Genomic DNA, 230686 nt, shown 5'->3' with positions numbered 1-230686 from the left:
TTCGTATTTAAAGACTGATGATGTGAGCCTCGTAGCCCAAATCTTTGACAAATTCTAATACATCGCATGTTTTCACAAAAATAGTTTCACTGTTGATATTGGGATGGAAGGTTAAAATAGCTTGGTCCATAATCTCTTTATCAAAATACACTTGAATATCCTTTTCAGGATTATTGAGCAAACCGAAAATTGACACTGTTCCAGCGGGTAAAGACATCTTCTCCATCAAGCTATCTGCCGATGCCATGCGAATGCGGTTAGCCCCTGAAATTTCTCGGAAAGCTTCCATATCCAACTGCTTTTGGTCATCCATAATTAACAAATAATAAGCAGTTTTCTTCTTGTTGGTTAAGAACATAGACTTGGTGCGTACACCTTCCAGTCCTTCAATATAAGAATCGGCCTCTTCTGTTGTCAATGCAGGTGGATGCTCCACAATCTCATAGAAAATTCCCATTTTATCCAAACAATCACGAACAGCTTGGCTCATATTTATTCACACTCCTTATTCTGTATTATTATACAATAGAAAACGTTTTCTTTCAAGAAAAAGCTGAATGGCTTCAGCTTCGATTCCTTATTTAAAAAATTGGTAATAATCTTCCAAACTCATAGCCTGCTTAACATCATGAGCGACATCTTGGACAATTTTTCCATCCTTCATGACAATCAAACGATTCCCATGTTTGAGCGCGTCTTCCATATGATGAGTGATCATCAGAGCGGTTAATTGATTTGTCGCAATCAATTCATCTGTCAAACTCATAAGGGATACGCTAGTCTTAGGATCAAGCGCTGCAGTATGCTCATCAAGAAGCAAAAGTTCCGGTCGTTTGATCGTTGACATAAGGAGACTGAGAGCTTGACGCTGTCCACCTGACAAAAGACCTGTAGGTGTTTCCACATGTTTTTCTAAACCATTTCCCACACGCGCCAAGAGTTTTCGAAAATCCTCTATGTGAGCTGCCAAATCTCTTGGTGCCATACCACGAAATTCTCCACGATGAATGGCAATCAATAGATTCTCCGCAACAGTCATCCGCGGTGCTGTTCCCATTTTGGGATCTTGGAAGACTCGAGATAAGTATTTAGCCCGTTTTTCAGCTGGCCAGTTGGTTACATTTTCTCCAAGAATATGGACTGAACCACTAGTTAGAAAAAGTGTCCCTGCGATGATATTGAAAAGAGTGGATTTACCCGCACCATTCCCCCCTAAAATAGTAATGAAATCATGCTCATAAATGGTTAGATTAACATTGTCCAAAATGACCTTATCTTCATCAAAACCATTGTTAACGACTTTTGTAGCATTTTTTAATTCAACAATTGCTTTCATCGTGTCAGCTTCACTCCTTTCAAAACTTTTTCTTTGAACTCAGGAATCATAAGGCAAGCTGCCAAAATAATGGCTGAGAAGATACGAAGATAGCTGGTATTGACGCCCATGAGAATAACTGCCAAAATCAGGAATTGATAGAGGATAGCTCCAACTGCAATAGCTATGAGACGCTCTAGCATAGTCGGATTTCCAAAGAGGACTTCGCCGATCACAAGACTAATCCGTCCTGCTGAGCGATCAATGCCCCAGCAAGTGCGATAATTCCATTTGACACCACCAGACCCATCAGTTCCATTTTGCTAGTATGGACACCAAAGCTACGCGCCATATCAGGATTGTCACCTGTTGCGATGTAAGCCTGTCCCAAACGAGTATGGAGGAAGAAATACATAAGACCGATGACGAGAACCACACTAATGAAGCCCAGTAGCAAGCTATTGATGGAATCAGAAAATGGCAACAAATCTTGAATCACTGAGCGATGGAGAAGACCCAAATTAGCCCGCCCCATAATCATGAGCATAATAGAATGGCAAGATGTCATCACCAAAATTCCTGCCAAAATGGTTGGAATCTTTCCTTTCGTATAAAGAAGTCCGGTTACCAAACCTGCAAGACAACCCGCTATCATCGCCACAAGTGTTGCTAAAATAGGATGGACACCATTTGTTAACAAAGTGACCGCAACGGCCCCACCTAATGGAAAAGAGCCCTCTGTCGTCATATCTGGAAATTTCAAAATCCGAAAGGTCATAAAGATTCCCAGACTCAAAACAGTCCAGAGTAGACCTTGAGAAATAGTTGATACAATCATCTTGTCTCCTTTTTGTTTCTTTATTCTACGACACGACTAGCCTTTTTCAATACGGCTTCTGGCAAAGTAATCCCTAGTTCTTCTGCCACTTTTTGGTTAACCACAATAGTCCCTTCATTGAAAATTTGGACTGGCGTATTCGCTGGTTTATCACCGTCTAAGACTTTAGCCGCCATTTTTCCAGTTGCCACACCAAGGTCAAATTGGCTAAGCGTCACTGAAGCAATCCCTCCACCTTCAACCATATCCTCTACACTGGTAAAGATTGGAGTTTTTGTTTTATTAGCTCCTGATACTACAGTTGAAAATGCGGACGCAATCGTGTTATCAATCGGTGTAAAGATGACATCTACTTTTGAAGTCATGACTTCAACTGTCGCCGCAATTTCATTGGTCGATGGCACTGCGAATTCTTCAACGACATAGCCAGCTTTTTCAGCCGCAGCTACAAATTCTTCTACTTGAATTTTTGAATTATCTTCATTTGACGAATACAAAACTCCGATTGTTTTGGCTTCTGGCGTGATTTCCTTCATCAATTTCACCTCATCTACGACCGGCGTTTGATCAGAAACCCCTGTGATATTGCCGTCAGGATGTTTTAAATCTGTGACCAAATTAGCTCCGATCGGATCGGTCACCGCTCCCATGATAATGGGAAAGTCAGTGGTCGCATTTGCCAGCCCTTGCGCTGCTGGCGTCGCAATTCCAATCAATAGCTCGTTGCCATTATTGACCAATTGATGACTCATCGTTTGCACTTGCGATTGATCTCCCTCAGCATTCATGAAATCAATTTCCAAATTGGTTTGTTCCTCGTAACCACCTTCTTTGAGACCTTCTTTAATACCATTGTAAATCTCATCTAAAGAGGCATGCGTGACAAATTGCAAGACACCTACTTTGACTGTTTTTTTCTCGTTTGTTTGTTCCATTTCATTCTCATTTGACGGTGCTAAGAAAATCTCAAGTCCCAATGCTATTAACATGGCTATTATAATTCCTATTAATTTTTTATTTTTCATATATTTCTTCTTTCATTTAAAATGTCCTCATTCACTAATCACTCTTTGCAAACTGCGCCATCGTTTCATAATTAAGATACCAAGTCCGATTAGCAAATGACTGAAAAATAGGAGACCGTCTGAAATCCTGATTTCAGTAACGGGCTATGATTTTCCGAATTTGCCGGACGGATTCAATTCCTTTCTCCACAAATAGTAAAAGCCCTCGCATAGATTAACTATGCGAGGGCGTCAATGACACGGTGCCACCTCACTTAGAAGGAATTGTCTAGAATTAGCCCTTCTATCTCATCTCCTCTAACAAGGAGTTGCACTGTAAGGTGTGCCTACCGAATGATCATTGTTTTTCATTCATTATATCCCATCAGCCCATTTCAACAAACTTCGCTACTGACTCGCAATATCCGTCAGCTCCCTGAAAACTTTGTTTGTTTACTTTTCTGATTAAGGAAAAGTATAACTTATGAGTAAAATTTTGTCAACACCTTTTTGGTATTTCTCCTATAAAATGTTATAATGGAGCAGCCTAGAAGAAAAAATACTTGTAAGAATGAGGTAACCATAGTGTCTTTTGACGGATTTTTTTTACATCATATGACAGCAGAATTGCGCGACCAGCTAATTGGCGGTCGTATTCAAAAAATCAATCAACCCTTTGATCAGGAACTGGTCTTGGGTATCCGCAGCAATCGTAAAAATAAAAAATTACTGCTTTCTGCTCACTCTGTCTTTGGACGTGTCCAGTTGACCGAGACGGAATTTGCAAATCCTAAGGTTCCCAATACCTTTACCATGATTCTTCGGAAATATTTACAAGGTGCGGTCATTGAAGATATCCAGCAACTGGAAAATGACCGAATTTTAGAATTTTCAGTGTCCAATAAGGATGAAATTGGTGACCATGTTCAGGCGACGCTGGTCGTCGAAATCATGGGGAAACATAGTAATATCATCCTGATAGACAAGAGTAAGCATCGCATTATCGAAGCCATTAAGCATGTCGGCTTTTCACAGAATTCCTATCGAACCATTTTGCCTGATTCCACCTATATTCATCCGCCGCAAACTGACTCTCTCAACCCTTTCACGGTTGGTGACGAAAAATTATTTGAGATTCTATCCACTCAGGATCTGACACCAAAAAATCTTCAAAAACTCTTTCAAGGATTAGGACGAGATACAGCAATTGTCTTATCTAACTTATTGACAAATGATAAGCTAAAAAATTTCCGCCACTTCTTCGACCAAGATAGCCAAGCTTCCCTCACCGATACTTCCTATAGCGCTGTGCCATTTCCCCAAAGCCATGGGAACTTCGACACACTATCTTTGCTCTTGGATTACTACTATCAGGACAAAGCAGAGCGGGACCGCGTCGCTCAACAAGCAAATGAACTAATCAAACGAGCAGCGAGCGAGCTTGATAAAAATCGCAAAAAACTCATCAAGCAAGAAGATGAGCTCCTAGCGACCGATCATGCCGAAGAGTTCCGCCAAAAAGGCGAGTTGCTGACTACCTATCTTCACCAAGTGCCAAATGATAAACCTAGCGTAACCTTGGACAATTACTATACCGGTCAACCGATCAATATCGAGCTAGATGTTGCCCTGACACCAAACCAAAATGCCCAACGCTATTTCAAAAAATACCAGAAGTTAAAAGAAGCGGTCAAACATTTGACCAACTTAATTGAGGAAACAAAGGATACCATTACTTATCTTGAAAGTGTAGAAACCATGCTGGGTCAAGCTAGCCTGTCAGAAATCGACGATATCAGACAAGAGTTAGTTGAGACGGGCTACCTCAAGGCACGCCATCGTGAAAAACAAGCCAAACGGAAGAAACCTGAACGTTACCTAGCAAGTGATGGAAAAACCATTATTCTAGTTGGAAAAAACAATCTCCAAAATGATGAATTGTCCTTTAAAATAGCCAAAAAAGGAGAATTGTGGTTCCATGCTAAGGATATCCCAAGTAGCCATGTCATCATCACAGATAATCTGGACCCAACCGACGAAGTCAAGACAGACGCCGCTGAATTGGCTGCCTATTTTTCAAAAGCTCGCCACTCCAATCTGGTTCAGGTCGATATGATTGAAGCCAAAAAGCTACACAAACCTAGTGGTGGTAAACTCGGTTTTGTGACCTACCGAGGCCAAAAGACCTTACGTGTCACTCCAGAAGAATCAAAAATCAAATCCATGAAACTATAATCATTCTTGAGCGCGGGACAAAAGCTGGTCATTTCGTAGAAATTCTTTTTTTCAATACTTTTTCATTTTCGGGTACTGACCTAAAATAGTCTACTAGACTGTTTTACTCCCGCCTCCGCACAGCTGAGTCATTAAAATGAAAGCAAAATAGAAAGCTGGGACTTTTGTCCTAGCTTTTTTACATTCCAAAGAGTATTGAGCAGTCAAAAAGGGACGTGGCGTCCCTTTATTTTTACAGAATCAATTCATCACTTGTCAACACTTGTCCGCTATTTTTGTGGAAGAGTTCCATTAAATCTTGCACAGTTAAATTAGCTTTTTCTTCACCTTTGACATCCACGACAATCTGACCTTGATGCAGCATGACCAAACGATTTCCGTATTGGATGGCATTTTCCATATTATGGGTAATCATGAGACTAGTCAATTGATGTGTCTCGACAATCTTCTTGGTCAATCCCATGACCATATCACTAGTTTTAGGATCCAAAGCGGCTGTATGCTCATCCAAAAGAAGAACTTTTGGTTTGACCAAAGAAGCCATAAGAAGCGTCAATGCTTGTCGCTGACCACCAGAGAGAAACTGGGTATCGACCTTTAGACGATTTTCCAAGCCAAGACCTAATTCTTTGAGCGCTTCCACAAAATAGCGCGTTCTGGCTCTTTCACACCCCAACTCAGATTACGTTTTTGCCCACGATGATAAGCAATGGCCATATTTTCTTCAATGGTCAACCGTGAAGCAGTCCCCATTTTTGGATCTTGGAAAACCCGGCTGATATCCTTAGAACGTTTGACAGCGGAGAGGTTCTTAATCGGTTTTCCCTCCAAAAGAATATCTCCTTGATCCACTGAAAGCGTTCCTGCCCATGATTTTCATTGATTGTACCAGCTTCAAAGGTCTTGTGAATTCCTTGAATAGATAAAATTGTTGCCATACTTCCTCCTACTTCCAATTCAACTGACGGATTTTCAATTTTTTCTGCATTTCTGGAATAAATAGTACAGCTGCTAAGAGAATCGCGGAGAATAATTTCACCAAATCCGCATCCATACCAGGAATTTCCAAGATTGCTAGGATAATCAAACGATACAAAATAGAGCCAAAGACTACAGATGCCAATCGCCAGCCAATCGTCAAATTACGAATGACGACTTCTGCAATAATGACAGATGCTAAACCAATAACAATCGTACCAGTCCCCGAATTGACATCTGCGTAGCCATTATTTTGTGTTAAAAGAGCACCGCTAAGTGCAATGAGACCATTGGATAACATATAGCCGTAAATTTTCATACGATCCACTTGGATACCATTAGCTTCACTCATAGGAATATTGTCACCTGTTGATCGCAGCGCCAAACCGACTTGCGTTTTTAACAATATGGTCAAGAATAAAACCACAACGACTACCGCAATCGCGCCGATCAACAAAATAGCATTCGTTTTTGATAATCCAGCATCTTGCAAAGCTGTCACCAAGGTTTCTTTTCGCAAGAGAGCAACATTGGCTTTCCCTAATACTTTTAAGTTAATGGAGTAAAGAGCTGTCAAGGTCACAATCCCTGTTAAAAGGGCTGGAATTTTCATCTTGGTATGAAGCAATCCTGATACCAAACCAGCTAACATGCCTCCAATAATAGCCAAAAGTGTTGCCAAAAATGGATTGAGTCCGCTAACGATTGCTATCGCACATATCGCAGCTCCAAGTGGATACGCTCCTTCTGCTGTCAAATCAGCGATGTCTAAAATACGATAGGTCAAATAAACCCCAATCGCCATAATGGACCACAAGAGTCCTTGCGATATACTTGATAATATGATGTCCACAGTCATTTTCCTTTCTGATTAGTTCTTATTTTGAAACAGAGAGTTTTGAAACATTGATTCCTAACTTGTCAGCTATTTCTTGGTTGACATGCAAATCAACTGTTTCTGGATATTCAACTGACAATGCAGCAGGATCTGCTCCCTCAAGTACTTTAACAGCCATTTTAGCAGTCTGGTGACCAAGTGCTTCGTAGTTGGTGCCATAAGTCAAGAGACCACCAGCATCCACCATATCAGTTGCCCCACCAATAACAGGCACCTTGTGCTCGATGGACAATTCACCAATCATGGTCATAGTAGAAGCAACTGTATTATCCGTCGGAACGAAGACTGCATCCACATCCTTCATCAAGCTAGTTGTAGCATCTTGCACATCATTTGTGGAAGTAATACCTTTCAACTCCACTTCGTAACCTGCATTTTTGAGTAGTTTCTCAGCTTGTTCTACCTGAGCTTCTGAATTCCGCTCGCTAGTGGTGTATAAAATACCAACTTTTTTCGCATCTGGAAGTGCCTGTCCCAAGAGTTCAATCTGCTTATCAATCGGCGCTTGGTCACTTGTCCCCGTCAATAGACCATCAGGTTTATCCATAGAATCCACCAATTCTGCTGAAACAGGGTCTGTTACTGCAGTAAAGAGGACGGGAACATCTGTTGATACAGTTGCCAAACTTTGTGCTGCTGGTGTTGCAATCGCTAAAATCACATCATTATCACCCACCAATTGTTCCGAAATAGTTTGCAAGTTGGCTTGATCCCCTTGGGCATTTTGATAATCTACTGTTATATTGTCACCTTCTTTGTACCCATTAGCTTTCAACTCAGCCATAAATCCCTCACGCGCTGCATCCAAGGATTCATGCTCCATATATTGTAAAATACCAACTTTTACTTCTTTTGTACCATTGCTATCAAATTTTTCTGTGCTACTATCGCTGCATGCAACCAAAGCAGACGCTGAAAGTCCCACAAGTGAAATGGCAAGTATTTTTTTATCCAAGTATAGTTCATAAGAATATCTCCAAGTCTATTTATTCAAATTTTTAATTGTTGCAGTATCAATACCAACAGCTTTCGCCATTTCCCCATTGACTGCAATAGCCGCTTTTTCAGGAGTTGCAACCGCTAAGTCCGCAGGATTCGCACCTTTTAAGATTTCCACTGCCAATTTACCAGCTTGAACACCAATAGCATGATAATCCACTCCGTAAGTAAAGAGGACGCCATCAATCACCGCTTCGTCACTTCCCATAGCTGGAACTTTTGCTTCCATAAGAATTTCTCCGATGGTTGTTGCTGTCGAAGCCACCGTATTATCTGTTGGAAAGTAAAGAGCATCAACTTGGTTAGCAAGGGAAGTCATGACCTGTTGCATATCATTGGTAGAGGTGACGGTCTTCACGACCACTTCAATTCCCTTATCTTCCAATGCTTTTTGTGCTTCTTTAGCTTTTTCGATGATTTGACCTCACTTGAATTATAGAAAATTCCAGCTTTCTTGACAGCTGATACGACCTTGACCAACATATCAATCTGACCACTCACATCTGTGGCATCAATAGATCCTGTCATGTTGCCGCCAGGTTTTTCTAGAGAATCCACTAATTCTGCACCTATAGGATCTGTTACTGCTGTAAAGACAGATGGTGTTTCAGTATCCACATTCAGCATAGCTTGTGCTGCTGGTGTTGCAATGGCAAAGTTAAGATCATGCTCTCTTGCTAACTGATCCACCATGGTCTGCAAATTAGCCTGATCTCCCTGAGCATTTTGAAAATCAACTGTCAAATTATTGCCTTCCTTGTAACCGGCATCCTCTAGTGCTTCTAAAAAGCCATCTTTTGACAAATCCAACGCCTCATGTTCAGCATATTGAATTATCCCAACTGATACTTTTTCAGAAGAAACATCCGAAGAATCGGCTCCACATGCCACTAGACCAAAAGTAGATAAAGCAGCAAAAGAAATCAGTGTAAATCGTTTAAAATTCATAAAAGTTCTCCTTTTTGAATAATTAGAAGGAAATTTGGAAGAAAAAAGTATAAAAATAAGGGACTGTTTAGATATAAAAATCTAAACAGTCCCTTATTTCTGTATGCAAAGAAACAGAAGAGTTACCAGCGCCCATTTAGATTTTCTTATCTAATGTGGACACACGTCGAATAACCAAAGCCACATAGATACAAACATAACGTTCAACGTGTTTGCATCCATGACTCGCATGTCTACAAACACTATCTAAAATAGCTGTAGTAATAACGATGACTCGTTGAAAGGCTTCGACTTACTTGTTTCATGTTCCGTTTCTCTCTTCTTATTTTTTATAGGTTAGTAAGATGATAAACCTTTTTTCTCATTTGTCAACAATTTTCTGAATATTTTTTCCTACTTTTTAAATGATACCCGCTTGCAAAGAAAAAAGACTTGTTAAATCAAGTCTTGTAACGGTTTGAAGATAATCTTCTCAATATCTGCAATATAGATAGACAATTGCTGTTGTTTACCAAAATACTCTGTCAGTAACGGATTTTCTTGAATTTTTTGACCTAGGTCCTGCATGTTTTTTTGGAAATCTTCAGAAGGCATTTGTCCTGTCTGCAAAACTTGTTGCAATTCAGTCTGATGAGAAATGTACTGATCCAACAACTCTTTTGCATCTTTGTCTGCCTCAATTTCCTTGCGTGAAGCTTGAACGGCTTCATATTCTGGTAAGTGACGAATGCTACGTTCTAATTCATTAGCAAGATCATAAATATTTTGTGTCATACGAATCCTCTTTTCTATTTCCTAATTTTCACTGTCCAATATTTCCAAAAACTTCTTGATATGACGAAGGGAAATCTGACCTGGTACACTCTCTTCGTCTAAGCTAGCAAAGGTCCAACAAGAACCTGTTAATTTTCCAGACAAGCGGGATAGCATGCCTAATTTCCCCATGGAAATCGTTGCATACATCTGACCCGTATTTAAAGTTTTAAAACCGCGCGTATAGTTCATCACATCCAAAACATCCTGCTCCGTTTGTGGCATGACGGCAATTTTAACAACAGCTGGTGAAAGGCTGGTCAACTCAGACATGATTTCCATGTAATTCTCAGGCGTTTCCTCAAAATTGTGATAAGAAAGTACCAAATTTGGAAATTCTAACATTTGGTCAAAGACATCTTTGTGTGAATAATACTCAAAATCAATAAAATCAGGCTGGTAGAGTGTTGCAACTTCCTTAATTAAGTCAACGTACTCTTGATCGGTCAAATCAATTTGTCCACCTTCATGTATTGTACGCAGTGTAAAAATAACTTCACGTCCAAGCAATTTTTCAAAAACAGCTGGCGCCACTCGTAAAATTTCCTCTTTAGGAAGATAGTCGGCACGCCATTCAATCAAGTCTGCGTCTGCTAGGCGTTCTATATCTAAGGCCTCTACCTCTTCCATACTTCTCGGCATAAATGGAACAACTATTTTCATTTTTCTACCTCTATTGTAAATACCTTGAGGTAATTACTACTTTCATCATTTTTATTGAAAACAAAATCGCTCGGCAATCCGTACTCTGTCAGATAACGGTAATTCTTTTGTCCCATTCCCTTTTCGACTTGCTGCTTAAACTTCGCTCGATTGACATTAGATGCATTGGTTGAAGCAATAATAATCCCATTCGGATTTAAAATATCCACTGCTTCAGTTATCAAGCGATGGTAATCTTTTGCTACCGAAAAAGTTGCTTTCTTATTACGGGCAAAGCTGGGCGGGTCTAAGACAATCACATCATAGGTTAATCCATGACGTTTGGCATATTTATAATAATCAAACACATCCATGACCACAAATTTATGGTTCTCTATCGGTAAGCCATTTGCCTCAAAATGTACTTGTGAGAGCTCGCGACTGCGCTTAGCTAAATCAACAGATGTCGTCTCTGGAGCTCCCCCCATTGCCGCTGCAACAGAAAATGCTGCTGTATAGGAAAACATATTGAGCAAGCTTTTGCCAGCTGCCAGACCATCCATCAAACTACCACGCACTTCATGCTGGTCCAAGAAAATTCCTGTCATCAAGCCATCATTGAGAAAGACTTGATAAGAAATACCATTTTCTTGAATCAGAAAAGTCTCTGGAGCTTCTTGACCATAAAGATGAGCACTTTCATAGTCTAATCCCTTAAATCGAATCTTTTCATTAGCACCCATAATCTGAGGATAAACAGCCTTAAAAGCAGCCACAATCATATCTTTCAAGGAATAAATAAAAGAATTGTACCATGAAAAGAGAGCATATTCATTGTAAAGATCAATGGTCAATCCACCAAAGCCATCACCGTCTTGATTGAAGACTCGGTAAGCAGTCGTCAGGTCTGAATTAGCAAAGGAATGGCGTTTTTGAAGAGCTTTTTCAAATAAAGCTTCAAAAAAAGTTTGATTAATTTTTTGAGGACGATCGCTAATCAGCCAGCCAATCCCTTTATTTTGTTGTGACAAATAAGCTTGCCCCAAAATCTCATTTTTTCCAGAGACAAGGGTAACAAAGGAATCTTCTAAGTCTAACCCTTCAAAGTCTCTTCCATCTAAAACACAAATGCCTTGCTTGATTTTTTTTTCCGCAAAGCGACTTACTTTCAATGTATGCATGTCTTTAATTATATCAAAAACGCCTTCATATCTCAAAAAAACTTTTACTTTTAGCTGATTTTCAAAAATATGATATAATAGACAAAGATTTATTTTAGAATATGTATGAGGTTTTCTTGTGAAACAATTGAAAAAATTAGTAAAAACAGGGTGGCAAACACGACTTGGATATGTGCTCACTCTTGTTTTACTTTATTGGATAAAAACGCTCTGGGCCTATACTATTGATTTTAATCTAGATACAAAGGGATTCTTCCAGAATTTTATTGCCTTTGTCAATCCTCTGCCCGTCGCCCTTTTATTGATTGGACTTGCACTCTACGTTAAAAATACACGTGTTTTCTATCATCTAGCCAACTTTTTCTATATACTACTTTTCATTTGGCTTTTTTCAAATATACTCTATTATCGCGAGTTTACGGATTATATCTCTATTTCTACGATTCTAGCAAGTAGCAAAGTTTCTTCTGGCCTCGGTGAATCCGCCATGAAACTCTTCCGAATTTGGGATGCCATATATTTCCTAGATTTTTTCTATGGTATTTACCTATTTACCAAGAAAAAATTGATTCCAGATCAACGTCCATTTAATAAACGAGCTTCTTTTGCCGTAACGGCACTCTCTATCATGCTTTTTTCAGCTAATCTCTTTTTAGCAGAAATCGACCGACCAGAATTGCTCTCACGTGGCTTCTCCAACACCTACGTGGTTCGGGGGTTAGGATTACCTGCATTCTTAGGTTACAACGCTTATCAAACTTATAATGCTCACATGGATCGTTCAGAAGCTACCGCGGACGATTTAATTCCCGTAGAAGACTATGTCAAAGAGCACTATGCTGCACCAAATCCAGATTATTTTGGTATTGCAAAAGGTCGTAACGTTATCTATTTACATCTGGAGAGCTTGCAACAGTTCATTATTAATTATAAATTAAATGTAGACGGAACAGAATATGAAGTAACACCATTTCTAAACTCCCTCTATCACTCCAAGGAAACCTTTGCCTTCTCTAACTTCTTTAACCAGGTGAAGGCTGGTAAGACATCAGATGCCGAAACCATGATTGAAACATCGCTTTTTGGCTTATCTCAAGGTTCCTTCATGGTTCAATACGGTGGAAGCAATACGCAACAGGCTGCACCTCATATTCTTTCTCAAGAAGGTGGCTATACTTCTGCTGTTTTCCATGGCAATTCAGCAAGTTTCTGGAATCGAAATAATACCTATAAACAATGGGGATATAATTACTTCTTTGACCAGTCCTATTTTTCAACACCTACAGAAGAAAATTCTTTCCAATACGGTCTAAATGATAAGGTCATGTTTGCGGATTCCATTCAATATCTGGAACATATGCAACAACCCTTTTACACAAAATTTATCACCGTTTCAAACCACTACCCTTATACAACAAGCCTTATTGGTGATGAAATTGGTTTCCCACTTGCGGATACTGATGATGAAACCATCAACGGCTACTTTGCTACCGCTAACTATCTCGATGCCTCTATCAAATCATTCTTTGATTATCTGAAGGCAACTGGATTATATGAAAATTCTGTCATCGTTCTCTATGGTGACCACTACGGAATTTCAAATTCTCGTAATCCTGACCTCGCTCCACTTCTTGGTAAAGATCCTGAAACTTGGTCCGATTACAATAATGCCATGCTCCAACGAGTACCGTATATGGTAGTCGTATCTGGAATGAATAAAGGTAAAATTGTCGACACATACGGCGGCGAAATTGATGCTCTTCCAACTCTCGAACACCTTTTGGGAATTGAAGCCAATCAATATATGCAAGTTGGTCAAGATCTCCTATCGGATCAACATGATCAACTAGTGGCTATGCGAACATCTGGTACCTTTATTAGCCCAACTTATACTAGCTATGGTGGAAAAACTTATTACACTGAAACTGGAGAAGAAATCACCATTCCAGATGAAACAACTCAGAAAGCCTTAGATGACCTAAAAACTGCAGCTGATAAACAACTAAACATGAGTGATGCTATCCAAACAGGAGATCTTCTTCGCTTCCTTGACAATGGACTTAAACCACTCGATGCTAGCAAGTTTAGCTACATTGATTCCTTAGAAACGGAAAAATCCATTGAAAAAGAATTGGGAGACCAATCAAGCAGTCTCTTTAGTAAAAATAAAGGCGTCTCAACTGTGGATCTCTTCCAATCTCCAAGTTATAAAGCCTTATATGGAGAAAAAGACGAAAGCAAGCCATCAAGTAGTTCAACAGGTACTTCTAGTTCAACGGAAAACATCCGGGCGGAAAATGGAAAAAACTTTTAATAATCTTATTCTTACTTATTTTTTCACTTTTATTTCTATTTTGCTTGACTATCAGCTGTTTAAACATTTATTTGACTTTCACAGGTGTTTTCAAATGGTGGATCGTTCTTCTTGTCCCCCTCATGTCTATCGGCCTATGGCGAATAGGTCTACTAGTCCGTGCCCTATTTTTTGAATTGAAACAAAAAAATAAAACTTGAGAAAACTCAAGTTTTATTTTTAGTTATTATTTACCAAGTTTTGCTTTAGCAGCGTCTGCAAGAGCTGTGAAACCAGCTGCATCGTTAACTGCCAAGTCAGCAAGCATTTTACGGTTTACTTCGATTTCAGCCAATTTCAAACCGTGCATCAATTGTGAGTATGACAAACCATTCATACGAGCAGCCGCATTGATACGTGTGATCCACAATTTACGGAAATCACGTTTCTTTTGACGACGGTCACGGTATGCATAATAGTAAGAGTTCATTACTTGTTCTTTTGCAGTACGGAACAAGAGATGTTTTGAACCATAGTAACCTTTAGCTAATTTTAAAATACGTTTACGACGTTTGCGTGAAACAACGCCACCTTTAACACGTGCCATTTAATTTTCCTCCGAATAATTCTCTAATTTCTAGTGTGCCTATGCTTAACGCATTTGTGAAAGCATAGATTTGATACGTTTGAAGTCACCAGCATGTACCATACCTGCTTTACGAAGGTGACGACGTTGTTTTTTAGTTTTACCGTGGAAACGGTGTGAAGTAAAGGCGCGGAAGCGTTTCAAGCCACCAGAACCTGTACGTTTGAAACGTTTAGCTGATGCGCGGTGTGTTTTTTGTTTTGGCATGTTTATTCTCCTTTAGCTTTCTAAGCTTATTTTTTGTCTGAAATTGGGGCAAGTTGCATGAACATTTGGCGACCATCCATCTTAGCACGTTGCTCGATGATGGCGATATCTTGTGTTGCTTCAGCAAACTCGGCAAGAACTTTCGCTCCAACTTCTTTGTGCGTAATCATCCGACCTTTAAATCGAATGGATACTTTGACCTTGTTTCCTTTTTCAAGGAATTTACGGCCGTTGCGAAGTTTCGTCTCGAAGTCACCCTTATCAATAACTGGGCTAAGACGTACTTCTTTAACAGTTACAACGCTTTGTTTTTTACGTTGTTCCTTTTGTTTTTTCTGGTACTCAAATTTGAACTTACCGTAGTCCATAATTTTCGCAACCGGTGGTTTAGCTTGCGGCTGGATCAATACCAAGTCAACATTAGCAGCGTCTGCTAGTGACTGAGCTTCATTGAGCGGTTTGATACCTAACTGTTCACCATCGAGACCGATTAGACGAACTTCCCGCACACGAATTTCATCATTGATGAACAAATCTTGCTTTGCTATGGCTTTCACCTCATTTTTTATTTTTTCGAGAAAAACGAAACGGACTTGCTTCACAAGTCCGTCTCTACAGTCTATATTTCCTAAGAAATCTTTTACACGTAGAGCCAGACAACGTTAGTCGCAAGGCGAGAAGCTCTCACTTCTGCTTTTCTCAATGTAATCAGTATACCATCCTAGTCATTACTTGTCAAGGATTTCTTTTGCTTTTTCTGAAATAAATGCGACAACACCGTCAATTGATACACCAGTCGTGTCAAAGACAATAGCATCTTCCGCCGCTTTCAAAGGAGAAACTTCCCGATGACTATCTTTGTAATCACGCGCAGCAATTTCTTCTTTCAAGATTTCTAAGTCTGTCGGAATGCCTTTCTCTTGGTTCTCTTTGAAACGACGAAGAGCACGTTCTTCAACAGATGCAATCAAGAAAATCTTCAACTCTGCATTTGGTAATACCACAGTTCCTATATCACGACCATCCATCACAATGCCTCCAGTTTCTGCAATTAGACGCTGTTGGCGAACGAGTTCCTCACGAATTTCTGGAATAGCTGAAACCCAAGAAACATTATTGGTGACATCATTTTGACGAATAGCTAGGCTCACATCTTCTTTACCAAGAAAAACCAGTTGACTACCATCTGCTGCTTTCTTAAAAGAGATAGGAGCTTGAGCTAATTTTTCTAAAATGGTTGGCACATCTGTCGCCGTCAAATTGTGTGTGCGAGCAATATAAGTAGCACAACGGTACATAGCACCCGTGTCTAAATAAGTATAGCCAAAATCTTTTGCAATGATTTTGGCTACTGTTGATTTCCCGCTTGAAGCAGGTCCGTCAATGGCAATTTGAATAGTTTTCATGATTCCTCTATTTAATACGTACTGTGTCCCCTGGGTGAGCAAGCCATGAACCAGTAGACATTTTATCTGGGTTTAATCGTTCCAAATCAGAAATAGAAATTCCTGCACGAGCTGCAATGGATGCTTCGCCTTCACCAGCATTAACAGTCAAAGTTGCTCCATCCACTGCTTGACTAGAACTTGGCGTTGTTGCTTCTATACTTGATTCTACTGTAGTGGAAGACGATTCTATTACACTACTTGAACTTGCACTTGAGCTACTACTTGAGCTTTCAACTGCACTAGATGCTGTCGAATTATAAAATTCCTTCGCCGAATCCGTGTCGCTACCCCCATGTGATAGATAAATCGCTAACATCGTAATGGCAGCTACAATAATCACAAAAATCACGGCTAAAACAGTAAACATCGTTGCACTTGCTTTTCCTTTGTCACGACGACTCCGTCTAGTGTTTTCGTTTGAATCGTAAATTTCTTCGTTCCATGGTTCTTGTGATTCTGACATAGTTGGTATACTCCTTGTATTTTTTATAAATTATCGTTAAAATAGAGATATGAATATTAAATTACTCCCTGAAAAATGCATTGCCTACGGTCTTTGTCAAACTTATTCTAAAGAATTCGACTACGATGATGATGATGATGGCATTGTAGTTTTTGCCAATCACGATGGGCTCGAAGCTAATTTTCCCGACGATGCAGATCTTCTTCTAGCTAGTAAATCTTGTCCTACGAAGGCTATTTTATCGGATTAGCTCTGCTATTTTGCGCATAATAAGTCTCGAAATAATCTTGCTGAATCAGATGGTCTGTCAGCTCCACTTCTCCTTGGAAATACGGGTTGATGGCTAGCGTATTGACAAAATACTTTTTCGGCCACTTGCGCATATAGTAAATTTTTCCTTCTGGCCACTCTTTGGTATAAAACGCAATCGACAGATAGGTAACTGCGATCTTTTCAATAGAGGAAATGGGAATCTTGCAATCCTTGAATGGGTTAGCATCCGCGATATAAAGCGTGTCCTCTTTAATCGAAAAATACCGATGGAGTCCAACAGCAATCATGATAAGAGAAAGACCTATCAAGGCCAAAATCAAGAGGGAAATTTTTAATTTTTCTAACAAGAGAATGAAGCCTGCTAAGGCAGGAATCAGAGCTAGAGACCAGTAAATAATCGACCATGACAACTCTGGTTGCCAGTGATACCTTATCTTTCCAAAAATTTTAATCATCTTTACTCTCCTTGAACTATTTTATCATAATTCAACTATTTTTCCTATGATGAGGATGAAGAATTTTTTAATTTATTGCAAAAATACCAAAAGCCAGACGTTACATTTGGCTTTTTTGTTTGCTTAAAAATGGCTAATCGGACTGTTTATATGCTGTCAGTGAGGGACTAAATTCTGATAGTTGCGATAATCAATAGACTCATTGCAAAAGATAGTTGATCCTTGTTACTAGTTAATTGATGATTATTTACTTACTTCTCTCTTTAACAATATAAACTGGTCGTTTTTTTGTTTCCAGAAAAATCTTCGAGATATATTTTCCGATGATTCCCAAAGCCAATAATTGAATGCCTCCAATAAACAAAATGATTGAAACTAAACTTGCCCAACCTGTGATACTTCCACCAACCGTCAATTTCCGAATAACCACAAAAAGGATACCCACATTTGATGCTAAGAAAGAGACAATTCCCGACCAAATCGCCAGATTCAACGGCGCTTCTGAGAAATTGATAAAACCTTCAATCGAGTACTTCAATAAGCTCCAAAAACTCCACGAAGTCTCTCCTGCTATGCGCTCACGATTTTCATACGGCAAATAGGTCACCTGATAGCCGACCCACGAAAAAATTCCTTTAGAGAATCGATTGACTTCATTAAGCTCTAAAATACTGTCCACTACCTGACGGGTCATAAGACGGAAATCACGTGCTCCGTCGACCATTTCTGTATCCGAAACAGCATTTATCATCTTGTAAAACAGCTTGGCAAAGAAGGAGCGAATCACTGGCTCCCCTTTACGGTCCGCGCGACGGGTACCTACTACATCATAACCTTCTTCTATCAGGTGATACATATCTACCAGCATCTCAGGTGGATCCTGCAAATCAGCATCCATGACGGTCACCAAGTCACCATCGGCAGCTTCTAGACCAGCTAGCAAACCGGCTTCCTTCCCAAAATTCCGTGAGAAAGATAAATAGTGAACATTGTCAAACTCATCGGCCACTTGACGAAGCACCGCTAAAGTATTATCTTTGGAACCATCATTGACAAAGATATAATCAAAGATGACATCACTAGCCATTTGTGCTTCTACTTTTTTTATCTCCATCAAAAATGGGCGAATTGTTTCTTCTTCATTGTAACAAGGAACAATGACCGAAAGTATCTTTTTGGACATTAAGAATCTCCTTTTTTATGCAGTGTCATTCTATCATGGACTGCCACCAACCCACAAGCACTGACTGTAATAATAGCTGGTAAAAACTGGATTAAATAACGAGTACGCCCGCCTTCAAAAATCATCAAGAACAGTAGGGCTCCAAAGACTGTAATTTGCATCCAAAGTGGATAAAATTTCTCTCTATAAAAGAAAGGATAAAATGCAATACCAAAGGAAATCAAAATCCAGACCATCTGAATAGCTCGTGCATAGTAATTGTAATTTTCACCTTCAACATACACATAAGTTCGAACTAATTTTGAAATCGTCCATTGTTGAAAATTCATCAACCACGCACTATCTAATGGGCTTGCTTCATTTAAGACGCGCTCTTGAAACCAGCCAAACATCCCTTCGTTGGTAATCCAATAATATTTATAAAACAGATGTCCAACAAAGTCCTTATAAGAGTAGGCAGCCATCCGTGATTTGATATCCTCAATCGCTTCTTCATTCCGGTCCTCACCCGTTGCTGATAAGACATCCGCTGGTAATTCCGCATGATTGTTTCCAACAAAGGTCAGCCCTAGATCAACAAAATAAAACAGAGTCCGACTTTTGCCTTCTTCATATTTTGCAAAATTTTGATGATGAAGAGAATAAGAGATAGCCTGATTCATTGCGAGAAAGACAAGGCAGAAAGCAAGAGCTCCAGTTACAATACGTTTCATGGAGTGGTAGATGTTCTTCTGAATAAGATGGTGAACAAAAACAATCAAGCCTGCGATGCCAAAAATCAAAACAGTAGGTCTCAATCCAAAGGCGATAGCATAGATGAATCCTGCACCAGCTAGGTATACTGGAGCGAGATTATTCTTTAAAGCCTTGATAAATAGGAATATGGTTAGACTAAGGAAGAAAAGGGCAATGGGATCCGAATAAGTATAGATATGTTGTGGTGAAAAACCAAGGATCAGTACTAACAAGAAAAAGCTCGTGTCGGCAATCTTTTTTGAAAGATAGTCTTTAGTTGCCATAAAAATAAATAAAATACTAGTATCTATAAAGAAGATATTCCAAAGTCCTAATGCTAAGACAGTATTATGATGAAATATCAAATAATTGATTTTATCCCAAATGATCAAGAGATAATTATTGGGATTGATAGAAAGATAGTCTGACTCCATTGCATAGGCAGAGTCTGTAGCCATGTAGAAAACACAGGAACCATCATGAGAAGCAATTCTTATACTTGTAAATACAAGGACCAATTGGAATCCGAGCATAAAGAGAAAAATCATCCATTTATGTTGATTTAAATACCTAACTAACCAATTGAACTTTTTCATCGTTGCTTCACGAAAATAGAATGCAACAATTAATAGTAAAAGACAGAATGGAAGAATTTTCGCCAAATCATCTTTCAAATTTTGAAAATTAAAATTTAAATATTCATATAAAAAATTGACAGAAAAGAATAACCAAACTAAGCCGAATGCTAAAAAAATGGCATTTCCTATTTTTAAGAGTTTTGACATTTTGTCTCCTTTATTGATAATAGTTTAGAAAATGTTTGCTATCTTCAACATGATTGTACAGTATGTTTGGGTAGTCTTGAAGCAAATCTGAATTTAGAGGCGAATCCATAAAGTTGTTTTGTGCATCGTAATATCCCCATGTCATTTGAATCGGTACTTCTTTATATAGCTGATACATGTAGTTGTAATAAGATGAAATTGGCACTTGATGATCTGTTTCTGATAGCATAGCCAATAAGTACGGCACAAGATAATTAACACTTAGTGAAACATCTGTTTGCTCAGGAATATCAAAATTACTCCAAATGATGAGTGGTGTTTGATATTTTGCACTCGGATCGGTTTTATCCATATAATTTCCAAAAAATTCACTACTTAATGTTGGATGATGATCACCATACATTACTAAGACAGTTGGTTCTTTATAAGATTTTAAGAAAGTTACCAAATCTTTAAGAGCCGCATCACTACTTTTCAAGCTAGTTAGATATTCTGTGGCAGGATCATTTTGTTCTGGAACATTTGTAACGGTAACGGTACGCTCATAGTCGGCTGGACTACTTGCGTAACTCCCATGTCCCTGCATTGTCACGACAAAATTAAATAGGGGTTGATTGGATGATTTTGTTTCTAATAACTTCTGAATCCCCTTATAAAGTGATTTGTCAGACATAAATCCACGCTCATACTCTACGTCTCCAATTAACTTCATGATAGATGGCTCTGAGTCTTTAAAATAACGGGAATCAAACCCAAGATAATCATAGACACGTTCGCGACGATAATTATTCTTCGTTTCTGGATGCATGGCGACTGTTTCATAACCATAGTTTGATAAAGTCCATGCCAAGCTATCAGATTTTCCATTGACTAATTGTTGAAATGGAAAAATATTGAGCGGTAGTCCTGCTAAAGCATTACTTGTCAGCATCTCATATTCGGTATTAGAGGTACCTCCACCAAATACAGAAACATAGGTTTCCCCTGAAATGGAATTTTCTGTCAAAGAATGTTGGAACTCCATGGGATCTACAGAAAATTCAAGGTTAGTCAGTTGAGTATAATCAGACTGTGATTCATTTTGAATGATAATAATATTTGGCATTTGGCTGGAGGTCGACTCAATTTTCTTATAATTAGAGAAAATTTCTTCAACAGTATCATTCCCATAATTCTCAGGTTTTTCCAACTGCGCACTTAGATAATAATGTGAAAACGCTAAATAGAATCCTTTCTTAGCGTAGGTTGATTGCATTCGCTGTGTATTTAACTCAAAATCGGCTTGCCAAGCATACCCTAATAGCATGTTTGGCAATAAAAATAGTCCAAAAAGGATAGCGAGGATAACAGATGCCAGTCTTGCAGACCACTTCCACTTCCTACTTAATTGTTTTTTTGCTACTAGGTAACTGAACCCATTTAGTTTCTCTGGATTCAATAATAGAATACCAGCACTTAAAAAAGTCAATAAAAAACTCTGCAATACACGGTTATTAAAGACATATGTTGTTTTACCTGCAACGCTGAGGCCAGTTGTCAACTGATAAAAGTGATGTGGCAAGAGTGGTTCACTACGCGTTCCAATCAAGATATTTGTCATCACTCCAAATATCAATGCCATTGTTAATAATAGAACGCCAGCTGGTTTAAAACTTCCAAATAGCCACGAAAACACCAGATAAATTGCTATGTAAGCAACTAGATTATATAAAACAAATGAGGATTCAACATTCAAATAAGATGAGTACCCATTTTCAATAATGTAAAAAGTAAGAAATGGAACACTAGCATAAGTGGCAGCTGTGATACATTTGTTGACTATTTTCGCAGCGTCCCCTGTTTGCGACCAATAATATAAGACTTTAAAACAAATAAGTAACAGTGCGAAAATAACTGGAAGTAAAATGAAAAGGGTGAGATCTCCAAATGTATTTTTCCAAAAATCAACATATCCTAAGGTGTGATGTTGAAAAGCCCAACTCATTACAAAGAATGAAAGAGCTGATAATATTATCCATACAACACCATCTTTGATGGTTAACTGTTCGTATAATCTCTTGTAAACAAAAACGATAGAAAATACGATTAGCACGATGGTCCCTAGATACCAAAGAACATTATCCTTAGTGACCCTTATTACGCCTGGAAATACATAGGTATGAGAATCAAGAGACTGCTCTGAAGCAAATGAATCTATTTCTGTATGGAGTTGATCATCTACATATACCTGTAAAATTCCACCTGTTGGCATATTTTGACTAATAAAGGACAAAGTAACTATTGGAGTATCCGCTTGAATCTCTATCACCTGTTCTTCACCGCTGGAATAGTAAGTTTGTTCCACTAAGTGAGTACTATCTTCGGTAATCCAATCATTCCTTTGAAAACCTGTCGTCTTAAAACCATTCACAACAATATCTTGAATATTTTCATCAGTGGCAATAGAAGACTCATTTTTTTCACTTGAAGCAACAATTTTTATATTTCCACTATTTATTCCTGTATAAAATTCATTTCGAAAAAGGAATAAAAAAACTGACATCAAAAGAATAATTAATAAACTAACAAATATTTGACCTCTTGAAAAGATATTTTTTTTAAATATGTTTTTCATTATAGTGTCTTTTTCAATCTCCTAACTAATTTTCATTTATCAAGACTTCATTTTATGCATCAATCGTTTCACAATATATTTCATAGCACGCGCTGGGCCAATAATAATATACTTTGCTGCTCCTTTGATGCCACCCAAATGGTCAAAATTAACATAGGTATGCGGAAGTGCATCTCCACGCTCGTTGAGCAATTTATTATCAATAAACGGCGTCAAGGCTACTGGATTTTGTGAAATTCTGAAATCGTATTGACGGTCCCAAGCAATATAAACCAAGAGACGCTCAATAGCATGTAAAACTGAATTCTGTGGCAAGGGCTCCGCTGGGACATCTTCTTCTTTTAAATCCAAATCAAACAGTGGCTTAAGAGCATCGTATTTGAACCAAACATAAGTTCCATAAGACATCACAAAAGTAGGAAAAGCTCCAAAATCAATAGACTTCTGCATGCCCATTTTTTGCCATAAATCTTTCATAGCTGGTGCAATTTGGTGCTCATTATAAGCGTCAACAATTTTATTGTAACGGAAGAAACTTGGAATATCAGCAATGACAAGACCAAGATCCTCGTGCTGCACAAAGTTAGACAGGATATGGTTAGCAGGGCGAACTAGCATGGAAATTAGTTCTTTACGCCATGATTCTCCTGCCCAAAAATCAGCTTCTTTCGATTTTTTGGTGTGGAAATGCCCAACGTAATCATATTGTTCCAACTGCTCTTTTAATTTAAGCATAGGAAGTACGTCACGACCAATATTTCCAGTAACAAAAATAGCTGCACTGGTCTGATTTTCCGCTAAAACAGCTTCAATCTCAGAGCGTTTTGCTTCAATGTCCGTCGTAATAAAGAGATCATAAGCAAAATCGAACGCTCTAAAAGCATCTAAAAATTCTTGCAACAAATCTACATAAAAAACATGAAGATGAACCGCCACTTTTTGTCCAGATAAATCAGCTTGTGCTGGTTGCAGATATTTACGCCCTAAAAGGTATTTGAAATCTGGATGGTTGATTTTAGACATGTGTGACACAATCAAATCAACAGGGTATTCAGACTCTAGCTCAATTTGATGCAGGATATAAGGAGTAATATGTTGATTTGCATCAATTGTTTTTACCTTAATAAAAGGAACTTTATGTTTCAGAATTGCCGTTGGATTGTAATAAGAAAAATCAGGATGCAACATACCAGTCGTATCCGCATCCACTGTATCAAAAACAGTTTTATACTTAAAACCGGCATCTGTCAGACTAGTCGTTACTTGCGTTTCATAATGGTCAATGACATCTTGGACAGCTGTGTAATTTTGTACATTGATCCAAAAGTGTTGAAATGCCTGTGATGAAACCACTTCTTTAGAAAAAGAGAGATAGTAACTTTGTATATGCTCTTGAAAAGCAGCTGTCTTACGGAAATTGGTCATTCCCCAAAAATCTATCTCTGGATCATTTTCAAATCGATGATAGATCGGTGTCATATCCCATAAAGGACCGAAGCAAGTATCATTCATCACAGTAATCGAGTCATAATCTGCTAGATTTTCAAAACCAATATGATTCATCCCGTCTCGCCAAGCAGCAAAATCAAATCCAATATTTTCCCGTTGCAAAAAATCATCTATCAAGTGATTACCTTGCAAGTACTCTTGGTCTTTTGCTGATATAGGGCTGTTACTAATAAAGACAAGACGCGAAAAAAGCGGACGCATCTTCTCTAACTGGTAGATGACATGCGAACTAAGCGATTGGTATTTATTAAAATGAACGTATAAAAGCAGGCGCTTCATTTTTTTCTCCTAAGGAAATTGATAATTTTGGTAGGGATAATCCAGCGACGGGAACCGATTGCACCGTGATACAATTGAGTAATCCGCTCCAGAGATTCTCGCTGTTCTTCAATTTTGGTTTCTAAATCTTTTTGTTGAGTTAACAGAACTATTTTTTCTTTTAACAGGACATGTTGTGCACCTTTCAAATCTGACAATTTCTGAGCCAAATTTTTTCCGATGTAATCTGGTGCGTAGACATCATTGATTTGACTGGTTTGATAAGTTAGCACAAAGTTTTGACCATACTGATTTTGCGGTAATTCAAAAATCATTTGCGGATCTGGATTTGGGAAAACAATGGCATTTCCTAAAGCAATTCCATTAGTATAAGCTGGTAAAATTTGCGTTCCTGTATCTCTAGCAATTAAGGCGACGCTATCGTAAAAACTAGGTTTTTCTGATAAATCAATACGGATACGATGACAATTTTCAGGTAAAGTTAACCCAATCTCATCCTTATTAGACAAGGAAAATTGTTGAATCCCTTCTTGGTTGAATCCCTGTCCATCTTGGTCGTAATAAATGGTTACACGTTCAAATCCAAGTTGTTCCAATCCCGCAGCTTGCCTTGTTAACTCTAGTTCATATCGGTTGTTCCGTTCTAACAGAATGTCTAACATTTTTCGATAATCACTATTAGGATACTTATCTAAGTATTTTTTTTGAGTGGCTAATAATTTATTAAATCGATTATGAATCTTCTCAAAGTCAGTTGGTCGAGAATCCGACCCTTGGTTCACACGATAAGCTACCGTTGATTGCGGCAAATAAGTGAGTTCTGTTTTTTCAAACAAATCGAGTTGGATATCGAATGTATCATCCGCAGTATCTAAATCAATTCCATGATTCACTTCTTGAATTAATTTAGTATCCACTAACCAAGTTGATGGAGCTAAAAAACCTCTCGTAGCTAACATCGTTTCAAAATCATGTACATAGGGCATTTGCTGACTTTCAAAAATAGAAGCCCCCATGATTTCACCAATTTCATTAACAAAATCTACATCTGTACTTGACCATTTTGATTTTGGGTTAGCTTTTAGAGTTTCCACTTGCTTCTGCAATTTCAACGAATCCGTCCAATAATCATCTCCATCGCACCGTGCAAGATACTGAGCAGATACTAGGTCACAAACTTTCAACCAAGTTCGTGCAATTCCCATATTCTCATCATTGAAAAATGCCTTAATTTGAAGAGGATATTTTTGAACATATTCTTGAATAATTGCTTTTGAACCATCCGTTGAACAATCGTCAATGAGAATGATATCAAAAGGAAAATCTGTTTCCTGCTTTAAAAAACTGTCAATTGTTTTCGAAAGCCAGGGCGCTTTACTGTATACCGTACAAACAATAGATACAAGAGGTTGCATTCTATTTCCTCCTATTTTTCAGTAATCCGCCAACTTCCATTTCTACGAATGAGTCCTGCAGCCGAATCCATTGCTGAAAAATCTTCTTTTTCAATATCTGACCGCGTCACCATGATGATAGGGGCATTTTCAGAATTAGCATATGCCAACATTTCTCTGTATTTACCCAAAATCGTCACTTGGAGCTTCAGCTTAATATCGTTGACCGCTGCAAGGCTACATGAGTAACGTAGAACCTTATGCCCTTTTGTCTTCGTTGGTGTATCATATGCATTATCATTGTAAATCCAAATATTTCGATCAATATCTGTCATCGAAAAGACTGGATGCGCTTCAATATCTTCCAAGACGTCGTAAGAGATTTCAAATTCTACTTGGTCGTTTTGCGTGACTTTAACAGGTGACAAGAGTTTTACTTTTAGATTATCAACGAGAAAGGTTGTCTTCTCCTGTGAAGCCTCGTCATTGGACTCCTCTGATTGGTCTGTATTTTCTTTATCAGTAGCTACTGATACCACTGTATTGTCCAAACTATACTGGTTAGCAACGTCGCTTGGATCACCATAGGCTTTCACCAAACCATTTTCAATCAACACTGCTCGATTACAGTATTTTTTAACGGCACCCATATCATGGGTTACGAGAATGGTTGTCTTCCCTGATTTTTTACGCTCCATGAAATAGTCGTTACATTTACGCTGAAAGGCCTCATCACCTACGGCTAAAACTTCATCCAAAATAAGAATATCACCTTGGGCTTTGATGGCAACAGAGAAAGCTAAACGAACCTGCATCCCACTAGAGTAATTTTTAAGTTTTTGGTTCATGAAATCTTTGAGTTCAGCAAACTCAACAATATCATCATACATGGCATCTACTTCTTCTGTAGTAAAGCCCAGCATGGCACCGTTCATGTAGACATTTTCACGTCCGGTCAATTCTGGATTGAAACCAACCCCCAGCTCGATGAATGAAACCAATTTCCCATCAATTTCAACAGTCCCTTTTTCAGGAACATAAATTTGCGAAATAATTTTCAATAAAGTGGATTTCCCAGAACCATTTCGTCCTACGATTCCAAAGAAATCTCCTTTTTCCACTTCAAAAGAAATATCACGTAAAACATGTTGTTCACGATATCCTTTAATGCCTTTGAAGCGATTGACCATAGCCGTTCTTAGACTATGGGTATGTTCTGTCGGCAAGCGAAAATACTTGCTGACATGTTCAATTTTTACTGCAATATTTTTTTCTGTCATTAAATAATCTCCGCAAAACGTTTAGCACTGCGATTGAAAACCGTCAAGCCAACCACAAAAACCACAACAGGAATTAAGTAAGGAATCATGATATACCACCAGTGATTGGACATTTGCCAAATAGTAACATTCGCTGTATCAATCAACAAATAACGTAAATCTTGGATAATTTGAGCCAATGGACTTAACATCATAATTTTTGCTGCAACCATACTTTTTTCAGTAATGATGGTAATCGGATAGATGATCGGTGTCGCATACATTCCAGCCTGCATAACCACTTCCCAGATTTGTCCTAAATCCCGGAATTTTACAAATAATGTAGACAAGAGCAAAGCTAAACCAAAAGCTAGTAAGAAGAGTTCCAAAAATAGAGGGATTGCCAAAATTGCATTCCACGAAATGGATACACCATTCAATATGGAAAAAATCAAGACAACAATCAAGTTGATTCCGAAGTTAATCATGGCACCACAGATGGCTGATAGAACGATAATATGCTTAGAAAAACTCAATTTACGGAGTAAATCCCCACGGCTAACAATAGACACCATACCCATATTGGCCGCTTCTGAAAAGAAAGACCAAACAACGTTCCCTAATAAAAGGGCCACTGCCCAGTGGGGCACATTGCCACCCAAGGGAAGGAAACGAACAAACACCACATACATAATCGCAAACATCATGAGCGGCTTCAAAATAGACCAGAGATAGCCGACAACGGAACCTTGGTAACGTAATTTAAAATCAGTTTTAATCAATTCTTTTAAGAGAATTCGATTTTTCTTGGAAAGAATATCCATTTTTACTCCTTATAGGCAAATTTTGTCACAATCAGACAGGTAAATACAAAGGTATGAAATGCCTTATTTTTTTGCAAACCATATTTTTTTAAAGTCTTAAATCGCTGCATCATCCCTTGATCCATAACGGTCACAAAAGATTCTATGACTTCTCTTTTTTCTTTGGACAATGGCAGAGCTAAAAGATGGCGGGCTTGCGTCTGGCTACGTTTGATTAAATCCCAATACATGGAAAATAACAATTGCGGGCGTAACCATTTATACATTCGTTTAGACCAAGTACGCGCTCCCAACACATTATTGTCATGTTGGCGATAGAGCTCCGTTGGCACATCAATATAAACCAGCTTCCCAAATGCGGTCGCTAGCAACGCCAAGTACCAGTCATGCATGAGAATGTCATCTGTCTCATTCCATAACTGTGCTAGAGCATAGTTGATCATCGCGACACCACCTGTTACGGTATTTTCGGTTAGCTCTTGCACCAATTCAGTATTGGCATGATCGGATTGTGTACGAATCATACTCTCGCTCAAGACTTGTAAGTCTTGGTCCACCACCTTTAAGTCTGTATAAATCATCAGTGGTTCTTCATCCAAATACAAATCTGCTTCATCCAAAGCTAGTTGAATTTTTTCAGACAACCAGATATCGTCTTGGTCACTGAAGAAATAAACATCTGCTTCCTCGTACTTTATCAAGGCATAGAAACTTTTGATTACACCAAGATTTTCCACTGTTTTTTCATTAATCCAGCGAATGCGATCATCTTCGTTTACAAATCGCCGAATGATTTCATGCGTTGCATCGGTTGAACCATCATCGCGAATCAATAGATTCCAGTCAGTAAAGGTTTGCTCTTGAATACTCTTGATTTGCTCTGCTAAAAATTGCTCACCATTATAGGTGGACAATACTATATTTACTTTCATGATAAAAATAAGTCCTCGTATTGGCGGACAATTTCCTCCCAAGTGTAGCGGCCTTGCATATGTGTCTTGGCTTTTTGACCCAAGTCTAGTCTTTCTTCTTGCTGATCAACTTTGTCAATCAGAGTCGATAAAGAGCCACTAGCCTTGTCCCAATAATGAACTGCATCCAAGGCAACTTTTTTATTGAAGTCAACTCCTAAAATCAAATTTTCATTGGTCTGAGCAAGAGCTTCTAAAAGACTTGGATTGGTCCCACCGACTTCATGACCATGCACGTAAGCACGCGTTTCCTGTCGAAGATATTTGAGCAAGTTCTGGTCATAAACCGTTCCAACAAATTTTATACGCTCATCCTTTTCAAAGCCAGTAGCTTCTTTCAACGTTTCAAAATAAGCAGAACCTTTATGATTGCAGACAATGACCAAATCACGCCGAGTCTGAGACCTCATAAACTCACGAATAATCGTTTCATAATTATTTTCAGGGACAAATCGACCAATAATCAGGTAATAACCTTTTTCTTTCAAATTCCATTTTGCAAAAAAGTCACGAACTTGAGGGCTTTCCTGATGTAAGTTAGTCGGTGATAAGTCTGTCCCATAAGCAATGAAAATTGTTTTTGACCAAGGATAGGCTTTTTGGATATAAGACTTAATCCCTTCATTATCTGCGATCACCAAATCTGCATACTGGGTCACCACTTTTTCAGAATGCTTGAGATAGGTTTGTACAGGTTTAGACCACTTAGCCCGCTTCCATTCTAAACCATCTGGATTGACAAAAAGTTTGCCACCCACTGCATGAATTTTCTTGGCAAATGGCGCAATAAAGGCGCCAATGGTATTCCCCAAAATATAAAAAATCGGCTGCGCAATGGCTTCTTTTTTTATCAATTCTAAGGCATAGGAAATGGCCATCATATCATATGCAATGACGCGGGCTGGTCCTAGTTTTGGAGGATTGATGGTGAAACAATCGGCTCCTTTATAAGTTGTATGTTGATGGTGGCTAGTATCTGAAAGACAAGCCACATGATAGCGAATGTGGTTAGAAACCTGATGCGAAACGAGCTGCTCTACAAAAGTCTCAAACCCGCCATATTGAGCAGGTAGGCCACGGCTACCAATAATAAATATATGTTTCATAAATGTTCATTCTAAAAAATGTAATCAGATTATTATACCATATTTCAACTTCAAATCATAGAAAAAACGGGCTTGCACCCGCTTTCCTCTCTATTTTTGTCCTTGCTTGTCAAATGCTTCCAAAGCTTCTTGCCAAGTTGGGATTTTAAATCCTGTTGCTTTTGCTTTTGCCAAACTCATGGTTGAGTTGAGTGGACGTTTTGCCTTAGCAGGAAATTGATCAGACGAGACAGGGTTGACTGTCACATCTTTATCTTTCAAGATTTCTTTAGCAAAATCATACCAAGAAATACCTTTGTCAGAGTCATTTGATAAATGGTAGTAACCAAATGCTTGCTTGCATTGACAACACCTAAAGTGTCACGTGTTTCTGTCAAATTCCGCATAGTAAAGACAAAGTTTTTACCGTAGTTACCAAATACCCAAGCGGTACGCACAGTGTAAAACTTATCAGCATATTTTTCAACTGCTTCTTCACCCAAACGTTTGGTACGACCATATTCTGTTTGTGGATTGGCTGGCTCATCTACTTCCAACTCTAATCCAACTGGTTTTTGACCTTCAAACACATAGTCCGTTGAAATATAAACCAAGGTTGCACCGTATTTTGCTGCCGCTTTGGCTACATTTTCAGTACCCGTGACATTGATTTTGTAGTTGAGCTCTTTACTTTCATCTTCTGCTGCATCCACCGCTGTATATGCCGCACAATGGTAGACGATGGTTGGTTTTACTTCCGCAAAGAAAGCATCCACTTTCTTGCTGTCTGTAATATCCATTTCTGCTACATCAGCTGCTACATACTCTACACCACGCTCATCCAAAAGATAACGCAACTCTGTACCTAACTGACCATTTGCACCTGTAATTAAAATCATAGTTGACTCCTTTTAGTCCTGTAATTCTATTTCATTATATCAAAAAATAGCCATTGAGGCTATTTTTGAGTTATTTAATAACATTCTGAGTTTTAGCGTAATTTGCTTCAACGGCTTCTTTCTCAGCTTTCCACCAATCTTGGTTTTCTGTGTACCAATTAATAGTTTCTTGCAAGCCTTCTGAGAAGTTAGTAAATTGTGGTTCCCAACCAAGTTCTTCACGAAGTTTGGTTGAATCGATTGCGTAACGCAAATCATGTCCAGCACGATCTGTGACATGGTCATAAGCATCTTTGGGTTGACCCATTTTTTCAAGGATTAACTCGAGAACTTCTTTGTTGTTTTTCTCGCCATCAGCACCGATAAGGTAGGCCAGTCACGGACATTTTTACCTTCGCCATAGAGCTTTGGTTTGATCCCTGCCAAAATGTTAGTGATTTGACGTGGAATAAATTTCTCAATATGTTGGTATGGTCCGTAGTTATTTGAACAGTTTGAAATGGTAGCTTTCACACCAAATGAACGCACCCATGCTTTTACAATCAAGTCAGATGCTGCTTTTGTTGATGAATAAGGCGATGATGGATTGTAGTTGGTTTCAGCAGTGAATTTTTCACCTGGTCCTTCACCATGTCCTGGCAAATCTTCACGCAAAGGAAGATCACCATAAACTTCATCCGTTGATACATGGTGGAAACGGATATCATATTTACGAGCAGCTTCCAAGAGGGTATAGGTTCCAATAAAGTTAGTGTGAATAAATGGCCTTGGATCGTTGAGTGAGTTGTCATTGTGACTCTCTGCCGCATAGTGAACAATAGCATCAGCTTTAGCAGTCAATTGGTCAACCAATACAGCATCCGCGATGTCACCAACAACCAATTCAACACGGTCGCCTAAAATAGATTCGATATTGGCTTTGTTGCCAGCATAAGTGAGCTTATCAAGGACTGTCACATGCACGTCTGGATGATTGTTATAAACATAATGCACGAAGTTTGAACCGATGAAACCAGCGCCACCGGTTACGATGATATTTTTATACATAAGATACAAAGGGACATTTCGCTTGCGAAAAATTCCGTTGAAAAATAGGAAATCTGATGAAGACGACCTACGTCTAGGAAGATTTCTCTTTTTCCTAGGATTTTAGTCCCGTGTTCAGTTCAAAAGATAAACTGAACATTCCTTTCTTTAATTTCTTTATAGTTTCCTTAGGTAGGGGAGGATGTCAGCAATTCATGACTAAATTTGGAGACCTTAGTCTCAAAACCTCTGCATGATTACCTACTAGTAATCATGCACTACGGCGGAAATTATCGCTCATGGGCTCGCTTTGCTCGCCTAGTTATCTAACAATTGTTTCAAATAATCTAGATTTTCAGGTATTGTTCAAGGGTTGGAAGATAGAATGACACGCCATCCTGCGCTTCCACTTGCAAATATGCCTGCGCACTCAGGGAGGGAATTGATGCCACCAAACTCAACCGAAAGGTCTTTTTTTGAAATGCATGTTCACGGCGATCAACTAGGTGATAACCATAACCTAAATCTTCCATGATTTGGTTAAGATCATCAAATTGGTAAATGCGACCTTCATCAGGTGCTTCCCAACCTCGAGGATCGCTAGGCACGTGGATATCAATATCCTGTGGATGAAAAGTCTCGCCCGTACGAATTTCTAACCCAAGACTCCCCATCAAAAGAGGTGTAATGCCGATTTGATTGAGCCGCTCTGCAATTTCCAAAAAGCTGCTAAACATGTTACAAATTTTCTTTCTTCAAAGGTTTCACATCTTTGAGAAGTGGGTGATTTTTATCTGCTTCTGACACTTCAGCTTCTGCCAATTTTTCCCATTTGATACCAAGCGTTTCGTCGGCATAGTTGACAAAGACATACTTAGGTTTGAGTTCAAGCGCCCAGTAGTCGTTGACAAGATAGCTATAAGAAACCTTGTCCGAAAGAACTTGGAAGCCATTAGCGACACCGCGTGGCACAAAGATACCTTTAGAGGCATCAATAACCGTTTGATAAACATTCCCAAAGGTTTCTCCCTCACGGAGGTCAACCCATGAACCTAAAACTTTCCCTTCATCAGCTACAGAAATGTACTTATCCCAAGGCTCTGCATGGAGACCACGAAGGACATTTTTGCGAGAAAATGACACGTTATTTTGCAATTTTCCTTCTGCAAAAAAGCTTTCTGGAAAACCTAGCGGCACCATTTTTTCTTTTTGGAAGTTTTCTTTAAACCAACCACGGTTGTCACCACGAACAGGAATATCGAATTCTAACAATCCTGGAATAGCATCAATCTTACGACAAGCTAATTCTTTATCAAAAAATTGTTGAGTCATTAGGCTTCTCCAATCAAACGTAGCAAGTACTGTCCGTACTCATTTTTCTTCAATGGTTGTGCCAATTCAAGGACTTGTTCTTTTGTGATGTAGCCCATGCGATAAGCAATTTCTTCTAAGTTGGCTACTTGTACGTTTTGCAGACGTTGTACTGTTTCAATGTATTGCGCAGCTTCAAGAAGAGATTCGTGAGTCCCTGTATCTAACCAAGCAAACCCACGTCCCATGAGTTCCACGGACAAATCACCGCGTTCAAGATAGGCCTTGTTGACGTCTGTAATTTCGAGTTCTCCACGAGGTGAAGGTTTGATACTTTTAGCGATTTCAACAACATCGTTATCATAGAAGTATAAACCAGTCACTGCAAAGTTTGATTTTGGCTCTTCTGGTTTCTCTTCAATAGAGATAGCATTCATATTGTCATCAAACTCAACCACACCAAAACGTTCTGGATCTTTTACTTGGTAACCAAATACAGTTGCACCAGATTCTTTTCTAGCTGCACGTTGAAGCATTTTCGTCAGACCATTTCCATGATAAATATTATCACCAAGGACAAGTGCAACACTGTCGTCACCGATAAACTCTTCACCGATAATAAAGGCTTGCGCAAGTCCATCTGGACTTGGTTGCTCTGCATATTCCAAAGAAATACCAAGCTCTGAACCATTTCCAAGCATATCTTTGAAGCGTGGCAAATCTTGAGAGGTAGAAATAATCAAAATTTCTTTAATTCCTGCCAACATCAGAGTTGATAGGGGATAATAAATCATGGGTTTATCATAGATGGGCATGAGTTGCTTTGATGCCGCACGCGTCAATGGGTAAAGACGAGTGCCTGAACCACCTGCTAAAATAATACCTTTCATGTCAAGGACTCCTTTTTAATAAATCACTTGATTATATCATACTTTGGAAGTGATGTCACGGACGAGAAAAAGCCTGAGCCAAATGTGACCCAGACCTTTCAAGAGGAGATTGAACAGAAATAGGTATCAAAAAAACAGTTTTCAAGTGCAACATCAATTTTTCAGATTACGCCCTAGACTCTTTAGTAGCTGACGTCTTTTGAAGCTTTTTCTTAACTTCTTTAAAAAGTTACAAATACACCAAATAACAAGCTGACCCCTGCCCAGACTAACGCAGGCAGGTTTTTAACACCCGTGTTTGGGAGTGCTCCTACTTTAGCACTTGGGCCATCAACCGAAACAGTTCTCGTCATATCACCAGCAGTAGATTTATTTTTTTGAGATTGGACTTTATCATTAGGAGTTGGTAGTTTTTTCTGCGAGTTGGTTTTAGTTGGCTTCGTTGCAGTAGCTGATAAAGATGAGGAGGGCAGTGTTTCGAATGATGTACTAATATCCGTCGGCGTTGGGGCAGTAAGTTTTGCTGGCTCCTGCGGTGCTACCGGTGGAATTTCTTCTTCCGTAACTACTGGTGCAAGAGGTAAAGCCAGCTCTTTCGGTGCTTCTTTTGGAATTTGCTCCTCCGTGGAAACAGGCGGCTGAACTGTCTGTTGACTTAAATCTACAGTGAGTTTTTCTGTAAAATCAAGACGATTATCATTTGGATTTCCTCCGCCTTGAACATACTGTTTAACAGTGTAATATCCACCGAAACCAAGCCTCAAATAGAGGTGATTTTTCGCCCCTTCTCCTGTTTTTACTTTGATTGTATAGGTCAATGGTCCATTATTTCCACGTCTATAATAAGCAGCAGAAACGTTTGAAACTTTATGGTCGCTTGTTACAGAATAGAAGCCATCATCCCCAAGAAACTCTCCCCCCCCCGAAGGGTACCACACCGTCAGTCGGAGTGATTGTTTCTACAGTGCTTGTCTTGTCCGTACCCACGCCAAGACCAATATATATATATATATATTATCTTTCGTAGGACCAAATTCAATATTAGCATACGGGTCAACCTTAACTGTATATATCAACGTTTTCGTCTCTGGACTATAGGTGTAGGTAACGCTTTGTAAAGAATGACGTTTAGCCGGCGAACTAGGAGCAAATCGCAAATCAACTTCCCCCGACACTCCTTTTTCCTGTTGCTGTGTCGTTACTTGACTTGGCTCCTCTGCATATGTTTTGGGATTTGTTGTTATAGTTGTTCCGCAGAGAAGCATCGTTAGCAAGAGAAATTTGTAGTAACGCTTCTTTGGTATTCGGTGTAAAATGGAAGGTCACTGTTTAAGCCGACTGTATTTCCACACCAATTGAGAGCGATTGAGATACTGTTTTTGAAACATAAATGTTCCTCCTTTTTACTGGACGCACCTATCAGTTTCTGGTCAAATAAATATGACACCGTCCTCTAGGCACTGTCTTTATCTATTCTTTTCCAAATATCTAACATTCTCAGTCTATCCTATTCTTTTTTAATTTTCAACAAAAAACAATCCATTTTGTTCCGCTGTAACAGTTTGTTTTATGGTCTCTAATCATTTGATTTTTTGTATTATTTTACCTATCTTATAATAAAGAAAATTGCTCTACACCAGCATTCAACAAAAAATGCTCACGTATTTGTGAACATTTTCTTATCCTAATGCAACATCCAAAATCATCATGATGACAAAACCAGCCATGAGCCCTAAGGTCGCTAAATCTGTATTGCCATTGGTCTGAGATTCGGGAATCAATTCTTCCACAACAACAAATATCATCGCACCTGCCGCAAAAGACAAAGCGTAAGGTAAAATCGGTGTCATCGCGATGACGGCGAATGCACCAATGACAGCTGCAATGGGCTCCACAACCGCTGACATAGCCCCCCAGAAGAATGCTTGCTTCCGAGATTTGCCATCTGTTCGAATCGGAATCGACAGAGCTGCACCCTCTGGGATATTTTGCAGGCCAATCCCTATAGCCAATCCAAGTGCACCGATGTAGGCGGCGGTCGTATAGTTGTTGGCAAAAAATAGCAAAGCAGTCTTGGACAAACGTTTCCTTTCCTTGGTACCTCCACCTTCAGCATCGGCTTTTTCCTTGTCCAAGTGCAAATGGGGTACCACTGCATCAATAAATCGCAGGAAATAACCACCCAAAAGAGAGCCAACCGCTGCTGGTATCCAAGAAAACTTACCATAAGCCGGCTCTGCATACTCAATGGAAGGCGCTAAAAGCGACCAAAAAGAGGTGGCAATCATGACGCCTGCCGCAAATCCCATCATGACATCCAGCAAACGACGACTGACCCTTTTAAAGAAAAACACAATTGCCGACCCTACAATCGTACAGGACCAAGTAAATAATCCAGCCAGCAAAGCTTGTAAAATAACAGATTGATGCTCAAACCAAGACATGAAAAACTCCTTTATGTACTTTCCAGCTTACCTTATTTCCATTTATATTTCAAGCAAAATAAAAATGCAACCTACGGTCGCATTTTCTCTATGATTAGATGTGTCTAAATGGATTAGTCGAAACGGTTGAGGCAAAGATATCAATATCCCAATGTTCTTCCCTTTTCCATTGCTCCAATTTTTCAGCGATTTTTTTAACAAATAAAACCTCGATATGGTGCCCTGGATCAATTGCTAACAGTCCCTGCGTTAGCATTTCCTGTCCCGTATGATAGTAGATATCGCCTGTAATATAGACATCAGCCTTTTTTTTGAGGGCATCTTTATAGGAGCTGTCCCCACTACCACCACAGATAGCCACTCGGTTCACATATTGCTGCGCTTGATGGCTGTAGGTTACTAAGCGTACCGTCTCTAAACCGAACGCTTCTTTGACTTTTAATCCCAATTCTTCCAAAGTCTGCTCTGCTATGTTCCCAACACGACCAATTCCTTGGCCTACAGCAGTTTCATGGAGAACTTCCACATGTTGGATGCCTAAAAGTTCACAAAACCAGTCGTTGAGTCCTCCCTCCACTACATCAATATCTGTATGACTAACATAGACAGCGATATTGTGCTGGATTAATGTTAAATAAATCTGGTTTTGCAAATCATCCGATATCAGATTTTTCAAGGGACGAAAAATAGGTGCATGCTTGACGATAATCAGATCAATTTTTTTCTCGACAGCTTCAGAAACTGTTGTTTCACGGATGTCGAGCGCCACCATAATACACTTAATTTCTTTATTCAGTGTTCCGATTTGGAGTCCAGACACATCACCTTCCATAGACAAAGTCGGTGGACAAAATGCTTGATAACGATCAATGACTTGACTAGCTAACATGAAAGTACCTCCTTTATATCTTGGATTTTTTGAGAAATAGCTGCGCGTTCCTTCTCGTGATGCTCTGGTACTTGAGAAAGGGCATAGCTTAATTTATCTGCTTCCTTAAGCCATTTTTTTCTGAAAACAGGCGACGCTTCCTGACGGAGGAATGGTCCAAAACGCAAGTCCGTCAGCGACAGCGACATCGGACCTGACTCTGCTACCAAGATTTCATAAAGCTTGTCATTTTCCTCTAAAATGTTCTCTGCGACGAGTTGATAGCCATTTTCTTGTAACCAAATCCGCACATCATCCTCACGGTTATTAGGTTGTAAAATCAACCGTTCAACACCGAGCAACTTATCCTTTCCAGTCGCCAAAATCTCCGCAATCAAACGACCACCCATACCGGCTATGGTTACGACAGTAATCCGATCCTCAACTTCAACAGCTGCAAGACCATTTGCCAAACGCACTTGAATCTTGTCTGATTGATCAGCCGCAGCGACATTTGCTTTAGCTGACTGGTAGGGAGCTTGCACCACTTCACCTGCAATAGCAAAATCCAGCCAATTTTTTTCTACCAAAAAAAGAGGGAGGTAAGCGTGATCACTCCCTACATCTACTAACCTCGCTCCCTTGGGAACAAAATTCGCGACAACTTCCAGTCGCTGTGACAATTTCGTTTTTTCCATCCTAGTCTTTCCAAAGATTCATGGCCGCCAGAAAATCATCAGACGGCTCCAAATTTTGTGATTGTTTCGCATCGCGTTCCGCATTTCGTGCTTCCACTTGTGCAGGAGTCGTGATGCCTTCTCGACGCCAATTACGTAAAATCGCTTGAATATAGCGCCAGTTGGTTTTATTGTTGAAGACTGCTTCACGCAAGGCTGTACGGACCAATTCCACTGATACATGATCTTCTGAAATAGTCTTTTGCAAGTCCTCAATTTCAAACGGTGACAAGAACCGACTTAATTCCCGTTCAAAATCACCGACCAAATCCTTGACAGAGTTAGTCTCAAATGGTTTTGGCTCTTGGTTTTGTTCTTCTAACTCATCCAGTAGACTCAAAGCTGGCAAGGCATCAAAAATGACTTCGATTTCGCCACCAAGGTTGATGGTCTTGTATTCCAATAGACCTTTTTCTTGTAACATTTCAATGGAGCGATTGACTTCTGCTACCGTTTTCCCCGTCGCTTGAGCAATCTCGCTGGGCGCAAGAGACTCCAATTGGCTGGTATTCTGTAAAAAGAAAAATTGCCAGATCAGATAGTCATCTGCCGACGGAAATAATTCTTGAAAATGAAACAATAAGGCACTTGGTAGAACCAAGTTACCAGATTGAAATTGTTTTGAATAGGTCATAATTCCTTTTACCTTATCCTGTCTCACCTTGTAAGCTAGCTGAAAATGCTTATTGAAACAACCCAATTATAAACCGTTTGTCGGTAAACTGCGTCGTTGATCTAACTACTGAAAAACTGCCTTCCTGACAAATTCCCATAAGAAAAAATCACAGCTGTACTTATTCTCTTTTTAACCTTAACCAAAAGACATCTAATTTTTAGAAACAAAAGGAGGAAATCCAGAAGGACTCCCCTTCTCCAACTTAAAACAGTGCCCTACACTGTTTGTTTAGGACAAAGCTACGGCTTTTCCTATCTCCAACCTAAAATAGCCTATCCGTAGACTGTTTTAGCCAGGGAAATTCATAAGGACCTTTGTATCGTAGTTGCCAATCATATCGCGTCCGTTGAGACCATCCAACTCAATGATGAAGGCACAGCCTGCGACAATTCCGCCAAGTTTTTCGATGAGCTCGATCGTTGCTTTGACCGTTCCTCCTGTTGCCAAGAGATCATCAACGATGAGGACACGTTGTCCTGGTTTGATGGCATCAGCATGCATGGTCAATGTATCCACACCATACTCTTTTTCATAATCAGCTGAAATCACTTCGCGTGGCAATTTACCTGATTTACGAACTGGAGCAAAACCGACACCCAATTCAACTGCGACGGGACATCCGATAATAAATCCGCGTGCCTCAGGTCCCACGATCATGTCAATTTCATGATCACAAGCGTATTGTGCAATCTCACGTACTGCATAGCTATAAGCTTTGCCATCTGCCATCAAAGGCGAAATGTCACGGAAGGTAATACCTTCTTTAGGATAGTTTTCAATTGTTGCAATGTATTTTGTTAAATCCATAATGTTTATCCCTAGAGCTATTTCTAGGAATATTCCTTTCATTTCTGACTCATGCAGTCAAAATAATATTACTCTTCATTATATCAAAAAAATGTGGGCAGGTCTAATGACGACTGCCCACATTTTTATTAGAGAAAAATTCCCTTTCCACACAGATTCTCCAAACATTCTTGGAGGTAGGCTTTGTCATGTTCAGGATATATCGGTTGGGTCAAGGGCAGAGCTTCCAAATCGCTATAAGCAACTTCTTTCTTCCCACGATAAGTTGCCTCTTTCCAAAGCTCATCAGGCTTGTACCCACATTTTTCCATCTCCTGCATGACCAAGAGATGGTAATGATAGAGCTTATATGGAGAATGTGCAAATACATAATCAACCGTCGCATGTGGACGTCCCCATCCCGCACCACGTAAAGCTGCACATTCACGGTGCTGACCGAGTAATTGTTGACGTGGTAAGCGTTGGATTAAATCTTGGTGCCAAAGTCGCATCCTTTACTCCTCATTTTTCCTTTATTAGTCATCCTTTTTCATCAACCACTCATAGATTTCCTGCGGTGTCGCAAGTGCCATGCGTTCTTGATAAATCACCGTTTGCTTGAGTTCTTGGTAAATTTGGCTCTCTGAAATTTCTCGTCTTTCCGCTTCCTTATTGACCGTCATGACGCCATCTGTAATGGTCACAAATCCTAACTCTGCAAAAATTTGAATCATTTTGATCAAAAGTGATTCTTTTATTTTTAGGAAATGACTGAGCTCTTTCAGCTTGTAACGGACATCGAACTGAGGAAATTGATAAATGGTTTTATAGAGTTTAGCAAATTGTTCTCGCGTGCCGTGGCCATCTAGATAATAAGGTGTCACAATCTCATTTTTAAAATAAATAGCTTCAAAGTCATGTTTTTGGAAAATCTGACGCAAATCAGCTGGATTTTCTGGAACTTTTGCGATGACCACAGATTTTTCTCCCGTTAAATCAGGTATATATTCCCCGTCAAGAATAGGGACACTGGCTGGGAGCGCAGCATTTTTCGCCCGAAGATTATATAGCTGAATTCCTGTCACACGCGCATCTTCCAGCATGAGCTGGAGCGTTGTTGCCCCATTCCAAGTGTTGACCGACAAGCTAACCGCAAGCTCTAGGCCTTTGACCTGAGAAAATTCTGTCGCTAGATGTCCTTTACCAAAAGCGACCACGTCGAAAGCGGCCTTGCCCTTCTTGATACGGAACTTGAGGTGGAGAGCGGTTTTGGATAATCCATACCATAGGGTCTGAGACGTTCAAACGCCTTCACCGTATCCAGAGTTAATTCCTCCAAGTCCAATTCTTCGTCCAACAGCAAGGTTCCTTTTTGTGGATTATCCAAGCCATTTTCCAAAATATAGGTTGACAAAGCATCCGATAACTGAGCCAATTTTTCCACTTCCAAGGTCATCCCAGCCGCACCAGCATGGCCCCCAAAAGCAATAAAAAGATCAGGATGTTCAGATAAGGCATCAAAAATATTGACAGACTCAATCGAACGAGCAGAACCTTTAGCACGTCCATCCTCAATGGACAAAACGATGACTGATTGATGCAATTCTTCCAAGAGGCGACCTGCAACAATACCTAAGACGCCGGAATTCCAGCCCTCATACGCTAAGACTTGTGCTGGTTTACTTGTATCAATCATAGCTTTGGCTTGATCATAAATCTCTTGCACCACAGTCTTGCGATCGGTATTTTTTTCATCAATCATGAGCGCGATAGCTTGAGCTTCTTCTTCGTCAAAGCCAGTCAGCAAATCTATGGCAGGATTGGGATCATCCAGACGACCAAGAGCATTAAGGCGTGGCGCGATTTGAAAAGCAACCACTTCTTCATCCAAACTATCCCGCTCAATTCCAGAAATCCGCATCAATTCTTGTAAGCCCACTCGCTCCGTATGCTTGAGCATATTCAATCCATACTTGACCATGATACGATTTTCGTCCGTCATGCTGACCATATCTGCGATAGTCCCAATAGCAACCAAGTCCAATAGTTCAACCTGAACTGTTTCCAACAAGGCACAGGCTAACTTAAAGGCCACTCCACAACCAGCCAAGTGCTTGAAGGGATACTCACTTTCAGGATGCTCTGGATGGATGATAGCGTAGGCTTCTGGCAAGATTTCTGGCAGGGAATGGTGGTCGGTCACAATGACGTCTACTCCTCGCTCCTCAGCATAACGAATAGCCTCGTGTCCCGCTACGCCATTGTCCACGGTAACAATCAATGATATACCCTGCTGCTCAATGAAATACTTATAAACTGACTGATTGGGCCCATAGCCATCTGTGAAGCGGTTGGGTAGATAGACCTGACACTCCGCGCCTAATTCTTCCAATGCCTCTTTCAAAATAGAGGCTGACGTCATCCCATCCGCGTCATAGTCTCCATAAATAAGAATTTGCTCATAATTTTCAATAGCACGACGAATTCGCTCGACTGCCTTGTCCATATCATGTAATAAATAGGGGTCATATAGATCCTCTAAAGAGGGATTCAGGAACGCCTGCAATTCCTCAATAGTCTCCACTCCACGCTCATAAATCAGCTGAGCTGCTAGCACGTCCAAGCCTTCTTTTTTGGCTGCTTTCAAAAAATTCGTATCGGCAACCTTGTCGTCCAATTGCCACTCATAAGATGATTGAATCACTCTCTTCTCCTTCGTTCAAACATTCCCATTATACCAAAATTCCACACAGAAATTCCATTTTATCGACCCCCTTCGCACAGTTGAGTGGGCATAAGAAGCGGACTTCTCACTATATTTCACGCTATCTAGCCACTGCATCTTATCTTTAAAATGGGATAAAAACAGGAAGCTAGGACTTTTGTCCCAGCTTATTATTCCTTTTCTTAAAATAGCGGAGCAAACATAGCAATAAGGGATCCTGCTAAGCGCTTGTGCCAAGGATAGTTGTTTCGAAAATCTTCCAGTGTAATCTGTTCTGAAACAGCAAAGGACGTCTCAAAATCCACCAAAATATCCCAGAGGACTTGCTTATGATTGTAAACATACAGTCCGCATTCAAAATTGAGATAAAAACTACGAAAATCCATATTGACCGTGCCCACAGTGGCTTTTTTGTCATCTACCAAGACGACCTTAGAGTGGACAAACCCTGGTGTGTATTCGTAAATTTCAATTCCACTTTCCAAGTAGGTCTCAAAATCCACACGAGCTGCCAAATATGCCGACTGCTTATCGTAGATATGAGGCAGGAGCAACTTGACCTGAACGCCACGCTTAGCAGCATAGGTCAAATTGTCAATCATCTCATCATCCAAAACCAAATAAGGCGTCATGATATAGATATAGTCCGTTGCAGATTGAATCATATCCAGATAAACTCGCTTCGCTACTTCATCCTTGTCGAAAGGATTCTCCCCATAGGCCAGAAAGAAACTATCCTTGTCAACAATTTCCTTTTCAGATTCTAAATGTTCCTTCAGATATTTAAGGTCATCATTTTCTGTTTTTTCATTGAAATTCCACATCTGCAAAAACATCAGCGTGAAATTGGCAACTGCCTCGCCTTTGACCATAATAGCTGCGTCTTTCCAGTGACCAAAGCGTTCTTTTTGATTGATGTATTCATCGGCTAGGTTAACCCCTCCTGTAAAGGCAACCCTGCCATCTATGACCGCAATTTTGCGATGGTCGCGGTTATTTTGAACTGTAGAAAGCGCCGGAATAATTTGAGAGAAGACCTTGGCTTTGATCCCAAATTCTCGCAAAGATTTATAGTAGTTATATGGCAGGAGCATGAGAGAATTGCTGCCATCATACATAAAGCGCGACGATGTAGTATTCCATGAAGATGTATTTTTCCGCCTTACGCAATTCTTCAACAAGAGCCTCAAACTTCGCTTCCCCTGATGGAAAATACGTAGCATCCGAATTTCCATGAAGAGCATAGCCCACATGCTGACTCATGTAATGTGCCAACTTGAGCTGATCCTTGTCTTCTTTTTCTAAAACACTTAGTAATTTTGACGAGGTATGACCGTACTGGCGCAACTTTTCTGCCTGCTTTTGAAAATTCTTACGATAGCGTCTAGTTTCGATATTGGACTGCAAAATAAAGTAAAAGAGGGCACCAAAAATGGGAACACCAATGATAAAAATAATCCAAGTTAACTTAAAACTGGCATTCATTGGGCGATTCACAATAGAAATTGCCACGATGATTGAGAAAATTTGCAGAGCTAACAAGACGGCAGGCATCAGTAAAGCGGCATAGGTCACTCCAAAAAAGATGGCTAAAACCGTGACCGCCAATAATAACAAAATAATAAAGGTTCGGCTATAAATCAAATGCCATATTTTTTCCATACATCTCATCCTTGTTGGGTATTTGGATTATTATAGCAAAAATCAACAGAAAAAGGGAGCCAAAATAGCTCCACAAAGGTATCTTATTTAAAATTGAACAACGTACGCGCTAGATAATCTGACATACCCGGAAATAATGTATAAAATTTGTGCGTCGCAGCTAATGCAAAAGGCATATTGAGCTCACGTTTCTTTGTTTTCATAGCTTTGACAATCCGTTTTGCAACTACATCTGGCTGCAGTACAAAGGCTTTGACACCTTTTAAATAGGTCCCATCTGGGTCCGCTTGGTCAAAAAATCCTGTCGCAATTGGACCTGGATTGACCGTAGTCACTGCCACACCATAAGAAGCTAATTCCAGACGGATAGTATTAGAAAAGCCGATAGCTGCAAACTTAGTCGCTGAATAGACAGATGATTTTGCTGACGCTACTAAGCCAGACATGCTGACAATATTGATGATATGGCCTTTTCGAGCAGCCTTCATTTCCTTACCGACCAGACGGCAAAAAGTCATAGTCGCAAAGGTATTGACCGCAAACATATCCTCAACTTGCGCCGCTGAGAAATTCTCAAAATCATCGTAGATAGCATAACCAGCATTGTTGACCAGAATATCGACGAAACCATATTCTTGGTAAATTTGCGTCAGCACTTGCTTGACCTGTGCCTCACCACGAATATCCAACTCAAAAATAGCTTTCTTGTCATGATGAGTATAAAGCATATGCAGCTTTTTAGCATCTCTGCCGATTAAAATCAAAACATCATCTGGCAAGAGTTTGACCATTTCCTGAGCGAGGCCACCTGAAGCTCCTGTGATTAAAATAGTTCTCACACTTCTGCCTCTTCCAAATCCTTGACTACATGCACTTCCTTAAAAATAGATGCTGCATCTTGACGTAATTGACTCACATCTCGTGATAAGAAACGAGGACTGATATGATTGAGAAGTAAGCGTTTTGCCCCTGCTTCACTGGCAACTTGTGCTGCTTCCATATTAGTAGAATGCCCATGTTTTCGCGCCATCCGTTCATCCCCACGACCATAAGTTGACTCGTGAACCAAGACATCCGTATTGACCGCCAAACGAACGCTAGCGTGGCATTTACGGGTATCCCCTAAAATAGTGATCACTTTCCCAGGACGAGGTGCAGACAGGAAATCTTTGGCAAAAATTTCTGTACCATCTTCCAAAACAATATCTTGTCCATTTTTTACTTTCCCAAAAAGTGGACCAAACGGAACACCTGCCGCCCGTAATTTATCTGCATCCAGCACACCATCCAAGTCCTTCTGGATGACGCGATAGCCTACACAAAAGACCGTGTGGTCTAACTTTTCTGCGTAGACCTTAAATTTGTCCGTTTCCAATAAGAGTCCCGAGTTTTTTTCATCAAATTCATGAAAATGAATGCGATAAGGCAAGCGCGAACCAGACACTTTCAAGCTCGTCAAAACGAAGCTTTTAATTCCGACAGGACCATAAATATCCAAATCAGTCTGCTCTTCATTGGCTTGAAAAGAACGACTAGATAAAAATCCTGGCAATCCAAAGATATGGTCGCCGTGCAAGTGAGTGATGAAAATTTTTGAAATCTTGCGCGGACGAATGGTCGTCTCTAAAATTCGATTTTGCGTCCCCTCGCCACAATCAAACAGCCAGATTTCATTGATTTCATCTAGCAACTTAAGCGCCAAACTCGAAACATTACGCGATTTTGACGGCTGACCAGCACACGTCCCTAAAAATTGAATAAACATATTTTTCTTTCTATTTTTTTCGGTAAATCATAGCAGTGCGACCCGACCAAACATAGTAAGCTTGACCAGCGTATTCTGCCGCTACTTGACTGACTTCTTCCTGATTGTATCCTGTAAAACGGAGATACTCCTGGCTTTCTGCCACATCCGTTAAGAGATAGCGACTTTGTACCACAGGAGTGAATGATAGCCCCTCCATCACCAGTGGTGTCATGTAGATACGATTTTCTTTGATATAAATCATATAACGCGGAAAAATCTGCGCCAGTTCAAAGAGCAATGCCTCCGTTACCACTTCTTCCTTTTCAGAAAAAACTTGCGCCACCTTATTACTAGATTCATAGGCAAAGCCGTAGGATTTTCCGCCAAGGTTGAGGCGAACAAAGGGCTTTTCTTCTTTAAAAGATGGTTCTTTCATCAGCAAGTGAAGTTGACAAGATAAATCAAAATAATAATCTGTTGCTGCCTGTGGCGATTGTTTTTGGTAGATTTCTGCAAAGTAAGCATTGATAACAGACGGCGGCGGCGTGATGAAAGCAAGCTTGTCCTCATCTGATAAGTGCGCCAATTTTTGCGTCAAATAAACCTTATCCAAAGAAGTAAATCCACCATAAGTTAGTGCCAAATCAAGATAATCCATCATAAAATCTCTCCTAGAAATTCTTCCAGTTTCCACTTATTACTCTTAGCAATCGAACCGCTGACAATCTCTACATCATCCACGTATTCACGTTTGTCAATTAAAGCTATCTTTGCTAAGTCATGCAATCGATAGGATTGTGCCAGTGGTATCTTAACTTCAAATGGTACAAACATGGTTTTGAGCTTTGCTAGTACCATCATTTGGATGTGTGCTTTGGCATTTTTGTCCTTAGCTGAAATCATGACATGAGGAAATTGGCTTGGCGTAAATTCATCGTCGGTCTTGTCCATTTTATTGTAAACGGCAAGCCGTGGAATATCTAGCATATCCAAATCTTTGAGAATATCCAGAACCACCTGCTCTTGCTCGGCATGATTGGGATCCGAACTGTCAATGACATGAAGCAAAAGATCCACATTCATGGACTCTTCCAAGGTAGACTTGAAGGCGGAAATCAACTCCGTTGGTAAATCTTGTATAAAGCCAACTGTGTCGGTCAAGGTCACTTGAAAAGTATCTGATAAAGCAATCTGCTTGGTCGTCGCGTCCAAGGTCGCAAAAAGCTCATCTGCCTCATATTGACACTTATCCGTCATAGCATTCATAATCGTTGATTTTCCCGCATTCGTATAGCCAATTAAGCCAATCTTGAAAATCCCTGATTGCAGACGGCGTTCTCGAACAGTCGAGCGATTCTTCTCCACAACTTTTAATTGTCGCTCAATATCATGAATCTGATGACGAATGCTCCGACGATCCAGCTCCAATTGACTTTCACCAGGGCCACGAGAACCAATCCCACCAGCCTGACGACTGAGCATAATCCCTTGCCCCACAAGACGTGGCAACATGTACTTAAGTTGGGCTAAATGAACCTGCAATTTTCCTTCGTGACTGCGCGCCCGCGCTCTTCCAAATTGGTATTTTGGCGCGGCGTCAGACGATTATTGACAATAACCGTATCAATCTCATCTGCCTCCACCATCTGGGCAATTTCATCCAATTTCCCAGAGCCGATAAAGGTCCTACTATCATATTTTTCCCGCTTTTGAGTATAAACGCCCGCCACCTCTGCACCTGCTGTCCGCGCCAGACTGGCCAACTCCTCCATGGACACGGCAAAATTTTCCGTCTGCTGCAACTCAACTCCGACTAAGAGGGCACGTTCCTGCTCTTTCTTGGTTTCAATCATTTAAAAATTCCCTCACACTTTCTTCAATTCGGACTTGGCTGGTTGGATCCGAGATTTCATAGAAGGTGACATCCATGCGGTTACGGAACCAGGTTAACTGTCGCTTGGCAAATCGGCGTGTCTGCTGTTTGAGCTTGTCCACTGTCACTTCCAAAGTCTCCTCTCCTCGGAAGTAGGGGAAAAATTCCTTGTAACCAATCCCACGACTGGCTTGCGAATCTGGATAGTTGTCATAGAGCCACTTGGCTTCATCCAATAATCCGGCCTCCATCATGACGTCCACACGCGCATTGATGCGGTCATAAACACGCTCTCGATCATCCGTCAGACCAATCAGCAGCGCTTCATAGGCTGGCTCTTGATTGACCAAATCTTGTCCAAATTTTTCCAGTTCCCAAACAAAACCTCATCTGATAAAGCATCCAATTCCTTGCGATAAGCCAAGAGCGCTGTCTGATCCAATTGACCACCCAAATGATAGCCTTCCAGCAGGCTCTGCAAATAAAGTCCTGTTCCACCCACCAGAATCGGCACATGCCCGCGGCCAGTGATTTCCTCAATCTTTTGACCAGCCTCCTGCACAAAGTCATAAGCAGAATAACTTTGGTTAACACTGCGCACATCAATTAAATAATGAGGAGCTTGAGCCTGCTCTTCTTGACTAGCTTTTGCTGTCCCGATAGATAGCTCCTCGTAGACCTGCTGGCTGTCGCCACTGATAATTTCTCCATTGAATTTCTGGGCTAATGCAATGCCCATGGCGGTTTTGCCCACAGCTGTTGGTCCCAAAACCACGATTATTTTTGTTTTCATCTTTTTTCCTTGAAAATTTCTCGTTTTTCCGTTAAGATTATTATAACATATCTAGTGGAAGTCGGCAGAGTGCCAAGGTCTTCTACAAACAGAAAGTCAAAAGGAGTATCATACCATGGCAAAAGGATTTGGAAAAGGTTTATTTACAGGTATCGTCGGCACACTTGCAGCACTTGCTGGAGCTGCTTATGCTGTTCAAAAAACAGTCATCGAACCTGAAGAAAAGAAAGAAGCTTTCATCGAAGAAAATCGCAAAAAAGCAGCGCGTCGTCGCGTAGCACGTTAAAAAACAAGCTGTGAGGCTTGTTTTTTTGTACTCTTTAATCAAGCGCTTCATGTGCGCTACTTCTCTTTTAACAGCTTGATAGAGAGAAACTTCTGCCTCTGCAAAGCTAGAAGATTTCCTACGATATTGTTTTTGACTGGGCGAGCGATAGCGAATGTCTGGAGATTGGTCTACTACTTTTAAAATATCTTTACGAAATGCAGGATCCCACTTCACTGTCGGATCAACATCTAACTGGCGGTGACGCTCGTCATTGCAACTAGCATAGTTGAAACTTGCCCCATTAACAATCCCAGCTCTACTCTGCCCCTGCGGATCCACTTCATTGAGAAATTGACCTTGACTTCCGATAATGAAAATCCAGTAGGACCTTGTAGTTAACACCTTGAATGTCCTGGCTCGTTTCTACTCGATTGGTCTTTTTATTGTGCAATTTTTTATTGTGCAATTTTTTATTGTGCAAGCGAGCAGATTCATGCAAATCATATCGAGCAACAGGAACTAGAGACCATCCTTTTTTTCTTTGGTCGCTAGATAAGCCGACAAAGCCTCCTCATCTGTCTGTCCTGTTTCCCGATAATGCCAACGGATCCATTTAGCTTGCTGGGCAGAAATGACATAACGAAATTGGTGCAGCTGTTTTTTCAAATCAGCCATTTCATGTTTATCCGAAAAACGATTGGCAGGTAAGGCGAAATCAACGAGAATTGAGAACTGACTCCAAAAGTCATGATGAGGCGGCAAATTCATCCAGATTCCTGCTTTTTTTAAGTTTTTTGTGCTTGGCTAACCGTTTGTATCTGTCTAACCTGCTGATTAAATAGGCTGAGAAAGATAGGATTACCAAAGATTTGTGCTTGATGAAAGACATCTTCTAGCATGTCCATTTCACAATCTTTCTCAAGAAGAGATAAATAGCCGTCCTTGATAGCTAGCAATGACCAGCCTACTTGATGCAATTCTTGGATGTGGGATCGCAGGAGACTCAACCACTGCCATCTTTCTTGCTCTAGAAGATAGGGGCCATTGTCAAAGAGCCATACAGCTGCTAAATCATAGAAATCTTGTCCTGACTGCTTTGCCATTTTCCCTCCAACCGTTCCATTAAATGAAAAATCTAAATAATCTTATCGCGTTTTTCAATGAATACAATACTAATCATCATGAGAATAGTCACAATCGCTAAACTAATAATAAAGGGAACCCAAGATGCAAATAGAGAATAACTATAGCCCAAAAGCATAGGGCCAACAGAAGCCAATAAGTAGCCCCCCGACTGCACCATGCCTGACAAACGAGCCGTATCCTGACTATTTGATGTCTTGAGGTTGAGACTAATCATCATATAAGGAAAGAGCGTGCTGACAGAGACCCCTAAAATAAGATGAATAAGGAGCCATATGGTAAAATTAGCAGGTGCAACCAACATAGCCGCTAACCCTATTAAAGTCAAAGCTGATATTCCAGTCATAATCCAAGCACGTTTTTCCTTAGATAATCGACTAACAATAGAAGGCACAATCATGGAGACTGGGATACTAATCAAACTGAAAATTCCTGATCTGTGTAAAAAAGTAGAGACTGCAATCCACCAAAAATCAAGAAGATAACAGCGTACTTGTTTTTCCAAAGTGGTGTTTCTTTTTTTGTACTCTTTTCGTTTTCAAACCGGTGATTGTAAGTCAAGTTCGGTAGCCAAATCAAAAGAGCTAAACCAATCAAAGCTGAAATCAATAGGAGGAAAAATTCCCAAGAGGTTGCACTAGTGATGGGAACCGCAACCATTGACGCAAGAGTCGTAGAAATCCCCATGGTGGTAATATACAAAGTCGTATAAAAACCAACTTTTAGAGGAAAATTAGCTGACACCAGACTAGGCAGAATGACATTGATAACTGCTACTGCTACCCCGATCAACATGGTCCCCACATAAAGCATAGGAAGATTGATCATGCGCAATAAAGAGCCAATCAGCATGATAGCCAATACTAGACCTAGCAATTTCTCAATACCTAACTTTGCTGCCCACCTTGGTGCCAGAGCAGAGAAGAAAGCAAACATTAAGAGCGGCAAAGAGGTTAAAATCCCTAAACTAGAGACAGAACCCCCTAATCCTGATGCAATGTCTGTCAAAATAGCTGGAATTGAGGTAAAGGGTACGCGCATAACCGCTCCCAACATAATCAAACCCCAAACCAAATAAGGTGAATGTTTACTTTTCATTTACTTATCCTCACATTTTTCTTAGTAAATTATAGCATATTTTCGGCATGTTTATCTGAAAGTTCTTTCAATAATAGAAAAAAGAGGAGAGAGAGACAAGGCATTCCAGAAAAACCATTTAACTGTTTTTTAGCCACATACTTCATCACCTATCCTTGGAGATTGCCCCTTTTCTCCACTATAAATAGAGGAGGTTCCTAGTTTCGTTCACTATATCTTTCATCAACCTATGCTATAATAGTCAAAAACAGAAACGGAGACAACTATGGCTTATGAATTTTGCTTAGAATACGGTGCTTTTCCTATCAAAGATGAAGACGATTTCTTTGCCAGTAAAGAAGATATTCCCTATTTTTTACAAGGAAATGATTCACTTATTGCAGAACTAAAAGACATGAACGAGCTCTTTCATGAACTTTTTCATACCGTTGAGGCTAACTACGAATATATAGGCGGACAATTCCCTGAAAAAATTAGCACTCTCCGTGAACGCTATCATCAGCTCAGCAAAAGAGTCCTGAAAACCTACCAGAACCAAGTGACTATTAAGATTGAGCCATTTTTGCTATAAACCATTCACTTTGACAATTCTAAATTGTCAAGAGCAGTATTACTCTACCATCCAAGCAACGCCTTCATATTTCCAGCCACGAGTAGACAAAATGTTTTTCTCGTTCTCGCTGGTGGTATAGAGGTGTTTTTTTGATACCATTATGATACAAGCGATAAACAGGAATATCTCCAGTTGAACGATAAGCAATGCCTTCTTGATGCCAACCACGCCCTGCTAATATTCTATACTCGTTAGCATCCTTGGTATACAAATGAACTTTCAAACCAGAATGATACAGGCGATAAACAGCATCCCCAGTAATGCTACGAGTGGACCAAGCTTTCCCTTCCAGTCTCCAGCCTCGTCTCATTAATTCATTGACCTCATTGAAATCAGTTGTATAAAGATGAGTTTTTAAAGCTGGATAATAGAGTCGATTCACTGGAATCAAGTTATTATTAGAAACAGTAACGGTAAATGTCTTTGGTGGATAGGCCACTGATGTTTCAATCGGAGAGCGATGAATCCCCAACTGATCCAATTCTGCTTCAAAGTTTGGAAAATCCCCTCCTAGATACGGTACATGAATGGTAACAGTAACCGTCCCTTCTTTTAAAGCTTGCCAGTTTCCCCGCTCATCAATAGTGAGAACGGAAGGATTAGAAACTTCATAAAGAAAGGCATACTGGGTATCCTTAATAAGACTATCTTGTTCTGGGCGAATTTGTCCAGTTGCTCCCGTAATGATTTGTCCATTAGGAACAGTTGTCTCATCTAAATAAGAAACACCATTATTATAGCAATAATATTGAACGTTTTCTGTGTTAGCGTAGATAACTATTTCATTATGGAATACGCTGAACGAAAGTAAAAATGCAAAAATAAATACCGATAGTTTTTTCATAACCAACCTCTTATCCACATGCAAGCAAAATAGCTACTAATTGTTGCGGACAATCTATTATTTTTTATTATCGGTAAAATTATACCATATGCTATGCGCTTTCATTTTACAATTATATGACTTTTCTATATATGATAATGATCTTTCACGCAAAAAGGAGTCACATGAACTCCTTTTCTTTTACACATTTATTTTTTCCAAGAATCTACCAAGTCACGGTTTTCTTCAATCCATGCTTTGGCTGCTTTTTCTGGGCTATCGCCTTCGTTGATGGCAAACATGACAGATTCCATATCTTCTTCGGTCCAATTGAAGTTGTCCAAGATAGCATTTACTTCTGCATTATCTTTATCAAATCCTTGACGAACCAAGGTATGAATGGATTCCTTTTCACCCATAGTTTTCTTCGAATCTTCTAGATATTTCAAGTCATATTTAGAGAACAACCAGTGTGGGGACCATCCTGTAATGACAATATCTTCCTTATTTTGGTAGGCACGTTCTAATTCGATATTCATGGCGCCTGTTGAAGCTGAAATCAATTCCCATCCTTTCAAGTTTGGATAGGCGTCAATCGCCGCCTGAGCAGTCGTCATAATACCCGCACCTGGCTCGATACCCGTAATTTTCTTACCAGCTTGATTGCTTAAATCTTCAATGGAATTCACATCCATGTACGCTGGAACAACCAAACCAGATTGAACTCCTTCAAGACTTGGTCCCAAGTCCACTAATTTATCCTTATACTGCTCGTAGAGAGCACCATGTGTCGTTGGCAACCAAGCAGATAAAGAGGCATCAACTTCTCCATTTGCGACAGATTGCCATAAAACAGCATTATCAAGCGGTGTCATTTTAACATCGTAGCCCATTTCACGTAAAACTTCAGCTGCAACGTTAGTAGACGCTACTTCAGAGTCCCATTGGACATATCCGAGATTAACCGTTTCCTTGGTCACGCCCATAGCAGAACTAATAAAGCGAGCTGCAAAGAGCAAAACAATACCAGCTAAGACTGCATAGGTCATGATTTTATGGCGTTTTTTCTCTTTAGCTGATTTCTTCACTTTAGCCGTTGTTGGCTGATTTAATTTCTGTGTGAAGCGGTCCATAATCATGGCCAAGATAACCAAGGCGATACCTGATACAAATCCTGCACCGATATCCGCATGCTGAAGGGCAGACAAGACACCGCGACCAAGACCAGGTGCACCGATCATAGAGGCCGTTACTACCATTGACAAGACCAACATGATAGTCTGGTTGATACCGGCAAAAATAGTTGGTTTAGCAAGTGGCAATTCCACTTTGAATAATTTTTGACGCGACGTACTACCAAATGAGTCAGACGCTTCTACCAATTCTTCTGGAATTTGACGAATGGCTAAATTTGTCATGCGGACCGTTGGTGGCAAAGCAAAAATCACTGAGGCAAAGACCCCTGGCACCATTCCGATTCCAAAGAATGCTACCGCTGGAATCAGGTAAACAAATGATGGCATGGTCTGCATGAAGTCCAAAATTGGATTGATAATAGCTGCTGCTTTTGAACTTTTTGCCATCCAGATACCAACTGGTACACCAATAATAATAGATACTAAACTTGATACAATGACCAAAGTCACAGTATTCATCAAATCATTCCACAAGCCTTGGTTCAAAATAAAGAGTAAACCAAGACCCGTAAAAACTGTCAATCCCCATTTTTTATTGGAAATAAAGAAGGCTGCAATCGTCATGAGAATGATCATCACAATCGGTGGAACAAACAGTAAGGTATCTGTCACACCGCCCATGAGGCTATTTCCGACTGACTGAATGAAGGCAAATAAACCTGAAAAAGTCTGAGTAAGCCAGTCCGTGAAGGCTTGCACCCACTCCGCAACTGGCAGTTGATAGTTAAACATGAAATCTCTCCTTTACAAAATCTCTACATATTAAGCATTGGCATTAGAGGATAACGCCGCAATGACACGACCACGGATGACAACGCCAACTAAACGGTCCTTATCATCAACTACCGCAAGTGGTGTCGGCGAATCGTAAATCAAATCAAAAATATCTGTGACTAATGTATCTGGTGTAACTTTTTGAACGTTTTTATCAATAACATCCACCAAGGCTTGACCATTTTGGCGCGCCTCACGCGCAGACTCCGCAGTTAAGCTCCCTTTGAGATGACGGCGACGATCCACAGCAAGTAGCATGGACACATCCTCTTTTTTCATGCGATTGAGAGCCACATTTGGACCATCAATTTCGATATTGGTCGTAAGCGCTGGCGTCATGATATTTTGTGCTGTTAAGACTTTTGAGCGGTCTACATCTTCGACGAACTCACGTACAAAATCATTGGCTGGATTTGTCAAAATTTCCTCTCCTGTACCAATTTGCATAATTTGACCATTGGCCATGATCGCAATACGATCACCAATACGAAGTGCCTCATTCAGGTCATGAGTGATAAAGATGATGGTCCGCTCTTGTTCAGCTTGTAATTCAATCAATTCATCCTGCATTTCGCGACGAATAAGGGGGTCCAACGCTGAGAAAGCCTCGTCCATGAGCAAAATGTCTGGATTATTGGCAAGAGCACGCGCCAAACCAACACGCTGTTGCATACCACCTGACAACTGATCTGGATATTGATCCTTAAAGTCGTAGAGTGATGAATTCCGAAGAGCTTGCTCTGCTAACTTTTCACGTTCTTCTTTAGGAACGCCACGCACTTCCAAGCCATATTCCGTATTTTCTAAAATAGTTCTATGTGGAAAAAGTCCAAAATTCTGGAAGACCATGTTGATCTTAGTCCGACGAACCTCACGCAACTCTTCTTCCGACATCTTGGAGATATCTTTTCCGTCTATATAGATTTCACCTGATGTTGGCTCAATCAAACGGTTGAGCATCCTTACTAAGGTTGATTTACCTGAACCAGACAGACCCATGATAACGAAGATCTCACCAGCTTTGACTTCCAAGTTGGCATCATAAACACCAACTGTTGCTCCTGTTTTTTGGAGAATTTCTTGCTTAGACTGACCCTGTTTGACCATTTCTAAAGCTTGCTTTTGTCTCTTACCGAAAATTTTGCTTAAACCTTTTACTTCTAACTTATTCACAAAAATCTTCCTTCCTTTCACATTTTAAAGTGACTCTATATCATTAATTAAATAGTGTCACTATAAATGACTATCTAATTATAACAACATATTGTCACTTTTGTCAAATTATCTTGCTTCATTTTTTAAATACAAAAAAGAGCTGATAAACCAACTCTTTAAACACTTTTTAGAACTATTTCTAACGAATTTCAGCGCCAAGATTTTCAAGAGCAGTTGAAATTTTTGCCATATAACCAGCAACTTCTTCGTCAGTTAGGTTGTCACTTGGATTTTGGAAAGTTAGACTGTATGCCATCGATTTCTTGCCAGATTCAATGTTGCTACCAGCATAAACATCAAAAAGTGTTACATTTGTCAGGCGTTTAACATTGGCAGAGGTAATGGCAGCCATGATTTCACTATGCTCTACTGTTTGATCCAATAGCAAAGCGATGTCGCGGCTAACGGCTGGGAATTTAGAAATTTCTTGGAAGGCTGGAGCTGGCTGGATAGCCGCTTCAATAGCATCCAAGTTTAACTCAGCCACATAGGTTTCAGGAATTCCATAGTTTTTAGATGTCTGCGGATGAACTTGTCCCACAAAACCAATTACTGCCTCTCCAAGAGAAATCACAGCTGTACGACCTGGATGAAGGGCAGCCACACTGTTGTTTGCTGTGAAGCTAGCTCTTAAGCCAAATTTGGCAAGAAGAGCTTCTACAATCCCTTTAGCATGATAGAAATCAACTGGTACTGCTGTTGTTTGGAAATCTTTTTCAACCACTAAACCTGTCAAGGCAAGAGAGAATTTAGAGATTTCTTGTGGCAAATCTTCTTTTGGATTACCCACTTGCTCAAAAACTTTTCCAATTTCATAGAAGGCGAGATTCTTTTGCTTACGAGCTACATTATAGGCAACTATCTCTAACATACCAGACACCATATTCTGGCGAAGGGCAGAGCGGTCCACTGTCATTGTCCACATCAGTTCTGTCACAGTTGTTGGTGCCACAGAGAATTCCACAGCTTTCTCAGGCGTTGTTAAAGCGTAAGAAATAATCTCTGTCAAACCAGCACCTTCTGCGACCGTGCGAACTTGGCGACGGAGTCGTTGACTAGGTGTCAATTCACCAGCTGTCCCATCTTCTTTTGGAAGGGGCGTAGGCAAGTTATTGTAGCCATAAATACGAGCGATTTCTTCCACCAAGTCAGCAGGACTAGTAATATCCCAGCGCCGACGTGGTACTTGAACGGTAAATTCTTCTACTTGATCCGTCAAAGCCATTTCCAAACGGTCCAAGAGTTTTGGTTTTTCACCGTCTCCTGGCGCGATTTCCATACCAAGACGATGGAAGATTGTTTCAATCTGGGCATATTGTAAGTCTGTTCCCAATGAACGATTGACATAATCAATCTTAGCTGTGACAGGAACTGGATTGGTATCCACTTGACCAGCTTTCACGACACCAGCCAAGACTTGTCCACCTGCCAGAGCCGCAATCATAGCAGCCGCAGTGTCCAAGGCCTCTGCCAAGTCTGCCACATTTATCCCTTTTTCAAATCGAGAAGAACTTTCAGAACGCAAATTGAGACGTCCTGATGTTTTACGGATAGATTTTCCGTTAAATAGCGCAGCTTCTAAGACAACGTTGGTTGAGCCATTGTCAATCTCTGTTGACGCACCTCCCATGACACCACCAAGCGCTACTGCTTGTCCGCCAACGGAAATAACGATATTATCTGCTACTAATTCACGTTCTACGTCGTCCAAAGTTACTAACGTTTCGCCATTATTGGCTTGACGAGCTGTGATTTTCTTATCCGTAAATTTATCCAAATCAAAGGCATGCATTGGCTGACCAAAGTAAAGCAAGATATAGTTGGTCACGTCCACCACATTATTGATAGGACGAATGCCTGCATTCATGAGAAGGTTTTGCAACCACTGTGGACTTGGAGCTACTTGCACATTTTCAATCACGCGCGCTTGGTAAGTCACGACTTGATCAGACTCAATGGCTACTTCGATGACATCGCTGGCTGCTTTATCCACTTCAACCAGCTCTGCTTTTTCAAAATGAACTTGGCTATCATAGATAGCCGCTACTTCATGAGCAACGCCTCTCATAGAGAGAGCATCTGCACGGTTTGGTGTGATGGAAAGTTCAATGATTTCATCATCTAAATCAAGATAAGAAAAGACAGATTGGCCTGACACTGCATTCTCTGGCAAAATTTGGATGCCATCTGAAAATTCTTTTGGAATCACGGAATCAGAAATGCCTAATTCTTGGAGGGAGCAAACCATGCCAAGGGACTCCATGCCACGAATTTTTCCTTTTTTAATCTTGTAATTATCCGCAATACGAGCACCCGGAAGTGCCACCATGACCTTAATACCAGCCTTGATATTTGGTGCACCGCAAACAACTTGGCGCAATTCTTCTTCACCTGTATTGATTTGGCAAAGGTGGAGGTGCGTTTCTGGCACATCTTCACAGGAAACGACTTCACCAACATTTTTTCAGAGAGGTCATGACTGGTCGCATCAAAATCAACCAACTGTTTTAACCATTTATAACTTACTAACATAAGATACTAAGGGCGTTAAACGGACACAGTGAAAATAGGAAACCCTCCGAAGACGCTTGCATCTAGGAAGTGTTTCTCTTTTTGACACAGTCCGTAGCCCGAGTTCAGTTTCGTGAACTCGTTACCCATTCCTTTCATTCTTCTATTTGATGAGATAAGCTCCCATCATTTTTTAGCGTATTTTTAACGTTTTCACATCTTATTTGAATTGCTTACTGAATCGCACATCACCTTGATAGAATCCGCGGATATCGTTAATTCCATAGCGGAGCATGGCAACACGCTCTTGTCCAAGACCAAAGGCGAAACCGGAATATTCAGTTGGATCAATACCAGACATTTCTAGAACGCGTGGGTGAACCATACCGGCACCTAAAATCTCAATCCAGCCTGTTTGCTTACATACGTTACAGCCTTTACCACCACATTTGAAACATGAAACATCGCTCTTCACCAAACATTTTCTTAATAATCATCTCAAGTGTTCCTTTAAGACCTCCCATGGAAACATTTTTACCCACGACCAAGCCTTCAATTTGATGGAATTGGTGCGAGTGAGTTGCATCATCGGTGTCCCGACGGAAAACACGTCCTGGAGAGATCATCTTGAGAGCTCCTTTTGAAAAATCGTGTTGATCCATTGTTCGAGCTTGGACAGGACTTGTGTGAGTTCGCATCAGAATTTCTTCTGTAATATAGAAAGTATCCTGCATATCACGCGCTGGATGATCTTTGGGCAAATTCATCCGCTCAAAGTTGTAAAAGTCCTTTTCAACTTCAAAACCGTCTACAATTTGGAAGCCCATCCCAAGGAAAATATCTTCAATTTCTTCAGATGTTTGAGTCAAGATATGTCGGTGCCCCATTTGAACTTGGCGACCAGGTAAGGTCACATCAATTGATTCAGAATCTAATTGGGCTTGAATTTTCGCTGCCTCTACGATTTGAGCTTGCTCTTCAAATGCAGCTGTCAAAATATCACGTACTTCATTCACTAATTTTCCTGCAATAGGTTTCTGATCATCGGGAAGATCTTTAAGCCCCTTCAACAGATTCGTCAAGGAACCTTTTTTACCTAAAACCGCAACCCGTAAATCCTGCAACTCCTTACTATGATTGCCTGTCATTTCTTTTAATTTTGCTTGAGTTGACTGTTTCAACTCCTCTAATTGTGCCTGTAGATCCATATTTAAGATACAAAGCCCGTAAAACAGCAAAGTAAAAGTAGGAAACTTGACGCTGATGCTAGCGTCTAAGAGACGTTTATCTTTTTTACACAGCTGTTAGGGCATGTTCAATTGCTATTAACCAGTAAAAACAACCGAACCTTCCTTTCATTTTTATTGGGATTCCTGAATAGCTAGCATAATACGAAAAAACGCATGCCAATTCCCCACATAGCGGAGCGTTGACACGCGGTACCATCCGTTTTCATCTGGTAAACCAGACCTTTTTTTATCAGTCTTTAACATGAGTGAATTCCATCAATTTTCACTGATTGAGCTTGCAGTCACGGCTCAATTCCCTGGACAGTTTCCTTTGATATACTAGTCTCATAGACCCCTATTCAATTAGCTTTATTTTAGCAAATTTCGGCCATTTTGGCAAGAATCATTATGGAAAATTCAAGCGATAGGAATATCCTTTTTCAGTCTGGGCTACTTTTTGAAAGCCACATGCCTCAAAGCATGCCTGTGAGGGAAGGTTGAAATCATAAATTTCACGGACTGCCAAATAGCCTCTCCCTGCTAAGCGCGCTTCTTCTATCAATCTTGACAGTACTGCTCTACCAATTCCTCGTCCACGATAAGCCATATCACCAATGACAATAGGTAAGTCATCCTCACAAAGCGTCACATCTCCAATCGCTTTCCAAGAACCATTTTCCAAATAATCAATCCAATAAAGCTGACCATAGTCATTTAAATAGGTGTACATGCGCTGAAGTTTTTCCATAGTGTAGGGCTCACGCACACCGTCAACCAAATAGACCATTTCCGGGTCCTGATACCAAATCAATGCATGAGCCACATCATCATTATTTCTAAATGGACGCAATCGCAACTGATCACTGATAAACTTGGTTCCAACCAGCAGGACGAAAGTGGGTTGTCCCATTTCCTGTCTGATTACTGTCTTTGTACTGTCGAGTTGTCTTGCTTAAAAGTGCATTGGCAACTGTTGGCACAATCTGTCCCTGAACAGTCTTTGTTTTCAAGTTAGCATACGGTGCGCTAGAGACGGATGCGTCTAAATCATGGTAACTGACTCTAGGAGGACAGAACGTGTTAAGTCTTCAGAAGGTGTTTCTCGGCCTAAGACAGAACTATTTTGAATATAGGTTACAGGACTACGCGCTTCGTGTAAAGTATCTGATGAGGAAGAAACGTTGAGCCAGTAACCAGCAAGCGCAATCAAAATGGTTGCGATCAAACTCAATAAACTAAGTGTCTGTTTGTTTACGTTTTTATTATTCATGAACCCTTTTATTGATTTGTTCGTAGGAAAAGCCTTGAAAATAGCATTCAAGACTTTTCTTTTTTATTTTCCAGTGAATTTTCCCATGATTTCTTGCCATTTTTCAGGTCGCAAGATAGCCCAGACGTTATCACCATCACCAACAACTGCATAACCAATCATCAGTCCCGCAGCAAAGATCATCAGGGCTAACAGCAGGACAATCAAAATCAACAAAAGCTGTCTGCCAACGTATGATAAACTTTCTTTGTCCATTCTATTCCTCACCATTTATTCGTTCAATATCTGCACCGAGCGCCGCTAATTTTTCATGGAATTGATAGTAACCACGGTCTAGATGCGTTAGTTTCCCAACAGTTGTCACACCTTCTGCCACTAAGCCACTCAAAATCAAAGCTGCACTAGCACGCAAATCTGATGACATCACTTCTGCCCCTTGCAGAGTGCCACCACCTGAAATAATAGCTGTATCACGCAAAATTTCAGAATGCAAATCCATACGACGCATTTCTTCCAAGTGTTGGAAGCGATTCTCAAAGACCGTTTCAATCATGGTCGATTCCCCCTTAGCAACCGCCATCAGAGCTGTAAACTGTGCCTGCATATCAGTCGGAAAACCTGGATGTGGCAAAGTTTTAACGGTAACAGGTTTGAGCATGTCCACTTGCGAACGCACGCGAATACCTTCAGGCTCTTCTGTCACCTGAACTCCCATTTCCATCATTTTAGAAATAAGCGGACGGTTGTGTTCCCAGATAGCGTCCTTTACCAGAACATCGCCACCTGTCATGGCAGCAGCAACCATAAATGTACCTGCTTCGATGCGGTCTTGCACCACTTGGTGCTCTGCTCCATGCATCTTTTCAACACCTTTGATCACCAAAGTTTCGGTACCTGCTCCCTTGACGTTAGCCCCCATTTTATTGAGTAAAATGGCTAAATCAACAATTTCTGGCTCACGCGCAGCATTTTCAATGGTAGTCACACCATCAGCCAAAGTAGCTGCCATCATGAGATTTTGTGTAGCTCCTACGCTAGGGAAATCCATGTAAATATGTGCACCTTTTAGCTTGTCAGCACGAGCCTCTATATTACCAGCTTTTTGGGTAATCTGGGCGCCCATTGCCTCCAAACCTTTGAGGTGAAGGTCAATCGGGCGACTACCAATAGTACAACCACCCGGCATAGAAACCTTCGCAAATCCATTCCGTGCCAAAATCGGTCCTAAAACCACGATAGAAGCACGCATTTGATTGACATATTTATAAGGAGCCTGACTACCTAATTCGCCACTAGCATCCACATGAATCTCTTTCTCACTCTGGTCAAATGTCACAGCCACATTGAGACCTCTCACCACATTATTCATGGTAAAGACATCCGACAAAATCGGTACATTGGACAAAGTAGTTTGTCCTTCGCTAGCCAAAACAGTAGCCGCTAATAGGGGCAAAACAGCATTTTTAGCGCCTTCAATGGTCACTTGACCTTCTAGGCGATTCTTCCCACCACGTACGATAATCGTATCCATTTTACATCCTCGTTCTATTTGAATTAACTAGCTGGTCAAACCAACGGCCAAAGTGCGACTGAGGGTCAGCAAATCCAAGAAAAAAGTGGAAACTAAATAGCCTAAAGCAATAGCCACAAATAAAAGAAATAACTGAATTTTTCCCTTGTTTTCGGCTGTACCTTTTAACCACTTGGACCAATCCACTACACTCACCAACAATTGATGTGCCATCACAATAAAGAAAAGATGGCTAATTAATGCTAAAATCGTTGCAATCATATTCCTATTATACCAAACAAAATCTTTCCCTTATTTATTTCCGACACGGATACGATTGAGCGCACGTTGCAAAGCAATGCTAGCCCGACGTTCCATATCAATATTTTTGGCATTCTGTGCTTCTTCCATCTCACGCTCAGCACGCAATTTCGCACGTTCAGCACGACTGATATCGATATCCCGCGCACGCTCAGCAGAGTCAGAAACGATGGTAATTAAGTTTTTATTAACCTCGATAATACCACCATTAACCGCAATCCAGTCCACGTGATTCTCATCATCAATACGACGAACCTTGATTTCATCAATTTCAAGTACTGCAATTAATTCCACGTGACCAGGATAAATCCCTAGCTCCCCTTCCTTGGTCTTTACCAAGACAAAAGCAGCATGGTGGTCATAGCGAATACCATCTGGTGTTACAATTTGTACTGTCATTTGAGCCATAAGCCACCTCTAGTACTTCATGCGGGATGCTTTCTCCACAACCTCTTCGATAGAACCAACATTACGGAAGGCGTCTTCAGGAAGACCATCATGTTTGCCATCAAGAATTTCTTTAAAACCACGAACGGCTTCTGCAACTGGTACGTATGATCCTGGTAAACCAGTAAATTGTTCCGCCACATTAAAGTTTTGTGAAAGGAAGAATTGGATACGACGCGCACGACCAACCAAGGTCTTCTCATCGTCTGATAATTCATCCATCCCAAGAATGGCAATGATATCTTGCAATTCTTGATAGCGTTGAAGAACACGCTTCACTTCCATAGCAACTGCATAGTGATCTTCCCCAACAATTTCAGGTGCTAAGGCACGTGAACTTGATGCCAACGGATCCACAGCTGGATAAATACCCAATTGTGTCAATTTACGTTCCAAGTTGGTGGTAGAATCCAAGTGGGCAAAGGCTGTTGCTGGTGCAGGGTCTGTATAGTCATCGGCAGGCACGTAGATAGCCTGAATAGATGTTACAGAACCTTTCTTAGTAGAAGTAATCCGCTCTTGCAATTGCCCCATTTCCGTAGCCAAAGTTGGTTGGTAACCAACGGCAGATGGCATACGACCAAGAAGGGCTGAAACCTCTGAACCAGCTTGAGTAAAGCGGAAGATATTATCAATGAAGAGGAGCACGTCCTGACCTTCCACATCACGGAAATATTCCGCAATAGTCAGACCAGTAAGAGCAACGCGCATCCGTGCTCCTGGTGGTTCATTCATCTGACCAAATACCATGGCGTTTTTTTCAATAACGCCTGAATCCTTCATTTCCCAGTAAAGGTCATTCCCCTCACGCGTACGCTCACCAACACCTGTAAAGACCGAAATCCCCCCATGTTCTTGAGCGATATTGTGAATCAATTCCTGAATCAGAACGGTTTTACCAACTCCGGCACCGCCGAAGAGACCAACCTTCCCACCTTTTAAATAAGGTGCTAACAGGTCAATAACCTTGATTCCTGTTTCAAGAATTTCTGTTGAAGTAGATAATTCATCAAAAGTTGGTGCTTTTTTATGGATTGGTTGACGCTCGGTATCTTCAGAAAATTTCTCTTCTAAGTCAATGGTTTCCCCAAGAACGTTGAAAACACGTCCCAAGGTTTCTTTACCAACTGGCACAGAAATCGGACGACCTGTATCCAATACTTCCATTCCGCGGGTTAAGCCATCTGTTGATTCCATAGCGATCGTGCGAACGACACCATCCCCAAGTTCCAAAGCAACTTCTAGCACAATTTTTTGTTTGGATGCATCATTTTTATAAACGACAAGTGCGTTGTTAATCTCAGGTAGTTTGTCTTCCGCCGCAAAAGCAACGTCCACGACTGGTCCAACAACCTGAGTAATTTTGCCTGAACTCATCTTTTCTCCTTCTATACAAGATATGAGGCGTTAAGCAAGCAAAGTGAAAATAAGAGAATGACCAAGAGTCCTACAGACTCTAGGAATTCTATCTTTTTTGCACAGCTCGTAGCCCGAATTCAATTATCAAGATACAAAAGCCGTAAAAACGCAAAGTGAAAATGGTGGTAAGTCAGAAATCTTTGATTTCGTCGACATACCTCCGTCAGGACGACTAGAGTTTTGAAAAAACTCAGACATCTACGACGTTTTTCTATACCCAAATCCATTCAGCGTTTAGGCTGTGTTCAATTATTAAGATATAAGACCGTTAATAAAACGAGAAGAAAATAGAAATCTTGACGAAGTGCCAGAGCACTAGAAAAAATTGTCTTTTTCTCGACGTTTTTAGGTCGAATTCAATTCATTAAATTAGATTTTTCTATTCCAATGCTGATGCTCCTGCAACAATTTCCGTAATTTCTTGGGTAATAGCTGCTTGACGAGCTCGATTGTATTGAATTGTTAAGTCTGTAATAACATTTTTTGCGTTATCTGTCGCTGTTTGCATGGCGGTCATACCCGCAGCATTTTCAGCTGTTTTTGCATCTAAAAGAGCCCCGTAAATCATTGACTCAGCATATTGCGGCAAGAGCTGATTCAAGATTGCTTCACGGCTTGGTTCCATCTCAAAAGTCGCTGTATAGCCATCTACCTCGTTATGGTCCAAATCCTCAATTGGCAACATCTGTTGTACACGCACCTGACTAGTCAAACTATTGACATGGTGATTGTAACAAACATAGAGTTCATCGAAAATTTCATTTTTGTACATTTCTACAGACTTAGAAATAATCTTTTGAACTTCTTCAAAGCTTGGGTCATCAGCAATCCCGCGCAACTCAAAGATGGGATTCATCTTGCGTGCACGGAAGAAATCAGCCCCCATGCTGCCGATAGCGATAATTTCGTACTCATCCTTACTATCATGGTCTTGTTCAATCATACCCATAACAGCTTTTAGAATAGTCGAATTGTAGGCACCTTTTAGCCCACTATCAGATGTAATGACAATATAACCAGTTTTTTTAACTTCGCGCCGAATGAGCATAGGATTGCTAATATCCCCACTCATTAGCTCCGTCCGCAAAATATCTGTCGTCACTTGACGAACCTTATTCGCATAAATTTGAAAGGATTTTGCAGATTGCTCTGACTTAGCTATTTTAGCAGCAGAAACCATCTGCATAGCACCTGTAATCTGACTGGTTTTCTTAGTTGATGCAATTTTTGTTTTGATTTCGTTTAGAGAACCTGCCATTCTTACACTCCCTCATTATTTAAAAATAGACTGGTCTTTAAACTCTTGAATGGCTTCATTCAATTCGTTTGTATCTGGCAAGTCTTTAGTTGTCCGAATGACTTCAAGAAGTGCATCATAATGTAAATCAAAATAAGAATATAATTCTTCTTCAAATGACAAGACATCATCAATCGGAACTGAATCAAGGAATCCATTGGTCAAAGCGTACAAGATTAAGACTTGCTTTTCGACTGGCAATGGTTTGTGTAATGGCTGCTTCAACACTTCAACGGTACGACGACCGCGGTTCAATTTGGCTTGTGTTGCTGCATCTAAATCTGAACCAAACTGCGTGAAGGCCTCTAGTTCACGATAAGAAGCAAGGTCGATACGCAGAGTACCAGCAACTTTTTTCATAGCCTTGATTTGAGCAGAACCCCCAACACGAGATACGGATGAACCCGCATCAATAGCTGGACGGATACCTGAGTTGAACAAATCGTCTTTCAAGAAAATTTGTCCATCTGTAATTGAAATCACGTTGGTCGCAATATAAGCTGAAATGTCCCCTGCTTGTGTTTCAATAAATGGCAGAGCTGTAATGGAACCACCACCTAATTCATCAGAAACCTTTGCAGAACGCTCCAAGAGACGTGAATGGAGGTAGAATACATCACCTGGATAAGCTTCACGACCTGGAGGACGACGAAGGAGCAAGGACAATTCACGATAAGCTACCGCTTGTTTTGACAAATCATCATAAACAATGAGAACATGCTTGCCTTCATACATAAATTCCTCTGCCATAGCAACCCCTGCATAAGGCGCAAGGAAGAGCAATGGAGACGGCTGTGAGGCAGAAGCTGTCACAACGATTGTATAATCAAGCGCACCATACTGACGAAGAGTTTCAACTTGTGAACGAACGGTTGATTCTTTTTGACCAATGGCTACATAGATACAAATCATATCTTGACCTTTTTGATTCAAAATCGCATCGATGGCAACAGATGTTTTCCCTGTTTGACGGTCACCGATAATCAACTCACGTTGCCCACGACCAATTGGTACTAAGGCATCAATGGCCTTGAGTCCTGTTTGCAAAGGTTCGCTAACGGATTTACGCTGCATAACACCCGGCGCAGGATACTCAATTGGACGAGTTTTGCTGGTACGAATTTCACCAAGTCCATCTACTGGCTGACCAAGAGGATTGATGACACGACCAATCAAGGCATTCCCGACAGGAACTTCCATGATTTTACCCGTACGACGCACAACTGAACCTTCACGGATATTAGAGAATTCTCCCAAGATAATAATCCCGACATCAGCCGTCTCTAAGTTTTGTGCCATACCGATTGTGCCATTTTCAAAGATTAACAGCTCACCACTCATGGCATTATCTAAACCTTGGGCACGAGCAATTCCATCACCAATATAGGTCACAACACCAGTTTCGGTATAGTCAAAATCGGGTTGATACTCTTCAATTTGTTGTTTTAGTAAAGCGCTAATTTCTTGTGTGTTTATTACCAAAAGAACACCACTTTCTATCTTAAAGCTTTTTTCTAATGTCTTTTAATTGCGTTCGGACACTAGCATCAATGACTCGATGGTTAACTGTAACAATAAATCCACCAAGTATTTCTCTATCAATTTGTTCCAACACATTGCGCACTTTGACATCAAAACGTGATTCTGCCAAAGCTGCCAATCGTTGTTTTTGTTCGTCTGATAAGGATTGAATAGACGTTATGACCATGTCAAATTCATTTTTACTTTTGCTGATTTTTAAGAGAACTTCTTCCAGAGTTGACAAGAGCAAGTCTGCGTTGCCCTCCTGAATAATAGCCTCTACTAAATCATTGACAAAACGATATTCTGAACGACGAAGGATCCGAATGAATTCTTCTTTATCCTTTGTCGAAACAGTTGAAGAAATCAAAATTCGATTCAATCGAGTATCACGAATAATATGGACAATGTGTTGAACTTCATCGTACACATGCCAAATATCTTCACGATCCCCATAGCGATCTACAAAGTTTTGAGCATATTTTTGCACGACGGCCGTTTCTTTTACACCCATTACTTGTCTCCTAATCTATCAATATACCGATCGATTAAGTCACTGTGAGCTTGTTGGTCCAAGTCTTCCAAAATGATTTTCCCTGCCAAATCAACAGCAAGATTAGCCACTTGGACGCGGAGGTTTTCTTGTGCTTCACGTTTGTCAGCAGTGATTTCCAATTCCGCCTTTTTCTTCATAGCATCTACTTCTACGCCAGCTTGTTCAAGAATGTGTTTTTTCTCAACTTTAGCGCGTTCAACAGCGTCCTGAATGATTTTTTTACTTTCGATACGACCGGCTACCAACTCATCCTGACGTTGTTGCACCAACTCTTCTGCTGCTTGTGTTTTTGCTGCAGCTTCATCTAAATCGCCGGCAATTTTAGCAGCACGTTTTTCAAAAATTCCCGTAATATTTTTCCATGCAAAGACACGAATCAAAATCAAGAGAATTAAGAAAGAAGCTGTTACCAGTACGAAATTTCCAAGTATTTCACTGTATCCAATCATTGTTGTTATCATGAATTTTCTCTTCCTTTCTTATTGTTTTTCACCTGAAATCTTTTTATCTAAATACATGGAAACTAACATCACGTATACGTAAGCTTGCAAACATGAGATAAAGACAGAAAAACCTGTCCAAATAACATTTAGCAAAAGCGCAATCGGATAAGTAAAGCCATTTGCCTGAGACATCTGAAGCAAAAGTGACACTAATACTTCCCCTGCGAAGATATTTCCGTAGAGACGTAAAGCCAAGGAAGCCAAATTAGTCACTTCTTCCAAAATATTCATCGGTGTCATCACAAGTGGCGTGATAAATGATTTCAAATAACCTTTCAATCCTCGACGACGAATGCCTTCTGCATGACAAAATACTGTTGCAATAATAGCAAGACCAAAGTCATAAGCCATATTCGCAGTTGGTGACGTCCAAAGATTATGCCCTTGAGCTGTTTCGATTTTTGTCATCAAACCCAAGTTATTGGCTAGGACAAGGAAAGTAAAAAGAACAAAGAAAAAAAGATTGTAGCGCTTGGCTTCTTCTTCTCCCAAGTTTCCCTTTGTAAAATTAATCGTCATGTCGTAGATATACTCTAAAACATTTTGCTTCCCTTTTGGCTTCAATTGCATCTTACGACTCGCCCAAAATACCAAGGCAAACACAATCAAAACCGTAATGGCTGATACCAGTACCATTGTCAAATCGAAGGTGATTGGACCAATCTGAAGGGTTGGATTCATACTCTCTTCCAAAGAAGGTTCCCCCTTTTCTATATTTTAACGATTCGGTTTAGCCACGGAACAAGAAAGTCATAGCCAAGGTAATAAAGAATGTACCTTCGATAAAGGCAACGCCGAGGAATACCCCTGTCAATAATTTACTTTGCAATTCTGGTTGACGTGCTGTAGAGTTCAAATAAGCTGAAACAAGCAAACCCTCACCGATACTAACACCTAAAGTAGCCATCCCCAATGCTAATGCAGACAAATCCATTTTAAAAGTCTCCTTTAAATTTTTATACTAAGTTAGCATACTCCTAAAAAATGCATTTGTCAAGGAAATACGCGGTATGGAAACATTTTATAAATAGGGAAAATAAAAAGAAAAAGCAGATTGACCACCTTTTCTTCCTATTATATAGTCTCTTCAAAATGCGTAATTTCGTCCATGAAATTTTGTGTCATTTCACTGAGTTTTGTATCAACGGTAATAGCTTCATTTGAAACTTTATCCGTATCAGCAAAAATTTCAATATGATTAGCTAAATTAGTGAGCTCAACAGGTGCATCACCACCATATTCACCATCCAAGTTTAACAAGAGTCGATTTTGACTAATCAGAGATTTGATTTTTAGACTGCGAGTTTTGATATATTCAATTTTGGGGCTATTGATGTGCTTTCCGCCATCCAGTACTTGACGGATTAAATGAAGGATTTCAAACAAATTCCCGGTCTTGACCATTAGCAAAGTAAACTGCCCATCATCAAGCTTTGCATCGGGAACAATCTGTTCAAACCCACCAATAGAATTGGTCAATGCTACGAAAATCATAGAGACCTTTCCTTCAAATACGCCCCCATCATGCTGTACGCGAACAGGTGTGAATTGGACGCGCGGCAAGAGCTCGGCACCTTTCACCACATAGGCTAGATAGCCAAACATCGTCTTAAGCTGGCTAGGGACACTATAAGTCAATTCCGTCAGCGTTCCTGCTGCCGCAATGTTGATAAAATAGGATTCGTGTGCTTGATCGTGCTTGATGGTTTTGGCATGACCAATGTCCATGAGGACGGTCTGATTTTTCCCAATCATTTTAGCGGCTTCAATCGGATTTCCACGTGGAACCTTGAGCGCACGTGCGTAATCATTGGTTGTCCCTGTAGGAATAATCGCCATCTTTGGTCGGTGTGGCAATGGTGCGATTCCATTCACCACCTCATTGATAGTGCCATCTCCACCCGCTGCAATGACCAAATCAAAGCCTGTCTTGGCGGCTCTTGTTGCTTCATTTTTAGCCGAATCTTTTTCAGGAGTTGTCCGAAAGGCGGAAGTTTCGTAGCCGAATCCCTCTAAAATATCTAAGACTTCTGCGACATTTTTCTTCATGATTTCTTGACCCGAGGTCGGGTTGTAAATCAGACGTGCACGTTTTCGTCTTTTCATTGCTCCTCCTTTACAAATTTTCTAGCCAAGCTTCATCTCGAATCTCAATTCCTAATTCTTGCGCTTTGGCTAATTTACTGCCAGCATACGCGCCAGCTACTACGATGCTTGTTTTTTTGGAAACAGAACCAGCAACATTGGCTCCTAAACTTTCTAATTTTGCTTTTGCCTCACTGCGTTTGAGTCGCTCTAATTTACCTGTCAAAACAACCGTCATGCCAGATAGCGCTGCTCCTTCTACCGCCACTTGACCGAGATAGACAAGATTGACACCTGTTTCTTCTAGTTCCTCCAAAAGCGTCTGAGCTCCTGGACTATTAAAATAGGTAGCAATGGATTGAGCAATCACCTGTCCAAGGCCATCAATGCTGGCAATCGCATCTATATCTGCATTCGCTAAGGACTGCAAATCGCCAAATTTTTCCATGAGCAACTTACTTGCCTTACTACCTACATGGCGAATTCCTAAGCCAAACAAGAGTCGCTCCGCTGAATTTTCTTTGGAAGCTTGAATAGCTTGGAAAAGCTTTTGCGCGGATTTTTCCTTGAATCCCTCAAGATTGAGAAAATCCTCTTCCGTGAGCTTGTAAATGTCTGCCACATCGTGAACCAACCCAGCAGTAAAGAGTTTTACTACATTCGAGGAACCAAGTCCCGCTATATTCATAGCATCTCGGCTAGCAAAATGCTCCAACCGATTCATGATTTGAGATGGACAAAGAGGATTGATACAGCGCAGAGCCACTTCGTCTTCAAAATGCTGCAACTCCTCTTGGCAACTCGGACAAAGACGAGGGATTGGCATAACTTCTTGATGGCTACGCTTCTCCATAACCACCCGTAAGACCGCTGGAATAATATCACCAGCCTTGTAGACGATAACGGTATCGCCAATACGAATGTCTTTTTCCGCGATGTAATCCACATTATGAAGGGTGGCACGACTGACAGTCGTGCCGGCCAGTTGGACAGGAGTCAAATTGGCAGTCGGTGTCACCACACCTGTACGCCCAACCGTCCAGTCTACAGATAAAATCTCTGCTTCTTTTTCTTCTGCTGGAAATTTGTAAGCAACTGCCCAGCGAGGTGCCTTTACAGTAAAACCAAGCTCATCTTGAATAGCTAAATCATTGACCTTGATGACGACACCGTCAATATCATAAGCCAAGTCCTGACGCTTCTGGGCAATATCTTGGATAAAGTCCCAAACCTGATTCATGCTGTCTGCCAGTATGTATTCATGATTGGTTACAAAGCCCATTCGGTCCAAATGTTGCAAAATATGACTTTGGCTGTCATCCTCAACCGGACTGGCTACTTGATAGAGGAAAGTAGCTAGTCCACGTTTGGCAACAACACCTGTATCCAGCTGACGCAGTGTACCTGCTGCAGCATTTCGTGGATTAGCAAACTCAGACTCTCCTTTTTCCTGACGTTCTTGATTGACACGATCAAAAGAGGCACGTGGCATATAACATTCACCACGGACAGTGATATTCACATTTTCAGGCAAGGTCAAAGGAATATCCTTCACTCGCTTGAGATTTTCAGTGATATTTTCGCCAACACGACCATCACCACGCGTGGCACCGACCACCAGACGACCGTTTTCATAAGTCAGGGAAATAGACAAACCGTCAATTTTCAATTCGCAGATGTAAGTTGCATGGGGAAACTCCTTACGAACACGCTGATCAAATGCGTCTAATTCTTGGCGTGAAAAAGCATCCTGTAAACTATACAAGGGATACTCATGTTGATATTTTTCAAAACCTGCCAGAATTTTTCCGCCGACACGATGAGTCGGACTATTTGGCAAGACAAAATCTGGATGAGCTGCTTCTAAATCCACCAGCTCACGGTACAATTTATCGTATTCTGCATCTGATACACTAGGATTGTCCAATTCATAGTAGTCTCGAGCGTACTGATTCAGCAGATTTGTCAATTCAATCATTCTGTTTTTCATAGTCCTATTATATCATGATTTATCGTATTTCTTTTAAAATCAAGTAGCCTTTTGCTCAGAAAATTCCAAAGAGTTATGATTAAATCCCAGAAATTTTTTCTCATAAAAGGTATAATGGAAACAATTATTATCTATCCTATTATTTTTCGGAGGTGCCTTATGGCTGTTACATTCAAACGACAAGACGATTTAGAAAAAATGCTAGAAGAATTCGCTTCTTTTGATCAGCTAGAATCCATTGATTTCCCAGATAAAGCAGCCGATAAAACACCAGCAAAACCTGCTGAAAAATCTGTCGAAAGTAAATAGACTATGAGCTTTTTTCAGAATTTACCAACCTCTGTCTTGCAAGCGGGCGCTATTTTTCTGTCCATCATGATTGAAGCCCTGCCATTTGTCTTGATTGGCTCCATCATATCGGGATTTATCGAGGTCTATATTACACCTGATATGGTGCACCAATTTTTACCCAAGAATAAACTCCTTCGCATCCTGTTTGGCTCCTTGATTGGATTTTTCTTTCCATCATGTGAATGCGGAATTGTCCCTATCGTTCACCGTTTTTTGGAGAAAAAAGTACCTACCTACACAGCTGTCCCCTTCTTAGCGACAGCTCCTGTTATCAATCCTATCGTACTCTTTGCGACCTATACTGCCTTTGGAAATTCTATGCGCTTTGCACTGACACGTGCTTTTGGCTCCATCTTGGTGGCCATCGTTTTGGGAATTTTTCTAGGCTTTGTCACCCAAGAATCCATTCTAAAGGCAAAAGTAGTGAGAACAGAAGAGCACCATCATCATCCAGAACATAGTTTAAAAGGTTTGGCAAAAGCGGGGCATGCCCTCATTCATTCTATTGATGAATTTTTTGATACCGGGCGCTATTTGGTCTTCGGCTGTCTCTTTGCCAGCTTGGTTCAGGTCTACATTCCAACTCGGATTTTAACGACTATTGGACATAGCCCTGTGACGGCTATCTTAGTCATGATGCTCTTAGCATTTCTTCTATCACTCTGCTCAGAAGCCGATGCTTTTATCGGGGCTTCTCTTCTATCCAGTTTTGGGTTTGCGCCCGTCATGGCATTCTTAGTCATTGGTCCCATGATTGATGTCAAAAATCTTCTGATGATGAAAAATTACTTTACCACACGCTTTATCCTACAATTCATGGTCTTGATTACTGTGGTTATTTTAGACTATTGCTTGGTGATTGGAGGTATATAGATGATTCGATTTTTGATTCTAGCAGGCTATTTTGAAACGACGATGTACCTCTATGTCTCAGGAAAATTAGACCAATACATCAATCTGCACTATTCCTATTTAGCTTTTTTGTCCATGATTCTATCCTTCATTCTGGCCATGGTCCAATTGGTGGTCTGGATGAAGCAAATCGAAACGCACAGCCATCTACACAAAAAATCTGCCAAGTTTGCCAGCATTGCTCTGCTCTTATTCCCTCTTGGAGTGGCCTGGCTCTTTCCAACTGTCAGTCTTGATTCCACAACCGTAGCCGCTAAGGGCTACCATTTCCCACTTGCCGACGGAGCGGATGCCCAGACTCAGGATCAAGAAGGGACCACAGTCCAATACTTAAAACCTGATACTTCGACTTACTTTACCAAATCAGCCTACCAAAAGAAAATGCGTAAAGTCGCAGATTCTTATCTGGAACAAAATACCATTCAGATTACCACTGAAAATTATATGGCTATCATGGAAGTGATTTATGACTATCCTGATGAATTTGTCGGCAAAAACATTGAATTGACCGGCTTCGTCTATAATGATCCTGACCATAATAACCAACAATTTATCTTTCGCTTTGGAATTATCCATTGTATTGCTGACTCGGGTGTCTACGGTCTTTTGACAACTGGAAACAGCCAAACATTTGCTGACAATACTTGGGTCAAAGCAAGCGGGACCTTGAAAATGAATTACCATGCGTCACTCAAGCAAACTTTGCCTACACTTGAATTAAAGAATTATCAAGAGATACAGGAACCCGACAATCCCTATGTCTATCGTGTTTTCTAGAGATAGAAAATATCAAAGTGAATTTTCTGAATGTTTATGCTATACTAGTTTCAGACTATTTTTAGAGCAAATAAAACATTAAAAAACGATAACAGAAAGATTGGAAACATAAATGGCAACACCCGTCTTATTTACCATTTTTGGAGCAAGTGGAGATCTTGCAAAACGCAAACTCTACCCATCTCTTTTTAGACTCTACAAGGCTGGACATATCGCTGAAAACTTTGCAGTGATCGGAACAGCGCGTCGCCCGTGGACCAAGGATTTTTTTGAGCAAACAGTCATCGAATCCTTAGGGGATTTACCAGACAACCCGCGCCAAGCACACGACTTTGCTAGCCATTTTTACTATCAAAGTCACGATGTCAACGATACAGAACATTATATTGCTTTACGTCAATTGCAGGAAAAATTGGGCAAAGAATACCAAACAGACCATAATAAAGTCTTCTTCCTTTCCATGGCACCTGAATTTTTCGGAACGATTGCCAAACACCTTAAATCGGAAGAAATCGTTGATGGAAAAGGTTTTGAACGCCTCATTATCGAAAAACCATTTGGGACCAGCTTAAAGACAGCTGAAATACTCAATGCCGAATTAGCTGAAACCTTCAAAGAAGATCAGATTTACCGTATCGACCATTATCTTGGAAAAGAAATGGTGCAAAATATCTTTGCAGTACGCTTTGCCAATATTATTTTTGAGCATGTTTGGAATCGTCACCACATTGACAATGTACAAATTAGCTTCGCTGAGTCCATCGGTGTCGAAGATCGTGGTGGATACTACGATAATTCCGGTGCTCTAAAGGACATGATTCAAAACCATGCTCTACAAGTTCTGTCTATTTTGGCTATGGACAAACCAAAGAGTTTTAACGAAGTGGATGTCCGAGCAGAAAAAATTAAGGTCTTCCAAAGCCTGAAAACGCAGACCGACGATGAAATTAAACGTCATTTCATTCGTGGACAGTACGCTGCTGGAAGCATTGATGGCAATGATTATGTCGGCTATTTAGATGAAGCAAACATTGCAGAAAATTCTCAAACCGAAACCTTTGCAAGCGGCGTCTTCTTTGTGGATACCGATCGATTCCTCGATGTTCCTTTCTTCTTCCGCACAGGGAAACGCTTGACAGAAAAAGGGACTCGTGTCACCATCGTCTTCAAAAAAGCAGAGGATATTTTCGGACAGCATGCAGAGCAAAATGTCTTGACCATCTATATCCAGCCAACAGAAGGCTTCTCGCTCTTTATCAATGGTAAAGAAGCAGGGGCAAACTTTGCCTTAATTCCTGCTAAACTCAGTTTCCGCCACAATGCTGCGGCGTTAGGCAATTCTCCAGAAGCCTATGAAAAACTCTTCTTCGATGTCTTAAATGGTGATTCCACCAACTTTAGTCACTGGGAAGAAGTTAAAGCCAGCTGGACCTTCATCGATCAAGTGGTCCGTATTTGGCAAGAAAACCAAGTCCCTCTTCACCTCTACTCAGCTGGTAGTATGGGACCACAGGCAGCATTTGATTTACTGAAAGAGTATAAGACTGAATGGCTCTGGACGCCAGATGTCTGGTATCGTGAACGTGGCTTACTCAAATAAAAACAAAAAAACGGTTAGAGAATTCTAGCCGTTTTCGTTTACTTTTATAGCAAGCCTTCTAGAAGGCCTTTCATGAATTCTTCAGACTTAAATGGTCCAATATCATCGATTTTTTCTCCAAAACCAATAAATTTAACCGGAATATCCAATTCTTCACGGATAGCAAGTACAACACCACCGCGTGCTGTCCCATCAATCTTGGTCAAGACCAAACCTGTCAGCGGTGTAATTTTTGAAAATTCCTTAGCTTGAACAAGAGCGTTCTGACCAGTTGATGCATCCACCGCTAATAGGGTTTCATGAGGTGCTTCTGGCACCACGCGTTTGATAATGCGACCAACTTTCTCTAGCTCCGCCATAAGATTATCTTTGTTTTGCAAACGTCCAGCCGTGTCAATCATGAGAATATCCACACCTTCTGCCACTGCTCGTTCCATACCATCAAAGACAACGCTAGCCGGATCTGATTTTTCAGGTCCCGTCACCACAGGAACATCTACACGTCGTCCCCATTCTACCAACTGAGCTACTGCGCCTGCACGGAAAGTATCTGCTGCAACCAACATGACTTTTTTACCAGCTCGCTTGTACTTGTAAGCCAATTTCCCGATAGAGGTCGTCTTCCCAACGCCATTGACTCCGACAAATAACATAACGGTCAAGCCGTTTTGCACCTTAACTTCTTCGTGGTATTGACCATCTTTATCATAGATAGAGACCAGCTTTTCAATAATTACACGTTTCAAGTCCGATGATGATTTAGCATTTTGCAATTTGGCCTCATAGCGTAAATCCTCCGTCAAGGTTGAAGCCACACGTACACCAACATCTGATAAAATCAGCATTTCTTCCAGCTCTTCAAAAAATTCTTCATCTACCGTGCGGAAGTTTGCGAAAAACTCATTCAGCATCGCTCCAAATCCAGTCCGAGTCTTTTTGAGGCTTCGGCTGTATTTTTCAGCTTCTGTTTCTTCAGAAGGACTTTCTTCAACTACTTGAACCTGACTGTCTTGCGCTGGATTCTCAGTCATTGAAACAGTGGCGTCACTAGCTGCTTCTTTGGCTGCATAATATTTGGCCACCAGGGCCGAGGTCTGCTCTGCTTCTAGGTCCGTTTTCTCCTCAACAGCTGAATCTACCGCCTCTTCTTCCACTGAATGTTGGATTTGTTCATCCGATTGTTCAGGTTCTTCTTCGGGAAATAGCGGAGCTTCTGTAAAAGGAACAAGCGCAGAGTTATCTTCGTCTGCTAACATACCTCCTTCTGGACGCTCTGCCATTGACTCCACACTCTTACCAAAAACAGGCCCCTCTTCGGAATCTTGATGCGCTTCCTCTTCTAAATCCACTTCCACCTCTACATCTTCAACGAGCGATTCTTCTAAGATTGGAAGTTCTTTTTCTTCTTCATGTTTTCTGCCAAATAGTCGATCAAATAATCCCATTTGTATCCTCGCTTACTACGTATTGTTCAATCGCCCAAGCGACTGCGTCTTCGTCGTTGGTCATAAGCGCTACGACATCAGCCACTGACTTGATGTGTTCTGAGGCATTTCCCATAGCAACACCAATCCCAGCCCACTGAATCATTGTCAAATCATTTTCTTCATCTCCACACGCCATGACTTCTGCCCTAGTTAGACCCAAATGCTCGATCAATTTTGCTAGACCACTTGCTTTATGGACACCTTTAGGGCTCCATTCTAGGAGCATAGAACGAGATTTAAAAATCTCAAACCGGTCGTAAAATGCCGCTGGGATGTTGGGGATTTGACTATCCAGATACTCTGCATCACATGCGGACACTGCCTTGTTGAAGATAGTATCCTGTGGCAAATCTTCATCAGGTGTAGGAATGTAAGTCAACAGCCCCAAAGTTGGATAGAGCGACTCATGTGCCGATGGCAATAAATACGCATTCCCACCATGAATAGCGTCAAGCGGCAATCCCAATTCCTTGGTTACTTGGCGAATATCCCGAATATCTTCTAGTGTAAAACCAATTTGATCCAGCACTTGACCAGCATTGTTTTGCACCAAACCGCCATTGAAGGCCAACGAATACTCTTTCTCATTATCAAGCTCTAATTCTTCTAAGATATTTTCGATAGCTGCCAGTGGACGACCTGTGGTGATGACAATCTTCACACCCATATCGTGTGCTTTTTTTAGAGCTGCCTTATTGCCAGCTGAAATTTTCTTTTCTTCATTTAATAACGTCCCATCTAAATCGAGGGCGATTAGTTTGATGGACATACAATTTCCTCCATATAACTCATAACTGAGCCAGTATCATGATGACCAATAATCTGATCAGCAAGCGATTGGATTTCGGGATGGGCATCCAGAAAAGTCCCATCCATATCTGTTGCCATCAATTTTATTGCCATTGTCTCGTCCCTTTCTACATTTTTCAACTAATTTCCAATCTATTATAACATAGATTACCTTTATTCTTATTTGTATGAAAGAAAAGTGATAACAAAAAATCTACCGAAAGAATTGTCTACTTATTTATAACCGTTTTTTAATAGTTTCTAGCTGCACACTTCAAGATGATCCCGCAGAAATCAAGTACTTGTGACTGCCGAAAATATACTGTCAATCCTAGCAATTATCTCCTAATAAAGTGAACAAATTATAAACTTTAAAAAAATACGATAAAATATTTAACAAAACTACTGCATTTGTCTATACCATTTGTTAGAACACTTCTGAACAATACGACTAATATTGTATAAAATAATATCCCAAGGAGAATTTTCACTATGAAAAAAGAAAAAACTATGAAATACTACCTGCGCAAGTCGGCATTCGGCTTGGTAGCTGTAGCTGCTGCATTTATCCTTAATAGCACTACAGGAAGCGTGGCACATGCTGGAGCTCTGACGCCTATCGATGGTCCTGGAACACATATAAAGAGCGGTTAAATAACCTTAAAAAATCGTTGAAAAGGAAGATCGAAACGCATTTACATTTGCATCTCCATATCAAGAGATACATGAGACGTATATCTACCTAAACAATAACTTAGAGCGTTTTGCTGAGAGGGCAGAACTAAAACCGGAATGGTTAGGAGCTTTCGATCAACTGATTAAAGGTGTTAACAAAGAATTTCCAACACTACGTGAAGAAGTTGAAAAACTGAAAGTCACAATACCTAGTTCCAGTGAAGAACATACAGCAGAACCTGCTGAATCTTCAACGAGTGTCGCAGGTAATGTTTTGAAAATCGGTCCTGAAAATGCGAAACACGAGTCAGATGCGCCAGAGGACACTTTGGTGGAGAAGACAGATGCACCAGAGGAAGGAGAACCATCAGTATCATCCCCTGCGCCAGCACCAGCCGAATCTGCAAATCAGGTAGACCAAGCTGCAGTACCAGCACCAGCTGAGAAAGCGCCCGTGGCTAAAAAAGGCTCTGAATTAGCTTCAATCATTGAATCTTTGGCTTCTGAAATAGATGATGTAGTAAAACATAATGACCTTAAAAAGACTATAGGTACAGAAAAATTTACTAAATTCACTAAAGTATTGGAAAAACTAAATCAAAGTAAGGATGACACTGTTTTACCTGAATTGGCTCAAGAAATATCAGAATTGACATCTCTCTTAGAAGCAGAACTTGAGAATGCAAAAATTTCATTACAAGAAGGTAAGAAAGTAGCCCCAGCCGCACCTACACCAGCTGAAAAATCACCATCAGTAGAGCAAAGTACTGACTCTCAAGCGGCTGCTCCATCTCAAGAAGAACAAAAAGAAACAGATTCTGATTCTTCAACTACTGGTTCTGCGCAAGCTACAACACCTGAAGTACAGGCAGGTAAGGAGACAGAGGCAAAAAATTTATTCACCACAACTACACTTCTGCAATATGCTTTTGGTCACTTAAAAGTAGCAAAGGCGATGAAAAAGGTTCACAAATGACAACACCTGCTGAGCTAGTTTCTGATGTAGAGGTCTTTATCGGAGGATTGAAGACAGTATCAAGCGACACAAAACTAGAAACTACAGTTCCTGATACTACACTTCCAGTTGATCCTCAACAAACACCGAGTCATTCAGATGATCAATCTGCTACTCCTTCAGAAAAACAAAAGCAAACTACACCAACAGTTGAAGAAAATGTTACCTACAAATTCGAATTGGTTGACGAAGGAGGTTATGTCCTTGAACATCATGAAATCAATGACAAAAACCTTACTGATGCTGAACGTGCCTTCAGAACTTATCTACACAAGAAGGAAGTAAATGCCACTTGGAAATACTTTGAGGACTCTCAAACATTTATGGCATTCGTAAAACCTAAAGTAGAAGAAACTGCAACTTACACTCTAAAGGTAGTCGGTGGGGAAAATGAAACCATTACTCTAGAAGATTCAACCGTATCAGAAGCAGAACGTTTCTTCAAAAACTACGCTTACGACAAGAAAATGGATGCTACTTGGAAATACGAAAACGGAGTATTCGAAGCAACTCTTACAGAAACACCAAAAGTGACAGTACCAGAAATCGCAATTGAAGGCGAGAAAAAAGTTGAGCCTAGCACACCTCAAGCTGAACCTAAAGCAACGGAAACATTCGACACTAATGTATCGCCCCCTGATACTCACAACACTAAACCAAAAGCATCTGACAGTGTAGAAACTTATATCAATGAAGTACATGATGATACAATGCTCTTAATGCACTATGGCTTAGAAAATTGGATGTTAGGAATCTTAAATTAATTAAAACAAAAACACTTAGAACATGGATTTCTAAGTGTTTTTCCCTTTCATGTATAGAAATGAATTCAATCTATTGGGAATAACAGCATTGGATATATATTTTTTTTTATTAGATACGCTCAATATATGTTGTAGATACTCTTTTAAGCCGAAGTTCCTTATTGTGAAAAAAGATTAAAAAGTTATCCCATCTTCTACTTAGTGAAACTTCTACAATTACTCTTGCAATTTTGGGCAACTTAGGATTTCCAAAAAAATTAGTTTTCAGCCAGCGTGAGATAATACCTTAAAAATATTTTAAAGTGTTTTCAACAAAAAAGCTGCAATTGTCTATATCATTTTTTAAAAAATTTCTGAACAATATCTAATATATTGTACAAACAATGTTATAAAGGAGAATTTTCACTATGAAAAAAGAAAAAACTATAAAGTACTGCCTACGCAAATCAAGTGTAGGTCTAGTTGCGGTCGCTGCTGCATTTCTATTAGCAACAACTGTTGGACAGAACACAGTACATGCTGATACAGCAGGAGAATTGTTAAAAAATTTGGATGCTGTATACAATACATTACAAGAAGCAGCTCTTGAAAATCCAGAAAATCAAGAGTATCAGTCTAAATTTACTTTAGCTCGACCAAAATATAATAACCTAAAAAATATACTCGAAAAAATTGGCCAAGGCAACAACTTCCCAGAAGAGGGTATGGTAGTAGATGGATTCGGAAGTGTCAAACCAGAGATGATTAGAGAGGCAAACAAACAGTGGCGTGACTGTTAAGTACATCTTGGACGGAAGTCCGAGCACATCATTGCGCGTAGAAAAGTATGATACCAGTGGGACTACAAATTTTTCCCGTATTATAGGGTACTTGCAAGGTACAAACTTTGATTTCACAAACATCGCAACAGACAATTGCTTTAAAACTTTTGAGAAGGATGGCATAACTTATAACTTTAAACAAATTGCTGACAATCCAATTTTACCCTTAGATGGTCAAGATAATGTATTGACTTTGGTGTATACTAAACAAGAAACCAAGCCTACTGCTGACGTGAACACAGCTTCCCAAGCAGGGAGTTTGGCTCCGGCCTCAACTCCTGCTGCATCATCCGAACTGCCTGAAAAACAATCGGATAGCGTTCAAAAAGCTCAAGAACTAATCACAAAACTTGAAGGTCTATTACAGAATATTAAATCAATTGATGAACAAGAAGCGACTAATTTTAACTACAACTTCTTTTCAACAATGGACGATCTCTCAAAAGTAGTAAAGAATCAATCAGAAGCTACATCTGAAAGAGTATTTGAGGAAGCTACCAAATCAGAAACCGAGTTAACTCAAAAGTATCAAGAATTACTAGCACATAAGAGCAGTCCTACTGATTCGGATGTTACACTACCACAAACAGAACAATCTGATACTAAAATTGATTCAATTACTAAAGATGCACCAACTGAAACTGCTGAAGAATTAGCCAAATCACTTAGCGACACGGTAAGAGCCATTGGAAATTTCAGCCCATTATCCTCCTCTTCACCTGATTTAAACAGCCGATATGAGGAGTTAATTAAAGTACTTGACGGAACTGATGGCCGTGCTAATGACCCAGATACACTTAAGAACGCTAAGGCTTTGTTGGAAGTTTTGACTGAAAGATTGGCCACTTTAAAATCAGAAAATGCAGAAAAGGATTCACAATCTGGAACTGCAGGGGTAGCCTTAGCAAAACTCACTGAGGCTTTCGAAGCAATGAAAGCAAGAGCTGCAGCTAGCCAACTAAGTCCAGAAGCTCAAATAAAACTTGAGTTGGATACGCAACAGTATAACGATTTGAAAGATGAGTTGCTCAAATTTAATCCTTCACATAACATTGATGAAAACCGTGATGCTAATCCAACTATTTCGACGGAAATAGTTAACCGAACAATTGAACAGTTTAACAAGGAGTTCCTTAACCCTGTTGTAACTGAAAAAGGTACAGCTGAAACAACACTTAAAGAATTGAAATCTAAATTAGAGGAACTCAAGCAAAAAGTGTCTGAAATCGAACCACATGCCTTTACAGCAAACATTCTTCAGTATGCTGCCCTGCTAAATGGATATAATGAATTAACTCAACAAGCAAAAGAAACTGCAGATAAATTTAAAATTTCTACTTCCGCTATACCTGATGCTCCAAAATCAGATATACAAACTGAGTCAACTGGTACTTCTTTAATGGACAAGCTTGAAGATTTAGCGCTTGATATCCAAGAAGCAGCAAGTACAGATTTTCTCAGAAGAAATCTACCAGAACTTGCTACTCTTCTACCACAAAAAACTTTCGCTCATCTCAATAACTTGTTACAAACGCTTAAAACAGCTAACAGCAACACTGTACAGGCCTCAACAGCTAGTGATGTAAACTCATTGGTAGAAGCATTAACTCAAATTCTTAACAAACTTAAAAGTGAAAAAAAGGCTCTGCTACTGATCAACCAAAAGCTGAGCCAAAAAACACTTACTTATTCGAATTAGTTGAGGCTGATGGTTCTCTAAAGGAAGCATACCAAGTGGAAAATCAGACACTATCAGATGCTGAACACCAATTTAAGAGCTATGTCACCAAAAAAGTTTAGAGGCGACTTGGTCATACAATGAATATACGCAAACATTTAAGGCCACTGTAAAACAAAAAGTTGAGCCAAAAGGCACTTACTCATTCAAATTGATGGATGCAGAAGGTTCTGTGCTAGATGCTGGCACATTAAATAATGTAACAGCTACTGATGCTGAACACCAATTCAAAAACCATGTGAACAAAAAAGGTAGAAGCTATCTGGTCATATGACGAAGGCAACCATGCCTTCAAGGCTATCATTAAAGAGTCTCCAAAAGTTGAAGCAAAGGATACTTATACACTTAAGGTAGTCGGTTCTGATAATGATATGATCACACTTGATGACGTGACAGCTCTTGAAGCTGAGCATACTTTTAAGACTTATGTAAACGAAAAAAATTGGATGCTACTTGGTCTTACAAAAAAGAAACAAAAACATTCACAGCAACAATCAACGAAGCATCAAAAACAATCAGCCCAGAAATCATCATTGAAGGGACTAAAAAAGCTGAGGAAGATACTGCTACACCTCATGTGAACGAAAATCCTGATACGAACGTTGATAAAAAAGCTGAAGAGGATGCCGCTAAACCTGATGTGAAAAACACTCCTCGCACGGATGTTGATAAAAAAGCTGAGGATAAAAAACAAGATCAAATCAGCGACCCTAAAATGTCGGATGATACTTCTAAGCACAACACTCAAGACATTAAAAATATGATAAAAGAAAAGCGCTTCGTTCTGAATCTGTGACAATTACCTTGCTTGGTCAAGATGCAACGAAAGCATCTCATGTCAAGGTAGTTGATTACACGAGTAAATTAAATAAAGCCCTTAAGGTTGTACCAAGCGAACTATCTACAGATAAAAATGTCATGCTTTATGACATCACGCCTGTAGATAAAGATAGTAACGAAATACACTTACTTGATAGTCCAGCAATGGTAGCTCTTGCTATTGATCCAAATAGAGTGGTAGATAAAGTTTATTACGTTTTACCAACAGGAGATAAGACAGCGGTTGAATCTTTGAAATTCACCGTAACACCTGATGGAACTTTTGTATCCTTTGAAGTATCTCACTTTAGTCTCTATGCAGTAGTCTACAAAGATGAAGCTAAGTCAACAGACAAACAAGGTGAGCAAGTCGCATCAAGAAAACAATCTGAAAAACAAGATACAGCATTGTTGGCATCAAAAGTTGAAGAAAATAAACCAGTCACTGAAGGAATTGCTAAAAAAGAGGAAGCTAAGAAAGCTGTCTTACCAGCTACTGGTGAAACAACGAGCACTGCTCTTGCTGCAACTGGTCTTGCAACAAAACGTAAAGAAGACTAATTCAATTTTAGATTGAAGAAAGTCATTCTGACAGAAGGTTTTTACCTTCTGTTTTTTTGGCTTTTGAAAACCACTAGCTATGCTAGTGGTTCCGTGTAGCTTCCAGCGTGGTATTAAAAAAACCTCCCTAAGTGATAAGATAGAAGTGGTTTCCCCGCCACTCATCAAATCACATAGGAGGTCCCTCATGAGAGAGGATAATGAAAGTTTATCACATACAAAGTGGAATTGTAAATATCATATTGTCTTTGCGCCTAAATATCGTAGACAAATCACATATGGTAAGTACAAGTCAAGTATTGGAAAAATAATTCGAGATTTGTGTGAACGCAAAGGTGTAACGATTTTATGGGATATTTAAAAGGCAAAAGCAGTCTCATGATTTTTGACAAGCATGCTAATTTGAAATATAAGTATGGCAACAGAAAATTTTGGTGTAGAGGTTATTATGTAGATACAGTAGGACGAAACCAAAAGTTCATTGCTGAGTATATTCAAAATCAATTGCAAGAAGACAGGGTAGCAGATCAACTAACCTTGTTTGAAACTGTCGATCCATTTACAGGCGAAGTAAATAGGAAGAAGTAGAGTAGGTGCTTTAGCACTGGCTCGGGAAAATGGTGCGCGAGGAAGCCATTTCAGTGGGCCTTTGGCCCTGGCCCTGGCCGGTAAGAGCGGCTTATAGCCACAGAACAAACCACCAGTTCACACTGGTGGTTTTGATTAGTATTTTTAGATGGAGTCCAGTCTTCCTTCGGAAAATAGTCAATATTTGACTTCTATACCTAATGATAGCTCATCAGCGTCCTCATTTACTTATTTCAATTCTAAATCAACTCAAAAGGCCCTATCCACTAAAAAAGATAGAGCCTTTTATAAATGAAACTTTTTTCTTTACTTTGTACCTTCAAGGTGGTCAATATCCTTCAATTTGACGGATACAATTTTAGAAACGCCTGATTCCTGCATAGTCACACCATAGATAACATCTGCTGCTGCCATCGTTCCTTTCCGGTGCGTCACCACTATGAATTGGCTAGATTTATCAAAACGATTGAGATAGTCTCCAAACCGCTTGACATTTGCTTCATCAAGCGCCGCTTCCACCTCATCCAAGATGACAAATGGAATGGTTTTGACACGAATAATGGAGAATAGCAGAGCGAGAGCCGATAAAGCCTTCTCTCCACCAGACATGAGATTTAGGGATTGAATTTTCTTTCCAGGGGGTTTGCTGAACCTCCACCAAACATTTGTTTAAAGGTTTGCTGGAATGATGTCCGAATGGCATCAAAGGTTACTTTAAAACGTTCCTTAACTTCATCATCCATTTCATGAATGGTCCCAAGTAGCAAATCACGCGCTGACAAGACATCCCCTCGTTGACTATTAAGGAAAATTAAACGTTCATGTACTTCATCGTACTGCTGAATAGCATCTAAATTAACTGGTCCTAAAGCACGAATAGCACGCTCCAAGTCCTTCAACTGACGCTCTGCTGCTGGTAAATCTTCCACTATTTCTGCCATTTGACTCGCTTCTTCAAAACTCATCTTGAAATGCTCTGTCAGATTTGCCATAAGTGTCCGCAAAATTTGACTCAATTGGTCACAATCTGCTTCCAATTTGGCCTGACGACGGATAAGATCATCATTTTTTAAGCGAGCCTGCTCGAGGCGACCTTCCAAATCTTCGAATTGTCCTTCAATATCTTCCAACTCAAACTTGAGGCGCACCAAAGATTGATTGGTTGTTTCTTTTCGGGTGATTGCTTCTGCTAGTTGTTGCTCCAAGACATCCCGGCTAGTATCGTCCAGGGCTTCCATCTTCTGATCGATGACATCTTTCAAAAGTCCTATTTCTTTTTCAGTCTGCAACGATTCGTCTCGAAGTCGCTTGATTTCTGTTTGAGAAAAGCGGAGCTCACTTCGTGTTTGGCTTTCTTGGACTTTTTGCTCAGATAGATTAGTTTGCAGGGCTTGCAATTGCTCTTGAATAGCATCTCGATTCGTTTTAACTTGCTCAATTTGTGCAGTCAATTCTGCTTTTTTAATCTCAAAATCAGCTAACTCTTGCCGGAGGGATGCAGCCAATTGCGACAAATCAGCCAGCTCAGTCTCACCATTCTCCTCTACATGCAACTCATACAAACGATTGACATCTGCTAAGCACTCTGCAATTTGTTCGTAATTGAGACGAACTTTTTGTTCAGCTAGACGTGCAGTTTCTCCGTCTGTCTTGATAGTGTCTAGCTCAGCACGTACTAATTCCAATTCCGCTTTTTTGCTAGCTACGAGTTCTTCCTGTTCTTTGAGTTCACGTGACAGCTCTGCGATTTCCTTCACTACTGCATCCAATTCAGGCTCGATAAAGGTGGTATTTTGATTGCGATTGGCACCACCTGCAAAGGAACCACCTGTACGAATTTCTGATCCATCCAATGTCACCATCCGGACTTGGTAACGTGTCGCTCTCGCAGCCTGATTGGCATGGTCTATGGTATCAAAAATCGCTGTCGCACCTAGCAGATTCTGGAAAACACTGCTCAAACGTGCATCGTAAGCAATCAATTCCTCTGCCGTTCCTAGATATCCTTTTGCCTTTTCCAAAGTCGCTTGGTATTGGCTAGCTAATTGACGTGGTTTAATAGTGGTCAAAGGCAAGAAAGTCGCCCGACCTTGTCTATTTTTCTTCAGAAATTGAATAGCAGCCTTAGCTGTTTCTTCATTTTCAACGATAATATGTTGACTAGCACCACCCAAAGCAATCTCAATAGCTGTCTGATACCGAGTATCAAAGGTTAAATGTTCACTAACCGCACCAATCACTCCACCAATCTCACGCGCTTTTTGCAAAACGGCTTTGACGCCCGCATAAAAATTAGAATGATTTTTTTGAATGGCTTCCAAGCTAGATTTCCGTGCCTCTTTAGCTTTAACCTGATCCAGCAAATCAAACATGCGCGATTGTTCAGCTTGGTAAAGGTTTTCCTGACTAGTCAATTGAGCCTGAGTCGACTGATAGCCAACAAGCAAATCTTTGAGTTGCTGTTCAGCTACCACCAAGGCTTCCTTGCTTTCGCTTTCTTGTTCTTCTAATTTCGCCTTGTCTTGAATAATTTTTTGTAATTCTTGAGATTTGCTTTCTCGAAGACGCAGCTGATTTTCCTGTTCCTGCTCCACCTTGGTCAATCGGTTAGAGGTCTCTGCCTCCGCTTGTAAACAGGATACATAATTTTCACGCAAGTGTTCAATAACTTGATCAGGATCTTCTGAGAAATGCGAAATTTCCTCTTCAGTCGTTGAAATAGAGTGTTCTATTTCTGTTAGACTAGCTTGTAAATCTGTAACTTGCGCTTCTTTTTCAGTCAAACTAAAGCTTAACTGCTGTCCTTTCTCTTGCAAAAGATTCAAGCGCTCTTGCGCGTCTGCTTTGCTCGATTCATTTTGGCTAGTTTCTAATTTGTGTAGGTCAATCTTACGCTCCACGTCACTAATAAGTCGCGTCAAATCAAGCAAAGTAGCTTGCTCCTTTTCCAATTGCTCAGATACTTGATATCTCTGAACTTTGAGCTGCTGATTTTCCTGCTCCAATTGCTCCCGCAGGGCATAATAACTAGTTAATTCTTGTTTTACTTCCTTTAGCAAGTCCTCTTTTTCTGTTAAATTAGCCCGACCTGATTGCAACTGAGCTACCAAGACATTCAGATAAAGAGCTTTTCTTTCCTCATCTAATTCCATAAACCGCTTGGCAGTTTGTGCTTGTTTTTCCAGAGACTTGACCTGATTATCCAGCTCGTAGATAATGTCTTCCAAACGATCCAAATTATCCTGTGTCTGCGCCAGCTTACTTTCCGTCTCCTTCTTGCGCGTCTTATATTTGAGAACTCCAGCTGCTTCTTCAAAAATGCTTCTTCGTTCTTCCGGTTTGGAATTAAAAATGGCCTCTACACGTCCCTGTGAGATGATGGAGAAGGAATCCCGTCCCAAACCTGTATCCATAAAGAGATCATGAATATCACGCAGACGTACTTTTTTACCATCAATCAGATAATCGCTATCACCAGAACGATAAATATGACGCTCTACTTTGATTTCCTTGGCTTTGTCCGCGATAAAACCATTGCTATTGTCCAGAGTCACAATAACTGAAGCATAATTGAGCGGTTTGCGATTAGCCGTTCCCGCAAAGATGACATCGGGCATCTTGCCACCACGTAAACTCTTGGCAGACGATTCCCCAAGCGCCCAGCGCAGGCTTTCGGTGATGTTGGATTTTCCAGAACCATTGGGGCCGACAACCGCGGTTACCCCCTGGTCAAAGACTACTTTAGTTTTGTCCGCAAAGGACTTAAATCCTTGCATTTCAATTGATTTGAGATACATCTATTTCATAGCCTCCACTGCATTTTTAGCAGCATCTTGCTCCGCTAATTTCTTGGAACGACCCTTACCGCGGCCGATGATGACTCCATCTGCCATCACTTCCACTTCAAACTGTTTTTCATGGGCTGGCCCAATTTCAGAAATCACTTGGTAAGAAATGGCGATTTCACCATTAACCTGTAAAAGCTCTTGCAAAGTCGTCTTATAGTCCGTCACACGCTCAAAATTCCCTTTTTCCAACTGAGGAATCATGACTCGATAGAGGAATTTCTCAACGGTTTCTTCTCCTTGGTCCAATAGCAGAGCTCCTAAAAAAGCCTCAAAGGCATCGCCCAAGATGGTATCCCGATTACGACCACCAGATTTTTCCTCACCCTTTCCTAAGAGTAAATATTCATCAAATCCGCAGACACGCGAAAAACCAGCTAAGCTCTCTTCCCGCACAAAACTAGAGCGCATTTTGGACATTTCTCCTTCAGGAAGCTGAGGATAGGTCTTATAAAGATATTTAGAAATGATTAATTGCAGAACAGCGTCTCCTAAAAATTCCAAGCGCTCATTGTGTGAAATTTTTAGAAGACGATGCTCATTAGCATAAGATGTATGCGTAAAAGCCGTTTCTAAAAGACTGAGATCTTGAAAATCAATCTGAAAATTTGTTTTTAAGGTTTCTTGTAAAGTTTTCATGACGTCTCCTTTGCAGTCTGTCCTTTTCATTATATCATAAATGCTTACAAGACGACCGACTTTACCTGTTTCTATCAATAAAATACGACCCTTTCAGGTCGTATTTCTTTAGACGTCAAAATCGGATTGTAATTTTGCGATTACCTGCTTAAGCAGCTCCACATTGGCATCGTACTTGATGTCTTTATCCTGCGTATTTTGCTGCAAGAGTTGAGCCGTCAAAAGCTTTTGTGTATGAAAAGAGACTGCTGCTCCTGTAATCCCTAGATCCTCTGCAATTTGGTTTCGTTTTGCATCAGGCTCTATCAAGCGTAAAATGGCTTGGTAGCGGCTAGGGTCACCCAATAATTTTAGGATTTCATAAAAGTGTCCTTCTTCTAAGCGAGATAAGTTTTGACCCCATTCATCCATTCCAAGTGACTGGATATAGAAAAATTCCTTCCCTATTCCTTTCAAAATGTAGCCACGCATGAACCAAGAACTAAGTACAAAAACAAAGACAGTTCCTGTCAAATGGTACTTTTCTTGGCTATCCTCTACCTCCATTTTTAAGTTTTCAGAGCTTGCATATTGCTGGCGCTTCTCCTTTTCTATTTCTAAAAAAGGCTGATAAAGAGTGACAAGTTCCCTAGATAAGTCTACTAGCTCTGCCATTTTTCCGAGAGGATGATGGTAAAAACTCCAATAATACCACTTAGTGTCTGCATTAAAGTCGGATTGCTCTAGCAGTTCAAAAAAATCTGTAGCTGTACTTTCCTCTGTCTGTAGCAACAAAAGCAAACATTCCTGAATTTCTTTTGCATTCAGTTGTAAACAGACTTGATGAAAATCTTCTATTGTCTTCAGATCTTGTCCTCTCTCCAAGCAACGGAAATAAACTTGATGCAGCAAATTGGAATAACCAAAATCAGACAAGACTAACTGCTGAATTTTTTCTTTATAAGGCAAGAGCAACTGTTGAATGGTATCATAAATAGTCAACGTCTCACTAAAATAAGCAGATTTTTTTAACAGCTGATCATCTTTTTCTCGCTCATGAACCAAACTGGAAACGAATAGTTGTTCTACAATTTGGCTACGATAGTTTTCTACAATCATCTTATTTTTCATCTAGTTTCCCAACCTCTTACTTTCAAATATAGTATATCCTAAAACAACCGCAGAAATCAAGATATAGACCAAAGAAATGGAGGTCGCTGATAGTACAATGACTAGTAGGGAAACCAAGGTTTGACTTAGGAACATTCCCAGATAAGCGATGGTATCTATTCCCGCACCCACAGTAGCTAGTTGATTTTCTGGAACCAGTTTGTAAAAGAGACCATTAACCTTGGGCTGGAAAATACCTTGCAAAAATGCACCGAGGAAAGAGCAGATCAGCACTCCAATACTAAAATGAAAGAAATAAGCAAGGTAGAGCAGAATCATGCAGGCATTCATCCATTTTAAAAGAGGAAAAACTGTTACATTCTTGAACAAATTAGTCGTCAAAAAGAACCCATTACCGAACCAACCAAGCTAGCAATCATGAAAAGTGAAAGCGTCATAGCTGCGCTTATAATCGTAAAGTTTTTATCTTCTTTTAGCATAAGAACCGTCAGAACAGGACCTATTGCAGTCATATTTCCAAGCGCAATCATCTTGGTGAAAAATCCTAGAGCAGGGATTTCTTGCATCGTTTTGTAAGTCTGCTGAAGACTGGCTAGGGTGTCTTTGACCAAGTGCTTTTCCTGTCTGTTTTCCGAAGGGTCTTCCTTTTCCTCTAATGGCAGAGCTGGAAGTATTTTAAGAAAGGCTGGACGCAAAGTACACATGATGAGAGCACTGACTAAAAAAGTCCCCGCATTTAAAAAGGCAAGTGATTGGTAAGTCATGATTCCAATCAACAAGGCACCGCTTGAGCGGAAGAAAATTTGTAAAATAGATCCAAAACCACGACGAACTGCCACCATAGCTTCCCTGTCTTCTTGCGGCACAATCCGCAAACTGAGTGGTAAATAGAGTAAACTTTCATATTGACCCGCTATATCGGCTATTACGTTGATACTACTTGCGACCAAAACAATCCACAAAGCTGGTGCAAATCCCATGGCTAGACCAATTACCAAATAAAGCAGGACACGAAAGAACTGCGTTGCGATAATGGTATCCACCTTATTTTTAGTCCAATCTGCCCAAACTCCAGCAAAAATTAGCGTAAAAATAGGAATAGTTTCTGATATGGTTACCATGGAAAGAGCTATCTTTGTATCCGCTAACTGAAGAATGTAGTTCATCAAGGCTAAATAATAGACCACATCCCCAAAATTAGATAACATAATAAATCATTACTAACCAAACAAAAAATCCTTGGCCGAGCCAAGGATATAGATTTCTTATAAATATTCTTTTTGAAGTTCAAGAACTTCTTCAGCAGTTGAGCATTCTGTCAAAGCACGGTTTGCGTACTCTTCCATCTTCGCTGTGTCAAGTGTTTTCATCAAACTACGTGTACGAAGTACAGATGTTGCTGACATAGAAAACTCATCAAGACCCATTCCGACAAGAAGTGGAACAGCTTGTTGGTCACCAGCCATCTCAGGATTGATGGATTGTAAGGTTGGTAGAGGTATGAAACTTGTTCGTTCATACGGTCTGCTGCCATTGTGTATTGGATGAGATCGTTTGTACCGATTGAGAAGAAGTCAACTTCTTTTGCGAATTGGTCTGCAAGCATAGCTGCCGCAGGAATCTCAATCATGATACCGACTTGGATATCATCCGCTACTGCTACACCTTCAGCAAGCAAGTTTGCTTTTTCTTCATCGAAGACTGCTTTGAGGCGCGAAGAAGGGCACGAATTTGTGTGCGGAACATAGCGTCACCAGTCTCTGAGATAGAGATACGAAGGGCACGGAAACCAAGGAATGGGTTCATTTCATGTGGAAGGTCGAAGTAAGGAAGTTCTTTATCCCCACCGATATCCATTGTACGAACCACAACAGGTTTGCCATCCATTCCTTCAAGAACTGCTTTATAAGCTTCGTATTGCTCATCTTCAGTTGGGAAATCTTGTGAATCCATGTAAAGGAATTCAGTACGATAGAGACCAACCGCTTCAGCACCGTTATCATTTACACCTTCAACGTCTTTTGGTGTACCGATATTGGCAGCTAATTCAAAGTGTTTGCCATCAGCAGTCACTGTTTGAGCATTCTTAAGGAGAGCCCATTCAGCTTTTTGTGTAGCATATGCTTTACCAGCTTCAATAAATTCAGCAATTTGTTCTTGAGTAGGATTGATGATGACATCACCAGTAATCCCGTTAACAGCCAAGATATCACCGTCTTTTACGATTTCAGTGATGTTATTTGTCCCAAGAACAGCAGCGATTTCAAGTGTACGAGCCATGATAGCTGAGTGACTTGTACGCCCGCCGATATTTGTAACAAAGGCTTTAACAAAGTTTTTATCCAACTGAGCTGTATCAGAAGGTGTCAAGTCATGCGCAATCACGATAGACTCTTCGTCAATCGTAGCTGGGTTAGGCAATTTTACACCAAGAAGATGTGCCAATACACGTTTAGCAACGTCACGGATATCCGCAGCGCGTTCTTGCATGTATGGATTATCTTCCATGCCTTCAAAGATTGTAATGAACATATCTGTCACTTCTTTGAGACCAGTTTCTGCATTTGTTTTCTTAGCGCGGATTGTTTCTTTAATCTGACCAATCATTTCTGGGTCAGAAAGTACCATCAAGTGAGCATCAAAAACAGCTGCCGCTTCTTCACCAAGGCTATTTACTGCATTCTCGCGAATAAGAGAAAGCTCGTCCTGTGACGCTGATAACGCAGCATCTAGACGAGCTTCTTCTGCATTTGTATCTTCCACTGAAACAGTTTCAAATGACAAGTCCGGTTGAACAAGCAAATACGCCTTAGCAATAGCAACACCATCAGATGCCGCAATTCCTTTAAGCATTTTTGTCATGTCTTATGCCAATCCTTCTTTATCCATTGTTTCTGAGATAGCTGCAATTGCATCGTCAGCATCAGCGCCTTCAGCAGTGATTGTAACATCTGCACCTTGACCAACACCAAGGCTCATAACGCCCATGATAGATTTCAAGTTAACTGATTTTTCTTTGTAGTTCAATGTAATATCTGATGCAAATTTGCTAGCAGTTTGAACAAGCAAAGTAGCTGGACGTGCGTGGATACCTGTTTCTGCCACGATGTGGAAATCTTTTGAAGCCATAATTTGGTTTCTCCTTTATTTTTTCAAAAATTGAAGGTTAATCTTATAACCCTTACTCTTCCCATTATATCATTTTTAAAGTGTGTTTTCAAGAGTTTTTATTGATTTTCCACGTTCTAGCCCTTTAAACAAGAATTTTTCCTCATGAAAATCCTTAGAAAATTCGCCTGAAAGCTTACCGCTAAAGGGATTGGCAACTTTTTTACACATTCCACAATATATTGTGCGTGTTTAAAATAACTAACACAATATTTAGTTCTCTCTAATTGACTTTTGCCATTTTTAAGTGTATTCTATAAAAGAATTTTATTTTAAGGAGTTTTCCATGATTACCGTTTATTCAAAAAATAATTGTATACAATGTAAGATGACCAAACGTTTTCTGGATGAGCACAATGTTGCTTTTACAGAAATCAACTTGGATGAGCAACCTGACTATATTGAACATGTAAAAGAACTTGGTTTCTCAGCTGCTCCAGTTATTGAAACTGAAAACGGAGCGTTTTCTGGCTTCAACCCAAGTAAATTAAAAGCATTACTTTAATCCAAACCCTGACTTTTTATAGAAAGGAAGCAAGAGAGAGCTGGTGCTCTTTCCATTTTATATTATGAGTTTGAAAGATTTAGGAGACGTATCATACTTCCGTCTCAACAATGAAATCAATCGTCCAATTAATGGACAAATTCCACTTCACAAGGACCAAGAAGCCCTCAAAGCGTTTTTCGCTGAAAATGTGATTCCAAATACCAAGCAATTTGCAAGTATGGCAGAAAAAGTGGAATATTTACTGGAAGAAAATTATTTGGAAGGCGAATTTTTAGCGCAATATAGCCCTGCTTTTATTGAAGAATTAGCTCAATTTTTGAAAGACCAGCAGTTCCAATTCAAGTCTTTCATGGCAGCCTATAAATTCTATAACCAGTATGCACTGAAAACAAACGATGGCAACTACTATCTAGAAAGTATGGAAGACCGCGTTCTCTTTAATGCTCTTTATTTTGCAGAAGGCAATGAACAATTAGCTCTTGATATCGCCAATGAAATGATTCATTTGCGCTACCAACCCGCTACTCCAAGTTTCTTGAACGCTGGGCGTGCCCGTCGCGGTGAATTAGTATCCTGTTTCCTCATCCAAGTGACAGATGATATGAATGCTATCGGACGCTCTATCAATTCAGCTCTGCAATTGTCCCGTATTGGAGGTGGGGTCGGAATCTCCCTCAGCAATCTTCGTGAAGCTGGTGCTCCAATCAAGGGCTACGAAGGAGCCGCATCTGGTGTCGTTCCTGTCATGAAGTTATTTGAAGATAGCTTCTCCTACTCAAACCAACTTGGGCAACGACAAGGGGCAGGGGTTGTTTATCTTGATGTTTTCCACCCGGATATTATCTCTTTCCTTTCTACTAAGAAAGAAAATGCGGATGAGAAAATTCGTGTTAAAACCTTATCACTTGGAATTACTGTGCCGGATAAATTCTACGAATTAGCACGCAAAAACGAAGATATGTACCTCTTTAGTCCATATTCTGTCGAGCGTGAATATGGTGTGCCATTTAACTACATTGATATCACTGAAAAATATGATGAAATGGTGGCCAATACCAATATCCGCAAGACCAAAATTAAAGCTCGTGATTTGGAAACAGAGATTTCTAAATTGCAACAAGAATCTGGCTATCCTTACATCATCAATATTGATACGGCTAACCGCCATAATCCTGTTGATGGTAAAATCATCATGTCCAACTTGTGTTCTGAGATTTTACAGGTACAAATACCAAGCGAAATCAACGATGCGCAGGAATTCCTCAAATTGGGAACAGATGTATCATGTAACTTAGGTTCAACCAACATCCTTAACCTCATGAAATCTCCTGATTTTGGACGTTCAGTTCGTACCATGACACGTGCTTTGACTTACGTTACAGACCATTCGAATATTGTTGCCGTTCCAACTGTTGCCAATGGTAATAAGTTAGCTCATTCAATTGGTCTTGGTGCTATGGGACTTCACTCCTTCTTGGCTCAGAATTTGATTGAGTACGGATCAGCAGATGCGGTGGATTTCACCAATATCTATTTCATGCTCCTCAACTACTGGACCTTGGTCGAGTCAAATAATATCGCTCGTGAACGCCAGCAAACCTTTGATAATTTTGCAGCGTCTAAATATGCCGATGGAACCTATTTTGATAAATATGTGACGGGTGACTACCAACCTCAATCTGAAAAAGTTGCGTCATTATTTGAAGGAATCTTTATTCCAAGTGGACAAGATTGGGCAGAGCTCCGTGAAGCAGTGATGAAAGATGGTCTTTACCACCAAAATCGCCTTGCAGTAGCCCCTAACGGTTCTATTTCTTACATCAATGACTGCTCTGCTTCTATTCATCCTATTACACAACGGATTGAAGAACGCCAAGAGAAGAAAATTGGTAAGATTTACTATCCAGCCAATGGTTTGTCAACTGAGACTATCCCTTATTATACTTCCGCCTATGATATGGATATGCGTAAAGTCATCGATGTCTATGCGGCAGCAACAGAGCATGTGGACCAAGGTTTGTCCCTCACACTCTTCTTACGCAGCGAATTGCCAAAAGAACTCTACGAATGGAAAACTGAAAATAAACAAACAACCCGCGACCTTTCTATCCTTCGTAACTATGCCTTCAACAAAGGGGTTAAATCCATCTACTACGTCCGCACCTTTACAGATGACGGCGAAGAAGTCGGCGCAAACCAATGTGAGTCTTGTGTGATTTAACTGAGTGAGCTTTGTGGGTTCCAGAGAACCTCACAAAGTTACAGCAGCCACTATATTGTGGTCTGCCTAACTCACCTTACTAACTTCAATTTAAGCTTGCTAGAGCAACTCATGACACTTAGGAACTGGCTATCTTGCCAATTCCTAAGTGCCTCACTACCTCGAACAATCGTTCATTGAATCAAAAGCGCCTTCGGGCGTTTTTTTGAAAGGGTCCTCCCTTTTGTGATATAATATAGGGAATTGAACGTATAATAGAAAGTGAAATTTATGGAAACTTACTACAAAGCCATTAACTGGAACGCTATTGAAGATGTTATCGACAAGTCAACTTGGGAAAAATTGACCGAGCAATTTTGGCTCGATACTCGTATTCCTTTATCTAATGACTTGGACGACTGGCGCAAACTATCTGCAGCAGAAAAAGACTTGGTTGGAAAAGTCTTTGGTGGATTGACACTTCTTGATACCATGCAGTCAGAAACTGGTGTCGAAGCTATCCGTGCGGATGTCCGCACACCGCATGAAGAAGCTGTCTTGAACAACATTCAATTCATGGAATCGGTCCATGCCAAATCTTATTCTTCTATCTTTTCAACACTCAATACAAAATCTGAAATTGATGAAATTTTTGAATGGACCAATACCAACGAATATTTGCAGAAAAAGGCGCAAATTATCAATGATATTTATCAAAATGGTACGCCACTGCAAAAGAAAGTCGCGTCGACTTTTCTTGAAACCTTCCTATTCTATTCTGGTTTCTTCACCCCGCTCTATTATCTTGGAAACAATAAATTGCCAAACGTGGCAGAAATCATCAAGTTGATTATCCGTGATGAATCCGTCCATGGTACTTATATTGGCTACAAATTCCAACTCGGTTTCAATGAATTGCCAGAAAATGAGCAAGAAGAAATGCGCGATTGGATGTATGACTTGGTCTACCGCCTCTATGAAAATGAAGAAGGCTACACAGAAAGTCTTTATGACGCAGTTGGTTGGACTGAAGAAGTGAAGACCTTCCTTCGCTACAATGCCAACAAAGCTCTTATGAATCTGGGGCAAGATCCACTCTTCCCAGACTCAGCAGATGATGTAAACCCAATCGTCATGAATGGTATTTCAACTGGTACTTCTAACCACGACTTCTTCTCACAAGTCGGAAACGGTTACCTGCTTGGTACCGTTGAAGCCATGCAGGATGACGACTACAATGTTGGTTTATAAGACAAAATCATTAAAAATGATAATAAATTATTAGCAGCATGCAGGGCAATGCTGTGACGGAGATCTCGTTTAATCATAAAGAGCCAAGCTAAACTGACACCCATTGTGAAATAAATCAAGAAATGACTGAGCTTAGTTGGTCCATGAACGAGTGAAAACAAGACGCCTGAAACCAACATGTAAAGAAATAACTGTCCATTTCCTTTAATATGTGGGAATAAATATTTAGCAAAAAAACCTCTAAATAGCCATTCCTCCATGATTGGTGCGACAATCAAGACTATAATGCCCGCAACTAGGGGATAGCTCTGGATCAGTTCAATCAGTAAATGTTGGTTACGACTATTTCCCACTGGAAAGAGAAATTGTACGACTAGTAAAACAATATAGATAAAAATAGGCCAGTAAAACTTCAGTACTTTTGCACTAACCTGTTCCACAACAAGCCTTTTATCCTTGTACAAAATAGAATAAAGATAAGCAATCATTCCCATTAGTACAAAGCCTGTCATACACATGATCCAGGCATTTACGGGATTCGTCAGCTTGGTCATTTGGCTAATGGACATAACCATGCCTGTTGACATATAATAAAGTACAAACAACAGGAAAAGCGTTCCAAATCCTTTTATATATTTCAACATCTTCTCTCCCCTTATTTAAAATAGCTACTCACCATACGAAATTGAGCCATATTGATATAAACATGAATAAAAGCCACAATTAGATAAGCCATGAATTGCTGCGTTTGTGTCACAGTGGAAATAACAAAAATGATAATGTAAAGCGCTGGTAAGATTCGTTGATTCAGATTGAAGACCGTTAAAAAGCTTTGTTCAAAATTAGCTTGTCGCTCCGCTTCGTCATAAGAATAGACAAAATACTTGATTTCATTGGCAGTTGGAAAGCTAGATAAACGATAATTACGGATCCGTGCGATTAGCTTTGCATAAATCACCTGACCAATAATGATTGGAATCAGCAAAAGAAAATCAAAGATTGGAAATACGGCCTCTGCTCCGTCATCTGAAAAACTGAACTTCATCCCCATCACGATCGTAAAGATAACGAAGCAGGACACAATATTATGAAAAATCGTACCGTATTCTAGATTTTTGAAGGTTAACTGATAATAGCGATCAACCTGCTCATCATCCTCATGATTGCTACTTTCATAACATTTCTGATAGCGATTGGCTTCATAGAAGTGGTATACCACCAACACCATCGTTAACATAGCGAGTACACGCGTTGCCATGAGAAAATGGTCTAGCGAAAGGGCCCTCTTCATCAGTATAACCATCATAAACTCCAGCTAGAAAGGCTAACAGCATTCCTCCTAGCAGGCCACCAATCAATGGTAGAACTGTAAAACGAGTCATTCTTTGTGCAGTTGATATATCGCGTTTTTTACTTTTTTTCATTCTTCATCTTCCACCTCCACAAGACTGAATACATTCTCGATGTTTTCTTTGAATACTTGGGCTATTTTCATAGCAATGACAATGGACGGTGCGTATTCGCCCCGCTCAATCAAGCTGATGGTCTGGCGTGAAACACCGGCCAACTTTGCCATTTCCGTCTGATTAATTCCATCTCTGGCTCGCAATTCCTTGAGACGATTTTTAAAAATATAGCCCATTTATCAACACCTCCTAGTACGGATGATACGGATACTAGTTTTACTCCCTTTATCGTTTTTTCAATTTTGAGCCAGTCCTCATCTACCTCAAGAATTTCATAAACCATGTTATCTCCTAAACCATTCATAATGATTTGACATTTTTGATGTTTTAGATTTTTTAATAATTGTGACATACGATTTTTCTCCTTTTTCAATCCTTCATAATGAAGCAACTGAACTACAAATAAATATAGTAGCAATCTCCAGTAAAAATCTCGCGTTGCAAAAAACTTGCCTAGATAGTATGCTAAGCCAAATAAGGAGGCGAGAACAACCAACTTCAAAGAACCTTTATAAGATTTTGTATTCATGACCGCCTCCTTTAATATTTGTTTTTTTCACTTGCATTGTAACACATCATTTTAATTTTGACAACAATCATTGTCAAAGAAGTTATGATTTTTATCAAAAAAGAATCTTTCGACTCTTCATTTATGATTTTATTCTTCCAAGAAATCAACTGATCGTTTCTCTCCAATACTTTTCTAACTTGCTTTTGCATATATTTATAAAGAACTGAACATCGTCCTGAGTATCCTTTCTTCCACAGCTTATCTCGTCTAGCAAAATGTAAACATACTGTGTTTTCAATCACCCATTCCAAGTCCCAAGTTCCCAGACTCTTAGTCTGATAAATCAAGCTATCCCACGCGTCATCGTTGTAAATCTCACCCGCTCCCCCATAAACCTATCAGCATAGAGAGCATTTAACACATCCTGATCTGGTAAAACTCATCAAATGAGTTAAGACACAAAATATCTGCATCCACGATAGCCTCAACTATGATGGAGACGTCTATGTCTATTTTTTGCTGTACTCTATTTTACAATTCATCTTATCACAAAATAATAATATATTCACTTTAACGTTCATTACTTCGTTAACTCGCTGTGCTGTATATCAATATTTCCTGCACCTGCTTTGCTAGTACAAAAATCACACGAAATAACTATACCATATTCTGCCTATGGATTCGCATACCTCTATGCATCTAATCGCGTGCTAATAAAACGATGGTAGACCTGCTGGCGTTGCATTGCAATAGCTTCACAAACGTGTTGTAAACGATACTCTTTGGTATAAACTGCTAAATCAAAGATAATATTATTATTTGGAGCACACATCTTTTTTAAAAGAGGAATGTATTTTTTATCAGCAATAATTACTGCATTTTCCATATTTTTTAACAGCTCTACATCTTCAGTATTAAAGTTAAAAGAAATAATCCTTGTAGACTTTTCAGATAAGTGTTGATGTAGCCAACTTTTAAACATGAGTAAATTAGCATCATTATTGGAACATAGTACCACTGATGCAGGGGCAAGTTGGTTTTTCAGTAATTGCCTAATTTGAACAGTTAACAAATTAAGATGTTTAGGACTAATTTCACCGACATAGCCCAATTCAGCCATCCATTTACTGAGAAGTTCTCTGTTTTTTATATAAAGCGGTGAGCACTCCTCATTGAGATACCTATCAATCAAACAATTCTCAGGGAGTAACTGCTGAAGATTATAGAGAAATTTTCGAAACAACTCAATCATACTAGTAATAAAAAATTCTGAAAATACTAGCGTAGAATCTAAAAATCGTTCAAATAATGGCAATAATGTTGCTATATCTGTTTCATTAATAACAATTTTTGCTAGTGCATTATTATGCTCTGGGGTCCACTTATCCCCAGCAAAGGGACTATTACGAGTACAATAAACTAAAAATAGATAATCATAATCAACTTTGTCAAATTTAATTTGAAGACGATGTTCAAAAACCTGTTCTGAATAATTATGAATCAGTTGATAAATAAACAATTTTTTCAGTGCATCAAACTGACGAGAAGCTGGTAAGAATAGTCTAAAGATATGTCGCTTCCATGTTAAAATCACTAAAAACTCAAAGAATAGAAGCTCTTCTTCCATCAATCCCAATAAATCTTGTGTCATGTGAGCATTTGACGCTGTCATAAAATCCCTAACTAACATACGATCTTCTTCTGTAATTTAGTAACAGATAATTCCAAAATGACATTGCAACAACGCAAGTAAATAACGAATTTTAAATTCCTCACCAACAATATAATTGTTTTCCACAGTAAGTTGGAGGGTCTCAAGGTAATGATGACAACGCTGTTTCAAACGGTATGCTGTTGGAACTGAGATATAGTGAGTTTTGATAAACTCATTATAGGGAAGTTGTTGCTGATTCATCACTAAAAAACGCAAACATTATAAAAAAGGGGAGTCCCTATAGATACGGTGTAAACAGTCTGTCTTCGTTGCATTCGACAACAAACAACAGTAAACCTGTTTAGAATTCATGCGAATTTGAAGTAAATCTTCAAATAGTGGCTGAAGTTCAATAATCAGTTCTCGAATTGTTTTTCTTACTGAATCTAGTAATCTGAACAAGTTCGGAAAACTCACTATATGTAAATTCCAAAAGAGTATTAATTAAAAAAATTTTATTCAGAATAGCAGGTTCAATATATTTAGCTAGCATAGATATCCTCCATCAAATATTATCATACAATGAAATAACCTGATTCTCATAGAATCAAGGTATCAGGCTATTTATTTGTTTTCATTAACTGTTTACAGTTAACAGCTCAGTTAAGCGAAAAATTCAACTGTAGAGCTACGATTTATATACAAGATATAGTATCGTTTTATGTCATACTCTGCTTGGTAGAGGGCCCTCATCCTTTTTTCATAGAACTGACTGTTTTAGTCTTTATAATGAATTATTGAGGACGTGCATTGATGCGATCAAATTGTATTGCGCTTCCTTATAAATTCATTCTGATACTACAATACTAATTCAGTTTAAATCATAAAGAAAGATTTTTCGAAAAATGAGAGTTGCAACAAAACTTTTCCAAAAATGTATAGATAAAAATAATCTATTATCTTGGTATTAATCTTCCAATTTGATTTGAATTTCTTCAGTAGTCATTTCAATAGTTGGTTTAATTACCGCATTTTCTTGAGTAGCAATTGAATGTCCTTGACTAGTTTCTTCTGTACTTTCTTGGGTATCAGAAACTTTTGAAATCGTAGTATCTTGTGAAATCTCTGCTTGTTGAGTGTGTTTTATTGTATGCATACTTTTTTCTCTTTCATTTATAGAAGGGGCTTCTCTACGACTAGTTGACTTTTCTATCTGTAGATGTTGTTGCTCACCCTTTTTTAGTGCAATAACAGACCATCCTACAGCTAATAAAAGGCAGATTAGAGTCGGTATACTGAGCCATTTTTTCATTATGTACCACCATTCCCTTCTAGATTTCTATTTTTTAACGACGATCATAGTCATATGCAGGAATGTCATTGTATAAATCTGCATAGGCTTGATCAATTGAATGGTCTCGTGATAGTGTATTACGTCCTACCAAGAAGTACGAATTACGATAGTTACCTGTCACATCATTCCATGTAGTATCTACATAGTATTTAACGCCATTGATTTCAACAATATTCCAAGCATGGTTTGCATCGCGACTTTGGTTCGTTGATCCTGTCACATACCAAGCGTTAAGACCAGCTTCGACTGCTAAATCTCGAAACATAACTGCATATGCTTGGCAAACTCCACGTTTATCTTTAAACAACGACTCTGGAGCATGAACACTGATGCCTTAAGCTATTTGTACTCAATTCACGATCTGCATACTCGTAGCTGTCAATGATGTATTGGTTAAGAATTTTTGCTTTTTCATAATCATCAGTAATATTTTTATCTGTGATTTGTTCTTTTACAACTTGTTTTATAAAATCTTTGTATTCTGCAACAAGTGCTTTTTGATGCCCCTCCAAAGTATAATCAATTTGAAGTGTAGTTTCAACTTCAATGTGTGAAACTGAGTTACCACGATAATAAGTACCCAATTGATTTGATGTTCTGATTCTTAAAATAGTACCTGCACTGTCAGCGTATTGATCTAACAATTTACTCAATTGAGCCGCATATGCATTTACCTGTTCACGAGAATTAAAGACAAGTTTATAGCGAATGGTACCAACTTTATTGTCGATCGCATGTGTCAAACCATTTGTCAATGCTGTGTAATCATCAATATTTCCTAAATTCAAAGCATCGTTTATAATATTATAATTTGCTGTCACAGATATTGCCGGCTTAGTATTATCTGGTGATGGTGTTGGCTTAGGAGCTACTGATGTTTCTTCCTCTTTAGCTGGTTCAAGAGTAACTGGTGTCTCTTCCTCTTCAACTGCTTGAGGGATTGATGGTGTGTTTTCTTCTTCCTTAACAGTAGCTGATTCATCTGTCAATTCAAAAAGAATACCACTTAATTTCCCAATTTCAGCTGATAAATCATCCGTTGTAAGAGAATTTGCCTTATCAATCAAAGCATTCAATTCAGACTGTACAACTAAGAGTCGATCCATGTACTGTTGCAAAGAACGAATCAAATTTTCACGTTCTGCATCTCTGTAAGAATAAATTCTACGAGAACTTGGATGACTTAAAATTGAAAAAATTTGATTAATTAATGTTGAGCGTTCTTGTGATAAACTGTAGTAACTTTCACGGATATACTCCAATTCCGCTTTATCAGATTCAATCAACTCAAAAATGTTTTGAAGCAATTCATCGCGTTTTTGAACGGCACTATAATATTGAGCATCAGTATTATTACCATAGTTTAATTGATGAACTAACTTATGATCTTCATGTTCATAGGAGAGAATTAATCGATTAACTTCCATGATTTTCTCACGGAGTGGGGTCACCACATCTCCAAGAGAGCTAATGTGTTTTTTTACATCTTCTATTATTGCTTGTTTTTGATTAAGAAAATGACTCGTTGCTTGATATCCTTCTACATTTGTATATGTATAATAACTTCCTTGAGCAAGATGATCGTCTGCATGTACTTGTGCTGCAGCGACTGAGGCCATAGCCATCGTACTAAACAATAAACCTTTTAAAATATGCTTTTTTTCATACATCCTCCAGTATTAAAAATAATTAAAAGTAGTTTACGTGATCGCATCTTTTAATTTCATACAAACATAGGCACCACCTCCTTTATAAAAAAGCGTTTTATATATCAGTTGAATAGATTACACTAATCTAGACAGGATTTATAAAGTGTTCTACACTAAAAGAAATCTAAAAGGAGTTACTATGGCTAGAAAAGTACGTCGCCAATTCTCAGATGAATTTACCCAACAAATTGTTGACCTTCTCAATGCTGGTATGAAACGAAGTGAGCTCATTAAAGAATATGAGTTAACACCATCTATCTTTGATAAATAAGTTAAACAAGCTAGACCCACAGGCTCATTTAAAACAGCAGATAATCTTACAGATGAGTAGCGTGAGCTGATTGCCCTCAGAAAGCGCACTAAAGAGCTTGAATGCAGGTCGATATCCTAAAGCAAGTGGCAGTGATTATGGCGTGAAAAGGGAAATAATCACTGCAAACAAGGATAAACACAGTATTTCAGCTATGTGGCGCTTACTTGGTATGCCTCGTTCTAGCTATTATTACAAGGCTGTGGAGCCTGTGTTTGAGACAGTGCTTGAGGAAGATATCAAAACCGTTTTTCTGGAAAATAAGTCCAGATAGGGTGTTAGAAAAATCAAGAAACTTCTGGAAATTGAGGGAAAACAGGTCTCCAGACATCGGATTCAGCGTATCATGATACAGTTCAATCTGGTGTCTGTTTATCAAGAAGCTAACTTCAAATCCCATTCTAAAGGGAAAAATGAGACACCTATTCCCAATCATTTGGAAGGGACTATGTCCACTGGTGGAATCACCGTCGCATCCATGGAAGGCTCAATTATCAGACACCTCTGACCTGAAGATTAATCACTTAACAAAAACAACTTATAAATTTTGTACAGAAAAGTGTTGCCTTTCCAATAGCAATCACCCCTTCGTCTCACAATTTAGACTAAGATAAAATGACGGAGATGAATTTTTCTTTTAGTCCTACCTCACCTAGTACTAAAAGAAAACGAAGCAACAATATTATTATTTTGTCAAAAAAAGAGCCAAACAGTAGTCTAGCTCTTTCGCGATGAAACAATTATCAGCTATCATTTACTTAACGACTATTTATTCAAATTTAAGAAAGCACGAATACGAATCGCAATTTTTTCAGACCATCCTTTATCGGAGGCATAGCGAGTATTAATTGCCGCAATACTCTTTCCATTGTAGTACATACCATCAGGTCTCAAATAGTGTTGACTCAAATAACGTGCAACATAGTCTATACATGCATCGAACGATTCAAAATACCCAGCACTTGAAAATGGGCTAGAATCATATGCCATAAAACCAAATAGATTATTTTTTACTTGTGCTATTTGACTTCTTCCATAATCTGATTCATGAATAGCCAATCCAGTTAAAAAGAGAGCATTTACGCCATAATTTTTTTCAGCATTTTTAAAGGCTTGACCTAGACCGGCCATATTTGTCCCTTCTAAACGACTGTTGATAAAATCAGCCGATACCGTTGAAGGAACCGTAACATCTTCTGAGAATAAAATAACGCCACTACCATTTGAACTAAAATTCTCTGAAATATAAATATCCGCAGGATCAATTTTCTCCTGATGATTTGCCATGATGCGCCGACCAAATAACAATCCGATAACAAGAGAGCTACCAATCAGACCTGTTGCCATCATGCGTAAGCCTCTTGTTTTTTTATTTAAAATACCCATTGAATATATAACTCCTTTATATAAGCTCCCCCAAAAATAGAATAAAACAGCCATAATACTCATAGCAGGACCAAAGGGGATCTCCTTTTTTGCGTCAAATTTCATTTTTTCAATTAAGGTTATGACTAGCAATAAAAGTCCAGCGATAAAAAACGAACCAATTGCGACCAGCGTAATATCAAGTGGACTAAACCAACTAGCAAGCGTAATCAAATAAGTAATGTCACCAGAACCAAATGCCTCTTGTTTATAATATAATTTTGCCAACCAATAAATTGTGTCATAGACCAATAAAGCTACCAGCATAGAATAAAAGGTTTCCAAATAAGATTCACCTGTCAGCCATATCAAACTCAACCGCCCAACTAAAAAAATAAGTAGGACGATATCAGATATAAAATGGGTATCAAAATCAATATAGCCCACAATAATACATAGAGATATCAATAGACAAGCTGAAATAACCATCCATATCCCTTGATTGACAAAGAGTAAATAGGCTCTCCACCACAAAGTACCTGTTAGAAATTCCACGATAAAATACCGTGGTGAAATAGGTACCTGACAGTGTTTGCATTTAAACCGTTGAATAACAATGGATAAAAGCGGAATCAACTCTAAACCACCTAGAACATGTGAACAGTTTGGGCAAGCTGAACGACCATTGATGATACTTTTTTCAAGCGGAACTCTATAAATGACAACATTATAAAAGCTACCAAATACAAGACCTAGGATAAATACTAATACCGCCATTCCATAATCCTCTTCTGTTTTAAGATCACATCTTCTCCTCAATTTTGTTTTATAGTTTCTGCCTTCGCTTTTAGTACTAGACAAATCAAGTTAACGACCAAATAAAAGATAAACCGAATGATTAGGTCGTAACTTTTTATTATTTGCTTGCTAATACAATTGTTAATTGCGAGCCTTCCTTTGATAGAGAAAGAACGACATCGTTCTGACTTGTATTTGTCACAGAAAGTTGAGTTAATTCCCTCCCTGAATCTCCAATGCTGAAAGCCTTGCCTTTGTAGGACTCTACTTTCATATGTTTAAAGGTAAGTGATTGAAGGGCATTCACAACTAACTCGACACCACTTCCATAAACCTCTGTCCCATCTATAACACTACTCAAGTAACCTGACTCCTTGCTCAACTTACCAATAACATCTGAAAAATTGAAACTTTGACCAGCTGCAATATAAACATTTTGCAATTTATGAAATACTAATTCTTGATTGTGTTTTTGAACAGCACCATCTGAAAGCGGTAATTCTACCTTATCAATAAATCGTGTATATTGAGATAAATTCCATGATTGAGCCTCAGCACCAATAAGATTTGCTTCTAAAGGAATCTGCTCAAATTGAGCTGTCTTACTGATATTCTGAGCAATAGCAATAAAGTTTTGAGCTTGAATTTCATAACCGTCTACAGGAGCTGATATCGTCTTCTGATTATCTGAGTTAACAATTAAATGATTCGTTTCAGGTTCTTGTTTCAATAAATCTGGAAAATTTTGAATCGATTTTTCTAAAGATTGCAACCAAAATAACCGTTTCGAATAAATAGATAATAGATAATAGTTGATTTTGTTTTGTTTCAAAAAACGGTAAAAACTTATCCCATAAATTAGTATTAGAAATTTTATCCAAACTTTGTAGTTCAGTTTTTGAAAAATAACTCAACCCCAACAATCGCATATCCATTGAGAAGGAATGCCCGATTGACAATGCAAAGCTCGCTTTGTATGGCAAGCTTTTGTATACTGCAACTTCTGCCTCACTTCTTGAATGGACATGCACAATCTTTTTATCATTGATACTCATTGGTAAGCTTGGTTTATAGATAGTCATAACATATATCAGCAAACTAAGCATGAAGATAAAAAACAAACCTAGGGGAATGAAAATCTGATACTTTGAAAATCTTCCTTTCATTCTGTCCTACACTCCCTGCCAAGCGAACTAACAAACGTCTGTCAATTCTACGCAACAAGTCAATCATTTCTTCTGTCACAACTTCACCTGCATAAAGAAGAACACTACCATCTGAATTAACTAAATCTTTTTGTAATTTTTTTCCAAGTAATAGTCGTTTTTGATTATCAACATAACTCTTCGTTTCACCATTTGGAGCTGGCATTGGTACCACTTGATGATGAATATCAGGCTCAGTAATGGTTTCATATTCTACCGGAATTTGAAACCCATCTCGTTTTCCTTGAACTTCTTTAGGAGTATCATTGTTTGAAAATGACGCAAAAATATCTTCTAATGATTGTTTATGATTTTCAACATTTTCAGTATTTTCTTCATCTTCTTTCAATTGTTTCAAAAATGTATTTTCAATCGCCACTGATTCAATCTCAGGCATTTTCTTTGCCATATTTTCTTCCGATGTAATAGAAGAATCTAGGTCTGAAAAATCTTCAGCAGTCTCTAGATTGGCTAACATAGTATCCAAATCAAAATTTTGATTATTTTCTATCTTAGCCTCCATTTTAGGTACCCATGGATTGATTTGTTTCTTTTTTAGGAGCTGGAGTCTCAATGAAAGTAGTCTCTGCTACGGGCTCTACTTTTTGAGATAAATCAATCTCGTTTTCATTATCAGCTCCTTCTAAAACTGGATGCGGCTTAACTGGAAAATCAATCATTGTTGATTGTGTACTTGTTCCCAAAGTATTGCATTCTTCATTTAAAATGATGTATTCTTTTCCAATCATTAAAATTTGTGATTTAGGAATTTGGAATACTTCTTCATCATTCTCAGGATCAACTAGCAAGAAGCCAATCTCATTTTCATTATCAATAAAATAGTCTGTTACGCGACCAATTTTATTTCCATCTACTGTAATGACAATTTCATCAATGATAACACCTTGCTTATCTACAAGAAGCTGTAATTCCTCTTGTGTAAAGGCCTGCAATGCATCCGAATTTTTCACAGTTGCCGCAAAATTACCAATACCATAAATATTATTACCAATCATTAAGGCATGTGATGGATCTTCATGTCTTGATTTGACAACAAAAGTTAACATAACACCCTTGTCCACTACAACTTGATGAATTTCTCTAAGTCCCACACCTTTTTCAATTTCAATTACTGCGGTTCCAATTACTGACTTGCAACTAATCATAATACTTTACGCTCCTCTAAAAACTTATATTTATTTCTTATGCTTTCACTGATGTGTGGATTGTAGAGTTCCACTCGAATTAACTCTAATAAGCAAAGGGCATTCCGACGAATTTCCTTATCATAAGAATCAATCAAAATTTCTTTCAAGTAGTCCACAGCTTCCTGATAAAAGCCCAAAACTAATAACTCACGAATTTCAAATAATAAGAATCGGAAATAGATTTCTTTATCAATTTGTTCCTCAGTATCAAAATATGGTTCTGCTATTTTCTGCGTTCTCCCCCAATCTGCTGCCTCACCAGACAATGGATCAATGGTCAAAATTACTTCGTCTTGTGTCTGTGTATTATGCAATGTAACTGGTGTTTCTAAATCCTTATGTTCAGAAAAAATTACTTCAATTTCTCGTAAAATCTCTTCCTCTTCATCTGTCACCACAACATCTACAGCCTTGTCTTCCGAAAAAATTCAGATGCACCGGAGTTTCTTTTTCAATAAATAAATTATTAGATTCTTCCTTATCCATATTTCCTGAAAAAAGATTATCCAGTTTAGATAAGGTTTGAGATACTATATCGTCCACTTCTTTTATTGAAGTTTGTTGAGGTTCAAATATTGAAGAATGATAGGAAATTGGCGTAACTTTATCAGTATGTTTCTTATCAACAGCTGAAAGCTCTTCCTCTAAATTTATACGATTTTCTTGATCATTTTGGTCATATAAAGTAGCTTGTTCCTCCTGTGAAGGCATACTTTTTTTCGCAAATTGTGATACATTTTTTGAAGGCATTTGTGTCACTTTATCGGTAGAGGATTTGGTGCCTCTCTTTTTATCCTTTTGTCTTGATTGCAAGCGTGATAGTTTTTTAGAATCGTCTTCCATTGCTTCCGTTTTCTCCATCAATAAACTGCTATATATTGGATTCTCCATGAAAGATTCCTGTACTTGTATCTCACTGACAAAGAATGGTTCTCTAGTTTCTCTGGTTTTTTTGATCTGTTTACGATGCTCTATAGCGTCTCGCATATTTTGTGAAAAAAGTGAGACTACATAGATACCAAAAATACCCGCACATAGACCGCCAAAATAGAGTGGAGTTGCTTGTAAATATTGATACATTTTAGGAAGGAAAAAGACAAACATTCCCATCCATATAGCTAGAAAAATTCGCTTTGCCATCGCCAACTTAGCTGCAAACGTAATACTAATCGTATGAATTATGATGAATGTTAAACCAAACATTTGTAAATACGCCATTATTTCCTCCTTCTTTTTTATTCCTTGTTCGTTCTTTCATCGTTTCATTACATACAGAGATGTGTTTCGAACTAAAACCATGACTCAATATGAACTAAAAGTTAGAAAATGACAAGCAAGCTACACTCATAGAGTTTGTCTGGATTTACTCTATGAGTCGCAATTTCACTGCTTAATTAGATATCAAACTTTGAATTGCAAAATTGTCCAATTTTAATGTTGTTCCACCGCTATTGGTGTTTGGTGTTTCGAAATAGAAACCTTTTACCTTCAATGGATAACTCAAACTCGCCACACTTGCAGGATCAAATCTAGCTTCACGCCACCCTTCCCACTGCAAGCCTTCTAATAAACCTACTTGAATTTCTTGACCATTTGCATTTTCAACAATCATTCCCAAGCTACCATCCCATTTTTGGGAACTATGGAAGTCAAAAATGATATAATCTGGTTTTTCATTCAATGTAATAAATGGATCTTGCAATCTCATTTCATAGATGACTTTTTCTTTACTTGCAGGAATTTGCACAACATTTGAACCAGCACCTTCAAGGAAGTCACCTGTATCTACCGTAACATCAGTCTCTGCATTATTCGCTTTGTTTTTCAATTTTAAGTTTGTTTCAAAGCGATAGAGCGTCGATGTATTGTAATAAGCTGAAATCCCACTCGCATTATTTGTTGAATTGGCTAATTGTTGAAGATAGGCTGGCCCAGGAGCCGATCCTAAACCAGGCCCCAAATCAGACGAATTGCTTGACGATGTTGAAGTAGCTTTTGAATCTGATTTTTTACCACCATCTTCAGAGATGGATAACCAAGATGCACGCTTAAATGGTGAGGCCACATGAGCGAATGGAATTGGCGTTTTATCAACATTGCTAGCTGGTTTACTTACATAGCGCTCTACATCTTCTACTTGATAAAATCTTAGTTTGATATGCCCTTTTTCAATAAGCGGATCAATTCTATCCACTTCTTGCTTAGCCTTAGGAGAACCCAAATCCAATTCACTTGATACAATTGTACGCTCATTTGCGTCAATCATTTTCAGTAATTCTAATACCTGAGAATAATTCCCTGAAAAACCAATATCTGCTGTCATTTGTGTGATATTGGTATTGGCATATTTATTTTCTGCTTCTTGATCTGTCTGTGTAGCTGGTGCCGAATTTTCTTGTGTTTCAGAAGAAGAACCAGAGTTTGTACTAGTTCAAGTAGAAGTGTCTGTACTTGAAGAACCTGTTGTTGATGAAGTTGCTTCATCCTTCTTATCTTTCTCTTGTGCTACCGCATCATTATCTGTCTTTTCAGGAAACTCTAGTTCTTTTGTTTCCGCAAATTCAACCCGCTGAAGAGTGATTCCACTTTTATTGATCAAGTGATCAATCAAATAGATAAACTCCCCCTGATTAGTATTGCCATAATAGTTAGAAGCAACTTTATTGGTATCACTGTTCAGCTTTTTCAATTCTTGAACCATGGCGCCTTTCCGAGCAATCTTTGCGCTTTTTTCGTTAAACTCCAACTGCAACCTGTCATACTCTTCCATTAGCTCACCATTTTTAGTTATTAAACCATTTAAGACATTGTAACAGCCGAATGCAACGAGACCAACAGCAACCGTACCAAGTAATGTTTTTTCTTTTTTATTTAGCTTTAGTCCGAGTTTCTTATCAGTTTTGTTTTCATTATTTTTTTCACTGAAGTCCACATCCTTTGTCTCAATTTCGATGGTAAATTTATATACATCTTAAATCACCTTCTAAATTTTTAAAGATCGTCTGATCATTTGTTACAGTCGCCTTGTCAACTTGAAGTTTTTCGATTTCTTCTAACTGTTGTACCATTTCAGATGCTTCTAGCAACATATGCAATTTATTGATTTCTGTCTCATAGTTACTGTTACTTGTGTAATAATAGAAAGCACCTAACAACACACCCGCTAATGCCGTAGGCTCCCCTCCCCGTAATAGCGACCAAGCGAACTGTGCTGGTCTTTGCAGGAGGGGTATGGTATGTCGCAAAAAAGTTTAAATCTCTCATCATCATTAGTTGGCCCTCCGAATTAACATTGCTACAGCTGGTATAATTTCAGGATCATTATCTGCATTCGGTCCCCAAACAATATTCTCTGAATCAGCGCTACCGACAGCCTCAATCTCACCGTCAAATTTTGTTTTAAATACCGAAATCAAATGCCAGCAAAGTGCACCTTCTCCGATAGAATAAAACTTATCAATCGTTTCACCTGTTGTTGAGCTGAAAAATCGCTCTGTATTGATAATGTGCATTTTTGTTTCATTTAGCCGCTCATCTAAGACGCGCTTGAGGGACAAATCCGTCATTTCACCAGAGACTATCTCATGAAAATGGCGCATGGTTAATTCAGAATTTACTAAGTCTTCAATCTCATGATAACCTCGATCCATATGGTTGCTTGTCACAGATCGACCACGCGCATACAGATAGACATCAATACTATGCTTACCTAGTTGGGCAATCCCAATATTGCCTTCTGTCAAATACATACCGCGATTGTTAATCGCTTCTACACGTTCCAGCCATTTTTCGTAGGTATTGGAGCGAAGGTCAAAGACATATGGTACAAGATGTAAAGCATCTGCCAAGTCGTAATGCTGCTCTACTGTCGCTTTGGTACAGCATAGGTAATCAAAGACTTGCTTCCCTCTTCAATCATACCGCCATCTGATTGCGGACTGAATTGATAATCAATGATATAAGAACTTGTATCGATGTCCAAGTACTGCTGCAACTCAAAGGAGATAAAGTTTTCGATGTCTTCTTCTGCAACGGCATCTGGTACCATAACTGGACGCGCAATGACACCTGTATTATTGACTGCAAAAAAGCATACTTGGCTACGATATCGTTTTCTTTCATCAAATGATCAATGAACTCTATCAATGCATCCATGTTGATGATTAAACCATCATGTACCAATCCTACTGGTAAAGAAGCTTTGACTGTCTTTACGATTTCTAATTCTTTGCGTTTTTGCTTCGCTACTACCAAGGTCAGATCATAGTCATCAAAATCAACAGCTAACAGATTTCCTTTGATAGGCTTTGAAAACATGGTGTAAGGCTGACCAGCATTTTTCCCGCCCTTCCCTTTTTTAGTTGAAAACAAACTAGTGATTGACTTGTTCTTAGTTGAAGCCACTTGTGAGGCTTGAAGCTCGCTGTCTAGCATATACTCCTCATCTGCCAACCCCTCTTTTTTCTTAAAAAGGGGTTGGTTCAACCGTGTTAGCAAGGAGCCTTCCCCGCTTCCGCTATCAGACATATGTCCTGTTTCTTCTTTTTTCTTAAAAGAGAACATTGATCTTCCCATTCTACTTTCTTTTTATTTTTATTCTTTTACTTTGTATTTAGTTTCGAAATATTCTCTCATGGACTTAATTTCATCTGAATTTAATACACGCTCAAATACGGCAATTTCATTAATATGGGTCTGTCCACCGAAGGTAACATGCGCATTAGATAATGCTTGTCTATTATAGCTTCTATCCTTTGCAATTAATGTATCTGTATGGACTTCTATTCCATTCAGAAATACTTCCACTTTCAGTTGAGAACCGTTAACTGGTCGGCTTACAATTTGAATAGAGTTATCTTTATCTTTCTCAATTATCCCAATTCCTTGAGAATTTTTTGAAATATTACTATTAGATGAAGCACCATATGATGCAGTCAAACTACCATCACTAGACTCAGTCAGATTCCATGAGAGACTAGTCCCAAATTGATACGATACTAGGGCACCTGACTGATTTTCTTTTGTGAGCAAGAAAGAATTGGTCAGACCATTTTACATCTTTAAATCTTTCAGGTTCAAGCTATTATTTTGCAAAGCCAACATCTGTCGAGCTTGATGTTTTTCCTTATCAAAAATGCTCTTTACAGCCACACTGTCTGTAATTTTTTGACCATCTCGATAGTTTAGAAGCTCAACCCCTTGATGCTCTGAACTATCAGTCGGAACTGCTGATATTGTACCATCTTCATTTTTTTCACAGCAAGATCGGCATCTGTATGGAATACCAAAGCTTTCGTAATTGGAATCCCCATTATCCAAATACGATGTTCAGCCTCTTGGTATTGGCCTACTCGACCAAAAGAGTTGATGGCGCGAGCTGCAAAGGTTAAATAGGAGCCACGCATTTTCTACTCAAATTTAAATCCCTTATTATCTTTACGAATTTGCTTAAAGTCGTCCATCATCTTTGGTTGCTTTACTTTAGAATCTGTCGAACCACTAGGTGCTATACTACCTACTACAACAATTGGTATTTTAGGATCTTGTTCGTTTTTGATAGAGAGATGGCTTTGGAACCAACCTTCCTCTGTATGAATTTTAGAACTAGTTGACTTTTCGGTCAACTCAACACGCCCATCTGGTGTTTGATCACCGACATAATAGTAAGCTTTCCCTTTTGGTTCAGTCTTTTCATCAAGAGTAACCTTTAAATCTTTAGGGATTTCCAAAGCACTCTCTTTATTATTAGCGACAAAGAGATGAATTTTTTTATGAACCTTATCATTTTGATAGGACAAATTTGTCCCTGTCACTGTTACCGTTCGTGGAGCGTCGCTTCCAATTTGATAGGTAAATTCCCGCTCATCTGTACCTGAGCCTCCATTTTTCTTGACATCTGCTAATCTACTTTCAAATTGCTCTTGGATAGCAAAATTAGTTTCATTTTGAGTGCGGAGCCCAAATACATTATTAAATGAGTCGGAGAAAAAGCTCATGGTTCCCACAACGATAACAGAAATAAGAATTAAGGAGATGATAACCTCTGCGAGGGTAATCCCTTTTCTTTTCTTAAAACTTTTCATACAGTACCCCACTACGGTCCAACTACAAACCAGAGATCTTGTTCGATTTGTTTCTTAATATCACTAAAGACCTTTGCCAACTCTTCTTGATTGGATGCATCATAGTAGTTTGCATCTACATTATCTGATAGATCAAATTCTGGTCCATCATAGTTAAAGACATCTATATAACGACTAGATTGCCATTTATCTCTATACTGTCCGACTGTATAGAGATTAGGAACTCCGTCTGTTAAGAGAACAACATACTTGAATTGAGCAGGATTTTTTTGAAGACTAACCATGGCGTGGCGAAGTCCGTCGCCAGGATTGGTCCCTCCATCTGGTTTCATATTTTGAATATTTTGTTTAATGGTCCCTGACCCTGATTTTAAATCAACAAATTCCTCTTGGATGTAGTCCCCCAGAGTAGAGAATTGTACTAGGTTGACACTAACGTTCCCCAAATCACTTAATTCATCAATCATATCCTTTGCTTTCTCTTTCAAAATATGCATTCTGATATTTGAAGGTTTGCCACGATTATTTTTTCCCCGTTGATATCCCAGCCCATCGACCCTGATGTATCAAAGACAAAACTGATAGCTGTATTCATCTGTCCTTCGATAGGGTCATTACGGTAAGCAATAGCGACCCCTTCCTTGCCTCTAGAAACGTGGGAGAAAACTTGTTTTGTATTGAGAGCGACTGAAGCCGAATCTAATGCAAATTTTTTATTAATATTGGTATACTGTCCCTTGACTTCGTAATTCACCAAGCGGTTATCTTGGTAATTTTCATCGCTTGAGAATTTGAGGTCCATCGTAATGTCGTAAAAATGGCGATTTCCTAGCTTAATTTCATCCCAAGTATTTTTTTCTTTATTCCAAGAAAAGTTGACTAGATTTTTTTAATCTTTTGTGAGACCGATATAACTCCAGCCAGATTTCAAACTTTTAGTATCACCATCATACTTTGAGTCATCTAAGACGAAGATGGCTGTAGAATTTTGAACATTTTTATCTACAGCCTGCATACTAGTTCGAACTTCTGCTTGTATAGTCGCTTCCTTGTCAACCAGATCCTTGCTCGCAAAGACTGTCTGAGAAATGACACCCAGCACAAGTGAAACCACTGCGATGAGTGAAATGGAGACGATGAGTTCAACGAGTGTAAATCCTCTTTTTGCCTGTTTCATTTATTTTTTCTTTCTATTTTGAATGTTGAATCCCACTTTTCTCTGTTCTCAAAGCTGGATTTTCCAAGTTAAAACGAACCGTGTGATGTGACAGTCACATAGTAATCATTCTTAGATTTACTATCTTTTGGACTAAACTCACCTGTCATGGTAATCTTTGCGGTACCATGTTCGAACTGGTGAGTAGCTGTTGCTTTTTCTTCTGAAGTTTTCTGTCTATTGGCTCGTTTAGAAAACTCTGTATAGAGGTCCGACGTTTTGCCATCTCCCTCGAAGAAAGCCCCGAGCGACAACTGACTACCCGATGTCGCGACATACTTGGCGTCTAGATAGTGGTAATTCCGCAGGGTCTGTCGGTTGGCTGTGCTTAGGACACCCGCCATCAGGGCAACTGTCGCTGTCACGATGACCATCATAACGACGACCATGGACAGGGTGCCCCCTTTTCTTTTTTTTCGGATATTTTCGTTCATGTTTTCCTCCTCTATGGTCTTACCAAAAGCCTGATGAGGGGTATCAGACCTTTGATAAGACCCGACGAAATGTCGGGGTAGAGTTTTTAGATTATTTTTTATTATTGATTTTTAGGACTAAAAGTATAGGTCCATGTTTCTGACTTAGGTTTATCAGTACCATTCGGATTAGTGTAAGTTGAAGTGAGTTTTCCACCATCAATTACGTGTGCAGCATTACCTTTATCTTTCTCAACAGATGAAATTACATCTGACCCTTTGATATTCATGTATTCTTTAAACTCATCAATACTACTAATATTTTCATATTCAGTCGTTGGATCTTCAGCTTGGGCAATGCGTGATTGGATAGCTGTTACCAACTGACGGTGTTCAGATTGGATACGTGATTTGCGAGCGCTTTCTTGGAAAGCTGCTATACGTGGAAGAGCTACAGCAGCGATGATAGCAATGATGATGATAACGACGACCAACTCGACAAGGGTAAACCCTTTTTTCTTAGCATTGCGACGGATGTTTTGTAATTTACTTAGCATGTTTATTTCCTTTTCTTTTTCAGAAATGTATAGGTCTGCCTGCTCGATATTTAGAGAGACTCTACAAACTCTCCGAGTAAGCGGGGCAGCCATAGGTAGTTGAGAGGAGCCATAGGTAATTGAGGGAAGGTTAGGATAGTTTGTTCCAGTCTCAACCTTCAATCAATGGCCTATGGTCATCTCCTGTGCCAGTTTTGTTTGTCCTGCCAGACCAAGCAACGGAAGCATGATAGAGGCTACGATACCACCGATAACAATCCCCATGATGATGATGAGGGCTGGCTCCATGAGAGAGCAACTGCTTAATGGCAGCTTCGAGTTCTTCCTCGTAGTAGGCAGAGGTCTTATGGAGCATAGACTCTAGCGACCCTGACTCCTCTCCAATCTTGACCATGGAGAGCATCATCGGAGGAAAGAGCTCCGTTTGGCCGATCATCTCCGTCAGATTTTCCCCTTTTTGGATTCCTTCACTAGCCTTATCAATCTTATCAACCACCACACTAGTGTTGGTCGTTGAAGCAGCTGCTTCCAAAACATCTACCAGTGGGATACCCGCACTAGTTAGCGTTGCTAAAGTACTTGAGAAACGAGCGGTTATGATTTTTTGGATAGAAGTCTTGATAATCGGAAGATTTAGCTTGAGTAGGTCAAGCTGAAGAGAATATACCAGTAGGATTGGACCCAGTTACTGAGGAAGAGGACAATCCGTGTCGGTAGTGGCAACTCCACTCCTCCACTCTCGAAGATATCCTTAAAGGACGGTACCACGACATAGAGAAGGACAAAGACCGCACCGATAACCAGCAAACTCAAGATTGCTGGATAAATCATAGCACCTGTAATCTGACGATTGATCTTGACTTCCTTGGTATAGTGAACGGACATTTTTTCCAAGACTTCATCGATTTTACCTGCCTTTTCACCCGCTTCAATCATACGGATGAGGAGATTAGGGAAGACCTTGCCTTGCGCTTTCATCGTTTGAGAGAGCTGATTTCCCTCTTTGAGTTGAGTACTCATTTTTTTCAGAGCAGCTTTTAAAGGCTTAGAAGTCGTTTGATGCTCCATGATATCCACAGCATTGTTGAGCGGGATACCAGCTTCTAACATAACCGACATTTGCTTACAGAAAAGGGAGATATCTGTTATTTTGACCTTTTTAGGTCCACCCAGCGTAATCTCGGTCGAACCAAGACCCTTTTCTTCAACACTGATGGGACGGACGCCCTTTTAGTCGGAGCTGGGCTAGAGCTTCGCCCTTAGAGTCTACATCCAGTTCTAAAACTTGAACTCGATTTTTTTCGTCAATATATTTACATACGAACCCTGCCATCGTTTTCTACCCCATCATGACTACTTTTTCGACTTGCTCACGGTCTACTGCGTAAGAGAGCAAGGTCTTGCGATCAATTAGATTGCGACGATAGAGGCCAAGCAGAGAGGTATCCATTGTGATCATTCCCTGACTAGCTCCCGTTTGGTTTGGTGTCAACAATTGGTGAGTTTTCCCTTCACGGATAAGATTTCGAACCGCAGGTGTCGCTAGCATAATTTCAAATGCTGCTACTCGCCCTTTACCGTTTGATGTACGCATCAATTGCTGAGATACAACACCTTCTACAACGGCAGGCAGAGAGTTGAACACGAATTTGTTCTTGCTGTTCGGCAGGAAAGACATCAATAATACGGTCCATTGTATTAACTGCTCCAACCGTATGGAGTGTAGAAAGGACTAAGTGACCTGTTTCTGCCGCACGGAGAGCAATCTCAATAGTTTCCTTATCCCGCATCTCCCCTACAAGGATGACATCCGGGTCCTGACGAAGGGCACCTCGGAGAGCATTTCCAAAGCTCTGTTTGTCCGCACCAAGCTCACGCTGATTGACCAAACACTGCTTATGTGTGTGCATGTACTCGATCGGATCTTCGATGGTGATGATGTGCTCATCACGTAGCTCATTCATATAGTTGATCATCGTGGCTAGGGTCGTCGATTTCCCTGAACCGGTTGGTCCTGTTATCAAGATTAGACCCCGACGTTTTTCAGCCAATTTTTTTATAACAGCTGGCAATCCGAGGGACTCCATGCTAGGAATTTGATTCGGAATGACTCGCAAGGCAATCCCTGAGTTGTTTCGTTGTTTAAAGATATTGACCCGCAAACGGAAACCGTTATCAACTTCGTAGGCACAATCCACTTCTCCCACTTCAAGCAGGTATTGAATTTGCTTTTCTGTTAGTATTTCTTTGGCAAATCGGACAGTGTCCGTATTTGTCATCTTTTCATCAGTGATGGGCGTTAGCTTTCCGTGCAAACGCATCGTTGGCTCAGCCCCCACTGTAAAATGAATATCCGACGCACCATGTTCAATGGCTTGTTTGATTAATTCATCTAAATTCATCTTAGGCTTCTCCCTCTAGACTAAAGGCAATCTTCATTGCTTGCTCCATTGTCGTTATCCCATTTTTAGCTGTTTCTATTGCTTCTTCTGCCAAGTCTCTCATCCCCTGTGAGCGAGCTTGATTGCGCAATTCAGCGGTTGTCGCACCTTTGTTGATCATAGCTTTTATTTCTTTGGTGACGGCCATGATTTCATGAATCGCAATACGACCATAGTAACCAGTTCCACCGCAATAGTTACAACCTTCACCTTTGTACAGCTTATCCCCATGGTGAATACCTAGATGCTGATAATGATTTCCTTCAACGGTATAGGCTGTCTTACACTTCGGACAGATGCGTTTAATCAAGCGCTGTGCGATAATCCCGACAGTGGCAGTTGAAACCAAGTAAGGTTTAATCCCCATATCCACTAGACGGTTGACTGTAGAGGCTGTATCATTGGTATGGATCGTAGATAGCACAACGTGACCTGTAATGGCGGCACGGACAGCGATACTGGCTGTCTCCTCATCCCGAATCTCCCCTAGTAGGACAATATCCGGGTCCTGACGCAAGATACTTCTCAAACCACCGGCAAATGTCAAACCTGCTTTGACATTCACCTGTACTTGGTTAACTCCGTCCAGTCTGTATTCTACAGGGTCTTCAACAGTGATGATATTTTTTCCAACATCGCTTAACTCGCGCAAGGCTGTATAAAGAGTGGTTGTTTTACCAGACCCCGTTGGCCCTGTCAGCAAAATAATTCCTTCAGGCGCTTTCAATATATCATCAAAGATTTTTTCATTGGCTGGTAAAAACCCAAGTTCTTCCTTACTCAAAAGAGTAGCATTTAGATTCAGAATCCGGATAACAATCTTCTCACCGAAAACAGTCGGAAGGACAGACACACGCATATCCACTTTACGTCCATCAATCGTAGTCTCGATCCGACCATCCTGTGGAATCCGACGTTCTGCAATATCCAAGCCACTCATAATCTTAATCCGTGTAGCAATAGCAGAATGTGTAGAGGCTTTTAATTGCATATTTTCAACGAGCGTCCCATCAACACGGAAACGAACTCGAACGACTTTCTCAAATGGCTCGATGTGAATATCTGATACCCGTGTTTTGATGGCTTGGCTGACAATCGAGTCAATCAAGCGAACTACGGGTGAATTTTTAATTGAGATGTCTTCTTCCACGACATCATCTTCAACACCGAATCCCTCAATTTCTGTCGCTGCTTGATGTGCTGCATCACCCTGTGAGTAATACTGGTCAATATATTTTTGAATATCATCACTCAAACCAATGTGTGCCTCAATCGGCATCTTCGATACAATTCGAACATCATCCAAGGCGATATAATTTTTAGGATTTGCCATCGCAACGATAAGTCTTGGCTCCATATCCTCTGTAAAGGCGATAGGAATCAAGCAGTGGCGACGTGCGATTTTTTCTGATACCTTAGCAACCGCTTCCTTATTAATCGAAAACTGAGAAAGGTTGACTTGAGGTGTTTTGTAATAGTAACTTAACACTTTTAACAAATCTTCTTCATTGACATACCCTTTTTTAAAAGGTATTTTCAAGAGAAGTATCCGTTGCTTTCATTTCATGTATGATATTTTGTCTATCACTTTCGCTGAATAGGCGCGAACGTACCATAATTTCTAAAATTTCTATACTTCTCACCACCTTTCTTTATTTTATGTTTTTCATACTTAGTATTTTTGCATTCGAACAATAACACAATTTTGCTAACAAAATTTTTTCTCACAATTTTAGTGAGAAATCGTGAGAAGGATTCCATGATGAATTTATCTGCTTCGTCCTACTGTATCTGCTATGAATTTATCGTACAGACTGTCTATGATAGTCCGTAATAAAGTCTGGTATCTCACTATATAGACGTTGCACAGATTGACTATCTGTCAGACTTCGTAGCTCCGCATCCGTCACTCCAACAAATTGAATAAACCGGACTTCTTCATTTGGTGTCTGAACTTTTTCTACCGTATCAGCCGGAACACAGATAAAGCCTGTCAATAGAGACTGTTGGTGTACGTCAACCCCCTCTGTCTGACCAGTATAAACATACTCGTATGGACCAAAAATCTCACCTTTTTCACGTGTCAAACTCGCTAAACTTTTCAATAAGTTTGCAGTACCTATAATGACTTCCTCTTCTTTGTCATCAGGGTGTTTTTTCAGCTTATAAGTAAATTCCATCCCAAAGCTAGTCGTATCTGTTCCTTGATCATACACATCTGATAAGCCATAGGTTACAAAATGCCAGTAATCTCCAGCATCATAGACATTAATCCCCTCTAAGCTATGCTTTCCACCTTCCAAGCGAGAAGGGCTGGCACTTAAGTGTCGTGTTTTATCTTGTCCTGGATAAGACAATAAAAAAGCATCTGTAATAGCTTGCCAACCAGCTGGAATCTTTTTCTGTAGTATTTCTTTTTCCTTCCGATTCCGATTTTGGCTTTTTCATTAAAAAGTTTAAAAATCCCATCTAGACTCCTTTCTATCTTTTACATCCATTTGAACTAGCTTACTTGATGTAAACAAATAGAAAACGCCTACACCAAACAACACTGATAGATTGTAACATATCAAATCCATCGTTTGACTTATATATTTTAGGCATTTTTCTCAAAATACGGAACGTTAATAATACACAAAATGAGAAAACTGTATGGAAGCATATAAAAATATTGATTATTTACCAAATATAAACTGAAGCCATTGTCTCAATTTTAAAAAAATAATTTTCACCGTGTTGTAAAATAAAGTGCAACAGAAAAAGACATGTTTATCCGCTACACTAAAAGTTACGACACCAAGTATAGAAAAATGATAAACATGTCTACTACTAATTATACAACAAAACATTATATATGCACCTCACATCTGGTCTGCGGAGAAAACTTGCTTTCTTAATAAAACAAAGGTGCTTCCAAGGCTGAAATTACTCATCAGATAGGTGTTCTTCCTTCCAACCATCCTCATTCGTGAAATCTAGCTTTAATTATGATGTTTTTCAAAAAAATCCACGTTTGAAAACATGGATTTATGAATAATTAAAATTGTGCCGGAACAGCTGCTAAAAGCTCTGCAATCTTAGATGCATCTGAGCCACCTGCCATGGCCATATCTAGTTTCCCACCACCACGACCAGCTACGATTGGCGCAAGAGCTTTGATGACATTTCCAGCATGTACATCTTTAGACTTGCTTGCTACCAAGACGTTCACCTTTTCGCCGATAGCTGCAACAAGAACCAACACATCTGAGTAATCTTTTTGTTTCCAGTTGTCTCCAAATGTACGAAGAGCTCCCGCGTCTGATACAGACACTTGGCTTGCAATGTAGCGCACGCCATTAGTCTCTTTGACATCTTTAAAGAGATCTCCAGCTTGAGCTGCCGCTGCTTTTTGTTTGAGCTCTGCATTTTCCTTCTGTAAATCGCGGACCTGCTCTGCAAGAGCCACCACTTTATTTGGAACTTCTTTTAATTGAGGAGCTTTGAGGGTCGCTGCTACTGCTTTAAGAGAATCCTCTTGCGAACGGTAAGTTTCAAAGGCTTGTTGTCCAGTCACAGCTAAAATACGACGGGTACCTGAACCGATACCTTCTTCTTTAACAATCTTGAAAATACCGATTTGGGAAGTATTAGACACGTGTGTACCACCACAAAGTTCAACAGAATAATCTCCCATTGTAACAACACGAACAACTTTACCGTACTTTTCACCAAATAGTGCCATAGCACCCCATTGACTTGAGTTTCAATCTGGCGCAGTTCATCAGCTGTTACTGCTTCAAAGTGTGTAAAGTCAAAACGAAGGAATCCTTCTTCATTGAGGGAACCTGCTTGGGTAGTGTGGTTACCAATGACATTGTGAAGTGCAGCGTGAAGCAAGTGGGTTGCTGAGTGATTTTTTTCAACTGAAAAGCGACGATTTTTATCGATTGCAAGCATGTGGTTTGTTCCAACTGACAAGCTAGCTAAGACGTCAACCGTATGAAGTGCCTGTCCATTTGGCGCTTTTTGAACATCCGTCACACGCGCGACGATATCGCCTTTTTCATTTTTGATGACACCATGGTCTGCAACCTGTCCACCCATTTCTGCGTAGAAAGGTGTTTGGTTAAAGACAAGAAGAGCTTGTCCTTCTGAAACCACTTCTGAACGTTCATTATCCACAACGATAACAGAAAGTTGTGATTCTAATGTATCAACATAGTAAACAAATTCTGACGGCTCAGTGATCCCTGCAAGGGTTTCGTTTTGCATTCCCATTGAGCCACCTTTGACAACAGCTGCACGCGCACGATCTTGTTGCTCTTTCATAGCAGCTTTGAAACCGTCGTGGTCAATCTTGTAACCAGCGTCTTCGGCTAATTCTTCTGTTAATTCTACTGGGAATCCGTAAGTGTCATAAAGCTTGAAGATATCCTTACCATCAAGTGTGTCTTTACCAGCAGCTTTTAAGTCTGCAAGCAAGTCTTCCAAATGACCAGTACCTGCATCAATGGTACGAGCAAAAGTTTCTTCCTCGCGTTTGACAATTTTCTCGATGAAATCGCGTTTTTCAAGGACTTCTGGATAGTAGCTTTCCATGATTTGACCAACTGTTGGAACGAGTTTATAGAGGAAAGCATCCGTAATCCCTAAGCGACGACCATGCATGACCGCACGACGAAGGAGACGACGAAGAACATAACCACGACCCTCGTTTCCTGGAAGAGCACCGTCACCAATAGCAAATGACAAGGCACGAATATGGTCTGCAATGACCTTAAAGCTCATATTATCGCCATCTTGGTCATAAGTTTTACCAGACAGTTTTTCCACTTCACGGATAATTGGCATGAAGAGGTCTGTCTCAAAGTTTGTTTTTGCTCCTTGGAAAATAGCAGCCAAACGCTCCAAACCAGCGCCCGTATCAATGTTTTTATTTGGCAATTCTTTGTATTCAGAACGTGGCACTTCTGGATCAGCATTGAATTGAGATAAAACGATGTTCCAGATTTCAATGTAACGGTCGTTTTCAAGATCTTCTTCCAAGAGACGAATACCGATATTTTCTGGGTCAAAAGCTTCCCCACGGTCAAAGAAAATTTCAGTATCTGGCCCAGAAGGTCCAGCACCAATTTCCCAGAAATTTTCCTCAAGTGGAATCAAGTGACTTGGATCCACACCCAGAGCAATCCAGCGATTGTAGGAATCTTTATCCTCTGGATAGTAAGTCATGTAGAGTTTTTCTTTAGGAAATGCAAACCACTCTGGACTTGTTAACAATTCAAAACCCCACTCAATGGCTTCATCACGGAAATAATCACCGATTGAGAAGTTCCCAAGCATTTCAAACATGGTATGGTGACGCGCCGTTTTCCCAACGTTTTCAATATCATTGGTACGGATGGATTTTTGCGCATTGGTAATACGTGGATTTTCAGGAATAACTGATCCATCGAAATATTTTTTGAGAGTGGCTACACCAGAGTTGATCCAAAGAAGCGTTGGGTCATTAATAGGAACCAAGTTAGCAGATGGTTCAACAGAGTGACCTTTTGATTTCCAGAAATCAAGCCACATTTGACGAATTTGAGCAGAAGATAGTTGTTTCATAATATAAGATATAGAGTCCGCCCGTGATTGGACAGAAAATTAGGAAGCTACCGCTGGATGCTTGCATCCAAGAAAGCTTATCTATTTTCCGACAATCACAGGACGAATTCAGTTCCTTTCGTTTGCTGTTGATTAGTAGTAAAGTAGTTAAAAAAATAGGAAACCTGACAAAGACGCTTGCGTCTAGGAAGTGTTTATCTTTTTGACAAAGTCCGTAGCCCGAGTTCAGTTTGAAGTAAACTCGGTACCCTTTCCTTTCAGTTTTTTGTTGGGGCGGATCCAATGAACTAACCCAAGTTTTTCTTTCATAGTTCTCTATAAAAATCTCAGCTGGGGTGATTTGTCACAAATCAAAAAACAACAAAACCACCAAACGAAGGGCGACATGCAACCGCGGTACCACCTTCATTCAATGACTTTGTCATTCTCATTTTTTATGTAATTGTATCCTTTGAGTAGCAAGATAAGAATTGTTCATGGCTCGCATCGACCGCCAATTTTCTGAGGAACAAGACCTTATCCATTCTCAGGATTATTCAGCTTTTGAAGATTCTTCAATCGTAGAAGCTTCTGTAGAAGAGGCATCAGTTGATGAAGCTACATCAGAGGAACTTGAAGAGTTTTCACTTGAGATGTATTGTGAAAGAATGCTTTGGAAGGCATCGTCTTTCACTTTCACATTCGCCTCTTTTAGCGCTTTTGATACAACTGATGAAATAAATGTAGAATCTTTTTCTTTTGAAGTCAAAATGGATTTTTTCAAAGTATCTTTGTAATCTTCCCATTTAGCTGATTTTTCAGTCTTAGACTCTAATTTCACAACATAATAAGCTGTTTGGTAAGTTGTCATGTCTACAACAGGTACAACTGTTGCACCCACTTGACCTGCATCCAAGGCAAAGATGGCTGTTTGTAATTCTTTAGCAACCTTTGTTGACGTAGAATCAAAGGTGATTTCGCCGCCTTTTTCAGCTGTATCTGCATCTTTTGAATTTTCTTTGGCAAGAGCTGCAAAATCTGCACCTTCTGCTTGAGCTTGAGCTAATACTTCTTTCGCTTTCGCTTCATCTTCTAATTTAATAATGCGTGCTTTTACTTCAGGAGTGTAAGCATCATAAGCAGCTTTGTAATTTTCATCCGTCAACTCTTTTTCAGCTGCTTTTCGAACAGCATATTCCACTAATTTGTTGTTGCGAATTTGAGCACGGTAAGTTTCTGTTGTCAAACCTGCTGATGTAAGAGCTGCATCAAATGAATTGCCATATTGCTTAGCCGTTTTATTGTAAGCATCGTCAACATCTTTATCAGTGACTTTGTCACCATATTTATCTTCAAATACTTCTGAAATGACCATTTCAAGCAAGACTTGTTGAGCTGAAGTATTGGTTTTGACACGATTGTAGAATTCTGACTCTGTAATCGTTGCACCTTTCATGGTGATGATGTCCTTGCTATTTGATGAACAAGCAGCAAGTGTAACAGCAGCAAGAAGCGTCACAGCTCCTGCAAGGATTTTTTTAGTTTTCATAGAATTTGAATGAACTCCTTTTTTAATTAACCCTATCATTATAACACACAATCTTAAACTTAGCTTAATTTTCTGCAATTTCTAGGGTAACATTTTCCACATTTTTACGGAGCATGAGTAATCCATCACTGAATGGCAGGAGGCTAGCGGTCAAATCTGGATTGTCCAAAGTTGCATCAAACAGACGCTGCAAACCACGATAAATCGTCCTCTGACCACGGCGCACGTCCATAATATCACGCGACACATCACCACCTTGGAAAATATCATCCAATACAATCACGCCTCCGACCTGTAATTTTTTGAGGATTTCAGGCAAGAAAACAATGTATTTAGACTTAGCAGAATCCATAAAGACAAAATCATAGGTATTGTCAGACAAAGTTGGTAAGAGATCAAGAGCATCACCTTCCAGAAGCTCAATTTGCTTGCGGCTATCATATTTTGCAAGATTTTCTCTGGCAAATGACAACATTTCCTCATTGCGGTCAATCGTCGTAATCTTCGAATGAGGGCTATTTTCTGCCATCAAGAGAGCTGAAAAGCCAATAGCAGTCCCAATTTCCAAGATATGATGAGGCTGCAAAGTCTGCAGGAGCAAGCGGAAATAAGCCACGACTTCATGCTGAATAATGGGAATATTTTCCTTACGTGCAAAGTCTTCTAACTCTTTCAAGAACCCTATATTTTGCGCCTGACGTGTCCGCATAAAATCCACAATCTCTTCCTTGACAACAGGACGGCGCATATTGTGGTTTGCGTTTTTGGAATATGATTCAACCATGCCTCCTATTATAGCGTGTTTAACTAGCTTTTTCAAAGTTTTTATTTTGAAATCTAGCGACGAAAATGTCCATTTATGGTATGATGGAAACAAAGACAAGGAGGTCCTATGAAAGCAATAGAACGACGCCAGCAGATTATTGAGTATTTAACAAAAGCAAGTCATCCGATGTCAGCGAGTTATTTGGCCAAGCAATTATCCGTGAGTCGGCAGATTATTGTAGGTGATATCGCTCTTTTACGAGCAGAAAATCATGAGATTCTCTCTACGCATAGGGGTTACCTTTTGTCTTCACCTCATCATGCACATGCATTTTTAGGAAAAATTGTCTGCTGTCATAAATCACAAGATACAGAAAAAGAGATGTTGCTCATCGTGAATCAAGGTGGCATCATTTTAGATGTTCAAGTAGAACATCCCATCTACGGAATGCTGACAGCTGCTCTCAATATTCAGACAAGTGAAGATGTCCATAACTTTATAAAACAAGTAAGAAATGCGAATGCTACTCTACTCTCTAGCTTGACTCAGGGAATTCATATTCACACGATTGCCTGTACTTCCAAAGATGAATTTGAACAAATCAAGAAAAGCCTTTCTGCTGCAAAACTGTTGTGGAGTGAAGACTGATCAAACTATTTCTCCAAAAACCTTACATGTGTCTTGACACATGTAAGGTTTTTCTTTACAATAGATTTCAGTAAAAGGAGAATCTACTACAATGAAAAAAAGACAAACAAAATCACTCGCTTTCGCCGCTATATTGGTTGCATTTGGTATTTTAATTCCAATGGTTATGCCACTTAAGATCATTATTGGACCAGCCTCTTTCACTTTAAGCAGTCATGTCCCGCTATTTATAGCCCTCTTTCTCTCCCTTCCCGTTGCGGTACTGGTAGCATTGGGAACAGCACTCGGTTTTTTCATGGCCGGTTTTCCCATGATTATTGTTCTGCGAGCACTTTCACACCTAGTCTTTGCAATCGTCGGTGCCTACGCCTTTCAAAAATATCCTAAACTATTAGAAAAACCTTCTTTAACGTTCCTGTCGGCTTTCCTCCTCAATCTTTTACATGGACTTTCTGAGTTTGCTGTAGTGTATGGTCTGACGATCTCTGAAAATCCAAATCCCAATTATGTTTGGTCTCTTTTGCTATTGGTTGGATTTGGTTCATTGGTCCATGGGATCATTGACTTTTACTTTGCCTACTATCTCTGGAAAATTCTCAAAAATAGAATTGGTATTGATTTTTCGTTCAAAAAATAGCATAAATCCAGCACCTTCATCGGATGCTGGATTTTCGTTTTTTATAAATGAGAAAAAATAGCTAATTTTGGTAGAGCAGACAAAGATTGGATGAAGAAATTATGAGGACCATCAGGCTGGCTGAGGCTGATACTTTGTACATGGCTGTTGATAGCAAAATCCATATCCAACTTGCGGTCACCAATATAGTAGGTATCTTGTAGATTCAGGTTGTATTTTTCCACCAAGTAGTCCATGGCTTCTGCATCGGGTTTTCTGGCAAACCCCGACTGACTATGGAGACTTTCTGTGAAATAGGCATCAATCCACAGCATCTTGAGGACACGCTCTGTATTGTCACCCTTATGAGTATAGATAAAGTTAGCAATGCCTTTTTCTTTGGTCCACTCTAAGAGGGCTAAGCTATCCTCAAATAGACCTAATTCCTGATCTCTGGTCTTTAAATCAGCTGAATAAAATTGCTTGATTTCTTGAAAATCCAACTGGTAACGCTCTGCCATTTCTCCTAATAATCGTCCAACAGAAGCATTCATAATATATTCATAAACGACTCTTGCATCATATTCCCAACCAAAAGTTTGATAAGTGAGTTCCAAGGAACGCAAAATGGCAGGGTAAGAATCAATCAGAGTGCCATCTAAGTCCCAGACAAAAGTTGGTCGGGTTTCTTGATGGATATCTATCCAATAGCGAGTCAATTGCATGCCGTCTTCTATGTCAATGATGTCCTGCAAAATGCCACCAACAGACTCAATGGTACGACGACTTGGAACATTGTCTGCTAGAGCGGTGATAAATAGGTACTCAATTCCGCGCTTACGATAGCGATCAAAAGCGAATGCTAATAGCTTTTTCATGATGCCTTTACGACGAAAATTTGGTGAAGTTACATAGCCAATATGCCCACCGATTTGAGATAAAGTTCCCTTTTCCAGCTCCCATCGCAGGAAATTTTTCCTGCAACTTGTCCATCAACGAAGGCATAATAAGAAGTTACCGTTGACCAATCAGGATTATTCGTCTTCGTTTCCAAGCCTTTGTTTTTTCATAAAAAGCTGGAAAATCTTGAATAGGTTCTGTCTCAATGAAAGAATTCCTTGTCTCTTTTTCAGCTACTAAGAGCTGATTCATAGCTAGTACTGCTTCTTGGTCTTCTAGGGTGATGGTCCGAATATCTATTTCCATAATATCTCCTGATGAAAAGAGTCTGGGACAAAAATACTTTCCAGACTCTCTTGATGTGTTCAGTTTGAAAGTCGCAGTGGTTGACTGGGCTCTAATAGGCTGATAAATCAGCCTATTAGAGCCCAGTCAACTGTGCGGGGGTCGGACAACAAAATCGGATTTTTTCAAGATCATCGATTTTTGTCCCACTCCCTTATTTATGTGCGCCTTTTGCGACTAATTCTTCCAACTCGCTCAAGCGTTTTTCAAAAACTTTGAAGGCATCGTTGAGATAGTCTTCTTGGGTCATATCCACACCTGCTTTTTTGATGACATTGAGTGGATAGTCTGAATTACCAGCTTTAAGATAGTTGAGGTAATTTTCCTTGTCTTCTGGTGTGCCATTAACAATCTTATCCGCCAAGGCAGAGGCTGCAGCAAAACCTGTTGCGTACTGATAAACGTAGAAATTATAGTAAAAATGAGGAATGCGTGCCCATTCGTATTGGATTTGTGGATTTTCTTCCGCAGATAAACCATAGTATTTCTCGTTGATTTCTGCATATAAGTTGCTCAAGAAATCAGCCGTCAATACTTGACCTCCTTGGTCAGCCTTATAGATGGCTTGTTCAAATTCAGCAAATTGTGTTTGACGGAAGACCGTTCCACGGAAGCCATCCAAGTAATGGTTGAGAATAGCAAAGCGTGTTTTGTCGTCTGTGACTTCTGACAAAAGTTTTTCCGTCAACAGATTTTCATTGGTTGTAGAAGCAATTTCCGCAAGGAAGATAGAATAATGTCCGTAAACATAAGGCTGATTTTGACGGGTGAACATGGAATGAAGCGAGTGTCCTGTCTCGTGAATCAAAGTGTAGAGATTATCCAAGGTATCTTGCCAGTTTAGGAGCATGAAAGCATGGGTATCATAAGCACCACCTGAGTAGGCACCTGAGCGCTTCCCTTCATTTTCATGGACATCAATCCAACGGTCTGCAAAGGCGCGCTCTACTTGATCAGAGTATTCCTTGCCGAAAATGGTCAAGGTTTCTGCTGCTTTTTTCAAGCCGTCTTCATAACTAAATTTGTAATCCGTGTCTGAAAGTGGTGTGTACATGTCGTACATTTTGAGATCATCAATGCCTAGCAATTCCTTACGAAGTTTGATGTAACGATGCAAGAGTGGCAAGTGCTTATTGACCGCAGCCACCAAGGTATCGTAAACAGATTCTGGAATGAAATTGCTAGAAAGAGCCGCTTGACGCGCACTTCCATATTTGCGTAAACGTGCTTTCAAGTTGTTGACTTTAACGTTTGATTGCAAGGTTTTTGCATAGGTATGCTGGAATTGCTCATAAGTACCATACATAGCTTCATAGGCTTCCTGACGAACATCACGATCACTTGATTCCATGAAAGAAATGTAGTTTCCATGGCTCAATGGCACCAAATGACCATCTTCGTCTGCTACTTCTGGGAAAGAAATGCTGGCATTATCAAGGACAGAGAAAGTTTCAGATGGTGCATCAAAAATCTCGCTAGTAGCAGCCAACACTTCTTCTACTTCTTGTGACAAGACGTGGTCTTTTTGTGACAAGAGTTTTTCTAATTGGTGTGCATATTGTTTGAGAGTTGGTTCTGCCTCATAAAATTCCGCCAATTTTTCTTCTGTAATAGCTAAAAATTCTGGCTCATAGAAAGAAAATACTTGTGAATAGGCTGAGTAAAGTCCCAAAGCCTTGGCTTGGAATTCCTGATATTTTCCTTCACGCGTATCTTGGTCGTTTTTCATGGATGCATAGACATACAATTTCTCCAAACGACGTGAAATAGCCAATTGTGCTTCGCTGGTCTCTAAGAAAGTTTTAGCAGAATCCAGCAAATGTCCCGCAAAACCTTTAGCTTTTTCTACTTCAGCATGAAGGGCAGCCAATTCTTCTTCCCATAATTCATCCGTCGCAAAAATCGTCGTTAAATCCCAATGGTATTTTTCATCAATTTCATAGCGTTGTTTCGTCATAGTAAATCCTCCGTTCTTATCTACTCATTTTAACATAAAGGTATCTGACTTTCTAGTGAAATCAGGCCTTTTATCCTATTTTAGAATGTTCTAAAAAGGCGCTTTCAGCTTCAGCCATAGCTTGATCAATCAAGATTTGTACCCATTTACTCCATCAATTCCGTGATCTGCCAGCACTTCTTCAACTAGCGCAGCCTCAGCAAGATTTTGGATAGATCCCTTAACTTCTGTTTTACGGTGACGAATGGTAAAGTCTCCGCTATTGTTCAAACGAAGATGGTATCCATCCTCAAAATCAACTTCCAAGCCACCATCGGACCAATATTTGACAGACTGACCCGCACCAGTTGGGTGCTGATTTCCTTGATCTTGGTAATCCACTTCATCTCGATCCTTACCATTCTCATTGTGTCCTAGCGTAATCGTATAGAGATTTTTCTGAGGAAGATATTTAATCGTCAGCCCCGAATTGTAGAAGAGCATAGTGTTTTTATCCTGCTTCATGAAAGTGGTACCGTCTTTATAAACCACTACAAATCCACCACTATCCGTGTCTTGACCAGATTTTATCACTTCTGAACTATGGTCGCGTGATAAAAGGGCGAATGTTCGCTCACGGATTTCTGGCGCCACTTCAAATTGGTTACTGATGATCGTTTGACTACTAAATGGTGCCTTTGATTCATTGGTCGCAGATTTCTGAGTCGGGCTACTTGAAGAGGCTAAGTCTTGCCGCTTAACCTGTCCACAAGCAGTCAATCAAACACTAACTAAGAAGATTGGAAATAATTTCTTCATCCCTTACTTCCTCCTTACGTACTTCTATTTTTTTATTGTACTCTTTTTAAAATAGCTTGTCCATAATAGGCTGGAGGATAGAGTTTTTGCACATGGCGGCCAGAAATCGTTTGATAGAAATCAAAAAAATAGCTATAATATAGACTTAAATCCTGCTCAATTTGAGCAAATCCCTCTTGCGATTGAATGGGACGAATTTGGGGATAAAAATCATCCACCGACTTAGTCAATAAATTCTCCCCCTGCTCATAGGCTTGCTCCTGAATTTTCATCCACTTGGGCACTTGATAGTCGAGCTGTTTTCTGATGAAATGGCAGAGCTGATTGTCCATTTTGACTTCAAAGCTTGATAACGACTGCTTGCCATAGGGTACCCGCAAAATCGTCAGCAAATTCCCCTGCCCAAAGAGAAAAGTTCTGGTCAGATAGTAGACTTTCCCGCGCCAATCCTCATGTATCATGTAACGCAAACGCAGTTCTTTCTTCTCATTATCCAATTCCCATAAAAAGAAGCCCACATTTTGACTAAAGGACAGAAATTGTTTTTGAAGAGCTGTCACATGATCTTTGAGCCAGAGCGATTTTCCCAAGAGCCAGAGAACTTGAAAACCAGCCTGACGATAGTCTTTTGTTCGCTCTTGCAAACGTGAAATGGATAGAGACGAGCATTGAACTTCCAGCGCCAACGTTTCCTCCACTAATATATCCACCACCTGCTCAATCTGAGGCTTAGATGCTGTCTGGATTCATTCTCCCACTGAAAATGGCAATCTTTCAAGGAGATGTGTGCAAAATGTGCTTGTTTGACCTTCCCCTCTTTTAAGCTCAAGGCGGATTGACAAGAAGGACATGAAAAATCTTGCCCCTTTTCGACTTCTCTGTCTAAAACGTTGACCAGCTGACCGTGTCGATTCTTCGCAACAAACATAGGCACCTCCTATCTTATTATTCGCAATTTATTACAGCCAAGTAGGTATGAGCAGGGCATTATTTTGAAAAGTCAAGAGGACAATACAATTCTATCTTTTACTACAAACTGAAAGTTAATCCCAAAAACAATGCCCAGCAATCAAAAATGATATAGAGAAAAAGACAAACGCAGCGTTTGTCTTTTTCTCTATATCAGATGGCTTAGATGCCAGCAGGCTACCCAATAATGGCACCATTCGGCACAGATGAATCCACTGTCAAGACAGTGAGTTTGCCTTCATGTTCAGCTGATAAAATCATCCCTTGGCTGACGTATTTTTTCATCATTTTGCGTGGTTTGAGGTTGGCCACGATTTGGAGTTTTTTACCCACCAATTCCTGCTCGTTAAGGTAGAATTTCGCAATGCCTGATAAGATTTGACGGTCTTCGCCATCACCTGCGTCCAAACGGAAACGCAACAATTTGTCAGAACCTTCTACCTTCGATACTTCTTTGACTTCAGCAACGCGGATTTCCACGGCATCAAAAGTTTCAAACTTAATTTCTTCTTTGGATGATGTGAGTTCGACCTCTTCTGGATTCCACTCTTTTTCAAGAGCAGGTTTGCCAGCAGCCATTTGCGCTTTGATGTAGGCAATTTCTTGGTCCATATCAAGGCGTGGGAATATTGGCGTTCCTTTGGCAACAACTGTTACACCACTTGGAAATCCTGAAAGTTTCAAGTTGACAAGATCAAAGCTAGCCCCCAAGCCAAGCTGTTCCATGATGGCATTTGACGTCTCCATCATAAATGGTTGAATGAGGTGAGCCACCACTCGCAAACTAGCGGCCAAGTGCGCCATGACTGCCGCTAATTTCTCCTTATAGCCATCTTCTTTGGCCAATACCCACGGTGCTGTTTCATCGATGTACTTGTTGGTACGAGAAATGATAGTCCAGACTGCTTCAAGAGCACGCGGATAATCCACAGCGTCCATCTGTTTATGGTAAGTCGTCATACTTTCTGCGACAAGAGCTGCCAAATCAGCGTCAAATGGCATCACATTTTCCTTATAGTCTGGAATTTGTCCACCGAAATATTTGTTAATCATAGCAACCGTACGGTTGAGGAGATTTCCAAGATCGTTGGCAAGTTCATAGTTGATACGGCCTACATAGTCTTCCGGGGTGAAGGTTCCATCTGAACCAACCGGTAGACTACGCATGAGGTAATAGCGAAGTGGATCAAGCCCGAAACGTTCTACCAACATTTCTGGGTAGACTACATTCCCTTTAGACTTAGATATTTTACCATCTTGCATGACAAACCAGCCGTGAGCGATTAAACGGTTTGGCAACGGGAGGTCAAGTGCCATCAAAATGATTGGCCAGTAAATGCTATGGAAACGCAAGATATCCTTTGCTACCATATGGTTAACTGATGATGCCACCGTGAAATCCCACGTTTTACCATTTTCGTCAGTCCATGACTTGATTTCAGTCTGACCAGACCAGAACTTGTCAAAGTTGGCATGCTCAGCTTGTCCATAGCCTAAAGCCGTCGCATAGTTGAGAAGGGCATCGATCCACACATAAACCACGTGTTTTGGATTAGACTTGATAGGAACACCCCATGTGAAGGTCGTACGTGATACTGCCAAATCTTCCAAACCAGGCTCAATGAAGTTTTTGAGCATTTCATTCATGCGGCTATTGGGACTGATGAAATCCGGATGTGCTTTAAAGAAAGCTTCCAGATGTTTTTGGTACTTGCTGAGTTTGAAGAAATAAGACTCTTCAGAAACCAATTCAACTTGGTGGCCCGACGGTGCAATACCACCAATGACATTTCCTTCTTCATCGCGGAAAATTTCTGCCAATTGACTTTCAGTGAAAAATTCCTCGTCTGAAACAGAATACCAACCTGAATACTCCCCTAAATAAATGTCGCCCTGCGCTAGCAATTTTTCAAAAACTTCTGATACAACTGTCTCATGATAATCGTCTGTCGTACGAATGAATTTGTCATAAGAAATATCGAGAAGTTTCCAAAGTTCTTTAACGCCAACCGCCATACCGTCAACGTATGCCTGCGGTGAAATACCAGCTTCTTCAGCCTTGTTTTGGATTTTTTGACCATGCTCATCGAGACCAGTCAAGTAAAAAACGTCCTTATTCATGAGGCGTTTGTAGCGAGCCAAAACGTCACAAGCAATAGTGGTTGTTGCATTACCGATGTGCAATTTCCCAGATGGATAATAAATCGGCGTTGTAATGTAAAAAGCATTCTGTTCAGTCATATGTTCTTCCTTTCCGTGCAAATGAAACACGTTTTTCTAACAGTTCATTATATCATATTTTCTGTAAAAAATAAGCAGAGCTTCTGTCTTAAATCAGCAAAAAAGCCCCGGAGGGCTTTCAAACGAGTCATATATCGATTTCCAAAATGTGACTACTGACAAAAAACGGTTTCTTTCCAGAAATGTTGATTCCACTGAGAGTCCCATGATAGCTATCATCTATTCAGTCTGTTTGGGAGTGATTTTCACTCGGTTAAGATATTGGTCTTTTGATAGTTGCCCTGTGAACTCGTCTCCAGCTTTTAAGAAGGGCAATTGATCCGGCGTGTCCTTACTTGCCTTAATTTTGTAGATAACACCATCTGATTCAATGTAATAAACGGTCGTCCCTGCAATCATTTGGGTCCCTAATTTGTCAACAATTCCTGTGATGACGGCAGCAGCATTGTCTGCTTTCCCAGATAAGGCAGCCCCAGATAAAGCAGAGGTATCCACATCGATAAATTGAGCAATCAAGGTTTCAATGTCATTATTGACCGTCACCTGCTGATAATCTTCAGCATCTACAGTCGCATACGATTTGACGAGACCAGCATCATCCTTCAACGACACAAGGTAGTAAGCTTTGTTATTGAGTTTCACTAAAGTTGGGGCAGTTGCTGCATAACCTTTTTCCTGCACTTCTCCTTCAGCAGATTCTTGAGCAGCAGTTTCGGTAGCAGAGGCTAATTTATAATTAGTGACTTCTCGGGTCCGCATATTGACCAAAATAAAACCTAGATTGGATGAATCTGCGGTAGCTGAAGTAATACCCGTATAGAGATAAATATCGGAACCAATTGAGATGTAGTTATAGCTATCCGTCGTTTTCTTAACACCTGTCTGACTAAAGACTGTATTCCAAAAACCATCTTGATAGGTATAATAATCATCAATTCTACTTAGGACATTTCTTGCAGAGAAAACCCGATCAATCCATTTTGGAATGGTTTCTAAGGAGTATTCTTTGGTTTCACCTGTGACTGCATCCAGAACAATCGCACCTGTCGGATCGTTAGAGGATAACATAAATTTTGGCTGATAAACCGTTGCAATATAGTAAGGATTTCCCTCATCGTCTACTTCGAAAGATGGATCTCCAAATATGGTCGTCGGATAGCGGAAACGTAAGTAACGCATGGTATCTCGGAAAGCATATTCAGAGTCTGAATATTTCATTGGTTGATTCAAGCGAGCTAGTTCCGCTTTCCCTGTCGTTTGATTGACCTTGACATAGTAACCAATTCCTTCTTTACGATTGGAAAGCCATTTCCAAAAATTTTTATATTCTAGTGGAGAAACACGGTAGGGTTGGTCACCAATCGCAATCTGTCTGTAATCGTCAGAGATACCAAACTGCGATACTTTGTCAATGGTTCCCAAATAGGTATCTCCAATCTTTTCAGCAGAGGCACGATCCAATAAAGCCAGTGTTGAAATATTTGTCTCTGGGAAATCTGCCGTAAAGTCTGCTTCTTTAACTGTAATAATGTTGGCATAGTCTTTAGCACGAAACATTCTGGAGTTCAAAAAAGAAAGAAGAAACAGGAAAAAAATAAGCACAATAGATACAATCCCTAGCCATTTCAAGGACTTAGGCATATGAGAATGACCATCTGTTGTAACGTCCTTGCGTCTACCTTTCCGGTGCACTACTTGATCCTGTGAGCAGTTCAAATACCATGCTAACATCAACAAAAAAGCTAGAATTATTGCAGTTAGTAGAAATAGCCAAAAATCCATGCTGAGTGGATTAAGAGCTGACAGGCAAAACCAGTAAGATAGCAACATAGTGAGCCACCAAGCACCAATCAAGGTATGTTTTATCACCCGTTTCATTCTTTTAAACCCCTTTCATTTATTGTTATTATATCACATTTTTCAACCTCACGAAAAAATGATTCAGTAGCTGAACAATCGCATAGCACTGATGATATAGATTGACTAACTGTCAAACAAAAAAAGCCCCGAAGGGCTTTATTTCTTAAAAGAGTCCGTAAACCAATACTGCCAATGCTGCTCCTAAAAGTGGACCAACTACTGGAATCCATGAGTAACCCCAGTCAGAATCGCCTTTGCCTTTTAATGGCAAGATTGCGTGCATTATACGTGGACCAAGGTCACGTGCTGGGTTGAGAGCATAACCTGTTGTACCACCTAGTGAGAGACCGAGTCCCCAGATGGTAAATGCAACAGCAAGGACACCTAAGCCTGCTGGCATTTCATAGAAACCAAAGCTCAAGATTGCCAAGACCAAAACAAACGTACCCAATACTTCACTCAATAAGTTTGAAGCGGTATTACGAATAGCTGGTCCAGTTGAAAAGCTTGCTAATACACTGCCTGGATCATATTCTGCTTCATCGTAGTGAGGTTTGTGCATCAGCCATACAAGTGTTGTACCGACCATAGCACCGAGGAATTGAACGATTGTATACATAAAGAATGCACCCCACGTGATGTCTCCTTTAAGGGCAAATGCCAAAGAAACCGCTGGATTCAAATGACCTGCTCCAAGAGCTCCTGCTACATAAGCACCAACCATTACGGCAAACGCCCAACCAGCTGTAATGACAATCCAGCCTGCGTTATTATTTTTGGTCTTGGGAAGGACAACGCCAGCTACGACGCCGTTACCTAATAATACCAATAAAAGTGTTCCTAAAAATTCTCCAAATACATCATTTGTCATGAGTGTTCTCCTTTTTATTTTATATCCTTTAAATCATTTTCTGCAAGAGTTTCTTGCAAATGGCTGCGCATACTTTCTTTTTCTTCCTCTGACCAGTCATAGTAGACTGCCATTTCATGCAAGACCGGCTCTACCATATCATCCAATTGTTCACGCTTAAAGAGCATGTAATTGGTCCGACGAAGGAAGAAATCAACAGGTGTTAATGCCATTTCATAACGCATAGCATAGTGTAGTGACAGCGTATCAGCTAGGCTAAGACCAGATGCTGCCTGCAATTCATCTGCCAAATTATAAACTGTAGGTACATTTGAACCGTAGAGATTCGCCAAATAGCGTGACTCTTCCAAGCTGAGTCCTTTGACCAAGCCAAGTTGGGCATATGCTTCGATTTCTTGGTCCACATTGGCAGAATTCAAATCACCACCTGAAACAGTATAGGTTTTTGAATGAATGAGTTTAAACTTGCGACCAAATTCATCTCGTAAAATTTGCAAAATCATGTCCATAGCACCTTCTGCCATCTTACGATAATCGGTAATTTTACCGCCAGAAAGGGTAATGAGACCATTTTCGTCGCGTTCTAGGCTAGATCCGCGTGAAACTGCCGATGGATCAAGTGTTTTCTCAGAAAGGGAACCTTCCAAATGTGTTGCCGCTTCTTCGACATCTTTGCGATCCTTGTCATGTTCCAGATAAGATTGAACCGTGCTGATAAGATGATTGAAACTATCATCGCTCATCTTGCCGCTATTGCCACCATTTGTTGGACGCATAGTGTGGAAATTCGCATCCTTCTCGAGATTGCAGACGGTATCACTCCAAGGACCTGTCGTATTGATAACCAGACGGGCTTTCATTTCCAAGACTTGATCCGTCGAGAGATCGCGTGCTGTCACACCGGTGACTTTTCCATTCTCATCATAAAGGAAACCTGCTGCCTTGACATGGCTGGCAATGAGGGCTCCATCCTGATTAGCGCGTTTGATATTTTCGATAACGAGACGGGCGTCATTATTGCGGAAATCGAGATAAACTCCGCCACCGACCAAGCCTTCTTCTTGCAAGTCTGGTAGGCGCTTGAGAATTTCTTCCTTACTCAAAACCTTGTTGGCAAAAGGGGTATTGGACACATTTGCCAAGAGGTCATAGAGATCCATAGCGACTTTGAGGCGGAACATGCTAAAGGTTGACCCCGGCTCATCGTAGACTGGCAAAATCATTGGATCCGGTTTTGGAATATGTGGTGCAATGCGCTGAACAACAGCACGCTCAGAAACTGTATCGGCTACCACTTCGACGTCAAATTGTTTGAGATAACGAAGACCACCATGAACCAATTTTGTCGAGCGACTACTAGTTCCTTCTGCAAAATCCTGCGTGTCAATCAAGCCAGTGTCTAAACCACTAGCTGCGGCTTGCAGTGCAACTCCAGCACCAGTAATTCCCCCGCCGATGATGAGCAAATCAAGGGTGCGTTCTTGCATTTTTTGCAAGGATAATCGTCTGGTTTTTGTTGAAAATTCCATAGAATCCCTTCTCTCTATTCGTCGACTGAAAAGGCTTGGGTTGCTTTCACGGCGCGTTTCCAACCTTTGTAAAGTTGTTCTTTGCGAGCATTGTTCATAGTTGGTGTGAAGAGCTCCCTTGTTTCATTGAGAGTCTTCAATTCTTCCAAATCTTTCCAGTATCCTACTGCAAGACCTGCTAAGAAGGCTGCACCAAGGGCTGTTGTTTCCAAATTTTTAGCACGAGCAATATCAATACCGAGAATGTCAGACTGGAATTGCATGAGATAGTTATTCATAGCAGCTCCGCCATCGACCTTGAGAACTTGAATATCAATACCCGAATCCATTTGCATGGTATCAATTACATCTCGTACTTGATAGGCAATGGATTGAAGGGTCGCTTTAACGAAGTCTTCTTTGCTGCTACCACGTGTTAGGCCAAAGACCGCTCCACGCGCTTCTGAATCCCAATATGGCGCTCCAAGACCTGTAAAGGCTGGAACCACATAAATTTCATCGTCATTTTTGGATGCTTTGGCTAAGCTTTCCGATTCTGGAGATTTTTCAACCATCTTTAATCCATCGCGTAGCCATTGAATGGCACTACCTGCGATGAAAATGGAACCTTCCAGAGCATAATGCACTTTTCCATTGATACCATAGCCGATGGTCGTCAAAAGCTTGTTATCTGAAATTTGTAGCTCTTCACCTGTATTCAAAATGATGAAAGAACCTGTACCGTAAGTATTTTTAATCATACCAGGTTCAAATGCTAACTGACCAAATAATGCCGCCTGCTGGTCACCTGCCATACCTGAAATGGGAATTTCGCCACCATAGAAATGGAAAGATGCTGTATGACCGTAAATTTCAGAGTTTGATTTCACTTCTGGCAACATAGCTTTTGGAATATTAAGGATTTCCAAAATCTCATCATCCCACTTGAGGTCTTTGATATTGTAGAGCATGGTCCGCGCCGCATTAGAATAATCGGTGACGTGAGATGCTCCATCGGTCAATCTCCAAACCAACCATGTATCAATGGTCCCAAAGAGCAACTCACCTTTCTCAGCACGCTCTTGTGCGTCAGGCACATGATCCAAAATCCAACGAACCTTAGTCGCCGAGAAATAAGCATCAATGACCAAACCCGTTTTCTGATGGAAGAGTTCCTCATAGCCTTCTTTTTTCAATTGTTCCGCTAACGGAGCTGTTTGACGCGACTGCCAAACAATGGCATTGTAAATTGGAACACCCGTTTCCTTATCCCATACAACAGTTGTTTCACGCTGATTGGTAATCCCGATAGCTTCAATCTGGTTTGGCTTGATGCCACTTTCGATGAAAGAACCAGCAATGACCGATTGGACAGAGTTCCAAATCTCATTGGCATTATGCTCTACCCAACCTGCTTGTGGGAAAATCTGCGTAAATTCTTTTTGACTGGAGCTAACTCTCTCACCCTTTTTATTAAAAATAATAGCACGCGAACTCGTTGTCCCCTGGTCAATGGCCATGACGTACTTTTCAGTAGCTGTCATCTATATTCTCCTTTTTGGATTCCTTGTTTGCGCTTACATTTTATCAGAAAAAAATATTTTTTTCTCAGAATTAGTTTGTGATTTTTTTCTTCAACTGGTTGAACTAGCTTATTTGCCAATATAAACTAGTTCAACTTTGTGAAGAATCTGGCTTATTTCTGAATCTCTAACGCTTTCAATTGCTCTTGAATAGCTCCCAAATCTGCCCCAGCTTGTAGGAGTGCAGCAGCTGTGTAGGCACCTTCTACTACAGGAACTTGTTGAATGAGAATTTCTTTTTCTGAGAAATCTGCTACCATTTCCAAATTCATACGAGCACTACCCAGGTCGAAAAAGGCTAAGAGTGTCTCACAAGGATTTTGATCCACAATTTCCTGCACTTGGTCAAAACTAGTCCCAATTTCCCCCTCTGGCGTTCCGCCAACATAGGTCAAGGATACATCTTTTGCCACTTCAGAAATCAAATCTACCACACCTTGCGCTAAATTTTTAGAATGGGAAACGAGGATAATACCTACTGAACTCATGCGACACCTCCTGCTGCAATCAAGGCTTTAAACAGTAAACCTGATGAGAATGAACCTGGATCGATATAGCCGATGAAGCGCTCACCAACGTAGGAGGCCCGACCTTTTGTCGCTTGAATCTCTTTTGTAGACAATACTAAATGATCAACGGTTTCTGCTGTCAATTCCCCAGCTTTCAAGGCATCAACAACACCTGACCAAACGTCCACCATGGTTTTTTCTCCGACTTCTGCCTTGCCACGTTTTTGAATCATTTCAAGACCAGCTGCTACTGTTTCAGCAATAGATTGGTCTGCTTGCTGTGCCTTCATCATTCCCATAAAAGCTAAGCCATAAAGGGGACCAGAAGCACCACCAACCTTACTCAATAGTTGCATAGAAACTACTTTTAAGACATCGCTACTAGAGGTCAAATCAGCTGCTTTTGCTTCCAATTCAGCCACCACTGCTGCCATACCACGCGCCATATTGCCACCATGATCTCCATCACCGATTGGCGTGTCGAGTTCACTTAAATAATCTTTATTTTCTTGGATACTTTGATGGAATAAATCCATCCATACCAAGGCTGTTTGTAAATCCATACGCTCCTCCCCCATTTACTGTATTTTCTGATTACCAAGCAGCGGTCACAACCGGGCTGTTCAATGCTTCAAGCCATGCTTGGTCCTCTAATTTAATCAAGGTCAATGACAAGTCTGCCATATCGATAGAAGTCATGTAATCGCCCAATTTTTTGTAAATCACTTCAATGCCTTTTTCTGCCAAGAGATGAGCTACATCATTGGCAAAAACGTATTGTTCCATCAGCGGTGTGCTGCCAAGACCATTGATCAAAACACCGTATTTTTCGCCTTCTTTAGCATCAAATGATTCTAACAATTTACCAACTAATTCTTCTGCTAAAATTTTTGAGCTCTGCAATTTTTCTTTGCGATAGCCTGGCTCACCGTGGATACCAACACCATATTCAATCTCATCATCTGCCAAAACAAAACCAGGTTTCCCCACTTCAGGTACTGTGGCGCCACTCAAAGCCACACCGATAGTATGAATATTGGCAACGACTTGATCAGCCAATTCTTTGATTTCAGCTAGAGATTTACCTTCGCGCACTGCATGTCCCAAGATTTTATGAACTAAAATCGTTCCTGCAACCCCACGTTTTCCTTGGGTATAGAGACTATCTTCTACCGCAATATCATCATCCACGACAACACTTGCGACTTCGATGCCTTCCATTTCTGCCATTTCTTGCGCCATTTCAAAGTTCATGATGTCGCCTGAATAGTTTTTAATAACCATGAAGACACCCGCACCTTCGTCAGATGCTTTGATAGCTTCCAAGACTTGGTCTGGTGTTGGAGATGTAAAGACTGCGCCACAGACAGCTGCAGACAACATACCTTCTCCTACAAAGCCAGCGTGAGACGGTCCGTGTCCACTTCCTCCACCAGAAATCAAGGCCACTTTGCCTGTTTTTGGAGCCTTGCGTGCAATAACTTCAAAGCCATCCAAACGTTCTACTAAATCACTGTGAACAAAGCAATTTCCTTGCAACATTTCATCCACTACAGCAGTTGGTTCATTGATCACTTTTTTCATGGTGATCCTCCTTTTTGTTTTGTTTTCTTTTTCTTTTGCAAATAGCAGAGCTGAAAAAGAAGTTTTTTGATATAATCAGTATAAAAGAAAGCGTTTTATTTGAAAAGGGACAGATTTTCAGATTTGTCCTTTGGAATGATATCAAGACAGTGCTAGACTAGTGCTAGTAGGATATGGATAAAGTAGAAAGGCCCTTATGCCCAAAACCATTATCACCAAAAAGAAAATTGCCAAGTCATTCAAACAAGTCTTGGAACAAAAAGAATTTGATAAGATTTCCGTGACCGATATCATGGAAGAAGCTGGCATGCGCCGACAAACCTTTTATAGTCATTTTATAGACAAATACGAGCTCTTAGAATGGATTTTCAAAACGGAGCTTCAAGAGCAAATTATTGATAATCTTAATTATATTTCAGGACTGGGTCTCTTGCATGAAGTCTTTTATTTCTTTGAGCAAAATCGTAGCTTCTACCGTCAACTATTTTTAGTGCATTCGCAAAATGATTTCCAGTCTTATTTTCAGGATTATTGTTTGCAATTGGTCGTGAAAATCGTAGCAGAGTATGGGCAGGAACATCCGCTTCGTATTCCACAAGAAGAGAAAAATTTCTTCTTTCACTATCACGCGGCAGCTTTGGCACAAACCATTAAAAATCAGCTCCAAGAAAAAGATGGTGATTTTTTTCTCCTCGCACAATATACCGAAACCCTGCTTCTTTCATTTTTAGAGCATTATTCCGAACAGAAAGAGTAACATTATGGACCACATCGTGACAAAGATTCAAGAACCCTTAGCTCAATCGTCTGATATCAGGCAACTGGGCACTAGTCGTTTCCTCTACAGCTATTCCCTTTCCTTAGATAAGAGTGTGCTTCCTATTCTCTCAGGTGGAGGCAGTGGTCATGAACCAGCCCATTTTGGCTACATAGGCCAAGGTATGCTTGCGGGAGCAATCGCTGGAGAGATTTTTATCCCTCCAACAGCGACGGAGATTTTAGAAGCCTTTCGTTTTCTGGATAAGGGCAAGGGCGTATTTGTTATTATTAAAAATTTCCAAGCTGATTTAGCTGTCTTTCAAGAAGCCATTGAGTCCGCTCGAAAAGAAGGAATTGCCGTGCGTTATGTTGTTTCCCACGATGATATTTCCGTCGAAGGAACGGCATTTAAACGCCGCCATCGCGGTGTTGCTGGTACGCTATTTCTTCATAAGATTCTAGGTCATGCAGCTCAAAACGGTGGTAGCCTCGAAGAAATTGAGCAGTTAGCCCTTGGTGTCGCTTCTCATATCGCAACTCTCGGCGTTGCCAGTAAAGCTGCTACTTCTCCCGTGACAAATAAGGCTATGTTTGACTTACAGGATGGATTTATTTCTTATGGTGTCGGCATTCATGGAGAAGCGGGCTACAAGACTGTTCCCCATATTTCAACAGAGAAATTAGCGATTGAACTCTGTAATAAGCTGAAAATGTTTTTCCGTTGGAAAAAAGGGCAACGCTTTGCTATTTTAGTCAACAATTTAGGAAATACTGCTCATGATGAAGAAGAACTTTTCTTATCTCACGTGCTGGATCTGATGGAATTGGAAGGACTCAATATTGATTTCGTGGCCAGTAGCAAACTGATGACCAGTCTAGATATGGAAGGATTGTCTCTATCTATGTTGGAATTGACAGATCCTAGTTGGATCCATGCTTTACAAGCTCCTACTGACGCGCCAGCTTGGCCTCTATAAATATAAATCTAAATGTCCTCGAAATGAGGACTTTTTTGATATAATGAGAAAATAAACTAGAAAGGGATTTTCTTCAAATGAAACTCATCTCATGGAATATCGACTCGCTGAATGCCGCTTTGACCAGTGAATCTGCACGCGCCCTTTTGTCCCGCGCCGTCATTGATACTTTGGTCGCTGAAAATGCCGATATCATCGCCATCCAGGAAACCAAATTATCAGCAGCAGGCTTAACAAAAAAACATGTTACCGCCTTAGAAAATTATTTCCCAGATTATACTCATGTATGGCGCTCGTCCGTTGAGCCTGCTCGAAAAGGCTATGCTGGAACCCTCTTCCTGTACAAAAAAGAATTGAATCCCATCGTAACCTTTCCTCAAATTGGTGCACCAACTACCATGGATCACGAGGGGCGCATCATCACTTTGGAATTTGATAATTTCTTTGTGACCCAAGTCTATACACCCAACGCAGGTGATGGTCTCCGCCGTCTAGAAGACCGTCAACTTTGGGATGTTAAATATGCAGACTACTTGGCGGGGCTCGACAGCCAAAAGCCCGTCCTTGCAACAGGCGACTACAATGTAGCGCATAAAGAAATTGACCTTGCTAATCCAAACTCAAACCGTCGCTCAGCTGGCTTTACCGATGAAGAACGTCAAGGATTTAGTAATCTACTGGAACGTGGTTTTACCGATACTTACCGCTATTTGCACGGGGATGTGCCAAATGTCTACACTTGGTGGGCTCAGCGCAGCCGCACCAGCAAAATCAACAATACGGGCTGGAGAATTGATTATTGGTTGACATCAAATCGCGTCGCAGACAAGGTTACAAAGTCAGATATGATTGACTCTGGTACTCGCCAAGACCACACACCGATTGTCATGGAGATTGATTTGTAAAAGATAGATAAGCCGATTTTTCGGTTTTTTCTTTTTACTTAACATGGACACTCTATCATTTATAAGGCATAGGGAAGATTGAAAACAGAAGCTTTTTGGTATAATATAATTGTTATCACTTGCAAAAGGAGTTGCTATGGATCAGAAAAAAGTTGAAAAACAGTCTCTCGTTGTGTCCGTCCTGATCAATTTCCTCATTGGTCTTTCAGGCTTATTTATCTATGTTATTACCGACCTCAATGCGCTCTTGCTGGATGGTATTTTCTCGTTCATTGGTTTTATTTCATCTGTTGCCGCTCTCTATATTTCCAAAAATAGTCATCGAAAGACAGAAAATTTTCCGAATGGACTTTACTTTCTAGAGCCTCTTTACGGTATTTTAAAATCCATTGCGACTCTAATGCTGCTCATCATTACACTGCTAGAAACTAGCGCAACCGCCTACGCCTATTTTGCTCATGGAGAAGGGCATCCTATGGTAACTGGTCCTGTCCTTCCATACACTATTTCCATGGTCATTCTTGGTTTTGGTCTCGGTATTTTTAATCTTCACCAAAACCAGAAAATCCAAAATATGAGCACCATGATTGAGGCAGAAAGTCGTGGAAATTTTATTGACGGTCTCATTTCAGCTGGAGTCGGTGCTGCTATTTTGCTGCTCAATGTCATTGACATCAATGGACAACTTGGTTTTCTTCACTACACGGGTGACTTTTTCATCACGGTTATTTTGGTCATTTTTTCCATCAAAGAGCCGCTCAGTATTTTGATTCATTCTTTTCGAGAATTTACCCGTTCTACCGTACAAAACCAAGAGATTGAGGATCAAGTTATGGCAATTCTCGAACATCATCTAATGGGACATATGGACGATTTAGATATTCACATTTTTAAGCAAGGCATACATATAAAAGTAAAAATCCAAATCCTGACAGTCCAAGACCCTGATTTTATCGAACAATTAGCATACAAAAAAGCAGAGCTTCTTAATCAGCTCCGCCAGGAATTTAATCATTTAACCTTAGAATTTAGCTTTTAAAGTTGACAGAACTATCAACTTTTTTTGTAAACAAATTTTTAAAAACGGAAAATCCCTTGATATAATTGAATGTAAAAGAGTTTTGATAGATAAATGTTTCGTGATTAAGTAAACTAAGATGGAAAGGAAGAGCATGGAAATCGGAAAACAAATACAATTTTATCGAAATCAATTCCAACTATCGCAAGAAGAACTGGCTGAGAAGATTTATGTCACTAGGCAGACCATCTCCAACCGGGAAAATAATAAAACCTATCCAGATGTCCAGAGTTTGCTACTTCTTAGCCATCTTTTTCAGATTCAGTTGGATAACTTCATTCAAGGAGATATTGAGGAAATGAAAACGATTATTCAACAAGAAGCACAACATCAACTCAATCGACATACTTATTTTATGCTTACTCTGATGATTTCATCATCTATTAGCGTCTTTCCTCTCTTTTACTTTTTGGATTGGTGGGGATTTCTTCTTTGGACCTTGCAACTGCTACCACTCTTTTTCTTTGCCCATCGTATTGAGGTCTTTAAGAAAAAATATGATGTGCAAACCTATAAAGAACTTGTGGCAATTTCAGAAGGTCGTGCCTTAGGTATGATTGAAAAGCGTGAGGAAAAAGCCAAATATCCTTACCAAAAACCCTTGATTGTCATCAGCTTTGCCATCGGAGCTGCTATATTAGCCATCATCAGTAGTATTTTGGTCCAATGGTTCTTTTCATAAATACAAAAAATGCTCTCAGCATTTAGCTGAAAGCATTTTTTAATGTTTTAAATATCTGAAAAATCGTACAACTGTGGATACTTATAGCACTCAGGATTTTTGGGATGACAGATGGCGCGTCCAAAATAAATCATGGCCTGATGGGCTGGTAACCAGCGATCAGGCGGTAAGATAGAGCAGACATAGTCCTCTACTTCACGCGGCGTGGCAGATTTTTTGACGATATCATGGTGCTTGCAGATACGCTCCACATGGGTATCTACAGCAAATGCTGGAATACCAAAACCCACACTCATAACCACATTGGCAGTCTTACGCCCCACTCCTGCCAGACTTTCCAGTTCTTTTCTGGTTTGTGGCACCTGACCGCCAAATTCTTCCACCAACTGCTGAGCATACTTTTTCATAAAACGCGCCTTATTGCGATAGAGACCCAAGGTTGAAATATACTTAGACAAAGCTGCTTCAGAAGCAGCTGCCATAGCCTCAGGGGTTGGATAGGCTGCAAAGAGGGCTGGGGTTGCTTTGTTAACCGCTGCATCCGTTGTCTGAGCCGATAAGAGAACGGCAATGACTAATTCGAAATGATTTTTAAAGTTGAGACTAGGCTCCGCGTCTGGAAAGAGCGCAATAATTTCCTCGATGACATGGCGGGCCCGTTTTTTTGATAATACCATGACATTATTATAGCACAAAAATCTTCCTATGAAGCTCTGCTATTCCCCTAAAAATCATATGGACAAATTTTTTGACAGAAAAATCAGGAAAAACTATAATAACTTATCACATTATTTTTTTACTAGAAAGTGGGCCTTTGGGCTCGTGGTTTTACACATGATTCAAGCATCGACAACTATGCTTTATTATGACAATAGCAAAGCTGCTATGGAATTTTGGACAGAAAAAATGGGCTTCATCGTGACTCAAATAAAAGAGTATGACACAGAAGATAATGGTAAAGTGACTTCTTACGAAATTGCCAACAATTCAGACCGCCAAGTAACGTTTGGGATCCATGACAAAGCTTGGGTAGCAAATAGTAATCCTGGTATGAACCTTGGTTTTCCTTCATTACTATTTGAATGGGTATTATTCACTTTGCCTTTCCTGACTGCGAAGGCAACTACATCGCGATTACAAAGAAATAAGGAGAAACCATGGCTGTTAAAGCACTTGAAATTTATTTGGTTACTGACGGAAACGGCGCTGAAGCTGTTGATTTTTACAAGAATGTCTTCCATGCAGAAGTGACAAGCTTTATGCTCTTTAAAGACGGTGTTCCTGATTGTCCTAAAGAGCACGAGCACCTCCTTATGAATGCACAGTTGGATATTAATGGCATTCGCCTTCAAATATCTGATGAAAATCCATCCTTTCCATATCAAGCTGGCGTCAATATGACCACTGCCATTATCGTAGATAATGTAGAAGAAGCAAAAACTATTTACGATAAATTAAAAGTGGATGCTGAAAATATCAATCTTGAATTGCAAGAAACATTCTGGAGCCCAGCTTATGCTAACTTAACAGATAAGTATGGCATGATGTGGCAAATCAATACGGAATTAGCAAACTAAAATAAATCAAAAAGCCCGTAAGGGCTTTTTAGGAGCTTTTATGACCATGACCACAGAAATATTTGAACATCTAAAAGGAGCATTTGAAGTCGCTGCGGAGCCAAAAACTGCTGAGGAGATGGCCGCTTACATGCGCCATCACTTCGCCTTCTTTGGAGTCCGCACACCGCAACGACGAAAACTCTATGCGTCTATCTTGCGAGATGCCAAGCGGAACAAAATCATTGATTGGGAATTGCTTGATCTGGCTTGAGCAAATCCTTATCGGGAACTGGATTATTTCGTTTGTGATTAACTCAAAACCATGCAAAAATTCTTGACCTACAATGATATTCCAAAATTGCTGAGCTACGCTTCTACCCATCAATGGTGGGATTCCATTGACCATCAGCTAGGTCGAAAAGACAATACCAAAACAGAATTACTGTCCACCATCACCCTCAATAACCTCGTATCCAGCGAACTTTTTATCAATAAGGCCATCGGGTGGAGCCTACGCGATTATTCCAAAACCAATCCCGATTGGGTGCGCAACTTCATCCAAAGACACAAAGAAAAACTAGCACCACTTTCTATTCGGGAAGCCAGTAAATATTTATAAGTGACCACTTTATGCAAATAAAATATAGTCACTTTTGATTTTTATCTTTTTTTCTGCTACAATAGGTATATACTTAGATTTAGGAGGAAAAATGAATCAGAAAGCAATTGAAAAACAGTCACTTTTTATATCCAGCATCGTTAACTTTTTTAGTGCCATCGCCGGTATGGCTATGTAGGTCGCCACAGATCTGAATGCTATTTTATTGGACGGCGTCTTTTCTATTATTGGTTTTATTTCATCGCTAGCAGCCATTTATATTGCCCGAAATAGTCATCGAAAAACGGATAGTTTCCCAAATGGGATGCACTTCTTGGAACCATTTTATGGCATTCTAAAGTCCATTGCAACGCTCATGCTGCTCTTTATGGCTCTGCTCCAAGGAAGCGCTACTGCTTTTGCCTACTTTGTCCACGGCGAAGGCGAGTCAATTATGACTGGCCCTGTGCTTCCCTATGCAATTGTGACAGGACTCGCTTGTTTTCTCCTTTATCATTACAATACCCAGCAAAACCAAAGAATTCATAACATGTCGACTATGATTCGGGCGGAAAGTAAGGCCAATCTAATTGACGGAACGATTTCGCTAGGAATTGCGGCAACAGTGCTTGGCTTAAGTCTGGTTGACATCAAGGGTTCATTTGGTTTCCTTCATTATACTGGTGACTTTTTAAGGAATTTGCACGTTCGACCATCCAAAATGATCGGATTAAGGAAGCGGTCCTTCAGGTCCTTAAGAAAAACCTGCATCCGCATAAAGAAGATTTGGATGTTTACATTTTCAAGCAAGGAACTCATATCATGATTCGAATCTATGTCGCTTCCGTCGAGGAAGCAGATTTCGTTGAATATCTAGCCCTGAGAAAAGCTTCAATCTTACGGCAGCTTCGCAAAAAATTCGACTATATTAGCTTGGAATTTAATTTTTAGCAAAAGAAAATCAATCTTGCATAACAAGATTGATTTTTATTTTGTATATTTTTCGATGACTTGTTGGACTGTTTTCCCCTTTGCTAGCCAATCAACCAGCTTATCCAAGCGACGGATTTCTTGCATAAGAGGATCTTCAATGCCTTCAATAAAAATTGACCATAAGTCAAGTCTGTTTGCTCCAAGTTCTTGATGGTTTCGATAGAATAGCCTGTCAGCCAAGACGTGATGGCATAAACTCTCTTACTATCATGACCTTTACGCTCTATCTTTTTGATCAAGGCTTGGAAAACACTGGCAAATGACATCTGGTACAAACGATGACTCATGATTACTCCTTAGCTCTCCAGCTGTAAATCCGCATACGACGTGCGGTATCCAATTTGTAAAACTTGTTGATCCTTAAGTAAAATCGGACGTTTGATGAGCATACCATCTTGCGACAACAATTCCAAAGCCTCATCTACCGTCAGGCTGTCAAATTTATCTTTCAGGCCAAGCTCGCGATAAGAATCTCCTGACGTATTGAAAAATTGCTTGAGATTAAGATCAGATCTTCCCATCCATTCTCGCAAAATTTCTACCTTTGGAGGATTAGTCTTGATATCAATCGCTTCAAATTCCAAACCTAAGTCTTGCAATTCCTTCTTTGCTTTCTTGCAGGTTGTGCATTTTGGATATTCATAAAAAGTGTACATGTGTTTTCTCCCATTCTAATAAAGCTTCTTTTCGTTCCAATCCGCCAGCATAGCCAGTTAATTGTCCCTTTACACCGACCACTCGGTGACAGGGAACCAAGATAGACAGAGGATTTTTGCCAATAGCAGAGCCGACAGCCTGTGCTGACTTGCAACCTAACCGCTCCGCTATTTGCCCATAGGTCCAAGTCTGCCCGTAAGGAATATGAGTTAGCAAATCACACACTTTCTCTTGAAAATCGGTACCTCGCACCGCTCTTGGACAAGCCAGTGACTGTGGCTCTTGACCTGCAAAATAAGATGTCAACCACTCTTTAGTGGCTTTCGTGATAGTCGTCTCTTGCTGAGTGATGCTTTCATTTTCATAGCCTCGCAGCTCATAGACCTGCCCGATAAAATAAATCCCGAGTAAGGCATGCTCATCCGCTAAAATCCACATCTGCCCTAATGGCGACGCCAGAAAATCTTCAACTAACATAAAACTAGCATAACGCAAAAAGCAAGGAAAATCAATTCCTTGCTTCAGATTGAAGATAAAATCTACTTTGTGATACTTCCTTAAGTGATGACAGACGGTAGCGACTTCTTTCAGAATTCCATACCTAAACTTTGAGCCTAGGTCTCAAAGTTTCCGCGTACTTGAAACACTGAAGTTTCAAGCACTTCCATCACGGCGGAATTATCGGTCTTTGCTCACAAACGCTCGCTCGGTAAGAAAATAAATTTTCTTGAATTTATTATGGGCAGAGCTATATAATTTTATTATAGGAAATCTAGTTTACCTTCGCTCTCAATCATTTTCCTACTTCTATGTTATTTTCTCAACTCGATCAAGCGCACGCGTACAATATTGTCACTCGCTTGAAAGGTTTCAACCAACTGATTAATTCGGTTCAGAATATTATCAATATTGATACCCAAATCCGACACAGCTGTTGAAATTTTTGCCACAATATTGGGCACATTTTTATTGATGAGCGTAATTCGGTAAGGTGTATCTTGCAACTGGTGCATGTTGGAAAAGTTGACTGAATTGGTAATTTCTCCCGTCTCTAAGAAGCGACGGACCGTCTGACTGGCCATAATGGCACAGTTGAGCTCCGCTTCTTCCGTTGAGCCACCCACATGCGGAAAGACTGTCACACCCTCACGATTGAGCAAATCTTCCGTTCCAAAATCTATGATATAGCGCTTAATAACACCCGTGTCTAAGGCATCAAAAAGTGCCTCATGATCCACCAGCTCTGCACGCGCAAAGTTGATTAAAACAGTTTCTTTCTTCATTTGGGAAAATGCTGCGCTAAAATCTCTTTTAGATCATTGACCCGTTTGACATGACTAGAAATAGTCCAAGCCGTCTCGATGGAGACATAAGGATCGTATCCCAAGACATTAATGCCTAGACGACGTGCATCGTTCGCAAGCCTTGCGCCAATAGCACCTAAACCAATTACACCAAGCGTTTTCCCAGAAATTTCTGAGCCTGCAAATTGAGATTTCCCTGCTTCAATTTGCTTGGGAACATCGCTGTCAAGGTATTTGCCCAAGTCGTAGCAGAAAAATAATCACGCGCCGCAAGCAGAATAGAGGTCAAAACCGCCTCTTTTACCGCATTGGCATTGGCTCCAGGTGTATTAAAGACCACAATGCCTGCCGCGGTAGCTTCGTCAATGGGAATATTATTGGTTCCTGCACCCGCACGAGCAATCGCTTTTAAATTGCCTGGAAAATCCTGCCCATGCAAATTCTGACTACGCAAAATGTAAGCATCTGGATTATCTGCCTTGTCTCCATCAATCTGAAACTGATTGCCTAATTCTTTGAGACCAATTTGATGAATATTATTAAATGTTTTTACTGCAAAAACCATCTGTGCTCCTTTGTTCAAAAGCCGTAAAGAATGGATTTTGCTCATCGCTTAATCCAAATCTTCTGCCATCATGGATTCTTCTGTCCGCACCATCCAACGATCGTCTTCTGTCATTTCTTGGAAATGAGCTGTCTCAGATTTTCCCTTGATTTTCTGGTAAGCCAAGCGTTCCCCGTCTAAGGGCACCTTGCCACAATAGACAAAGCCCAATTTCTCTGCAATATGCTGCATGATCAGATTCTTCTCATGAGTATCAATCCGAAAATCTGGTCCCTTATGTCCTTCAATCAAACCTTGCAAGAAAGTCTGAGCTACTTTTTGACCACGAAACTCAGGATTGACAGCCACTCGGTGAAAGGTCACGTATATCTTGTTATTGTGCTTCCACTTGCCATCATAAATCTTATTGTAGGCTGCTTCATTCCCCTGATAAACTGCCGCATAAGCAACAATATGCCCTTCTATGATTCCAACATAGCCCCGACTTTCCAAGATATCATCAATGATAATATCGCTGCTGGGATAACCATTTTGCCATTGGTCACTGCCTGACTGAGCTAAAAAGGCTTGAGCACCGCTAATCATCTCCATAATGGCTGAGACTTCTTTGGGATGGGCAAGACGAATTTCCATATTTTCTAACTATCCGATTCAATCGGACCTTTCTCTCTAGTTTTCCTTCTTATTATACCAAAGATGAGGTTAACTAGGCACTTATTTTTCAGTATACTTGTCCGCAAATGCCTGCATAAAATCAATCAAATCCACTACTCCTTGGCGCGGAAAGGCATTGTAGAGACTAGCCCGCATCCCCCCAACGCTCCGATGCCCCTTGATATTCTTGAAACCAGCCGCATCCGCTTCTTTATTAAAGAGTGCATCCAAATCAGCCGAAGGCGTGACAAATGGAATATTAGCAACTGAGCGATCATTCGGATTTTTGACGGGACTAGTATAGAAATCAGACTGCTCAATAAAGGCATATAGCATAGCGGATTTTTCACGATTGAGCTCTTCCATCTTGGCTACGCCCCCAAGAGACTGAACATACCCGCCTGAATACGGTAATCCAACATCGATGACAAAACTGGCTCGTCATTGAGTAAATCTTCTCGAATGATGACGATGGTCACACCCGCAGGACCAATATTTTTCTGGGCACCTGCATAAATGAGACCAAAATCCGCCACATTGTAAGCAACCGCCAAAATATTGGAGGACGTATCGGCCACAATCGGCACCCCATTGGTATCCGGCAAATCATAGATGGCCGTCCCCTCTATAGTGTTATTGGTCGTAATATGAACATAAGCAGCTTCTGGGTCAATAGCAGAGCTGTCAAAAGACGGAATATGGTCAAAATTTTCAGCTTCAGAACTAGCCAGTAAGATTGGATCAAAATCAATGGTTTGAGAAAGTTTGACCGCCTCAGTATAGGCTTTTTTACCCCATGAACCGGCAACATGATAGTAGGCTTTTTTACCCTTGGCAAGATTCAGCGGAATCATAGAAAACTGAGTAGACGCTCCTCCCTGTAAAAAGAGCACCTTGTAATTATCTGGAATATCCATCAATTCACGCAAGAGACTTTCTGCCGCTTTGATAATAGCATCAAATTCCTTGGAACGATGGGACAATTCCATCACACTCATACCCGATTGGGCATAATTCAAAGATTCAGCTTGCGCTTTTTTCAGGACTTCCTGTGGCAAAACCGCAGGACCAGCAGAGAAATTATAAATGGTCATATAGAACCTCCTCAACTATTTTGCCTATTATAGCACAAAAGAAAATAAATGCCTATATTTTTGTGAATATTTTGAATATTTATTCGTAATAGCAATTAAAAAAGAAGAGAGACTTCTGTCCCCCCTCTTAATCAGCTTCATGATAGGCCTTATAGAGTTCTTGACGATTCAAATTTAATTGCTTGGCAACTTCTTTGATAGCTTGATTAGGTTTTTGACCATTCTCGATCTTTTGCTGAACCAATTCAAGTGGATCCAGTTCTTCAAGCTCTTGCTCTGCTTGTCCATCATTTCCAGCTACGATAATGAGACACTCACCCTTCAACGGATGATCAGCCACATAATCTAAAATTTCAGAAATGGTTCCACGCTGATATTCTTCATAGAGCTTAGTGAGTTCCCTCACCACAGTCACTTGACGATCTCCATAGATAGCTAGCATATTTTCCAATGTATCTGCCACACGATAGGGCGATTCATAGAAAGTCTGTGTCTCAGGGTAGGTCTTTTTTTCTTGGAAAAATGCCTGTTGTTGTCCTACTTTTCGCGGTAGAAATCCATAAAAAATATGTGGTTGTGGTGCTAGACCACTGGCGATGAGAGCAGTAATCCCCGCCGATGCACCAGGTAACGCTACTACAGGAATCCCCTCAGCTATTGCTGCCTGAACCAAGTCATGACCAGGATCTGAAATAGAAGGCATGCCCGCATCTGACACCTGCGCCAAGTTTTTTCCAGCCAATAATTGACGAATCAAATCTGGAATTTTCTCATAAGCGTTGTGTTCATGAAAGGAAATCTGCTTGGTCTCAATAGAAAAATGTTTGAGCAAAATGCCTGTATTGCGCGTATCTTCTGCACAGATAGCGTCCACCATTTCCAACACTTCCACTGCGCGAAAGGTCATGTCTTGCAAATTTCCAATAGGAGTCGGTATTAAATATAGGGTCCCGCATCCTTTATCTTCTTTAAATGATTTTTGGATCTGCATACTAGTCTCGATTCAATAGTTCTAAGCAAAACATGCAGGGTTCATCATTGTCTCGGCGCTGACCGTAGGAAAATGTGCAAATATGAAAGCCATCTTCATAGATGTTTTCCAAATTTTCCTTGCCAAAATGAGTATGCTTGGCATCTTCTTTTTCTTCCTTGGCTAAGCGCTCCCGCAACTTGGAATTTTCCAAGCGCAAAGCAGTATTCTCGTCAATTACTCCTTGTAAATGTTTCTTAATGGCTTCGACTTCTGCCAAGGTCATCAAGAGATTTTGAGAAAAATCATTGAGGGCATCAAAAATCTCTTTCTTATCCATTCTACTTCCTTTTCATTTTCATCTTATGCAGCTAGAATCCAGTGCTCCAAACTATTTTGGAAGGAAACATTGCTACGCCACATTTTTCTCGCCAATAGTAAACCGTCTAAATAGTGCCGAGCAACTTTTTCTTCTAACTGCTCAGCTAAGATAATCGTTAACACATCAAACAAGCGCTCCTGTTCTGACTTCTCGCTGGCAAGTGCTACTAATTTCCCCACTTGTAAATATGCCTGATTTTGGGATTGATACAAGCTATCCACCAACTTTCTGGATTGCGTCAAACTGTCTATGAAGGCTTTGTTTTGGGCAAGTAGCAGAGCTTGTTCCACATTTCCCGCTACTTGGGCAACCAATCGAGCTTGATTTTTTAAAAGTCCTTCTTCTTCCAATTTCTGCTCTAAAAAATGAGTGTTTTTAGGAAATAGAACCAACTGAGCTCGACTCTTTATAGTGGGAAGCACAGCTTCTTCTTGATTGGTCAAGAGAAAAATATGAATATCACTCTGTGGCTCTTCCATGGCTTTCAAAAGTGAATTAGCAGCATTTGGATGCATTTTTTCTGCATCACGGATGATAAAAACCTGCTTGTTAGACTCGAAGCCTGACTGAGAAAAATCCTTGACCAATTCTCGTACCTGCTGAGCAATCAAGCGACAATTTCGGCACTGACCGCATGGCAGAGCGCCAGCTTTTTCCTGACAAAAAATAGCTTGCGTCAAAAAAATAGCCATTTCAAAACTAGCAAAATCACCAGAAAATAGGTAGGCATGACCCAAGCGATCATTCTCTAAAATACGCTTGAGACGGTCCAGCAAATCTGGCCGGAGCTCTTCTAAAGGATATTTCTTCATATTATTTTCCAAATCTAGCCAAAATCACAGCTAGAGCATCTGCTACCACTGCTTCCAGCGGCTGACTGGCATCAAGCTTGACGAAACGATCTGGTTCCTTGTCTAAAATAGACAAATACCCCTGACGTACACGCTCATGCAAATCCACGGTTTCCATATCTAAACGGTCCACATCACGATCTTTATTACGTGCAATTCGTGCTAAACCTTCTTGGACATCAATGTCGAAATAAAGGGTCAAATCTGGCTTGAGACCATCGGTCGCAAAATCATTGAGCCAATCAATATCTGCCGCATTCAACCCCCGTCCAAAACCTTGATAAGCCACGGACGAGTCAATAAAGCGATCCACCAAGAGCAATTTCCCTGCTTCTAAGGCCGGGGAAATCCGCTCTTTTAAATGCTGACGGCGCGCTGCAATGTACAAAAGTAATTCTGTCTTATCATCCATAGCTATATTTTTTGGATCCAAGATAATCGAGCGAATTTCTTCTGCAATAGCAACTCCACCCGGCTCACGCGTGGTCACAATTTCTCGTCCTAATGTTTCCAATTGGGGTAAGAGGGCCTGTAAAACAGAGGTTTTTCCTGCACCATCTGGTCCTTCAAATGTAATAAAAATTCCTTTTGTCATGTTTTCCATCCTTATTCTATCTTCTCTATTTTATCAGAATTAACCAGAAAAATCATCCTTTAATTCCCTTTGGAAATTTGTTACAATAGGAACAGAAACTTGAAGGAAAGTCAACATGATACATTTAAAAAATATCTTTCTTATACTGCTTGGAGCAGCTATTTTTGCTTTTGGCATCAATTATCTCATTATTCCTAATGATCTCTATGAGGGTGGTACTACTGGATTAACGCTCATTATTTATTACCTCTTTAAAATCGACGCCGTACTCTCTACTATAGTTTGATTGGAACCTTCGGAGTTACTTTCTGGTTAGCGATTTTTGAAAAAATTCCCTTAGAACTCAATCTAGATCATGATTTGATTATCGTAGTCATGTTGGCAGGTATTCTCGTCGGAGCAGGTCTTGGTATCATCTTTAAAGCTGGAGGTACAACAGGAGGCAGTGATATCATTGCCCGTATCGGTCATAATTACACCAATTTTAGTATCGGTCAATTGATTTTAGCTGTGGACTTTATGGTGCTCTTGCTGATTGTCATTGTTTCAAAAGATTTACGGATTGTACTGTATACCTTGATTGAAGTTGCTATTGCATCCAAAGTTATTGACTTAATTAGCGACGGTGGCTATGGTACAAGGGAGTCATGATTATTTCTGAAAAACCTCACACCATCGCGGCAGCCATTGATAGTCAAATTGAGCGCGGGATTGCCCTCATTAAAGCACAAGGCTTCTATAGCAAAAACGACTTTGACATGGTCTACTCTGTGATTTATAAGAGTCAGTTGCAAGAATTGAAGGATTTAATTCGTGAGATTGACCCACATGCCTTTATCACTATCACCGATGCCAATGAAGGGCTAGGAGAAGGCTTCACTCACGACCAAAATAAACAACCTATACAGAAATATTAAAAGGCTGGATTTTCCCAGCCTTTTCTTGTATTTTCTTATATCTTCTTAGCAACTGTTGGTAAAACACTATCCACTTTAATGCCTTTTGCAGCAAAATCAGCTAGGAGCAGATCTTGGTCAATTTGTCCTTCCGATTGAATTTCTACTACTGTCAAACCATTTTTATCACCGACTTGTACAGTGCTGATAATATTGTAACCACGTTGCGCCACGATTTCAATGACTTGTGCTAAGATGCCTTGCTTATTTTCTACTAATGTTCGAATACGAACCCCTTCTTCGCCATAACCAGAAACATGAAGAAATGCTGCAAAGACATCGCGGTCTGTAATCACACCGTACAACTGTCCATTGTCCAAAACTGGCAAAATTCCCACCTTGTTTTTGTACATAAGATAAACCGCATCTTCCAAACTTGCATATTGTGAAACAGTAATAACATCACGAATCATGACATCTTTCACTTTTGTCTTATTCAGCAGATAGTTCATTTCACAAATGGAAAGACTCGTTGCTTTTGATGGACTTGCTTCAGCAATTGTTCCCTCAGTCACTAAACCGACAAGTACATCATTTTCAATAACAGGCAAACGATGAATATCTTGCTCACGCATCAAATCTGCTGCATGAGCGATCGTTGTATCGGGTGAAATGTAGATTACCTTACGGGTCATAAAGTCTTTTACAGCCATGAGAATTCCTCTATTCTTTCTAATTCTATTATAGCATAAATTAGAAAGCGATTGCATCTCTTTTACAAAAGTCTGTGTTCTTACTCACTGTCTGTGACGTTTTTGTGACATTTCTAACGCAAAATTACGGAGAATTTCTATTTAGAATACTTTATACTTTAGTCATAGTCAAAGATGGCTAAATAAAAGAAAAGAGGATTCTCTCATGAAAAACAAAAAACAATCACTCAAACTTATTTTCGCTAGTTTTGCAGCTGCAGCCACTGTCGCTGTTGTCCCTCTCGGTCAGACAGTTGCTTTTGCAAATCAAAATTCAACTCCACAATTGACCATCGAAACCTTTGATTGCACAACTCTATCAAGCCCAGATTACTCTGAGTACAAGACATTATCAGACGATGAAAAGAATCAGCTCAAAGAAGCCGATAAAAAAATCCAAGGCATTTTTGCAGAAATGGATGCTGTCCTAGATCAAGAGGGCAATGTAAAAGACCAAGCTGCATTTGATAAACTGCAAGCCCAATTAGATGAAACCTTCAACTCAACAGAAAGCATTCAGGCTAAGGTGGAAGCAGAAAATGCTGACAAAGCTAAAAAAGAATGGACAGACTATATCAATCAAAGCAATTTAACGGATCAAGAAAAAGCTGATTCCCTAGCAACTTCAGATAAAATCGAAGATTTAGAAAAACAATTGAATCAACTATTTGATAAAGAAGGAAACGTGTCAGATCAGACCAAAGTAGACAAATTAAATACTGAGCTAAACGGCCTTTATGATCACCTAAATCAGTTAGACTCTAAAATTGAAGTCGCTCAAATCAAAGCCAATAAAAATTTGACCGAAGATGAAAAAAATCAGCTCATCACAACTCACGAACAAATAAACAAACTCCTGACGGAATACGAAGCACTGTTTGATAAAGAAGGCAATATCAGCGACCAAGAAAAAGCCGATGAGTTAGATAAAAAATTAGAAGAGCTAGAATCATCTATTGAGACGATTGAAGCCAAACTCTATGACACGACAGCAGATGCTGCCAAGTAATAGCTTATCTCACTTGCGATACCACTTTTCATCGAAAGCTTGCCTAATCGCTAAAAATACGATACAGTAAAGTCACATGATTTTACTGTATTTATTTGGAGAAAATGAATGAAAAAACGCATTTATGCCGCGGATGATGACGCCAATATCCGTGAAATTTTGGCCACATTTTTAGAGGACACTGGCTATCACGTTTCTGTCTTTGAAACTGGAGATGAACTGCTTTCTGCCTTTGAGAAGGAGCCATGTGATTTGATTCTACTGGATATCATGATGCCGGGACGCTCAGGTTTAGAACTGACGAAAGAAATTCGCCAGATTTCCACAGTCCCAATCATTCTCCTGACAGCTAAGGATACCGATATGGATTATGTCTTAGGCATTAATTCTGGAAGTGATGATTATATATGGAACAAGGACAGGCTAAATCAGATGATGTACGGTTTGGAGATTTGATCTATTCTGATAATGATCATGCCATCTATGTCTCCGAGAACAACCTCCATCTGACAGAAACAGAACTCCAAGTGATGCTCTATATGATGGAACAGGCTGGAAAAGCTGTCTCACGCGATGAATTATTAGATGCCATCTGGGGAATGTCCACAGATTTTGAAACACGAGTGACCGACGAAACCGTTCGTCGTATTCGAAATAAATTGGCAACACAGAACAGTCAAGTAAACCATCGTTACTTTATTTCTCATGACTGCTATATTGGTATCCCTCCTAGGGCTCTTCATTTTCCGTGTGACCATGAGAAATTACATTGCAAATCAAGCAGAGTTGGCTATTGAGGCTTCCCAAGTCATCTATTCAGGAGAAAATCTGGATCAGGGGGAGGAAGAAAGTAGGCTATTTGCAGAAGTACTTGAATTAAATACGGACTACAGTCTTCCAGATATTCCCTCCTCTGAAGATAATGTGGGCCGAACAGGTTTATCCTATTACTACTATGAAGATCAACAAAGATTAGTGCAATGGGCAAGCAAAAACAGAGGACTCAACAACTTTTCCCAAACCAAAATAGGTGAAAAATATTACTTTGTTAAGTTGGTCAACGTCCATAAACAACTACTTCTTCTATATGTGGATGCTAGTTCGGAAGATAAACTGGTTCAAAAAATCTCATTTATCTTGCTCGTTTCCTTAGCTATCAGTCTGATTGGAGTAGGTTTATTCGGGCTCCACATGGGGAGTCGCCTCGAAAAGGACCAACAAAAACAAAAAGAATTCTTTGAAAATGCTTCTCACGAACTGAAAACTCCTCTCATGGTGATTCAAGGTTATGCGGATGGCCTCTCTCAACGTCTCATCCCTCCTAGCACAGCTAGTTCTGTCATTTTACAAGAAAGTAATAAAACGGCCAACTTGGTCGACGAAATTCTCCATCTTTCGCGTTTGGAAAATGGTAGCTTAAAAGTCGAAAAAATAGAGTTCTCTTTGACGGATTTTTTAGAAAATCTCCTCTATCAAACAGAATTTAGAATGAAAAAACGAGGAATACGCCTTGAAACAAACATTTCAGAAGCCACTATTTCTGCTAATCCACAACTATTGGAACGGGCCATTTCAAACATTTTAAGCAATAGTCTGCGCTATGCAAAAACCTATATTCAGATTGAAGCCGATAGTCACCACATCATGATTGAAAATGATGGACCTCTACTATCATCCGAAGATTTATCTCGGACTTTCGATCGTTTTTACATAGGAAAACAAGGACAATCAGGTATTGGCATGGCTCTGACAAAAGAAATCATTCAACAGCATGGTTGGAAAATCTCTGCACAAAATACTGAAAATAGTGTTCAGTTCATTATCACATTTTAAAGAATTTTTCAGGTAAAAAGAAATATATATATAGAAAAAGCTAGAAAAGATTAATCTTTTCTAGCTTTTTCTACTTCATCTTTAAGGGATCATCTACTGATATTTAGAAATCCTGATTGTAAGGATAAAATGGGAGAAATAGTAAAATCTGAATCGCCAAACTAATCTCCCAAGTCACTCCTCTCCTATTTCTATGCTCTGTTAAAATCTATCCATATACTCCTAGGTTCAGGGCTAATTTGTCGCAAGCTTCAAACGCCCCTATTTTTCAACCTAGAAAGGTCTACCAGACTAGCGACTGACCGGCGGTCGTCCCATTTTCGACCTAAAACAAGTCTCTCAGGCTGTTATGGACCAATCTTCGATTGTCCTATTTCCAACCTAAAAAGGTCCACTGGACCTTTTTAGCCACCTAGATATGCTTTTTTGACTTCTTCTGATTCGAGGAGTTCTTTTCCTGTGCCGGTGAGGACGATTTTCCCTGTTTCTAGGACATAACCGCGATCAGCAATCGCAAGGGCTTTGTTGGCATTTTGTTCGATCAAGAGCACCGTTGTTCCTTGTTTTTGAATATCTTGGGTAATATCAAATATTTCTTGGATAAAGATTGGAGCAAGTCCCATTGATGGCTCGTCCAAGAGCAAAAGTTTAGGTTGGCTCATGAGGGCACGACCCATGGCCAGCATCTGCTGCTCACCACCTGAAAGAGTTGCAGCGTCTTGGTTTTTACGCTCTTCTAAACGCGGGAAACGTTCAAAAATTCGTTTGAGATTTTTTTGATTTTCTTCCTTATTTTTCTTGAGGAAAGCTCCCATTTCTAAGTTTTCCATAACGGTCAATCCAGCAAACACGTGACGACCTTCTGGAACTTGTGCCAAACCATCTGCCACAATCTTATGAGCTGCTACTTTTTGGATGTCATTCCCTAAGTAAGAAATCGTTCCTGAAGATGGACGCACCAAGCCAGAAATGGTCCGCAAAATAGATGTTTTCCCCGTACCATTAGCACCGATAAGGGTCACCACTTCTCCTTCATTGACTTCAAAGGAGACATTTTTGACTGCTTCGATGACGCCATAATGGACAGATAAATTGTCAACTTTCAACATAGACATTAGATGTCACCTCCTAGGTAGGCTTCAATAACGCGTTTATTATTGCGAATTTCTTCTGGTGTCCCGTGGGCGATGAGGCGACCATATTCTAGAACATAGATACGCTCTGTTACTTCCATAACCAAACTCATATCGTGCTCAATCAACATAATGGTAATATTGAATTGCTCTTTGATTTGACGAATGAGTTGAGTCAATTCAGCTGTTTCATGCGGGTTCATGCCAGCAGCTGGTTCATCCAAAAAAAGGATTTTTGGCTCTGTCGCAAGCGCACGAACGATTTCCAAACGGCGTTGTTGCCCATAGGGCAAATTCTTTGCAAGGACATCTGCATATTTGTCTAAATCAAAAATTTTCAACAAGTCCAAAGCTTTTTCTTTCAGGGCTTCTTCATTTTTATAAAATGCTGGTAAACGTAAGAAGCTTGCTAAAACGTGCGATTTGGAATGATTATTGAGACCAATCAGAACATTTTCTAAAACAGTCATATCTTTGAAAAGACGAATATTTTGGAAAGTACGTGCAAGACCCAGAGAGGCAATTTTTGAAGGAGCTTTGCCATTTAACAAAGTGTCTGCCAATGAAATCGTTCCTTCACTTGGCTCATAAACGCCCGTCAAGAGGTTGAAAAGAGTTGTTTTTCCAGCACCATTTGGACCTATCAAGCCGACCAATTCTCCAGCTTGCAATTCCATTGTCACGTCGCCCACAGCAGTTAATCCACCGAAATGCTTGGTTAATTTTTTTACTTCAAGAAGCGCCATTAGTTAGTTTCCTCCTTTTGTTTGAAGAATCGCGACAAGGGCAATTCTTTAGTCCCCAAGAGACCACCTGGACGGAAAATCATAATCAAAATCAGAGCCAATGAGTAGATAATCATGCTGATGTCTGAATAATTTTTCAAGAAAACATTCAAGATTCCCAAGGCAATAGCAGCAAGGAAAGTCCCCGTCATAGAACCAAGTCCACCCAATACGATAATGATGAAGATATTTACAGATGTCATAAAGGCAAAGTCCTTCGGTACAATAGCCCCAACGTAACCTGCATGAAGACCACCCGCCACGGCTGCAGTCATAGCACCAATGACAAAAGCCACCACTTTCATCTTAGTCGGATTGACACCGACAGACTCCGCTGCAATCTCATCTTCTCGAACGGAAATAGTTGCACGACCAATTGGGCTGCGCAAGAAATTGAGGGTCAAAATAGTCGTCACGACAACAAATGCATAGACCATTTGCCAGTTGGTAAATAGCGGAATACCGATAATACCTGCTGCACCATTGGTCACATCGCTACCATTGATGATGACGATACGGATAATTTCCGCTACCCCCAGTGTCGCAATCGCCAAATAATCACCTTTCAGACGAAGGGTAGGGATACCGACCAAGAGAGCGATAATTCCAGACACAACCATCCCTACGACCAATGCGATGATAAAGCCAGCATAGTTTGGCATTCGCGTACCGATAATACCGACTGTATAAGTCAACATCCCTGTCGAAATTAATGTATTCAAGATAAGGAAGCCTGCAACCAAGATAACGAACCAGGCTATATTTGCTTTCGAATTCTGTTTCATGGTTACACCTTCTCTTTCACATGTTTGCCGAGGAGACCACTTGGACGAACCAAGAGAATGAGGATAAGGACAATGTAAACAACCGCATCCCGGAAATCGGAAAGTCCCACGGCAGTTGCCAAAGTTTCTAAAATCCCGATAACAAAACCACCAAGTGCTGCACCAGGAATAATCCCAATACCACCCAAAACAGCTGCTACAAAACGCCCGCCGCGCCTGCTAAGGCTGACCCCAAAGCAAAGGTAAAGCTGATGGTTTGATTCACGTTGATCCCCATCAATTGCGCTGCATCACTATCCACAGAAACTGCTCGCATAGCTTTTCCCATCTTAGTTTTTTTGACGATAAATTGCAGAGCAACCATCAAGAAAATCGAAATCCCCAAGATAATGAGCTGGACGTTACTGATGCTGATTGGACCCAAATTATATTTTACTGTTTCAATCGCCTGTGGAAATGGACGAACATCGGCTGAGAAGAAGTAGATCATAGTGTATTCTAAAAAGAAAGACACCCCAATCGCCGTAATCAGAGCAGCAATCCGAGTTGAATTAAAATCAAGGCGATGAAAAAATTCAAATGAAGACCATTGATGAGGTAGTAACCTATGAAGGCTCCCATCATATATAAATCTCCATGAGCAAAGTTAATCAGTTTGATAATCCCGTAAACCATGGTATAGCCGAGAGCGAGAAGGGCATAAACAGAGCCCAGAATCAAACTATTGACAAGCTGTTGAAGCATGCATGCACCAAACTTTCTAATCCTAAATGGTATAATTTCAATATTTTTATATTATACAAAATTTTCTGACATTTTATAAGTTATTCTAGCTGAAAAAAATCATTTTCTAACAATCTATTTACAAAACCAAGAAGTCCAGAACGATTGTTCCAGACCTCTCTCATTTGCTTATTTATCGATACGGATAGTATCTATTGTGTCTTGCTCTCCATTTTTAAGACCAACGACGTAAACTGTTTTCACAACATTGTGCTCTTTATCGATTGACACGGTTCCTGTTACACCTTCAAAATCTTTAAGTGCTGCTAAATTGTTTTTGATATCGATCGATGTTTTAGCGCCTTCAGCTGCTTTTGCTGCCATGTGAACAGCATCATAAGCAAGTGCTGAGAACATGGATGGTTCTTCACCATATTCCGCAACATAAGCATCATAGAAAGCTTGCGCTTTTTCACTTGCGGATATGACAAAGGCAGAGAGATAGTACACACTATTAGAGGCAGATTTCGTTGCCAATTGTGCAAATTGTGGTGAGTCAAATCCGTCAGGTCCGAGGATTGGTGCATCAATACCCGCTTCACGGATTTGTTTGGTGATGCTTCCTGTTTCATTATAATAACCAGGCATAACAATAGCATCAAAGTCTGCATTCTTGAATTTTGTAATGGCTGCTTGGAAATCTTTATCTCCTGAAGCAAATGTTGCTTCGGCTACAACCTCTCCATCAAATGAGTCTTTGAAGGTATCAGCGATTCCTTTTGCATAATCAGAAGAATTATCATAATAGAGAACCACTTTTTTAGCTTGAAGATTAGCTGTTGCGTACTCAGCCATAAATTCCGCTTGGTTTTCATCCGTAAAGGTTGCACGGAAGAAATAATCTTGAACTTTACCAGACTTGTCAGCAACCAAATTGGTCTGTGTTCCTGAAGGTGAAATCATCGGAACACCAGCTGATGTCACGCTAGAGATAGAGGCTCCAGAAGCTCCAGACGTAGCAGGACCTATAATGATATTAGCCCCTTCACTAGTCAAAGCTGTCGCCACAGTTGCCGCTTCGGCTGTTTCAGATTTGTTGTCCTTAGAGATCGCTTGCAATTTTTTGCCATCGACACCACCGTCAGCATTAATTTCTTTAATAGCTAATTTAGCACCTTTTTCCTCAAATTGTCCATAAGAAGATGTTACACCTGACAATTCTAAGTTGAATCCAACTTTAATAGTAGTTCCAATTTTAGTACCTGCAGCATCTCCAGCTGCGGTATTACTTGTAGGCACATCCGAACAAGCAGTAAGAAGCACTGCAGACGCAAAGCTAGCAATCGCTAGCATCCATTTTTTCATTTCCATAATTCACCTAAAACTTTCTTAGTTAAAATAATATGTTTATAATATACTGAATTATCAGAAAATTGTCAACAAAAAGAAAACATTTTTCACAAAATATTTTCCTCAGTGGTGCGATAGAGATTTCCAACAAAATCCTGATCAATTTCTTTGACATAAGAAGGAATCACTTTCTTAACAATTTTTTCTTTTTTGAGCTTCATCATGCTTTCTTCTACTGCTTCTTGGTTGACATATAAGACTACGTAGCGCATACGTCGGGAATGATAAACAACATCCCCATACTGATTTAACTTGCGAGCATCACGATTATAATGCAAATAGACAGACAAACTCAATCGTTCTTGTTTCTCAAACATACTTTAATCCTTTTCTTCTACTTCTTCCATTATAGCATGTTTTGAGGTTTTTGAGCAAATGCAAAAGAAGCCAGCTAGCTGACTTTTTCTCTCTTATTATTTCAATTGGTCATTGGCCATGATTTGATCAATAAAACCGTAAGCCAAGGTTTCTTCAGCACTCATCCAATAATCGCGTTCTGCATCTTTGTGGATTTGTTTGATTGTTTTTCCTGAATTATCCGCCAAAATTTTCTCTAATTTTGTACGAGTCTTCAAGAGGTGCTCTGCAGCAATGGCCATATCGGTTTGTTGCGTACCACCACCAGTTCCACCCATTGGTTGGTGAATCATATATTCTGCATTTGGCAACATGAAACGTTTGCCTTTGGCACCGCTTGAAGCGATAATGGTTCCCATGCTAGCTGCAGTTCCCATGACAATAGTTTGCACATCTGCTTTGATAAAGTTCATAGTGTCTACAATAGCAAGACCTGCCGAAACAGACCCACCAGGTGTATTGACGTACAAGTAGATATCTTTAGTAGGATCTTGAGCATCCAAAAAAAGGAGCTGCGCAATGATAGAGTTGGCCATATTGTCTTCAACTTGACCTGTTAACATAACAATACGGTCCTTGAGCAAGCGAGAATAAATATCATAAGAGCGTTCGCCACGACTAGTTTGTTCAATTACTACTGGAATCATAGAATATCCTCATTTCATTTTCTATTACCATTCTATTATAAATATTTGGTCAAGAAAGGTCAAACAAAAAGTTCACTTAGCCAGTAAATTCTATCCTCTCCATATCTTGATATTTTTCCTGCTAAGAGCAATTCATTTTTTTAACATTTCTTTGAAAAATGTCGCTATTTCCTATTGACAGGATCCACTAATGGATTTATAATTGTTATATATAAAATTTAAACATATGTTATTATAAAATACAGATCAATTTTTTCCTTATCCTACATGCAAAGGAGGTCTATTATGCATTTTCCTGTTCCAGCAGTGCTGACAGAATTTCTCATCATGAGCATATTAGAATCAACAGATTCCTATGGTTATGAAATCTGTCAGACCATCAAGCTCATTTCTAATATCAAAGAATCCGCTCTCTACCCCATTCTAAAGCGGTTAGAACAAAATAATTTTCTAACAACTTATTCTCAGGAATATCAAGGGAGAATGAGGAAATATTACAGTTTAACTGAATTAGGACATGAGGAATTGATACGTCTTAAAGAGGATTGGGATGTCTACACATCTACGATCAACGGTATTATAGAAGGGAGCGTTCGCCATGACAAAAAACTGAATACATGGCTCAATTAGAGAAGTACTTGAAAAAATTACCACATAAGGAATTTCAAGAAGCCATTACCTTTTTCAATGAATATTTTGATGAAGCAGGTCCAGAACGTGAAGCGACTATCATAGAAGAGCTCGGTACGCCTAAAGAAGCAGCGAGTGATCTGATTAACAACATCCTCCAACGACACATTGAAGGAGATAAGGAAGTTGGAACAGATACAGTGCGCACATTTTCTATAGGAAAGATTCATCTGTTTCTACTCCTTGTCTTTGTGCTGTCCCTCCTCTTTTCATTCATTTTACTTTCAGTTGAGCCAATTCTTGGTATCATGGCTATTTTCATTGTTTCTATCTTTGGAGCTTTCTATCTGGGAAAAAATTGGCAAGAATTTAAGACCACAAAGAAAATTGTCTGGTTGGCTATCTTGGCTGTCTTGTCCCTTCCAATTGCCATTCCTGTTCTCATTTGCTTGATTTTACTACTGATTACCATCACCTTTGTGGTACTAGGCTTATTGCTTGTTGGTTTATTGGCAAGCATCACAACTTTCATCGGTGGCACTTACTTTATTTGGGAAGCCTGCAGTCTCTTCTCTCAAGGTTTTAATGTCTTTCTATTGGGCATGGGGACGGGATTATCATTCGTGGGCGGTGCCATTCTTCTCTTCCTCCTTACAGGATTTTTCGCGTATTGGTCTTGGCAATTCATCAAGGCTAGCTTCAAATGGATTTTAAATAGAGGTAAACGAGTATGAAAAAGAAAGCAATCACTACCGTTATCATCGGATTCACCACTTTGATGATTGGCTTAATATTAGTAGGAATTGGATTTCTTACAGGTGGTATCCAGCAGTTAACAGAAATTAGTCAACCAGATCAAATCACGAAAGATTATAAAGGATTATCGGCTATTAAAGTTGAATCAATGCCTCATGAAGTCATCATCCAAGAATCAAGCGATGATCAATTTCATGTGACTTATACAGATTCTAAAAATAACTTGGGTAACGCTCTGCAATTAAAGCAAACTGATAAAGAACTTACTGTAACTGCCAAACGAAGAGAATTTCGAATCAAGGGTATTTTACAAGTGTTGGGAGAAGTTCTTTCACAAGAATACCAAAATAGTAACACCATTACGATTACTATTCCCAAGAATAAGACACTTGATAAATTCACTATCCAAACTTTTTCTTATACCTCTATTGAAAATAGTCATATCAAAGAAGCTACTATAACAGGTGGGCTTCGTTTACAGAATGTCCAAATCGATTCGGGTCAATTAAGTGGTTATTATATATCTGTCAATCAGTCAACTTTGAAAAATCTTACCATTTCTTCTCACGAAAAAAATATTGATTTGATGCAGTCTCAGCTAGAAAATAGTACTATTAAGAGTTACTCTTATCTAGATGCTTCAGAATTAACTCTCAAAGGCGACAATCATTTTACCCCTGCCAAAGAGCAATTGACGGAAACCAATATCGACCTCACAGATCAAAGCTTACAAAATTTGAATTGGTATATCCAAAATAAAGTGAACAAACAATCTTTGGCTGAAGGGCTGGGCTACGGTGGTTTCAGCGAAAGTGAATTAGCTGATCTTTACAAAGAGAACCAATACCTTCAAAATGAGTTCCAAAAAATCGGAATCTTTACAAGTGATAAATATGAAAAATTGCCTGTGTTATCAAATGACAAAGAGCACACTCTCATACTAGATAAGAAAGAGAGCAAAAATAAGCTGACCATTGAAACGACCAATGCTACTATTAACATCCGAACACCTGAATAGATAGGTCCTGACGCTCCTCAAACTTGCACAAAAAAACCATAAACACTTGACGATGCGTTTATGGTTTTTATTTTCTATTTTGTACCGAAGAGGCGATCACCAGCGTCACCAAGACCTGGAACGATGTAGCCTTTTTCATTGAGTTTTTCATCCAAAGCTGCTGTGTAAATATCGATATCTGGGTGAGCTTCTTGGAGAGCTTTTACACCTTCAGGAGCAGATACTAAAGCCACGAATTTGATGTTTGATGCGCCACGTTTTTTCAATGAATCAATAGCCAAGATAGCTGAGCCACCTGTCGCGAGCATTGGGTCTACGACAAAGATATGGCGTTGATCAATATCGTCTGGCAATTTGACCAAATACTCTACTGGTTGAAGAGTTTCTTCGTCACGGTACATCCCGATATGACCGACTTTTGCAGATGGAACTAAACTCAAGAGCCCATCCACTAAACCAATTCCAGCACGCAAAATTGGGACAATGGCTAATTTTTTACCAGACAATTGTTTTTGAATAGTGGTCGCCACAGGGGTTTCGATTTCAACATCTTCAAGAGGAAGATCACGCATGACCTCGTATCCCATCAACATAGAAATCTCATTGACCAATTCACGAAAATCTTTTGTAGAGGTTGTTTGACGACGTAAAATGGACAACTTATGCTGAATTAGTGGATGTGAAATGACTTGGAATTTTCCCATGATCTGACTCCTCAAAATTTATTTTCTCTATTCTACCAAAAATCTTCCAAAAAATCCCGCCCTAGGCAGGATTTTTTTACTTTTTGAAAACGAATGCTTCATAAGGGCGAGGGGTATGATGATGCTGATCTGTGACTTCTGGGTAATTGTACAAGAAGATATCTCCCTTCACATCCAAAGTGTAATTTTGCATTTCTTTGGTAAAGTTGACAATGACCGTAAATTCATCTTCTTCATCAAATTTTCGATAAGCGAGAACATGCGGATTTCCCGTTTCCAAAGCTTGATAAGAACCTTCTGCCATCACTGGATATTCTTTGCGAAGAGCAATCAATTTTTGATAGGTATAAAAGATAGAGTTAGGATTTTTCAATGCTTCATCAGCGTTGATCAACTGATGATTTTCATGGATGGCAAGCCATGGTCGACCTTCTGTGAAGCCAGCTCCTTTTCCCTTACTCCATTGCATTGGGCGACGGGCATTATCACGACCTTTGGCATTGATGGAAGACAAGATTTCTTCTTTGCTAAAACCTGCTTCCAAACGTTCTTTGTACATGTTGCGAGTTTCGATGTCATCTGCTTGGCTGATATCCGTGATCGGATAATTGACCATTCCAATTTCTTCTCCTTGATAGATATAAGGTGTTCCTGACATAAAATGAAGATAAATGGCAAGCATCTTGCCACTCAATTCACGGTAGGCAGGACTATCATCTCCAAAGCGAGAAATGGCGCGTGGCAAGTCATAGTTGTTCCAAAAAAGAGAATTCACTGCCATCTGGATTGGAATAAAGCTGAGCATTATCTAGATTAGCCGACCAAGTTTCCCCAACAGTCACCACATCATGAGGACCGAAAGTATGCTGATTTAATTCTTTGATAAGAGGATGCAAAGTTGGTCCATCTGCTGTAATGAGTTGGTCTGGTTCTTTCCCAATCAAATCAATCACATCTAGGCGGAAACCACCAACCCCTTTGTCCAACCAAAAGTTAATCATTTTGTATATTTCTTCCTTGACCCTTGGATTTTTCCAATTGAGATCTGGTTGTTTCACCGAGAAAAGATGCAAATAGTAATTGAGGCACCGTATTCCGGGCCGGCTATCCGCTCCATTGCCTTCAATGGATGCAGGGTTGTATAAAATTGGACATTTGGTCCTAGCATGGCGTTTTTCCCAATGGTAACAGGACACGTATCTAAGACCATCCAACCAAAATTAGCATAGAAATTCTCGCCAACATGGACATGGCAACCATAATCCAAGGTTACAGGAGTTTCTACGTAAACATTTTCTCCTGTACTCCCAAGCCATTCTTTCATGAGTTCAGAACGCTTGGTTCCATCCATTTCTTGATTGACCTGCTGGCGATAAAGACGCGCTTGATCACGAAGTGCCACTAATTCTGCATCTCCTGCATAATAAAGCTGTCCAGCCAACATTTTTTCTCTTTCACTTGTCATTTGAACATAATGCCTCCTAATTAAAACGCTTTCTTTATTATAACACAGCCTAATGATTTTATTGACTTTCAGGTAAAACTAGGACTCATTCAAATTAGTAATTGTCTTTTCACTAACTTTTACTTGTCATTCTACTAAAATAGCTTTACAATAGGGATATGATTACGATTGAAGAAACTTTAGACATCCTAAAAAAAGATAAAAATTTCCGAGAAATCCTTGACCGAGGAGAATTTCTCTATGATTGGACCAGCGTAAGCTTTGACAAGTTATCTTATGATAGTCGAGATGTATCGCCTTCCACTTTGTTCTTTGTAAAAGGCGCAGCTTTTAAGAAAGAATTCCTAGAACTTAAGACAAAATTACCGTCCTGCTATGCTCTCGACAATGAATACGACCTTGGATGGAAAGACTTTTTTCAAATCAACCTTGACGACACCTGAGAGTCTGGACCTTTATGCCATGATGGCAGAGGCGGTCAAAAATGGCATGACCCACCTGATTATGGAAGTTTCTAGTCAGGCTTATCTAGTCAAACGTGTCTACGGTCTCACTTTTGATGTCGGTGTTTTTCTCAACATCAGCCCCGACCACATTGGTCCTATCGAGCATCCGACTTTTGAGGATTACTTCTATCACAAGCGTCTTTTAATGGACAATAGCAGAGCGGTTATCATCAATAGTGGCATGGATCATCTTAAAGTCTTGCAGGACCAAGTATCCTCCAAAGACCATGACTTCTACGGACCCACTTCTGAAAATGTCATCACAGATAGTCACGCTTTTGACTTCACTGTGACAGGTAAATTGGCGGGGCATTATGATATTCAGCTCATCGGCGGATTCAATCAAGAAAATGCTGTCGCAGCTGGTTTATCAGCTCTGCGATTGGGTGCAAGCCTAGAAGACATCCAAAAAGGAATCGCCCAAACCACCGTACCTGGTCGCATGGAAGTGTTGACACAGAAAAACGGTGCCAAAGTCTTTGTGGATTATGCCCATAACGGTGACAGTCTCAAAAAACTAATCGATGTGGTTATAGAACACCAAACAGGTCACATTACCCTTCTCATCGGTGCCCCTGGTAACAAAGGTGAGAGCCGACGTAAGGATTTTGGACTACTGCTCAATACCTATCCGCAGATCGATGTCATCTTGACTGCTGATGATCCGAATTTTGAAGCCCCCGCTACCATCAGCCAACAAATCGCACAACACATGACACGTCCATATGAAATCATTATTGATCGTGAAGAAGCGATTGCGACTGCTCTGGCTCAGACTAAAACCAGCAAAGATGCTGTCATTATCGCAGGAAAAGGGGCAGATGCTTATCAAATTGTAGAAGGCAAAAAAGCCACCTATGCTGGTGATCTTGAAATCGCAAAAAAATATTTATAAGTTAGAAAGAAGTGAGTTTTCTCAGTTCTTTTTTCATTTATTTAGAATGATTGTAATGTTTATTAAAATTGTCAGAAAACTATTGAATTATTAAAATTCTTTGTTATAATGAAACTTGTATGAATCTAGTAATCAGGTGGCGCAAGTTTTTTCTGAAAAGGAAGAAGTGGTAACGGAGGCATTGCTCTTTGAACTGGCGCAGATTTTTCCGATCCTATTTTGGTTGGTCTGACCCCTATTCTTGCTATGTTAGGAGGATCTGCCACCATTTTGTTGGTTTACATGGTCGCTCGTAAGAAAAATATGGGCATTCCTCCCACGCGCCTCATTATCGCAGGTGTCGGGATTTCCAGTATGCTGTCGGGCATTATGGTTTCCATTATCAATCGCATAAATCCTTTTAAAGTGCAGGTAGTTGTTCAATGGCTGAGCGGATCTGTAAGTGGGGGAAAATGGTTGACATTGACCATTTTTACACCTATTTTCCTAGTAGTCTGGATTCTTACTTACAGTCGTAGTCGTTCGCTGAATATTATGAATCTCAATGAACAAACTGCTATGGCACTGGGACTTGATGTACAAAAAGAACGAGCTATCACATTGATACTTGCAACAGCTCTAGCGGCTCTCAGTGTCGTCCTAGTCGGTAATATCACTTTTGTCGGTCTAGTCGCAGGTCACATCATCCGAAAATGGCTGGGCGGTGACCATCGTATCATTATCCCAGCCACTATGTTCATGGGAATTATCCTGCTCTTAATCGCAGACACCATTGGACGCGTTCTCCTTGTCGGAACAGGAATTCCAACAGGCATTATCGTCTCCGCCATTGGTGCTCCTTATTTCCTATATCTGATGAGAAAGCAGTAAAAAATAAGAAGATAGCAAACACTATCTTCTTATTTTTTACACTTCTTCATCTTTTTGTCTTTTCTTCATAAAGAAGATCAGAACCCAAAATCCTGCTAAGAAAATCATCCCAAGCTTTCCATAAATGGTTGAGGTATAACCTGCCTTAAACAGTAACGAATGCAGGGGTCCCTGTCTGATGATATAAGTATTTTTAAAGGTAAGATCATTATGCTGATAACCCTCGTTATCCATAATCAGATAGCTATAGACATGCAAATCACCTTTTGTCTCAACCACTCTCATTGTCACAGTATAAACAATCTTATCTTGTGTGACATGCTGGACATCACTTCGTTCCTCTTGATAGACTTTATACACATAGTCTCCAGGTGAGGAAAACGCAATCACTATTTCTTTTTTCTGGTCTCCTGCTAAGGTAAAAGTATAGTTGCTTTTTGCGCCATTTGGTAATGGTGCCTTTGCACTAACTGCTTCTATCCTATAGCTAAAGGTATCTTTGGGCTTAGCATATCCCGTATTGATAGCAATGATCTGTTGGATTGTTAGTGGATTGTCAATAATCTGGTTGGCATCAATCCTTGGAGATCCTATCAGCAATAAAAAGGATAATCCCGCAATCAATGAACATTTAAAAATAGATTCATAGCACTGAAATTTATTTTTCATCATTTTTAGCGTCCTTTTTCTTTTCACCTATTATCTTCTGTATCAGATAAAAAATGACTAGTAAAATCCAAATAATGATTAAGAATTGTAAGAGACCGAATTTAGGTAAATTAAAAGTAAAACTTTGCAACTGCTGACTTGGTCGCTCTTCTTTAAACGGATTGGGCTCTACTTTTTCGGTCAACACTCCCGCCAAAATATATCGACCATTTGTCACTGTTAAATCACAGGTATCTAGAAGGACGATACGGTCCTGATCTGAAATCGTCATTTTCCTAGAAAAGGTAGCTTTGTCATACAAATATTGAATGAGAGCTTTTTTATTTTCTTTCCCACTGACAGCAGGTGAAAAAATTTCTTGGTCCGTCCCCTCCGTCTTGATAAAAGCAAAAAATGTGATACCAAAACTAGGCAAATCATTTCTATTAATCGCAGCAAATTTGTGCTGATCAAAGAAATCTTTCTCCAAAAATTTTTCCATGTCCCCAAACATTTTTCTCTCTGCCATATAATGACCATAGATAATATTATTAAAATCGGAAAAATCTTTGCTGTTGCGATAATCCAAAAAAATGGAACCCGCTGTCGAATACTCCCCTAATACTGTGGTATTCAAATATTTGGCATTATCTTGTCCCTGAACGATGGGATAGTCAATCTTAGTCCCATATACATCAATCCAACCGATGACATCTTTATTAAGATCACGTAGTTTCTGATAAGATAAACCATCTGTACTATTAAGATAAACCATCTGTACTATCTGGTTTGTACATTTCGTACTGTTCACTACTTGCCACTTGAAACACTTGATTGGTATCCCATATTGAATAGACACCAATGATCAATATCGCCAAGGATAGAAATAAAATCACATAATCCACTACCATGGATAATTTTTTAATGATAGTGATGGTTAATTTTTCTTTATTTGTAAGCCCTCTGACTTCACTGCCTTCCGTTTTGGTAGTGCTACTTGCTACATCGGAAGATTTCTTTGATAGGGCATCTTTATGTTTTTGCAATTCTTTCATAAGATACCCTCTACTTCAATCTTAAACTTCACGATCTTTTCTTCTATTTTTCGCAAAGAAGAAGAGACCAAAAGCAGCAAGAAGAGCAAGGAGAGTCATTGGAAAGTTATCCAATAAAATACCCGCGGCCGCTTATTGTGTATTGACAAAGTCTGCAAAGTTACCGCTAGCTTGGTCTCCTAAAATAACACCTGCATCTTTTAATTGAGTAATATCGAATGTTTGTCCGTTTGCTGTACCAGTCACAGTCGGAGTATAGCCAGCTGAGTCCGTTTCGTTTCTTCCACAATTGCTTTAGACCCCAAAAGCACATCACTCACAACTAATCGTTCGCCAGCTTTCAATGTAAATGTAACTGCTTCTTCATAATTTTGAATTACTTTTTTGGTTTCTATAACCTGACCATTAGCATCAACAATATTCATCGTGTACTGTTGATCTGTTGATTTGCTCCCTACTGGTTTTGTAATTGTCATTTTGAAAGTGAAGTCTTGAGTTGTAGAAGTATTATTCCCTTTTACAGTGTTGGTAACAACAAATCCTTTTTTATCATCTGCTGTAGCTGTTGTACCAGTTGGGGGAGCATTCCCAACTTCTTTGTCATAACTATTTTCAAATTTAAAATTGTTATCCGTTCCCGTTGCACCAGCACTTGGACTATAGGCTGTTTTTTGTTCAGTTCCTACAGAGTTCCCATCATCCATTTTTGTTTGGGCAATCATGATACTTGTAACTTTAAATGATTCATCCAACTGTTTGGACACAAATAGAGATACTTTATATTCTGCTAGTGAAGACCGGAACTGTCCCCCTTCCGCTGGTTGGGATGGAGCAACTTCTTTGATTAAGTATGTATATTGACCAGCTTCTGTAAAAGGAACACCGTTCAGAAGATCATCAGAAGCTTTAATAATTTGTTTTCCTGCAGTGCCCCCATCATTATCCTGAACATCTCCATTCGTATATGAAACAGATGCTGCAGCCAACTGTGGCAATTTCCCTGTTTGACCAGTATCATTATTAAAACTATGTGGAGTTGCTGTAAAAGTAAAAGTAGTATTCGGTGTTGTGACACCTGCTTCTGGCAAGGTTAAAACCTTCTTAATCTGTAATTTAGGTAATGGCGTTACTATCGGTTCTGCTGCCATGATGCTGGCAGATGTTGCTGTCATAGGACTCCTTTCTGATACGAAGATACATGAAACCACTAGACAGCAAACCAACCAATGCTATCAAAATAGGAATCGGATAGCCATAGTCTCGGACACCGACGGGAACTAAAGCTGGATCCTGTTTAACGGATATAGTAATTATTTTTCGAGTACTTTCATTTATGTTTCCATCTTCTTGCTTGAGGGAAACTTCAAATGAGATATTCGCCACTTTTTCCCCGGAATTTCCAGGTATTGTCGCCCAATCCACCTTAGGTGATCCCGTTATCGTTTTCGTAGTAGGATCCCAAGCTAAACCATCTGGCAATTGCCCAACTGGGGGAACATTGATGCGTTCTGCTGGAAAGTCAGGATCGTTTACTGTTAATCCGATATTGACTTTTTCTCCCTCAAGAATCGTCTGCTCCTGCGGTGCAACGGTCAGTTCAACCTGCTTTAAGATTTCTGTTACTGGAATCGAGTAAGCGGAATTATCTTTAAACAGTAACTTGTATTTCAGAATATTTTCAGTTAATTTTTGCGTGGTTATGCCATCCGTCGTATACATATTGACAGGGGTTGGTTCCACCAAACTCCCTGTCCTACTGTCTAAAAATTGAAGATTTTCTTGTTGTGGAGATAGTCCATCTGGATTGTACACATTCGTTGGCTCTTTTTGCCGAGGGACATCGCTATAAGTCATGTAGAGTTTACGTGTTTCCTCTACGACCGAATTTTCAATTTTTTTGCGTCAGAGTAGGATTAGTTCCAGCTGTTAACTGAGCAGTTGCTTGATTTAAATCATCCACATAGATGTCTTTGTGTCGAAACTCTTTATAGGCGGCCCTCCCTAATGGACCAGACGCCGCAAACTTTGGATAACCTACATTATCTGTCCATTGTCCCTTATATATAAAGGCAATCAGTGGATCCTTCTCCAAATCAATAGTTGGATCTTGGTGTACCGTCACAAATTCCCATGTCACCTCTTTATTTTTCATAGCATAGCCCGAATATTCCACAGCCACGTACCGTTCTAAAAAGGTTTTTGGAAAGATGGCGGAATCCTTGAAGGCGTTCAAATTACTACCTCCCTCGGTACCACCAATGAATTGTGTAATCATTTTATCCCACAGATGATTGGAAATTTTGAGTTTGTTTTATCATAAGACTCAACAGTAGCTTTGGTAATTAGTCCAGGGTCTTTCTTCCAAGCATCGATTGAGCTAGGAGTATCAGGACTATAGGAATTGGTCGAGTCAGAAGGAGAAATTAAGGTATATCTTGGATCATCCTGATGAGGAAGGTAGACCCCTATTCTCGGATTCCAGCCGTAATTATTATTTTCACGGAAAGTCACATTCCACAAAATACTGCGCCGTTCGTAATTATAGTATTTTTGGATGGTAATGTGTTTAAAATTTTGGTAATCAAAAGGTTTGTCACGTGTGGGTTCTTCCACCCATTGGTCTCCACCCAAAGTTTCCCTGCTTCTTTATTGATTGTGTAGTAACCATTAGTAGGCATCTTATTAGGAAAAGTAGCGTTAAATGGATAAAAAAATGTTTCCTCTACCCCTGGATCCTGTGCTAATACCAATTGGGAAGGAGTAATAATAGACAGAAGAAATACTGCTAAAAATACTCTTCTAAGCAAACTTTTGACTTTAAATTGTACTTTACATTTTCTCTCCACTGAGTTCTACCCCTCCTTCTTAGCGCCATTCACAACCTTTTCCATTTTATAATCCCTTGATAAAATAAGAAAAGGACATCAATCTCTTAACATCAAAGTACCTTATTTCCTTTTATTATTCCAAAAATAGGTTGAAAGACCTCAATCCATTTCACGATTGAATATCCGTCTAGGTGTGTTTTACATAGTTTTTAAAATCATGGTTGACATTTTTATTATATTATAGCATATAGATTATTGCTTAGCTAAGATTTACTAAAATGAAAACGCATTTATTTTTATCCATATCTAAAAGTAGGAAAAAGTTAGTTAAAACAATTAAAATAGATAGAGAAAGTAACACTTCCCCTATCTATTTTTGTCTTTTTTTAGTTGTTTATTGCACCATTCTTTAACTTTTTGTCCAACTTCTTCTTTCGTCAGATGATCAACCTGAAGAATATCTACATTTCCTTTAGAAAAGAGTCATTTACGTTTTCAGGGTAGAAAATCCTGTAGGTAATCTTCAAATGAATGACGACTTCGTGCGGATGCCATTTTCAAAAAAGGCGGGAGCATCCCGCTCTAACAGTCCATTCACTTCTACATAATAGGTCTTTGTGACATGGTGCTTGGGGTGGAGCATGCGAAATCCCAGTGGGCCATTATTGGTCAAAAGGACCAGTCCTTCTGTGTCGCGATCCAAGCGCCCCACTGGATAGAGGCCCTCTGCCCGATCCTTTGGCGCAATCAAGTCAATGACGGTCTGGTGATTTCTATCTATACGAGCAGACACCACTCCTTGCGGTTTGTGAAGGAGATAATAGACGTCTGGAGCATGGCGGAGCTCTTTCCTTGAAATGGTGATATGATGCAAGGCGGGATCTACATTTTGTCCGTCTGAGCTGGCATAAGCACCATCAATGCGGACTTGCCGACCGCGAATGAGTTTCTTTATCTGATTGCGGCTACCATAGCCTGCTTGAGCCAGTAATTTATCTAAACGCATACCTTCAGTATAGCATAGAAAAAGCCTCGGACCAAGCGGTCTGAGGTTTTCTCCTTATAATTTTTCAGCTGCTGCTTCATCTACAATGACTACAACATCTGGATGTTTTTGAAGGACACTAGCTGGTAGACTTTCTGTAACTGGTCCTTTGACCATACCATACACAGCGTCAGCTTTTTCACTGCCATAGGCCATAAGGACAATCGTTTTTGCGGCTAAGATATTAGCAATCCCCATAGAATAAGCTTGACGAGGAACTTGGCTTTCATCTTCAAAGAATCGGGCATTAGCAGCAATCGTAGATGGCTCCAAATCCACCACACGCGTTACCCCTTCAAAGGAAGAATCTGGCTCATTAAAGCCAATGTGACCATTTCGACCCAGACCCAATATTTGCACCTCTACTGGATGATCCGCGAGGATTTGATTGTAGCGAACTACTTCTTGTTCAGGATTTTCAGCTAAGCCATTCGGTAAATAACTGACTTTAAACGGCTTCGCATCAAATAAATGCTCTTTCATAAAATAAGCGTAGCTCTGCTCATTTTCCGCTGAAAGCCCTACGTATTCGTCCAAGTTTACAGAGGTTAATGTAGATAAATCTAAATCGCTTTTAACCACTTCCTTGTAAAAATCAACAGGCGTCGAACCAGTGGCAAGTCCTAAAACCTGTGCTCCTTTTTCAATCGTTTCTTTGACGAGTTCAAATGCTACTTTCCCGCCTTCTTTGGCGTCTTTTACGGTAATGACTTTCATACATGCCTCCCTAAATTTTTCTTGACCTTATTATGTGATCTATACCAATTTTTGTCAAGTGATAACTTTAGAAAAAATATGGTATAATGAGTTCATGACATTTGAACTTTTACTCGTATTTTTAGCAGGATTATTTCTCGTAATCTTAGCCTATATTTTCAGACAACATCGTGCTGCGAAAATCAGCCTTGCTATCCTTGGAAGTCTACTTATGATTGCCCCGTTAGCCTTGATTGTCTATTTTATTTTTGTGATTTTTAGTACCTAGGAGACCTATGAATACAGCAGATTTTGATTTTGATTTACCAGAAGAACTCATCGCACAGACGCCACTCGAAAAACGTGACGCTTCTAAATTATTATTTCTTGACCACCAAAAACAAACGATGGTCGATACTCATTTTGACCATATCGTTGACCAATTGCAGCCTGGCGATGCTCTTGTCATGAACAATACCCGTGTCCTTCCTGCCCGTCTTTATGGTCAAAAATCAGATACACATGGACATGTAGAATTTCTTCTCCTGAAAAATATGGAGGGTGACCAGTGGGAAGTCCTTGCAAAACCAGCAAAACGCCTCAAAGTTGGGACAAAAATCGAGTTTGGCGATGGTCGCTTGAGCGCCACCGTTGTGAAAGAATTGGAACACGGCGGTCGCATTGTTGAATTTTCTTACCAAGGTATTTTCCTAGAAGTCTTGGAGAGCTTGGGCGAAATGCCTCTGCCACCCTATATCCATGAAAAATTAGAGGACCGCGAGCGCTACCAGACAGTCTATGCCAAAGAAAATGGCTCCGCTGCTGCTCCAACGGCAGGTCTGCATTTTACAACAGAGTTACTAAAAAAAATTCAAGCTAAAGGCATTCATCTAGTTTACCTGACGCTTCACGTTGGGCTCGGAACTTTCCGTCCTGTCTCTGTCGATAATGTCGATGAGCATGAGATGCATTCTGAATTCTACAGTTTGTCTCAGGAAGCTGCTGACACGCTCAATCAGGTCAAGGCAGCTGGTGGGCGAGTGATTGCAGTCGGCACTACCTCTATTCGCACCTTGGAAACTATCGGCAATAAATTTGATGGTCGTCTAGAAGCTGACTCTGGCTGGACCAATATTTTCATCAAACCAGGCTATGATTTCAAAGTTGTGGATGCTTTTTCAACTAATTTCCACTTACCAAAATCGACTTTGGTCATGTTGGTTGCTGCCTTTGCGGGTCGTGAATTCGTTCTTGAAGCCTATAAACACGCTGTTGACGAGCACTACCGCTTCTTCAGCTTCGGCGATGCTATGTTTGTCCAATAAAGGAATCATCTATGAATAAAATAGAAAGCCGTCATCAACTGATTCGGTCTCTCATTTCTGAAAAGAAAATCCATACCCAGCTGGAACTACAAGAGTTATTAGAATTAAATGGTATTTCAGTTACTCAATCAACCCTTTCCCGGGATATCAAGCTGCTCAATCTAGTCAAGGTCAATGATGATGACAGTGCCCATTATGTTATTAACAGCATTGCCCCTTCTCGTTGGGAAAAGCGACTGCGCTTCTACATGGAAGATGCCTTGGTTATGCTCAAACCTGTGCAAAACCAAGTAGTATTAAAAACCTTGCCCGGCTTAGCGCAATCCTTTGGCTCTATCTTAGATGCCATGGAAATCCCAGAAATCATTGCAACTGTCTGTGGTGACGATGTTTGCCTTATTATTTGCGAGGATAAGGAGGCAGCTCTATCTTGCTTTGATCAACTCAAGCAATATACGCCGCCATTTTTCTTTAGCAAGCAACAATAAAACTTCGTATGCCAACGGGCACACGAAGTTTTTTCTTATCTTATAAAGGATTGCTAGCCAAGCGATAAATAGCTTCAGCATAAATATCCATAGCCTTATAGAGTGCATCTAGTGGGGCACATTCATTTTCTTGATGCTCAGTAGATGCTACATGAGGGAAGCATGCTCCAAAGGCCACACAATTTGGCATGGTCCGGGCAAAGGTTGCTCCACCTGATGATTTAGCAGGTCGCATATCCCCTGTCTTGTCTTGATAAACCGCCATCAAGGTCGATACCAATTCACTGTCTAATGGCACATAGAGCGGTGCAAGGTAATCATATTCTTCATAAGTCAGACCCAGTTCTGCTGCTTTTTGGCTGAGAACGTCCACCAACTTTTCCTTGTCCGCCAAAACTGGAATACGAAGGTCCAAGCGAATTTCAGAATGCTCTTGATCAATGGTCAAACCAGCCATATTAAAGCTGAGCTGACCAGATGGCTCATCCTCAATAACTCCAAATAGACTTGTTCCCGTTGCATCTTCTCCAATGACTTGTGCCATAAATTGAAGTGCCGGATGATGAACATGTTCTTGAAGAACTTTCGCCAAACGTACAATGGCATTAATACCTTTTGTTGCATCTTTCGAATGCCGTGATCGGCCAAGAACGGTTAAAGCACCTCCATCATCGTCGTAGTCAAAACCAAGTTTATCCAAATCTGACTTCACTTGTTCCAGCCACTCACCCTGATAGGTCGCCTTGGCAGGGACTACATTATAGGCTTGCCCAGCCTCAATTTGCAAACTTTCATGTCCGGGACCAATCAATTTGGCTTGCAAGAGACTTTTTTCCGCATAGGTTAATGGAAATGCTGAATCTGGCGCAAAGCCCATCGTCGCTGGTTTTTCCAGTTCATTGTAGCGATTCATGCAGCGCCAAAGAGTCTCCTCGTCTGTACCGAAAATAAAACGAATTTTCTTATTGAAAATCACACCCGCATCCAAGAGCGCCTTGACTGCAAAGAGCGCTAGCATAGAAGGTCCCTTGTCATCTTGGACACCGCGTCCATAGAGCACACCGTCTTTGATGACCCCTTCAAAGGGTGGCGTACGCCATTTCTCTAAATCACCTGCGGGGACTACATCTAAATGGCAGAGCACAGCCAGGGTTTCCTCACCTTGACCAATTTCTGCATAACCGTAGTAGCCTTCGGGGTCAAGGTAAGTTGAAAATCCTAGTTTTTCTGTTAATTGTAAAGTATGTTCGAGGACATCCTGAATCGATTGACCAAATGGCGTACCACTACCATCTTCTTCATCTAAAACAGATGGGAATGCTACTAAATCTTGAATGGCACGGGTGACATCTTCTTGATGTTGCTTGGTTATAAATGCTTTCATTCTAAATCCTTTCTAGCAGGTAAAACGAGAAAACTTTCAACCCTAAATCTTATGAGTGAAAGTTTTCCATTGCTCTATTCTATTATACTATATAAAAACTATATAAAGAAGGTTGCGAGTACGAGAATAGCAATACTTGCCACAAAAATCATGACGATCAATTTGCCGATGTATTTCCACCAAGTAGTAATATCAATACGACCAAGAGCGAGAGCACCCATAACGATACCTGATGTTGGTGTAATCAAGTTCAAGATACCTGATGCAGCTTGGTAGGCTGTGATGACGAGGTGAGCAGGAACATTGGCAAATTCACCAAGAGGAGCCATGATACCCATTGTTGCACCAGCCAAACCAGAAGTTGATGGGATCAAGAAGGACATTGGCAAGTAGAAAATGTAGGTCAAGATGATAAACAATTGAGATGGAAGACCAGACAAGCCATTTTCACCCCATTTGAGGATGGTCGCTGTAATCATACGGCTACACCATTCATAAAGACAGTGATGAAACGAGATTCTTCCATGCGATAAAGAATACCTACCAAGATAGCCATCATCAAGAAGAGCATAGTGATTTCTGGGAAGTACCAAGTACCCAAAGCAGCAGAATGTCCAAAAAGTTGACCAAACCCTGGAATACCTTGAAGGAAATTGTTGAGATTATCAAATAAGGTAATATCAAAGCCTCCCCATGGAATCAAACCGAGAATCATAATGACAAAGGTCAAACCAAATGTCCAAAGAGCTGCTTTTTGTTTACCTGAAAGTGTATCAGAAACTTGTTCTACTTTGAAGTAAGCATGGTCTGCTTCACGAGTCGCAAAGGTATAAGATTTACTTGGATCTTTTTCAATTTTGCTAGCGTAGCGATAAACATAGAAGATAGAAATACTCAATGTGACAGCAAAGAAGATAATGCGCCACAACATCCCTTCTGCCAAGCCGATCCCAGCTGCATCAGAAGCCACACCTGTCGCAAATGGATTGACCGTAGAGGCCAAACATCCAATCTGTGAACCAATCAAGATAATGGAAACAGCTGTAATGGTATCAAAGCCAACCGCCACCATGACTGGGATCAAGAGTGGATAGAATGCCATGGTTTCTTCACCCATCCCGTAAGTGGTTCCTCCAAGTGCAAAGAGAAGCATCAGGACTGGAATGAGCATTTTTTCACGGCCTTTGAATTTTTTCACGACCGAAGCAATCCCTACATCAAGGGCACCTGTCTCCGTTACAACACCCAAGAATCCACCTACCATCAAAATAAAGAAGGAAACTTGGATTGCCCCATCAGTCGTCACACCTGTCGCTTCGTTGGTGTAACCAAGCATCCCACGAATTGGTGCCATGACCACCTCATAGAAGCCTTGTGGATTAGCCGCAACTGTTTCATATGTTCCTGGAATAACATTTCCATCCTCAACGGTATAAGAACCAGCTGGGATGAACCAGGTCAAAATCGCCATAATAGCGATAATAATGAATAGAACAGTATAAGACGAAGGCATCTTAAAGCCTTTTTTTACTTCTTGTTCCATCTGAACAACCTCCTAAATAAATAGAATTGTGAGAGATAACTCTCAATGAAATATGTCCATTTTTAAAGGTATTTCATCGTCCTCCTCAACAAAGAAATACCTTTCATATTTTTAGAAAACTCTTACATTTATTATAGCAGAATTTAGAAAAATTGAAATAGGGTTTCCACAAATAAACTAGTCTTTCTCAATAATCGTGCCACTTTCTGACTCGATAAGAGCACCAAGATTTTCAAGGGATGTAATGACTGCTTTTGAGCTTGGTTTATTGTTTACGAAGGCCATGGTTGCTTGTACTTTTGGCAACATTGACCCCGGTGCAAATTGATCTTGTTGGATATATTCCTCCAATTCTGCAACTGTCACATGTTCCAATTTCGCTTGATCTGGCTTGTTAAAGTTGACAAATACATAGTCTACGCCTGTCAATACGATAAAGAGATCTGCATCGACCAATTCTGCCAGCCGTTGAGAAGCAAAGTCTTTATCGATAACGGCTTCGACACCGGTTAAGCTTCCGTCTGCTTCTTCGACAACTGGAATGCTTTGATAGCGACTGGTTGTGGAGAAGCGACAACTTTACGCCAGCCACGTCCTGCGTCTTCCTTGAAAGTTGCGCCAGTTTTTTCTGCTTCCGCTTTTGCTTCTTCCTCTGAATAGAATGGACCGATTGGTTTGGTCAAATTTTCAAAGGCTGGATCTGCCTTATCTACAATCACTTGCGTCACAACAGAAGCCACTTCTTTTTCAATTCCTTCTTCAAGAAGAGCATTTTGAAGAGCATTTTGAAGCCAGAAACCAATTGAGCCTTCTGTCATGGCTACAAGTGAGTCTAGTGGAAAGGCTGGATTTTTTTCTGAGTCCGCTGCCAAATTTTGTAAGAGAAGATTGCCCACCTGTGGACCATTTCCGTGAGTAACGATTAAATCATCCCCATTTTTAATCAATTTCACCAAGTGTTTAGCTGTTTGCATCAAGGCTTCTTTTTGAGCTTGTGCAGATGGATCGGATGAAAGAATGGCATTGCCCCCCAAGGCTACTACTATTTTACGTTTTGTCATAAATGTCTGTGTCTCCTATTTCTATGAATGTCTTTTTCAGGATAACCCTCTTAGTTTAAATGAGGGTGGATCACACCAAATAGGAGGACTAGGCTAAGGAATAGCCCAACCCTCCCGCTGATGGTAGTTTACAAGTTGGTTTCTAGATTATACTTTTGGAATAAAGAGATTGCCAAGTGTCGCTGCCATAACTGCCTTAATAGTGTGCATGCGGTTTTCAGCTTGGTCAAAATGACGCGCATATTTGCTGCGGAAGACTTCATCTGTTACTTCCATTTCTTTGACACCGAATTTTTCAGCGACATCTTTACCATAAACAGTATTTGTATCATGGAAAGCTGGCAAGCAGTGCAAGAAGATAAGATTATCGTTTTCAGCTTTTTTCACAAGATCCATATTTACTTGATATGGTTGAAGCAATTCAACACGTTCTTTGAATTTGTCTTCTTCACCCATGGATACCCAAACATCTGTATAAAGAACATCTGCGCCTTTTACCGCTTCGTCTGCGTCTTCTGTGATGACGATATGTGCTCCACTTTCTTTGGCATAGCCTTCTGCCAGTTTCACGATTTCATCTTCTGGGAAGAGTTCTTTTGGTGAGAAGATATGCACATTGACCCCAAGAATAGCACCTGTCACGAGAAGGGAATTAGCAACATTATTACGGCCATCACCACAGTAAACCAAAGTCAAGCCTTCTAATTTGCCAAAGTTTTCTTTAACTGTCAAATAGTCTGCCAACATTTGAGTTGGGTGCCATTCATCTGTCAAACCATTCCAAACTGGTACGCCTGAGAATTCAGCCAACTCTTCGACCATGCGTTGGCTAAAGCCACGGAATTCAATCCCGTCAAACATGCGCCCCAAAACTTTAGCAGTATCTTCAGTAGATTCTTTTTTGCCAAGTTGGATATCGTTAGCACCGAGGTATTCAGGATGAGCACCAAGATCAATAGCTGCTGTTGTGAAAGCTGCACGTGTACGAGTAGATGTTTTTTCAAACAAGAGAGCAATGTTTTTGCCTTCTAAGTAATGGTGAGGGGTCCCACGTTTTCTCAAATCTTTCAAATGAGCGGAGAAGCCAATCAAATACTCTAACTCTGCGCGTGTGAAATCTTTTTCTGCTAGGAAGCTGCGTCCTTGAAATACTTGTGTCATTTTATTGTTCCCTCTTTCTCTTTTTTCTGTTTCTTTTCGTTCGTCTATCTTTTTTTCTGATAAAAGTAGAATGCTAGCATCCCACCAATGACGGCTGTAAAGACGATCACTTCCATATTAGATATCTTCGCGTTCAAATGGCATTGACATGCAACGTGGTCCACCACGACCGCGAACCAATTCACTTCCGTGAATCTTAATCAAACGAAGCCCTTTTGATTCAAGAATGGCATTGGTAATAGTATTACGGTTGTAAACAACTACCACACCTGGTGCAATGGTTAATGTATTTGAGCCGTCATTCCATTGTTCACGACCAGCTGCAACCAAGTTGTCCCCACCACAGCGAATGAGTTCTACTTTTTCAACACCAAGGTTTTCTGCTAAGAGTTCTGCCAAATCACCTTTTTCTTCGACGATGTGCAACTCTTCATTTTCGTAAGTGACAGAATAAACACGAAGGTCGCCTTCAATTTCTGGGTGAATGGTAAATTTATCATAGTCTACCATAGTGAAGACGGTATCCAAGTGCATGAATTTACGGTTGTTAGCAAATTCGAATGCCAAAACTTTCTTGAAACCTACACTTTGTTTAAAGATGTTTACCAAGAGTTTTTCAATTGATGCTGCGTCCGTCCGTTGTGAAATACCTACTGCCAAGACATCTTTTGAAAGTACCAATTCGTCCCCACCTTCGATACGAGTGTTTTCAGAACGATCATAAACAAAAGGTACTTTACCAGCATAATCTGGGTGATAATTAAAAATGTATTTACCGTAGAGAGTTTCGCGATTCCGTGTTTCAGAATACATGTGGTTGAGTGAAACAGAGTTCCCAATTGTTGCAAATGGATCACGAGTGAAGTAAAGGTTTGGCATTGGATCAATGGCAAATGGATAATTTGATTCAACTAAGTCAGGCAAGCCTTTTTCTTCAGATGGAATTTCTGGCAATTCTGATTTTTGGATACCCGCCATAGTTTTTTCAATCAATTCTTGATTGTCTTCAATAGCGAGAAGGAATTGACGAATCATTTTTTTTGTAGCGCGTCCACGAATATTGGCTTCTTCAATGTACTCATCGATGAATTGCTCACGAATTTCTGGGCTTACCAAAGATTCCGCAGCTAATTTTTCAAGATAAAGTACTTCAATGCCTTCATCACGCAAAGCTTGTGCAAAAGCATCGTGCTCTTTTTGAGCATCTTCCAAGAATGGAATATCATCGAACAGTAAACGTTCCAAATAGTCAGGCATTAGGTTTTCAATTTCTTTGCCTGGACGATGAAGCAAAACTTTCTTTAGTTTGCCAATTTCTGAAAATACGTGAATTGGATGTTGTGACATCTCAATACCTCCTTTTTCCTTTATGTAAGTCTTTCCTTACCGATTTCTTACCCTTAGCATAGCACTTATTGTGAACGTTTACATGAAGAAGTCGACAATCAGTTTGCCAAATTTTTCTCATTTTCTAACTTATTTTTTTATTTATATTCATATTAAAGCGCTTTCTATAAATATTTTATCTATTTTGCTTATTTTTTCGATATTTATTTTTATTGAAAAAAATTAAAAAACCCGTATTTAACGGGTTTCTGACAGATGTTCTAAAAAAAAGTCAATATCCAAAAATGTCAATTTTTTATGAGAATAAGCAATCCGATTTTCCTTCTTCAATCGCTTCAATACCTGACTGGCCGTCTCTCTTGTGGTAGCTGCTAAACGTGAAATCTCCTGAATATGAATCGGAAAAGGAAGGGTGTTCAACTGAGCCGCCTGACAAATATCCCAGTAAAGCAAGGCCAAAACCTGAACGACACGCTCACTGGCGCTTGCTACCATGGCATTTCGCAGCCTTAACTCTTCAAAGCGTAAGATGTTGGATAACTTTTTGGCGAGGTAGAGCATTTGGCGGGGATTGATTTTCGATAAATCTTCATACAGATTCATGGGCACCATAAAATACTCTAAGTCAGTGACTGCTATGGCAGTGTAATGATAAATATCTGTATTAAAAATATCTCCAAAGGGAAAACTTTCTCCCTCTCGAATGTAATCTAAATAGGAAAATGTCCCCGTCTGGTCATATTGCTCGATCCGTGCATACCCTTTATGGAGAACAAATAGGTATTCCCGCTTATCACCACCAAAGAAAAAAATTTGCTCCCGAGGTATCTTTCGAAAACGAATTTCCTTTGCCAGTTGATCGAAGTGTTCCACTGGAAAATGGCTAAAACTAGGGCGGTTTCGCAAAAAGCGATACTGTTCATTCGTAATCATTTTAGATGGACGATTCCTACCTCTCTAATCACAACTACTTTGATTGTAGCACATTTTCACATTTTTTTAAACCGCTTTCCTATTTATGCAACAAGTGGAAGTGGTATTTAATCACTTCATCGACTATATAGCTAAACTTTTTCGCCCGATAATAGGCAGGTTTTACAACTACTCCAGCCCCTGCTACATAGAGCTTCCCTTGAGAATATCTGCATCAACATTAAGATTTTCAACCACTTTTGATAGGCTAAAAACTCCTATATCCATATTGTATACCTCATAAACAAACGAAGTTTAGACAATTACCTCTATACAAATCCCAAGCCTTCAATTTCAGAATAAAATGGACCCAAGCAGGCCCATTGATCATTATTAACAAAATGACACTACAAAACCAGCCCTAACGAGGCTGGTACCAGTCATTATTTATTGCTTCTTTATAAAGTTCTGCTACTTTATTCCACTCCTCAGTTCCATGGGCTAAATGCTCCATGTCACACGCAAAGTTCTACGGAACCTTTGCTAGAGTAGAGGACTGACTAGCCTTTTTTCAAAAAAATATCGTTTTCTCAAAAAGTGGTCGCCAATTCAAGCGAGAAATAATTAAGCAATTGCTTCTTTGTAAAGCTCATCAACTTTTGTCCAGTTGATGATATCAAAGAAAGCTTTGATGTAGTTTGGACGAACGTTGCGATAGTTGAGGTAGTAAGCATGTTCCCAAACGTCAAGTGCCAAGATTGGTTTTTTACCTTCCATAATCGGAGTGTCTTGGTTTGGAGTTGAAAGCACTTCTAACTTACCTTCTTTGTTGACAACGAGGAATGCCCAACCTGAACCGAAGCGAGTAGTCGCTACTGCAGTGAATTTTTCTTTAAACTCGTCAAATGAACCAAACGCTTCATTGATAGCTGTTGCTACTTCTTCTGTAATTTCTGTTTTTTCTGGAGAAAGAAGTTCCCAGAAAAGTGCGTGGTTGAGATGACCGCCACCATTGTTAATGACTGCCTGACGGATATCTTCTGGAATAGAGTTGACATCTGACAAAAGTGCCTCAAGATCTTGTCATGGTGGAGAGTCATTGTTTCCGCATCGATCACTGGCTCAAGTGCATCGTAGGCATATGGAAGTTCTGGTAAAATAATTGCCATTTCTAATTCCTCTTTTCATTATAATTTAATATATTTATATCTTATCAGAAAATAGCAGAGCTTTCAAAAATTTTGTTTGCGAGCTTACTAATTAGCTTGGATGATCAATCAGCCGCAATCTTAATCATGGCAATGTCAAAAAGGTAATCTTTATCGTAGACACCTGTCTTGATTTGGTAGTCTGTCTCAATCAGCAAAGCCACTACTCGCTTCAAAAATTCAAGTGACAAACCTCTGGAATCTCGAAGAGCGAATTTGACTTGGTAAGGATTGACTTTGCGTCCTAGTAAATCGGATAAATCTCCAACGATTTGTTGCTCGCCACGTCCTTCTCTAACTAAGAGTTGCACCTGCAAGAACATCCGAAATTGATTGAGCAACACTGCAATGAGTTTTATTTCATCTTCGCCCTGTAAGCGTAAATCCTTGACCAAATTTCGAGCTTCGTCCATCTTTTTAGCCAGCAAAAGCTGAATCAAATCAAAAAGATTATCCTGCAAGGTCTTAGGAATAGCAGCTTCGATGTCTTCAAGAAGAATTCGTCCATCCTTCTTATAAGAAGACAAAAAGAGAAGATTTTTAGTCATTTCTGAGAAATCGAGATTGGATTTAGCTAAGAGACGCTCAAAGACGCCACTATCCATCTCAAGTCCTAAACGTTTACTTTCCTTTTGGAAATAGTTACGGAGCTCCGCTTCTTTCGTCTCACTAGCTTCAATCAGGACTCCATCTCGCTTGATGAGTTTGACCAAACGACGCTTACTATCCAATTTCCCTGACGCACAGATAATTAGTCTCGTCGTCTCACTGGGTTGTTCCAAATAAGCTTCGAAAAGTTTTAATTCCTCATCTGTCAAGTAGCGCTTTTTATCCGTTGTTAAGTCCGCAAAATAATCCAAAATCACGATTTTTTGGTCTGAGAAAAAAGGCAACGATACTAAGTCCATTTCTACCTGTCCATAATCCGATTCGGACATATCAAAATAAGCGTAGGTCAAATCGCTAGCATCAAAGCCCAACTGCTCGAATATAGCTTCTTTTGCCAGCTGATATTGCCCTGTATCGTCGCCCGCCAAAACTGTTAGGAGCCCAAGCTTTTCCCTGTTTAATTTTTTGATCTCTTCTATTGCTATCATAGTTATTATTATAGCATATCCAACAGAAACAAACCGATTTCTTGATAATGATATCTGAATTTTAAAAGAGACTATCATTTCTGACAGTCCCTAAACAAATGGTCGTATTAAATATAATAGCTATCTCGCCTTGAAAACGACTGAGACTTAATTAAAATCTCCGTATGACAAGTCAAGATTTTGTGCACGATTGTAGATTTCTTCATCTGAAAGTTTTTCATCCGTATAGCGATCATTTAATTTACCATAGATAGAACTTCCGTGGAAATCTGTATACTCTGGTTCAGTGTATGTAGGCTCATAGGTGTATGAATCTGCTTGCGAACCAAAATCACCATAGGATAAATCAAGATTTTGTGCACGGTTGTAGATTTCTTCATCTGAAAGTTTTTCTTCAGTGTAGCGGTTGTTTAATTTGCTATAAATGGAGCTACCATGATATTCATTTGCTGAAACCATTGAACCTTGACCTAAAGTTACCACCAAAGCACCTGCAAGAGCTGCTGCCGCCAAACTAAATTTTACGTTTTTTGAAGTCACTGTTTTCATAAATGACACCTCTTTCTTTTTGTTGAATTAAGTATAACAAGTAGAAATAAAGAAACACTAAGTTAATTCTTAATTAATTCTTAAATGTGTCTTATGAATTTGTAAATTCTCAGAATATCAGTCGTTTAAATACGATTTTCTAACTTATAATCCTTTATTTTAGCTACCTTACAGTTTAGTTTCCACACCCCAGCTTTTACATCCGTGAAAACGGATAGCCCCTTGCTCGTCCGTACGATAAACCAGCATTTTCCTCTCCTCAAACCTCTCTAACGTCTCCTGATAAGGATGCTGGTAACGATTATTTTGTCCAATAGATAAAAGCGCCACTTCTGCCTAGAAAAGCTGGATAAGAAGATCCTTTGGAGCCATGGTGCCCTGCTTTAAGAATGTCCACTGGTAAATTTGCATAGGATCGTATCAACTCTAATTCCCCATCTTCCAAATCTCCCGTAAAGAGAAATTTCTTGTCCAGCAAGTCGCCATAAAGCACGATGGAATCATTATTGCCACCATCACCAATCTGACTAGGATAAAGCACTTCTAGAAAGGAGTCAAAAATGGGAAATTGCTCCCCCACTGACACGACTTTAACAGGAACATGGGTTTCTTTTAAGACCTCGACAAATTCTGGCACCGCCAGACTTCCCGGCGATACATAAATCGTTTTTAAGCTAACCGCTTTGGATAGGTCCAAAAGATCTCCGCAGTGATCTGCGTCTGTATGCGTGATGCACATACTATCAATATGATCAATCCCTCGACTGTAGAGATAGGGAATTAGTGTCCGCTCAGCATTGGCTGTGATGGATCTTCCTTCGGCGTAAAGTCCGCACGACCACCTGTATCAATTAGCATGGTCTGCCCTGTCATATCCCGCAAAAAAATGCTGTCTCCTTGCCCGATATCGACCATCGTCACTTCATTTTCCATTGGGTATTTTGTCAGTAATGAAAGCCCAATATCAGCAGCAGACATAGCAAGACCAGCACATGCGGTTTTCCAAAAACCAAGGGCTGACTAGCCCAAGAGGATACACACATAATGACCTTTTCCAGCCAAACAAAGAGGACATTAACCTGTGTGATGGGAATGATAGCCGACACAGCACGATTGACCAGGGTTGAAAGGTAAAAAACGTGCTAATAAGTAGGGGTAAAATTCCGACAGATAGAGTCAGACTTTCCATTGCCAAGCGCTTATAGTGGGACAATTTTTCAAAGTCAAATACTGTCAATAAAAAGGTATAGGCAAAACTGAGCTGTCCTCCTGCTGTCAAGAGAAAATGTGGCATGAGCAAAAAACAAATCATGGCTGTCAACGCCAAGTTATCTAGTTTTGTTATCCCAGCATTTGCCAGCAACTTCTGGATGAGCGATCGCACAACGGAAACAGAAAAACCTGTTAATCCGCCGTAAATAAAGGAAAAGGGATATTGCAATTTATCCACTGTTTCACATTTTAGTCCTATTCGCAAGAAAAAATAACGGATTTTATCAATAAAAAATCCCACCTGCATACCAGACAAAGCAAAGAGATGGATAATGCCCAATGAGGAATAGGTATCACTCATTTCATCAAAATCATGGTCTAATTCTCCAAACAACAGTCCTGCCATGTAATGACTCATAGGGGCAGGAAAGTGTGATTTGATATGCACCAAAGCTTTTCTGCGCCAGATAGACACCCAGTCAAATGGATTCCACGTCCATAGAACTTGACTACTCTTTATTCTATCAATGGAAACTATCCCGTGAATCCCTTGCGTTTCTAAATAAGCTGCATAGGCAAAACCATTAAAATTTCGTCTTTCTTGGGGAAGACTCACTTGGCCAGCAATCGTCAGACTGATGATTGCTGTTAGACCTTGAAATGCTTTCTTTTCTGCTTCGCTCTCTAGTTTATAATAGGCTTGATAAATCTGTCCTGCATTTTTTCCTCTAAAGGATAGACTATCTCCATTGATTGCAATAGTATCTGGTATGACTTCAATCTGAGAAAGATGGACTGGTAGCCTAGCTTTTTGTTGCTGTGCCCAAAAATACCGACCGACAAAAAGACTGATAAAAATTAAGAAAATAGGTAATATTCTTAGACATGGCTTAACACCCTGCTGGTGAATCAGGCGAATCAGCAAGATGACGACTAATCCAATGGTCAAAATGGTTGGACGATAGATGGCAAAATAGAGTGCGATGAGTACTAGAACCACATGAATTGGGGAAATGGACCACTTTTTAATCCACTGTGACATAAGGTTTCAGATTCTCTAGAGTCTTATCGCCAATACCCGTGACATTATTGAGGTCATCAACAGATTTGAACTGACCATTTTCTTGACGGTAAGCAATGATATCAGCGGCACGTTTGGCACCAATACCTGAAATTGTCTGTAGGTCAGCTTCGGTCGCTGTATTGAGATTAACCAATTGTTGATGAGATGGATGATTTCTTGCTTCATAAATTTCCCTCCATCTATTTATTCGCAAAACATAAAAAATAAGTTGACAAAGTCAACTTATTTCTTCATTTGATCTGTTAAATCTGTAGTAGGATTCCACACAAAGCTAGCTAAATAGCTAAATAAATAAGTCAATCCTAAAATAAAGGCAACAATAAGCAATACAGGCGCACGATAGATAAAGGTCCAGAGACCTGATTTTTCATTTGTCTGATGAGAACCCGCAAGAGCATCCAATCGACCAAATTCATGTTCAATACGGCGCGTAACTTCTGCCATACCTGCATCATCCAAACGCTTGATGTCTGAAATATCGATTGGATTGCCAAAAGCCACATCAATTCGCTCCCCACGTAGGAGTCCCTTAATAGTCATAGGACCAATATAAGAAGCAGGCATCGTTTTCACCTTTGCTGTCTTGGCAATGACTGCTACCCCTCCTTTTAAGTCCTGAGAATGTCGACTTCCTGATGGAAACATCACCAAGGAACGATTGCCTTTTTTAAGCATATTGACAGGATACTTGATGGCTGCTGTACCAGGATTTTCACGATCAATAGGAAAGGCACCACATTTACGAATCCACCAGCCAAAACCACGGTCCTTAAACAATTCCTTTTTTGCCATGAATATAAATTGCTTAGGAGCCGCCGCGTAGCCAAGAAAAACAGGATCCCAGAATGTTCTGTGGGGCGCAATCAAAATATAATTTTCATCTTGAGGTAAGATTTTTTCACGATCATGATAATGAATATTCCCATTAATTGCCCACAGCAAGAAGACTAATAAGGAACGTAAATAAGTATAAAACATGTTCTTCTCTCCTTTTCAAATCTTCTTCATTATACCATATTTAACCTTGATTTTTTCAGGACAAATGATTTTTAGCTCCGCTGTCACTGGATGGGGAAATATGCTATACTATTTTTATGAAAAATCAGTCTCTACTTGCTGGTGAGCGTATTGATCAGCTCTTTTCCAGCGATGTCAAAATTATTCAGAATCGCCAAGTCTTCAGCTATTCGATCGATAGCGTTCTTTTGTCACGCTTTCCAAAATTGCCAAGCCGTGGTCTCATTGTCGATCTTTGCAGTGGAAATGGGGCAGTTGGGCTTTTTGCTTCTACCATGACCAAAGCCCAGATTGTACAGGTTGAACTGCAAGAACGCTTAGCAGAGATGAATCAATGTTCCATCGCCTTAAATGAGTTAGAAGATCAGGTCTCTGTTATCAACGATGATTTAGCCAATCTGACACAGCACCTTCCTCGTTCTCATGTTGATCTCATCCTCTGTAACCCTCCCTATTTTAAGGTAGACGAGGATTCTAATCTCAATGAGAGTGAGCATTATTTGTTGGCACGCCATGAAATTGCCACTAATCTGGATAGTATTTGCCAAGTGGCTCAACAAGTTCTCAAGTCCAATGGACGCCTATCCATGGTACATCGTCCTGATCGATTTTTGGATATTTTAGATACGATGCGTCGCTATAAATTAGCCCCCAAACGCGTCCAATTTATCTATCCAAAAGCTAGCAAAGAGGCTAACATGCTTTTGGTGGAAGCCATCAAGGACGGCTCAACAGATGGCTTAAAAATTCTTTCACCGCTCATTGTTCATCAAGAAAACGGTGATTACACCCCAGAAATACACGAAATCTATTATGGAAAAAATGGAAACTAAGGCTTATCTCTATGTCCTCGAATGTGCGGATGGCACGCTCTATACAGGCTATACGACAAATGTAGATAGACGCGTTCAGACCCATAATATGGGAAGAGGCGCTAAGTACACACGAGCCCGTCTACCCGTTACATTGCTCTACCAAGAAGAATTCGCCAGTAAACAAGAAGCCATGAGCGCCGAAGCCTATTTTAAACAAAAAACAAGAAAACAAAAACTTGATTATATGAAAAAACACATGGACTGATGCCATGTGTTTTCTCTTTTCCTATGCGCTGCACGATGACTGCATATTGACAGATACCAAAATAAATACTTCGAACATTATCTTCCAATCTCATCTTCATCATTTTGCCACATTTTAAAGAAGATAATCGGTGCCAAAAAATAGAAAACCAGATAAACAAGGCGAAGGAGCAAGGAAAGACGTGGGATTTTTTCTTCCCAATAGTCCATTATAAAACTAAAACAAATGAGACAAGCTATAAAATAAAGAGCCAATAATATGTATGGTACTTCAAATAAGTGCTTTTCTAACATCATCAAACAAATAGCACATACCATAGCCCCAAAAATAAAAACAATGAAGTCAAACTTCAAATCCTTTTTCATACAACTTCTCCTTTCTTGTTTTATCTTATCATACTTTCCTTATTCCAAAAAACGCCCCCATTAAAGGGGGCGTTGCTGATAACTTTTTTTACTTTTTCTCCACTAAGGTGAAAGCTCTGCAACGAATAGTTTCTACATCTGAAAAGCCAACTGAAGTATAGAATTCTGGGGTCTTTTGCGTTTGATCTGTCAAGAGATGAATTTGGTAGACATGGGAAAAATGTTCCAAAGTTTCTTGCATGAGCCTTCGCCCAATTCCTTGACGTTGGTAATCTGGCAATACAATGATATCCTGAATAAAAAGGATAGATGCGCCGTCGCCAACTGCTCGTAATAGTCCTACCAACTTTCCTTGGTCACGCGCCGTCAAAACAAACAAAGTCTGCTTGAATGCTTGTTCCAACATAGCAGGATTACGACTATAATTGGTCCAGCCTACTGCTTCATAGAGTGGCAAAACCTCAGCAAGCTCTAAATGACTTTCTTGCCTGATATTCATTTGGTCTGGCTCCTATTCAACAGCAAAGTGAAGGTACTTCCCTTGCCATATTGGCTGTCCACCGTTATTTCGCCACCCAGTTGATGGGCTAACTGACGAGCAATATAGAGCCCTAAACCATGTCCGCCCGTTTCCATATTCCGAGAAGCTTCTACACGATAGAGACGCTTGAAAATAGCTTCTAACTCCGCTTCCTTAATTCCCATTCCTTGATCCACGATAGCAATACGAATCTGCTTATCATCACCCATCGCACGAATGGTGAGTGTGGTTCCTTCTTTTGAGTACTTAAAAGCATTGGTAATCAGATTTAAGAGAATACGAGATAATTTATCATAATCGCTTTTTATCTTTGCCACCTGCGGAGCAACAAACAAGTCAATTTGACGTTTTTCTTGTTCGATTTTCAACTGAAATTCGGACAAAATCTCCAGCAGCATTTTATCCAAATAAATGGTTTGGTGCTGACCATTTTGCAATGGACCATCTAGTGTTTCCAAGGTCAAAAAATTCAATTCTTCTACCAATTTGTTAAGGCGATTGGTCTGACGTCCCACTGTTTTGAGATAGTGATGCACTTCGTCAGCCGGAATCACACCATCCAAAACCCCTTCGACCGTCGCTTGGATAGAGGTAATGGGCGTTTTGATGTCATGAGTTAATTGCGCTACTATCGTAGCTTTTTCTTTCTCACTCGCCGCTAAGGATTCAAAGGTATCCTTCAATTCAGATGCCATCTGATTGAAACTACTTTCCAATTCTCTAAATTCCAAAGGTGATTGAATATGACTTTTTGTGTCAAATTTTCTAATGGACAAGTCTTTCATCTTGCGTTTTAATTTGCCAAGTGAACGAAAAACCCTTGTCAATAAAAGTAAGCTAATCAAGGCCCCTACGAGACCTGCTAAAACTGTGATGAGCAAAATATAGGTCACTTCCTTGCCATCAACCAACATGCGACTGACCCCGAAAAAGACACCCAAAACCGTGATCACAATGGAAACAAGATAGCCCACAATGATATAATATTTTAATTTCATACTAATCCTCTAATTTGTACCCTAATCCCCAGACAGTCTTAATGGACGGCGTCTGGTCTGTACTAAATTTTGCCAAATCATTTCGCAGAGAATGAATGTGAACATTGAGCGTATTGGTATCATCCATATAGTTGGCTTCCCAGATTTTTTCATAAAGCTCAGTCTTTGAAAACACACGATTTTTATGACTTGCCCTCGTCTGGCATAATTCATGGTCAAATCCCCTACGGTCAATGCATCCTGCGATTCTTGTTGCCCATAAATACGCTTTAAAATATTGTTGACGCGCAAAACCAATTCTCTCGGGCTAAAAGGTTTAGAAATAAAATCATCTGCTCCCAAGCTCAAAGAATAAATCTTATCTGGTTCCGAAATTTTTGCCGTAATAAAGAGAAAAGGTTGGTCTGGATGAAGCACCAAAACTTCACTGATCAAATCATAACCATCCATCTGAGGCATCATAATATCTGTGATAATCATATGAAAAGAAGAGATCTTGACCTGATGAAGTGCCTCAACACCATTATGGGCAATTTCCACTTCATAGCCTGCCTGTTTAAGATACCGTTGATTGATGTCAATAATCTCAGGTTCATCATCCACTAATAAAATTCTATAATTCATCTTTTACTCCAGTATGGAAAATAGTGTTATACTTCTCTTTAGTATAACACTATCCTCTATAAAGCTCCATATAATTTGGAAGGTCTTTTCGCAATTAAGCATCTTTTTTAGATGTAAATTTCAAGAAAGACACACCTGCAATGGTAGCCGCTAAAATAATTCCTATTAAAGTGACAATCGAATGGCTTTCTTCACCAGTTGAAGGCAATGCTTTGGTCGCTTTTTTATGGCTATCCATAGACATGGGTTTAGTCATCATGTCTTTTCCTTCTGACATCATGCCATCTTGACCTGTCATCGTTTGCATAGAGTCTTGATCCATCTTATCTTTCATGCTCATTGCATTTTTATCTTGACCCATCATGTCCATTTCTTGATGAACGGTCACGTTTACCATCTTTTGACCAATCACATTCATCACGTCTGCCATGCCATCTTTGGCACCGTAAACGGTCACTGTTGCTTGGTAAGTATGGGTACCATTCGCTCTCAATTGATCCAACAGTGCTTGATCTTCCAAGCCCGCTGCATTACCATCAAGAGCTACTTGGTAGAAATAGCTGCCTTTACTGAGGTTATCAACTGGTAGTAGAGCAGCGTTCATAGCTGTACCATTATCTGACCACGGCGCACCATTGGCTGCTTTCAACAAGAGACGTGTTAACATGCCATCACCACCAAAAGCTTCAAAAGGAATCACCTGATTCACACCTGCTGTGAATGGTCCAGGTACTTGCGCTGCTTTGAGGTAAGATGCTGGCACCTCTGTCTGCTCTTGGATATTGTTGGCGAGAGCGTCCTTGACTTGGTCAACTGTTGTGATCATGTCCATCATGATCGCATCACTAGCAGGTGCTACCTCAAGAGCAGGAACCACTTCTGGAGTTTTTGCAGTAGGATTCACAGTGGTCGCGTCCATCATTGAAGCCTTCATTGGCACTTCCATAGACATAACTGTTTCTGCAACTGGAGTTTCCTGCGCACCAACCCTTGTTACCGGGCTTACTAAGGCAAAAACTCCACTCGCTAGTAGGACTGAGGCAGTTCCTACACTGAATAGGCGGATGGTCCATGTTTGATAAACTGATGATTGGTATGGGTTAGTTGATTTTTTCATTTTCATAAGATTTTCCTCTTTTCTCTTTGTTACATATTGTTGAATAAAGTATAACAAGAGGAAATTAAGCACTTCTAAGCCAAATATTAACTATTTCTTAAATAGTGCTTAGGATTTTCTTAAAGTTGATGGCAAGTAAACAAAAAAACGCCCTCTATGAGAGCATTCTTCTTATTTATCACCTTTATTACGGATAACAAACCCTGTTTTCTTTTCACTTGAAGTGTTTTTATGTGGTTTTTTGTTGTCTTGACGGCGATTATCGCGTTTGAATTTATCATCGCGGCGTTTGAAGTCGCGACGACCACCTTCACGATCATCACGATCACGACGACGATCTCCACGATAGCCACCACGGTCATTGCGGTCACGATTGCCTCGTCCACCACGATCACGGTCGCGTCCTCCGCGGCCACCTTTACCTTTTCCACCAAATCCATTGCCGGATGGCTTAAATGGTAATGGTTTTTCACGGGCAATTTCCACTTCTGGCATGCTATCTGGATCTTGAACTGTTAGGGTCAAGATATAGAGCGCCAATTCTTCTGGTGTGAATTCTTGTGCCAATTGAATAGCATCACCCTTGAATTTATCAAAGTTAGAACGAATCGCTTCATCCGCAAAATCACGTTCGATTTTCTTGAGTGCTACTTTTTTCTTAGCTTGGAAAGCCTCTTCAGCAGTTGCTGGTTTGAGACCTTTCATGCGTTTTTTGGTCAAGTTCTCAATGATTTGAAGATAACCCATTTCATTTGGAGAAACAAAGGTGATGGATTGACCAGATTTACCAGCACGACCAGTTCGACCAATGCGGTGAACATAGCTTTCTGGATCTTGCGGAATATCATAGTTGTAAACGTGGGTTACACCTGAAATGTCCAAACCACGCGCTGCAACGTCTGTTGCAACCAAGATATCAATTTGATCATTCTTGAAATCGCGAATGACACGAAGACGTTTATTTTGATCAAGATCCCTACACGACGTTTTGTCCGACCAAACACGATAGACAATTCTGGCTGGTCTACATCCATGAGGCGTGTCATGGTATCAAATTTTTCTTGCTCTTTTACACGAAGATAGTATTGGTCTACATTGACGTTGGTCAATTCTTTTGCCTCAATCTTCACATGCTCAGGCTGTTTCATAAATTGGACACCGATACGCTTGATAGCATCTGGCATGGTTGCTGAGAAAAGAAGCGTTTGGCGTTCCTCTGGCACACGGCTAATGATAGCTTCGATATCCTCAAGGAAGCCCATGTTAAGCATTTCATCTGCCTCGTCCAAAATCAACGTCTCAATCTTGTCCAATTTCAAGGCTTTGCGTTTAATCAAGTCCAAGAGACGACCAGGTGTGCCGACAACGATATGGGCCCCTGATTTCAAGGCTTTGATTTGTTTTTCAATGCTTGATCCGCCATATACAGAGCGGACTTTAACGCCCTTGTCACGACCAAAGCGGAAGAGTTCTTCTTGTGACTGAACTGCCAACTCACGCGTTGGAGCAATCACGAGGGCTTGAATGGTATTATCTTCTGTATGGATTTTTTCTAAAGTTGGCAAGCCAAATGCTGCCGTTTTACCTGTACCAGTCTGCGCTTGACCAATGACATCCTTACCTTCAAGTGCAAGGGGAATGGTCAATTCCTGAATAGGAGACGGTGTTTCAAAGCCAGCCGTCACGACTGCAGATAAAATATCTTCTGATAAGTTAAATTCTGTAAATTTCAATGTATTCTCTTTTCTAAAAGACGGTGCGAAGCCGTCTTATCTAGCTTGTAGTTGAATGACTCTAGATCATGTTGCCAACAGTTTCCATTATTTTTCAATAATCATTTTTCACGCGGGAGCAATCTCCCTAAGTCATAAGACCACAAGTTCTTTGCGATTGACAACCTATCTAGTGTACCATACTTTTCAGTAAATTCCTAGAGCCATGAGTTAAAAATACGTTTTCACAAAAAAATCTCATCCTAAGATGAGACATTTTTAAACTAATAACCTAGGACCGCAGCAGCCAATGCTTGCTGAATTTCCACGACATTTTTATCACTCTTAAATTGTAGCGTTTCGGCAGGTTCCATAGCAGAGCTAATCCAAATTTTTAATTCTGCATCCAAATCGAAATGACCAGAAGTTTCCACCGTAAAACGTGAAATCGAACGGTAGGGAATGGATTTGTAAGAGGTTTTCTTGCCTGTCATTCCTTGCCTATCCACCAAAATCAAGCGTCTTTCTGTAAAAACAATTAAATCACGCACCAAAGAAAAAGCTAATTCTACACGTTCACCTGCCACCAAGATAGTCTCTAGTTGACGCTCTACTTGCTCATTATCTTTTTGAGATGCATTTCCTAGTAAACCTGAAAAAATACCCATAGAAAACTCCTTTTGCTTTTTCTTCATTCTATCAAAATAGAAAAAGAAATGCGACCAAGAGCCACATTTCTGTTCCTGTTAAATTTATTTTGCGTGTGCCGCTGATTGAGTACCAGCTTGACGACCAAAGATAATAATATCTGCAACTGCATTACCACCGATACGGTTTTGACCGTGGATACCACCTGTCACTTCAGTATGGTGAATACCTGGTGCCACTTTGATAGCGTAGTAAGGTGCTTGTGATAAATCTTCATCCATACCTGTTGTACGACCAAAGGCTGCATCTGATTTATCTGCAACAGACTTGTTCCATGTATCCAAAGTTGTTTTCAATGTTGCTTCGTGTATTGTTCGATAGCTTTTACACGACCACGAAGAGCATTGTCAAAGACTACATATGCATAGTTTGGATCTAAAGCGTTAATGGCTGCAGAAACCGTATCGCGAGTTTCTAATTCATTAACAAAACGCTCACCTTTACTGTTAAGAAGGATAGCTCCTTCACCACGAACAGCCTCAGTAATCAAGTAAGCTGTTTTTTGCTCAACAGATGGGTGAATTTGAATTTGTTCCAAGTCAACTGTCGCAGCACCTTCTTTTTCTGCAAGAGCAATCCCGTCACCTGTAGAACCTTTTTGGTTTGTTGTAACATACCCTTTCAACTCAGGTTTTAATTTAGTAACCATTTCCATGTTGGCACCGAAACCACCTGTTGCAAGCACAACTGATTTAGCCGCAACCTTTTTTCTTTACCATCAATTTTAACGGTTACACCAGTAACCATGCCATCTTTATCAGATAACTCTGTTACATCCGCATTCACAAATGTAGGAATTTTACGCTCTGTCACATTAGCATACAGTCCGTCAACTAGGTAACGACCCACTGCTAAACCATCCGCTGGACGGTGAGTACGAGTGACGCTCATACCACCAGTTGTTGTAATGTTATCAAGAGTAATATTCATGCTATCCAACTAGTCAATGGCTGAAGCTGAATTATCTACAAGATAACGAAGCAATTCTTTATCGTTGGTACCTTTACCACCTTTAAATGTTTCTTCGTAGAAGAGATCGTTGCTATCTTCAATTCCTTGTTCTTTTTGGAATTTAGTTTCCGAAGCATTCATACCAGCTTGCAGCTGATACATTTTTTGATAGGTTCCGCCGAGAGCAAGAAGCTCATCATGCGTTCCTGCTTCGATAATTTGTCCCTTGTCAAGGACGTAGATACAATCTGCATCTTGAATGGTAGACAAGCGATGAGCAATAGCGATCGTTGTTCTCCCTTGACGCATTTTTTAAGGGAAGTCTGGATGACTTCTTCTGTCTCTGAGTCAATATTGGCTGTTGCTTCATCCAAGATTAAGATTTTGGGCTCAGCAGCAACGGTTCTTGCAAAGGCAATGAGTTGGCACTGACCAGAGGAAAGTGTCGTTCCTCTCTCAGTCACAGGATTTTCATAACCTTTCGGCAGGAGGCTGATAAATTCATCCGCATCAACAAACTTGGCCGCAGCCACTACGTCTTCTCGCGTCAAATCCTTTTGGTACATACGAATATTGCTTTCAATCGTCCCGTGGTAGAGGAAGGGTTCTTGTAAGACCAGACCAATTTGCTGGCGCAATTCTTCTTGATGGTAATCCTTGATATCCACACCATGAATTAAAATCTGGCCACGTTCAAATTCATAAAAGCGCATAAAAAGATTGATGATGGACGATTTTCCAGAACCTGTATGACCCACAAAGGCAATAGTTTCACCCTGATTGACCCTGAAGGAGATATGTTTGAGAACATCATGTTTACCATCGTAAGAAAAACTAACATTTTTGAATTCAATATTACCAGACTGAATCGCTACATCGTGACCTGCCTGAATGGGCTCAAAATCCTTCTCATCCATCATGGCAAAAACGCGCTTCGCAGAAATCATTGATGTCTGCAAGGTCGCAAAATTCTGTGTCACGTCAATGAGCGGATCAAAGAGCTGGTTGATATACTGAATAAAAGCATACATAATCCCAGCTGTGAAACTCGCCGTTTGCCAGTTGAGACCAAAGAAGGTCAAAATTACTGCATATGCCAAAATCTTCAGGACAGACATAGCTGGACGCAAAAAGAGAGAATTAACATTGATGGACGCTCTTCCTGACGAAAGGCTTGTATAATCCGCATTCCCTCGATAGATTCAGCCAATTTGACGTTGATATCACTGAGTTTCCGTCGAGTCATCATAACCAGCTCATTAGACAGCTTACGGTACAGCCGGATTGATCCCCAAATAATTGGTAAAAATGGCAAAATATAAAGCGTTAATTGCCAATTAAGGCGTAGCATGGTCACCAGAGTTGCTGTAAAGATAAAGGCAGATGACAGAAAGCTGGAAAACACAGTACCAAACATATCAGCCACTGCTTGAGTATCATTGGTAATGCGAGAAACAATGGATCCTGCAGGCGTTTTATCAAAATAAGACATGCCTAAGCGCTGGATATTGGCGAAGGTTTCCTGCCGCATGTCGCGCACAATACTATAGGCCACCTTTGAAAAAGTATAATTTCCGATGAAGGAAAAAACTACGCGCAAAAGGAAAATCAAATAATAGATTCCTAGAAGCCATAGGCCTGAGGCTGCAATGTCCTTAGCTACATAATGGTCAATATAATACTGAGCTATCAGAGGCACTGCCATCCGAGTCAGAGTGGTCAAAAAAAATGAAGACGAGTGCTAAAATGGTCCACCACTTGTAGCGGTTGACATAGGCCATCATCCGTTTCAAAGTGGACTTAGATGTTTTTTCTTTCTTCATTTTGGCTCTCTTGATAGGTCTCATAGTACCAACCTTTTTGCGCCATCAACTCTTCGTGGTTTCCTCGCTCTTTGATGGTACCATTTTCCATAACAATAATTAAATCTGAGTGAACAATGGCTGATAGACGATGAGCAGTGATAATGGTCGTCTTTCCTTGACGTTCATTTTTGAGATTCTCCACAATCAAATGCTCCGTTTTAGCATCAACCGCAGACAGGGAATCATCCAACATCAAAATATCTGGATTCATGGCTAAGGCACGACTCATGGCAATCCGCTGTTTCTGACCACCAGAAAGCGATACGCCACGCTCACCGATAATGGTATCAAAGCCGTCTGGCATTGCCATAATATCCTCATAGACGCCGCATAATTTTGCCGCATGCTCTACTACCTGATCAGACAAGCTTGGATCCGCAAAGCGAATATTGTCACGAATGGACATAGCAAAAAGCACTTGATCCTGTGGCACATAGCCCATGAGGGAACGTAAATCCTGAAGACTATAGTCGAGGATATCATGATTATCAAGCTCGATATGACCTACTTCCACATCCCGCTCCCGCAACAGTAATTTTAAAAGAGTTGTTTTTCCAGAACCTGTTGGACCGACAATTCCCAAAGTCTGCCCTTTTTTAATGCCAAAATGCACATGCGTTAAGGTCAGTTGTTCGTCGTAGCTAAATTGGTTAATGGCATAGGTCAAATCACCATTTTCGATAGATGGTAAAGGTGTCTCACTTTCTTGAATGTCCGATTCTTCTTCCAATAATTTCTCAATCCGTTCATAGGAAACTGACCCACGTTGAATAAGATTGAAAAGGAAGTCCATAGCTTGAAGAGGCCAAACCAACATATCCAAATAGGTAATAAATGTAACCATTTCACCGATAGTAAATTGACCCCGAGAAATGAAAATACCACCAAAAATCAAACTCAGAACATAAGATAGTCCAACAAAGATGGAAATCATAGGATCAAACAGTGAATTGAATTTAGCAGAGGTTATATTTTTTTCAAAAACTTCTTGATTGGTCTGAGCAAAACTCTCCACTTCCGCAGTTTGATAGCCAAAAGACTTGGTTACACGAATGCCGGATACACTTTCTTGAACGCGATTGTTGAGGTTTGAAAACGACTCCTGAGCTGCTTTAAATGCCGCATGATTGCGACGGCCTAAAAAGCTACTCCCCATTGCCATAAATGGCAGAGGAATAATGGCAATCAAAGTCAAACGCCAATCCAAGACAAAAAACATGGTCAAAAGTGTTACAACAGCGGTGATAGAAGCATCTACGGCTGACATAACTCCAGCTCCTGCTGTCATCGTCAAAGCATTGATATCATTGGTCGCGTGCGCCATTAAGTCACCTGTCCGATATTTTTGATAGAAAGATGGTGACATTTTAGTAAAATGTTCAAAAAGTCGGAAACGCAAAATCTGTCCAAAATGATTAGAGGTCCCTAAAATGTACATACGCCAGATATAACGTAGGATATACATACCCAGACCAGATACAACCAGATAAAAAATATTCCAAAATAGTTGCGAATGGGTCAAATTTCCTGCAGCAATGGCATCAATAACTTCTCCCATCACTCGCGGAGGCACTAAATTGAAGACACTCACCAAAGCTAGGGCCAAAATCCCAATCACATATCGTTTTTTCTCCAGCCGGAAAAACCAGCCTAATTTTCTTATCAGATACATAAAAACTCCTTTTGTCTAACTCTTCCATTATACGCTCCCTTCCTATCAAATGCAAGGAAAAGAAAAAACCTCACTCCCGTGAGGCAATTCTCTTCTTAGCCAATCTCATACCCCATGAGAAGACCGTTTTCTTCGGCGTAAAAGCTACAGAGTCCAGACGTTGGAATGATTTCCAGCTGTGCTTGTGGAAATTCCGCCAGTACCATCTCTGAAAACTGCTGACAGAATTTGTCACTATTACGATGCGCCAGTGTAATGCGTCCACCCATATATCCAGCTTTTTTTATTTCGTCAAATGCGGCGCTCAGCGATTTTTTATGACCGCGAGCTTTTTGAAGCAACTCCAAAGTCCCTTCTGCGCTTGCTTCTCCCACCATACGAATGTTAAGGAGTCCAACAACTGTTCCAAGGAATTTACTGAGGCGACCATTCTTAACCAAATTATCCACCTTAGCAAGAACGAAAAGCAATTTAGTACGCTGTTGATAAGCCTCTAGCCCTGCAACCACTTGCTTAAAGTCTAGCCCCATTGCGATGAGGCGATTGGTTTCATAGACCAGTAAATCCATCTCTCCACCTGCAGATAAACTGTCAATAATGTGAATATTGACATGGGGATGTCCCTCAAGGAAGTGCTCCCGTGCCAATCGTGCACTATTGTGGCTACCTGAAAGTGTCCCAGTCAAGGTAATAACAATGACATTCTCTGTCCCCTCATAAGCTGTATCATAGGCTTGCGGGCTAGGGCAGGCTGAGCTAGCTGCACTGGAAGAAGCATACATGATTTCCATCATCTGATCGATATTGAGCTTTTCATCATCCAAAAAAGTCTCTTGTCCAACCTGAACAGTCAAGGGAACACTGACAAATTCCGTGTCCTTAGCTAAGTTTTCCAAGGTTTTATAGTCACAGCCAGAATCGGCAATAATTTTCCATTTTTTCATTTCTTCTCTCACTTTTACTCATCTCAATAGTATTTTGGAAGATTTTTATTTGACATACAAACTATCTTCTTTTACAATTATAGCATGGAGGCTGGATATGCGAACAGAATTTACTCTCCGCTGTCACAGTCACATGCAGGTCTTGGCAAATGGCCGCTCTGCTATTCTAGAAATCGAGGACAAGATGATGAAAAAACGGACCATTTCCCCTAGCTCACTCAAAAATCTTATTATTTCCAATAAAGAATCCAATCAGCTGACCAAAGAATCCATTGAAACTGCTCTGCTATTTCTCATGGAGAAAAAAGATCTCCACCAGATTTCTATCTCCGAATTGGTTCGCAAGGCGGGGGTGTCGCGTAACGCTTTTTACCGCAACTACAAGTCTAAAGAGGAAATTTTAGAACATGCCTACGCTCGCAAATCACAAATTTGGGCTGATAAATGGCAACATTTGCAAGAGCGCATTCAACGTCAAGGACGACGAATATTAGCCAGTGGATAAAAGAGAAGAAAAAATAGGAGGACGAATTCGTCCTCCTATTTTTTATCTACTTATTTACTCACTCTCCAAATGGAAATTGGTTCTTCTTCCTCTGTTAACGAGAAACGATCTAGAATTTTTTGTTCATGAATATCCATATAGATAAGTTCTTTTTCAACGATAAAAAGCAAGTTTCCGCTCTTATCAAGGGTGAAAAATTGAATTGCAGGTACACTTGTCGGCAAGAAATCCCCTAATTGTTCAGAAAGATTGATAAAACTAGTTTCCTTTGTTTTAGTATTAACAATCGAAAAACCCACTTTATTGATGCTGGTACTATCATGATCAATGAAGAGAAAGTCTCCCTGTAAAGTCATGCTTCTAGGGGCATATTCTAGGAGCGTCAAAAATGCCTGCTGATGATTGTCAAGATTCGTTATAAGGAGTTGATTATTCAGTTGAACTTCTGTGGTTGACAGGTCACGAACAGAATGAACAGGAGTGTAGAGTAAATTGCCTTCTACCAAACTATCCGAGAATCGATAGTGCTGATTTGCAGTTTCATATAGAGGTTCTTCTGAAATGAAACTCAAATCTTTTTCGTCAATCGTTATCAACTGACTGTGATACTGATCATCTTGTCTGTCTCGAACAGCTTCTAATTGCAATACTCCATCTTGATTACTGATGAAGCTGAACGGAGCAAGGAGAATTCCATCATAGGTTACAGATTGCAATTCTCTTCCCTGCTTATCAAATTGAGTCAGTCGAGCCTGATCCGTATCAGCCTGCCAAGTATAGAAATGCTCCTTGGTTTGTCCAGCCCCATCTGTCGCGAAATAATCTGTCTCTTGTGTCTCAATATTTCCTGTTTTAAAATCAAGGCTAACGGTAGCTATAGGATATGATGAGGGGTAATCCCATCCCTTAGAAAAGACCAAATACCTATCTTCTATTCGTGCTCTCGGAAAGATATAATGCACATATTCAGCAATCGTTTCCTTTTGATGATTCACTAAATAAAGTTTATTTTTACTCTCTTCAAATGCATAGACACCCTTAGTGGTAATAAGATAAGAATCAGCTTTTTCAGAGAGTGTAAAAGGAGTCGCGCTTCGCGGCTTCAGAATAAAAAAGATAGAAATGAACACCACTAGTAGCAGCCCCAAAAGAACCACAATTTTTTCATCAAAACGACTCCTTTAAGACTTTCTTTTATACTTGGATAGGGTATCTTTAGCACCTTAAAATATAGGTCCAATAAGTTGAAACAAGGTAAAGGTAGGACCACTCAAGAAAAAGTATTACCGTCTCTCCGATTCCTTAGTCCGTTTCAAGGCACGATTAACTCCTGAGATGATGCTGGCTTGAAAGCCTTCTTCTTGGAGAGCAACAAGACCCGCGATAGTGGAACCTCCTGGTGAAGTCACCTGATCGCGAAGCTGAGCTGGATGAAGAGGACTCTCTAGGACCATTTGAGCTGATCCGACAAGGGTCTGGGCAGCCAAGACTTGTGCATTCGCAACCGTCAAGCCATTTTGCACCCCCGCTCTGCTCATGGCTTCAATCATTTCATACACGAAAGCGGGCCCGCAGCCTGCAATAGCTGTAGCGGCGTCGATAAGACTTTCAGGCAGTCGTTTGACTTGACCGGATTTTGCCATTAGTTTTTCAAATAGCTGAGCGACTTGATCATTTTCCGTTGCAAAAGTTGTCATGCCTTGACCAATAGCAACTGGTGTATTAGGCATCATGCGTAGCCATTTTTCAGACGGATGTAGCGCAACCAAATCTGTCAAGGTCACACCTGCTGCCATGGAAATACAAATGAGGTCGGTGTTTTCAGCTAAGGAAACCTCCAATTCAGCTAGAACCTTCCCTATCAAGCGAGGTTTAACACCTAAAAATAGCACCTGTGTCTGAGCCGCAATGGTCTCATTATCCGCTAGGGTACCTCCAATTTGGTCTTGCAAAGCCTGAGCTTTCTGAAGATTGTGATGACTGAGTAAGAGCTCTACATTTTCTATTTTTGACAGAGCTTGGGCAACTGCGCCACCCATATTACCAAGGCCAATAATGCCTACTTTTACTTTTTTTTCTACCATCTAACTTGTCCATTTCCTGTGATGATGTATTTATAGGTGGTCATTTCACGTAGTCCCATGGGTCCACGCGCATGCATTTTTTGCGTGGAAATGCCCAGTTCGCAGCCCAGTCCAAACTGACCTCCGTCCGTGAATCGCGTCGAAACATTGACATAGACTGCCGCTGAGTCCACACCCTGTGTGAAGAGATCAGCTGTAGCTTGATTTTCGGTGACAATGGCTTCGCTATGGCCCGTCGAGTGAGTTGCAAGGTGGTCTACCGCTTGTTCCACGTCGTCCACTACTCTGACCGCTAATATATAATCTAAAAATTCTGTATCAAAATCATCTGTTCCAGCCAAAACAGCCTCTTTCAAGTAGGCTTTGGCTTTTTCTTCTGCGCGAAGTGCTACCTGACCATTCAACTTTTCTTCCAAGATAGGTAAGAACATCGCCGCAATTTCTTGATGAACCAAGAGAACCTCTGCACTATTACAAACGGATGGGCGACTGATTTTTGCATTGATGACAATATCCAGCGCCTTTTGCAAATCAGCATCCTTGTCCACATAAATATGGCAAATACCAGTCCCTGTCTCGATAACGGGCACCGTTGCTTGCTCAACAACTGCACGAATCAATCCCACACCACCACGTGGAATCAAGAGATCAATCTTGCCTTTAGCCGTCATGAGTTCGCTTGCGGATGCGCGACTGGTGTCTTGAACCAATTCAATGACCTGATCAGACAAACCTGCCTCACCAAGCCCCGTTTTCAAGGCTTGGACAATGGCTGAGGCGGAATGAAAAGCTTCCTTACCACCACGTAAAATAATGGCATTTCCGCTCTTAATGGCAAGAGCAGCCGCGTCAGAGGTCACATTAGGGCGACTCTCGTAAATCATTCCCAAAAGTCCAAAAGGAACCGAGCGCTTTTGGATGGTCATGCCATTTTCAGCCTCATGTTCTTCCAAGACCAGTCCAGCTGGGTCTGGCAGGTCAATCAAGGCGCGAATTCCATTTGCCATGTCCACGATTCGTTCTTCTGTGAGACGGAGGCGATCCAGCATCACTGAGCTGATGGTTGCTCGCGCTGCTTCCATGTCTAAGGCATTGGTTGCTAAAATTTCTGCAGTAGCTGCTTCTAAGCTATCCGCCATCTTAGCCAGAGCCAGATTTTTTTGTTCCGTCGTCGCTAAATTGATAGATTTTTTATGAACTAATAATGAATCTAATAACGCTTGTGTTGAGGTCATTTTCTACCTTTCCAGAGGCTCACCCAATCATTGCGATGGATGAAAACGCCCTCTACTTTTTCTTGTTCTAGATGTATACGCACTTGATCAGACGACAATTTTACTCGTCCTTTTCCGATTATACGCTCCAAACTTTGGCTATAGACAGATACGATATCCCCCACTAGAAATTCACCTTCAATAAACAGTCGCATCCGTTCGTGCATAGAAAGCCATCCATTGCTTACGCTGATTGAGACTGTGGTCGTCCGCCAAGAAGAGTGTTCCCTTGTTAGTTTGAGTAACAGCTTCTAAGAGAGCAGTGTCTTTTTGACTTGAACAGATGAAAACGGGAACGCCAGATTTGGTTGCTATCTGTGCTGCTTGAAGTTTGGTCGTCATACCACCAGTAGCATTTGAAGAACCTGCTCCCGCTGCCATTTCAAAGAGCTCTTCGGTGACAGACTGGATAATCGGCAAATGCTGCGCTGTCACATCCACACTTGGATTAGCAGTGTAGAGACCGTCTACATCGGTCAAAAGCACCATCAAATCTGCTTTGAGCAATGAAGCCACTTGAGCAGATAAGGTATCGTTGTCTCCAACTTTGATTTCCTCGATAGCAATCGTGTCATTCTCATTGATAATAGGAATAGCACGACGTTTTAAAAGAACCTGTAAGGCTTGAGAGGCATTTTTATAGCGTCTCGCATCCGCAAAATCATCTTGGGTCAGGAGTACTTGGGCAGAAACAATTCCGTCTTTCATGAGATTTTGAGTGTATTCTTCGATGAGGAGGCCCTGACCAACAGCTGCACTGGCTTGCTTTTCCGCAATCTTAGTCGGTCGTTTTTCAAAGCCTAAACGGCGAAATCCTGCCGCAATCGAACCCGATGTCACCAAGACAATCTGATAGCCTTTTTGATGCAACTGCGCCAATTGATTGGTGATACGAGCAATCTTAATACGATCCAGACTCCCATTATCTTGGGTCAGAGAACTAGTCCCCACTTTAAATACAATCGTTTTTTCCATCTTGTACCTCCTCTTCAAAGTTTAAGAAAAAGTATACCATATTTACCCCTGTAGGTACAGCTATTTTTTCTTTGTCTTTCTCTTAAAAAATGCCTCAATGCCCGCTTTGACATCCGCTAAAGGAAGGATAGATAGTTCATGGTCTTGCTGCAAAAATTCACTAATCTGCTGACCATATTGTTTGGTCACCATACGTGGATCTAAAAGAACAACCACAGAGCGCTGCTGTCTAGAGCGATTGGTGCGACCAATGGCTTGTTTCAACCGGATTAACATCATAGGCAGGGAATAATCATAGAAAGGATTTTTACCAGATTGTCGCAAATGGTGATTGATTTTTTGAGTGAGTCTATCCTTTGGATGATCAAATGGTAATCGAACAATCACTGCTAACACTTTGTCCTGCTTGGCAAAATCTATGCCCTGCCAGAAAATACCGGTACCCAGAAGGAGATTAACCTCCCCTTTTTCAAATCGCTTTTTGAGTTGAACTTCGTCGCCATGGCGGTGTTGGGCCAAGTGAAGGAGGTCTTTCTGTTCTAAAATATCCGAAACCGCTAGCATGAGTGAAATGGAGCTAAAGAGAACCAAGGTTGGCTTGTTTAGGCTGGCTAATTTTACCAATTCAGTCGCTACAAAAGCCGCATGGTCCGCTTCAGACCAAGACAAGACATCCGGCAAATCACTGGGCTGGATTAGTAGTTGATTGGTGATAGACTGGTTTTCTACTTTGTCAAAGCTCACATCTTCAAAGCCTAGTAAATCTGCAATCGTCAAATGCGATGTTAATTCCAAGGTCGCACTAATGCAGAAAATTTTAGGATTTTTTAGGAAATCTTGAGCACGTAAGAGATGATGCATAGCACCACGCAACAGACGAATGCGTTTATCTTGCATCTGGCGACTTTCCAGCCAAAATTGGTCATAGCGCATCAACCATTCTTCTATAAAGGCGACATCTGGGTCATTTAATTCTGCTAGGTTCTGTCGCAATTGACTGAATTGGTCAGCCGTCATTTCATAATGCCCATGCTGAGTTCCTTTTTTAACTAGCTGATCCAGCTCAAAAATGCTAGATTCCCAGAGGCGTTTTTCCAGTATATCTGTCGACTTGTCTTTCTTCCTCTGCCATCCCTGCATCACAGCCGCTACATCTATGGTCTGACTGGCAAAATCTTCCATAGTCAAGAGAAAACGCTGCACCTCGTCCAATACTAATATACGCTCCGACAGCAAGCTATCATCCTCCATCAAATGTTGGAGGAAGTAAGCATGATTGGTTAGAATAAGGCGGCTTTGACGCGCGCGTGATTGCAACCTTACCCAAAAATCCCACTCCGCAAACTGTGACTGATTAATCAAAAAGCCGTCGTGTTTGAGCTCGTCAAAATAAGATTGGTATCGATACTGCTGTTTAAGCTCGTCCATGTCTCCTGTTTCCGTCTGAGTCAACCAAACCAGAATTTGCATTTTAAAGAGATTGACCAGACGATTCTCATCTTGACGGTGTAGAGTCTTCCAAAAGTAATCCAGCTTGATAAAATGCCGCGCAGATTTAAGAGATTCCATAGAAATATTGAAGGTTTCCTGAAGTTTCAGCCCCTCGTTTTCCATAATTTGCTGCTGTAAGGCTTTAGTTGGTAGGCTAACCAGTATAGGCTGGTCAGTTCTGGCCAATAGTGGCAAGAGATAACCGTAAGTCTTGCCTATTCCAGCTTGTGCTTGGATAAAATGCGTTTGCTTGTCTGATTTCAGATTCTTTTCCACCATGCAAGCGAGACTTTCCTGTCGTTTTCGACTGTCTAGCCCAAGAAGAGCAATATTTTTTGAGAAATCTTCTGACAGATGACGTGTTTGCGGTAGAGACGATGAATTTTTTAACACCAGACCATGAACTTCGGTCAAGGTAGATGCCAAATAGTCACTCATTTGCGGGTAAAGCTCATCCAGAATCATGCGTGATTCATAAAGCCAAGAATCACCCAATTTCAACAGTTGTTTCACTGTCACTTTAGGCAGGGAGAGAATTTTTTCCTGAATAGCCAGAAAAAGCTGTGCTGTTGCCATAGCATCAGCAATAGCCGTATGCGCCTGCTGTAAAGGAATTCCCAATTCCTGAGTCAAATGCCCTAGATTGTGTTTAGCATAAGTTGGGAAAAGTACCTGAGCTAATTCCACCGTGTCCACGCGTGGTGTCAAGAGGTCAAACCCTTCAAAAAAGAGCGCTTCTGCTAATAAATTAGCATCGAATTTAACATTGTGTGCTACAAAAACGGCATCACCAATCAAGTCGTAAATCTCACGCACTACCTGTCCAAAATCAGGAGCTTGCGCCAGTTGCTCATCCGTGATGCCTGTCAATTCCTTGATATGCTTATCCAATGGTTCATAAGGATTAATATCTGACTCGAAAGTGGTCATAATTTCCCCATTTTGAACGATGACAATCCCAATCTGAATAATTTTTGCCTTAGAGCCTGTTCCAGTCGCCTCTAAATCAATTACGGCGTACTTATTGGCTTTGATTTTTTCCGTCAACATACCTAGATTATATCATAAATCAAGTTTCTATCCCATCATCCGTACATAGCAGAGCTATTTCCTGCAAAGACTGAAGAATTTTGTTAGACTAGAGAAAAGAAGTTTGGAGGAGAGCTCATGAAAATCCATCGTACCATCAATGAAATCGCAGGCGAAAACACTTACTACCTTGAAAATGATAGCTATCTGATCCTTATTGATTCAGGTAGTGACTGGAATAAGATTAAATGTAAAATAGAAGAGATTGCCAAGCCCATTTCCGCCATTCTCCTCACTCATACTCACTATGATCATATTTTGAGTCTGGATTTGGTCCGTGAAACTTTCGGTCAACCACCTCTGTTTACGTGGCAGAAAGTGAAGCGTCCTGGCTCTTTGACCCGCAAATGAATTTATCCGGTCTCCCTCGTCACGATGACATGGAAGATGTCGTTTTGAAACCAGCTGAGGAAGCCTTCCCCTATGATACACCTTACAATTTGGACGGTTTTACATTCACAGTTGTACAAACATCTGGACATTCCATCGGCGGCGTTTCCTTTGTTTTTCCGGAAGAAGAATTGGTTCTCACAGGTGATGCTCTCTTTCGCAATTCTGTCGGCCGCACCGATCTGCCAACTAGCAACTTTGACGATTTGATGACAGGTATCAAGAATAACCTCTTCACCCTACCAGGCCACTACAAAGTCTATTCAGGTCATGGTTATAGCACATCTATCGCACAGGAGCGCAATTTTAACCCATTTTTTAACTAAAAGAAAAAGCCCAATAGGGCTTTTTTTATGTTTTAAATCTTCAAGTAACGGCTCATAGAGATGGTTGACCCAAGGGCACCGATAACGACACCTACTACAAAGAGACTCCCAATCATTCCAGGAATGAAGATATTTTGAGGAATGAGGGATAGATTCTGCGATGCTAAGCTAGCATTGACAGAAGTAAAGATTGCTTGATGAATGAAATAAACCAAAATAGATGGAATAATTGCTCCGAGAAGCCCTACCCAGGCACCTTCCAAGAGGAATGGACCTCGTATATAAGAATTCTTCGCTCCCACCAAACGCATGATTTGAATTTCACGACTACGGGAGATAATGGTAATGCGAATGGTATTTGAAATCAAGAAGACCGCTGTAAAGAGCAAAAGAGCTGTTGCCGCAAATCCCCATGTACGAACCATGTCAGCCAGTTTGAAAATGCGTTCTGTCTGAACTTCCCCGTCACGAACTTCTGTAATGCCATCAATTTTCGAAAGCGCTTCTGCTACAGGTTTCACATACTGCGGCTCTGTCGTATCAATAATATAAGCATCGTAAAGCGGATTAGCGTCCCCTTGGAAAAGATTCCATGTGTCCCCCAAGGTTTCTGTTAGATGTTTAAGCTGCTCATCCTTACTAGAATAGGTCACACTTTCCACATGTTCAGTCGCAACAATTTGATTGTACACTTCTTGGAAACTCTCATTTTTTACGGTTTCCCCAGCTTCGTTCACAATGTTTTCTTGCTGATCTGTGCTGTCCGCACGCAGGTAAACATTAATTCGAACATTGTTTTCCAAGTCAGAAGCCAGCTTTGCCGTATTTAAAATAACAGAGGCAAAAATTCCCACCAAAGTCAGAGTAATGGTCACTGAAGAGATTGCTGCAATGGTCATCCAACCATTTCGTTTGAGGCTTTTCAGCGACTCAACAAAATGTCTTAAAAATCGTCTAATCATCGTATCCGTACTCTCCTTCTACTTCATCACGTACCACTCGACCGTCTTCGATTGCGATAACGCGGTGGCGGAGTGTGTTTACGATTTGACTATTGTGGGTAGCCATCAAAATTGTAGTCCCTTGCAAGTTAATACGCTCTAAAAGATTCATGATTTCCCATGAATTTTCTGGGTCCAAATTTCCTGTTGGCTCATCAGCAATCAAGACTTTTGGGTTATTAGCAATGGCACGCGCAATCGCGATACGCTGCTGTTCCCCACCTGATAATTCATTCGGGAAAGAACGAATTTTGTGTTTGAGACCAACCAAATCTAAGACTTCCATGACACGCTTTTTAATGTTACGCGGTTTTTCACCGATAACTTCCATAGCGTAAGCGATGTTTTCAAAAACAGTCTTACGTGGTAAAAGTTTGTAGTCCTGGAAGACTACCCCTACACTACGGCGCAACATTGGAATATCTTTTTTCTTGATTTTACCAAGATAGAATTTTCCAACTTTGAGAGTCCCTTTGTCAATCTTTTCCTCACGGTAAAGAAGTTTAATAAAGGTTGATTTACCAGCCCCGGAAGGACCTACGATATAGGCAAATTCCCCTGCTTCAACATTGACTGATACATTTCGTAAGGCAGTCGTTCCGTTTCCATATTTCTTGGAGACGTCCTTCATTTCTATAATTCCCATTAGATGTTTCTGTTCTTTTTTTCGAAAAACAGCCTTTCTGTTTATTTGGACTAGCTGATTCGCCACTTAAGATAGGCATCAATAAAGCCTTCGATGTCTCCATCCATGACCTTGTCAACCTGTGCTACTTCAAAATTGGTTCGGTGATCCTTCACCATAGTGTAAGGTGTAAAGACATAGGAGCGAATTTGGCTGCCCCATGTAATTTCTCGCTTATCACCTTTCAAAGCATCCACCTCTGCCGCCTTCTTCTCTTGCTCCATTTGATAGAGTTTTGCCTGCAAGAGTTTGAGAGCACGGTCTCGGTTCCCATATTGGGTACGATCCACCGTTGATTGAGTGACAGTCCCTGTCGGAATATGGGTCAGACGTACACCAGTTGAAACCTTATTGACGTTCTGTCCACCAGCACCACCACTTCGGAAGGTGTCCATTTTAATCTCGTCATCACGAATCTCTACCTCGATGGTGTCATCCAATTCCGGCATCACTTCTACCGATGTAAAGGAAGTATGACGACGTTTAGCAGAGTCAAATGGAGAAATCCGTACCAAGCGGTGAACACCCATTTCAGACTTCAAGAGACCATAGGCGTTAGGACCTGTAATGCTGAGTGTGACGGACTTAATGCCCGCCTCATCCCCTGCCTGATAGTCCAAGGTCTCAACTGCAAAACCTTTGCTATTTCCAAATCGCATATACATGCGCATGAGCATTTCGCCCCAATCCTGAGCCTCTGTGCCACCTGATCCTGGATGAATTTCCAAGATGGCATTGTTGTGGTCGTAGCGCTCAATTCCTCTCGAACAGATTCATCTTCTGCCAAGAAATCTAGCAAGATTTGTGAATCATCAAATAATTCAATCATTTGATGGAAATTTGTATAGGTCGCCTTGAGCTCATTGAGTTCTTGCGAAGTTTTTTGAGCTGCCAAATTATCGTTCCAAAAATCTGGCTCCGTCATCTTGTTTTCCAAGATGGCAATTTCTTCCTCTAGACCGTCTAAGTCAAAGAGACCCCCTGAATGAGTTCAATTTGGCCTCGAGCTCTTCAATTTTTTGTCGAATTTCTGTTGTATCCATTACTACCTCATTTTTTCTTGTCCAAATGGACATTATTCTCTTTATTGTATCATACTTGTGCCGCTTTCGCTAGGGCTAAAAATGCTGCCTTCTCTACCATCGCTTCCTCATGTTCCGATTGAATTTTCTCAATAAATTCCACCATCGCCTCGTTTGGTTGCTTAACCAGCTCTCCCAAAGCCCAGATAGCGGTTGCCATATGGACTGGATTTTGTTTTTTATCGATGATTTCAAGGAGTTTGGGAATAGCAGAGCGGTCACGACTATCGGCTAAAGCGATGATGGCATTCCGCTGAAGAATATTTTTTCCTCGCCAGGATCCTGCAATCATGCCAAATTTTTCCTTGAATTGGCTGTTGGATAATTCCAAGAATGGAATCAACTCTGGCTGCGCCAAATCCGGATCAATCTCAACCACAGGTGGGCTTGCTACCCCTTTATTATAAGGACAGCAAATCTGACAAATATCACAACCATAAATGACCGTTTTGATTTTCTTGCGGAATTCCAAATCCATCATCCCTTTATCCTGGGTCTGGAAAGAAAGACAACGTCTAGCATCCATAGTCGAATCTCCCAGCAAGCAAGATGTCGGGCAAGCCTCTACGCAACGGTTACAGTCACCACAACCATAGTCCACAGGACTATCTGGTTCAATTTCCAAGTTAGTAATCAACTCCCCCAAAAATATATAGGAACCAAATTCCTTGGAAATAACTAGACCATTTTTGCCGATAAAGCCTGTCCCCGCACGTCTGGCAACTGCTGTGTCTACCAGCGCACCCGTGTCCACCATACCCTTGTACTCAAAGTCAGCTATCAAAGCCTCGATTCCTCGAGCCAAGCGCTCCAACTTATCCTGCATAATATAGTGGTAGTCCATCCCCCAAGAATTTGGCGTAATTTTCCCACGCTTATACTGGGTTTTCTGTGGTTGCTGCGGTAGGAAGCGTGGATAAGCGACGTCGATAGAAATGATACTCTTAGCTGACGCCATGGTCAGCTTGGGATCAATTCGTTCTGCAATATTCTTGTGCTCAAAGCCTGTCGTTCGTCCTTCTTCTGCTGCGGCCTGCAAGGATTTTTCTAAATAAGCAAAATCATCTGCCGTAGTAAAACCAATCTTTGAAATCCCAATTTCTTGGGCTAATTTTTTGATTTCTTCTTTAATATTCATCAGCTTTATCTTAGCAAAAAAGCCCACATTTGCCAATTTAACAGTTAAGCTCTTTTGGGCATTTGATCATTATAGCAAAAAAAGAGGCTGCTTAGGTTACAATTCCCTAACGAAACCTCTCTTATGTGTCAAATTCTTTACAATTCCGACTTTTTTAAGCAACCCTACTAGCTATAGCCAATACTTCATTCAAGCGTTGTAAGTTGACTTGCTTAGTTGCCCCCATGATAAGGAACAAATCCACCAAAGGCCAGATTCCCAAGGTCACCCAAGATAAAAGTAGTTTAGCTACCCCAAGACCTACTTGACCGATATAAAAACGGTCTGCCCCAAATCCACCTAAAAAGAATGAAAAAATTAAGGCAACGACTGGATTCTTCAAATCAGCGGCTAGGACATAGGCTTTTTGATCTTTTGACAAACTGGCTAAGCGATTACGAAGAGCAGGGAGGGCTTCTGACGGAAGATTTCCTGCATTAGCGGCAATGTATGAATCTGCAAATGATGACATATTATCTCTCTTTTCTTTTTAATTTTCTTTTTCTTGGACTGGAATGGAGTGATTTAGTTCTTCCTGGCTTACCAAATCTTCCAATTCGATTTCAGTTTCTGGCTGTTCTTCTAAACTCTGCGCTACTTCAACCGTCTCCACATCCGCTACCTCAAAAGTTTCTTCAGCTGTGAATTCTTGTTGCTCCGCTTCTAGGATTTCTTGTGTTTCAGAAACTTTTTCTTCCATCACTGGAACTTCTTTTTCAGTCTCAATATCCACTTGCTCTTGTGCTGCAAGAACTACTCCTTCTCTTTGTAGCACCTGATTTTCTTGGCTATCATTCACGTCTTTAGTAAGAGCAGGTGATACTGAAGAAACTGGAGTTGTAGCAGCCGCTTGTGCTTTTTGAATATTCAAATTCAGCATTAGACGCTCAAAATTAGCCTGACGACAAGCTCCCATAATTAATATACAGTCAATAATTTTCCAGATAAACAGAATAGGAAATAAAATGAAACCAATAATGATAAAAAGAGTAACAAACGAGACAATAAAGAGGGCTAATTTCCCAAAACCCAGTTCCTTATTGCCAATGTAAAAACGGTCAGCACCAAATTCTCCCAAAAATAGAGCCAACAATAGGGCTACCGTAGGATTTTTGACATCCGTCACCATCAAAGCGCGCTGCAGCCTGTTCATCCAACTGTTCCAGCTCGCGTTGGATAATTGGAATTTGCTCTGATGGAAAAGAACTCATATTTGCCATTAAATAAGTTTGTGCGTAATTCATATTATTTCTCCTTTATTGCTCTTTTTTATCATAGCATATACAAGGTGAAATATCAATTTTCGACTGGCACTTATCCGTGAATATTCGCTTTGCATGTTTTTTATAGATTTTTAAATATTCATCGTGCGGAAACCAGACATAGAACTGGTATTATTCAACTTTTTTTGGTATATTTTCCTTTACAAATTGCCTTGATTTGTACAGTTTCTAATCCATTTCGGGGCAGAATAAAGCAGTAAGGTGGAGATGATATGAAAAAAATCCAAAGCAGAGGTCAAGATCATTCAAGGTTTTATTCATTTGTTACAAACACAACCCTTGGAAACCATCACAATCACTGACATTGTTAAAGCCTCCCAAGTTAGTCGAACAACTTTCTATCACTACTTCGATAGTCGCGATAGTTTGTTGAAGGATTCTCTCACACATTCTTTGGACCAAATTAAGATTATTTTGAATCAGAACCTACTCTTTCACAGAGCCGTTCTCACTGAAATGTTGGATTATATCCGCGAAAATCGAGCTTTTTTTCTACATGGCTCACCTATTACCCCGATTTTGATAAGATTGTAACAGATTATATCTGTCAGATTATCAAGCAATCCGACATCCAAAATTTAGAAAAACAGCTAGAAGAAGGTTACAAAATTCCTAAAAAATTTGCTTTTGATCTCTATGTTCTCACCATTAAAAGTATTATTTAAAATTGGATTCGCACGGATTTTCAAGAGTCCAGCCGCCAAATTGCTAATATGATTCATACTTCTGTTGAAATATAAAAAAATCAGATCTCTACGGATCTGATTTTTCTTTTTGATAAATTAAATAGCTTTTGCATCATGTCCAAGTTTACGTTGGATAAATTTCACGATTTCTACCAAGATAAACATGGCAAAGCTACCAATGACAACAACTGCCCATTGTGACAAGTCAAGATGTGAAACGTGGAAGATTTTTTCCAAGAATGGAACTGTCAAGGTCGCAACCAAAAGGATAAGCGAGCCTAAGATACCCCAGTTAAAGGTTTTATTCTTGAATGGTCCTACTGTAAAGACAGATTGGTAAACAGATTTCACGTTAAAGGCATGTACTAACTGGATAAGACCAAGGGTCGCGTAGGCCATTGTCAAAGCATCCGCATGGATTTCTTCATAAGTCATATGAACTGGGTTAAAGATCGCCCAGCCGTAAACACCAAGTACAAGCGCTGCTTGGAAGAGGCCTTGATAAGCTACGGCACCAAGAACACCACCAGAGAAGAAGCTTGAGTTACGTCCACGAGGTTTGTGTTTCATGACACCAGGCTCAGCTGGCTCCATACCAAGAGCGATGGCAGGAAGGGTATCTGTTACCAAGTTGATCCACAAGAGGTGAACTGGTTCAAGCACATCCCAGCCAAAGAGGGTTGCAAGGAAGATAGTCAATACTTCAGCGATATTAGCTGAAAGCAAGTATTGAACCGTTTTTTGAATATTTGAGAAGACTTTACGGCCTTCTTCAACGGCTACGATAATGGTTGCAAAGTTATCGTCCGCAAGGACCATGTCAGAAGCACCTTTGGAAACTTCTGTACCAGTGATACCCATACCAATACCGATATCTGCTGTTTTAAGAGATGGCGCATCATTGACACCATCACCAGTCATGGCAACGACTTTACCCTCATTTTGCCAAGCTTTTACGATACGAACTTTATGTTCAGGTGATACACGCGCATATACTGAGTATTGTTTGAAGATTTTTTGGAATTCTTCGTCTGAAAGCTCATTGAGCTCAGCCCCAGTAAAGACATGGTCTTCCGTATCGTTTGGATCGATTATTCCAAGACGTTTGGCAATAGCTTCTGCTGTATCTTGATGGTCACCGGTAATCATGATTGGACGGATACCAGCTTCTTTCGCAACAGCAACGGCTTTCGCAGCTTCTGGACGCTCAGGGTCAATCATCCCAACCAAACCAGAGAAGACAAGATTGTTTTCGACGATTTCTGTTTCCATTACTGGAATCGTATCTCCGTACTTGTAAGCCATCATGAGGACACGTAGGGCTTGTTTGGCAAGTGATTTATTAGTCGTTAAAATAGCTTCTTTATCTGCATCTGTAATCGGACGGATAGTGCCATTTTCTTCAATTTGTGTGACGCGTTTGAGCAGTTGGTCTGGTGCACCTTTAACGGCAACCAAGAATTTGCCACTTTCCAAACGATGAATGGTTGACATGAGTTTACGATCTGAATCAAATGGTGACTCAGCCACACGTGGTTCCACTTTGAGAGCGTCGCGCACATCAAATGCATGGTCGAAACCAAATTGCACAAGAGCTGTTTCTGTTGGATCACCAATCAGTTTACCACTTTGGTCTACTTTTGTGTCATTAGCAAAGTTCATGACACGAAGAGTCATATTGCTATCGTCAATATCTTCAGCAGCATCGATCAATTGACCATTTGTATAAACTTTTTCAACCGTCATTTGGTTCATTGTCAAAGTACCTGTTTTATCAGATGCGATGATTTCTGTTGAACCAAGGGTTTCCACTGCAGGCAATTTACGAATGATCGAGTTCCGTTTTGCAAGAACTTGTGTTCCCATAGAAAGGACAACTGTTACAACGGCTGGAAGACCTTCTGGGATTGCCGCAACAGCAAGCGCTACCGCTGTCATAAGAGCTGTAAGCGGAGCTTCTCCACGGACAAATACAGAAACCACAAAAGTAATCGCAGCAATCACCAAAACGGCATAAGTCAACACTTTAGACAATTGGTTGAGGTTTTGCTTGAGAGGGGTATCAGACTCATCGGCATTTGCTAACATGCTAGCAATATGCCCAACTTCTGTGAACATACCAGTGTTGGTCACGACACCAATACCACGTCCGTAAGTAACGTTTGAATTTTGGTAAGCCATATTGACACGGTCACCAATACCAGCATCTTCAGTTAGTTCAGCATTTAAATCTTTTTCAACTGGAACAGACTCCCCAGTCAAAGCAGCTTCTTCGATTTTGAGGGAAGCAGCTTCCAAAAGACGCATATCCGCTGGGACCACATCACCAGCTTCCAGTAGAACCACATCACCAGGAACCAATTCTTTAGAATCAACTTCCTTAACGTGGCCATCACGACGAACGCGGGCAAGTGGGCTTGACATAGATTTAAGAGCATCGATGGCCGCTTCAGCTTGACCTTCTTGGTAGACACCAAAGGCTGCATTGAGAACAACTACCAAGAGGATAATAAGGGCATCTGTCAACCCATGCATTCCTTCTGTCACCACAGAAAGGGCTGCGGCTGCCAACAAGATGATAATCATCAAATCTTTAAATTGGTCTAAGAATTTTTGGAAAAGGCTGCGTTTTTCACCCTCTTCTAACTCATTACGACCGTAATCTGCCAACCGTTGATTGGCTTGTTCACTGGTCAATCCTTTTTTGCTTGTTTCCAAGCTAGTTAACACAGTCTCCTCTGACTGCGTATAAAAGGCTTGACGTGCTTGTTCTTTTGACATAGCTTCTCCTTTTGGTCTCTTTCAATAAAAAAGAGACCTGTTTTTATTAAAACAAGTCTCGCTATTTCAGTTTATGCCGGAAACAAACGTTTCGAACTGACGACATAATCACGGTTGCTTCTCAAGACAATTTTTTCTTAAATCGAGGCACCGCAGTCGTAGATAGGACTGAAATCCATCAAGACAAGGTAACGATGAGTTAAGAAAAAAGTGTCCGAGAACCGCTAGCTACTCCCTCGGTTTAAGACTAATTCTATCAAAAAATAATCCATTTTTCAAGATTGAGATTCTCTAAAAATAGTTTTATTCCCAGATAATCGTCATTTTGTAGCTGGCAAAAATCTGTTGCGTATCGTAAGGTTTGAGTTGGTAATCCAAGCGAATGCTTTGTCGGCCTAAGCAAAAGTCGTATCGGCTCGTATCCGTTACCAGATGTTGCAATCCCATGGGTGTTGGAATGGTCACTACTGCTTCTTGATTGGACAAAAAGCGCATGACCGAATTTGGATTGGAAAATCGCGTCATCACTAATTCTGATGGATTGGCTTTGATCACCACTTTTTCATCCTCTTCGTTTGTAAAAACAAGATACAATTGGTCTTTTTTCATCGTCACTTGGACGGGATATACTTGATCAAGAATTTCCTTTTGGTCATCCATATCGATTTCATTTCTTAAACGAATGTGCATCCATCCTTCCTTTCTGTTCTTGTTTCTTGGAGGAGATACTCGGTAAGAATGATGAACGTAGCATCATAAATCCAGTGAAAAGCACAATAAAAACAACTAAAATTTTCAAATGATTGACATCTAGACTTGTTAGAAAGAGTGCCGCCGTCAACACACCTAGTACTCCTCCTGCCATAATACCTAAAACACCTGGCCAATGGACGCGATCTGATCGAATAAATTCCCGTGAACTAGCGACCAAAATCATGGCGGCATCCAACATCATAACAGGCAATGCGACAGAAGGGTTGATTCCCATCAGTGAGAAGAAAATCAACTCTGGTGCATAATTGCCTAGTCCCATCGTCATCAAAGCTCCAATGATAAAGTCAAACACCATTCCCACTAGCAACCAAATGCCATGTAATCCACGAACAGTTTCTGAATTGCCCTCACCTGGGTTGGCCAACATGCGATAAACCATTACAATAGCTGCTAGCACCAATAAAGTTCCTAAAATCCGCTGAACTTGCTTGGTATTCCAATTTTTGGTGAGTCGGGCACCAACAAGAGCACCTGAAAAGGAAGAAAAAGCCATAGCGACGAGGGTCATCACATCTATTTCTACGATGGTAATGAATAGCAGAGCTTCTACCAGCACGGGAATAACATGTGCTGCTGTCATGGTCGCAGGAATTTGACGGTCATCCTTAACCAATCCTGTTACTTTAAAGAGACTTGTGGTCGTTGCAAAAGTCCCAATTCCCAATGTATCCAGTAAATCTGTCACATAACCAATCCAAAAGCCTGTGAAAAAGTTTTCCCTTAGCTGAATTTTTTCCTTCTTGGCATGCAGGAAAATAGTAGCCAAAATAACCAGAATAAAACCAACCAACAGGAGTTGAATGGCTTTCAATATCATTTCATTTGTCATTATTCCATTATAATCAAAAGAAGCCCATTCGTAAATAGAAAGTTTTCAACCTTACCATAAACAGTTCTTCTAGGCAGAATAGGAGCTTTTTTGGTATAATAAAACCATGATTGAAAAAGTATTTCGAGACCCAGTTCACAACTATATTCATGTAGAACATGAGCTTATTTATAACTTAATCAATACTAAAGAATTTCAGCGACTACGCCGCATCAAGCAGTTAGGAACAACTTCCTATACTTTCCATGGTGGCGAGCATAGCCGCTTTTCGCATTGCCTTGGTGCTTATGAGATTGCCCGTCGCATCACGCAAAAATTTGAGCGATCTTATCCAGACATCTGGAATCCAGAAGAGTCTTTGGTCACCATGACAGCTGCGCTCCTTCACGATGTGGGGCATGGTGCCTATTCTCATACCTTTGAGCGGCTCTTTGAAACCAACCATGAGGAGATGACCTGCGCTATTATTACCAGTCCTGAAACAGAGGTCAATGCTTGCCTGCGTCAAATTGCGCCTGATTTCCCACAAAAAATAGCGAGTGTCATTCGCCACACCTATCCAAATAAGCAAGTGGTACAACTCATCTCTAGTCAAATTGATGTAGACCGTATGGATTACCTTTTGCGAGATTCCTACTTCACAGGGACTAACTATGGCGAATTTGACTTGACTCGTATTTTGCGTGTCATTCGACCAACAGAAAATGGCATCGCCTTTGCCGAATCTGGCATGCATGCGGTGGAAGATTATGTTCTCAGCCGTTACCAAATGTATCTGCAAGTTTATTTCCATCCCGCTAGCCGCTCTATGGAAGTGCTTTTGCAAAATTTACTAGACCGTGCCAAAGTTCTCTATCCAGTGGAGAAAATTTTCTTTACGATTTCATCACCGGGACTCTTGCCTTTTTTTGAAAATCGTGTGACCTTGCGGGATTATCTAGCTCTAGATGATGGCGTTATGAATACCTATTTCCAAAGTTGGATTGACGGGCCAGATCGTACCCTGTCCGACTTAGCCCAGCGCTATGTCAATCGGAAGATTTTTAAATCGATTACTTTCACTCAAGAAAATGAAGAAAAATTGGATACCTTGCGCAATATCGTTGCCGAAGTAGGCTTTGACCCTGAATATTACACAGCCATTCATCACAACTTTGATTTACCGTATGATATCTACCGCCCAAATGCTACCAAGAAACGCACGCAGATTGAAATCATGCAACAGGATGGACAATTGGTCGAACTATCGGAATTATCTCCTGTGGTCAAATCACTATCAGGAACTATTCATGGAGATAGCCGCTTCTACTTCCCTAAAGAAATGCTGGAAGAGACAGGTATTTTTGCAGATAAAATGAAAGTGACCATTGACATTGATGGAACCTTACTCAATCCTGAAAGAGAAATCACTCCAGCCGTTTTTGATGCCATCCAAGATGCCAAAAAAACTGGTGTCAAGGCTGTCATTACAACTGGACGTCCTATTTCAGGCGTCCTCAGCCTGTTAGAAGAACTCAAACTCAATGAGCCAGACAAT

The 230686-nt window shown here is 40.2% G+C and carries 199 protein-coding genes, 53 pseudogenes and 2 other annotated features (1 of these 254 running past the window's edge); of the genes and pseudogenes, 52 read left to right on the top strand and 200 right to left on the bottom strand.

Annotated elements, in window-relative coordinates:
• Positions 1–7: 7 nt before the first annotated feature.
• The 4 genes and pseudogenes from AEX56_RS02050 to trpX form a co-directional block, all read right to left on the bottom strand.
• Positions 8–490, bottom strand: coding sequence for a prolyl-tRNA synthetase associated domain-containing protein (locus AEX56_RS02050; protein ID WP_131542091.1), 483 nt, complete (start codon positions 488–490; stop codon positions 8–10).
• Positions 491–577: 87 nt separating this feature from the next.
• Positions 578–1336, bottom strand: coding sequence for an ABC transporter ATP-binding protein (locus tag AEX56_RS02045; protein WP_049617713.1), 759 nt, complete (start codon positions 1334–1336; stop codon positions 578–580).
• A pseudogene (locus tag AEX56_RS02040) lies at positions 1333–2153 on the bottom strand (ABC transporter permease). Before AEX56_RS02040 ends, AEX56_RS02045 begins: the two are co-directional and overlap by 4 nt.
• A gap of 20 nt (positions 2154–2173) precedes the next feature.
• Positions 2174–3178 (bottom strand): tryptophan ABC transporter substrate-binding protein, encoded by a 1005-nt coding sequence (gene trpX, locus AEX56_RS02035; protein WP_049617712.1) that lies wholly within the window; start codon positions 3176–3178, stop codon positions 2174–2176.
• Positions 3179–3399: 221 nt separating this feature from the next.
• Positions 3400–3636, bottom strand: a binding site (T-box leader).
• A gap of 106 nt (positions 3637–3742) precedes the next feature.
• Between trpX and AEX56_RS02030 the strand changes: the two genes are divergently transcribed.
• A complete protein-coding gene (locus AEX56_RS02030; RefSeq protein WP_049617711.1) occupies positions 3743–5392 on the top strand; it encodes an Rqc2 family fibronectin-binding protein in 1650 nt (549 codons plus the stop codon).
• A gap of 232 nt (positions 5393–5624) precedes the next feature.
• On the opposite strand, the pseudogene AEX56_RS02025 reads toward AEX56_RS02030, so the two are convergent.
• From AEX56_RS02025 to AEX56_RS01995, 7 genes and pseudogenes are all read right to left on the bottom strand, one after another.
• A pseudogene (locus AEX56_RS02025) lies at positions 5625–6259 on the bottom strand (ABC transporter ATP-binding protein); the annotation flags it as partial.
• Between the two features lie 79 nt (positions 6260–6338).
• Positions 6339–7223: an ABC transporter permease gene (locus AEX56_RS02020; protein WP_049618222.1), complete on the bottom strand. Its 885-nt coding sequence runs from the start codon at positions 7221–7223 to the stop codon at positions 6339–6341.
• 25 nt (positions 7224–7248) lie between these two features.
• Entirely contained in the window at positions 7249–8223 is a 975-nt protein-coding gene (locus AEX56_RS02015; RefSeq protein ID WP_049617710.1) for an ABC transporter substrate-binding protein, read from the bottom strand.
• A 27-nt stretch (positions 8224–8250) separates the two neighbouring features.
• Positions 8251–9215 (bottom strand): annotated as a pseudogene (locus tag AEX56_RS02010) (ABC transporter substrate-binding protein).
• A gap of 435 nt (positions 9216–9650) precedes the next feature.
• The gene (locus AEX56_RS02005) at positions 9651–9989 is read right to left on the bottom strand and encodes a YlbF/YmcA family competence regulator (RefSeq protein WP_049617709.1); all 339 of its coding nucleotides are present in this window, start codon (positions 9987–9989) and stop codon (positions 9651–9653) included.
• Positions 9990–10010: 21 nt separating this feature from the next.
• Positions 10011–10691: a type I 3-dehydroquinate dehydratase gene (aroD, locus tag AEX56_RS02000; RefSeq protein WP_049617708.1), complete on the bottom strand. Its 681-nt coding sequence runs from the start codon at positions 10689–10691 to the stop codon at positions 10011–10013.
• Entirely contained in the window at positions 10688–11851 is a 1164-nt protein-coding gene (locus AEX56_RS01995) for a class I SAM-dependent rRNA methyltransferase (protein ID WP_049617707.1), read from the bottom strand. The genes aroD and AEX56_RS01995 overlap by 4 nt, the downstream gene beginning before the upstream one ends.
• Before the next feature lie 118 nt (positions 11852–11969).
• Between AEX56_RS01995 and AEX56_RS01990 the strand changes: the two genes are divergently transcribed.
• Positions 11970–14165, top strand: a complete 2196-nt coding sequence (locus AEX56_RS01990; RefSeq protein WP_049617706.1) for an LTA synthase family protein — start codon at positions 11970–11972, stop codon at positions 14163–14165.
• A 226-nt stretch (positions 14166–14391) separates the two neighbouring features.
• Here the strand turns inward: AEX56_RS01990 and rplT are convergent, their stop codons facing one another.
• From rplT to AEX56_RS01965, 5 genes are all read right to left on the bottom strand, one after another.
• Positions 14392–14751: a 50S ribosomal protein L20 gene (rplT, locus tag AEX56_RS01985; RefSeq protein ID WP_049617705.1), complete on the bottom strand. Its 360-nt coding sequence runs from the start codon at positions 14749–14751 to the stop codon at positions 14392–14394.
• A 45-nt stretch (positions 14752–14796) separates the two neighbouring features.
• Complete coding sequence (gene rpmI / locus AEX56_RS01980; RefSeq protein WP_027971441.1) at positions 14797–14997, bottom strand: 50S ribosomal protein L35; 201 nt, start codon at positions 14995–14997, stop codon at positions 14797–14799.
• Positions 14998–15023: 26 nt separating this feature from the next.
• Positions 15024–15554 (bottom strand): translation initiation factor IF-3, encoded by a 531-nt coding sequence (gene infC, locus AEX56_RS01975; protein WP_049618221.1) that lies wholly within the window; start codon positions 15552–15554, stop codon positions 15024–15026.
• Positions 15555–15570: 16 nt separating this feature from the next.
• Positions 15571–15699 (bottom strand) — a sequence feature (ribosomal protein L20 leader region).
• A gap of 26 nt (positions 15700–15725) precedes the next feature.
• Positions 15726–16403, bottom strand: coding sequence for a (d)CMP kinase (gene cmk, locus AEX56_RS01970; protein ID WP_049617704.1), 678 nt, complete (start codon positions 16401–16403; stop codon positions 15726–15728).
• Between the two features lie 7 nt (positions 16404–16410).
• Positions 16411–16908: an SAG1386/EF1546 family surface-associated protein gene (locus AEX56_RS01965; RefSeq protein WP_049617703.1), complete on the bottom strand. Its 498-nt coding sequence runs from the start codon at positions 16906–16908 to the stop codon at positions 16411–16413.
• A 49-nt stretch (positions 16909–16957) separates the two neighbouring features.
• Here AEX56_RS01965 and AEX56_RS01960 point away from each other — a divergent pair, with 49 nt between their 5' ends.
• Positions 16958–17158, top strand: coding sequence for a ferredoxin (locus tag AEX56_RS01960; RefSeq protein WP_049617702.1), 201 nt, complete (start codon positions 16958–16960; stop codon positions 17156–17158).
• Here the strand turns inward: AEX56_RS01960 and AEX56_RS01955 are convergent.
• The 29 genes and pseudogenes from AEX56_RS01955 to AEX56_RS01810 all read right to left on the bottom strand — a co-directional run bounded on the left by AEX56_RS01955 (position 17142) and on the right by AEX56_RS01810 (position 48711).
• A complete protein-coding gene (locus AEX56_RS01955) occupies positions 17142–17636 on the bottom strand; it encodes an EbsA family protein (protein ID WP_049617701.1) in 495 nt (164 codons plus the stop codon). The genes AEX56_RS01960 and AEX56_RS01955 overlap by 17 nt on opposite strands.
• Positions 17637–17883: 247 nt before the next feature.
• Complete coding sequence (locus AEX56_RS01950; protein ID WP_049617700.1) at positions 17884–18819, bottom strand: glycosyltransferase family 2 protein; 936 nt, start codon at positions 18817–18819, stop codon at positions 17884–17886.
• Complete coding sequence (locus AEX56_RS01945) at positions 18819–20012, bottom strand: hypothetical protein (protein ID WP_330218243.1); 1194 nt, start codon at positions 20010–20012, stop codon at positions 18819–18821. The genes AEX56_RS01950 and AEX56_RS01945 overlap by 1 nt, the downstream gene beginning before the upstream one ends.
• Before the next feature lie 337 nt (positions 20013–20349).
• Complete coding sequence (locus AEX56_RS01940; protein ID WP_049617698.1) at positions 20350–22953, bottom strand: sulfatase-like hydrolase/transferase; 2604 nt, start codon at positions 22951–22953, stop codon at positions 20350–20352.
• A gap of 39 nt (positions 22954–22992) precedes the next feature.
• On the bottom strand, positions 22993–24741 hold the full coding sequence (locus AEX56_RS01935) for a rhamnan synthesis F family protein (RefSeq protein WP_049617697.1): 1749 nt from the start codon (positions 24739–24741) through the stop codon (positions 22993–22995).
• Positions 24738–26156 (bottom strand): glycosyltransferase, encoded by a 1419-nt coding sequence (locus tag AEX56_RS01930; RefSeq protein ID WP_049617696.1) that lies wholly within the window; start codon positions 26154–26156, stop codon positions 24738–24740. The genes AEX56_RS01935 and AEX56_RS01930 overlap by 4 nt, the downstream gene beginning before the upstream one ends.
• Before the next feature lie 11 nt (positions 26157–26167).
• Positions 26168–27415, bottom strand: a complete 1248-nt coding sequence (locus AEX56_RS01925; RefSeq protein ID WP_049617695.1) for an ABC transporter ATP-binding protein — start codon at positions 27413–27415, stop codon at positions 26168–26170.
• Positions 27415–28218: an ABC transporter permease gene (locus AEX56_RS01920; RefSeq protein ID WP_049617694.1), complete on the bottom strand. Its 804-nt coding sequence runs from the start codon at positions 28216–28218 to the stop codon at positions 27415–27417. The genes AEX56_RS01925 and AEX56_RS01920 overlap by 1 nt, the downstream gene beginning before the upstream one ends.
• Positions 28219–28220: 2 nt before the next feature.
• Complete coding sequence (locus AEX56_RS01915) at positions 28221–29150, bottom strand: glycosyltransferase family 2 protein (protein ID WP_049617693.1); 930 nt, start codon at positions 29148–29150, stop codon at positions 28221–28223.
• A complete protein-coding gene (gene cps2T, locus AEX56_RS01910; RefSeq protein ID WP_049617692.1) occupies positions 29147–30295 on the bottom strand; it encodes a beta 1-4 rhamnosyltransferase Cps2T in 1149 nt (382 codons plus the stop codon). The genes AEX56_RS01915 and cps2T overlap by 4 nt, the downstream gene beginning before the upstream one ends.
• 90 nt (positions 30296–30385) lie before the next feature.
• Positions 30386–31173: pseudogene (locus tag AEX56_RS01905) on the bottom strand (SDR family oxidoreductase).
• 70 nt (positions 31174–31243) lie between these two features.
• Positions 31244–32220, bottom strand: a pseudogene (locus AEX56_RS01900) (dTDP-glucose 4,6-dehydratase).
• 329 nt (positions 32221–32549) lie between these two features.
• Positions 32550–32936, bottom strand: a pseudogene (locus tag AEX56_RS01895) (phosphoribosylanthranilate isomerase); the annotation flags it as partial.
• A gap of 1 nt (position 32937) precedes the next feature.
• Positions 32938–33531 (bottom strand): dTDP-4-dehydrorhamnose 3,5-epimerase family protein, encoded by a 594-nt coding sequence (locus AEX56_RS01890; RefSeq protein ID WP_049617691.1) that lies wholly within the window; start codon positions 33529–33531, stop codon positions 32938–32940.
• Entirely contained in the window at positions 33531–34400 is an 870-nt protein-coding gene (rfbA, locus tag AEX56_RS01885; protein WP_049617690.1) for a glucose-1-phosphate thymidylyltransferase RfbA, read from the bottom strand. Before rfbA ends, AEX56_RS01890 begins: the two co-directional genes overlap by 1 nt.
• A 221-nt stretch (positions 34401–34621) precedes the next feature.
• Positions 34622–35218, bottom strand: coding sequence for an LPXTG cell wall anchor domain-containing protein (locus tag AEX56_RS01880; RefSeq protein WP_131542096.1), 597 nt, complete (start codon positions 35216–35218; stop codon positions 34622–34624).
• Between the two features lie 861 nt (positions 35219–36079).
• Entirely contained in the window at positions 36080–36844 is a 765-nt protein-coding gene (locus AEX56_RS01870) for a ZIP family metal transporter (RefSeq protein WP_049617687.1), read from the bottom strand.
• 94 nt (positions 36845–36938) lie between these two features.
• Positions 36939–37733, bottom strand: coding sequence for a Nif3-like dinuclear metal center hexameric protein (locus AEX56_RS01865; RefSeq protein WP_049617686.1), 795 nt, complete (start codon positions 37731–37733; stop codon positions 36939–36941).
• On the bottom strand, positions 37727–38410 hold the full coding sequence (locus tag AEX56_RS01860) for a tRNA (adenine(22)-N(1))-methyltransferase (RefSeq protein WP_049617685.1): 684 nt from the start codon (positions 38408–38410) through the stop codon (positions 37727–37729). Before AEX56_RS01860 ends, AEX56_RS01865 begins: the two co-directional genes overlap by 7 nt.
• A 1-nt stretch (position 38411) precedes the next feature.
• A complete protein-coding gene (locus AEX56_RS01855; protein ID WP_049617684.1) occupies positions 38412–39083 on the bottom strand; it encodes a DnaD domain-containing protein in 672 nt (223 codons plus the stop codon).
• 330 nt (positions 39084–39413) lie between these two features.
• Positions 39414–39932, bottom strand: a complete 519-nt coding sequence (locus AEX56_RS01850; RefSeq protein ID WP_049617683.1) for an adenine phosphoribosyltransferase — start codon at positions 39930–39932, stop codon at positions 39414–39416.
• 128 nt (positions 39933–40060) lie between these two features.
• On the bottom strand, positions 40061–40423 hold the full coding sequence (locus AEX56_RS01845) for a TIGR02328 family protein (protein ID WP_049617682.1): 363 nt from the start codon (positions 40421–40423) through the stop codon (positions 40061–40063).
• A gap of 24 nt (positions 40424–40447) precedes the next feature.
• A pseudogene (gene recJ / locus AEX56_RS01840) lies at positions 40448–42615 on the bottom strand (single-stranded-DNA-specific exonuclease RecJ).
• Between the two features lie 203 nt (positions 42616–42818).
• Positions 42819–44298, bottom strand: a pseudogene (locus AEX56_RS09325) (phospholipase D-like domain-containing protein).
• Positions 44299–44381: 83 nt separating this feature from the next.
• Entirely contained in the window at positions 44382–45137 is a 756-nt protein-coding gene (locus AEX56_RS01830; RefSeq protein ID WP_049617681.1) for an SDR family NAD(P)-dependent oxidoreductase, read from the bottom strand.
• Positions 45134–46063 (bottom strand): ribonuclease Z, encoded by a 930-nt coding sequence (gene rnz / locus AEX56_RS01825; protein ID WP_049617680.1) that lies wholly within the window; start codon positions 46061–46063, stop codon positions 45134–45136. Before rnz ends, AEX56_RS01830 begins: the two co-directional genes overlap by 4 nt.
• Before the next feature lie 10 nt (positions 46064–46073).
• Positions 46074–46703 (bottom strand): cystathionine beta-lyase, encoded by a 630-nt coding sequence (locus tag AEX56_RS01820; protein WP_173554782.1) that lies wholly within the window; start codon positions 46701–46703, stop codon positions 46074–46076.
• A pseudogene (hflX, locus tag AEX56_RS01815) lies at positions 46703–47898 on the bottom strand (GTPase HflX). The gene AEX56_RS01820 and the pseudogene hflX overlap by 1 nt, the downstream one beginning before the upstream one ends.
• Positions 47891–48711 (bottom strand): annotated as a pseudogene (locus AEX56_RS01810) (tRNA (adenosine(37)-N6)-dimethylallyltransferase). The pseudogenes hflX and AEX56_RS01810 overlap by 8 nt, the downstream one beginning before the upstream one ends.
• Positions 48712–48826: 115 nt before the next feature.
• Here AEX56_RS01810 and AEX56_RS08520 point away from each other — a divergent pair.
• Positions 48827–48997 carry a DUF3042 family protein gene (locus AEX56_RS08520; RefSeq protein WP_160315160.1) on the top strand — a complete coding sequence of 57 codons (171 nt, stop codon included), beginning with the start codon at positions 48827–48829 and terminating at the stop codon, positions 48995–48997.
• Positions 48998–49111: 114 nt separating this feature from the next.
• Here AEX56_RS08520 and AEX56_RS08810 read toward each other — a convergent pair.
• The 3 genes and pseudogenes from AEX56_RS08810 to AEX56_RS01795 form a co-directional block, all read right to left on the bottom strand.
• Positions 49112–49747: pseudogene (locus AEX56_RS08810) on the bottom strand (DUF3114 domain-containing protein); the annotation flags it as partial.
• Positions 49748–49764: 17 nt separating this feature from the next.
• Positions 49765–50082, bottom strand: a complete 318-nt coding sequence (locus tag AEX56_RS01800) for a hypothetical protein (RefSeq protein WP_049617677.1) — start codon at positions 50080–50082, stop codon at positions 49765–49767.
• Positions 50083–50114: 32 nt separating this feature from the next.
• A pseudogene (locus tag AEX56_RS01795) lies at positions 50115–51220 on the bottom strand (MFS transporter).
• Between the two features lie 265 nt (positions 51221–51485).
• Here AEX56_RS01795 and AEX56_RS01790 point away from each other — a divergent pair.
• The gene (locus AEX56_RS01790) at positions 51486–51791 is read left to right on the top strand and encodes a hypothetical protein (RefSeq protein WP_049617676.1); all 306 of its coding nucleotides are present in this window, start codon (positions 51486–51488) and stop codon (positions 51789–51791) included.
• 39 nt (positions 51792–51830) lie between these two features.
• Here AEX56_RS01790 and AEX56_RS01785 read toward each other — a convergent pair.
• From AEX56_RS01785 to ligA, 21 genes and pseudogenes are all read right to left on the bottom strand, one after another.
• Positions 51831–52677, bottom strand: a pseudogene (locus AEX56_RS01785) (hypothetical protein).
• Between the two features lie 188 nt (positions 52678–52865).
• Positions 52866–54584: an ABC transporter permease/substrate binding protein gene (locus AEX56_RS01780; protein WP_049617675.1), complete on the bottom strand. Its 1719-nt coding sequence runs from the start codon at positions 54582–54584 to the stop codon at positions 52866–52868.
• A gap of 30 nt (positions 54585–54614) precedes the next feature.
• Positions 54615–55799, bottom strand: a complete 1185-nt coding sequence (locus tag AEX56_RS01775; protein WP_049617674.1) for a quaternary amine ABC transporter ATP-binding protein — start codon at positions 55797–55799, stop codon at positions 54615–54617.
• A gap of 181 nt (positions 55800–55980) precedes the next feature.
• Positions 55981–58272, bottom strand: a complete 2292-nt coding sequence (gene pheT, locus AEX56_RS01770) for a phenylalanine--tRNA ligase subunit beta (RefSeq protein ID WP_443031004.1) — start codon at positions 58270–58272, stop codon at positions 55981–55983.
• 300 nt (positions 58273–58572) lie between these two features.
• Positions 58573–59560: pseudogene (gene pheS / locus AEX56_RS01765) on the bottom strand (phenylalanine--tRNA ligase subunit alpha).
• A gap of 427 nt (positions 59561–59987) precedes the next feature.
• The gene (locus tag AEX56_RS01760; RefSeq protein WP_049617673.1) at positions 59988–60491 is read right to left on the bottom strand and encodes a GNAT family N-acetyltransferase; all 504 of its coding nucleotides are present in this window, start codon (positions 60489–60491) and stop codon (positions 59988–59990) included.
• Positions 60442–60591 carry a hypothetical protein gene (locus AEX56_RS09450; protein WP_160315159.1) on the bottom strand — a complete coding sequence of 50 codons (150 nt, stop codon included), beginning with the start codon at positions 60589–60591 and terminating at the stop codon, positions 60442–60444. Before AEX56_RS09450 ends, AEX56_RS01760 begins: the two co-directional genes overlap by 50 nt.
• Before the next feature lie 32 nt (positions 60592–60623).
• Positions 60624–60851 carry a hypothetical protein gene (locus tag AEX56_RS09445; protein WP_152907863.1) on the bottom strand — a complete coding sequence of 76 codons (228 nt, stop codon included), beginning with the start codon at positions 60849–60851 and terminating at the stop codon, positions 60624–60626.
• Between the two features lie 63 nt (positions 60852–60914).
• Positions 60915–61106: a DNA-directed RNA polymerase subunit beta gene (locus AEX56_RS01750; protein ID WP_049617671.1), complete on the bottom strand. Its 192-nt coding sequence runs from the start codon at positions 61104–61106 to the stop codon at positions 60915–60917.
• Position 61107: 1 nt separating this feature from the next.
• Entirely contained in the window at positions 61108–62382 is a 1275-nt protein-coding gene (murA, locus tag AEX56_RS01745; RefSeq protein WP_049617670.1) for a UDP-N-acetylglucosamine 1-carboxyvinyltransferase, read from the bottom strand.
• A gap of 27 nt (positions 62383–62409) precedes the next feature.
• Entirely contained in the window at positions 62410–62643 is a 234-nt protein-coding gene (locus tag AEX56_RS01740; RefSeq protein WP_049617669.1) for a DUF1146 family protein, read from the bottom strand.
• 30 nt (positions 62644–62673) lie between these two features.
• Complete coding sequence (locus AEX56_RS01735; RefSeq protein ID WP_049617668.1) at positions 62674–63090, bottom strand: F0F1 ATP synthase subunit epsilon; 417 nt, start codon at positions 63088–63090, stop codon at positions 62674–62676.
• 9 nt (positions 63091–63099) lie between these two features.
• Positions 63100–64506, bottom strand: coding sequence for a F0F1 ATP synthase subunit beta (gene atpD / locus AEX56_RS01730; RefSeq protein WP_049617667.1), 1407 nt, complete (start codon positions 64504–64506; stop codon positions 63100–63102).
• Between the two features lie 421 nt (positions 64507–64927).
• A complete protein-coding gene (locus tag AEX56_RS01725) occupies positions 64928–65806 on the bottom strand; it encodes a F0F1 ATP synthase subunit gamma (RefSeq protein ID WP_049617666.1) in 879 nt (292 codons plus the stop codon).
• 15 nt (positions 65807–65821) lie between these two features.
• Positions 65822–67327 carry a F0F1 ATP synthase subunit alpha gene (atpA, locus tag AEX56_RS01720; RefSeq protein ID WP_049617665.1) on the bottom strand — a complete coding sequence of 502 codons (1506 nt, stop codon included), beginning with the start codon at positions 67325–67327 and terminating at the stop codon, positions 65822–65824.
• 19 nt (positions 67328–67346) lie between these two features.
• Complete coding sequence (locus AEX56_RS01715) at positions 67347–67880, bottom strand: F0F1 ATP synthase subunit delta (protein ID WP_049617664.1); 534 nt, start codon at positions 67878–67880, stop codon at positions 67347–67349.
• Positions 67880–68383, bottom strand: coding sequence for a F0F1 ATP synthase subunit B (gene atpF / locus AEX56_RS01710; RefSeq protein WP_049617663.1), 504 nt, complete (start codon positions 68381–68383; stop codon positions 67880–67882). The genes AEX56_RS01715 and atpF overlap by 1 nt, the downstream gene beginning before the upstream one ends.
• Before the next feature lie 18 nt (positions 68384–68401).
• Complete coding sequence (gene atpB / locus AEX56_RS01705) at positions 68402–69118, bottom strand: F0F1 ATP synthase subunit A (RefSeq protein WP_049617662.1); 717 nt, start codon at positions 69116–69118, stop codon at positions 68402–68404.
• Between the two features lie 37 nt (positions 69119–69155).
• On the bottom strand, positions 69156–69359 hold the full coding sequence (locus tag AEX56_RS01700) for a F0F1 ATP synthase subunit C (RefSeq protein WP_049617661.1): 204 nt from the start codon (positions 69357–69359) through the stop codon (positions 69156–69158).
• 140 nt (positions 69360–69499) lie between these two features.
• On the bottom strand, positions 69500–70531 hold the full coding sequence (locus tag AEX56_RS01695) for a diacylglycerol kinase family lipid kinase (RefSeq protein WP_049617660.1): 1032 nt from the start codon (positions 70529–70531) through the stop codon (positions 69500–69502).
• Positions 70532–70541: 10 nt separating this feature from the next.
• Positions 70542–72500, bottom strand: a complete 1959-nt coding sequence (gene ligA, locus AEX56_RS01690; protein WP_049617659.1) for an NAD-dependent DNA ligase LigA — start codon at positions 72498–72500, stop codon at positions 70542–70544.
• Between the two features lie 159 nt (positions 72501–72659).
• On the opposite strand from ligA, the gene AEX56_RS08630 reads away from it, so the two are divergent.
• The 4 genes from AEX56_RS08630 to zwf all read left to right on the top strand — a co-directional run bounded on the left by AEX56_RS08630 (position 72660) and on the right by zwf (position 76140).
• The gene (locus tag AEX56_RS08630) at positions 72660–72809 is read left to right on the top strand and encodes an SPJ_0845 family protein (protein ID WP_165497248.1); all 150 of its coding nucleotides are present in this window, start codon (positions 72660–72662) and stop codon (positions 72807–72809) included.
• Positions 72810–72812: 3 nt separating this feature from the next.
• Entirely contained in the window at positions 72813–73724 is a 912-nt protein-coding gene (locus tag AEX56_RS01685) for a permease (RefSeq protein WP_049617658.1), read from the top strand.
• On the top strand, positions 73725–74540 hold the full coding sequence (locus tag AEX56_RS01680; RefSeq protein ID WP_049617657.1) for a TIGR03943 family putative permease subunit: 816 nt from the start codon (positions 73725–73727) through the stop codon (positions 74538–74540).
• Positions 74541–74652: 112 nt separating this feature from the next.
• Positions 74653–76140 (top strand): glucose-6-phosphate dehydrogenase, encoded by a 1488-nt coding sequence (gene zwf / locus AEX56_RS01675; RefSeq protein ID WP_049617656.1) that lies wholly within the window; start codon positions 74653–74655, stop codon positions 76138–76140.
• A gap of 44 nt (positions 76141–76184) precedes the next feature.
• On the opposite strand, the gene ftsY is transcribed toward zwf, so the two are convergent.
• Genes ftsY through AEX56_RS08680 form a run of 3 tightly spaced genes read right to left on the bottom strand, consistent with a single transcriptional unit; the run spans position 76185 to position 78530 of the window.
• Positions 76185–77585 carry a signal recognition particle-docking protein FtsY gene (gene ftsY / locus AEX56_RS01670; RefSeq protein ID WP_049617655.1) on the bottom strand — a complete coding sequence of 467 codons (1401 nt, stop codon included), beginning with the start codon at positions 77583–77585 and terminating at the stop codon, positions 76185–76187.
• On the bottom strand, positions 77572–78396 hold the full coding sequence (locus AEX56_RS01665) for a Cof-type HAD-IIB family hydrolase (RefSeq protein ID WP_049617654.1): 825 nt from the start codon (positions 78394–78396) through the stop codon (positions 77572–77574). The genes ftsY and AEX56_RS01665 overlap by 14 nt, the downstream gene beginning before the upstream one ends.
• A complete protein-coding gene (locus AEX56_RS08680) occupies positions 78381–78530 on the bottom strand; it encodes a hypothetical protein (RefSeq protein WP_201776489.1) in 150 nt (49 codons plus the stop codon). The genes AEX56_RS01665 and AEX56_RS08680 overlap by 16 nt, the downstream gene beginning before the upstream one ends.
• Positions 78531–78908: 378 nt before the next feature.
• On the opposite strand from AEX56_RS08680, the gene AEX56_RS08125 reads away from it, so the two are divergent.
• From AEX56_RS08125 to AEX56_RS01630, 8 genes and pseudogenes are all read left to right on the top strand, one after another.
• Positions 78909–79070 (top strand): YSIRK-type signal peptide-containing protein, encoded by a 162-nt coding sequence (locus AEX56_RS08125; RefSeq protein WP_082326143.1) that lies wholly within the window; start codon positions 78909–78911, stop codon positions 79068–79070.
• A 295-nt stretch (positions 79071–79365) separates the two neighbouring features.
• Complete coding sequence (locus AEX56_RS01660; protein ID WP_049617653.1) at positions 79366–80067, top strand: hypothetical protein; 702 nt, start codon at positions 79366–79368, stop codon at positions 80065–80067.
• A complete protein-coding gene (locus tag AEX56_RS01655; protein ID WP_049617652.1) occupies positions 80064–80870 on the top strand; it encodes a hypothetical protein in 807 nt (268 codons plus the stop codon). Before AEX56_RS01660 ends, AEX56_RS01655 begins: the two co-directional genes overlap by 4 nt.
• 407 nt (positions 80871–81277) lie before the next feature.
• Positions 81278–81649 carry a YSIRK-type signal peptide-containing protein gene (locus AEX56_RS01650; RefSeq protein ID WP_049617651.1) on the top strand — a complete coding sequence of 124 codons (372 nt, stop codon included), beginning with the start codon at positions 81278–81280 and terminating at the stop codon, positions 81647–81649.
• 31 nt (positions 81650–81680) lie between these two features.
• Complete coding sequence (locus AEX56_RS01645) at positions 81681–83390, top strand: hypothetical protein (RefSeq protein WP_049617650.1); 1710 nt, start codon at positions 81681–81683, stop codon at positions 83388–83390.
• 481 nt (positions 83391–83871) lie between these two features.
• Entirely contained in the window at positions 83872–84225 is a 354-nt protein-coding gene (locus AEX56_RS01640; protein ID WP_049617649.1) for a hypothetical protein, read from the top strand.
• Positions 84222–84809, top strand: a complete 588-nt coding sequence (locus AEX56_RS01635) for a hypothetical protein (protein ID WP_049617648.1) — start codon at positions 84222–84224, stop codon at positions 84807–84809. Before AEX56_RS01640 ends, AEX56_RS01635 begins: the two co-directional genes overlap by 4 nt.
• Before the next feature lie 187 nt (positions 84810–84996).
• A pseudogene (locus AEX56_RS01630) lies at positions 84997–85397 on the top strand (transposase).
• Between the two features lie 306 nt (positions 85398–85703).
• On the opposite strand, the pseudogene smc reads toward AEX56_RS01630, so the two are convergent.
• The 7 genes and pseudogenes from smc to AEX56_RS01600 all read right to left on the bottom strand — a co-directional run bounded on the left by smc (position 85704) and on the right by AEX56_RS01600 (position 94120).
• Positions 85704–89194 (bottom strand): annotated as a pseudogene (gene smc, locus AEX56_RS01625) (chromosome segregation protein SMC).
• The gene (gene rnc, locus AEX56_RS01620; RefSeq protein ID WP_049617647.1) at positions 89195–89881 is read right to left on the bottom strand and encodes a ribonuclease III; all 687 of its coding nucleotides are present in this window, start codon (positions 89879–89881) and stop codon (positions 89195–89197) included.
• A gap of 108 nt (positions 89882–89989) precedes the next feature.
• A complete protein-coding gene (locus AEX56_RS01615) occupies positions 89990–90991 on the bottom strand; it encodes a helix-turn-helix transcriptional regulator (RefSeq protein ID WP_049617646.1) in 1002 nt (333 codons plus the stop codon).
• The gene (locus AEX56_RS08795) at positions 90992–91309 is read right to left on the bottom strand and encodes a hypothetical protein (protein ID WP_082326142.1); all 318 of its coding nucleotides are present in this window, start codon (positions 91307–91309) and stop codon (positions 90992–90994) included.
• Positions 91310–91368: 59 nt separating this feature from the next.
• Positions 91369–92199 carry an MFS transporter gene (locus tag AEX56_RS01610; RefSeq protein WP_082326141.1) on the bottom strand — a complete coding sequence of 277 codons (831 nt, stop codon included), beginning with the start codon at positions 92197–92199 and terminating at the stop codon, positions 91369–91371.
• A gap of 57 nt (positions 92200–92256) precedes the next feature.
• Positions 92257–93853: pseudogene (gene ptsP / locus AEX56_RS01605) on the bottom strand (phosphoenolpyruvate--protein phosphotransferase).
• A gap of 3 nt (positions 93854–93856) precedes the next feature.
• The gene (locus AEX56_RS01600) at positions 93857–94120 is read right to left on the bottom strand and encodes a phosphocarrier protein HPr (RefSeq protein WP_049617645.1); all 264 of its coding nucleotides are present in this window, start codon (positions 94118–94120) and stop codon (positions 93857–93859) included.
• Positions 94121–94445: 325 nt separating this feature from the next.
• Here AEX56_RS01600 and nrdH point away from each other — a divergent pair, with 325 nt between their 5' ends.
• From nrdH to nrdF, 3 genes are all read left to right on the top strand, one after another.
• Positions 94446–94664: a glutaredoxin-like protein NrdH gene (nrdH, locus tag AEX56_RS01595; RefSeq protein WP_049617644.1), complete on the top strand. Its 219-nt coding sequence runs from the start codon at positions 94446–94448 to the stop codon at positions 94662–94664.
• 64 nt (positions 94665–94728) lie between these two features.
• The gene (nrdE, locus tag AEX56_RS01590) at positions 94729–96888 is read left to right on the top strand and encodes a class 1b ribonucleoside-diphosphate reductase subunit alpha (RefSeq protein ID WP_049618220.1); all 2160 of its coding nucleotides are present in this window, start codon (positions 94729–94731) and stop codon (positions 96886–96888) included.
• A gap of 270 nt (positions 96889–97158) precedes the next feature.
• A complete protein-coding gene (gene nrdF, locus AEX56_RS01585; RefSeq protein WP_049617643.1) occupies positions 97159–98118 on the top strand; it encodes a class 1b ribonucleoside-diphosphate reductase subunit beta in 960 nt (319 codons plus the stop codon).
• Here the strand turns inward: nrdF and AEX56_RS01580 are convergent.
• The 10 genes and pseudogenes from AEX56_RS01580 to AEX56_RS01535 all read right to left on the bottom strand — a co-directional run bounded on the left by AEX56_RS01580 (position 98100) and on the right by AEX56_RS01535 (position 104773).
• The gene (locus tag AEX56_RS01580; protein ID WP_049617642.1) at positions 98100–98762 is read right to left on the bottom strand and encodes a CPBP family intramembrane glutamic endopeptidase; all 663 of its coding nucleotides are present in this window, start codon (positions 98760–98762) and stop codon (positions 98100–98102) included. The genes nrdF and AEX56_RS01580 overlap by 19 nt on opposite strands.
• Positions 98763–98773: 11 nt before the next feature.
• Complete coding sequence (locus tag AEX56_RS01575) at positions 98774–99424, bottom strand: DUF3169 family protein (protein ID WP_082326140.1); 651 nt, start codon at positions 99422–99424, stop codon at positions 98774–98776.
• A 114-nt stretch (positions 99425–99538) separates the two neighbouring features.
• Positions 99539–99727 carry a helix-turn-helix transcriptional regulator gene (locus AEX56_RS01565; RefSeq protein WP_330218252.1) on the bottom strand — a complete coding sequence of 63 codons (189 nt, stop codon included), beginning with the start codon at positions 99725–99727 and terminating at the stop codon, positions 99539–99541.
• The gene (locus tag AEX56_RS08625) at positions 99652–100113 is read right to left on the bottom strand and encodes a hypothetical protein (protein WP_131542113.1); all 462 of its coding nucleotides are present in this window, start codon (positions 100111–100113) and stop codon (positions 99652–99654) included. Before AEX56_RS08625 ends, AEX56_RS01565 begins: the two co-directional genes overlap by 76 nt.
• A gap of 179 nt (positions 100114–100292) precedes the next feature.
• Positions 100293–100534 (bottom strand): annotated as a pseudogene (locus AEX56_RS08790) (glycosyltransferase family 8 protein); the annotation flags it as partial.
• Between the two features lie 252 nt (positions 100535–100786).
• A complete protein-coding gene (locus tag AEX56_RS01555; RefSeq protein ID WP_049617637.1) occupies positions 100787–101785 on the bottom strand; it encodes a hypothetical protein in 999 nt (332 codons plus the stop codon).
• An 18-nt stretch (positions 101786–101803) separates the two neighbouring features.
• Positions 101804–102010 (bottom strand): helix-turn-helix domain-containing protein, encoded by a 207-nt coding sequence (locus AEX56_RS09440; RefSeq protein WP_049617636.1) that lies wholly within the window; start codon positions 102008–102010, stop codon positions 101804–101806.
• A 706-nt stretch (positions 102011–102716) separates the two neighbouring features.
• Complete coding sequence (locus AEX56_RS08355; RefSeq protein WP_131542114.1) at positions 102717–103061, bottom strand: hypothetical protein; 345 nt, start codon at positions 103059–103061, stop codon at positions 102717–102719.
• 34 nt (positions 103062–103095) lie between these two features.
• Positions 103096–103410, bottom strand: a complete 315-nt coding sequence (locus AEX56_RS01540; protein WP_049617634.1) for a transglutaminase domain-containing protein — start codon at positions 103408–103410, stop codon at positions 103096–103098.
• Positions 103403–104773, bottom strand: coding sequence for a hypothetical protein (locus AEX56_RS01535; RefSeq protein ID WP_049617633.1), 1371 nt, complete (start codon positions 104771–104773; stop codon positions 103403–103405). Before AEX56_RS01535 ends, AEX56_RS01540 begins: the two co-directional genes overlap by 8 nt.
• Positions 104774–104951: 178 nt before the next feature.
• Here AEX56_RS01535 and AEX56_RS08115 point away from each other — a divergent pair.
• Positions 104952–105564 (top strand): annotated as a pseudogene (locus tag AEX56_RS08115) (IS3 family transposase); the annotation flags it as partial.
• A 323-nt stretch (positions 105565–105887) separates the two neighbouring features.
• Here AEX56_RS08115 and AEX56_RS08785 read toward each other — a convergent pair.
• From AEX56_RS08785 to AEX56_RS01390, 26 genes and pseudogenes are all read right to left on the bottom strand, one after another.
• Positions 105888–107348, bottom strand: coding sequence for a prepilin peptidase (locus AEX56_RS08785; protein WP_236682942.1), 1461 nt, complete (start codon positions 107346–107348; stop codon positions 105888–105890).
• Between the two features lie 55 nt (positions 107349–107403).
• Positions 107404–108015 (bottom strand): VanW family protein, encoded by a 612-nt coding sequence (locus tag AEX56_RS01515; protein WP_049617632.1) that lies wholly within the window; start codon positions 108013–108015, stop codon positions 107404–107406.
• Positions 107999–108367, bottom strand: a complete 369-nt coding sequence (locus AEX56_RS08510; RefSeq protein WP_160315157.1) for a hypothetical protein — start codon at positions 108365–108367, stop codon at positions 107999–108001. Before AEX56_RS08510 ends, AEX56_RS01515 begins: the two co-directional genes overlap by 17 nt.
• 16 nt (positions 108368–108383) lie before the next feature.
• Positions 108384–109013: a hypothetical protein gene (locus AEX56_RS01505; RefSeq protein WP_049617630.1), complete on the bottom strand. Its 630-nt coding sequence runs from the start codon at positions 109011–109013 to the stop codon at positions 108384–108386.
• Between the two features lies 1 nt (position 109014).
• Entirely contained in the window at positions 109015–109656 is a 642-nt protein-coding gene (locus tag AEX56_RS01500) for a PRC-barrel domain-containing protein (RefSeq protein ID WP_053093894.1), read from the bottom strand.
• Positions 109653–110916 (bottom strand): annotated as a pseudogene (locus tag AEX56_RS01490) (SSA_2305 family type IV pilus system protein). Before AEX56_RS01490 ends, AEX56_RS01500 begins: the two are co-directional and overlap by 4 nt.
• A gap of 172 nt (positions 110917–111088) precedes the next feature.
• Positions 111089–112021, bottom strand: coding sequence for a hypothetical protein (locus tag AEX56_RS01485; protein ID WP_049617627.1), 933 nt, complete (start codon positions 112019–112021; stop codon positions 111089–111091).
• A gap of 108 nt (positions 112022–112129) precedes the next feature.
• Positions 112130–112630 (bottom strand): hypothetical protein, encoded by a 501-nt coding sequence (locus AEX56_RS01480; RefSeq protein WP_049617626.1) that lies wholly within the window; start codon positions 112628–112630, stop codon positions 112130–112132.
• Between the two features lie 28 nt (positions 112631–112658).
• The gene (locus tag AEX56_RS01475) at positions 112659–112943 is read right to left on the bottom strand and encodes a hypothetical protein (protein ID WP_049617625.1); all 285 of its coding nucleotides are present in this window, start codon (positions 112941–112943) and stop codon (positions 112659–112661) included.
• Between the two features lie 24 nt (positions 112944–112967).
• Positions 112968–113546 carry a hypothetical protein gene (locus tag AEX56_RS01470; protein ID WP_049617624.1) on the bottom strand — a complete coding sequence of 193 codons (579 nt, stop codon included), beginning with the start codon at positions 113544–113546 and terminating at the stop codon, positions 112968–112970.
• Between the two features lie 67 nt (positions 113547–113613).
• Positions 113614–114273, bottom strand: a complete 660-nt coding sequence (locus AEX56_RS01465) for a hypothetical protein (RefSeq protein WP_049617623.1) — start codon at positions 114271–114273, stop codon at positions 113614–113616.
• Positions 114274–114291: 18 nt separating this feature from the next.
• Complete coding sequence (locus AEX56_RS01460) at positions 114292–114729, bottom strand: hypothetical protein (protein WP_049617622.1); 438 nt, start codon at positions 114727–114729, stop codon at positions 114292–114294.
• A gap of 21 nt (positions 114730–114750) precedes the next feature.
• Positions 114751–115017: a hypothetical protein gene (locus AEX56_RS08350; RefSeq protein WP_152907862.1), complete on the bottom strand. Its 267-nt coding sequence runs from the start codon at positions 115015–115017 to the stop codon at positions 114751–114753.
• A gap of 89 nt (positions 115018–115106) precedes the next feature.
• Positions 115107–115781, bottom strand: coding sequence for a prepilin-type N-terminal cleavage/methylation domain-containing protein (locus AEX56_RS01450; RefSeq protein WP_049617620.1), 675 nt, complete (start codon positions 115779–115781; stop codon positions 115107–115109).
• 11 nt (positions 115782–115792) lie between these two features.
• Entirely contained in the window at positions 115793–116269 is a 477-nt protein-coding gene (locus AEX56_RS09320; protein WP_330218242.1) for a vWA domain-containing protein, read from the bottom strand.
• Positions 116266–116583, bottom strand: a complete 318-nt coding sequence (locus AEX56_RS09315; RefSeq protein ID WP_049617618.1) for a hypothetical protein — start codon at positions 116581–116583, stop codon at positions 116266–116268. Before AEX56_RS09315 ends, AEX56_RS09320 begins: the two co-directional genes overlap by 4 nt.
• Positions 116584–116670: 87 nt before the next feature.
• Positions 116671–116958 (bottom strand): PulJ/GspJ family protein, encoded by a 288-nt coding sequence (locus tag AEX56_RS09310; protein ID WP_049617617.1) that lies wholly within the window; start codon positions 116956–116958, stop codon positions 116671–116673.
• Positions 116959–117026: 68 nt separating this feature from the next.
• Positions 117027–117431: a hypothetical protein gene (locus AEX56_RS01430; protein WP_082326137.1), complete on the bottom strand. Its 405-nt coding sequence runs from the start codon at positions 117429–117431 to the stop codon at positions 117027–117029.
• A 101-nt stretch (positions 117432–117532) separates the two neighbouring features.
• Positions 117533–117967 carry a prepilin-type N-terminal cleavage/methylation domain-containing protein gene (locus AEX56_RS01425; protein ID WP_049617616.1) on the bottom strand — a complete coding sequence of 145 codons (435 nt, stop codon included), beginning with the start codon at positions 117965–117967 and terminating at the stop codon, positions 117533–117535.
• 162 nt (positions 117968–118129) lie between these two features.
• Positions 118130–119300, bottom strand: a pseudogene (locus AEX56_RS09305) (type II secretion system F family protein).
• A gap of 6 nt (positions 119301–119306) precedes the next feature.
• A pseudogene (locus AEX56_RS01415) lies at positions 119307–120369 on the bottom strand (type IV pilus twitching motility protein PilT).
• Position 120370: 1 nt separating this feature from the next.
• Positions 120371–121933 (bottom strand): annotated as a pseudogene (locus AEX56_RS01410) (GspE/PulE family protein); the annotation flags it as partial.
• Positions 121934–122210: 277 nt separating this feature from the next.
• Positions 122211–122765, bottom strand: coding sequence for a suppressor of fused domain protein (locus tag AEX56_RS01405; protein WP_049617615.1), 555 nt, complete (start codon positions 122763–122765; stop codon positions 122211–122213).
• A 680-nt stretch (positions 122766–123445) separates the two neighbouring features.
• Positions 123446–126000 (bottom strand): annotated as a pseudogene (gene alaS, locus AEX56_RS01400) (alanine--tRNA ligase).
• A gap of 532 nt (positions 126001–126532) precedes the next feature.
• Positions 126533–127528 (bottom strand): peptidylprolyl isomerase PrsA, encoded by a 996-nt coding sequence (gene prsA, locus AEX56_RS01395; protein ID WP_049617614.1) that lies wholly within the window; start codon positions 127526–127528, stop codon positions 126533–126535.
• Positions 127529–127592: 64 nt separating this feature from the next.
• Positions 127593–128312 (bottom strand): O-methyltransferase, encoded by a 720-nt coding sequence (locus tag AEX56_RS01390; RefSeq protein ID WP_049617613.1) that lies wholly within the window; start codon positions 128310–128312, stop codon positions 127593–127595.
• A gap of 108 nt (positions 128313–128420) precedes the next feature.
• Here AEX56_RS01390 and AEX56_RS01385 point away from each other — a divergent pair, with 108 nt between their 5' ends.
• Both AEX56_RS01385 and AEX56_RS01380 read left to right on the top strand, forming a co-directional pair.
• Complete coding sequence (locus AEX56_RS01385; RefSeq protein ID WP_049617612.1) at positions 128421–128942, top strand: transcription repressor NadR; 522 nt, start codon at positions 128421–128423, stop codon at positions 128940–128942.
• 91 nt (positions 128943–129033) lie between these two features.
• Entirely contained in the window at positions 129034–129579 is a 546-nt protein-coding gene (locus AEX56_RS01380) for a hypothetical protein (protein WP_049617611.1), read from the top strand.
• A 41-nt stretch (positions 129580–129620) separates the two neighbouring features.
• Here AEX56_RS01380 and AEX56_RS08770 read toward each other — a convergent pair whose 3' ends face one another.
• From AEX56_RS08770 to dhaK, 13 genes and pseudogenes are all read right to left on the bottom strand, one after another.
• Positions 129621–130436, bottom strand: a complete 816-nt coding sequence (locus tag AEX56_RS08770; RefSeq protein WP_443031003.1) for an HAD hydrolase-like protein — start codon at positions 130434–130436, stop codon at positions 129621–129623.
• Between the two features lie 136 nt (positions 130437–130572).
• Entirely contained in the window at positions 130573–130764 is a 192-nt protein-coding gene (locus tag AEX56_RS09435) for a hypothetical protein (protein ID WP_443031002.1), read from the bottom strand.
• Positions 130765–130957: 193 nt separating this feature from the next.
• On the bottom strand, positions 130958–132760 hold the full coding sequence (pepF, locus tag AEX56_RS01370) for an oligoendopeptidase F (RefSeq protein WP_049617610.1): 1803 nt from the start codon (positions 132758–132760) through the stop codon (positions 130958–130960).
• A 129-nt stretch (positions 132761–132889) separates the two neighbouring features.
• Positions 132890–133519 carry a hypothetical protein gene (locus AEX56_RS01365; RefSeq protein ID WP_049617609.1) on the bottom strand — a complete coding sequence of 210 codons (630 nt, stop codon included), beginning with the start codon at positions 133517–133519 and terminating at the stop codon, positions 132890–132892.
• A 71-nt stretch (positions 133520–133590) separates the two neighbouring features.
• Positions 133591–134486: pseudogene (locus AEX56_RS01360) on the bottom strand (competence protein CoiA).
• A 218-nt stretch (positions 134487–134704) separates the two neighbouring features.
• Complete coding sequence (metG, locus tag AEX56_RS01355; protein WP_049617608.1) at positions 134705–136768, bottom strand: methionine--tRNA ligase; 2064 nt, start codon at positions 136766–136768, stop codon at positions 134705–134707.
• A 219-nt stretch (positions 136769–136987) separates the two neighbouring features.
• Positions 136988–138646 (bottom strand): hypothetical protein, encoded by a 1659-nt coding sequence (locus AEX56_RS01350; RefSeq protein ID WP_049617607.1) that lies wholly within the window; start codon positions 138644–138646, stop codon positions 136988–136990.
• A gap of 145 nt (positions 138647–138791) precedes the next feature.
• On the bottom strand, positions 138792–139499 hold the full coding sequence (locus tag AEX56_RS01345; protein WP_049617606.1) for an MIP/aquaporin family protein: 708 nt from the start codon (positions 139497–139499) through the stop codon (positions 138792–138794).
• Between the two features lie 14 nt (positions 139500–139513).
• Positions 139514–141028, bottom strand: a complete 1515-nt coding sequence (locus AEX56_RS01340) for an FAD-dependent oxidoreductase (RefSeq protein ID WP_049617605.1) — start codon at positions 141026–141028, stop codon at positions 139514–139516.
• 14 nt (positions 141029–141042) lie between these two features.
• The gene (gene glpK / locus AEX56_RS01335; RefSeq protein WP_049617604.1) at positions 141043–142551 is read right to left on the bottom strand and encodes a glycerol kinase GlpK; all 1509 of its coding nucleotides are present in this window, start codon (positions 142549–142551) and stop codon (positions 141043–141045) included.
• Positions 142552–142703: 152 nt separating this feature from the next.
• Positions 142704–143078 carry a dihydroxyacetone kinase phosphoryl donor subunit DhaM gene (gene dhaM / locus AEX56_RS01330; RefSeq protein WP_049617603.1) on the bottom strand — a complete coding sequence of 125 codons (375 nt, stop codon included), beginning with the start codon at positions 143076–143078 and terminating at the stop codon, positions 142704–142706.
• Entirely contained in the window at positions 143075–143662 is a 588-nt protein-coding gene (dhaL, locus tag AEX56_RS01325; protein WP_049617602.1) for a dihydroxyacetone kinase subunit DhaL, read from the bottom strand. Before dhaL ends, dhaM begins: the two co-directional genes overlap by 4 nt.
• Before the next feature lie 31 nt (positions 143663–143693).
• Positions 143694–144683, bottom strand: coding sequence for a dihydroxyacetone kinase subunit DhaK (gene dhaK / locus AEX56_RS01320; protein ID WP_049617601.1), 990 nt, complete (start codon positions 144681–144683; stop codon positions 143694–143696).
• Positions 144684–144879: 196 nt separating this feature from the next.
• On the opposite strand from dhaK, the gene dhaS reads away from it, so the two are divergent.
• The 5 genes from dhaS to AEX56_RS01295 all read left to right on the top strand — a co-directional run bounded on the left by dhaS (position 144880) and on the right by AEX56_RS01295 (position 149084).
• Positions 144880–145440: a dihydroxyacetone kinase transcriptional activator DhaS gene (gene dhaS / locus AEX56_RS01315; RefSeq protein WP_049617600.1), complete on the top strand. Its 561-nt coding sequence runs from the start codon at positions 144880–144882 to the stop codon at positions 145438–145440.
• Between the two features lie 4 nt (positions 145441–145444).
• Positions 145445–146419 (top strand): DhaKLM operon coactivator DhaQ, encoded by a 975-nt coding sequence (gene dhaQ / locus AEX56_RS01310; RefSeq protein ID WP_053093893.1) that lies wholly within the window; start codon positions 145445–145447, stop codon positions 146417–146419.
• A gap of 77 nt (positions 146420–146496) precedes the next feature.
• Positions 146497–147324: an exodeoxyribonuclease III gene (locus tag AEX56_RS01305; RefSeq protein WP_049617599.1), complete on the top strand. Its 828-nt coding sequence runs from the start codon at positions 146497–146499 to the stop codon at positions 147322–147324.
• Positions 147325–147460: 136 nt separating this feature from the next.
• A complete protein-coding gene (locus AEX56_RS01300) occupies positions 147461–148363 on the top strand; it encodes a cation transporter (RefSeq protein ID WP_049617598.1) in 903 nt (300 codons plus the stop codon).
• A 133-nt stretch (positions 148364–148496) separates the two neighbouring features.
• The gene (locus AEX56_RS01295; protein ID WP_049617597.1) at positions 148497–149084 is read left to right on the top strand and encodes a helix-turn-helix transcriptional regulator; all 588 of its coding nucleotides are present in this window, start codon (positions 148497–148499) and stop codon (positions 149082–149084) included.
• 47 nt (positions 149085–149131) lie between these two features.
• Here AEX56_RS01295 and nth read toward each other — a convergent pair whose 3' ends face one another.
• A complete protein-coding gene (gene nth, locus AEX56_RS01290; protein ID WP_049618213.1) occupies positions 149132–149761 on the bottom strand; it encodes an endonuclease III in 630 nt (209 codons plus the stop codon).
• A gap of 157 nt (positions 149762–149918) precedes the next feature.
• Between nth and AEX56_RS01285 the strand changes: the two are divergent.
• The 4 genes and pseudogenes from AEX56_RS01285 to AEX56_RS01270 all read left to right on the top strand — a co-directional run bounded on the left by AEX56_RS01285 (position 149919) and on the right by AEX56_RS01270 (position 152067).
• Positions 149919–150232 (top strand): annotated as a pseudogene (locus tag AEX56_RS01285) (VOC family protein).
• A 9-nt stretch (positions 150233–150241) separates the two neighbouring features.
• Complete coding sequence (locus tag AEX56_RS01280; protein WP_049617596.1) at positions 150242–150661, top strand: VOC family protein; 420 nt, start codon at positions 150242–150244, stop codon at positions 150659–150661.
• A 46-nt stretch (positions 150662–150707) separates the two neighbouring features.
• Positions 150708–151262: pseudogene (locus tag AEX56_RS01275) on the top strand (DNA alkylation repair protein).
• 205 nt (positions 151263–151467) lie between these two features.
• On the top strand, positions 151468–152067 hold the full coding sequence (locus AEX56_RS01270; RefSeq protein ID WP_236682937.1) for a cation transporter: 600 nt from the start codon (positions 151468–151470) through the stop codon (positions 152065–152067).
• Between the two features lie 161 nt (positions 152068–152228).
• On the opposite strand, the pseudogene AEX56_RS01265 reads toward AEX56_RS01270, so the two are convergent.
• The 11 genes and pseudogenes from AEX56_RS01265 to AEX56_RS08620 form a co-directional block, all read right to left on the bottom strand.
• Positions 152229–152521 (bottom strand): annotated as a pseudogene (locus tag AEX56_RS01265) (DUF2200 family protein).
• 9 nt (positions 152522–152530) lie between these two features.
• Positions 152531–152890 (bottom strand): Spx/MgsR family RNA polymerase-binding regulatory protein, encoded by a 360-nt coding sequence (locus AEX56_RS01260; protein WP_049617595.1) that lies wholly within the window; start codon positions 152888–152890, stop codon positions 152531–152533.
• Complete coding sequence (locus tag AEX56_RS01255) at positions 152874–153368, bottom strand: methylated-DNA--[protein]-cysteine S-methyltransferase (protein WP_049618212.1); 495 nt, start codon at positions 153366–153368, stop codon at positions 152874–152876. The genes AEX56_RS01260 and AEX56_RS01255 overlap by 17 nt, the downstream gene beginning before the upstream one ends.
• Before the next feature lie 335 nt (positions 153369–153703).
• Positions 153704–154760: pseudogene (locus AEX56_RS01250) on the bottom strand (3-phosphoglycerate dehydrogenase family protein).
• 48 nt (positions 154761–154808) lie between these two features.
• Positions 154809–155393: a GNAT family N-acetyltransferase gene (locus AEX56_RS01245; protein ID WP_049617594.1), complete on the bottom strand. Its 585-nt coding sequence runs from the start codon at positions 155391–155393 to the stop codon at positions 154809–154811.
• Positions 155394–155474: 81 nt separating this feature from the next.
• A pseudogene (serC, locus tag AEX56_RS01240) lies at positions 155475–156508 on the bottom strand (3-phosphoserine/phosphohydroxythreonine transaminase).
• Positions 156509–156635: 127 nt separating this feature from the next.
• Positions 156636–157499, bottom strand: a complete 864-nt coding sequence (gene rsmI / locus AEX56_RS01235) for a 16S rRNA (cytidine(1402)-2'-O)-methyltransferase (protein ID WP_049617593.1) — start codon at positions 157497–157499, stop codon at positions 156636–156638.
• 1 nt (position 157500) lies between these two features.
• On the bottom strand, positions 157501–157818 hold the full coding sequence (gene yabA, locus AEX56_RS01230; protein ID WP_049617592.1) for a DNA replication initiation control protein YabA: 318 nt from the start codon (positions 157816–157818) through the stop codon (positions 157501–157503).
• Positions 157819–157841: 23 nt separating this feature from the next.
• Positions 157842–158672: a DNA polymerase III subunit delta' gene (locus AEX56_RS01225; RefSeq protein ID WP_049617591.1), complete on the bottom strand. Its 831-nt coding sequence runs from the start codon at positions 158670–158672 to the stop codon at positions 157842–157844.
• A gap of 1 nt (position 158673) precedes the next feature.
• On the bottom strand, positions 158674–159306 hold the full coding sequence (gene tmk / locus AEX56_RS01220) for a dTMP kinase (protein ID WP_049618211.1): 633 nt from the start codon (positions 159304–159306) through the stop codon (positions 158674–158676).
• Positions 159307–159345: 39 nt separating this feature from the next.
• Positions 159346–159483 carry a hypothetical protein gene (locus tag AEX56_RS08620; RefSeq protein ID WP_173554777.1) on the bottom strand — a complete coding sequence of 46 codons (138 nt, stop codon included), beginning with the start codon at positions 159481–159483 and terminating at the stop codon, positions 159346–159348.
• Between AEX56_RS08620 and AEX56_RS01215 the strand changes: the two are divergent.
• Positions 159422–160223, top strand: a pseudogene (locus tag AEX56_RS01215) (YitT family protein). The gene AEX56_RS08620 and the pseudogene AEX56_RS01215 overlap by 62 nt on opposite strands.
• A gap of 35 nt (positions 160224–160258) precedes the next feature.
• Here AEX56_RS01215 and AEX56_RS01210 read toward each other — a convergent pair.
• Positions 160259–160915, bottom strand: a complete 657-nt coding sequence (locus AEX56_RS01210; protein WP_049617590.1) for a CBS domain-containing protein — start codon at positions 160913–160915, stop codon at positions 160259–160261.
• A gap of 205 nt (positions 160916–161120) precedes the next feature.
• Here AEX56_RS01210 and AEX56_RS01205 point away from each other — a divergent pair, with 205 nt between their 5' ends.
• The 4 genes from AEX56_RS01205 (at position 161121) to AEX56_RS01190 (ending at position 163796) form a co-directional block, all read left to right on the top strand.
• On the top strand, positions 161121–161963 hold the full coding sequence (locus AEX56_RS01205) for a hypothetical protein (RefSeq protein WP_049617589.1): 843 nt from the start codon (positions 161121–161123) through the stop codon (positions 161961–161963).
• Between the two features lie 108 nt (positions 161964–162071).
• Complete coding sequence (locus AEX56_RS01200; protein ID WP_049617588.1) at positions 162072–162419, top strand: response regulator; 348 nt, start codon at positions 162072–162074, stop codon at positions 162417–162419.
• Positions 162371–162760: a winged helix-turn-helix domain-containing protein gene (locus AEX56_RS01195; RefSeq protein WP_082326135.1), complete on the top strand. Its 390-nt coding sequence runs from the start codon at positions 162371–162373 to the stop codon at positions 162758–162760. The genes AEX56_RS01200 and AEX56_RS01195 overlap by 49 nt, the downstream gene beginning before the upstream one ends.
• Complete coding sequence (locus tag AEX56_RS01190) at positions 162669–163796, top strand: sensor histidine kinase (RefSeq protein WP_082326134.1); 1128 nt, start codon at positions 162669–162671, stop codon at positions 163794–163796. The genes AEX56_RS01195 and AEX56_RS01190 overlap by 92 nt, the downstream gene beginning before the upstream one ends.
• 404 nt (positions 163797–164200) lie before the next feature.
• On the opposite strand, the gene AEX56_RS01185 is transcribed toward AEX56_RS01190, so the two are convergent.
• The 7 genes and pseudogenes from AEX56_RS01185 to AEX56_RS01155 all read right to left on the bottom strand — a co-directional run bounded on the left by AEX56_RS01185 (position 164201) and on the right by AEX56_RS01155 (position 169636).
• Positions 164201–164911, bottom strand: a complete 711-nt coding sequence (locus tag AEX56_RS01185) for an ABC transporter ATP-binding protein (protein WP_049617585.1) — start codon at positions 164909–164911, stop codon at positions 164201–164203.
• Positions 164911–165675 (bottom strand): ABC transporter ATP-binding protein, encoded by a 765-nt coding sequence (locus AEX56_RS01180; protein ID WP_049617584.1) that lies wholly within the window; start codon positions 165673–165675, stop codon positions 164911–164913. The genes AEX56_RS01185 and AEX56_RS01180 overlap by 1 nt, the downstream gene beginning before the upstream one ends.
• A complete protein-coding gene (locus AEX56_RS01175) occupies positions 165675–166499 on the bottom strand; it encodes a branched-chain amino acid ABC transporter permease (protein ID WP_049617583.1) in 825 nt (274 codons plus the stop codon). Before AEX56_RS01175 ends, AEX56_RS01180 begins: the two co-directional genes overlap by 1 nt.
• A 2-nt stretch (positions 166500–166501) precedes the next feature.
• Positions 166502–167243 (bottom strand): annotated as a pseudogene (locus AEX56_RS01170) (branched-chain amino acid ABC transporter permease).
• 168 nt (positions 167244–167411) lie between these two features.
• On the bottom strand, positions 167412–168593 hold the full coding sequence (locus tag AEX56_RS01165) for an ABC transporter substrate-binding protein (RefSeq protein WP_049617582.1): 1182 nt from the start codon (positions 168591–168593) through the stop codon (positions 167412–167414).
• 86 nt (positions 168594–168679) lie between these two features.
• Positions 168680–168949 (bottom strand): DUF2129 domain-containing protein, encoded by a 270-nt coding sequence (locus tag AEX56_RS01160; protein WP_049617581.1) that lies wholly within the window; start codon positions 168947–168949, stop codon positions 168680–168682.
• 96 nt (positions 168950–169045) lie between these two features.
• Positions 169046–169636, bottom strand: a complete 591-nt coding sequence (locus AEX56_RS01155) for an ATP-dependent Clp protease proteolytic subunit (RefSeq protein WP_049617580.1) — start codon at positions 169634–169636, stop codon at positions 169046–169048.
• A 285-nt stretch (positions 169637–169921) separates the two neighbouring features.
• Between AEX56_RS01155 and AEX56_RS01150 the strand changes: the two genes are divergently transcribed.
• Genes AEX56_RS01150 through AEX56_RS01140 form a run of 3 tightly spaced genes read left to right on the top strand, consistent with a single transcriptional unit; the run spans position 169922 to position 172040 of the window.
• Positions 169922–170266, top strand: coding sequence for a PadR family transcriptional regulator (locus AEX56_RS01150; protein WP_049617579.1), 345 nt, complete (start codon positions 169922–169924; stop codon positions 170264–170266).
• Positions 170254–171000 (top strand): HAAS signaling domain-containing protein, encoded by a 747-nt coding sequence (locus tag AEX56_RS01145; RefSeq protein WP_049617578.1) that lies wholly within the window; start codon positions 170254–170256, stop codon positions 170998–171000. The genes AEX56_RS01150 and AEX56_RS01145 overlap by 13 nt, the downstream gene beginning before the upstream one ends.
• The gene (locus tag AEX56_RS01140) at positions 170997–172040 is read left to right on the top strand and encodes a DUF4097 family beta strand repeat-containing protein (RefSeq protein ID WP_049617577.1); all 1044 of its coding nucleotides are present in this window, start codon (positions 170997–170999) and stop codon (positions 172038–172040) included. The genes AEX56_RS01145 and AEX56_RS01140 overlap by 4 nt, the downstream gene beginning before the upstream one ends.
• Before the next feature lie 74 nt (positions 172041–172114).
• Here AEX56_RS01140 and upp read toward each other — a convergent pair whose 3' ends face one another.
• The 3 genes and pseudogenes from upp to AEX56_RS01120 all read right to left on the bottom strand — a co-directional run bounded on the left by upp (position 172115) and on the right by AEX56_RS01120 (position 174188).
• A complete protein-coding gene (gene upp / locus AEX56_RS01135; protein ID WP_049617576.1) occupies positions 172115–172744 on the bottom strand; it encodes a uracil phosphoribosyltransferase in 630 nt (209 codons plus the stop codon).
• Between the two features lie 76 nt (positions 172745–172820).
• A pseudogene (locus tag AEX56_RS01130) lies at positions 172821–173823 on the bottom strand (alpha-amylase family glycosyl hydrolase); the annotation flags it as partial.
• On the bottom strand, positions 173799–174188 hold the full coding sequence (locus tag AEX56_RS01120) for a maltose acetyltransferase domain-containing protein (protein WP_236682987.1): 390 nt from the start codon (positions 174186–174188) through the stop codon (positions 173799–173801). The gene AEX56_RS01120 and the pseudogene AEX56_RS01130, both read right to left, overlap by 25 nt.
• A gap of 179 nt (positions 174189–174367) precedes the next feature.
• Between AEX56_RS01120 and AEX56_RS01115 the strand changes: the two are divergent.
• Both AEX56_RS01115 and AEX56_RS01110 read left to right on the top strand, forming a co-directional pair.
• A pseudogene (locus AEX56_RS01115) lies at positions 174368–175610 on the top strand (UDP-N-acetylmuramoyl-L-alanyl-D-glutamate--L-lysine ligase).
• 213 nt (positions 175611–175823) lie between these two features.
• A pseudogene (locus AEX56_RS01110) lies at positions 175824–176480 on the top strand (FecCD family ABC transporter permease); the annotation flags it as partial.
• Between the two features lie 36 nt (positions 176481–176516).
• Here AEX56_RS01110 and AEX56_RS01105 read toward each other — a convergent pair.
• The 9 genes and pseudogenes from AEX56_RS01105 to AEX56_RS01065 all read right to left on the bottom strand — a co-directional run bounded on the left by AEX56_RS01105 (position 176517) and on the right by AEX56_RS01065 (position 182773).
• Complete coding sequence (locus AEX56_RS01105; RefSeq protein WP_049617575.1) at positions 176517–177152, bottom strand: Spy0128 family protein; 636 nt, start codon at positions 177150–177152, stop codon at positions 176517–176519.
• Complete coding sequence (gene srtB / locus AEX56_RS01100) at positions 177139–177903, bottom strand: class B sortase (protein WP_049617574.1); 765 nt, start codon at positions 177901–177903, stop codon at positions 177139–177141. The genes AEX56_RS01105 and srtB overlap by 14 nt, the downstream gene beginning before the upstream one ends.
• Positions 177890–178183, bottom strand: coding sequence for a hypothetical protein (locus AEX56_RS01095; RefSeq protein WP_049617573.1), 294 nt, complete (start codon positions 178181–178183; stop codon positions 177890–177892). The genes srtB and AEX56_RS01095 overlap by 14 nt, the downstream gene beginning before the upstream one ends.
• A 242-nt stretch (positions 178184–178425) precedes the next feature.
• Complete coding sequence (locus tag AEX56_RS01090; RefSeq protein ID WP_131542128.1) at positions 178426–179355, bottom strand: DUF7601 domain-containing protein; 930 nt, start codon at positions 179353–179355, stop codon at positions 178426–178428.
• Entirely contained in the window at positions 179297–180037 is a 741-nt protein-coding gene (locus AEX56_RS01085; protein ID WP_049617571.1) for a putative Ig domain-containing protein, read from the bottom strand. Before AEX56_RS01085 ends, AEX56_RS01090 begins: the two co-directional genes overlap by 59 nt.
• A 34-nt stretch (positions 180038–180071) precedes the next feature.
• Complete coding sequence (locus AEX56_RS01080) at positions 180072–180458, bottom strand: hypothetical protein (protein WP_049617570.1); 387 nt, start codon at positions 180456–180458, stop codon at positions 180072–180074.
• Positions 180455–180796, bottom strand: coding sequence for a hypothetical protein (locus AEX56_RS08340; RefSeq protein WP_131542129.1), 342 nt, complete (start codon positions 180794–180796; stop codon positions 180455–180457). Before AEX56_RS08340 ends, AEX56_RS01080 begins: the two co-directional genes overlap by 4 nt.
• A 762-nt stretch (positions 180797–181558) precedes the next feature.
• Positions 181559–182017 (bottom strand): annotated as a pseudogene (locus AEX56_RS01070) (pseudouridine synthase); the annotation flags it as partial.
• 54 nt (positions 182018–182071) lie between these two features.
• Positions 182072–182773 (bottom strand): glucosamine-6-phosphate deaminase, encoded by a 702-nt coding sequence (locus AEX56_RS01065; protein WP_049617568.1) that lies wholly within the window; start codon positions 182771–182773, stop codon positions 182072–182074.
• Positions 182774–182867: 94 nt separating this feature from the next.
• Here AEX56_RS01065 and AEX56_RS08505 point away from each other — a divergent pair, with 94 nt between their 5' ends.
• From AEX56_RS08505 to AEX56_RS01055, 3 genes are read left to right on the top strand one after another with little or no spacing between them, the layout of a single operon-like run.
• Positions 182868–183041, top strand: a complete 174-nt coding sequence (locus AEX56_RS08505) for a hypothetical protein (protein WP_160315156.1) — start codon at positions 182868–182870, stop codon at positions 183039–183041.
• 7 nt (positions 183042–183048) lie between these two features.
• Positions 183049–184077, top strand: coding sequence for a tRNA preQ1(34) S-adenosylmethionine ribosyltransferase-isomerase QueA (gene queA / locus AEX56_RS01060; protein ID WP_049617567.1), 1029 nt, complete (start codon positions 183049–183051; stop codon positions 184075–184077).
• Between the two features lie 11 nt (positions 184078–184088).
• The gene (locus tag AEX56_RS01055; RefSeq protein WP_049617566.1) at positions 184089–184565 is read left to right on the top strand and encodes an arginine repressor; all 477 of its coding nucleotides are present in this window, start codon (positions 184089–184091) and stop codon (positions 184563–184565) included.
• Between the two features lie 40 nt (positions 184566–184605).
• On the opposite strand, the gene AEX56_RS01050 is transcribed toward AEX56_RS01055, so the two are convergent.
• The 12 genes and pseudogenes from AEX56_RS01050 to AEX56_RS00995 form a co-directional block, all read right to left on the bottom strand.
• The gene (locus AEX56_RS01050) at positions 184606–185949 is read right to left on the bottom strand and encodes a dipeptidase (protein ID WP_049617565.1); all 1344 of its coding nucleotides are present in this window, start codon (positions 185947–185949) and stop codon (positions 184606–184608) included.
• Between the two features lie 98 nt (positions 185950–186047).
• Positions 186048–187492: pseudogene (locus AEX56_RS01045) on the bottom strand (YfcC family protein).
• 177 nt (positions 187493–187669) lie between these two features.
• Positions 187670–188553 (bottom strand): annotated as a pseudogene (gene arcC / locus AEX56_RS01040) (carbamate kinase).
• A gap of 147 nt (positions 188554–188700) precedes the next feature.
• Complete coding sequence (gene argF / locus AEX56_RS01035; RefSeq protein ID WP_049617564.1) at positions 188701–189714, bottom strand: ornithine carbamoyltransferase; 1014 nt, start codon at positions 189712–189714, stop codon at positions 188701–188703.
• Between the two features lie 117 nt (positions 189715–189831).
• Entirely contained in the window at positions 189832–191061 is a 1230-nt protein-coding gene (gene arcA / locus AEX56_RS01030) for an arginine deiminase (RefSeq protein WP_049617563.1), read from the bottom strand.
• A gap of 237 nt (positions 191062–191298) precedes the next feature.
• Positions 191299–191994 carry a Crp/Fnr family transcriptional regulator gene (locus AEX56_RS01025; protein WP_049617562.1) on the bottom strand — a complete coding sequence of 232 codons (696 nt, stop codon included), beginning with the start codon at positions 191992–191994 and terminating at the stop codon, positions 191299–191301.
• A 603-nt stretch (positions 191995–192597) separates the two neighbouring features.
• Positions 192598–193142, bottom strand: a pseudogene (locus AEX56_RS09175) (superoxide dismutase).
• Positions 193143–193246: 104 nt separating this feature from the next.
• On the bottom strand, positions 193247–194278 hold the full coding sequence (gene holA / locus AEX56_RS01015) for a DNA polymerase III subunit delta (protein WP_049617561.1): 1032 nt from the start codon (positions 194276–194278) through the stop codon (positions 193247–193249).
• Positions 194279–194425: 147 nt separating this feature from the next.
• Positions 194426–194827, bottom strand: coding sequence for a hypothetical protein (locus AEX56_RS01010; RefSeq protein WP_049617560.1), 402 nt, complete (start codon positions 194825–194827; stop codon positions 194426–194428).
• Positions 194828–194995: 168 nt separating this feature from the next.
• A pseudogene (locus tag AEX56_RS01005) lies at positions 194996–197081 on the bottom strand (ComEC/Rec2 family competence protein).
• Positions 197065–197253 (bottom strand): annotated as a pseudogene (locus AEX56_RS01000) (ComEA family DNA-binding protein); the annotation flags it as partial. The pseudogenes AEX56_RS01005 and AEX56_RS01000, both read right to left, overlap by 17 nt.
• 92 nt (positions 197254–197345) lie before the next feature.
• Complete coding sequence (locus tag AEX56_RS00995) at positions 197346–198101, bottom strand: lysophospholipid acyltransferase family protein (RefSeq protein ID WP_049617558.1); 756 nt, start codon at positions 198099–198101, stop codon at positions 197346–197348.
• 116 nt (positions 198102–198217) lie between these two features.
• On the opposite strand from AEX56_RS00995, the gene AEX56_RS00990 reads away from it, so the two are divergent.
• Both AEX56_RS00990 and AEX56_RS00985 read left to right on the top strand, forming a co-directional pair.
• Positions 198218–198973, top strand: coding sequence for a tRNA1(Val) (adenine(37)-N6)-methyltransferase (locus AEX56_RS00990; protein ID WP_049617557.1), 756 nt, complete (start codon positions 198218–198220; stop codon positions 198971–198973).
• The gene (locus tag AEX56_RS00985) at positions 198954–199220 is read left to right on the top strand and encodes a GIY-YIG nuclease family protein (RefSeq protein WP_049617556.1); all 267 of its coding nucleotides are present in this window, start codon (positions 198954–198956) and stop codon (positions 199218–199220) included. The genes AEX56_RS00990 and AEX56_RS00985 overlap by 20 nt, the downstream gene beginning before the upstream one ends.
• 77 nt (positions 199221–199297) lie before the next feature.
• Here the strand turns inward: AEX56_RS00985 and AEX56_RS00980 are convergent, their stop codons facing one another.
• The 13 genes and pseudogenes from AEX56_RS00980 to AEX56_RS00920 form a co-directional block, all read right to left on the bottom strand.
• Entirely contained in the window at positions 199298–199585 is a 288-nt protein-coding gene (locus tag AEX56_RS00980; protein WP_049617555.1) for a hypothetical protein, read from the bottom strand.
• Positions 199586–199673: 88 nt separating this feature from the next.
• The gene (locus tag AEX56_RS00975; protein ID WP_049617554.1) at positions 199674–200084 is read right to left on the bottom strand and encodes a GNAT family N-acetyltransferase; all 411 of its coding nucleotides are present in this window, start codon (positions 200082–200084) and stop codon (positions 199674–199676) included.
• Complete coding sequence (locus tag AEX56_RS00970; RefSeq protein ID WP_049617553.1) at positions 200081–201124, bottom strand: sensor histidine kinase; 1044 nt, start codon at positions 201122–201124, stop codon at positions 200081–200083. Before AEX56_RS00970 ends, AEX56_RS00975 begins: the two co-directional genes overlap by 4 nt.
• Before the next feature lies 1 nt (position 201125).
• A pseudogene (locus tag AEX56_RS00965) lies at positions 201126–201748 on the bottom strand (response regulator transcription factor).
• A 94-nt stretch (positions 201749–201842) separates the two neighbouring features.
• Positions 201843–201962 (bottom strand): annotated as a pseudogene (locus AEX56_RS09430) (LPXTG cell wall anchor domain-containing protein); the annotation flags it as partial.
• A 171-nt stretch (positions 201963–202133) separates the two neighbouring features.
• Positions 202134–202607, bottom strand: a pseudogene (locus AEX56_RS09425) (SSURE domain-containing protein); the annotation flags it as partial.
• A gap of 153 nt (positions 202608–202760) precedes the next feature.
• Positions 202761–202865: pseudogene (locus AEX56_RS09420) on the bottom strand (YSIRK-type signal peptide-containing protein); the annotation flags it as partial.
• A 171-nt stretch (positions 202866–203036) separates the two neighbouring features.
• Positions 203037–204598 (bottom strand): annotated as a pseudogene (locus AEX56_RS00955) (DEAD/DEAH box helicase).
• A 263-nt stretch (positions 204599–204861) separates the two neighbouring features.
• On the bottom strand, positions 204862–205245 hold the full coding sequence (locus tag AEX56_RS00950; RefSeq protein ID WP_049617552.1) for a PH domain-containing protein: 384 nt from the start codon (positions 205243–205245) through the stop codon (positions 204862–204864).
• An 84-nt stretch (positions 205246–205329) separates the two neighbouring features.
• Positions 205330–206383: pseudogene (locus tag AEX56_RS08105) on the bottom strand (flavocytochrome c); the annotation flags it as partial.
• Positions 206366–208059: pseudogene (locus AEX56_RS00930) on the bottom strand (ABC transporter ATP-binding protein); the annotation flags it as partial. The pseudogenes AEX56_RS00930 and AEX56_RS08105, both read right to left, overlap by 18 nt.
• Positions 208037–209773 (bottom strand): ABC transporter ATP-binding protein, encoded by a 1737-nt coding sequence (locus AEX56_RS00925; protein ID WP_049617551.1) that lies wholly within the window; start codon positions 209771–209773, stop codon positions 208037–208039. The gene AEX56_RS00925 and the pseudogene AEX56_RS00930, both read right to left, overlap by 23 nt.
• Positions 209774–209868: 95 nt before the next feature.
• Complete coding sequence (locus AEX56_RS00920) at positions 209869–210717, bottom strand: DegV family protein (protein ID WP_049617550.1); 849 nt, start codon at positions 210715–210717, stop codon at positions 209869–209871.
• Between the two features lie 187 nt (positions 210718–210904).
• On the opposite strand from AEX56_RS00920, the pseudogene AEX56_RS00915 reads away from it, so the two are divergent.
• Positions 210905–211183, top strand: a pseudogene (locus AEX56_RS00915) (TetR/AcrR family transcriptional regulator); the annotation flags it as partial.
• Positions 211184–211272: 89 nt separating this feature from the next.
• Here AEX56_RS00915 and AEX56_RS00910 read toward each other — a convergent pair.
• From AEX56_RS00910 to AEX56_RS00890, 5 genes and pseudogenes are all read right to left on the bottom strand, one after another.
• Positions 211273–212142: a hypothetical protein gene (locus tag AEX56_RS00910; protein WP_152907861.1), complete on the bottom strand. Its 870-nt coding sequence runs from the start codon at positions 212140–212142 to the stop codon at positions 211273–211275.
• A 363-nt stretch (positions 212143–212505) separates the two neighbouring features.
• The gene (proC, locus tag AEX56_RS00905; RefSeq protein WP_049617548.1) at positions 212506–213306 is read right to left on the bottom strand and encodes a pyrroline-5-carboxylate reductase; all 801 of its coding nucleotides are present in this window, start codon (positions 213304–213306) and stop codon (positions 212506–212508) included.
• On the bottom strand, positions 213300–214541 hold the full coding sequence (locus AEX56_RS00900) for a glutamate-5-semialdehyde dehydrogenase (protein WP_049617547.1): 1242 nt from the start codon (positions 214539–214541) through the stop codon (positions 213300–213302). Before AEX56_RS00900 ends, proC begins: the two co-directional genes overlap by 7 nt.
• Positions 214538–215555 (bottom strand): annotated as a pseudogene (gene proB / locus AEX56_RS00895) (glutamate 5-kinase). Before proB ends, AEX56_RS00900 begins: the two are co-directional and overlap by 4 nt.
• Before the next feature lie 60 nt (positions 215556–215615).
• Positions 215616–218096 carry a bifunctional DnaQ family exonuclease/ATP-dependent helicase gene (locus AEX56_RS00890; RefSeq protein ID WP_049617546.1) on the bottom strand — a complete coding sequence of 827 codons (2481 nt, stop codon included), beginning with the start codon at positions 218094–218096 and terminating at the stop codon, positions 215616–215618.
• Positions 218097–218213: 117 nt separating this feature from the next.
• On the opposite strand from AEX56_RS00890, the pseudogene AEX56_RS00885 reads away from it, so the two are divergent.
• A pseudogene (locus tag AEX56_RS00885) lies at positions 218214–218851 on the top strand (MBL fold metallo-hydrolase).
• 32 nt (positions 218852–218883) lie between these two features.
• Here the strand turns inward: AEX56_RS00885 and ftsX are convergent.
• The 7 genes and pseudogenes from ftsX to AEX56_RS08740 form a co-directional block, all read right to left on the bottom strand.
• Complete coding sequence (gene ftsX / locus AEX56_RS00880; RefSeq protein WP_049617545.1) at positions 218884–219813, bottom strand: permease-like cell division protein FtsX; 930 nt, start codon at positions 219811–219813, stop codon at positions 218884–218886.
• Positions 219806–220498: a cell division ATP-binding protein FtsE gene (gene ftsE, locus AEX56_RS00875; RefSeq protein ID WP_049617544.1), complete on the bottom strand. Its 693-nt coding sequence runs from the start codon at positions 220496–220498 to the stop codon at positions 219806–219808. Before ftsE ends, ftsX begins: the two co-directional genes overlap by 8 nt.
• A 50-nt stretch (positions 220499–220548) precedes the next feature.
• A pseudogene (gene prfB / locus AEX56_RS00870) lies at positions 220549–221580 on the bottom strand (peptide chain release factor 2).
• 49 nt (positions 221581–221629) lie between these two features.
• Positions 221630–222757 (bottom strand): tRNA epoxyqueuosine(34) reductase QueG, encoded by a 1128-nt coding sequence (gene queG, locus AEX56_RS00865; RefSeq protein WP_049618205.1) that lies wholly within the window; start codon positions 222755–222757, stop codon positions 221630–221632.
• Between the two features lie 154 nt (positions 222758–222911).
• Complete coding sequence (locus AEX56_RS00860; protein ID WP_049617543.1) at positions 222912–223268, bottom strand: TM2 domain-containing protein; 357 nt, start codon at positions 223266–223268, stop codon at positions 222912–222914.
• 18 nt (positions 223269–223286) lie between these two features.
• On the bottom strand, positions 223287–223874 hold the full coding sequence (locus AEX56_RS08100) for a TM2 domain-containing protein (RefSeq protein ID WP_236682934.1): 588 nt from the start codon (positions 223872–223874) through the stop codon (positions 223287–223289).
• A complete protein-coding gene (locus AEX56_RS08740) occupies positions 223855–224040 on the bottom strand; it encodes a hypothetical protein (RefSeq protein WP_236682933.1) in 186 nt (61 codons plus the stop codon). Before AEX56_RS08740 ends, AEX56_RS08100 begins: the two co-directional genes overlap by 20 nt.
• A 300-nt stretch (positions 224041–224340) precedes the next feature.
• Here AEX56_RS08740 and AEX56_RS09415 point away from each other — a divergent pair, with 300 nt between their 5' ends.
• Positions 224341–224613 carry a TetR/AcrR family transcriptional regulator gene (locus tag AEX56_RS09415; protein ID WP_160315155.1) on the top strand — a complete coding sequence of 91 codons (273 nt, stop codon included), beginning with the start codon at positions 224341–224343 and terminating at the stop codon, positions 224611–224613.
• Between the two features lie 248 nt (positions 224614–224861).
• On the opposite strand, the gene AEX56_RS00850 is transcribed toward AEX56_RS09415, so the two are convergent.
• The 3 genes from AEX56_RS00850 to AEX56_RS00840 all read right to left on the bottom strand — a co-directional run bounded on the left by AEX56_RS00850 (position 224862) and on the right by AEX56_RS00840 (position 229149).
• On the bottom strand, positions 224862–227546 hold the full coding sequence (locus AEX56_RS00850; RefSeq protein ID WP_049617542.1) for a cation-translocating P-type ATPase: 2685 nt from the start codon (positions 227544–227546) through the stop codon (positions 224862–224864).
• Between the two features lie 303 nt (positions 227547–227849).
• Positions 227850–228236: a DUF1934 domain-containing protein gene (locus AEX56_RS00845; RefSeq protein WP_049618204.1), complete on the bottom strand. Its 387-nt coding sequence runs from the start codon at positions 228234–228236 to the stop codon at positions 227850–227852.
• Complete coding sequence (locus AEX56_RS00840) at positions 228214–229149, bottom strand: TSUP family transporter (RefSeq protein ID WP_082326130.1); 936 nt, start codon at positions 229147–229149, stop codon at positions 228214–228216. Before AEX56_RS00840 ends, AEX56_RS00845 begins: the two co-directional genes overlap by 23 nt.
• A 106-nt stretch (positions 229150–229255) precedes the next feature.
• Here AEX56_RS00840 and AEX56_RS08735 point away from each other — a divergent pair.
• Positions 229256–230503: pseudogene (locus AEX56_RS08735) on the top strand (HD domain-containing protein); the annotation flags it as partial.
• Positions 230504–230686 carry the start of a sugar-phosphatase gene (yidA, locus tag AEX56_RS08730; protein ID WP_236682985.1) on the top strand. Its footprint extends 618 nt past the window's final position, so 183 of the gene's 801 nt are visible here — the first part of the coding sequence; the start codon lies at positions 230504–230506; its stop codon lies beyond the right edge, outside the window.

It is taken from the genome of Streptococcus sp. X13SY08, assembly GCF_001182825.2.
Lineage (GTDB): Bacteria > Bacillota > Bacilli > Lactobacillales > Streptococcaceae > Streptococcus.
This window is presented reverse-complemented; position numbering and strand designations above follow the sequence as displayed.

Excerpts from the sequence above, each read along its gene's own strand:
- AEX56_RS02050 (WP_131542091.1), bottom strand. The coding sequence starts at position 490 with ATGAGCCAAGCTGTTCGTGATTGTTTGGATAAAATGGGAATTTTCTAT.
- AEX56_RS02045 (WP_049617713.1), bottom strand. The coding sequence starts at position 1,336 with ATGAAAGCAATTGTTGAATTAAAAAATGCTACAAAAGTCGTTAACAAT.
- trpX (WP_049617712.1), bottom strand. The coding sequence starts at position 3,178 with ATGAAAAATAAAAAATTAATAGGAATTATAATAGCCATGTTAATAGCA.
- AEX56_RS02005 (WP_049617709.1), bottom strand. The coding sequence starts at position 9,989 with ATGACACAAAATATTTATGATCTTGCTAATGAATTAGAACGTAGCATT.
- aroD (WP_049617708.1), bottom strand. The coding sequence starts at position 10,691 with ATGAAAATAGTTGTTCCATTTATGCCGAGAAGTATGGAAGAGGTAGAG.
- AEX56_RS01995 (WP_049617707.1), bottom strand. The coding sequence starts at position 11,851 with ATGCATACATTGAAAGTAAGTCGCTTTGCGGAAAAAAAAATCAAGCAA.
- rplT (WP_049617705.1), bottom strand. The coding sequence starts at position 14,751 with ATGGCACGTGTTAAAGGTGGCGTTGTTTCACGCAAACGTCGTAAACGT.
- rpmI (WP_027971441.1), bottom strand. The coding sequence starts at position 14,997 with ATGCCAAAACAAAAAACACACCGCGCATCAGCTAAACGTTTCAAACGT.
- cmk (WP_049617704.1), bottom strand. The coding sequence starts at position 16,403 with ATGAAAACTATTCAAATTGCCATTGACGGACCTGCTTCAAGCGGGAAA.
- AEX56_RS01965 (WP_049617703.1), bottom strand. The coding sequence starts at position 16,908 with ATGTCAGAATCACAAGAACCATGGAACGAAGAAATTTACGATTCAAAC.
- AEX56_RS01960 (WP_049617702.1), top strand. The coding sequence starts at position 16,958 with ATGAATATTAAATTACTCCCTGAAAAATGCATTGCCTACGGTCTTTGT.
- AEX56_RS01955 (WP_049617701.1), bottom strand. The coding sequence starts at position 17,636 with ATGATTAAAATTTTTGGAAAGATAAGGTATCACTGGCAACCAGAGTTG.
- AEX56_RS01950 (WP_049617700.1), bottom strand. The coding sequence starts at position 18,819 with ATGTCCAAAAAGATACTTTCGGTCATTGTTCCTTGTTACAATGAAGAA.
- AEX56_RS01945 (WP_330218243.1), bottom strand. The coding sequence starts at position 20,012 with ATGGCTACAGACTCTGCCTATGCAATGGAGTCAGACTATCTTTCTATC.
- AEX56_RS01940 (WP_049617698.1), bottom strand. The coding sequence starts at position 22,953 with ATGAAAAACATATTTAAAAAAAATATCTTTTCAAGAGGTCAAATATTT.
- AEX56_RS01935 (WP_049617697.1), bottom strand. The coding sequence starts at position 24,741 with ATGAAGCGCCTGCTTTTATACGTTCATTTTAATAAATACCAATCGCTT.
- AEX56_RS01930 (WP_049617696.1), bottom strand. The coding sequence starts at position 26,156 with ATGCAACCTCTTGTATCTATTGTTTGTACGGTATACAGTAAAGCGCCC.
- AEX56_RS01925 (WP_049617695.1), bottom strand. The coding sequence starts at position 27,415 with ATGACAGAAAAAAATATTGCAGTAAAAATTGAACATGTCAGCAAGTAT.
- AEX56_RS01920 (WP_049617694.1), bottom strand. The coding sequence starts at position 28,218 with ATGGATATTCTTTCCAAGAAAAATCGAATTCTCTTAAAAGAATTGATT.
- AEX56_RS01915 (WP_049617693.1), bottom strand. The coding sequence starts at position 29,150 with ATGAAAGTAAATATAGTATTGTCCACCTATAATGGTGAGCAATTTTTA.
- cps2T (WP_049617692.1), bottom strand. The coding sequence starts at position 30,295 with ATGAAACATATATTTATTATTGGTAGCCGTGGCCTACCTGCTCAATAT.
- AEX56_RS01890 (WP_049617691.1), bottom strand. The coding sequence starts at position 33,531 with ATGACTCAACAATTTTTTGATAAAGAATTAGCTTGTCGTAAGATTGAT.
- rfbA (WP_049617690.1), bottom strand. The coding sequence starts at position 34,400 with ATGAAAGGTATTATTTTAGCAGGTGGTTCAGGCACTCGTCTTTACCCA.
- AEX56_RS01870 (WP_049617687.1), bottom strand. The coding sequence starts at position 36,844 with ATGTCTTGGTTTGAGCATCAATCTGTTATTTTACAAGCTTTGCTGGCT.
- AEX56_RS01865 (WP_049617686.1), bottom strand. The coding sequence starts at position 37,733 with ATGTTAGCTAGTCAAGTCATTGATCGTTATCAAGCATTTTGTCCACCG.
- AEX56_RS01860 (WP_049617685.1), bottom strand. The coding sequence starts at position 38,410 with ATGGAAAAAACGAAATTGTCACAGCGACTGGAAGTTGTCGCGAATTTT.
- AEX56_RS01855 (WP_049617684.1), bottom strand. The coding sequence starts at position 39,083 with ATGACCTATTCAAAACAATTTCAATCTGGTAACTTGGTTCTACCAAGT.
- AEX56_RS01850 (WP_049617683.1), bottom strand. The coding sequence starts at position 39,932 with ATGGATTTAACAAAATACATTGCAACAATTGAAAACTATCCTAAAGAA.
- AEX56_RS01845 (WP_049617682.1), bottom strand. The coding sequence starts at position 40,423 with ATGCGACTTTGGCACCAAGATTTAATCCAACGCTTACCACGTCAACAA.
- rnz (WP_049617680.1), bottom strand. The coding sequence starts at position 46,063 with ATGTTTATTCAATTTTTAGGGACGTGTGCTGGTCAGCCGTCAAAATCG.
- AEX56_RS01820 (WP_173554782.1), bottom strand. The coding sequence starts at position 46,703 with ATGGATTATCTTGATTTGGCACTAACTTATGGTGGATTTACTTCTTTG.
- AEX56_RS08520 (WP_160315160.1), top strand. The coding sequence starts at position 48,827 with ATGGCAAAAGGATTTGGAAAAGGTTTATTTACAGGTATCGTCGGCACA.
- AEX56_RS01800 (WP_049617677.1), bottom strand. The coding sequence starts at position 50,082 with ATGGCAAAGCAGTCAGGACAAGATTTCTATGATTTAGCAGCTGTATGG.
- AEX56_RS01790 (WP_049617676.1), top strand. The coding sequence starts at position 51,486 with ATGGCTTATGAATTTTGCTTAGAATACGGTGCTTTTCCTATCAAAGAT.
- AEX56_RS01780 (WP_049617675.1), bottom strand. The coding sequence starts at position 54,584 with ATGTTTAACTATCAACTGCCAGTTGCGGAGTGGGTGCAAGCCTTCACG.
- AEX56_RS01760 (WP_049617673.1), bottom strand. The coding sequence starts at position 60,491 with ATGGGACAACCCACTTTCGTCCTGCTGGTTGGAACCAAGTTTATCAGT.
- AEX56_RS09445 (WP_152907863.1), bottom strand. The coding sequence starts at position 60,851 with ATGAATAATAAAAACGTAAACAAACAGACACTTAGTTTATTGAGTTTG.
- AEX56_RS01750 (WP_049617671.1), bottom strand. The coding sequence starts at position 61,106 with ATGGACAAAGAAAGTTTATCATACGTTGGCAGACAGCTTTTGTTGATT.
- murA (WP_049617670.1), bottom strand. The coding sequence starts at position 62,382 with ATGGATACGATTATCGTACGTGGTGGGAAGAATCGCCTAGAAGGTCAA.
- AEX56_RS01740 (WP_049617669.1), bottom strand. The coding sequence starts at position 62,643 with ATGATTGCAACGATTTTAGCATTAATTAGCCATCTTTTCTTTATTGTG.
- AEX56_RS01735 (WP_049617668.1), bottom strand. The coding sequence starts at position 63,090 with ATGGCTCAAATGACAGTACAAATTGTAACACCAGATGGTATTCGCTAT.
- atpD (WP_049617667.1), bottom strand. The coding sequence starts at position 64,506 with ATGAGTTCAGGCAAAATTACTCAGGTTGTTGGACCAGTCGTGGACGTT.
- AEX56_RS01725 (WP_049617666.1), bottom strand. The coding sequence starts at position 65,806 with ATGGCAGGTTCTCTAAACGAAATCAAAACAAAAATTGCATCAACTAAG.
- AEX56_RS01715 (WP_049617664.1), bottom strand. The coding sequence starts at position 67,880 with ATGGGTGTAAAAGAAACGGCCGTCGTGCAAAAATATGCTCAAAACTTT.
- atpF (WP_049617663.1), bottom strand. The coding sequence starts at position 68,383 with ATGATAACAACAATGATTGGATACAGTGAAATACTTGGAAATTTCGTA.
- AEX56_RS01700 (WP_049617661.1), bottom strand. The coding sequence starts at position 69,359 with ATGGATTTGTCTGCATTAGCATTGGGGATGGCTACTTTAGGTGTTAGT.
- AEX56_RS01695 (WP_049617660.1), bottom strand. The coding sequence starts at position 70,531 with ATGAAAAGACGAAAACGTGCACGTCTGATTTACAACCCGACCTCGGGT.
- ligA (WP_049617659.1), bottom strand. The coding sequence starts at position 72,500 with ATGAAAAACAGAATGATTGAATTGACAAATCTGCTGAATCAGTACGCT.
- AEX56_RS08630 (WP_165497248.1), top strand. The coding sequence starts at position 72,660 with ATGGCTGTTACATTCAAACGACAAGACGATTTAGAAAAAATGCTAGAA.
- AEX56_RS01685 (WP_049617658.1), top strand. The coding sequence starts at position 72,813 with ATGAGCTTTTTTCAGAATTTACCAACCTCTGTCTTGCAAGCGGGCGCT.
- AEX56_RS01680 (WP_049617657.1), top strand. The coding sequence starts at position 73,725 with ATGATTCGATTTTTGATTCTAGCAGGCTATTTTGAAACGACGATGTAC.
- zwf (WP_049617656.1), top strand. The coding sequence starts at position 74,653 with ATGGCAACACCCGTCTTATTTACCATTTTTGGAGCAAGTGGAGATCTT.
- ftsY (WP_049617655.1), bottom strand. The coding sequence starts at position 77,585 with ATGGGATTATTTGATCGACTATTTGGCAGAAAACATGAAGAAGAAAAA.
- AEX56_RS01665 (WP_049617654.1), bottom strand. The coding sequence starts at position 78,396 with ATGTCCATCAAACTAATCGCCCTCGATTTAGATGGGACGTTATTAAAT.
- AEX56_RS08680 (WP_201776489.1), bottom strand. The coding sequence starts at position 78,530 with ATGGCAATAAAATTGATGGCAACAGATATGGATGGGACTTTTCTGGAT.
- AEX56_RS08125 (WP_082326143.1), top strand. The coding sequence starts at position 78,909 with ATGAAAAAAGAAAAAACTATGAAATACTACCTGCGCAAGTCGGCATTC.
- AEX56_RS01655 (WP_049617652.1), top strand. The coding sequence starts at position 80,064 with ATGACAACACCTGCTGAGCTAGTTTCTGATGTAGAGGTCTTTATCGGA.
- AEX56_RS01650 (WP_049617651.1), top strand. The coding sequence starts at position 81,278 with ATGAAAAAAGAAAAAACTATAAAGTACTGCCTACGCAAATCAAGTGTA.
- rnc (WP_049617647.1), bottom strand. The coding sequence starts at position 89,881 with ATGAAAACTTTACAAGAAACCTTAAAAACAAATTTTCAGATTGATTTT.
- AEX56_RS01615 (WP_049617646.1), bottom strand. The coding sequence starts at position 90,991 with ATGAAAAATAAGATGATTGTAGAAAACTATCGTAGCCAAATTGTAGAA.
- AEX56_RS08795 (WP_082326142.1), bottom strand. The coding sequence starts at position 91,309 with ATGATTCTGCTCTACCTTGCTTATTTCTTTCATTTTAGTATTGGAGTG.
- AEX56_RS01610 (WP_082326141.1), bottom strand. The coding sequence starts at position 92,199 with ATGTTATCTAATTTTGGGGATGTGGTCTATTATTTAGCCTTGATGAAC.
- AEX56_RS01600 (WP_049617645.1), bottom strand. The coding sequence starts at position 94,120 with ATGGCTTCAAAAGATTTCCACATCGTGGCAGAAACAGGTATCCACGCA.
- nrdH (WP_049617644.1), top strand. The coding sequence starts at position 94,446 with ATGATTACCGTTTATTCAAAAAATAATTGTATACAATGTAAGATGACC.
- nrdE (WP_049618220.1), top strand. The coding sequence starts at position 94,729 with ATGAGTTTGAAAGATTTAGGAGACGTATCATACTTCCGTCTCAACAAT.
- nrdF (WP_049617643.1), top strand. The coding sequence starts at position 97,159 with ATGGAAACTTACTACAAAGCCATTAACTGGAACGCTATTGAAGATGTT.
- AEX56_RS01580 (WP_049617642.1), bottom strand. The coding sequence starts at position 98,762 with ATGTTGAAATATATAAAAGGATTTGGAACGCTTTTCCTGTTGTTTGTA.
- AEX56_RS01575 (WP_082326140.1), bottom strand. The coding sequence starts at position 99,424 with ATGATGGTTATACTGATGAAGAGGGCCCTTTCGCTAGACCATTTTCTC.
- AEX56_RS08625 (WP_131542113.1), bottom strand. The coding sequence starts at position 100,113 with ATGAATACAAAATCTTATAAAGGTTCTTTGAAGTTGGTTGTTCTCGCC.
- AEX56_RS01555 (WP_049617637.1), bottom strand. The coding sequence starts at position 101,785 with ATGTTAGTTAGGGATTTTATGACAGCGTCAAATGCTCACATGACACAA.
- AEX56_RS09440 (WP_049617636.1), bottom strand. The coding sequence starts at position 102,010 with ATGAATCAGCAACAACTTCCCTATAATGAGTTTATCAAAACTCACTAT.
- AEX56_RS08355 (WP_131542114.1), bottom strand. The coding sequence starts at position 103,061 with ATGAAAAAATGGCTCAGTATACCGACTCTAATCTGCCTTTTATTAGCT.
- AEX56_RS01535 (WP_049617633.1), bottom strand. The coding sequence starts at position 104,773 with ATGTATGAAAAAAAGCATATTTTAAAAGGTTTATTGTTTAGTACGATG.
- AEX56_RS08510 (WP_160315157.1), bottom strand. The coding sequence starts at position 108,367 with ATGACTATCTATAAACCAAGCTTACCAATGAGTATCAATGATAAAAAG.
- AEX56_RS01505 (WP_049617630.1), bottom strand. The coding sequence starts at position 109,013 with ATGGAGGCTAAGATAGAAAATAATCAAAATTTTGATTTGGATACTATG.
- AEX56_RS01500 (WP_053093894.1), bottom strand. The coding sequence starts at position 109,656 with ATGATTAGTTGCAAGTCAGTAATTGGAACCGCAGTAATTGAAATTGAA.
- AEX56_RS01485 (WP_049617627.1), bottom strand. The coding sequence starts at position 112,021 with ATGACAGCAGATATTGGTTTTTCAGGGAATTATTCTCAGGTATTAGAA.
- AEX56_RS01465 (WP_049617623.1), bottom strand. The coding sequence starts at position 114,273 with ATGGGAAGATCAATGTTCTCTTTTAAGAAAAAAGAAGAAACAGGACAT.
- AEX56_RS01450 (WP_049617620.1), bottom strand. The coding sequence starts at position 115,781 with ATGAAAAGTTTTAAGAAAAGAAAAGGGATTACCCTCGCAGAGGTTATC.
- AEX56_RS09315 (WP_049617618.1), bottom strand. The coding sequence starts at position 116,583 with ATGGACCTCAAATTCTCAAGCGATGAAAATTACCAAGATAACCGCTTG.
- AEX56_RS09310 (WP_049617617.1), bottom strand. The coding sequence starts at position 116,958 with ATGAAACAGGCAAAAAGAGGATTTACACTCGTTGAACTCATCGTCTCC.
- AEX56_RS01430 (WP_082326137.1), bottom strand. The coding sequence starts at position 117,431 with ATGAACGAAAATATCCGAAAAAAAAGAAAAGGGGGCACCCTGTCCATG.
- AEX56_RS01425 (WP_049617616.1), bottom strand. The coding sequence starts at position 117,967 with ATGCTAAGTAAATTACAAAACATCCGTCGCAATGCTAAGAAAAAAGGG.
- prsA (WP_049617614.1), bottom strand. The coding sequence starts at position 127,528 with ATGAAAACTAAAAAAATCCTTGCAGGAGCTGTGACGCTTCTTGCTGCT.
- AEX56_RS01390 (WP_049617613.1), bottom strand. The coding sequence starts at position 128,312 with ATGGTTGAATCATATTCCAAAAACGCAAACCACAATATGCGCCGTCCT.
- AEX56_RS01385 (WP_049617612.1), top strand. The coding sequence starts at position 128,421 with ATGAAAGCAATAGAACGACGCCAGCAGATTATTGAGTATTTAACAAAA.
- AEX56_RS01380 (WP_049617611.1), top strand. The coding sequence starts at position 129,034 with ATGAAAAAAAGACAAACAAAATCACTCGCTTTCGCCGCTATATTGGTT.
- AEX56_RS08770 (WP_443031003.1), bottom strand. The coding sequence starts at position 130,436 with ATGAAAAAGCTATTAGCATTCGCTTTTGATCGCTATCGTAAGCGCGGA.
- AEX56_RS09435 (WP_443031002.1), bottom strand. The coding sequence starts at position 130,764 with ATGGAAATAGATATTCGGACCATCACCCTAGAAGACCAAGAAGCAGTA.
- pepF (WP_049617610.1), bottom strand. The coding sequence starts at position 132,760 with ATGACGAAACAACGCTATGAAATTGATGAAAAATACCATTGGGATTTA.
- metG (WP_049617608.1), bottom strand. The coding sequence starts at position 136,768 with ATGACTGAACAGAATGCTTTTTACATTACAACGCCGATTTATTATCCA.
- AEX56_RS01350 (WP_049617607.1), bottom strand. The coding sequence starts at position 138,646 with ATGAAACGGGTGATAAAACATACCTTGATTGGTGCTTGGTGGCTCACT.
- AEX56_RS01345 (WP_049617606.1), bottom strand. The coding sequence starts at position 139,499 with ATGACAAATGATGTATTTGGAGAATTTTTAGGAACACTTTTATTGGTA.
- AEX56_RS01340 (WP_049617605.1), bottom strand. The coding sequence starts at position 141,028 with ATGGAATTTTCAACAAAAACCAGACGATTATCCTTGCAAAAAATGCAA.
- glpK (WP_049617604.1), bottom strand. The coding sequence starts at position 142,551 with ATGACAGCTACTGAAAAGTACGTCATGGCCATTGACCAGGGGACAACG.
- dhaM (WP_049617603.1), bottom strand. The coding sequence starts at position 143,078 with ATGAGTTCAGTAGGTATTATCCTCGTTTCCCATTCTAAAAATTTAGCG.
- dhaL (WP_049617602.1), bottom strand. The coding sequence starts at position 143,662 with ATGGATTTACAAACAGCCTTGGTATGGATGGATTTATTCCATCAAAGT.
- dhaK (WP_049617601.1), bottom strand. The coding sequence starts at position 144,683 with ATGAAAAAAGTGATCAATGAACCAACTGCTGTAGTGGATGAAATGTTG.
- dhaS (WP_049617600.1), top strand. The coding sequence starts at position 144,880 with ATGCCCAAAACCATTATCACCAAAAAGAAAATTGCCAAGTCATTCAAA.
- dhaQ (WP_053093893.1), top strand. The coding sequence starts at position 145,445 with ATGGACCACATCGTGACAAAGATTCAAGAACCCTTAGCTCAATCGTCT.
- AEX56_RS01305 (WP_049617599.1), top strand. The coding sequence starts at position 146,497 with ATGAAACTCATCTCATGGAATATCGACTCGCTGAATGCCGCTTTGACC.
- AEX56_RS01300 (WP_049617598.1), top strand. The coding sequence starts at position 147,461 with ATGGATCAGAAAAAAGTTGAAAAACAGTCTCTCGTTGTGTCCGTCCTG.
- AEX56_RS01295 (WP_049617597.1), top strand. The coding sequence starts at position 148,497 with ATGGAAATCGGAAAACAAATACAATTTTATCGAAATCAATTCCAACTA.
- nth (WP_049618213.1), bottom strand. The coding sequence starts at position 149,761 with ATGGTATTATCAAAAAAACGGGCCCGCCATGTCATCGAGGAAATTATT.
- AEX56_RS01280 (WP_049617596.1), top strand. The coding sequence starts at position 150,242 with ATGGCTGTTAAAGCACTTGAAATTTATTTGGTTACTGACGGAAACGGC.
- AEX56_RS01260 (WP_049617595.1), bottom strand. The coding sequence starts at position 152,890 with ATGTACACTTTTTATGAATATCCAAAATGCACAACCTGCAAGAAAGCA.
- AEX56_RS01255 (WP_049618212.1), bottom strand. The coding sequence starts at position 153,368 with ATGTTAGTTGAAGATTTTCTGGCGTCGCCATTAGGGCAGATGTGGATT.
- AEX56_RS01245 (WP_049617594.1), bottom strand. The coding sequence starts at position 155,393 with ATGGAAATTCGTCTTGCCCATCCCAAAGAAGTCTCAGCCATTATGGAG.
- rsmI (WP_049617593.1), bottom strand. The coding sequence starts at position 157,499 with ATGCAGATCCAAAAATCATTTAAAGAAGATAAAGGATGCGGGACCCTA.
- yabA (WP_049617592.1), bottom strand. The coding sequence starts at position 157,818 with ATGGATAAGAAAGAGATTTTTGATGCCCTCAATGATTTTTCTCAAAAT.
- AEX56_RS01225 (WP_049617591.1), bottom strand. The coding sequence starts at position 158,672 with ATGAAGAAATATCCTTTAGAAGAGCTCCGGCCAGATTTGCTGGACCGT.
- tmk (WP_049618211.1), bottom strand. The coding sequence starts at position 159,306 with ATGACAAAAGGAATTTTTATTACATTTGAAGGACCAGATGGTGCAGGA.
- AEX56_RS08620 (WP_173554777.1), bottom strand. The coding sequence starts at position 159,483 with ATGCCAAAAGCAAAAATAGCTGCTCCAAGCAGTATAAGAAAGATATTT.
- AEX56_RS01210 (WP_049617590.1), bottom strand. The coding sequence starts at position 160,915 with ATGGCTGTAAAAGACTTTATGACCCGTAAGGTAATCTACATTTCACCC.
- AEX56_RS01205 (WP_049617589.1), top strand. The coding sequence starts at position 161,121 with ATGAAAAACAAAAAACAATCACTCAAACTTATTTTCGCTAGTTTTGCA.
- AEX56_RS01200 (WP_049617588.1), top strand. The coding sequence starts at position 162,072 with ATGAAAAAACGCATTTATGCCGCGGATGATGACGCCAATATCCGTGAA.
- AEX56_RS01195 (WP_082326135.1), top strand. The coding sequence starts at position 162,371 with ATGGAACAAGGACAGGCTAAATCAGATGATGTACGGTTTGGAGATTTG.
- AEX56_RS01190 (WP_082326134.1), top strand. The coding sequence starts at position 162,669 with ATGACTGCTATATTGGTATCCCTCCTAGGGCTCTTCATTTTCCGTGTG.
- AEX56_RS01185 (WP_049617585.1), bottom strand. The coding sequence starts at position 164,911 with ATGTCTATGTTGAAAGTTGACAATTTATCTGTCCATTATGGCGTCATC.
- AEX56_RS01180 (WP_049617584.1), bottom strand. The coding sequence starts at position 165,675 with ATGGCGCTTCTTGAAGTAAAAAAATTAACCAAGCATTTCGGTGGATTA.
- AEX56_RS01175 (WP_049617583.1), bottom strand. The coding sequence starts at position 166,499 with ATGAAACAGAATTCGAAAGCAAATATAGCCTGGTTCGTTATCTTGGTT.
- AEX56_RS01165 (WP_049617582.1), bottom strand. The coding sequence starts at position 168,593 with ATGGAAATGAAAAAATGGATGCTAGCGATTGCTAGCTTTGCGTCTGCA.
- AEX56_RS01160 (WP_049617581.1), bottom strand. The coding sequence starts at position 168,949 with ATGTTTGAGAAACAAGAACGATTGAGTTTGTCTGTCTATTTGCATTAT.
- AEX56_RS01155 (WP_049617580.1), bottom strand. The coding sequence starts at position 169,636 with ATGATTCCAGTAGTAATTGAACAAACTAGTCGTGGCGAACGCTCTTAT.
- AEX56_RS01150 (WP_049617579.1), top strand. The coding sequence starts at position 169,922 with ATGCATTTTCCTGTTCCAGCAGTGCTGACAGAATTTCTCATCATGAGC.
- AEX56_RS01145 (WP_049617578.1), top strand. The coding sequence starts at position 170,254 with ATGGCTCAATTAGAGAAGTACTTGAAAAAATTACCACATAAGGAATTT.
- AEX56_RS01140 (WP_049617577.1), top strand. The coding sequence starts at position 170,997 with ATGAAAAAGAAAGCAATCACTACCGTTATCATCGGATTCACCACTTTG.
- upp (WP_049617576.1), bottom strand. The coding sequence starts at position 172,744 with ATGGGAAAATTCCAAGTCATTTCACATCCACTAATTCAGCATAAGTTG.
- AEX56_RS01120 (WP_236682987.1), bottom strand. The coding sequence starts at position 174,188 with ATGTTGGCTGGACAGCTTTATTATGCAGGAGATGCAGAATTAGTGGCA.
- AEX56_RS01105 (WP_049617575.1), bottom strand. The coding sequence starts at position 177,152 with ATGATGAAAAATAAATTTCAGTGCTATGAATCTATTTTTAAATGTTCA.
- srtB (WP_049617574.1), bottom strand. The coding sequence starts at position 177,903 with ATGGTTTATCTTAATAGTACAGATGGTTTATCTTATCAGAAACTACGT.
- AEX56_RS01095 (WP_049617573.1), bottom strand. The coding sequence starts at position 178,183 with ATGAAAGAATTGCAAAAACATAAAGATGCCCTATCAAAGAAATCTTCC.
- AEX56_RS01090 (WP_131542128.1), bottom strand. The coding sequence starts at position 179,355 with ATGACAGCAACATCTGCCAGCATCATGGCAGCAGAACCGATAGTAACG.
- AEX56_RS01085 (WP_049617571.1), bottom strand. The coding sequence starts at position 180,037 with ATGACTTATAGCGATGTCCCTCGGCAAAAAGAGCCAACGAATGTGTAC.
- AEX56_RS01080 (WP_049617570.1), bottom strand. The coding sequence starts at position 180,458 with ATGATTACACAATTCATTGGTGGTACCGAGGGAGGTAGTAATTTGAAC.
- AEX56_RS01065 (WP_049617568.1), bottom strand. The coding sequence starts at position 182,773 with ATGAAAGTCATTACCGTAAAAGACGCCAAAGAAGGCGGGAAAGTAGCA.
- AEX56_RS08505 (WP_160315156.1), top strand. The coding sequence starts at position 182,868 with ATGACATTTGAACTTTTACTCGTATTTTTAGCAGGATTATTTCTCGTA.
- queA (WP_049617567.1), top strand. The coding sequence starts at position 183,049 with ATGAATACAGCAGATTTTGATTTTGATTTACCAGAAGAACTCATCGCA.
- AEX56_RS01055 (WP_049617566.1), top strand. The coding sequence starts at position 184,089 with ATGAATAAAATAGAAAGCCGTCATCAACTGATTCGGTCTCTCATTTCT.
- AEX56_RS01050 (WP_049617565.1), bottom strand. The coding sequence starts at position 185,949 with ATGAAAGCATTTATAACCAAGCAACATCAAGAAGATGTCACCCGTGCC.
- argF (WP_049617564.1), bottom strand. The coding sequence starts at position 189,714 with ATGACACAAGTATTTCAAGGACGCAGCTTCCTAGCAGAAAAAGATTTC.
- arcA (WP_049617563.1), bottom strand. The coding sequence starts at position 191,061 with ATGTCACAACATCCAATTCACGTATTTTCAGAAATTGGCAAACTAAAG.
- AEX56_RS01025 (WP_049617562.1), bottom strand. The coding sequence starts at position 191,994 with ATGATTACGAATGAACAGTATCGCTTTTTGCGAAACCGCCCTAGTTTT.
- holA (WP_049617561.1), bottom strand. The coding sequence starts at position 194,278 with ATGATAGCAATAGAAGAGATCAAAAAATTAAACAGGGAAAAGCTTGGG.
- AEX56_RS01010 (WP_049617560.1), bottom strand. The coding sequence starts at position 194,827 with ATGAAAACAGTGACTTCAAAAAACGTAAAATTTAGTTTGGCGGCAGCA.
- AEX56_RS00995 (WP_049617558.1), bottom strand. The coding sequence starts at position 198,101 with ATGTTTTATACTTATTTACGTTCCTTATTAGTCTTCTTGCTGTGGGCA.
- AEX56_RS00990 (WP_049617557.1), top strand. The coding sequence starts at position 198,218 with ATGAAAAATCAGTCTCTACTTGCTGGTGAGCGTATTGATCAGCTCTTT.
- AEX56_RS00985 (WP_049617556.1), top strand. The coding sequence starts at position 198,954 with ATGGAAAAAATGGAAACTAAGGCTTATCTCTATGTCCTCGAATGTGCG.
- AEX56_RS00980 (WP_049617555.1), bottom strand. The coding sequence starts at position 199,585 with ATGAAAAAGGATTTGAAGTTTGACTTCATTGTTTTTATTTTTGGGGCT.
- AEX56_RS00975 (WP_049617554.1), bottom strand. The coding sequence starts at position 200,084 with ATGAATATCAGGCAAGAAAGTCATTTAGAGCTTGCTGAGGTTTTGCCA.
- AEX56_RS00970 (WP_049617553.1), bottom strand. The coding sequence starts at position 201,124 with ATGAAATTAAAATATTATATCATTGTGGGCTATCTTGTTTCCATTGTG.
- AEX56_RS00950 (WP_049617552.1), bottom strand. The coding sequence starts at position 205,245 with ATGGGTATTTTTTCAGGTTTACTAGGAAATGCATCTCAAAAAGATAAT.
- AEX56_RS00925 (WP_049617551.1), bottom strand. The coding sequence starts at position 209,773 with ATGTATCTGATAAGAAAATTAGGCTGGTTTTTCCGGCTGGAGAAAAAA.
- AEX56_RS00920 (WP_049617550.1), bottom strand. The coding sequence starts at position 210,717 with ATGAAAAAATGGAAAATTATTGCCGATTCTGGCTGTGACTATAAAACC.
- proC (WP_049617548.1), bottom strand. The coding sequence starts at position 213,306 with ATGGTAGAAAAAAAAGTAAAAGTAGGCATTATTGGCCTTGGTAATATG.
- AEX56_RS00900 (WP_049617547.1), bottom strand. The coding sequence starts at position 214,541 with ATGACCTCAACACAAGCGTTATTAGATTCATTATTAGTTCATAAAAAA.
- AEX56_RS00890 (WP_049617546.1), bottom strand. The coding sequence starts at position 218,096 with ATGTTGACGGAAAAAATCAAAGCCAATAAGTACGCCGTAATTGATTTA.
- ftsX (WP_049617545.1), bottom strand. The coding sequence starts at position 219,813 with ATGATTAGACGATTTTTAAGACATTTTGTTGAGTCGCTGAAAAGCCTC.
- ftsE (WP_049617544.1), bottom strand. The coding sequence starts at position 220,498 with ATGGGAATTATAGAAATGAAGGACGTCTCCAAGAAATATGGAAACGGA.
- queG (WP_049618205.1), bottom strand. The coding sequence starts at position 222,757 with ATGAATATTAAAGAAGAAATCAAAAAATTAGCCCAAGAAATTGGGATT.
- AEX56_RS00860 (WP_049617543.1), bottom strand. The coding sequence starts at position 223,268 with ATGTCATCATTTGCAGATTCATACATTGCCGCTAATGCAGGAAATCTT.
- AEX56_RS08740 (WP_236682933.1), bottom strand. The coding sequence starts at position 224,040 with ATGAATTACGCACAAACTTATTTAATGGCAAATATGAGTTCTTTTCCA.
- AEX56_RS00850 (WP_049617542.1), bottom strand. The coding sequence starts at position 227,546 with ATGTCAAAAGAACAAGCACGTCAAGCCTTTTATACGCAGTCAGAGGAG.
- AEX56_RS00845 (WP_049618204.1), bottom strand. The coding sequence starts at position 228,236 with ATGCACATTCGTTTAAGAAATGAAATCGATATGGATGACCAAAAGGAA.
- AEX56_RS00840 (WP_082326130.1), bottom strand. The coding sequence starts at position 229,149 with ATGACAAATGAAATGATATTGAAAGCCATTCAACTCCTGTTGGTTGGT.